This window comes from Nocardioides sp. S5 (genome assembly GCF_017310035.1).
Taxonomy (GTDB): Bacteria; Actinomycetota; Actinomycetes; order Propionibacteriales; family Nocardioidaceae; genus Nocardioides.
In genome coordinates this window covers 4,469,461-4,692,452 of the sequence record NZ_CP022296.1, presented here as the reverse complement: position 1 = coordinate 4,692,452, position 222,992 = coordinate 4,469,461, and the positions used below count along the sequence as shown (strand labels likewise).

Sequence of the window (222,992 nt, the reverse complement as noted above, 5' to 3'; positions counted from 1 at the left end):
AAGTACGCCGGTCGCGTGGGCGACGGCTTCATCTGCACCAGCGGCAAGGGGATGGACCTCTACACCGACAAGCTGCTACCCGCGGTCGCCGAGGGCCTCGAGGCAGCGGGCCGGGCCTCCGGCGACATCGCGCGGATGATTGAGATCAAGCTGTCCTACGCCCCCACCCGCGAGGAGGCGCTCGAGAACTGCCGCTTCTGGGCGCCGCTGTCGCTGAGCGCGGAGCAGAAGCACCAGCTCGACGACCCGGTGGAGATGGCCGCCGCCGCCGACCGGCTGCCGATCGAGCAGGTGGCCTCGCGCTGGATCGTCGAGACCTCGCCCGAGGCGGTCGTCGACGCCGTGCGCCCCTACGTCGACGCGGGCTTCGACCACCTCGTCTTCCACGCCCCGGGCCACGAGCAGGAGGCGTTCCTCTCATCCTTCGGTGCCGAGGTGCTGCCGGGCCTGCGCGAGCTCGGCGCGTAGGCCACCGGGCCCAGCAGGGCCCGAACGGGTGTGGTGGCGCGTCCGCGGACGTGCCTATGGTCCTTCGGCGATGAGCTCCCACTCCGGCGTCCACGACGGGCGCGTCCTCAGCCTCACCTACACCAGCGCGGCCACGCGCCTGCTCTCCGTCGGCCAGCTGGTCGAGCTCATCGAGCAGATCCGCCCCAAGAACGAGCGCCTCGGCGTGACCGGCCTGCTGCTCTACAGCGGCGGCAACGTCATCCAGACGCTCGAGGGTGACACGTCGTCGGTCGAGTCGGTCTTCGACGCCATCCGTGCCGACGCGCGCCACAGCGGCGTACGCGTGGTGGACAGGCGACTCGCCGACGAGCGCGCCTTCACCTCCTGGTCGATGGGCTTCCGCAACATCAGCGCCCGCGAGGTCGCCGAGCTCCAGGACTTCACCGCGTTCGCGCGCGAGTCCGTCGGCGATGACCTCAGCGCCCACGCGGTGGCGGCCTTCAGCCTGCTCGACACCTTCCGCGTCAACGCCGTCTGAGCGTCGCCGGACCCACCTCGACGGGCGGTGAGGGGTTTCGCGGCGCGCCGTAGGGTCGGATCCATGCAGACTCGCACCATCGGACACCAGCAGGTCGGCGCCATCGGCCTGGGCCTGATGACCTTCGACCAGACCGGCACCCAGCCGCGCCAGCAGCTCCTCGACACCGTCACCGCCGCGCTCGACGCCGGCGTCACGCTGTTCGACACCGCCGACGCCTACGGGCCCGGCGACGAGAAGGGGGCGGGCGCCCAGGGTGAGAACGAGCGACTGATCGCCTCGATCCTCGACGAGCTCGGCGTCCGCGACCGCGTGCTGCTCGCCACCAAGGGCGGCCACGTCCGCACCGACGGCGGCGGCTGGGACACCGACAGCTCGGCCGAGCACCTCCGCAGCGCCGTCGACGCCAGCCTCCAACGGCTCGGGGTCGAGCAGATCGCGCTGTGGCAGCACCACCGGCCGGACCCGAAGGTCCCCTACGACGAGGTCATCGGCACGCTGAAGGAGATCGCCGGCAGCGGCAAGGTCGCCCGCGTGGGGCTGTCCAACGCCGACCCCGACCAGATCCGCGCCGCGCACGCCGTCCTCGGTGACGCGCTGGCGAGCGTGCAGAACCAGTTCAGCCCGAAGTTCCGCAGCAGCAAGCCCGAGATCGACGTGTGCGACGAGCTCGGCCTCCCGTTCCTGCCGTGGAGCCCGCTCGGCGGCCTGGGCGACGCCAAGGAGCTGGCCGAGAAGCATCCGGCCTTCGCCGAGATCGCCACCGAGCGCGGGGTGAGCGCCCAGCAGGTGGCGCTGGCCTGGGAGCTCGCGCAGTCGCCGGTCGTCATCCCGATCCCCGGCGCCAAGCGGCCCTCGTCCATCACCGACTCGGCGGCTGCGGCCGACATCGAGCTGACGTCCGACGAGGTCGCCCGCCTCGACGCGAGCTGACGCAGGTGGCACGACCGCTGCTCGCCCGCGCCGTCGACGCGGCGATGGACCGCTCCCTGGTCCTCGGCTACACCACGATCGGCCTCGCCGTGCGGCGTACGCTGCCCGGCTGGCCGGCGGACCCGCCCGCGGGTGCGCTGGCCGGTCGCCACGTGCTCGTCACCGGCGCCAGCTCCGGGCTCGGCATCGCGACCGTGGAGGGCCTGGCCCGGCTGGGCGCCACGGTCCACATGCTCGTGCGTGACGAGGAGAAGGGCGCCGGTGTCGCGGACCGGCTGCGGGCGGTGCTGCCCGGCACCGAGCTGCTGCTGTGGCGCTGCGACGTCGGCGACCTCGACGACGTACGCCGCTTTGCCGCCGACTTCGCAGAGGAGGTCCCCGAGCTGCACGCGATCGTGCACAACGCCGGCGTGATGCCGCCGACGCGCACCGAGTCCGCGCAGGGCCACGAGCTCAGCATGGCGGTGCACGTCCTCGGGCCGGTCGTGATGACCGAGGCGCTGCGTGGGCCGCTGGTGGGCGGTCGGGTGGTGCTGGTCAGCAGCGGCGGGATGTACGGCCAGGCGCTGCGCGCCGACGACCCGGGCTACCTCACCGGCGACTACTCACCCACGACGGCGTACGCGCGGTCCAAGCGGATGCAGGTCGAGATGGGGCCGCTGCTCGGCGAGCGGTGGGCCGGCGACGGCATCACCGTGGCCACGATGCACCCCGGCTGGGCCGACACCCCCGGCGTGCAGGAGTCGCTGCCGCGCTTCCGCTCGATCACCCGGCCGGTGCTGCGCGACGACGCCCAGGGCGCCGACACGAGCGTGTGGCTCGCCGCGGTCGAGCCGGCACCGCCCACGGGTCGCTTCTGGCACGACCGGGTCGAGCGGCCCACCAGCATCCTGCCCACCACGCGGCCGAACCCGGATGCCCGGGCGCGCGCGTGGCTGTGGCTCACCGAGGCCGCCGGGCTGGGCTGAGCGGCGACCCCTAGGGTGGCGCGGGTGCTGAGCCTGCAGATCGACGACGCCCGCCTGTCCGACCTCGAGACGTGGCACGCCGAGCAGCTCGCCGGGCTGTTCCGAGCGCACGGCGAGGACTTCTACGACTGGCTGCCGTGGGAGGGCTTCGAGGACGTCGAGGGTGCCCGCGGCTTCATCGACAGCTTCACCAGGGGCCGGGGCGAGGGCACCCGCCGCCTGTACGGCATCTGGATCGGGGACGAGCTGGTGGGCGGGACGCTCTTCCCGAGCATCAACGCACGCTCCCGGATCGCCGAGGTCGGTGTCTTCCTCGCCGCCTCGGCCCGCGGTCGCGGCATCGTCACCCGCGCCGTCGCGGCCATGCTCGACTGGGCGTTCGCCGAGCGCGGGCTGCACCGCGTCGAGTGGCGCTGCGCCCCGGGCAACCTCGCCAGCAGACGCGTCGCCGAGCGCCTCGGCTTCACCCACGAGGGCACCCTCCGCGAGGTGTTCCCCGTGCGCGAGGAGCGCCAGGACCTCGAGGTGTGGGCGATCCTGTCCCGCGAGTGGTCCGGCCTCCCGCCTCGGCGGTAGACCGGACCACTCGCCGTGGTCAGACCTTCGTACGTCGCGGCGGTCGCTCGTCGCGGATCGGACCGGGCGTGGTGCCGTTGACGCGCGCCACCTCGCCGGCCACCTCGGCCGCGAGCAGGCGCCGCTCGGCGCGCTCGATGAGCCAGTTCTCGTGCAGCAGCGCCTTGGCCGTGGCCACCATCATCCCGATCATCACGATGCTGAACGGCAGCGCCAGCAGGATGGCCATGGTCTGGAGGGCGCCGAGGCCGTCCTGACCGGTCACGGCGCCGGCGATGATGAGCGTGGCCGCGATGAGACCCTGCAACACGGCCCAGAACACGCGCGACCAGACCGGCGGCTGGGGGTTGCCGCCGCTGGCGAGCATGTCGACGACGAACGAGCCGGAGTCGGAGCTCGTCACGAAGAAGACGACCACCAGGATCATCGCGACGACGCTGAGCAGGCCCGAGGCCGGCAGCCCCTCGAGGAACTGGAACAGCGCGGCGTCGGTCGAGACCGCGCCGTCCTCACCGACCAGTCCGCCCTCGCCGAACATTTCGCGGTAGATGGCCGACCCACCCAGGACCGAGAACCAGAGGAAGGTCACGAGCGTCGGCACCAGCAGCACGCCGGTGACGAACTCGCGCACGGTGCGGCCGCGGGAGATGCGGGCGATGAAGACGCCGACGAACGGCGCCCAGCTCATCCACCAGCCCCAGTAGAAGGTCGTCCAGCCGGACAGCCAGGCGCTTCCGTCCTCACCCTGGAAGCTCATCGTGCGGAACGACAGCTCGAGGAAGTTGCGGCCGTAGGAGCCGAGCTGCTGGACGAAGTCGCCCAGGATGAACACGGTGGGGCCGAGGATCGCCACGACGAGGAGGAGCGCGGCGGCCAGGCCCATGTTGATGTTGGAGAGCCACTTGATGCCCTTGTCGACGCCGGTGGCCACGGAGACGATCGCGATGACGCTGATCCCGACGATGAGGGCGACCTTGAGGGTGGTCGACGCCTCGTCGACGAAGCCGAGGTAGGCCAGGCCGGCGCTGATCTGGCTGACGCCGAAGCCCAGCGAGGTCGCGACACCGAAGAGCGTGCCGATGATGGCGATCACGTCGATCACGTCACCGAGCGTTCCCTTGACCCGGTCGCCGAGGAGCGGCTCGAGCGCCCAGCGGATCGAGATCGGTCGTCCCTTGCGGTGCACGGCGTACGCGACCGCCAGGCCGACGACCACGTAGATGCCCCACGCGTGCAGGCCCCAGTGCAGGAAGGTGGTGTCCATCGCAGCCCGGGCGGCCGCGGCGTCGCCGTCGGCGGTGCCGGGCGGCGGTGAGGCGAAGTGGTTCAGCGGCTCGGCAACGCCCCAGAACACCAGGCCGATGCCCATGCCGGCGGCGAAGAGCATCGCGAACCACGACTTGAGGCCGAACTCGGGCTCCTCGTCGTCCTTGCCGAGCACCACGCGGCCCATCGGCGAGAAGGCCACCCACAGCGAGAAGGCGATGAACGAGCTCACGAGCAGGACGTAGAACCAGCCGAGGTCACCGATGACGGTGCTGTTGAGGCTGCTGAGGGTGTCGCCGAGGCGCTGGGGCAGTGCCACGGCGAGGCCGACGAACACGAGGATGATCGCCGCGGCGGGCCAGAAGACCCGCGGCGCGGTGATCGCGGCGTCGGGGCGGAGGCCCTTCTGGACGGGGACGTCCGCCTCGAGGGGCGGCGAAGGGGGACTGTCGGGGGAGCTGGACACGTTTCTTTCCTCACTGGTGGATCGGTCGGTCTCGGTCACAGAGCCATAGACCCTTCCACATTTCGGCCCGAGAGCGCATCTGACGGGGGTCGGGTGGGTACAGGCACGAGTTGCTCGCCGGTAGTCCACCGGGATGTGGCTGTCAGCCCCCGGTAGTCCACCGGGATCTGGTCCGCCCCACGCCGGCTGGCCCACCAGTTCCCGGTGGACTGCGCCCCGGTCCGGGACGCGCCGCCCAGAAATCTTGACTCGTTCAAGAAAAGACGGCAGGCTTGCCGGCTATGCACGACCACGACTTCGAGCACCTGCTCCGTGGCGCAGAGCTGCGGGTCACCCGCCCGCGCCTCGCGGTGCTGCGCGCCGTACGCCGACACCCGCACGCCGACACCGGCAGCGTCCTGGCAGCCGTGCGCGTCGAGGAGCCGGCCGTGTCGCACCAGGCGGTCTACGACGTCCTCGGCGTGCTCTCCGAGTCGGGCCTGGTCCGCCGGATCCAGCCCGCCGGCTCCGTCGCCCGCTACGAGCTGCGCGTCGGCGACAACCACCACCACGTCGTCTGCCGCTCCTGCGGCGAGGTGGCCGACGTCGACTGCGCGGTGGGCGTACGCCCGTGCCTCGACGCCTCCGACACCCACGGCTTCGTCATCGACGAGGCCGAGGTCACCTACTGGGGCACCTGCCCCGCCTGCTCCACCGACCGCACGCCATCCCAGTCCCGCACCACGGAAGGAACCCGATGACCGACAGCGAGAACACCGGCCCCGAGAGCCCGCAGGGCGTCGACCGCAAGGCCGAGGCCGGGTGCCCGGTCATGCACGACTCCGCCACCGCCGAGGGCAGCGAGAGCGAGAACCCCGTCATCGACTCGCCCGAGCCCAAGCAGGGCCGGCCCCACACCAACCAGGACTGGTGGCCCAACCAGCTGGACCTGTCGGTGCTGCACGCGCACTCGCCGAAGGGCAACCCGCTCGGCGCCGACTTCAACTACCGCGAGGCCTTCGCGCAGCTCGACGTCGAGGCGCTGAAGTCAGACATCGCCCAGACGCTGCGGACCTCGCAGGACTGGTGGCCCGCCGACTTCGGCCACTACGGCGGCCTGATGATCCGGATGAGCTGGCACTCCGCGGGCACCTACCGCGTCTTCGACGGCCGCGGCGGCGCGGGCGACGGCGGCCAGCGCTTCGCCCCGCTCAACTCGTGGCCCGACAACGCCAACCTCGACAAGGCGCGCCGGCTGCTGTGGCCGGTGAAGCAGAAGTACGGCCAGAAGATCTCGTGGGCCGACCTGCTGGTGCTCGCCGGCAACGTGGCGCTCGAGGACATGGGCTTCGAGACCTTCGGATTCGCCTTCGGCCGCGAGGACGTGTGGGAGCCGGAGGAGATCTACTGGGGTCCCGAGGACACCTGGCTCGGCGACGAGCGCTACGCGGGTGAGCGCGAGCTCTCCGACGGCCTCGGCGCGGTCCAGATGGGTCTCATCTACGTCAACCCCGAGGGCCCCAACGGCAACCCGGACCCGGTCGCCTCGGCGCGCGACATCCGCGACACCTTCGCCCGGATGGCGATGAACGACGAGGAGACCGTCGCCCTCATCGCCGGCGGCCACACCTTCGGCAAGACCCACGGCAACGGCGACGCCGACCTCATCGGCCCGGAGCCCGAGGGTGCCCCGATCGAGAACCAGGGCCTCGGGTGGATCAGCTCGTACGGCTCGGGCAAGGGCGGCGACACGATCACCTCCGGCCTCGAGGTCACCTGGACCGACGTGCCGACGCAGTGGAGCAACCGCTACTTCGAGATCCTCTTCGGCTACGAGTGGGAGCTCACCGAGAGCCCGGCGGGCGCCAAGCAGTGGGTCGCCAAGACCGACGACGCGATCATCCCCGACGCCCACGACCCGTCGAAGAAGCACCGTCCCACGATGCTGACCTCCGACCTCGCGCTGCGCTTCGACCCGGCCTACGAGAAGATCTCGCGCCGTTTCCTCGAGAACCCCGAGGAGTTCCGCCTCGCCTTCGCCAAGGCCTGGTACAAGCTGCTCCACCGCGACATGGGCCCGGTCGGCCCGCACCTGCTCGGCCCGTGGGTCCCCGAGGCCCAGCTGTGGCAGGACCCGGTCCCGCCGGTCCAGGGCGAGCTCATCGGCGACGCCGACATCGCCACGCTGAAGGACAGGCTGCTCGACTCGGGCCTCTCGGTCGCGCAGCTCGTGGAGCTGGCCTGGGCGTCGGCGGCCACCTACCGCGGCACCGACCGCCGCGGTGGCGCCAACGGTGCGCGCATCCGCCTGGAGCCGCAGCGCAGCTGGGACGTCCACGCCGACCTCGACCTCGACACCTCGCTCGCCGCGATCGAGCGCGTGCAGTCCGAGTTCAACGACGCGCAGTCGGGCAAGCAGGTCTCGCTCGCCGACCTCATCGTCCTCGGTGGTGCGGCCGCGATCGAGAAGGCGGCCCGCGACGCCGGCCACGAGGTGAGCGTGCCGTTCACCCCGGGCCGTACGGATGCCTCGCAGGAGGAGACCGAGGTCGACTCCTTCCGCTGGCTCGAGCCCCGCGCCGACGGCTTCCGCAACTGGATCCGCCAGGGCGAGAAGCTCCAGCCGGAGAAGCTGCTGCTGGACAAGGCCTACCTGCTCGGCCTCTCGGCCCCGCAGATGACCGTCCTCCTCGGCGGCCTGCGCGCTCTGGGCGCCAACGCCGGCGGCACCGCCCACGGTGTGCTCACCGAGCGTCCCGGCACCCTCACCAACGACTTCTTCGCGAACCTGCTGTCCCCGGGCACGCAGTGGAAGGCGTCGCAGTCCGACGAGGGCGTGTACGAGATCCGCGACGCCGCGTCCGGTGACCTGAGGTGGACCGCCACCGCGGTCGACCTCGTGCTGGGCTCGAACTCGCAGCTGCGGGCGCTGTCGGAGGTCTACGCCTCCGAGGACGCACGCGAGAAGTTCGTCGGTGACTTCGTCGACGCGTGGGCCAAGGTCATGGACAACGACCGCTTCGACCTCCGCTGAGGTCGTACGCCTGATCACCGTCGGGATCCCCGGATACCCGGGGATCCCGACGACAGCGCGGTGATCCTGGTGCGCGAGCCGCACCAGGACCACCGCACTAGCCTCGGTCCATGGTCGACCACGCCACGCCGAACCTGCCCTCCCGCGACCTCGACGCGACGGCTGCGTTCTACGCAGCGCTCGGTTTCGCGACGGCGTACAGCTCTCCGGGCTGGCTCATCCTCGAGCGCGGTTCGCTGGTGCTGGAGTTCTTCCCCGATCCGGGCCTCGACCCGGCCACCACCGCGGCCGGGTGCTGCTTGCGGGTCGACGACCTCGATGGGTTGTACGCCGACTGCGTGGCCGCGGGCTTGCCCGTGACGCACGTCGGCCGGCCGCGGCTGCACCCGCCGACGGTGGAGGACTCGGGGATGCGGATCGGCTACCTCGTCGACGCCGACGGCAACCTGCTGCGCCTCGTGCAGAACCTCTAGGCGGCTCACGCTGACCGGACGTCATGGGAAGTGGCGGTCCGGACGACCAGTTCTCATGACGTCCGGGGGTGGACCTCGACCTCGTCGCCGACCGAGATCGTGCCGGAGCCCAGCAGCCGGAAGACCGTCCCGCCGCGGGGCGAGCGCAGCGCCTGCATCGCGCCCGGCCCCAGCCAGTCGTCGAGGAGCCGGCAGGGCGCGGCGATGCGGACCACCTCGAGCTCGACGTCGCCGATCGTCATCCGCTCACCGGGGCGCGTCGGGATCGGCCCGCGGTCGAGGGTGATGTTGCGCCGCGTCAGTCCCGGGTCGACCGGTCGCCCGAGCACCTCGGCGGCGACCGCGAGGTCGTCGAGCGCCTGCACGGTGACGTGGCGGTGCTTCGTGCCGTGGTAGCGGTCGCCCACCAGGCCGGCCCCGGCCTCCGCCTCGACCGACGGCACGGACCTCGCCGGGATCTTCCGGCCCGGGGCGAGGTGGATCGAGTGCACGCGGGAGCTCACGACCGAGACGGTACTTCCCCGTTCGACATCGTCGTACGTTCGAGCGATCTCACCCCTAGGGGTTGAGGACGTCGCCGTTGGCTGGTTCGATCGGCGGATGAATCCGGGATCAGCAACAGTGGCCGCAGAAGCGACGCAGGGCGAGTGGGAGTGGCTCGCGACTGTCGAGGACGCGATCAACTCGACCTTCGACCCGCTGGCCAACGCTGTCGCCTCGGTGATCTTCTACGCGCCGACGATCGGCGGGGTGTCCTTCCCCCTCATCGTGCTGTGGCTCGTGGTGGCGGCCGTCGTCTTCACGATCTACTTCAAGGGCATCCAGTTCGTCTCCTGGAGGACGTCGATGGACCTGGTCCGGGGCAAGTTCTCCCGTGCCAGCGACCCCGGTGAGGTCACGCACTTCCAAGCCCTGACCTCGGCCGTGTCGGGCACGGTCGGTCTCGGCAACATCGCCGGTGTCGGCGCAGCCGTGACGCTCGGCGGTCCGGGAGCGACGTTCTGGATGATCATCGCCGGCCTCTTCGGCATGTGCACCAAGTTCGTCGAGTGCACCCTCGGCGTGAAGTACCGCGAGGTCCACGAGGACGGCACCGTCACCGGCGGGCCGTTCCGCTACCTGCCCGTCGCCTTCGAGCGCTTCGGCAGCGGGGTCTCCCGCACCCTCACCACGATCTTCGCCGTCGCGCTGTTCTTCTTCGGCGCCGTCGGCGGCAACATGTTCCAGGCCAACCAGACCTTCGCCCAGGCGCGCGAGGTCACCGGCGGCGACGACGGGTTTCTCGGCTCGGCCGGCTCTGCGCTGATCTTCGGCCTGGTGCTGGCGTTCCTCGTCGGCGCCGTCATCATCGGCGGCATCACGTCGATCGCCAAGGTGACCTCGCGGCTGGTCCCGGCCATGGCGATCCTCTACCTCGGCACCTGCCTGCTGGTGATCCTCGGCAACATCCCCAACATCCCCGCCGCCTTCGGCGAGATCATCAGCGGCGCGTTCAACCCCGAGGGGGTCGCCGGCGGTGCGCTCGGCGTCCTCATCATCGGCTTCCAGCGCGCGGCCTTCTCCAACGAGGCCGGTGTCGGCTCGGCGCCCATCGCCCACTCGGCGGTGAAGACCAAGCACCCCGTCAGCGAGGGCTTCGTCGCACTCCTCGAGCCGTTCATCGACACCGTGGTCATCTGCACCATGACGGCCCTGACCATCGTCATCGCCGACTCCGCCTACTACTCCGAGCAGCGTGAGATCGTCGCCGGCGGCGGTCCGACCCCGGACGGCGTCGTGGTGACCTCACGGGCCTTCGAGACGTTCCTGCCGCAGTTCCCGGTGATCCTCGCGATCGCGGTGGCGCTCTTCGCCTTCTCGACGCTGATCACCTGGTCCTACTACACGATGAAGGCGTGGACGCAGCTGTTCGGCCGGTCGAGGCGGAGCGAGGCGATCTTCAAGGTCGTGTTCTGCGCCTTCACCGTGGTCGGCAGCGTCATGACCTTCACCTCGGTGCTCACCTTCGCCGACTCCATGCTCTTCGTCTGCGCGATCGTCAACCTGCTCGGCTGCTACCTCCTCCTGCCGAAGGTGCGCGAGGAGCTGCGCTCGTTCCGCGAGGGCCGAAGCACGGGTGCGATCAAGGAGGTCCCGGTCGAGGAGCGCGCCACCACCTGACCGGGCGGCGTTCCTCGACGACCCCCACCGGTGCCGAGAGCTGGGCGAAGGTGGTGACGGCGAGGGCGGCGACGAGGGCGATGCCGGCCAGCACGACGCCGGCGTCGAGGAAGCCCGACCAGCCGCCACCGGGGCGTACGCCGACCGCGAGGAGGCCGGCGGCGGCGAGCACGACCCCGGTGGTGGCGAAGATGCGGTGGGGACGACCGGGAGCGACGCCTGCCATGCCGCCGCGCAGGACGCTCCAGACCACGAGCACGGCGGTGCCCCATGCCAGACACACGAGCACGGCCCCGATGATGTCGGCCGGTCGGTGCCAGCTGGCGACGAGCATCGCGGTCGCGGTCACGGTGATCGCGCCGGAGCCGACGAGCGAGACGGTGGTGCGTGCCCGGTCGGGCACGACCAGGAGGGCTGCCAGCACCAGCGAGACCACCACCGTCGCGTGGCCGCTGGGGAAGCTCTCGACCGTGAGGTTGCCGTAGTCGGGTCGCTCGGACAGGGCCTTCATGGCCTGCGTCGTCAGATTGGCACCCAGGACGAGGACGCCCGCCGCCGCCGCGGCGGAGTAGCGCTGGCGCAGGACGGCAGTGCCGATGAGCAGCACGACGGCCAGCGCGACCGAGCCGAGGGAGACGTTGCCCAGCACTCCCACCAGCTGTCGGGTGGCGGCACGGTCACCGACGACCACGTCCATGCTCGCCTGGTCGAGCGCCTGCCCCAGGCTGGTCTGCTGGCTACGGTCACCCAGCCACAGCAGCGCCACGAAGCTCAGCAGGCAGACGCCGAGACAGGCCGCGGTGCTGCGCCAGCGCTGCCACTGCTCGTGCGCCGGCCGCACCACCGCGGTGACGCGCTCGGTCGTCATGCCGTCATGGTGGCACGCGACCGCACGCCGGCACTCCCGCACCCGTACGCCGATGCGTGTGCCGGCGCACCCGACCGGGGCGACGACGTCAGGTGGGCATCCGGGCTCGCAGGAAGCGCACGGTGCGGTCCATCGCGGCGACGAAGGCCGGCCCGAAGGCGTGCGCGTCGTCGTACCACTCCAGCGTGGAGTCGACGCCGGCCGCGGTGAGGGCGCGCTGGCTGGCGCGTGCCCACTGCGGCGGACAGGTGTCGTCGAAGCGGCCGTGCACCAGCAGGACCGGCTCGGTGATCTGGTCGAAGGCCGGGCGGGAGGAGACGCCGCGCCAGAACTCCGGGTCGTCGGCAGGCAGGCCGTGGCGGCCGCGGTAGGACGCCCGCAGCTCGGCGAGTGGCGCGTCGGGGCGCTGGAACTGCGCGAAGTTCTCCGCCTCGAGGCTCGACACCGAAGCCCAGCCGGTGCCGGCGGCGAAGAGGCCGGGCTCGGCGGCCAGCGCCTTGAGCATGACGCCGCCGCCCATCGAGCGGCCGAACAGCGCAATCCGGTCGGGGTCGACGCGCACGTCGCGGGAGTCGGCCAGCGCGCGGGCCGCGGCGACGACGTCGGCGGAGTAGCCGAGGCGTACGGCGGTCTCGATGCGCGGGTCGTCGGTGGACTCGGCGTGGTTGCGGTAGTCGACGTGCAGCGCGACGAAGCCGCGCTCGGCGAGGTAGCCGCGCTCGCGCGTCATGCCCTGACCGCGGACGTAGTAGGCAGGGTCGATGTAGCCGTGGGCGAGCACGACGGCCGGCCACCCCCGACCACCGGGTGCGCGCCCGGTCGGCACGTTGAGCACGCCGCTGATCCGCAGCGGTGCGGTGCCCTCACCGGCGGTGGTCGAGGCGAAGGTGACGTCGTACGACGTGAAGGCCGCGGTCCGCTCGCGCACAGCGCCCAGCCGCAGGTCGCCGCCGGTGAGCTCGGCCTCGGCGAGGGCCGCGACGGAGATCGGGTTCGGCGGCTCCTCCTCGACCGGCTCCTCGGTCGGCTCCTCGGTCGGGGTCGCAGTGGCGTCCTCGGAGGGCGACTCCGAGGACGACTCGCTCGACGCGGAAGGCGTCGGCGCCGATGCCGGTTCGTCTGCCGGTTCGTCGCCACCCGCGGTGTCGGAGCACGCGACGAGCAGGAGCAGGGGTGCCAGCGCGGTGGCGGCGCGGAGCCGGAGGCCGTCCATCGGTCCAGTGTGCGTGACGGGTCCCAGCCCCGGTCCGGTCACACTCGTGCTCGCCCGCGCGTCGAGAGGTTGGCAGGGTGGGCGATGACGAGGGGGAGCCGATGGACACCACGCAGGTCTTCGAGGCCGAGCGACCGCGCCTGCTGGGCCTCGCCGCGCGGGTGCTCGCCGACCACACCGAGGCCGAGGACATCGTGCAGCAGGCGTGGCTGCGCCTGGAGCGGACCCGCTCGCGCGAGGACGTGGAGATCGAGAACCTCCCGGCCTGGCTCACCACGGTGACCACCCGGCTGTGCCTGGACCGGTTGCGTGCACGTGTGCCGGTGCCGGTGGAGGAGGTCGAGACGTCCGGGACCGGGCCCGACCCGGCCGACGACGTCGCCCTCGCCGACACCGTCGGCGTCGCGCTCCAGGCGGTCATCGACCGGCTGACCCCGCGCGAGCGGGTGGCCTTCGTGCTCCACGACAGCTTCGGCTTCGAGTTCGCCACGATCGCCTCCGTCCTCGACACCACGCCCGCCGCGGCGCGCAAGCTCGCGTCGCGGGCGCGGGCCAAGGTCGCCCAGCCGGCCGCCGAGGACGCGCTCGCCGACTGGGAGGTGGTGGACGCCTTCATGGCGGCCGCGCGTGGCGGCGACCTCGAGCGGCTGCTGCGGCTGCTCGCCCCGGATGCGGTGGTCGGTGCCGACGAGGCGGCGGTCCTCGCCGGGACGCCGGCGACGATCGAGGGCCGCGACGAGGTCGCGGCGTTCTTCGACGGCAGCGCCCGGGCGGCGCTCCCCGTCCTCGTCGGCGACCGGCCGGCGTCGGCGTGGTTCCTGCGCGGGGAGGCCCGGGTCGTCTTCGACTTCACCGTGCGCGACGGCCAGGTCCACGCCATCACCTTCCGCGCCGACCCCGCGGTCCTGGCCCGGGTCGTTCGCCGTGAGGGCGGCGCGCCGAGGTAGCGGTCACACCTGGCGGCCTCCGGCCGTCACATCACTGAAGCCCCACCGAGGAGGAACCGATGAAGACCATGACGTGCCGCCAGCTCGGCGGACCCTGCGACCTCGCGCACCGCGGCGAGACCCACGACGACGTGATCAACGCCCAGGACCAGCACCTCAAGGCCGCGGAGAAGGACGGCGACGCCGCCCACCAGCCGGCCCGCGACGAGATGAAGTCGCGCTGGCGTCACCCCAAGCGGTCGCTGGGGTGGTACCGCGACATGAAGCAGGCCTTCGCCGACCTGCCCGAGGGCTGAGCCCGGACCCGCGCTGGGTCAGCGCACCCGGCGGTCGGCCAGAAGCCAGGCCGCGCCGGCGCTCACCGCGGTGGCGCCGAGGACCGATGGCCAGGTGCCGACCTTCTTCGCCAGGGGGTGCGAGACGCCCATCGCGGTCCAGTAGGCAGCGGTCAGCCCGGCCGCGAGCGGCGCCCCGCCGACGGCGTACCACTGCCGTGCGGCGACCGCGTTGGCGCCGAGCATCGCGGCTCCGCCGAGGGGGCGTACGCCGGTGCGCTGGGCGAGCGCGAACCCGCCGACGAGGCCGGCGGCGAGCAGGGGGGCGGTGGGGACCGTCGAGGAGGCAGGCACGACGCCGAGACTAGCGAGCAGACCCATGGCCACGACGGCCCCTGCAGGTCACACTGGATCCCCCCGAGCGAAGGACTGCACTGTGAGCGATCTCCAGGTCATGGCCACCATCCCCGTCAAGGCCGAGGCGGTCGAGCAGGTCCGTCCCGCGCTGCAGGCGCTCGTCGAGGCGACCCGGGCCGAGGAGGGGTGCGTGGCCTACGACCTGTTCGAGTCCGCCGCGGCGCCGGGCACCTTCGTCACGCTCGAGCGGTGGCGTGACGCCGACGCCCTGGACGCGCACATGCGCACGCCCCACGTGGCGGCCGCCTTCGCCGCCGCCGAGGGTGCGCTCAGCGGGGACGTCGCGATCCACCCGCTCCAGCCCGTGGGCTGAGCGCGCACGTCTGCGCGAGGCCGAGCGCCCAGCAGGTCGGGCACCCGCGCAGCAGCACTGCCGCCGGCACCACCAGCAGGAGCGCGAGCGGACCCCACCACGGCACCAGCACGAAGGCGGCCACCATCATCGGCAGGCCGAACGCCCCTCGGACCAGGTGCCGCGGGACGCTGCTGCTGGCGAACATCGTGTCGGGCTGGGTCACGGGTGGTGTTCGACGCCGTGCTCGTCGGCGGATTGTCCGGCGACGTCCGGCGGATCTACTCCGACGGCTCCGGGGTGTCGACGTCGACGTCGGGGCAGTCGACCTTCGGGTTCACGCCGGCGTAGTTGAGCGGGCCGGCGACGATGTTGAGCACGATGTCGGTGGCCTCGGAGCAGTTGGTCCGGGAGTCTTCGAAGTAGCCGCGTTCATAGGCGGCGAACCCGCCGATGACGAGCCAGATCACGAGCAGGATGCCGATCAGTCGTCCCATGGGGGTGCCTCCTCGTCGAGGACGGCGAGACCGCCGTCACTGCCGACTATGCGCCCGCCGACCGTGGACTGCCACCCTCGCAGGGGTAGGCGGGCCGAGGGTGGGACCGGCGATGGAGGGCGCCGCGCCTGCCCGGGGGCCCGCTGCGCCAGCCGCATCCCGGAGATGCCGCGCGGAAGCCGAGGTAGCTGCGGATCATCGAGCCGGCGCCGGCCTGGCGGGATCGTACGGCTGTCTGGCACGCGAGGTATCTAGGGACGTTCTGGCTGGTTAGACGGGCAGGACGCCTCCCATTTCGTCCCCAGATACCAACCGGTGGGAGGCCGGGCCGCCGCCAAGCGTCAGCCGGTGAGGTTGTGCACGTAGCACCAGCGCCACGCCTCGTCGGGCTCGGCGGACTGCATGACCGGGTGGAGTCTCTCGTGGAAGTGCGCGGTCGCGTGCCTGCCGACCGAGGAGTCGCAGCACCCGACGTGGCCGCAGGTCAGGCACTGGCGCAGCGAGACCCACCGAGTGCCGTCGGCCAGGCAGGTCGCGCAGGCGGGGTCGTCGACGGTCTCGACCACCGGGTGCTCGACGAGGTCGTCGCACTCGCGCCCGGAGGTGAAGGCGAGGGAGCCGGTGCGCACGCTGGCGCGTGCCTCGGTGCCGGCGTCGAGCATGGACTCCTCGATGTCGAGCAGCCCGAGCACCTGGCTGACGACCTCGGAGTCGACCTGGCCGTGGCTGCGGACCTCGAGGACCTTCGCGCGCTCGGCCTCGATCATCTCGCCGCGGATCCGGGCGTAGAGCTCCGACGGCGTCTCCTCGCCGACGGCCGTCGAGAGCTGCTCCCACGCGGCGAAGGAGCGCTGCTCGAGGCGGGCCCGGATCTGGGTGCCGACGCCGTGGTGGTCGTCGAAGTCGAGCTCCTCGAGCCGGGCGTTGCCGGCGTCGGAGGCCTGCTGGAGCAGGGCCGCGCGGGCCAGCGCGTCCTCGGCCGGGTCGGGGGAAGGCACCTTCAGCAGCCGCGTCAGCAGCGGCAGCGTGAGGCCCTGGAGCAGGAGGGTGCCGGCCACGACGGTGAAGGCGGCCAGCAGCAGCACCTCGCGGTGCGGGGCGTCCTCGGGGATGACGAAGGCGGCCGCGAGCGTCACGACGCCGCGCATGCCGGCCCAGCCGATGAGGAAGGTCCACGACGCGGGAAGCGGGTCCGCGCCCAGGCCCCGCGCCAGCCAGGTGGCGTACACCCAGGCGAGGCGTACGGCGATCACGGTGACGAGGGTGGCCACGCAGACCAGCGCGATGCGGCCCGGCGAGAGCGTGGAGTCGCCGACGTCGGCCAGGATCCAGTCGAGCTGGAGGCCGATGAGGAGGAAGACGGTGTTCTCCAGGACGAAGGCCACCGTGCGCCAGGTGATCCGCTCGGTGATGCGCGACTGCGCGGTCTGGATGATCGGCGCCTTGTGGCCCAGGAGCAGGCCGGCCACCACCACCGAGATCACACCGGAGGCGTGGATCTCCTCGGCCGCCACGAAGGCCGCGAAGGGTGTGAGGAAGCTGATCGCGGTGTCCAGCAGCGGGTCGGTGATCCGCTTGCGCAGCCACGCGACCAACGCGAAGAAGCCGACGCCGATGACGACGCCGCCGCCGGCTGCGACGAGGAAGTCGAGGCCGACCTCGGCGATCGCCACGCCTCCGGAGATCGCGGCGATCGCGGTGCGCAGCGACACCAGCGCGGTGGCGTCGTTGAGCAGCGACTCGCCCTCGAGGATCGTGACGACCCGGCGCGGCAGGCCGATCTTGCGCGCGACCGCCGTCGCGGCGACGGCGTCCGGCGGTGCGACGACCGCACCGATCGCGATGGCGGCCGCCCACCCGATGCCGGGCACGAGCCACTCCACCACCGCGCCGACCGCGAGCGAGGTGAGCACGACGAGCACGATCGAGAGCCGCAGGATCGAGCCGCGGTTGGCGTTGAAGTCGACCAGCGAGGTCTGGATCGCCGCGGCGTAGAGCAGCGGCGGGAGCAGCCCGAGCAGGACCACCTCGGACTCGAGGTAGATGGTGGGCACGGCGGGGACGTACGACGTCGCCGCGCCGACGACGAGCAGGAGCAGCGGCGCCGGGACCCCCACGCGTTCGCTGACCGCGGTCGCGGCCAGGACGACGGCGGCCATCGACACGAGGAGCAGGGCGAGTTCCACGCAGTGATTGTCGCCCCGGGCCGCGACCGCCGTCGCGCCGGCTCAGGAGGCGAGCAGGTCGTCGATCTGGTTGATGGCGGACGAGGCGCCCTCCACGGCACCCATGTCGAGCACCTGCTGGAGGCTCTCGGCGGAGGCGTAGGTGCCGACGTACGTCGCCCGTGTGCCGCCCTCGACCTCGGTGAACGTGTAGTCGTTGCGCGACACCGGGAGGTCAGGGTTGGGCGTGAAGCTGTCGTCGAGGGCGAAGCCGTCGTCGAAGGAGAAGCCGCTGGGCGCGCGCACGTCGGTGACGGTCCAGTAGCCGTAGTAGTGCTCGCCCTCGGGGCTGGTCATGTAGTAGGTCACCCGCCCGCCGGGGGTGAGGTCGTGGTCGACGAAGGTGGCCGGGTAGGTCGGCGGGCCCCAGACGCGCTCGAGCTGGCGCGGGTCGGCGTAGACCTCCCACACCCGCTCGACCGGGGCGGCGAACTCGGCGGTGATGGTCAGGGTGAGGGCGTCGAGGTCGTGCTGGACGTCGGTGACAGGCATGGGTCAGTCCGTTCCGTGAGTGGTGTCGTGAGTGGTGGTGGGTGGTGTGTCGGGTGTCGCGAGCAGCTCGTCCATCCGGGCGATGCGGCCGCGCCAGAGCGCCTCGAGCTCGCCGAGCACCAGCCCGACCGATCGCACGGCCTCCACGTCGCCGCTGGCCAGGGCCTCGCGGCCCTGCCGACGCTTGGTCAGCAGGCCGGCACGCTCGAGCACGGCGACGTGCTTCTGCACGGCCGCGAAGCTCATGTCGTAGCTCTGGGCCAGCGCGGTGACCGAGTGCTCCCCGGCGAGCACGCGGCGCAGGATGTCGCGCCGGGTGCGGTCGGCCAGCGCGTGGAACCACGCGTCGGCGCGGTCATCGTCGCTGCTGTTCATGGGACTAACATACAACTAACTGGTTGTACGTTGTCAAGGGCCCACCCCCACGGGGGTGCAGGACGCGCGAGGGGGCATGGGATCAAGGTGAGGAGGGTTAACATCCCAAACGGTGCGGTCCGCGCGCCGTACCCGAAGGAAGTGGGCACCCCCGTGCAGCGACTCGAGGCAGGACTCCGTCTCGGGGACCGCTACGTCCTCCAGGAGCGCATCGCCTCCGGTGGCATGGCCGACGTCTGGAGCGGCCTCGACGACGTGCTCCAGCGCGTGGTGGCGGTCAAGGTCATGCGCGCCGACCCCGAGAACGAGCAGATCTTCGCCGAGCGCTTCCGCGACGAGGCCCTGCACTCCGCTGCCCTGATGCACGCCAACATCACCACGGTCTTCGACTACGGCGAGGACGAGGACCACCTCACGTTCCTCGTCATGGAGCTCGTGGACGGCCAGCCCCTGTCCGCGATCATCCGGGAGCAGGGTGCCCTGCCGCCCGACGTGGTGCGATCCGTGCTCGCCCAGGCATCCCTGGCCCTCGGTGTGGCCCATGAGGCCGGCGTCGTGCACCGCGACGTGAAGCCCGCCAACATCCTCGTGCGCGAGGACGGCGTGGTGAAGCTGACCGACTTCGGCATCGCCCGCGCCATGGATGCCATCGGGCACACGAGGGTGGGCGAGATGCTCGGCACCCCGAACTACATCAGCCCCGAGCAGGCGGTCGGCGAGCAGGCGACCGGCGCGAGCGACCTGTACGCCCTGGGCGTGGTCGCGCACGAGATGCTCACCGGCACCCGTCCCTTCGACCGCGGCACGCCCATCGCAACGGCGCTCTCGCACGTCAACGAGCCCCCGCCGCCGCTGGGCGACGACGTCCCCGCCGACCTCCGCGAGGTGGTCGAGCTGCTGCTCGACAAGGACCCGACCAAGCGGCCGGCCAACGCCCACGACGTCGCGACGATGCTCGGTCTCGGAGCGGCCGAGATGTCCGGCGTCGACCTCGACCTCGCCGCCGGCGTCCCGAGCGTCCACGTCGGCATGCCGCTGACGCCGATCACCCCGCTGACCCCGGTCAGGGCCTCGCGCCCCGCCGGCGGGTCCGCCGCTCTGGACGAGCCGACCGTCGCCGCGCGGCGCGAGGACCTGCTGGACTGAGCTTTCCTCGTCGGCGCCACCTCGTCAGCGGCGGGTGGCCCCGTCCAGCAGCGCTGCCAGCGCGGCCGGCTGGGTGAACATCGGCCAGTGGCCGGAGTCGAGGTCGACCAAATCGAGCGCGGTCGCGTCCGCGAGCTCGGGGACGTCGCCCGACGCGATGAACTCCCGCGCCTGGTCGGGGCTGAACTCCGGGCACACGAGCGTCAGCGGCACACCGTGGCGGCGCTCGTCGGTCCACCGCACCACGCCCCGGGTCACCCCGACGGGCACCGGGACGGTGCGCGCCGCGACCTCGGCCTTGACCTCGGGCGACATGTCGTCGGAGTCCGGGCCGGCGAAGGGCTCCCACCCGGGGAAGGGCACCGCGTCGCCGTCGGGCTCGAAGAAGTCGGCGTACGACGTCTCGTGGGTCGCGGGGAAGCCGCCGATCAGCGCGACCCCCGTGATCGCGTCGGGTCGCCGGTCGGCCGCCGCCCACGCCAGCGTGCAGGCCGCCGAGTGGCCGACCACGAGCGGGGCGCCGTCGGCCGCGTCGACCGCGGCGAGCACGGCCGCGACCTGATCGTCGTACGTCGCTGCCGTGGCGCCGGCGCCCTGGCCGGGCAGGGTGAGCGGGATGCCGCGGTGGCCGAGTGCCTCGAGCTCCGGCAGCACGTCGTCCCAGGCTGATCCGTCGAGCCAGAGTCCGGCGACGAGCACGATGTCCATGTGGGTTCTCCTCCGTTGAATGTGTTCGACCCTCGGGACGCACGCTATGACGCATTCCGGACGTTTGGCGTCCGGAACGGGTGACATGATCGCGGCATGTCCGAGAGCAGCCCCACCGCTCGCGCGCTGCGGGCGCTCGACCTGCTCCAGGCGCGGCCGGGAATCACCGCGACCGAGCTCGCGCGCCGCCTCGGGGTGACCGAGCGGGCCGCGCGGCGCTACGTCGCGATCCTGCGCGAGGCCGACATCCCGGTCGAGTCGACCCGCGGCCCCTACGGTGGCTACACCCTCGGTCGCGGCCTGCGCCTGCCGCCGCTGGTCTTCTCCGCGACCGAGGCGCTGGGCCTGGTGATGGCCGCGCTGGACTCCCAGCACGCCGTCGCCGACGCGGAGGACCCGGTCGGCTCGGCGCTCGGCAAGATCCTGCGGGTGCTGCCCACCAACGTGGCGCGGCAGGCGGTGACGGTGCGCGAGACCGCCCGCACGGTGCCGGAGCGCTGGCCGTCGAAGCCCGACGGTGGCGTCACCAGTGACCTCGTCGCGGCCGTCGCCGCACAGCGCCAGGTGCGCGTGGGCTATCGCACCGCGGCCGGCAACGCGCGCACCTTCGAGGTGGACCCGTGGTCGGTGGTGGTCCGCTACGGCCGGTGGTACCTGCTCTGCCACTCCCACCACGCCGACGCGCTGCGCACCTTCCGCATCGACCGGATCACCGGTGTCGAGACCCTCGAGGGAACCTTCGCCGTCCCGGCCGACCTCGACCCGGCGGCCGAGCTCGAGGCCAACCTCGGCACGGGTTGGGAGCACGAGACCCGCGTCGTCTTCGATGCCCCGCTGGACGACGTACGCCCCTGGATCCGGCCCACGCTCGGGACGCTCGCCGCGCTCCCGGACGGCCGGTGCGAGCTGGTCGGCAGCACCAGCAACGCGCAGGCGTACGCCGGTGAGTGGCTGGCCGGGGTGCCCTTCGCCTTCACGGTCGTCGGCGGGTCGGAGCTGCGCGAGGCGGTGGCCGTGGTGGCCGCGCGGCTGGCGCGCTCGCTCACCTAGCGACCGCGACCTCCTTGCCGAGGTCCCAGCCGTCGGAGATCGGGAGGTAGTCGCCGCTCCAGAACGTGCCGGGGTCGTACCAGGTCGCGCGACGGTCGTCGCGCAGGATGCCCATCTCGATGTAGCAGGTCGCCACGATCTCGGCGCAGAACGCCGCCTCCGGCGTCACCCGGCGCCCGCGCTTGCGGTGCGGGACGTAGGCGTCGCGGCCCCGCAGCCAGCGTGCGCCGAGGCGGGTGAGGCTCGGGAACGAGACGCCGTCGAGCCGCGCGACCGCGCGGAGCATGCCGTCCTCCTCCTGCTGGCCGATCTCGGGGTGCAGCTGGCGCAGCCACGCGTCCTGGTCGTAGTCGGTCTGCCAGCGCGAGACCGCCTCGCGCAGGTCGTGCAGCTGGACGCCGCGGTGGTGGGCGCCGGTCCACATGTCCGGCTGCTTCTTGCCGAGCTCGGCGTGGAAGATCAGCGGCGGCAGGTCGTCGACGACCACGGCCATCCCGACGTGGTTGACCGGCGAGTTGGTCACCGCCCGGATCGCCCGGTCGGGGGCCCGGCGACCGCGGAACAGCCAGATGTCTCCGCTGCGGGTCAGGTCGACCGCCTGGTCGAGGGTCAGGGCCGATGCCATGCGCGCAGTCTGCCCTAGGGATCTGGCCTAGGGTGAGGACCATGCGCGCGTGGAAGCTGCTGGGCCTGGCCGGGATCCTCGCCGGCGTCGCCACCGGCGCTGCCGTGGCCCGCGACGAGCGCGTACGCCGCCACTACGACGCCGGCGAGATCCGCGAGCGGCTGCACAAGCGGCACGACGAGGCCGTGGCGCGCGAGGCGGCCGGCGACCCCACCGCCGGTTGAGGAGTCCCCTCAGGCACCGAGCGCGAGGCGTACGGCGATCGCGAGCATCACGACCCCGATCAGCACGTCGAGCACCTGCCACGCACGAGGGCTGGCCAGCCGGGGCGCGGCCAGACGCGCACCGCGGCCGAGGCCTGCGAACCACGCGATGCTCGCCACGCAAGCCCCCAGGGCGAACCACCAGCGACCGGGGTCGCCGCGGGTCGCGGCGATGGAGCCGAGCAGCAGGACCGTGTCGAGGTAGACGTGCGGGTTGAGCCAGGTCAGCGCGACGGCGCGGACCACCACGCCCGTACGCGACTCCACCACGTCGGCGCCCACCGCGAGGGCCTGCGGGCGCCGGGCGCGCAGCAGGGAGGAGATGCCGTAGACGGTGAGGAAGGCGACGCCGAGCCAGCGGATCACCTCGATCGCCCACGGGGCGCGGTCGACGACGACGCCGATGCCGGCGACCCCGGCGAGGATGAGGACGACGTCGGACAGCGCGCAGATGGCGACGACCAGCCCGACGTGGCTGCGGCGCAGACCCTGCCTCAGCACGAAGGCGTTCTGCGCGCCGATCGCGATGATGAGGGACAGGCCCGTGAGCAGCCCCGCCGCGATGTCTCCCACGCGGCCAACCTAGGGCTCACGGCCCGCGCGCGGTGGTGGCGGTCGTACCCCGGGACACCCCTGACACATGTCAGGGTCGGCTGCGGGTCTTATCCCATGGCCGCCGGTTCGGGCACCCTGCCAGACTTCCCCCATGACTGAGCACACCCTGGGGGAGGCGACGCACGGCGTCGCAGCGAGCGCGCACGACCTGGTGAAGACCTACGGCAAGGGCGAGGCGGAGGTGCGAGCCCTCGACGGCGTCACGATCGACCTGATGCAGGGCGAGTTCACCGCGGTGATGGGCCCGTCGGGCTCCGGCAAGTCGACCCTCATGCACTGCCTGGCGGCCCTCGACACCCCGACCTCGGGGGAGGCCGTCGTCGACGGCACGGCGCTGGGCAAGCTCAAGGACAAGGACCTCACGACGCTGCGCCGCGAGCGCGTCGGCTTCGTCTTCCAGTCCTTCAACCTGGTGCCGACCCTGACCGCGGAGGAGAACATCCTCCTGCCGCTCAACCTCGCCGGCCGCAAGCCCGACCGGGCGTGGTTCGATCAGGTCGTCGACGCCGTCGGCCTGCGCCCGCGCCTGGGCCACCGCCCCTCGGAGATGTCGGGCGGGCAGCAGCAGCGCGTCGCCTGCGCCCGCGCCCTGGTCAGCCAGCCGAAGATCGTCTTCGCCGACGAGCCCACCGGCAACCTCGACTCGACCAGCAGCGCGGAGGTGCTGGGCTTCCTGCGCCGCAGCGTCGACGAGTTCGGCCAGACGGTCGTGATGGTGACGCACGACCCGGTCGCGGCGTCGTACACCGACCGCGTCGTCTTCCTCGCCGACGGCCGCATCGTCGACGAGCTGCGCAACCCCGATCGGGACCAGATCCTCGAGAAGATGGTCGGCCTCCAGGACGCCGCGTCCGCGAAGGCGGCGGGCTGAGATGCTCCGCCTGACCTGGCGCAACCTGCTCGCTCGCAAGGTGCGCCTGCTGATGAGCACGCTCGCGATCGTGCTCGGCATCGGCTTCCTCGCCGGTGTGATGACCTTCAGCACCGGCCTCAACGCGACCTTCGACAACATCGTCAAGGGCTCCACCTCCGACGCGCTCGTGCGTCCCGCCGGCGACATCCAGGGCGCCAACGCCGGGGTCGGCACGACCCAGGTGATCACGCCCGCCGATGTCGAGACCCTCGACGCGCTGCCGGAGGTCGAGGACGCGGTCGGCTCCGTCGACGGCATCGGCTCCTTCCTACTGGGCGAGGACGGCAAGCTCGTCGGTGGCCAGGGTGCCCCGACGCTGGCCTTCAACTACGCCCCGACCGAGAACATGGCCGGCGAGCAGATCCTCGAGCTCACCGCCGGCGAGTGGCCCTCCGAGCCGGGTGAGGTCACCCTCGACACGTCGTCCGCGGAGCGCGGGTCGTACGCCGTCGGCGACGAGGTCACGATGATCGTGCCGACCCTCGGGGAGACCCGGCGGACCTTCACCCTGGTCGGCACGGCCGACTTCAACGGCGGCGGCACCGCCGGCGCCACCCTCGTCCTGCTCGACACCGCCGAGGCGCAGGAGATCTTCCTCGACGGCCAGGACGCCTTCACCAGTGTCGCGCTCACCGCCGCCGACGGCGTCTCCCAGACCGAGCTCGCTGCGGCCGCCGACGCGGTCGTGCCCGACGGCTTCGCGGGCGTGACCGGCGACGAGGTGGTCAAGGAGACGCAGGACCAGATCGGCCAGTTCCTCGACGTCATCTCGATCTTCCTCACCACCTTCGCGGTCATCGCGATCGTGGTGGGCGCCTTCATCATCTTCAACACCTTCTCGATCCTCGTCTCGCAACGGGTGCGCGAGTCCGCGTTGCTGCGCGCGCTCGGTGCCAGCAAGCGGCAGGTCACCCGGTCGGTGCTCATCGAGGCGTTCTTGATGTCGGTGGTCGGTGCCACGCTCGGCCTGCTGCTGGGCCTGGGCCTCTCGCGCCTGCTGGCGGGGCTCTTCCGCACCTTCGGCCTCGACATCGCCGGCGAGGTGCTGACCCTGACGCCCTTCACCATCGCCGCCGGCTACGTCACCGGCATCCTGGTGACGATGGTCGCCGCCTTCGTGCCGGCCCGACGCGCCGCCAAGGTCCCGCCGGTCGCCGCGATGCGCGACGACCTGGTCGTGCAGGAGAAGGGGATGGGCCGGCGCCTGGTGCTCGGCTCGATCGCCATGGTCGTCGGCATCGCGCTGGCGGCCGCAGGTCTCACCGGCGCCCCCGGCACCGACGCGATCTGGATCGGCGCCGGCGCGGTCATCTGGGTGATCACCACCGCCGTGCTCGCCCCGGTGCTCGGCAAGCCCGTCCTGCTGGCGTGCCGGTCGGTCTTCGGCCGCGTCTTCGGCACGGCGGGTCGCCTCGCCGGCGAGAACGCGCTGCGCAACCCGCGGCGTACGGGTGCCACCGCTTCCGCGCTGATGATCGGCCTCGCCGTCGTCTCCGCGGTCGGGGTGCTCGCCTCGTCCCTCAGCGCGACGAACGACAAGGTCGTCGACGACGCCTTCCGGAGCGACTTCCTCGTCCAGATGCCGACCTTCCAGGGCTTCCCGGCGCAGTACGGCGACCGCATGGAGGACGTCGACGGCGTCGACCTCGTCTCCCGCCAGCAGGGCACGCCCGTCAGCGTCGACGTGGACGGCCGGTCGGACCAGAGCTTCGCGGCCGGCGTCGACCAGGCCTACTTCGAGATCTACGACCTCACCATGGTCGAGGGCACCGACGACATCTCGGGCCGCCAGGCCCTGCTCAGCGAGGGTCGCGCGGCCGACCTCGGCGCGCGTCCCGGCGACACCATCGACGTCTCCTTCCCCGGCGGCGAGACGATCCCCGTCGAGGTCGTCGGCGTCTTCGAGGACAGCCCCACCACCGGTGGCATCACGGTCCCGCTGTCGGTGCTCGAGGACGCCGGCATCAAGCGCAGCGACTCCAGCCTCAGCATCACGGTCGAGGAGGGCGCCGACCGCGCCGCGGTCAAGCAGGAGCTCGAGGACGTCGTCGAGGAGCTGCCGATCCTCTCGGTGCAGGACAAGGTCGAGTTCAAGGAGCTCATCAGCGGCCAGGTCAACCAGCTGCTCTACGTGATCTACGGCCTGCTCGCCCTCGCCGTGATCATCGCGGTCATCGGCATCGTCAACACCCTGGGCCTCAGCGTCCTGGAGCGGACCCGCGAGATCGGGCTGCTGCGCGCCGTCGGGCTCTCGCGGCGCCGGCTGCGGACGATGATCACCCTCGAGTCGGTGGCGATCGCGCTGCTCGGCGCGGTGCTCGGCATGGTGCTGGGGCTGGTGATCGGCGTGGTCCTGCGGCAGTCGCTCAAGGACGACCTCACCGAGCTCTCGCTGCCGCTGGACAACCTCCTGGTCTTCCTCGTGGTGGCCGTGATCTTCGGTGTGCTCGCCGCGATCGTCCCCGCGATCCGTGCCTCACGGATGAAGGTGCTGGACGCGATCGCGACCGAGTAGCCCTCCGCCGGCAACGTCATGGCGGGTGGTCGTCCGGGCAACCACCCGCCATGACGTCCGCCGCCCCGTGCCTGACCGGCACCCGTCGAGATCGAGGAGTCAGCAGTGCGTTGGATCGCGTCCGGCCTCTACCTGGTGGCCTGCGCCCTGATCGGCAGCGCCGTCGCGCAGTACGCCGCGCTCGCGGAGGTCGGTGAGGACCGAGGTCTCAGCACGTCGTTGGTCGTGCGCGAGTCGTTGGCGCGGCTCGACCTCGTCCACGCGTCTGTCGGGCTGCTGGCCGGACTCACGTCGCTGGTTGCGCTCGGTTGGGTCCGGCGCGGACAGTGACGCAGGCGTCGGGGCAACCCGATGGCTGGTCTGCGGCGTAGGAGGGATGACACACCGCCCGGCGACAAGGAGCACACGCGATGCGGCGAGAGCGACGCGAGGCGGAGTTCACCGAGTTCTACCTGTCTCGGCGGCTCCCGTTGCGCCGTACGGCGTACCTGGTCGTCCGGGACTGGCACACCGCGGAGGACCTCACCCAGCAGTCGATGGTCAAGCTCTACGCCGCCTGGCCCCGGGTGCGCAGCGACACCGCCGACGCCTACGCCCGCCGCATCGTCGTCAACGAGTGCCTGAGCCACCTGCGCCGCCGGCGCGACGTCCCGGTCGAGCAGCTGCCCGACCACCACGAGACCGGGCCGGAGCCGGTCGTCCTCGACGTGGGAGCGGCGCTCGACCTCCTCCCTGCGCGGCAACGGGCGGTCATCGCGCTGCGATTCCTCGACGACCTCTCGGTCGCCGACGTGGCTGATGCCCTGGGCGTCGCGGAGGGCACCGTCAAGAGCCAGACCGCCAAGGCCCTGGCCACGCTTCGCACCCACCTGCCCGCGCTGGTCCTGACCGAGGAGCACCGATGACCGACCACGACCTCGCCACCCTCCTGCGCCGGCACGTGGCGGACGAGCCGCCCTTCGACGCTCCCGCCGGGGTGGTCGTGGGCCGCGGTCGGCGGGCCGTGCGCCGCACGCGTGCGGTCCTCGCCGTCGCTGGAGCAGCGGGCCTCGCCCTCGCAGTCGCTCTGGTGGTGCCGCCCCTGACGGGTGGGGAGACGGCCCCCGACAGGGTCGTCGACCCTGACATCGCCGAGGCCGTCGCCTACGACGTCACCACGATGCCTCGCACGATGGACGAGCACGCCCGGGCGATCCTGGAGGCATCCGTGCCCGACCTGGGTGCCGGTGAGTTCGTGGCGTTCGACAGCCAGCACCAGGAGCTCCCGGAGCGCTACTGGCCGATGGCGAGCGGGTTGACCGTCCGCTACGGCGACGGCACGCCGCACCGGTTCAGCGTGACGCTGAACCACGCACGGGGCGAGGCCGAGGGTGCCGCCGACCGCTACTGCAGTGGTGGCCTCGAGGCCGGGTGGTTCATCGAGTGCACGGTCGAGCGCGACACCGGTGGCGCCACGGCGATCAGCACCCTGGGTGCGGTGAGGCTCGATCGTCCTGCCGGCTCGGGGCTGCAGGGGTGGCGGGACCAGTTCATGGCGGTCGTCGAAGACGACCTCGCGTCGGTCCCGGCCGACCAGCTGTGGTTCACGCGTGACGTGAAGGTGATCAAGTCCGAGACGTTCGTGACCTACGTCAGCGAGATGGTCCAGGCACCCGATCTCGCGACGGCGCGCGCGCGGCTCGTCGTGCCGCCGGAGGATCTCACCGCCCTCGGCCTCGATCCAGCGTTGGTGATGCCGAAGCCTCCGCCGGGCGAGAACGGGTGCCCGCAGTGGACCATGCCCACCATGGACGTCAGCTGCTCGACCACCGGCCAGGGGTGAGCGCCCGGGCGCGTCAGTAGCCGCCCTCCGGCGCCACCATCTCGCCCCGCACCCCGAGCAGCCGGACCGGCCGCTGGTCGTCGAGCGCGAGGTAGAGGGCGTACGCCGTGGCGGCGATGACGTCGGCGTCGAAGGTCGGCTCGGGGAGCTTGCGGACCTTGGTGAAGGTGAAGAAGGGCGCGAAGCGGACCTTGAGGTGCACCCGCTGCACGGCGCGGTCCTCCTTGCGTACGTCGTCCACGACCCGCGCCGCGAGCTGGGCCAGTGCGTCACGCACCTCGTCGGGCGTGGCGAGGTCGGACTGGTAGGTCGTCTCGCGGCCGTGCGCCCGGGCCACCCACGGGGTGTCGTCCGGCCGGTCGCAGCCGCCCCCACGGCCGAGCCGGCCGAGGTGGGCGCCGCTGGCCGGCCCGAAGGCGGCGACGAGCGCTTGCTCCTCCGCTGCGGCCAGGTCGGCGACCGTGCGGATGCCGATCGCCTCCAGCCGGGCGCCGATCTTCGCGCCGATGCCCCACAGCGCGGTCGTCGGGCGCTCGCCCATCACGTCCATCCAGTTGTCGCGCGTGAGCCGGAAGGTGCCCTGCGGCTTGCCGAAGTCGGTCGCGATCTTGGCCCGCACGAGCGTGTCGCCGATCCCGACCGAGCAGTGCAGGTCGGTGGCCTCGCGCACCGCGGCCCGGATGGAGTGGGCGGCCGCGAGCGGGTCGTCCGTCTCGAGGCCGACGAAGGCCTCGTCCCACCCCAGCACCTCCACGACCGCGCCGGGCGTCGCGCGCAGGGTCTCCATCACCCGAGCCGAGGCGGCCTCGTAGACCGGGAAGTCGACCGGCAGGAAGACCGCGTCCGGGCAACGCCGCTTGGCGAGCCTCAGCGCCAGCCCGCTGCGTACGCCGTGCGCGCGTGCTTCGTACGACGCCGTGGACACCACCGCGCGCTCGGTCGGGTCGCCCCGCCCGCCGACCACGACGGGCAGGCCGACCAGCTCGGGTCGGCGCAGCAGCTCGACCGCGACGAGGAACTGGTCCATGTCGACGTGGAGCACCCAGTGGTTCACCTCGTCATTGTGGCCGAGTCATCCGACAGTGGCGGCACATCGCACCCCGGGCCGGGAGGGTGGCGGCAGACCGCATTTGGAAGTGCCTCGGGCATGGCGTGTGCCGCCACCCTGCGGTGGCCGGACGTCGTCTGCCGCCACCCCTGTGGGGGTCCGCGGCGGTGGGCTGGCGGCGTACGGTCGAGGCATGAGCAGCGACCACTCCACCGACCCGGACCCCTACGCCGAGCACCCGGAGGAGTCCGCCTTCCCCGGTGCGGGCGAGCGCGTGAGCGACGCGAAGCGGCAGGCGGCGCTCGACGCGCAGCCCGGGGGCAACGCCACCGTCGGCGACACGGTCGCCACCGACGACGTCGACTCCAGCGTCCACGAGGACGGGCCGGAGTCCGACGAAGTGGTCGAGCAGGCGCACGGAGACTGACCGAACGAAAACCCCGCGCGGCCCAGCGAGCAGGGGTGCCAGAGTGCCCGCATGGACCCCGAGCGCCTCGACGTCGAGCAGGCCCTGCCCCGGATGCAGGCGCTGGCCTCGCGGACCTGGTCGCCGCAGTCGCGGCACCACCCGGGCCAGCTCGCATGGTCGGCTGCCTACGGCGAGCCCGACGTGCTCGACTTGGGCCCGGCCTTCGTGCTCGACGGCGCCTGGGCGTGGTGGGTCCCTGGACTGGCTGGAGGTCTGCGGCACCGCCTCGGTCACCGTGGATGCCGTCGTGACCGCTGCCCTCGCCGAGTCGTCCGACGAGGTCACCGCCAGCACCCTGGAGACCGAGACCGTCGTGATCGACGTGCTGACCGACCACGGATTCACCGAGGTGGAGTCGCCGTGGTTCACCCACCACCACCTCGACCTCGCCGACCTGCCTGCGGTCGACCTCGCCGAGGGGTACGCCGTCCGCGCGGTGCTGGCCGGCGAGCACGAGCAGCGCGCCGCGGTCCACCGCGCCGCCTGGTCACCGACGTCACGGGTGACGGCGGCGGCGTACGAACGGCTGATGACGACCCCGCCCTACCGGCCCGACCTGGACCACGTCGTGACGACGGCTGACGGGGAGTGGGTGGCCTCGTGCTGCGTCTGGCTCGACCCGACGACCGGGGTCGCCCTGGCCGAGCCCGTCGGCTGCGTGGCCGAGCACGGTGGACGGGGCCTGGCCAGCGCGGCCTCGGTCTCGGCGCTCACGGCCGCCCGCGACGCCGGCGCCACGGCCGGGCTCGTCTGCCCGCGCGGTGACGACGGCTACCCCGGACCGGCGCGGCTCTACCGCCGGATCGGGTTCGCGCCCGGGGCGCGCACCCGGACCTACCGCTGGCGGCGCGGCGACTGACGCATCGCTCAGGACGAGAAGAACTCCCCGAGCCCGGTGAGCAGCCGGTCGACGTCGCTGTCGTCGTTGTAGGCCGCGAGCCCGATCCGCAGGCCCGAGTCGACGGGCAGGCCGAGGGCACGGAAGGTCTCGTGGGCGTAGAAGGTGCCGGCCGGCACCAGCACGTCGCGCTCGGCGAGGAACTCGTAGGCGTCGACCGGCAGCCGGTCGCGCAGGGTGACGAAGAGCGTCGACGTGCGGTCGGCTGCGCGCGAGTGCAGCTCGAGGTGGTCGCCGAGGTCGGCCAGGCCGTCCTCGATGCGGGTGCGCAGGCGCGCCTCGTGGTCGGCAATGAGAGCTGCGGCCGCGACCAGGCGGGACCGACGCGAGCCGCCGTCGGGGGCGAACGAGGCGATCAGGTCGACCGCGGCGCTCACGCCAGCGAGCAGCTCGTAGGGCAGCGTGCCGAGCTCGAAGCGCTCCGGCACGGCGTCGGTCGACGGCAGCAGCTTGTCCGGGCGCAGCGTCTCGAGCAGGTCCGGGTCGGCGACGAGCGCGCCGCAGTGCGGCCCGAAGAACTTGTAGGGCGAGCACACCAGGAAGTCGGCGCCCATCGACCGCAGGTCCGGCGCCGCGTGGGCAGTGTGGTGCACCGCGTCGACGTGGACGAGCGCGCCCACCTCGTGCGCGCGCCGCGCCACGGCGTCGACCGGCGGGCGGGTGCCGAGCAGGTTGGAGGCGGCGGTCAGCGCGACCAGCCGGGTGCGCTCGCCGATGACGTCGAGCGAGGAGAGGTCGAGCTCGCCGGTCTCCGGCACCAGCCGCAGCCACCGCACGGGCGCGCCGGCGCGCTCCGCGGCCTGGATCCACGGGCGCACGTTGGAGTCGTGGTCGAGCTCGCAGACGACGACCTCGTCACCCGGCGACCAGCTGCGCGCGAGCGTGCGGGAGAAGTCGTACGTCAGCGCGGTGGCACTGCGGCCGTGGACCACGCCGCCCGGCTCGCCGCCGACCAGGTCGGCCACGGCCGAGCGGAACCCGGCCACCGCGGCCTCGGCATTGCGCTGGCTCACCGTCGCGGCGCCGCGCTGCGACATCGGACCGGTCATCGCGCGGGCGATCGCCTCGCCCACGACGGCCGGGGTCTGCGTGCCGCCGGGGTTGTCGAAGTGCGCGATCCCCGAGTCGAGGGACGGGAAGTGGGCGCGGAAGGCCGCCACGTCGAAGGACATGCGCCTCACGCTAGTTGGCGATGTGCACCACGGCGTCGCCGGAGTTGACCAGGGGGGCCTCGGTGCGGCCGATGACGATGCCGTCGCGGTTGGCGTAGACCGCGCGCAGCGTCTTGCCGAAGGAGTCGAAGAGCGTGCCGAGCCGCTCGCCGTCGCTGACCTTCTGCCCGAGCGCGACGTCGAGGTGCAGGATGCCGGTGCGCCGCGCGCGGACCCACCCGCTGGAGCGGCACTCGAGGCTGGGCTCGGCGGTCGGCTCGACCACCGGTTCGGTCATGCCAAGCGCGGCCAGCACGCGGCGTACGCCGATCACGCCGGCGTCGACGGCGTAGGAGTCGAAGCGGAGGTTCTCCCCGCCCTCGTAGAGCAGCACCTTCGCGCCCTGCTCGCGCGCAGCGTGGCGCAGGGAGCCGTCGCGGATCTTGGCGTGCAGCATCACCGGTGCACCGAAGGCGGCGGCCAGGTCGCGGGTGCCGGGGTCGTCGAGGTCGGCCCGGACCTGCGGCAGGTTGCTGCGACGGTCGGAGCCGGTGTGGAGGTCGATGCCGACCTCGCAGCCGGCGACGATCTCCTTCATGAAGAGGTAGGCGATCCGGCCGGCGAGCGAACCGCGCGCGGAGCCGGGGAACGACCGGTTGAGGTCGCGGCGGTCGGGCAGGTAGCGGTCGCCGGTCATGAAGCCGAGCACGTTGACGATCGGCACCGCGACCAGCGTCCCGCGGAAGGTCTTCGCGTCGAGCCCGGCCATCACCTGGCGCACGATCTCCACACCCGCGACCTCGTCGCCGTGGATCGCGGCGTCGATCCAGACGCTCGGCCCGTCCTCGCGCCCGTGCACGACGCGGACCGGGAGGTCGACGTCGGCGCCGGTGACCAGGCGGGTGATCGGGAGCTCGAGGGCGCGGACCGTGCCGGCTCGGATGCGTACGCCGCCGATGGCGAAGGACTCGCGCGCCACTAGCCGGCGATTGTCGGGTCGGCGGCGGTCGTCACGGGTCCAGCCTAGTCGCGCACGAGGCCCGCCCCGGCCACCTCCCGGGGGGGCTGACCTCTGCGGCACCTGTGAGCCATCGACCAGCTGCGACAACTTCTGGGGCAGGGTGGGCGTCTCCTCCCGGACACGACTCGGACCCGATCGAAGGACTCCCCATGCGACCGCTGCCGCTGATGGCTGCCGGACTGCTCGCCGCCACCCTCCTGGCCAGCCCCTCCGCGTACGCCGCGGGGGAGACCTGCCAGGGAAGGCCGGCGACGATCGTCGGCACCCCGGGGATGGCCGCGCTGACCGGCACCGAGGGCGCCGACGTGATCGTGACCAACGGCGCGGTCACCGTCTCCGCGCTCGGGGGAGACGACCTCGTCTGCATCACCGGTGGGCGGGAGTACCGCGAGGTGTCCCTCGACGCAGGTCCGGGGGCCGACGCGGTCGACGCGTCCGTGGCGGGCGGCCCGGTCGACGTACGTCTCGGGGCCGGCAGCGACAGCTACGTCGGGTCCCCGTCCGACGAGCGCGTCCTCGGCGGTACGCAGTACGCCGCGACGGCGGGCACGCTCGACACCGAGCGTGACGTCATCACGACCGGCGCCGGCGGCGACGACCGAGTGGTCTCAGGCTCCGAGCGCACCGTCATCAACACCGATGCGGTGCTCCTCACCGGTGGCGGAACACTCACCTGGTCCGGTCCGCTGGGCGCCGGTGGGCTGCTCGACGGCGGCGCCGCGGGCGGCAGCACCCTGGCCTTCGAGACCGGCACCGGGGACGTGCTGGTCCACGCGCGCACGGGCACCGCAAGCCAGGGCGCGGTGTACCTGGAGTGGACCGGCTTCGACCGGTTCCTCGTCGGCGGCCCCCACGCCCGGGCGCCGAAGTCCTTCACCTTCGTCGGGACCGAGCGCGACGAGGCGCTCGAGGTCCGTTTCCCGCGCGCGCAGACCGTGCGCCAGCGCATCGCGATGTCCGGTGGCGACGACGTCCTGCGCATCGGCTTCGACGACAAGGTCGCCTCCGCCGGCAGCACGTACGCCGGTGGCGCGGGTCGCGACCACGTGGCCACGTGGGCGGGAAAGAGCCTGGAGGTCGACCTCGCGTCCGGACGGATGGTGACGCGCCACTCCGGTCGTACGCTCCGCGCCGGGCTGCGGGGGTTCGAGACGAGCTACCTGGTGGCGAGGGACCTGGTGGTCCGTGGGACCGGCAGGGCCGACGACCTGAGGTTCCAGGCGTGCACGGCGACCGTGCGCGGGCGCGGGGGCGCGGACGCCATCACGCAGAGCATCTACGGCATCCCTTCCGCGGACCGGCTGCGCTGCCAGCGACGGGCGTTCCACCTCCTCGGCAACGGCGGCGACGACTTCCTGGGCGGGAGCACCGGCCGCGACCTGCTCGTCGGCGGGCCGGGCCGCGACGTGATCTCCGGCAACGCCGGGCGCGACACGTGCAGCGGGGAGAAGCTGAAGTCCTGCGAGGTCAAGCGGCGCTGACGGGCGCTACTTGCCCCAGTTCTTGCGGCGTACGGCCCGCTTGGGCTTCCCGCCGGCGTAGGACACCGCGGAGTCGACGAGGAAGCCGCGCTCGAGCGCCTCGCGCCCGATCAGCATCCGGAAGCCCATCTCGTCGCGGTTGCTCAGCGTCATGACGGTGGTGATGGTGCGACCGGCGAGGCGTACGTCCATCGCGACGGCGTACCTCTGCTCGGTGAGGCCGTTGCTGCTGCGCACCTCGCGCCGGTCGAGCACCGGCAGGCTGAGCTCGACGTGGTCCTCGTCGGAGCGCTGCCAGGGGTGGATGGAGAAGCGCACCCACTCCTGACCGTCGACGTCGTGGGCTTCGAGGTCGAAGGCGTGGATCGACGAGGAGCGCGCGCCGGTGTCGATCTTGGCCTTCACCCAGTCGACGTCGGCCTGCGGCAGCGCGACCCACTCACGCCAGCCGACGACGACCTTCGCGGTCACGGGCTGCTGGGAGTCGCTCGGCACCGGGCCATCTTGGCAGGTGGTCCTGCGTGGGTGGCGACGTGCTTGTATGGCGCCCGTGAAGCTCGCCATCCTCTCCCGTGCGCCGCGCTCCTACAGCACCCAGCGTCTGCGGACCGCAGCCCTCGAGCGCGGTCACGACGTCAAGGTGCTCAACACGCTGCGCTTCGGCATCGACCTGACGGGGGAGGAGCCGGACCTGCTGTTCCGCGGCAAGCAGCTCTCGACGTACGACGCGTGCCTGCCGCGCATCGGCAACTCGATCACCTACTTCGGCACCGCCGTCGTGCGCCAGTTCGAGCAGATGGACGTCTACACGCCGAACACGTCCTACGGCATCGCCAACAGCCGCGACAAGCTGCGCGCCACGCAGATCCTGTCGCGACACAAGATCCCGATGCCGGCGACGACCTTCGTGCAGGACCGCGCCGACGTGATCCCCGCGATCGAGCGCGTCGGCGGTGCGCCGGTCGTGATCAAGCTGCTCGAGGGCACCCAGGGCATCGGCGTGATACTGGCGCCGACGATCAAGGTCGCCGAGGCGATCATCGAGACGCTCCAGAGCACCCGCCAGAACGTGCTGATCCAGCGCTTCGTCAAGGAGAGCAAGGGCCGCGACATCCGCGCCCTCGTCGTCGGCGACCGCGTCGTGGCGGCGATGCGGCGCGTGGCGCAGGGCGACGAGTTCCGCTCCAACGTGCACCGCGGCGGCAGCGTCGAGCCGGTCGAGCTCGACGAGGAGTTCGAGCGCGTGGCGGTGCGCTCGGCGCAGATCATGGGTCTGCGCGTGGCCGGTGTCGACATGCTCGAGGGCAAGAAGGGCCCGCAGGTGATGGAGGTCAACTCCTCGCCCGGCCTGGAGGGCATCGAGGCCGCGACCAAGCTCGACGTCGCCGGCGCGATCATCGACTACATCGACAACCAGGTCGCCTTCCCCGACATCGACGTACGCCAGCGCCTGACGGTCTCGACCGGCTACGGCGTGGCCGAGATCGTGGTCCACGGGGGCTCCGACATGGTCGGCAAGAAGCTCGGCGAGTCCGGCCTCGACGAGCGCGACATCACCGTGCTGACCCTGCACCGCGGCACCCAGGTCATCCCGAACCCCCGCAACAAGACGGTGCTCGAGGGCGAGGACCGGCTGCTGTGCTTCGGCAAGCTCGAGGAGATGCGCTCGATGATCCCGGACCGCAAGCAGCGGCGGGTGAAGCGGCTGCTGAAGAAGAACCTGCCGCCGGCCAGCGCTTGACCCTTGCACTTGTTTTCGAACAGGTGTACGATGAAGACTAGCACGCCGATCCGGAACGGATCCCGTCAGAGGCGACGAGGATCCCGGGGTCGGGGCAGCCATCCATAGAACCCGTCCTGGTGCTGGCGGGATGCCGTTGTCGCGGCTCTCGGATGGCGACCGTGGCGCATGGGCCAGTACGCCTCACCGCCCCACCCGGACCGGGTGGGTGTCCGTGACGTGCGTCGAGGAGATGGCCCCGTGCATCCGATCATCGAGTGTGCCGACGACCTCGGCGCTGCGCTGAAGGGCGTGGCGTCGGTGGAGCCGGCCTTCATGTCGGTGGCGGAGAAGCAGTCGGCGCTGGTGGGGCTCACCGAGGCACGCTCGCAGCTGGATGCGCTGCTCGCGCGGGTGCTGGGCGCGTCGGATGACGTGGCTGCGGCGCACGGGCTGCGCGACGCGGCGGCATGGCTGGCGGTCGAGACCAGGACGACGCGGCGCGAGGTGCGCCGCGACCTGGCGCTGGGACGGGCGCTGGAGGAGCACCCGTGGGTCGCGACGGCGTTGACGTCGGGCGCGGTGCGCTCGGAGCAGGCGCGGGTGATCGCTGAGGCGATCGACGCCCTGCCGTCGCATGTGGAGGCCTCGGTCCGTGACCATGCTGAGGAGACCCTGCTCGGGCTCGCGCTCCAGCACGACGCCCGTGAGCTGAAGCAGATCGGCAAGCGGATCCTCGACGTGGTGGCCCCGGAGGTGGGGGAGTGCCACGAGGCTGCCGTGCTCGAGGCGGAGGAGCGCCGGGCCGTGGCGCAGGCCGACTTCACCATGTCCGACGACGGCGAGGGTCGCTGCCGCGGGACCTTCGTGGTGCCGTCCCACGTGGGCGCGATGTTGAAGCGGCACCTGCTGGCGCTGGCCAACCCGGCCCGCCACACCGAGGACCAGCTGCGCGACGAGTCGGACGAGTGGAAGCCGCTGCGGCGCCGTCTCGGGGAGGCGTTGGTCGAGTACGTCGAGCGCTACCCGGTCGATGCGACGCCGCAGACCGCAGGGGTAAACGCGACCGTCGTGGTCACGATGACGATCGAGCAGCTGCTGGGCGAGACCGCCACGGCTCTGCTCGACGACGGCACGCGGGTGTCCGCTGGCCAGGCGCGACGTCTGGCGTGCGAGGCCGGGATCATCCCGGTGGTGCTCGGCACGAAGTCAGTGCCGCTGGACATGGGCCGCGCGGCGCGGCTCTTCACCAAGTCCCAGCGCATCGCCCTCGGGCCGCGCGACGGCGGCTGCACCGCCCGCGGATGCGAGACCTCAGCCTCCGGGTGTCACGCCCACCACGACGACCCATGGTCCCGATACGGACTCACCGACCTCGCCAACGGTCGGCTCCTGTGCCCTCGCCACCACCGGCTCGCTCACGACTCGACGTACGTGATGACGGTTCACGCGGACAACACGGTCAGCTTCGTGATGCGGACGTAGGAGAGGCGGGTTGCTGCACAGCGCCGCCATTGGGCGTGTCGCGCGAGCACAGCGGTTTCGGAGAAGTCAACGTCCCGGGCGGGCCCTAGGGTCGCTGGCACACCATGGAACGGGGGATGACGATGAGTTACCAGGCTTACCTCGACGCGATCGAGAAGAAGACCGGCAAGACGCCCGAGGAGCTGTTGAGCGAGGCCGCTGCTCGTGGGTTCACCCCGCAGAGCAAGGCGGGCGACTTCGCGACCTGGCTCAAGGACGACTACGACGTGGGCCGGGGTCACGCGATGGCGCTGTTCGGCGTGTTCAAGAACGGCGCGACCATCAGCGACAAGCACGTCGACAGCGGCGGAACCCACTCCGACCCCTCCGCCGAGCTGCGGCTGGACGGCATCGACCGCCGCTGATCCGGGGACGCACCATCTCCACGATCCCTAGCGCAAGCGATGACGAGCCCGGTCAACCTCGGGCAGGTGCGAGGGTGGGCCCATGATCACCGACGAACGATTCGACGAGCTGATGGAGCTCGTGGTGCACGGCTTCGAGATCGCCGGCGTGGTCGTGCTCGTCCTTGGAGCGATCGGCGCCTTCGTCCACGCAGCGCTGGTGGCACGACGGGACGGGCTGCCCAAGGCCTACGAGACGGCTCGGCGGAGCGTCGGACGCGCGATACTGCTCGGCCTGGAGCTGCTGATCATCGCCGACATCGTCCTGACCATCACCGTCGACACCACCTTGGAGAGCGCGCTCGCCCTCGGGCTCATCGTGATCGTCCGGACCTTCCTCAGCTTCTCTCTGGAGGTCGAGCTGGAAGGCACGCTGCCTTGGCGGCGACAGCCGACACGCGACCGAACCGCCGCTGCCCTGCCAGACTGACCGGCATGGAGGTCTACCGCACCCCGGACGCCGCTTTCGACCACCTCCCCGACTTCCCCTGGGAGCCGAGCTACGCCGAGGTCGCGGACCCCGACGGCGGCTCCCTGCGGGTGGCGTACGTCGACGCGGGCCCGGCGGACGGCCCGGTCGCGCTGCTGCTCCACGGCGAGCCGTCGTGGTCGTTCCTCTACCGGCACGTGATCGAGGTGCTCGCCAGTCGCGGGATCCGGTGCGTGGTGCCCGATCTGGTGGGCTTCGGTCGCTCGGACAAGCCACTCGCCACGGAGGACTACTCGTTCGCCCGGCTGGTCGAGTGGACGCGCGAGCTCGCCCTCGACCGCCTGGACCTGCACGACGTGACGCTGGTCGGGCAGGACTGGGGCGGGCTGATCGGCCTGCGGCTGGTCGCCGAGAACCAGGACCGCTTCGCCCGCGTGGTCGCGGCCAACACCGGTCTCCCGACAGGCGACTTCGACATGCCGGAGATCTGGTGGCAGTTCCGCAATGCGGTGGTGAGCGCCGAAACCCTCGACGTGGGCCGGCTCGTCGCAGCCGGCTGCGTGCGACCGATGGCCGACGACGTGCGGGCGGCGTACGACGCGCCGTTCCCCGAGGAGCGCGCCAAGGCGGGCGTACGCGCCCTGCCGACCCTCGTGCCGACCCGCCCCGACGATCCCGCCACGGAGGCCAACCGCGCTGCGTGGGAGGTGCTGTCGGCCAGCGAGCTGCCGTTCCTGGTCGCCTTCAGCGACAGCGACCCGATCACGGGTGCGATGGCGCCCGTCCTGCGCAAGCTGATCCCCGGCACGCGCGGGCTCGACCACCCGACCATCGCCGACGCCGGTCACTTCCTCCAGGAGGACGCCGGCGCCGAGCTCGGCCGTGTGGTCGCCGACTTCATGCTGGGCTGAGTGACCGGCTCAGGCGTCGTAGGGCTTGTCGTCGTTGCGCGGGTCCTTGCTGGGGTAGCCAGACTTCGGGTCGATCCCGTCCGGCTGGGGCTCCTCGCCGCCCGCGCTCTGCTCCGGCGGGGCGTCGTCCGGCGTGGGCAGCACGCTGGTGTCGCGCAGCCCGTCCGTGCTCACCTGGCCCGGACCGGTGGGCCCGACGCGCTCGCTGCTCGAGCCCATCCCGCCCGCTGCTCCCTCGGGGCCTGACGAGTTCGGCGTACCTCGACGCTCGTCGGTGTCGGGCTTGGGCGTCTGCTCGTGCGGAGTGCTCATGGACTCCCGTGCCCCCGGCACTCGCCCCTCATGCGCTCCGGGCGTGACGACCGGTTCAGTCGCGCACCCGCGTGTGCCACAGCCACGCGATCCCCGCGAACGGCAGGACGAGCGGCAGCCAGCCGTAGCCCGCGCCGTACGCCGACCACACGGTCGCGTCGGGGAAGAGCTCCGGGTCGAGGACGGTGAGCGTGCCGACGGTCAGCACGCCGACCAGCTCGAAGACGACGGCCGCCCAGGCGAGGCGTCGCGGCGAGGGTCCGACCTCGGCGAGGCCGAGGGTCGCGGCGATGTAGACGACGGCGGCGAGCGCGGAGAGCGAGTACGCCAGCGGTGCCTCGTCGGCCTTGGTGAAGAGCTGCACGAGGGACCGGGCGGTCGCGGCGAGGGCGAAGACGCCGTACACCGCGACGAGGACGCGGCCGGCGCCGGACCTGGTGGAGGCGGTCACGGCCAGACCTGCAGGGCGCGGAGGATGACGAAGGCCTCCGTCAGCCCGACGACGGCCAGCACGGCCGTCGCCCCGCGGCTGCGCTCGGTGAGCGACCACAGGAAGCCGACGGGCAGCAGCGCCAGCCCGGCGAGCAGGTAGCCGAACAGCGTCAGGGCCTCCGGGCCGCCGAGGTCGACCCCGCCGACCTGCACGGCCGCCATGACCAGCAGCACCAGCACGCCGAGCTCGATGACGCCGGCGAAGCCCAGCAGTCCCCAGTCGGGCGTGCGTGCCAGCGCGACGTACACCAGCACGACGGCTGCGAAGGCGAGCGAGGCGTAGATGAGTGCGAGGGGAAGGGGTCCGTCCACGGCCCCGATCCTCTCAGGTCGCCCCCACCGTCGACGACGCCGCGACGGTCGAGGAGGAGGCCGACGCCATCCGCGCCGTCATCAGCTGACCGCGGGGAACTCCTTCATCGCGTGGTCTGCGATCTTCTTCATCATGAAGCCGTCGATGCCGCCGCCGACCAGGCCGCCGGCGAGGGGGATGCCGCGGCCGAAGCGGGCGAGGAGCTTCTCGCTCACCCCGCGCATGAGTCGGAAGCCGACCGCCTTGTTGACGACCATCAGCGCTGCGGGCGGCAGGCCCTTGAGGGCGTACGCCGTGACGCGGCTCCCGGCGCCCTGCATCCCGGCCTTCTTGAGCACCTCGTCGGAGTCCGAGCCGACGAGCGTGAGCAGCACCGCGGTGCGCACGCGCGGCTCGGAGATGTCGTACCCCCGCAGCGTCGCCACGCTGCCGACCATCCGCACGGCCTGGAGGTAGAACTCGGCGACGTTGACCGGCAGCGAGACCGGCATCGTGATGAAGCCGCCCAGGCCGGTGGCGAAGCCGCCGACCGCGCCGAAGAAGGTGGTCGAGCGGGCCACGGCGGCGATCGCCTTCTCGCGGTCACCGCCGGCCTTGGTCAGCGCGCGGTCGGCCACCTCGCGGACCGGGTCGATCGGGCCGCGGCCGTCGAGCCCGACGTCGATGAGCATCTCGACGAGGCGGTCGATCGCGCCCGGGTCAGGCCGCGGGTCGTCGGCGGCGTCGAGCGCGGCGCGGGTCTTCTTCGTCTCGTCGCTGCCCGGGGTGAGGAGGTCCTTGAGTCCCATGCGCCGAGCGTAGGGACCGCCCGGGCGCGGGGGCACACCCCGTGGAGCCTGCGATCAGGCGATCGACGACTTGAAGCCCCGCAGCCGCAGGCTGTTGGTCACCACGAAGACGCTCGAGAAGGCCATCGCGGCACCGGCGAGCATCGGGTTGAGCAGCCCGGCGGCGGCGAGCGGCAGGGCGGCGACGTTGTAGGCGAAGGCCCAGAAGAGGTTGCCCTTGATGGTCCCCAGCGTGCGGCGCGAGAGCCGGATCGCGTCGACCGCGACCAGCAGGTCGCCGCGCACGAGCGTCAGGTCGCTGGCCTCGATCGCCACGTCGGTGCCGGTGCCCATCGCGAGCCCGAGGTCGGCCTGGGCGAGCGCGGCCGCGTCGTTGACGCCGTCGCCGACCATCGCCACGACCGCACCGCCGGCCTGGAGCCGCTGCACCTCGGCCACCTTGTCGGCCGGCAGCACGTCGGCGACGACGTCGGAGATGCCGACCTGCGCGGCCACGTGGCGCGCGGCGGCCTCGTTGTCGCCGGTCAGCAGCACCGGCGTCAGGCCGAGCTCGCGCAACCTGGCCACGGCCTCGGCGGAGGTGGGCTTGACGGTGTCGCCGACGACGATGACGCCACGGGCGCGGCCGTCCCAGCCAACCGCGACGGGCGTACGCCCCTGTGCCTGCGCCGCGGTGACCGCGGAGGCGAGCGACGGGGGCAGGTGCTGCGACCACTCCTCGAGCAGCCGCGGGCGGCCGACGACCACCGCGTGGCCCTCGACGACGCCCTCGACACCCAGGCCCTCGCGGTTGGCGAAGTCCTCCACCGGCGCCGGGGACTCGACCGAGGCCGCGATGGCCCGGCCGACCGGGTGCTCGGAGGCCGACTCGAGCGCAGCGGCGAGGCGGCGTACGTCGTCGGCGGACTCGCCGTCGGCCGCCACCACCTCGTGGACGGTCATCGCGCCCGTGGTCACGGTGCCGGTCTTGTCGAGCACGATGGTGTCGACGCGGCGGGTCGACTCCAGCACCTCGGGGCCCTTGATCAGGATGCCGAGCTGTGCGCCGCGGCCGGTGCCGACCATGAGCGCGGTGGGCGTGGCCAGGCCGAGTGCGCAGGGGCAGGCGATGATCAGCACCGCGACTGCCGCGGTGAAGGCCGCCGTCGCGCCCGCGCCGCTGCCGAGCCAGAAGCCGAGCGTCGCCACGGCCAGGCCGATGACGATCGGCACGAAGACGCCGGAGATCCGGTCGGCGAGGCGCTGCACCTCGGCCTTGCCGTTCTGGGCGTCCTCGACCAGGCGCGCCATCTGGGCGAGCTGGGTGTCGGCACCGACGCGGGTGGCGCGCACGACGATGCGACCGCCGGCGTTCAGGCAGGCGCCGACCACGGTGTCGCCGGGGCCGACCTCGACGGGCACGGACTCGCCGGTGAGCATCGAGGCGTCGATCGCGGAGCTGCCCTCGACGACCTCGCCGTCGGTGGCGACCTTCTCGCCGGGGCGTACGACGAACTCGTCGCCGACGGCCAGCTGGTCGGTCGGGATCCGCACCTCACGCCCGTCCCTCAGCACGGCCACGTCACGCGCGCCGAGCTCCATCAGCGCCCGCAGCGCCGCACCCGACTGCCGCTTCGAGCGGTGCTCGAGCCAGCGTCCGGCGAGGATGAAGGTGGTCACCCCGGCGGCGGCCTCGAGGTAGATGTTGGACGCACCGTCGGTGCGGTCGATCGAGATCCGGAAGGGGTGCGTCATCCCGGGCTCGCCGGCGGTGCCGAGGAAGAGCGCCCACAGCGACCAGCCGAAGGCAGCCAGCACGCCGACCGAGACGAGGGTGTCCATCGTGGTCGCGCCGTGGCGCAGGTTGGTCCACGCGGCGCGGTGGAAGGGCAGCGCGCCCCACACCACGACCGGCGCGGCCAGGGCCAGCGAGGCCCACTGCCAGTAGGTGAACTGCAGCGCCGGCACCATTGCCATCGCGATCACCGGGACGCTGAGCGCGGTGCTCACCAGCAGCCGCTGGAGCAGCGGGTCGCGCTCGGGCTCGGCGTCCTCGGTGGGGGCGTCGGGCGGGGTCGGCAGCCTGGCTGCGTAGCCCGCGGCCTCGACCGTCCGCAGCAGGTCGTCGGTGGAGACGGAGCCGGGATAGGAGACCTTCGCCTTCTCGGTGGCGTAGTTGACGGTCGCGGTGACGCCGTCGAGCTTGTTGAGCTTGCGCTCGATGCGGTTGGCGCACGACGCACAGGTCATGCCGGTGATGGCCAGCTCGACGTCGGCGAGCGGCTCGATGGTCGACTCAGTGGTCATGGTCGCCCTCCTCCCCGTGATCGGTGGTGGTGCTGCCGGGCACGCCGGACGCCTCGACGGTGAAGGCGGCGGTGTGGACGGTGCCGCGGTGCTGGAAGTCGAGGAAGAGCCGGTACGTCCCCGGCGTGGGGAACGCGGTCGCGAAGTCGATCCCCGGACCGGCATCGCCCTCCTCCGGGTGGACGTGGAGGTAGCCGAGGTCACCGGAGCGGATCGCGACGAGGTGACCGAAGGCGCCGAGGTAGGGCTCGAGGTCGGTGACGGGCTCGCCGTCGAGCTCGATGCTCGTGGTGAGCACGGTGTCGGCGCCCGGAGCGGTGTCGCCCTCGAGGGCGACGGTGTAGGTGCCCTCGTCGGTCTCAAGCTCCGCAACGCGGGTGTCGGAGGGGAGGCCCTCGGGCGTGAAGTCACCCGGCACGGCGACGTCGTCGGCCAGCGTGAGACCGTCCCAGCCCTCGGGGGTGAAGTCGGCGACGACGCGCCACACGCCCGGCGTCAGGCGTACGTCCACCGACCAGGTGCCGGTGGCGGTGTCGAGGCGCGGGTGCACGTGCTGGAAGCCCGTCAGGTCACGGCGTACGACGATGAGGTGGAGGTCCTTCTCGTGCTCGCGGGTGTAGTCGAGCAGCGGCCGGCCGCTGGAGGTGAGCACGCGGAAGTCCAGCCGGGTCCGACCGGCGGGCAGCGTGCGCTCGGCGAGGTCGAGGGTGAAGCCGTCGGCGCGGGCGGTCAGCCCACCGACGTCGGCGACCGCCGCGGAGGCGTCATGCCCACCGTGGTCGTCCCCGTCATCGGCCGCGGCAGTCTCGCCGTGGTCGGCCGTGCCCTCGTGGGCGATCGGTTCGGCCTCGACCGGCCCGACCAGCCGGCCCCCGCCCCAGGCCACCGCGAAGGCGACGACCAGGGCGGTGACGAAGGCGGCCACGCGCAGCGGGGTGCTCATCGCTCCTCCTCGCACTTCTCCGGGCGGCGCGACGTCACGCCAGCGCGTAGCCGGCCTCCTCGACGGCGGCGCGGACGGCCGACGCGTCGAGGGGGGCGGTGCTGGTGACGGTGACGGCTCCGGTCTCGACGACGACGTCGACGTTCTCGACGCCCTCGAGCTCGGAGATCTCCTCGGTGACCGAGGCGGCGCAGTGGCCGCAGGTCATGCCGGTGACGGTGTAGGTCTCGGTGGTCATGTCAGGTTCCCTTCATCAGTTCATCGCTGGTTGAGGTGCGAGCGCAGCGAGCCTCGAAACCTCAGGACTTCACGAGGCGCGCGATGGCCTCGGAGGCCTCCTTGAGCTTCTCGTCCTGGACGGCCCCGCCCTGGCGGGCGGCGTCGACGAGGCAGTGCGCCATGTGGTCGTCGAGCAGCGAGAGCGCGAGCGCCTGCAGCGCCTTGGTCGCAGCGGACACCTGGGTGAGGATGTCGATGCAGTACTTCTCCTCCTCCACCATGCGCTGGATCCCGCGGACCTGTCCCTCGATGCGGCGCAGCCGCTTGAGGTGGGCCTGGACCGCTGCGTCGTTGTCCTCGAGGTGGCCGTGCTGCTCGCTCATGCTTCGAACATACCCCTAGGGGGTATTAATCGCAAGCGGCTGTGGTGACGCAACCCACCCTTCAGGGTGATTTTCGTCGGCGAGTCACGCGGTCGGGCGCTCGGCTGGCATCCGAGCCCGCGCCGCACACCTACAGTGGCGGGGACGGTCTGGGGGGCGTCGAGGTCGCACGGACGTGCGGTCCTCCGCTTCCACTGTCAGGACTGTCCATGATCATCCGCGTTGGCCTCCTCGGCGGCGACGAGCTCGTCCGGCGAGGTCTGGAGAGCATGCTCCGCACGCTCGGCGGCTTCGAGCTCGGCAGCTTCAAGGACCGGATGCGCGCTCCGATCGACATCGCGCTGATCGAGACCTTCGGCACCCCGCTCGACGACACCACCCTCGCCCGGGCCGTCGCCGACCCCTACATCAAGCGCGTCGCGGTCTTCACCTGGAACCACCACCCCGGCCTGGTCGACGACGTGCTCACGGACGGCGTCTCGGGCTACCTCGGCAAGAGCCTCACCGCGATCCAGCTCGGCCGGGCGCTGCGCGCGATCCACCTCGGCGAGGCGGTCGTCGCCCCGCCCCTGCCCGGTCACACGGCGGCAGGGAGCCGCGTGCCGAGCGAGGCCGACATCCTCACGACCCGCGAGCGCGAGACCCTCGCCCTCATCGCCACCGGCCGCAGCAACGACGAGATCGCCCAGGAGATGCGGATCTCGCTCAACTCGGTGAAGTCCTACATCCGCAGCGCCTACCGCAAGACCGGCGTGCAGAGCCGCAGCCAGGCGGTCCTGTGGGCCGTCAACCACGGCGTGCGCGCGGACGTGCTCGAGAAGGTCTGAGCCACCGCTCAGGCGAGCGGAGCAGGACGTACGCCGTCGCGCTCGGGGAGGTCGGCCGGGCGCGTCCAGGCGCCGCGACCGATCAGCACCTCCCGCAGCAGGTCGGGGCGGTCGGTGATGATCCCGTCGACGCCGGCGTCGAGCAGGGACCGCATGGTGGCCGGGTCGTCGACGGTCCACACGACCACCCGGATCCCGAGCTCGTGGGCACGCGCGATGACGCGCTCGGAGTGGATCGGCATCCGGCCCAGCCGCAGGGGCACGTGCGCGAAGGCGCCTCCGCCGGGGCGCACCCCGACGGGACGTACGCCGCCGCGCGAGCAGGCGATCAGCGTCGTCAGCGACCGCCAGCCGAGCGCCGTCGTGACCCCGGGCGCCTCGTCCTGGAGGCGGCGCAGCCAGCGGCTCCACGCGCCGGCGACCAGGATCCGCTCGGCCCAGCCGGGGTGCTGGGCGAGCAGGCGCGCCATCGCCCCGACCGATGGCTCGTCCTTCAGGTCGATGGCGAACCTGGCCTGCGGGAAGGCGGCCATCGCCTCCACGAGGGTCGGGATCCGGTCGGTGCCGTCGACGCGGAGCCGGCGCAGGTCGGCCAGGTCGAGGTCGGCGACGTCGCCCGGGTGCCCCGTGACCCGACGCAGGCTCGCGTCGTGGAAGCACACGAGGTGCCCGTCGCGGGTGGTGCGGACGTCGGTCTCGAGGTGGGTCAGGCCCAGGGACGTGGCACGTCCGAAGGCGGCGAGGGTGTTCTCGGGGGCGAGCGCCATGCCGCCGCGGTGGGCGATGGCGAGCGGACCGGGGTGGTCGCCGTAACGGATGTCGCCTGAGCTGGTCACGTCCTCAGCATGTGGCGCCCCGTCCGGGGCTGTCGCCCCGAACGGGACCGTCCGGGCGAGTGTTCACCCAGGCTTCGTCGCTGCGTCTCCGCTCAGCTGCGGTAGCCGCCCAGCAGCTCGGCCAGCCGCAGGTGCGGCTGCGCCTCGTCCTTGCGTCCCTGGCGCTGCAGGGCACGGCCCAGGAGCAGGTGGGCGTACGGCTCGTTGGGGTCGTGCTCCAGCAGCTCGGTCGCCACCCGGATCGTGCCGTTGAGCTGGGCGGAGTGGAAGAGCGAGCGCGCCAGCAGGAGGCGTACGTCGGTGAGCTCGTGCACGACCTCGCCCGGGTCGTCGAGCAGCTCGGTGAGCAGCACCGCGGCCTCGCGGTAGGCGCGCTCCTCGAACAGGGCCTGGGCCCGCACCCAGCGGTCGTGGACGGAGTCCTCGAGCAGCCCCGCGTGTCCGCGCAGCAGCTGCTCGAACGAGGTCAAGTCGTTGGGCGTGAAGTCGGTCATCGTCGCTCCTCTCGCGCAAGCACCGGCTCGATGCCATCGATGTCGTTCGATGTCATTCGATGGTGCCTCGCCCAACGCTCCGGGCGCGGGAGGCATTCCTCGGGCGCGCCGCGACGACGAGGCGAGGGTCAGCCCGGGAGCTCGCCGGTCCACTCGTGGCGGAACCGCTTCATCACCAGCCGGACGCCCTCCAGGGCGAGCCGGTAGGTCCGGCGGGCGTCGCGGCGCTCGGCCGCGGAGTCGGCGTCGGCCAGTGCCGAGGCGAGGCGGCGCTTCGCGGCCGCCCGGGTCGCCGGGGTGACGGCAAAGGTTCTCTCCTTCGACGTGCGGCCCTCGACCGAGGCCGTGAAGCCGGTGCGGGTGTGGGTGAAGGTGTAGGGCTGGTTGCGCCACGACTCCGGCAGGGAGGTGGAGTCCGGCATCGTCCCGGTCTCGACGTCGGTGAAGACCTCCGCGCCGAGGACCACGTCCCGGATGCCGCGGATGGGCTCGGTGCCGCCGACGCCGGTCAGGGAGCCCGAGCCCTCCATCTCGCCCTGGCTCATGCCCCCGACGACCAGCTCGCCCAGCACGGAGATCGACGAGCCGTGGCCCTTCACCTCCCGGCCGAAGGGGACCGAGCCGTCGAGGCTGATCAGGTCACAACGCGTCCCGCTCGCGAAGACGAGCCGCTGCGCGGTGAGGGTGAGGGTGGGGATCTGCTTGACGCGCCGTTGCTGCGACTGCGCCACCGTGTAGGCACCGAGGGCGAGGCCGTCGCGGTTGTCCTCCGCGCAGGCCGCGGCGCGCCAGTCGCTGGACGAGGCGGCGGACGAGGCGGCGTACGCCGTCGGGCCGGTCGGGACGACCGCGGACAGGGTGGCGAGGGCGGCGACGGCGGCGAGTGCGGGGCGCATGGTCCGGAGAGTAGGTGGGCGCGGTGGCCCGTGCAGCCGAACCGGCGGAATACTGGTGCCGCGAGCCCTGTTGGAGATCATAGAAACTTCAACTAAACGGAGGACACCATGCAGTTCGGCATCTTCAGCGTCGGCGACATCACCACCGACCCGACCACCGGGCGTACGCCGTCCGAGGCCGAGCGCATCGCCCTGATGACGAAGATCGCGCTCAAGGCCGAGGAGGTCGGGCTCGACGTCTTCGCGACCGGCGAGCACCACAACCCGCCGTTCGTCGTGTCGTCCCCGACGACGCACCTGGGCTACATCGCCGCGAAGACCGAGAAGCTGCTGCTCTCGACGAGCACCACGCTCATCACCACGAACGACCCGGTGAAGATCGCCGAGGACTACGCGTTCCTCCAGCACCTCTCGGGCGGGCGCGTCGACCTGATGATGGGCCGCGGCAACACCGGCCCGGTCTACCCCTGGTTCGGCAAGGACATCCGCGACGGCATCAAGCTCGCGATCGAGAACTACCACCTGCTGCGCAAGCTGTGGCGCGAGCCGGTCGTCAACTGGCAGGGCCAGTTCCGCACCCCGTTGCAGGGCTACACCTCCACACCGGCGCCGCTCGACGGCACGCCGCCCTTCGTGTGGCACGGCTCGATCCGCAGCACCGAGATCGCCGAGCAGGCGGCCTACTACGGCGACGGGTTCTTCCACAACCACATCTTCTGGAACAAGGAGCACACCGAGGCGATGGTGCAGCTCTACCGCCGCCGCTTCGAGTTCTACGGCCACGGCGCTGCCGACCAGGCCTACGTCGGCCTTGGCGGCCAGGTCTTCATGGCCGGCAGCGAGGCCGAGGCCAAGCGGGTCTTCCGCCCCTACTTCGACAACGCCCCGGTCTACGGCCACGGCCCGTCGCTGGAGGACTTCACGAAGATGACGCCGCTGACCGTCGGCACGACCGAGCAGGTCATCGAGCGCACCCTCGGCTTCGCCGACTACGTCGGTGACTACCAGCGCCAGATGTTCCTCATCGACCACGCCGGCCTGCCGGAGTCGCTGGTGCTGGAGCAGGTGGAGATGCTCGGCACCGAGGTCGTGCCCGTGCTCCGCGCGGAGTTCGAGCGCCGTCGCCCGGCGCACGTGCCGAGCGACCCGCCCACCCACGCCTCGCTCGTCGCGGCCGGCGCGGACGCCCCGCACCACCTCGTCGAGCCCGCCCGGCGGCACGTCGAGAAGCTGCAGGCCGAGCAGGCCCAGACCGCCGGGGCCAGCGCATGAGCGAGCGGAGCGAGCGCATCATCCAACACAGTGCCCCTCGTGCCTCATGCGCGCACGGAGCGAAGCGAGTACGCGCATGAGTCCTCGGGTCGTCGTGGTGACGGCGGGACTCACCGTCCCGTCGTCCACCCGGCTCCTCGCCGACCAGCTCGCCGAGGCCACCTCGACGCAGGTCAGCGCGCGGGGCGAGTCGGTGGAGACGTCCTTCGTCGAGCTGCGCGAGGTCGCCGGTGAGCTGGCCACGTTCATGGTCACCGGCGGCATCCCGACGCCACGGCTCACCGAGCTGCGCGAGCAGGTCGCGGCTGCCGACGGCCTGATCGCCGTCACGCCGGTCTTCAACGCCAGCTTCAGCGGGTTGTTCAAGATGTTCTTCGACGCCGTCGACCCCGACTCGCTGACCGGTACGCCCGTGCTGATCGCCGCCACCGCCGGGACCGCCCGGCACTCGCTGGTCCTCGACCACGCGATGCGGCCGCTGTTCGCCTACCTCCGCGCGGTCGTCGTACCCACCGGCGTCTTCGCGGCCACCGAGGACTTCGGCAGCCACGGGCTCGCCGAGCGGATCACCCGCGCCGCGGCCCAGCTCGCCGCCGCGGTGCTGAGCCAGGGGGAGTACGCCGTCGGCGGCTTCGCGCCCGACCTCGCCGCCCGCCCCCGGCGTACGTCCGGCACGCAGGTCGAGGCCGACGTGACGCCCTTCGGCGACCTGCTGCGCGGACACTCCGGCTCGGACCGCGGATGAGCGTCCCGGCGCCGTTCTGGCGGTCGGTGGAGACGCTCAACAACTTCGTCTACCTCGTCCCCGAAGCGGGCCGGCACTACGCCTCGATCGGCCTCAAGGGGTCGTGGATGGGCTACTTCGCGTCGCGGGCGGCGCCGATGGGGGCGGCCTCGCCGGAGCTCGTCGTGGCGACGTTCCACGGCTTCGCCCCACACCTCGTCCACCGCGCGCTGCCCGACGCCTGGGGCTTCGCGACCCCGGACGAGGTGCACCGGGCGCGACTCGAGCTGGCGACCGACGTCCTTGGCCGAGCGGTCAGCGGTGACCAGGTCGCGCCCCTGGCGGACGCCCTCGCCGAGATCGTCGAGGGGCTGGACCTCGCCGGCAAGCCGCTGGCGGCGGCGCACGCCTCGCTCGAGGCGCCCGCGGACGACCTCGGACGGTTCTGGCTGGCCGACGCGGTGGTGCGCGAGTTCCGCGGCGACTGCCACGTCGCGGTGCTCGTCACCGAGGGGCTCGGTGGGGTCGATGCCAACGTCCTCAACGTGGCGGCCGGTCGCACCTTCCCCCAGCAGCAGACGCTCCGCGGCTGGAGCGACGACGAGTGGGCCGCGGGTCACGACCGGCTGCGCGGGCGTGGCTGGCTCGACGACGACGGTGCGATCACGCCGCTGGGCACCGATGCGCGTGACGAGCTCGAGGCCGCCACCGACCGCGCGTGCGTCGCGGCCATGGGCGCCGGTGCGATCGCGACGGCCGCCGAGATCACCGACGACCTGCGCGACGTGGCCCGCGCGCTGCGGGCGTCGCTGAAGACCTGATCGCCGACGCCGTCCCATCCCCGACGCCGTCCGGACGGACCACCCCCACGCAGGTGGCAGCGCCTGTGCGGCCGTGGTTGCGTCGGAGTCCCGGCACCCCGGCCGGGACGGAGGAGGCAGCCATGAGCGACACCATCTGGAGCTACCGCGACAGCGAGTGGGCCGAGGACCGTGACCTGGTCGGGTACGACGTCGAGGGTGAGGACGGCTCGCTCGGCAAGGTCGACCGCGCGACCGCCGACACCGACGGCGCGTGGCTGGTCGTCGACACCGGGTTCTGGATCCTGGGCAAGAAGCGGGTCATCCCGGCCGGCACCGTCGTGGGGATGGACCACGAGGGCCGGCGGGTGATCGTCAACGTGAGCAAGGACCAGGTCAAGGACGCGCCGGACTACGACGACGACAGCTGGGACGACCAGGCGCGCGGGCTGCACGCCGAGCACTACACGCAGCGCACCGGGCACGAGAACCGGGAGGGCCTGCCCGATGGCTCCTGGTCGACCGGCGAGGGCGCCGGCGGCAACGTGGGGGAGCGCTGACGCTGACGGGTCAGCCGGCGTTGCCCTCGGGATCCTCTTCCGGCTCGAAGGTGCTCCCGTCGTCGCCGTCCATGCCGATCTCGACGCCGACAGGCTCGTCGGCCTGGGTCGCCTCGTCGCCTCCTTTGCTCGTCCTCGCCGTACCCGATGCGGGCGGGGCGATGCACGAGCGCGTGACTCTTCCGAGGCCACGGGGTGAGTCCTTAGGTTGGGAGGACCACTGCCACGCCGAACGGGAGCCGAGCATGTCGATCAACCTCAACCCCTACCTCAACTTCTCCGACGCGCGAGCGCGCGAGGCGCTGGAGCTCTACCAGTCGGTGATGGGCGGCGAGCTGAGCATCATGACCTTCGGGGACATGGGCACCGAGGGCCCGCTCGCCAGTCAGGTCATGCACGGCCAGCTCGAGGTGCCCGGTGGGCTCGTGCTGATGGGGGCCGACGCGCCGCCGGAGATGGCGCAGGTCACCTTCGGCGACAGCATGTCGGTGAGCCTGTCCGGCGGCCCGGAGGACGGCGACCAGCTGCGGTCGTGGTTCGCGGCGCTGTCGGAGGGCGGCGAGGTGCGCCAGCCGCTCGAGGCCGCGCCCTGGGGTGACGAGTTCGGGATGCTCGTCGACCGGTTCGGGATCCCGTGGATGGTCAACATCGCCGGGGACGGTGGCTCCTGAGCTCCTGCTCCGTGCCGATCCGGGGTGTCCACCTCCGTCCGGGTGCGCCACGCACGACCGGACGGAAGGCACACTGACCGGGTGGACTGCTACGTCGAGGCCGGAGCTGCGCACGCCCTTCCTGCGCTGCGTCGCGAGCTGGTGACCTACCTGCGTCGCCACGGGGATCCCGGCAGTGACTTCGACGCTGCAGAGCTCCTGATCGGGGAGGCAGTGGGAAACGCCGTGCGCCACACCGCCGGCCCGGCCTGGGTGTCCCTGCACTGGCGTGACCGGCTCCCCCTGTTGACGGTCCACGACCTCGGACCCGGGTTCGACCCGGCAAGCCTCAGCAGCGCGGTGGAGCCGTCGCCCGATCCGGACGCCGACCCCTTCGACTCCCTGGCGGAGTCCGGCCGCGGGCTGATGATCATGCGGGCGCTCGCGCCGACCCTGACCAGCCGCGCCAGGACCGGCGAGGGCATGGTCGTCTCGGTGTCCCTGCCGGTCACCCGACCGCCGTCGGTCAGCCACGACCCGCCCAGGCGGCGCGCCGGTGCGCTGCCGCTGCCGGAGGAGTCGCTCCCGCAGGGTGGTTTCGGCAAGGAGTCCTTCCTGCGGGCGCTCGTCGTCCAGCTCGCGCAGACCATCGAGGTCCAGCACGGCCAGGACGCTGCGGACGCCGCCGTGGCCCAGGTCGGCACCGACGTGGGGGGCCGGATGCTGGCGGAGTTCCGCCTGGCGGAGGCCGTGACGGGTCGGATGTCGCCCGAGGAGATCTGCCGGTGCTACGTGCGCCTCAAGCACGCCATCGACGGCGGTTTCCGCGTCGTCGAAGCCACTGAGGAGAGGATCGTCCTCGTCAACGACCGCTGTCCCTTCGGCGAGGCGGTGCGGCAGGCGCCGTCGCTGTGCCGGATGACGTCGAGCGTCTTCGGTGGGATCGCGGCGCGCAACAGCGACGAAGGGGCGACGTGCTCCTCGAGGAACGCATCGCCCTCGGCGACGCGGGGTGCCGCGTCGTCGTCGAGCTGGGCATCTCCCGGGCGGGTGCCGATCCCGCCACGCACTACTACGCGACCCCGGTCGAGAGCTGAGCCGTGCGGTCGCCTCAGGCCTCCCAGGCCGGACCGGTGCCGCCGAAGCGTTCGAGAAGACGTCGCCCGACGTGGGCGCCGTGGGCGAGGCGTACGTCCTCGGGGACCTCGGGCAGGTTCTCCTCCCAGTCCAGCAGGCACGAGCCGCGCAGCTGCAGCATCCTCGCGGGTCGGCCGAAGAAGAACGGGTGCGCGTGCGCACCGCCGTCGCCGTAGCGGCCGATGTGGCAACGTCCGACGCTCGGCAGCTCCTCCACCGCCCGCGTGATGGCGACGGTGAGGACGCCCATCTCGGCGGCCAGGTCGTCGGGCAGGTCGGCGATGTCGTGGTGCGCGACGGGCCGCAGGATGAACGAGACCGGCAGCTTCATGTCGAGCAGCACCAGCAGCCACCGCTCGTTGCGCCAGGCCACCCGCGCGGCACGGTCGGCGGGCATCGGCTCCTGGCAGAAGCAGTCGGCCGGGTCCTCACCCGCCCGCGGCGGCTCGGCGTCGGCGAGCGGCTCGAGCGCCTTGACGCGCAGCCCCTCGAGCTCGAAGGGGAAGATGTCCCAGCCGGGCATCGCCTCGATGGCGACCGGCAACCGGCCCTCGGCGTCGGTCGCTGCGGCGACGCGTGCGTGGAAGTCCTCGGCGGTCTCGAGTGCGCGCATGGCCGCGAGTCTGTCACTCACCAGGGCGAGGGTCTGTAGTCCTTCACGAAGCACCCGTACAGGTCCTCGCCCGCCTCGCCCAGCACGATCGGGTCGTAGACGCGCGCCGCTCCGTCGACCAGGTCGAGCGGCGCGTGCCAGCCCTCGGCGGCGATGCGGAGCTTCTCGTGGTGCGGGCGCTCGTCGGTGATCCAGCCCGTGTCGACCGCGGTCATCAGGATCCGGTCGGTCTCGAACATCTCGCCCGAGCTCGTCCGCGTCATCATGTTGAGCGCGGCCTTGGCCATGTTGGTGTGCGGGTGGCCGGGGCCCTTGTAGCGACGGGAGAACTGCCCCTCCATCGCCGACACGTTGACGACGTACGCCCGTCCCGAGGCGGCGGTCGTCGCGGCGGCCGCCATCGCCGGGCGCAGCCGCGAGACCAGCAGGAACGGGGCGATCGAGTTGCACAGCTGCACCTCGAGGAGCTCCAGCGGGTCGACCTCACCGACCGTCTGGGTCCACGAGTTGTTGTCCTGCACGTCGGGAAGCAGGCCGCCCGCGTCGACGGCGGTCCCGGCGAGGTGCGCGTCGAGCGAGGCGTGCCCGGCCTTCAGTGCCAGCGCGGTGAGGGTGGCGGCGTTGTGCGCAGCGATCGCGTGCTCGGTCGACTCGCCCTCGTGGTGCGCGATCGCGGTGTCGGTGAGCGCGCCCGCGATCGCGGCGGGGTGCGCCTCGGAGATGTGGTCGAAGGTCACCAGCTCGGGGACCGAGTCCTCCGGCAGCGGGAGCTGCTCGGCCTGGACCAGCGGGGCGTAGGCGCCCGGCGTGCGGCGTACGGTCTGGCAGGCGTTGTTGATGAGGATGTCGAGCGGGCCCGCGGCCGCGACGTCGTCGGCCAGCGAGATGACCTGGGTGGGGTCGCGCAGGTCGATGCCGACCACCTTCAGCCGATGGATCCACTCGTCCGCGTCGGGCAGCGCGGAGAAGCGCCGCACCGCGTCCTTGGGGAAGCGGGTCGTGATGGTGGTGTGGGCGCCGTCGCGCAGCAGGCGCAGCGCGATGTACATCCCGATCTTCGCGCGGCCGCCGGTCAACAGGGCGCGCCTGCCGGTGAGGTCGGTGCGCTGGTCGCGCTTGGCGTGGCTCATCGCCGCGCAGGTCGGGCAGAGCCAGTGGTAGAACGCGTCGACCAGCGTGAAGTCCTGCTTGCAGATGTAGCAGCCGCGCGGGTTGATCAGCTCGCCGGCGAACGCCCCGACGCTCGTCGAGACGAGCGGGATGCCGGCGGTCTCGTCGTCGATGCGCATCGCCGACCCGGTCGCGGTCTTCTCGATGACCTCGCGGTCGTGGGCGAGCTCTGCGGCGCGCTTGGCGAGCTTGCGCTCGGACTTGATCGACTTGTACATGTGCGACGCCGCGCGCTTGACCGTGACGTGGTCGGGGTGGTCGCCGGGGAGGTGGTGGAGCGTCTGCAGCACCCGGAGGGTCGTCGCGAGGTCGTCGGGGTCGATGCCGGGGTGCTGCTGGTCCACCGGGGAAGCGTACGGGCGCCGGGGCGATCCCCGGCTATCCGGGGATTCTGGAGGTTCCGGTGCGAAGTTTCGGGGGGGAGGCTCCAGTTTCCCCGGGTACCCGGGGAAAGCGACGGGGGACAGAGCCGACGGGCTCAGCCCTCGCGTGCCGGCGACCCGCTGATCCGCATCCGGTCGGCGCGCATGCCGTGCTCCACACCCCAGAGCACGGCCTTGGAGCGCGAGTCGACGTCGATCTTGCGGTAGGCGGAGCGGATGTAGGACTTGATGGAGTTCAGGGAGAGCAGCGTGCGCTCGGCGATCTCCTGGTTGCTCAGGCCCATCGTGATGAGCGAGAGCACCTCCGCCTCGCGGGCGGTGAGCCCCTCCTCGCGACCGGGCCAGTCGCCGCCGACGAGCGCGGAGCGGCCGCGTGAGGGCGACACCACGACCTGCCCGGCGGAGATCGCGGAGATCGCGTCGACGAGGCGGGAGGCGGGCAGGCTCTTGGAGAGGTAGCCCCGCACCCCCTGGTTGAGGGTGTCGCGGGTCAGCCAGGGCTGGAAGTTCCAGGTGTAGACCGCGACCTGGCGCACCTGCGGGCTCTCGACGAGCCGGTGCACGGCCGGGCCGTTGCCCTGGCCCATCCCGAAGGTGTCGTAGAGGGCGACGTCGACGGGCTGCGCCACGGGCTTGCCGGCGACCAGCTCGACGACCTCGATCCGGTGGCCGTAGCTGCGCATCATCGCGTCGAGGCCGCGCACGACGACCTCGTCGTCGTTGACCAGCGCCACTCGAATCACCATGCGCTCAACGTACGGCAGTTTGTGTATCTTGATCCGGTTGTTCAGCAGAGATGGGGGAGACGTGCGGGAGAGCGCGGCCACGGTCGAGGAGACCCGCACGGGAGGCCTCGGCATCCGCTGCGAGGGCGTCGTCCACCTCTACAAGACGTTCGGCGGGCACGACGTCGTCGCCCTGCGCGGCGTCGACCTCACCATCCGCCCCGGCGAGCGCGTGGCCTTCCTCGGCCCCAGCGGCTCGGGCAAGTCGACGCTGCTGGCGCTGCTCGGCGGCATCCAGCGCCCCAGCGCGGGCCGGATCTTCCTCGGGGAGGAAGAGGTGTCGCGGATGGGTGAGCGCTACCTCGCCCGGATCCGCTCGCGCCAGGTCTCCACGATGCTCCAGGGCGCCACCCGCAACCTGCTGCCCTACGCCACCGCCCGGCAGAACATCGCCTTCGCCCAGCTCTCCCTCGCCGGTCGCGACCGGGACCGGGCGCTGGCCGACGTCGAGCTGCTCGACCGCGTCGGCCTCGTCGACCAGGCCGACCAGGTCGTCTCCACGATGTCCGGCGGCCAGCGCCAGCGCCTGGCCCTGGCCTGCGCGGTCTCCACCGCTCCACGGCTGCTGCTCGCCGACGAGCCCACCAGCCAGCTCAGCCACGCCGACCGCGACCACGTGCTGCACCTGATCCACTCGCTCGGCGACGACTTCGGCACCACCATCGTCGTCGTCACCCACCAGCCCGAGGTCGCCGCGACCTTCCCGCGCACCGTGACGATGAAGGGTGGTCGCGTCGGGGCTGAGGGCCACGGCGGGTCGGAGTACGCCGTCGTGGGCGAGGACGGCGTGCTGCACCTGCCCGGGCACATCGCCGCCGAGTGGCCCCCCGGCACGCTCGTGCGCTTCGAGGACGACGAGGAGGGCCGGATCGTCGTGACCCGCGCCAGCAGCGAAGGCAGTCAGTCATGACGCGCGACCTCGTGCTCGAGCACATCACCTACGTCAACGGCCGTACGCTCCTCGACGACGTCAGCGTCACCTTCCCCGCCGGCCGGGTGACGGCCCTGTCCGGGCCCAGCGGCTCCGGCAAGACCACCCTGCTCTCCATCGCCGGCGGGCTGCTCGAGCCGACGTCCGGAACCGCCGGGCTCGCCGGGCAGGAGATGTGGACCGGCAGCGGCGACCCGCTGCCCGAGGTGGCGTTCGTGCTCCAGGTCTACGGCCTGGTGCCCATCCTCTCGGCCCGCGAGAACGTCTCCATCGCGCTGCGCGCCCGCGGCACCGCACCCGCCGACGCCGACGAGGCCGCGGAGGCCGCACTGGCCCGCTTCGGCATCGCCGACCTCGGTGAGCGCCAGGTCGAGGAGCTGTCGGGCGGGCAGATGCAGCGCGTCGCCTGCGCCCGCGGGTTCGTCGTCGGCGCCGAGGTGCTGCTGGCCGACGAGCCGACCTCGGAGCTCGACGAGGGCAACCGGGGTGTCGTGCTCGCCGAGCTGCGCGAGGAGGCCGCCCGCGGCGCCGTCGTCGTGGTGGCCACCCACGACCCCGCCGTGGTCGAGGCCTGCGACCTCCACGTCGCGCTCGACGAGGGCCGGGTCGTCCGTTGAGCCGTGTCCTCCGCGGGGCCTGGAGCCGTCGGGGTGCCCTGACGACCCTGGTGCTGATGACGCTGGTCGTCGTCGGCGGAGCCGTGGTGGTGCTGCAGTTCGCCGCGGCCGCCGGCACCTCGCCGTGGCTCACCGCGCCGCTCCTGCTCCTCGGTGCGGTGGCCGTGCCGAGCATCGGCGCCGAGCTCGCGGTGGCCCGGCGCGAGGAGATCGGGCTGGCCCGCCTGCGCGGGATCCACGGCCTGCGGCTGTGGCGCTTCCTGCTGGTCGAGCCCCTGCTCGCGATCCTCCTCGGCGCCGGGACCGGCGTGGCCCTCGGTGCGGTCGGCACGGTGCTGGCCACCCGCACGTGGCTCGACGACGCCGCGCCCGCGCTGGGGCGTACGGCCGTGCTCGCCGCCGCCGGCATCGCCGGTGCCGGCCTCCTGATCGTCGGCTTCTCCGCAGCGGCCGCGCTGCGCGAGCCGCTGGCGGTCCAGGTCTCCGCGCGTCGCCGTCCCCGGCGCGCCACCACCCTCGCGATCTTCCTCAGCGTGCTGGTGCTCGTCGGCGCTGGCGTCGCGGCCTACCGCAGCCGCGAGGCGGCCGGCGAGCCGGACCTCGTCGTCCTCCTCGGGCCTGCCCTCGTCGGTCTGGCGCTGGGTCAGGTGGCGATCTGGGTCGTCCGGATCCTCGCCCGTGCGCTGACGCCCGCCACCGAGAAGCGCGGCCTCGGCGCCTTCCTCGCCGCCCGCCGCCTGGCCCGCGCCGACGACCTCGTCACCCCGGTCCGTCTCGTCGTCGCGGCAGCGGTCGTCGGCTCGCTCGCCCTGAGCGGGGCGGTGGCCGTCGACGGCTGGACCGGCGAGCAGGCCGCCGTGGAGGTCCCGGGCGCCCGCACCATCGACGTCACCGAGCTCGGTGCCCTGGGCGCCGTCGACCTCACCGAGCGCGTCGACCCCGAGAGCGAGCACCTGATCGCCACCGCGGTCGTGCGCAACGAGACGCGTCTGGGCGAGCGCAGGGCGTACGTCGACGCGGGGCGCTGGGACGCCGTGGTGGCCGACTTCTACGACGGCACCCCCGCGGCCGCCGCCTCGGACGCCGTGCCATCGATCGACACCGACATCGCGCCGGTGCAGGTGCGGGGCGATCGCCTCAGCGTGACCGCGGTGGGGCTCACGGTCCCGGCGCTGCGGACCCAGCGGGGCCCGACCGGCCAGGTCGTCACCGCCGGTGGCGGCGGTCTCGAGCTGACCCTGGCCTTCGTCACCTCGGCCAACCAGTCCGGCGCCACCGTCCTGCGCCTCGAGGTCCCGGCCGACGGCTCCCGGGTGCGCCGCTCGGTCCGCGTGCCGGAGTGCGCCGACGGGTGCGCGATCACCGGCCTCGACGTCTCGCGCGACAGCCGGGGCCTGATCGACGGCAGTGACTTCGAGGTGCTCCTCGAGACGCTCGAGCTCGGCAGTGCGGACCTGCTCGCCCAGCCCTGGCTGCCCGACCCGAGCTCGGTGGAGTCCGCGCTCAACAGCAACTTCTTCCGCAACTACCAGCCGCCCACGTCCTTCGTGGTCAACCGCCCCGACGGCCTCCAGGTGGCCCTGCTGCCGGCGGTCGCGCTGAGGCTCGAGCAGGACCGCGGTGAGGCCACGGTCCCTGTCCTGGTGGCCGACCAGGACGAGCCGGTCGCGCTCGACCTCGGTGGCGACGACCGGACCACCGAGGTCGTCGGGGTCGCCGACTCCCTGCCGCTGCTGGGGTCTGTGGGCGTCCTCGCCGACATCCGCACCTCGGCCGCGGGCTCCGGGCCGACCGTGCCCTCGGCGGAGGTGCAGGTCGTGGCCGATTCCGACACCCCGCAGGCGGTCCTCGACGAGGTGGCCGACGCCACCGGCGCGACGTGGCGCTCGCGGGCGAGCGTGCGCGACTCGCTCGGCGCGCGCTTCGGGGGCGCCCAGTCCGTGGCGTACGCCCTCACGGCCCTCGCGTGCGCGCTCGTGGCGCTGCTCGCGCTGGGCGCGGGCGTGACCCGGCACCTGCGCGACTACCGCCGCGACGTGGCGTCCCTGCGCGTGCTCGGCGTCTCCACCGGCACCGCCCGCCGCGCCGGCCGTGCCGAGCTGGCCAGCCTCACCGCCCTGGTGCTGGCAGTGGTCGTGGCCGGTGGGTGGCTGGCGGTCACCCTGCTCCTCGACGGCCTGCCCCTGCTCGCCGTGCCGGTCGCCGGCCTCCCGCTCGACACCGCACCGCAGGCGTGGCCCCTGGTGGTCCCCGCGGTCCTCGCAGCCGCCGCCGTGGTGCTGGTCGGCGGCCGCGCCCGCGCGGTCCGCGCCTCGACGACCCGGCCGAGCCTCCTGCGCGAGGAGGAGAGATGACCGCACCCCACGACCTTCTCCTCCTCCGCTCCGCTCCCCCGGACAACGTCGAGGGGACCCCGAGATGATCCAGCTCTTCGGCGCCATCGTGCGCGGCCTGCGGTCGCGGGCCCTGCTCTCGGCGGGCTCGGTGCTGCTGACGGCCCTCGCGATCGGCTCGGCGGTGCTCGGGCCGGTCTTCTCCGAGGCCGTCACCAACTCCTACGTCGTCACCCGCCTCCAGGAGTCGCCGCCCGGTCTCACCGGCCTGAGCCGCGTCTACACCCCCGACTCCGGGGTCGCGATCGAGCAGGCCGAGCGAGACGCGGTCGCGGCGTCCGACGCGCTGACGACCGGGCCCTGGCAGGAGCCGGTGGTGACGGCGCAGTCCGAGCGGTTCAGCGCGCTGCGCGGCGTGGTGACCTTCTGGTCACGCGCCGACGCGTGCGAGGTCCTCGAGGTGGAGGGGCGCTGCCCCGAGCGGCAGGGCGAGGTGCTGATGCTCGCCGCCGATGTCGAGAAGACCGGCGCCGAGATCGGTCGCCCGCTCCCGCTCGCCATCTTCGAGACCCCCGGCGTCGCTGCCCTCGACCTCCCGCGCCCGGGCCTCGAGGAAGTCGTCGTGGTCGGCACCTACGACACCCCGAGCACGGGTGCCGACTGGCTGATCCCCGGCCGGCTGACCAGCACCAACGAGCAGGAGAGCATCCGCGGGGGCTACCAGCCCTACGCCCCCGCCCCCCTCATCACCACCGACGACACCGTCACCGCGGTCGGCGCGTGGACGGTCCGCGTCGACACGCGTCTCGACGTGCCGGCCGACCTGACACCGGCCGAGCTCGACGAGGCCGCCGCCGCAGCCGGTGCCGTGCCGCCGGACACCGACGTCGAGGTCGAGGGCGGCACGCTGCGCGCCGACGACACCAACTCGCTCGCCGACGTCGTCGGGGAGGTCCGCTTCCAGCAGTCCACCGCCCGCAGCTCGATCGCACCGGCGGTGCTGTCCCTGGTCCTCGTCGCGCTCGCGCTGCTGATGCGCCTGCTCAACGCCGCGAGCGAGCTGCGCGTCCCCGAGCTCGCGCTCGCCTCCCTGCGCGGTGTCACGGCCCGCAAGCTGTGGGGCCTGGGCCTGGCCGAGCCGCTCACCCTGCTCCTGCTCGCCACGCCGCTCGGCATCGCCTTCGGCCTCGGGCTGTCGGTGGTGCTCGTGCGCAGCTGGCTGGTGCCGGGGCTGCCGTTGCCGCTCCCGGCGGCGAGCTGGGTCGCGGCCGGCCTGGTGCTGCTCGCGTCCTTCGCCGTCGCGTGCGTCGCAGTGGGCCTGGTGGTGCGCGAGTCGCTTGCCTCCCAGCTCAGCGGCGTACGCCGTCCGGTCGCCGCGCGCCGCTGGTCGGTCATCGCCCAGCTCACCCTCGTCGCCCTCGCCGTCGCGACGCTGGCCAGCAAGCTGTCGGCGAGCGGGCCCGGCGAGCCCGACGCCACCGATCTGGTCCTGCCGGTGCTGCTCGCGGTGGTCGCGGGCCTGGCCGCGACGAAGCTCATCGCCGTGCTCGCCACCTGGTGGACCAGGCGCTCGCGTGGTCGCTCGCTCAGCGGCTTCGTGTCCTCGCGCGCGATCTCGCGCCGCCAGGAGGGCACGCTGGTGATCCTGCCGATCACCGCCGCGATCGCGGTGGCCGTCTTCGGTGCCGGCGTCTACGACTCCGCGGCCACCTGGCGCACCAGTGTCGCCGCGACCGCCTCGCCGGCCCAGACCACCTGGTCCACCACCCTCAGCATGTCGGAGGCGATCGACCTCACCCGCCGGATCGACCCCGAGGGCGAGTGGATCATGGCGGCGGCGAGCGTCACCAACCCCGGCGCCAACTTCTCCGTCGTCGACAGCAGCCGGCTCGCGCGGGTCGCGACCTGGCCCCCGACCTGGAGCCCGGGCCGCGACGTCGAGCAGGTCGCCGAGCAGATCGCCCCCGACGGCCTGGTGCCGACGGTCGAGGGCCGGCGGCTCAGCCTCACCGTCGACAACCGGACCGACATGGACGACGACCTGTCGGTCGAGGTCCGGTTCGGCACCCGCGCCGGGGTCCCGCTCAAGGTCTACCTCGGTCCCTTCCCCGCGGGCGTCACCACCCGCTCGGCGCGACTCCCGCAGTGCGCCGAGGGCTGCCCGCTCGAGGGGATGACGCTCGGCGGCGGCGCCGGCACCAACACCCGGATGTCCGGCACCCTGCGGCTGGTCGGCATCGAGGTCGACGGGGCGCCCGTCGAGGGCGGCATCGAGGGCGCCGGCTGGCGGGCCACCCCCGACGCGGCCGTGAAGACGTCCATCACCGACCTGCAGGAGGTCGACGGCACCCTGGAGATGGCCGTCGACACCGGCGAGTCCGTCGGCATGGCCCGCCTCACCTCCGGCGGCCTGTCCCGCGACCGGCCCGCGCTGGCCGGCCCCGGTGTGCAGCAGCGCGCCCTCGACCGCCTCGACGAGGGCTACGGCCTGATCCCGGTCGACACCCTCGGCGGCATCGGCGCCGTGGAGGGCATGCCCTTCACGGGACCGTCGGGCCTGCTGGTCGACTACTCCTCCTTCATCACCGACCGCCCGGTCTTCGACAACCTCTTCACCACCCGCGTCCTGGCCCGCGAGGGCACGCCGGCGTCGGTGACCGAGCAGCTCTCCGAGGCGGGGCTCAGCGTCGCCACGACCCTGGCGCAGGAGCGGCAGGTGCTCGACCAGAGCGCGTACGCCCTCGCGCTGCGCCTCTACGGCGTGGTCGCCGCGCTGGTGCTGGTAATGGCGCTGGCCGGCCTCTTCGTGAGCGCGGCCGTGCAGCTCCCGGCCCGCCGCCGCGACGCCGCGGCGCTGCGCGTGGTCGGCGTACCCCGCGGTGCGGTCATGGTCGCGGTGGTGCGCGAGCTCGCCGTGGTCCTCGGCAGCGCGGCGGTCGCCGGCATCCTGGCGGGGTCGCTGGCGCAGTGGGTGGTGCTGCGCACGATCACCCTCGGCTACGCCGACGACCCGACGACGCCTGCGCTGGTCGCGGCCATCTCGCCGCTGCGGCTGGTGGTGCTCGCGCTCCTCGCGGCGGCGGTCTTCGGTGCCGTCGCGCTCATCAGCGCGTCGATGACGGTGCGCGGTGCGCGCGGCGCGACGCTGCGCGAGTCGGCGCGCTGACGCCGAGCTCCTGCGTCAGGTGGGCGTCAGGCGCGCATCGGGTGGGCGTCAGGTGGCGTCAGGGTGGCGTCAGGGGCAGCAGGGGTCGTAGCGGAAGCCGACGCCCCGGATGGTGCGGATCCACTCGTTGCCGGACGCGGCCTTGCGCAGCTTGCGGCGCAGGTTGGCCAGGTGCACGTCGACGACGTGCGTGCTGTCCGGGACGAACTCGGTGGCCCACACCGCGCGCATCAGGTCCTCGCGCGCCACGACTACTCCGGGGTTGCGCACCAGGTGGGCCAGCAGGTCGAACTCGGTGCGGGTCAGGTCGATCTCCTCGCCGGAGACGAGGACCTCGCGGGCGCCCGGCCTGAGCGTCAGGTCGTCGCAGCCGAGGGGGTGCGTGGGCGGGTAGGCCTCGCCGGTGGCGGGGTCGGTCGCCGGGTCCATGACGGCGAGCGCCACGGCCTCCGCCGCCTGGGCCGTCGCCGCGGCCGTCGCCGGCGAGACGAGGTCGGAGGTGCGCGGTCGCCGGAAGAGCGCGGCGACGCGTGCCTGCAGCTCGCGCATGGAGAAGGGCTTGACGAGGTAGTCGTCGGCGCCGACCTCGAGGCCGATCAGCCGGTCGACCTCGGAGGTGCGGGCGCTGATCACGATGACGTAGCAGTCGCTCACGACGCGGATCTGCCGGCAGACCTCCACGCCGTCGATGTCGGGCAGCGAGAGGTCGAGGGTGACCAGGTCGGGCTTGCGCTCGCGGATCAGGTTCAGGGCATCGGCGCCGGTGCGCGCGACCGCGACGTCGAACCCGGCCTGGTCCAGGAGGCTGGAGATGACGTCACCGATGTCGCGGTCGTCCTCGACGACCACGGCGGTCCGTTCCTTCATCATCAGCACTGCTCCCAAGTTGAGAAATCATCTACCCGGAAACGTACGGGGCAGACCCACGCGTCGAGCCGGGGCGGGCAGACGACTCCGAGCCGCTACCGATCGTAGGCGGCAGCGGCTCGGAGGGTGTCTGCTTCGCGCAATCCCGGTGCCCCGGGGGGGGCGTCCCTCAGAAGTCCAGGCCCCGGGCCCAGTCCTCCGAGTCGATGCGGGCCACCAGGTAGGGGCCGCCGCCTGCGCGCCGGTCCTCCTGGCTGCCCTCGCGGTCCATCCGGTAGCCGATGCCACGGATCGTGTGGATCCAGGTGGCGTCGGAGTGCCGGCGCAGCTTGCCGCGCAGGTTGGCCACGTGCACGTCCACCAGGTGGTGGTCGTGGGTGAGCGCGCTGCTCCAGATCGCCAGGACCATCTCCTCGCGGGTGCAGACCCGGGAGAGGTGCGTGGCGAGGTACTCCAGGACGTCGTACTCGATGCGGGTCAGGTCGACGATCGCGCCGTCGACCTGCACCTCGCGGCGCGCGGAGTTGATGACCAGGCCGGCTCCGGCCGAGATCGTGCTCGGCTCGTCGGCGGGCTGCGAGGGGCTCGGCACGTGGAGGGCCGTGGACGCCGCAGCGTCGTCGGTGGTCCCGGCCGATCGGGGACGGCGGAACAGTGCCGCCACCCGGGCCCGCAGCTCGCGCGGTGAGAACGGCTTGAGCACGAAGTCGTCGGCGCCGACCTCCAGGCCGATCAGCCTGTCCACCTCGTCGGACCGCGCGGACACGATCACGATGTAGCAGTCGCTGCTCTCCCGGATGCGGCGGCAGACCTCGATGCCGTCCATGTGCGGCAGCGTCAGGTCGAGCGTGACCAGGTCAGGTGGATCGCCTGCCGCGACTTCCACCGCCTGCCGTCCGTCGCGCGCCGAGGTGACCCGGAAGCCGGCTCCCTCGAGCGTCTCGACGAGCGCGGACGAGATGTCTGGATCGTCCTCGACGACCAATGCATGAAGATCTTGCACGTTGAAACCCCCACCATGAGCTCACAGCAGGGACCCCACGTCCCTGCAATGGCGTCGCCTCGGCGACGTTGATCGATGGTACGGGCTACGAACAGTCAATGGCGCGATAGTTGCTGTGCTGTGGACGCGTGTCTAGACCAGTGCATTTGACGGAATCTTTTGCCCGCGCTGACTCAGCGTGCGATTTCCGTGGTGGGGTCGAGGTCGACCGCGCGATTGACCCAGATGCCGGTCGTCACCATGCCCACCCTTTCGTAGAGGCCGAGCGCTCCGGTGCGCGAGTCGGTGCTCAGCTCGGACGTCGTGGTGCCGTGCGCGCGGGCCTGGGCGAAGGAGTCCACGAGCAGCGCCTGCGCCAGGCCGCGGCCCCGCTGGTCACGGCGTACGGCGAGGCGGTCGACGTAGCCGGTCGTGCCGTTGTCGGACACCAGCACGAGCGAGACGCCGACCACGGTGCCCGCGGGGTCCACCGCGACACGCAGGTTCCACGGCTCGAACCCCGGGCGCCCGGTGGTCGCGGCCTCGAAGTCCTCGAAGGCCTCCCGCTCGCGCACCGACCACTCGAGGAAGGCGTCCTCGAGCACGTCGTGGACGGCCCGCAGCTCGTCGGGCCGTGCCGTGCGTACGACGTGGTCGGCCGGCAGCTCGCGCTCGGGGATGGTCGCGCCCTCGGGGAGCCTGAGCACCCAGCTGGTCCAGCGCACCCGGTAGCCGAGCTGCTCCAGGAGGCGGTCGCCCGGGGATCCCTGCGGCACGGGCATCCCGATGACCGGCGAGCCGACCCGGCGGCCGAGGTCCTGGAGCCAGAGGGCCAGCCAGGTGCCGATGCCGCGCCCGCGGTGGGACGGGGCGACCGCGGTGTCGGCGCGGTCGACGCCCATCAGCTCGGCGTACGCCACCAGCTCCTCGCCGTCGAGGACGCCCACCGAGCGCGCGGCGAGGTCGTGGCTGGGGCGGGCCCAGTCACTGACGATGTCGGCCTCCTCGATCGCCACCTCGCCGATGTCGGCCATCTCCTGCGCGGCCATGAGGAGGTGGACGGCACGGGCGTCGGTCTTCTGCAGGGGCCGGGTGGTGAGGCCCTGGGGGAGGTCGGGCAGGGTGGTCGGCGACGGGTCGGGACGGGGCTGCTCGGGCATGGAGCAAGTGTGCTGCCTCACGTGGCGGCCTGTCGTGCGCTTATCCGCGCCCTCCGGACCTGGTGGGGAATGTCCGATTCACGCCTGAGGCCCTACCTTTGTTCGGGTGAGTGACGACCAGACCGACGCCCCCCAGCAGACCTTCTCCGACCTCGGCCTCGCGCCCGCGGTGCTCAAGGCGCTGACGGACGTCGGCTACGAGACCCCCTCGCAGATCCAGGCTCAGACCATCCCGCCGCTGCTCGAGGGCCGCCACGTCGTCGGCCTCGCCCAGACCGGCACCGGCAAGACGGCCGCCTTCGCGCTGCCGATCCTGTCCCAGCTCGACCTCTCGCAGAAGACGCCGCAGGCCCTCGTGCTCGCGCCGACCCGCGAGCTCGCGTTGCAGGTGTCCGAGGCCTTCGAGAAGTACGCCGCTCACATGAAGGGCGTGCGCGTGCTGCCGATCTACGGCGGCCAGGGCTACGGCGTCCAGCTCTCCGCGCTGCGTCGTGGCGTGCACGTCGTCGTCGGCACGCCCGGCCGCATCATGGACCACCTCGAGAAGGGCACCCTCGACCTCTCCGAGCTCCGCTTCCTCGTCCTCGACGAGGCCGACGAGATGCTCAAGATGGGCTTCGCCGAGGACGTCGAGACGATCCTCGCCGACACCCCCGCCGACAAGCACGTGGCCCTGTTCTCCGCCACCATGCCGGCGCAGATCCGCCGCATCTCCAAGAAGTACCTCGCCGACCCGGTCGAGATCACCGTCAAGAACAAGACGTCGACGGTCTCCTCGATCACCCAGCGCTACCTGATCGTGTCCTACCCCCAGAAGGTCGACGCCCTCACGCGCATCCTCGAGGTCGAGAACTTCGAGGGCATGATCGTCTTCGTCCGGACCAAGAACGAGACCGAGACGCTGGCCGAGAAGCTGCGCGCCCGCGGCTACTCCGCGATGGCCATCAACGGTGACGTCGCCCAGGTGCAGCGCGAGCGCACGATCAACCAGCTCAAGGCCGGAAAGCTCGACATCCTCGTCGCCACCGACGTCGCCGCGCGCGGCCTCGACGTCGAGCGGATCAGCCACGTCGTCAACTACGACATCCCCACCGACACCGAGTCCTACGTCCACCGCATCGGGCGTACGGGTCGTGCCGGGCGCACCGGTGACTCGATCGCCTTCGTCACCCCGCGCGAGCGCCACCTGCTGCGCGCGATCGAGAAGGCCACCCGCCAGCCGCTCACCCAGATGCAGCTGCCCACGGTCGACGACGTCAACGCCACGCGGCTCTCGCGCTTCGACGATCAGATCACCCAGGCGCTGACGCAGCCCGAGCGCATCGACTTCTTCCGCGACGTGGTCTCCCACTACGTCAGCGAGCACGACGTGTCCGAGGTGGACGTCGCTGCCGCGCTCGCCGCGGTCATGCACGGCGAGCAGCCGCTGCTGCTCGAGCCCGAGCCCGAGCGTGCGTCGCGCGGCTTCGACGAGCGGCCGACCCATGGCGGCAAGGCCGACCGGGCGCCGCGCGAGTCCCGCAGCGGCGCGCCGATGGCGGCGTACCGCATCGAGGTCGGCAAGCGGCACAAGGTCGAGCCGCGCCAGATCGTCGGTGCGCTGGCCAACGAGGGCGGCCTGTCGCGCGGCGACTTCGGCTACATCTCGATCAAGCCGGACTTCTCCGTCGTGGAGCTCCCTGCGGACCTGCCCCCCGGCACGCTCGAGCGTCTCGAGAGCACCCGGATCTCCGGCAAGCTGATCGAGATCAAGCCTGACAACGGTCCGTTCCGCGGCCGTCCCGGCGGCGGTCACCGCGGCGGCAGCAGCGGTGGCGGCTACAAGGGCAAGAACCCCCGCTGACCGGGCGGTTCCTGCCGCTGGCGGACGCCGACCGGGCACTTCCTCGCGCTGAAATGCACTGACCGGGCACTTCGTTCAGAACGAAGTGCCCGGTCGGCGTGCTTCACGGGCACGAAGTGCCCGGTCGGCGTGGATCAGGCGTTGCGGATCGCCGAGATGTCGAACTCGAGCTTGATCTTCTCGGAGACGAGGACGCCGCCGGTCTCGAGCGCGGCGTTCCAGGTGAGGCCCCAGTCCTTGCGGTTGATGGTGGTCTCGCCCTCGAAGCCGACGCGGACGTTGCCGAAGGGGTCCTGCGCGGAGCCGGTCTGCTCGAACTCGATCGTGACGGGCTTGGACACGTCCTTGATCGTGAGGTCGCCGGTGATCGTCCAGTCGTTGCCGGAGCGCGCGACGTCGGTGGAGACGAAGGTGATGTTGGGGTAGGTCTCGGTGTCGAAGAAGTCGCCGGACTTGAGGTGGCCGTCGCGGTCCGCGCTGCCGGTCTCGACCGAGGTGACGTCGATGGAGAGGTCGACCTTGGAGCTCGAGGGGTTGGCCTCGTCGATGTGGGCGGTGCCGGTGAAGGCGCCGAACTGGCCGCGGACCTTGGTCACCATGGCGTGGCGGGCGACGAAGCCGAGGCGGCTGTGGCTCACGTCGAGGGTGTAGTCGCCGCTGATGTCGTCGATGGCGGTGGTGGGGGCGTCGAATCCGGTGGTCATGGCAGAGGGCTCCTGGGTGTGGTGCGAGGTGGTTGGTAGAACTTTCAACCATCATAACCGGACGCCTTCGGGCTTCATTCCCGATCGGCCGGGGAATTTCGGCGGCGCCCCCGAAATGCGTCGAGCCACGCCCCTGCAAGGGGGCGTGGCTCGTGCGGGGAGCGGGGTCAGGCAGCGGCGGCCTGGGCCGTCGGAGCAACCGACCAGCGGGCCTCCAGGTGGGTGCGCCCCGACGCGTCGATGACGCTCACCCACGTGCAGACCGGAGCTCCGGTCATCGAGTGCTTGCTCATGTGACACCTCCCGTTCACTTTCTGTTCACCCAAGATAGCACGTCCCCACTCGCGCACCACCTTTTCGCTCACGATCGTCCCCGCGCCCCCACCAGGGCAGCCTCGACGCGGCGCGGCGCACTATCTGGCCCCACCTGGGGCGGGTGGGGCGGCGCCGACGACGACCCCGTACGCCCGTTGACACACTTCCTGCCCGATTTCGGGCAGGAAGTTGCCATTCTGATCGCCTGGATCCACGATCGGGGGGTGCCCGACCCTGCCCTCGTCTCCCACGTCGTCGCCACCACGTCGCTCTCGGCGTCGGAGGCCGCGCGGGTGATCGAGGACGTGATCGCCTTCCACGCCCAGCCGGTGGAGGCATACGTCCGGGAGCGGCACGCCCACCTCAAGGCGTACGGAGCCAGGAACCCCGAGATCTTCACGCGCATCGCCGTGGAGCTCGCCGACCGCGTCGTCGCAGCACCACAGCTCTCCGAGCGCCAGCTGCGCCGCATGATCTATGGATAGGAAGAGACACCTCACATGTGTGGAATCGTCGGCTACATCGGCCGCCAGGACGCAGCACCCGTCGTCCTCGAAGGACTGACCCGGCTCGAGCACCGCGGCTACGACTCCGCCGGCGTCGCCGTGCTCAGCGGCCGCGGGATCCGGGTGGCCAAGCGGGCCGGCCGGGTGCGCGAGCTCACCGACGTGCTGCCGAAGCGCTTCGCCGGCACGACGGGCATCGGCCACACCCGGTGGGCCACCCACGGCCCGGCCACCGACACCAACGCCCACCCGCACGCCGACGAGTCCGGCCGGGTCGCGGTCGTGCACAACGGCATCATCGACAACTCCGCCGCGCTGCGCGCCGAGCTCGTCGACGCCGGCGTCACGCTCGCGAGCGACACCGACACCGAGGTCCTGGCCCACCTCGTCGCCCGCAGCGACGCCGACAGCCTCGAGGGCAAGGTCCGCGACGCCCTGGGTGCGGTGGTCGGGACGTACGGCCTCGCGGTGCTCCACGCCGACTTCCCCGACCGCATCGTGGTGGCGCGCAACGGCAGCCCGCTGGTGGTGGGGGTGGGCGACAAGGAGATGTACGTCGCCTCCGACCTCGCCGCGATCGTGCGGCACACCACGACGGTCGCGATGCTCGACGACGGCGAGATGGCCACGGTGACCGAGTCCGGCTTCACCACGATGCGTCACAGCGACCTCGCCTCGACCGGCAAGACCGCCAGCCGGGTCGACATCGACGCGTCGGCGTACGACGCCGGCGATCACGAGTCCTACATGCACAAGGAGATGCTCGAGCAGCCCACCACCGCGCAGGCGGTCCTCCGGGGTCGGCTCGACGACCGCTTCGGCACCGCACACCTCGGCGGCCTCCACATGGACGCGCGCGACCTGCGCGCGGTGCGCCGCGTGAAGATCCTGGGCTGCGGCTCGGCCTACTACGTCGGCCAGATGGGTGCCGCCCTCATCGAGGAGCTCGCCCGCATCCCCGCCGACGCCGAGGCCGCCAGCGAGTTCCGCTACCGCGACCCGGTGATCGAGCCCGACACCCTCTATGTCGCGGTCAGCCAGTCCGGCGAGACCATCGACACCCTGCTCGCCGTGCAGGAGGTACGCCGCAAGGGCGGGCGCTGCGTCGGCCTGGTCAACGTCGTCGGCTCGGCCATCGCGCGCGAGTGCGACGGCGGGATCTACCTCCACGCCGGGCCCGAGGTGGCGGTCGCGAGCACCAAGGCGCTCACCAACATGTTCCTGGGCTTCGCCCTGCTCGCCCTCCAGCTCGGTCGGGTGCGGGACCTGTCGATCGCCGACGGCAAGCGGCTCGTCGCCGGGCTGGAGAAGCTGCCCGGCCAGATCGAGGAGATCCTCGCCGGCGAGGCCGACCTGGTCGAGGTGGCGAAGGACCTCGCCGAGGCCCGCAGCCTCTTCTTCATCGGTCGGGTGCGCGGGTTCCCGGTGGCGCGCGAGGGCGCACAGAAGTTCAAGGAGATCAGCTACCGCCACGCCGAGGCCTACCAGACCTCCGAGCTCAAGCACGGTCCGCTGGCGCTGATCGACCCCGAGGTGCCGACCGTCGCGCTGGTGCCGCGCGACGAGCTGACCGAGCGCAACATCGGTGCGCTCCACGAGATCGACGCCCGCAAGGGCCCGCTGGTCGTGGTCACCCACGCCGACGTGGACCTCGGCGAGGTCGGTGCCCGCCGCATCGACGTGCCGCGCAACGAGCCGGAGCTCGACCCGATCCTGCTCACCATCCCGCTGCAGCTGCTGGCCTACCACGCAGCGCAGCACCTGGGCCACGACATCGACAAGCCCCGCAACCTGGCCAAGTCCGTCACGGTGGAGTAGCCGCACCTCGACCACGGGGCCTGAGATGGACTGGGCGCCCCTTGCCGCATGGGGTCGGCAAGGGGCGCGCCGTGGAGAACGATCCCACCCGGCCCGCGTCGGTGTCCGGGGTTCGTCGGAACTACCACCGCATTTTGCTGTCCTCTGGATCACGTGTGGCGGCTGGCGCCGTCACGTGGTGCTCCGGAGGACGGACAGAGTGGTGGAGCGGCCCGCGACGACCTCCAGTGCACGGCGCGCGACCGGCTCGGCGACCGCGCGGTCGGCCGGCACCAGCCCCACCCGCGTACGCCGCTCCAGCAGGTCGTCGACGTCGTGCGCGCCTTCATGGGTGATCGCGAAGACCAGCTCGGCGAGCGTCACCGGCACGTCGTCGGAGACGGGCGCGAGGAGCTCGTCGTCGGTGAGCCCGGTGACCTCACGCGCCGAGGCCAGCACCAGGGCGGCGTCGGTGCCGAAGCGGCGTACGAGCCGGGCGGGAGCGGTGCTGCGGCGCAGGACTTCGGCGGGCGCGGCGCCGAGCAGCGGCAGGGACGCGGTGCGGCAGGGCCGTGCGCCGTCGAGGGCCAGCGCGTCGAGGGTGTCCTGGGCCATCCGGCGGTAGGTCGTCAGCTTGCCGCCCACCACGGTGGTCACCCCGGTGCGCGAGGTGAGGATCGCGTGGCGCCGCGACAGGTCGGCCGTCGTGTCGGCGCCGACCACCTCGAGCAGCGGCCGGAGGCCGGAGAACGCGCCGACCACGTCGTCGCGGGTCGCAGGCGTGGCGAAGGCGCTGCTCACGACGTCGAGCAGGAAGTCGATCTCCGCCTCGCTCGGCACCGGCACGTCGGGCACCGGACCGGTGACCGGCTCGTCGGTGAGCCCGACGTAGAGGGTGCCGTCGGGCTGCGGCAGCACCATCGCGAAGCGGGCCGTGGTGCCCGGGATCGGCACCATCACCGCCACCCGCGTGTGCGGCAGCGTGGCGCCGCGCAGCACGAGGTGGGTGCCGCGGCTGGGCCGCAGCCGGACCGCGTCGTCGAGGTCGCCGGCCCAGACGCCGGTCGCGTTGACGACGGCGCGGGCGCGGACGGCGTACGCCTGCCCGGTGAGCTCGTCGCGCAGCTCGACGTGGGTGCCGCTGGCGCTCGTCACCCGGGCGCGGGTGCGCACCTCGGCGCCGTACGCCGCTGCGGTGCGGGCGACGGTGACGACCAGCCGGGCGTCGTCCTCGAGCTGCCCGTCCCAGGCGAGCAGGCCGCCGCGCAGGGTGTCGGCGCGCAGCGACGGGACCAGCCCGAGCGCCTCGGTGGCGTTGAGGCGGCGGGGACGGGGGAGGGTGCCGGTCGTGGTGCGGGCGGTGCGGCGCAGCGCGTCCCCGGCGCGGAGGCCGGCCCAGGTCAGTGCGGTGCGACCACGGGTCAGGGAGGCGTCGACGGGCGTCAGCATCGGCAGCGGCCGGACCAGGTGGGGCGCGGTGACGTCCATCAGGATGCCGCGCTCGACGGCGCTCTCGTGGGCGATCGCGATCTGCCCCCGGGCGAGGTAGCGCAGGCCGCCGTGCACGAGCTTGGACGACCAGCGCGACGTGCCGAAGGCGAGGTCGTGGGCGTCGACCGCGAGCACGCTGAGGCCGCGCGTCACCGCGTCGAGCGCGACGCCCGCGCCGGTGATGCCGAGCCCGACCACCACCACGTCGACCTCGGCGGGGACGCCGTCGAGGCCGGGGGTGATGCGGGTGCCGGTCACGGTGCCAGGGACCTGGTGATGAGGCGGGCGTACTCCTCGTCGAGGTCGGCGAGCCCGATGCCCGCGTCGGTCATCGTCATCGCCGAGAAGACGAAGCCGTGGCCGGCCAGGGTCAGCGAGCGCGCCACCAGGACCGGGTCGCCGGCGCGGATGGCGCCGGCGGCCTGCCCGTCCGCGACCTGGGCGGCGAGGATCTCGATGAGCGCCTCCTGCGAGCGGCCGCGGCGCGACAGCAGGTAGGGGAGCATCAGGTCGGGGTCGAGCTCGACGATCCGCACGAAGAGCTCGTTGTCGCGCAGCGCCCGCACTGTCGCGAGGGCGGCCGCCGCGATGCCGGCAGGGGTGGTGGTGTCCTTCGCGGCGACCTGCGTCGCGGCCGCGATGCCGACCCACTCGCGGGTCATCAGGTCGCCGAGCAGCGAGCCCATGTCGGGCCACGCGCGGTAGATCGTCATCCGCGAGACCCCGGCGCGCTTCGCGACCTCGGTGAGGGTCGTACGCCGCCACCCGACGTCGAGGATGCAGTCGCGGGCCGCGTCGAGGTAGGCGTCCCGGGGGTCGCCGGCCGGGCGGTCGATGTGACGAAGTGACGACATGTGTCACACTGTAACGCATGACTCCTGGGACGCCGACCGTCGAGATGCACCCACAGCGCTGGGGCGACCCCGCCGTTCGTTCGGAGCTGCCGCCGTCGGCGCTCGGCCTGGTCGAGCTGGCCTTCGGCCTCCAGCAGCCCGCGGTCGCGGCGGACGCCAGGCCGGCGCCGACCGCGCTCGACGACGAACTGCTCGAGGGCCTGCGCGCGCTCGTGGGGACCGAGCACGTGCTCGTCGACGACGCCACCCGCACGCTCCGCACCCGCGGCAAGTCGACCTCCGACCTGCTCCGCGCCCGGGCCGGCGACCTCGCCGACGCCCCCGACGCCGTGGTGCGCCCGGACGGCCACGGCGAGGTCCTCGCCGTCCTGGCGTGGGCGAGCGAGCACCGCGTCGCGGTGGTGCCCTTCGGTGGCGGCACCTGCGTCACCGGCGGCCTCGCTGCCCGGCGCGACGGCTTCGCCGGTGTGGTGAGCCTCGACCTGGTGCGGATGAAGCGGCTGCTGACCGTGGACGAGGAGTCGATGACCGCGACCCTCCAGCCCGGCCTGCGCGGTCCCGAGGCCGAGGCGCTGCTCGCGGAGCGCGGGCTGACACTGGGGCACTACCCCCAGTCCTTCGAGCACGCCTCGATCGGCGGCTTCGCCGCCACCCGCTCCAGCGGCCAGTCCAGCGCCGGCTACGGCCGGTTCGACGCGATGGTCGTCGGCGTCACCGTCGCCACTCCGACGGGCTCGCTCGACCTCGGCTCGTCACCGGCGAACGCCGCCGGGCCCGACCTGCGCCAGCTGGTGCTGGGCTCCGAGGGCGCCTTCGGCGTCATCACCGCGGTGACGGTCCGGGTGCGTCGCGCGCCCGACGTGACGGCGTACGAGGGGTGGCGCTGGCCGTCCTTCGACGCCGGCGCCGACGCGATGCGCACCCTCGCGCAGGCCGGCCTGCTGCCCACGGTGATCCGGCTCTCCGACGAGTCCGAGACCGCGCTCAACCTCGCCGACCCGACCTCGATCGGCGGGGCGGAGGACCCTGGCTGCCTGATGATCACCGGCTACGAGGGCACTCCCGACCAGGTCGAGGCCCGTCGCGCCTCCGTGACGGCGGTGCTCGCCGGCCTCGGTGGCACCGCGCTCGGCGAGGAGCCGGGGCAGAAGTGGGTGCACGGCCGCTTCGCCGCGCCCTACCTCCGCGACGCGCTGCTCGACCACGGCGTGCTCGTCGAGACCCTCGAGACCGCGACCTTCTGGTCCCACCGGGCCCGGCTGTACGCCGACGTGCGGGCGGCGCTGCAGTCCGCGCTCGGCGACGGCGCGCTGGTGCTCTGCCACGTCTCGCACGTCTACGAGACCGGGTGCTCGCTCTACTTCACCGTCGCGGCCCGGCAGGGCGACGACCCGCTCGCCCAGTGGGCCGAGGCCAAGCGGGCGGCGAGCGAGGCGATGGTGGAGGCTGGGGCGACGATCACCCACCACCACGCCGTCGGCACCGACCACCGCCCCTGGCTGGTGCACGAGATCGGCGAGGTCGGCGTACGCGTGCTGCGGGCGGTGAAGGCCGAGCTCGACCCGGCCGGCGTCCTCAACCCGGGCGTGCTCGTCCCTCAGGGCTGACGGGCGAAGGACCAGACCAGCAGCTCGGTCGGCTCCTCGGCGCGCACGGTGCGCCCGGGCTCGCCGGTGAGGCGTACGGCGTCGCCGGCGCGCAGCGCGAGCCCGTCGAGGTCCACCGCGCCGGTCGCGGCGAAGACGTGCTGGGCCGGGTCGTCAGGCAGCGCCACCGCCTGACCACGCCCCAGCCGGGCCACCAGCAGCCGGGCGCCGTCGGTGCCGAGCGGCAGCCCGTCGCCGCCGACGACGTCGACGAGCCCGTCCGGTGCTGACGGTGCCTCACCGATGACGTACGACGGAGTGGTGCCGGACGCGGACGGCGCCAGCCAGGCCTGGACGAACCGGCAGGATCCGGAGGCGGGGTCGGCGACCTCGCTGTGCCGGATGCCGGAGCCGGCCGAGAGCACCTGCGCCCGTCCCGCCTCCACCACGTGGGACTCGCCCGTCGAGTCGGTGTGGACGAGCGCGCCCTCGAGCACCCAGGTGACGATCTCGAGCTCGGCGTGCGGGTGCTCGGCGTAGCCGGCGACCGCCGCGCCGGTCGGGTCGAGGACGTCGTCGTTGTGGCAGACGAGCGGACCGAAGCCGATGTTGGCCGGGTCGTAGTGCGGCCCGAAGGAGAAGGAATGCCTGGTCAAGCGCCCCTTGACGGCCTCCGACGACCTGTCGGATCCGGCGTACAGGGCCACGGTCATGCCGATATCTTCACGGATGTGTCCTCCCCGCACGACTTCCCCCTGCTCCCGCCCGGATTCCGGTTCGGCACGAGCACCGCGAGCTACCAGGTCGAGGGAGCGGCGGACGAGGACGGCCGGGGCCCGAGCATCTGGGACACCTTCTGCGCCGAGCCCGGCCGGGTCGTCGACGGCGGTTCGGGTGCGGTCGCGTGCGACCACTACCACCGCGTCGACGAGGACGTCGCGCTGATGGAGCAGCTCGGCACGGGCGGCTACCGCTTCTCGATCGCGTGGCCGCGCATCCAGCCGACCGGCCGCGGGCCTGCCAACGCGAAGGGCCTGGACTTCTACGACCGGCTCGTCGACACGCTGCTGGCCCACGGGCAGCAGCCGATGGCCACGCTCTACCACTGGGACCTGCCGCAGGCCCTCGAGGACGACGGCGGCTGGCTCAACCCCGACACCGCGGTGCGCTTCGGCGACTACGCCGCGATCGTCGGGGAGCGGCTCGCCGACCGCGTCGAGCACTGGGTGCCGGTCAACGAGCCCAACGTCGCTTCCCTCCTCGGCTACGGCATGGGCAGGCACGCGCCCGGCCGGACGCTGCTCTTCGACGCGCTGTGGGCCTCGCACCACATGCTCGTCGCCCACGGCCGCGCCGCCATCGAGCTGCGCCGGGCGGGGGCGACCTCGATCGGTTGCGCCAACAACCACGCCCCGGTGTGGCCGGCCAGTGACGACGACGCCGACGTCGGGGCGAGCAAGCTCTTCGACGCGGTGTGGAACGGCCTCTTCCTCGAGCCGATGCTGCTCGGTCGCTATCCCGCCGACCTCGCGCCGCTGATGGAGGACATCATGCAGCCGGGCGACCTCGCGACGATCCGCCAGCCGCTCGACTTCTACGGCGTCAACTACTACAACCCGATGAAGGTGGCCGCGGCATCCGAGGGCTCGGAGCTGCCGTGGGAGAACCGCGACGTCGTCGGCTACCCCACCACGGACATCGGGTGGCCGATCGTGCCCGACGCGCTGCGCGAGTTCCTCGTGATGTTCCGCGCCCGCTTCCGCGCCGCGCTGCCTCCGATCGTGATCACCGAGTCGGGCTGCGCCTTCAACACGGGCCCCGACGAGCACGGCGTCGTCGACGACCAGCCCCGCATCGACTACCTCCGCTCCCACCTCAACGCTGTCTCCGAGGCGATCCAGCGAGGGGTCGACGTACGCGGCTACTACTGCTGGTCGCTGATGGACAACTTCGAGTGGGCCGAGGGCTTCACCCAGCGCTTCGGGCTCGTGCACGTCGACTACGACACCCTCGTGCGGACGCCGAAGAAGTCGTTCCAGTGGTACGCCGACCTCATCAAGGCCCAGCCGCAACATCTCTGAGGCGACGAGGCCGCACCGGGATCCACCGATAGGCTCGCGCCATGAGCAGCAGTCGACGGGTGGTGTTCGTCGTGGGGTCGGGCCGCAGCGGCACGAGCACCATGGCCGGCACCCTGCGCACCCTCGGCCTCCACGTGCCGCAGCCGGAGGTGGTCGCCGACGCGACCAACCCCAAGGGCTTCGGGGAGCCGCGCTGGGTGGTCGACCTGCACCACGAGCTGCTCCAGCGCAGCAACGTGCAGGTCTCCGACGCCCGCCCGCGCGCCTGGCTCGACACCGGCACCACCAGCGGTGACCACGCCACCCGTGAGCGGGTCGCTGCGTGGCTGGAGGAGCAGTTCTCCGTCGCCGACGAGCTCGTGGTCAAGGACCCGCGCGCGTCGTGGTTCCTCGGCCTCTGGCGCGCTGCAGCCGACCGCTGCGACGCCACGTCGGCGTACGTCACCATGCTGCGGCCGGTCACGGAGGTGGTCGGCTCCAAGCAGACCTACTACGGACAGATGGGCGCCGGGTCCGACCAGGGCGCGATCACCCGCACCGCCGCCTGGGTCAACATGATGCTCCACACCGAGCGCGCGACCCGCGGCCAGCAGCGCGCCTTCGTGCACTACGGCGACCTGCTCGACGACTGGACGCAGCCGGTCTTCGCGCTCGGGGAGTCCTTCGACCTCCAGGGCGTGAAGACCGCGATGGCGGTCGACATCGCCGAGGTGCACCGCTTCATCGACCCCTCGCTGCGCCGCGTGACGATGACGTGGGACGACATCGGCGTGCCGGACCGGCTGCGCGAGCTCGCCGACGAGACCTGGCAGGCGCTCGACGCGATCTCGAGCGACGACTCGGCGAAGAACCAGGAGTGGTGCGACCAGCTCCGCGCCGCCTATGCGGGCCAGTACGCCGAGGCCGAGGCCTTCGCCCACTCGACCGTCGTGGCCCAGCGGCGCCGCGCGGCCGCCGACGCCCGGCGTGACGCGCTCGAGCAGGCCCCGTCCCGCAGTGCCGCCGAACGGGTGCCCCACGCCGTGCGCGCGATGGTGCCGCCCGCGGCCCGGCAGAGGCTGCGCAAGGCGATCGGCCGGGAGCGCGCGCCCCAGCAGGATCGGGCCTGATGCCCGACATCGCGTCGCTCGAGGGGGATCCGGCGTACGACGTCACCTGGCCCTGGACCTCCGGTGAGCCGCTGGAGCCCGGGCTGACGTGTGTCTTCCGGGTCCGCAACGAGGCGCGCAACCTGCCGTGGGTGCTGCCGCCGGTCTTCTCCGCGGTCGACCACGTGCTGCTCGTCGACAACGGCTCGGACGACGGCACCGCCGACGTGGCGCGCCGGGTCGCCGACGAGTGCGGGGCAGGCGACCGGCTGACCGTCCTGGACTACCCCCACCGGGTCTCGCGCGCCGGCGGCGAGCACCTGGCCACGCCCGCGACGAGCGTCCACTCGCTGACCCACTTCTACAACTGGTGCTTCTCCCACGTCCGCACGACCTACTCGATGAAGTGGGACGGCGACATGGTGCTCACGCCCGAGGGCGCGGGCATCCTCCGCGACCTCGCGTGGCAGCTGCAGCCGACCCGCGCGATCGTGGCGATGCCGCGCCACCCGCTGACCGTCGTCGACCCCTCCACCGGCTGGCTCGACCTGTCGCTGCGCTTCCTCGAGCCGTGGGTCTATCCCATGGGCCCGGACTTCACCTTCGTGAAGGCCTTCGACTGGGAGCTGCGCGAGTTCCCGGCAGGCGTCGAGCGGATCGTGCTCCAGCAGGGGCTGGTGCTCGAGGTCAAGTGGCTCGACGCCGACGAGTATGCCCACTGGCGGCGCGACGGCGTCGACTTCACCAACACCCGCCTCTACCGCAAGCTGCGTGAGTTCGAGGTCGACGAGGCGATCCGCAACGGCGACCCCGAGGCGCTCGGCGGGCTGGTGAAGGTGACCGCGCCCGAGGGCGTGCACATCATCGACCACGTCAGCCGCGACTGGCTCTGGCGCCAGCCGCGTCCCCTGGTGCAGCACTCGCTGCCGTCGTCCCTGAAGCACCGAGCGCCGAAGGAGGGCGCGCGACCGTGAGCCCCACCCCCCAGCAGCCCGCCCACCACCCCCTCCGCGACCTCCGGCTCCCGGGCCCGACGCTGGTGCTCGTCGACGACGCCGACGCCCTGGCGCTCGAGGCGCTCCACGGCATCGAGGACGTTCCCGGGATCGAGCCGCAGATCGTCACGCTGTCGGCCCTCAGCGGCCCGCGCAAGGGCTGGGGCTCGGTGCTCGTGGTGGCCGCCGACCGTGCGCGGCTGCGACGGATGGCGAGCGCCGTGCCGCTGCTGGGCCAGTGCAAGGCGGTCGCGTGCTGGCTCACCGACGCCCCGACGCCGTGGGTGCTGGTGCCCCGACCGGAGTGGCCGCCGCTGGTGCACCTCGCCGCGCGCGAGGCCGGTGACCGCGGCGTGCTCACCGTCGCCCGCTTCGCCTCCGGCGCGCGCGCCCAGCTGGTCGTGATGGAGATGGCCCGCCAGGCCGCCGGCCAGGGGGACACCACCCACGGCGGGCTCGTCGTGGCGTACGCCGGCCGCCCCGCCGCGCCCGGCCTCGACGCGCGCAGCGTGCTGCTCCCCGACGTGGCGGGTGCCGGTGACGCCGAGCGCGACGTGCCGCCGGACGTCGTGGTCGCCCGTCGCGGAGGGGAGGTCGCGCCCCACCACGTCATCGACCGCGCGCCGACCGTCGTCACCGACCCCGGTCCCGAGCCGGTCGACGAGCGGGTCTTCAACCCGATCGGGTTCCGCAAGGACTGGGACCACCCGGTCGTCGACCTCGCGCGGATCAGCGCCGGGCCGGTCACCGAGGGCGTCGTGGAGGCCGCGCGCGGCTTCCAGGGCGTACGCCTCACCGCCGACACCCCGACCGCCGACCTGCTGACACTCGCGATCTCCGGCGTCCCGGTCGTCACCGAGGGTGTGCTCGACGTGGCGCCCGCGCTCGCCGCCGCGCTCGACGCCGAGGTCGACCTCGACGACCCGCTGCGCCGCGAGGAGCACAGCCTCGCCGTGCGCCGCGCGGCCTTCGACCACCACTCCACGCTGGCCTGGCGCTCGGCGCTGGCCTCGCGCGCCGGCGTGCGCCACGTCGCGCTGCCGCCGGTCAGCGCGCTGCTGTCGACCAAGCGCCCCGACATGCTGGAGTTCGCGCTGCGGCAGGTGGCCCGCCAGCGCGGCGCGGAGGTCGAGCTGGTGGTGGCCGCGCACGGCTTCGAGCCCGACCGCGACGCCGTACGCCGGGTGCTGGGCGACCGGCCGCACCAGGTGCTGACCTTCGACGAGTCGGCGTTCTTCGGCGACGTGCTGACCGCTGCGTCGCGGGCGGCGTCGAGCGACGTGCTGCTGAAGATCGACGACGACGACTGGTACTCACCCGACGCCGTGCACGACCTGCTGATGGCGCGACGCTTCTCCGGTGCGGACGTGGTGGGGATGCCGTCGGAGTTCGTCTACCTCCACGCCAACGCGGAGCGCGACGACCTCACCGTGCGCCGCAAGCACCCCTCGGAGCTCTTCGCCCGCTTCGTGGCCGGCGGCACGCTGCTGCTCGACCGCGGGCTGCTGCGCTCGCTCGGCGACTTCCGCCGGGTGCGCAAGTTCGTCGACGCGCAGCTGCTCGCCGGGGTCGAGGCGGCGGGCGGCCGGATCTACCGCACCCACGGCCTGGGCTACGTCCTGCGGCGCACCGGTGCGGGACACACCTGGGCCCGGGACGACGAGGAGTTCCGCCGACCTGACATCGTGGCGTCGGAGTGGAAGGGGTTCCGGCCCAGCCTGGCGCTGGAGGTCGATCCGCTCGACCGGCCTGACGGGGGGAGCTAGGACATGGCGCGGCAGCCGGTGGTGCGGCACAACGACTGGGGGTCGCTGACCCCCCCGACGCTCGGGGACTGGGAGCCGACGCTGTCGGTCACCGTCGTGGTGCCGACCTTCAACTACCAGCACACGCTGCCCTACGTCCTGGCCGGGCTCGCGGCGCAGTCCTACCCCTCGCACCTGCTCGAGGTGCTCGTCGTCGACGACCAGAGCTCTCCCGCGCAGGAGCTGCCCGAGGTCCGCCCCGAGCACACCCGGCTGATCCGGGTCGAGGAGGGCTGGGGCCGCGCCAACGCCTGCCACCTCGGCGCGATGGCCGCCGACGGCGACGTCCTGCACTGGTACGACGCCGACATGCTGGCCTACCGCGAGGAGGTCGAGGCGCACGCGCGCTGGCACCACCTCGTCGACTACGCCGTCCCCGGTGGCCACAAGCTCTTCGTCGACCCGGCCGGACTGCTCGCCACCGACCCCGCCGTCGTGCGCGACCGCGTGGCCGCGGGCGAGGCCGGCGACCTCTTCCCCGGCCAGGAGCACGAGCCGCACCAGTGGGTCGAGGACTACTGGGCCAAGACCGACGACCTGCGCACCGCGGGCCCGCGCGCCCAGCGCTTCCACATCGGCATGACCGGGTCGGTGACCAGGGCGCTCTACCTCGACTCGGACGGCTTCGACCGCACGCTCCGCCTCGGCGAGGACATGCACCTGGGCCACTCGCTCGCCCAGGCCGGCGGCGTCTTCGTCGTCGACCGCGAGGCCCGCAGCTGGCACCTCGGCCGCTCGCAGGTGCTGCGTCGCGCCGAGCAGGTCAACCGCTTCAACGACCCCTACCTCGCCGACCTCGTGCCGACGATGCGCCCCAAGCGCAACCGCCGGGGCCGCGCCTACCAGGTGCCCTACCTCGAGGTCGTGCTGCGCGCCGGTCCGGCCGACGAGACCATCCGCGTCGTCGACTCGCTGCTCGACGGCGACGTGCCCGACCTCCGCGTCACCGTCGTCGGGCCGTGGGGATCGGTCCACGACGAGCGCGTCCAGCCGGTCGAGGACCCGGTGCTGGAGACCCGGCTGGTGCACCGCTCCTACCTCCACGAGCCGCGCGTACGCCTCGTCGAGACCGCACCCGCGACCTCGGACGCCGAGTTCGTGCTGACCCTGCCCGACGTCACGCTCGCCCCGCTCCCCGCCGCGCTGGCGGCCCTGCTCGACGACCTCGAGCGCACGCACCACGGCGCCCGCGTGCTGGCGTACGACTCGGGCGCGGCAGCGCGCCTCGAGCGCACGTCGGCGCTGGCGCGCGTCGCCCGCCTGGCCGACGACGGCGACGACCGCGAGACGCTGCTGGAGGAGTCCTTCGGGGTGAAGGCCTACCCGGCGACCGACGTGGGCTTCGTGGCTGTCGACCTGCGGGTCGTGGAGCGCTTCACCCTCGGCGCCCGCCCCGCCATGGACCCGGACAAGTCGGAGAACCGGCTGCGCAAGGCGCTCCGAGGAGCCGCCGACCCTTCGGTGGTCCGCGCGCCCGACGCCGACCCCGAGCCCGACGGCAAGCGGGGGTTGTTCGGCCGGCGCCGGTGAATCAGTCGGCGCCGAAGAGGTCCCGCGTGTAGACCTTGTCGACCACGTCGCGCAGCTCCTCGGACATCCGGTTCGCCACGATCACGTCCGCGCGCGCCGTGAAGGACGCCAGGTCGTCGGTGACCTCCGAGCCGAACCACGAGTCCTCGCCGAGCTCGGGCTCGTAGACGATCACCTCGACGCCCTTGCCCTTGAGGCGCTTCATGATCCCCTGCACCGACGACTCGCGGAAGTTGTCCGAGCCGGCCTTCATCAGCAGCCGGTGGATGCCCACGACGCGCGGGTGGCGGTCGAGGATGTCGAAGGCGATGAAGTCCTTGCGGGTGGTGTTGGCGTCGACGATGGCCGAGATCAGCGTCTGCGGGACGTCGCTGTAGTTGGCCAGCAGCTGCTTGGTGTCCTTGGGCAGGCAGTAGCCGCCGTAGCCGAAGGACGGGTTGTTGTAGTGCGTGCCGATCCGTGGGTCGAGGCCGACGCCGTCGATGATCGCCCGCGAGTCGAGCCCGCGCGAGAGGGCGAAGGAGTCGAGCTCGTTGAAGTAGGCGACCCGCATCGCGAGGTAGGTGTTGGCGAAGAGCTTGATCGCCTCGGCCTCGGTGGGCTCGGTGAAGAGCACCGGTACGTCGTCGGCGTCGGCGCCCTTGACGAGCAGCTCGGCGAAGGCGCGGGCCCGGCCTGAGTCCTCGCCCACCACGATCCGTGCGGGGTGCAGGTTGTCGTGCAGCGCCCGGCCCTCGCGGAGGAACTCGGGGGAGAAGATCACCGCGTCGGTGCCCAGGCGCTCGCGCACGTCCTCGACGTAGCCCACCGGCACGGTCGACTTCACCACCATCGTCGCCGCGGGGTTGATCCGCAGGACGTCGCGCATCACCGCCTCGATCGAGCTGGTGTCGAAGTAGTTGGTGACCGGGTCGTAGTTGGTCGGCGTCGCGATCACCACGAAGTCGGCGCCGGCGTGCGCGAGCTCGGCGTCGGTGGTGAAGGAGAGGTCGAGGTCCTCGGTGGCGAGGAAGCGCGAGATGTCGTCGTCGTGGATCGGGCTCTCGCCGGCCTCGAGCCGCGCGATCCGCTCGGCGTCGAGGTCGAGGCCGACGACGGTGTTGTGCCGTGCGAGCAGCACGGACATGGAGAGGCCGACGTAGCCGAGCCCGGCGACGGAGATCTTGGTGGTCACGCGGTCAGTCTGCCGTACGTCGGTGGCCGGCCGGCGTCGCGGCGGCGACGCTCGCAAAGACCACTCTCGAGTGTTCGGCGTGACCCGGGTCACGGATGGGTGCGACTTCCGCAGGACTTTCAGCCCTGCCCCCAGCCGCGGCCGCGGCCTAGCGTCGAGGCAGGAGATCCGCATCGTGAAGGAGTGATCGCCATGGACGACGAGGTCATGACCCCGCTCAGCCCCGACGAGTGCTGGGCGATGCTCCGCGAGGAGGAGTTCGCCCGCCTCGCCTTCCGGATGGTCGACGAGGTCCACATCGCCCCGATCAACTACGCCGTCGACCACGACACCCTGCTCTTCCGCAGCGCCGGCGGCGACAAGCTGCTCGCGGTGGCGATGGGCTCCGAGGTGGCCCTCGAGATCGACCGCTACGGCGAGGACGACGCCCGCAGCGTCGTCGTACGCGGCTCGGCCCGGATCCTCGACGAGCACGAGGAGTACCGCGCGGAGAGCCTCCCGCTGCGTCCGTGGGTCGGCACGTTGAAGTACAACGTCGTCGAGATCACCCCACGCGAGGTCACCGGTCGCGCCTTCCGCCTGTCCCGGCCGTGGTTGCACCTGACGCTCCACGAGTGAGGCCGGAGGCCCGTTTGGCGCTCGCTGGCACGGTGGAGGCATGGGAATCATGAAGAAGGCCGGCGCCTTCGCGGTCGCCAAGAAGGTCTACGACGAGGCACGCAAGCCGCACAACCAGGCCAAGATCAAGAGCGCCGTGGCCAAGGTGCAGGAGCGCCGCCAGAAGCGCCCTCGCTGACCAGAGCCCCGCGGCGTCAGGCGCCGCGACGGGGCCGGTGGCCCCACGCGAAGGCGCCGAGCCCGAAGAGCACCGGCCACAGCGCCAGCCGCTCCAGCGCACCGGCTGCCTGCTCGTCGCCGGACACGATGAACCCCACTGCGGCTGCGGCGGTGACGATCCCCGTCGCGAGCAGGGCCTTGGCCAGGCGCGGCTGGTCGTGCCGGATGCGGTGGCCGAGCCCCATCAGCGCCAGCGGCTGGCCGAGGAACAGCGGCGTCGCGGCGATCGCGTGGAGCGTCGCGTCCTGGTCGAGCGGCGCCAGCCCCGTGGCGTACGAGCTCACCCCCGAGACGACGAGCAGCCCGGTCACCCACGGGCCGAGCGGCTTCGCGAGCAGCAGCGCACCGCCGGCGAGCAGCACGCCGTAGCCCATGAAGGACCCGTTCATCACCTCGTGGCGCGGCGAGCACCAGTCCTGCGAGCAGCCCACCTCGCCGAGCTTGCTCACCGAGTCGGCCACGAAGCTGTAGCCGCCGGTCGTGGCGGCTGCGGTGACGACCTCGGTCGCGATGTACGTCGGTCGCAGCAGGAAGGCGACCGCGCCGAGCTGGGCGGCGCGCGAGGGGGCGTCGGGCACGTCGCCAACCTACTGGCGCGTCCCCACCCTCGGGGTGGGCCGGGCATTGCGGTCGCCGGACGCGGGGCGTAGACCGGAGGCCATGACCACCACACCCATGGAGCCGTCCACCGATCCCGAGGTTGTCCCGTCCGGAGACCCCGACGTGAACCCGATCGACCCCGGCCAGGAGCCGGGCTCACCCGTCCCGGAGACCGACCCCGCCCCCGTCTGAGCAGCGTGACCGACCTCGAGCGCTTCGTGCGCGCGCAGGACGAGCGCGGGACGTACGACCGCGCGCTGTCCGAGCTGCGCGCGGGGAGGAAGGCGAGCCACTGGATGTGGTTCGTCTTCCCGCAGGTCGCCGGACTCGGGCACAGCCCCACCGCGCAGGCGTACGCCGTCGCCGACCTCGCCGAGGCGCGCGCCTACCTCGCCCACGACGTGCTCGGTCCGCGGCTCCACCAGTGCTGCGACGCCCTGCTGGGGCTCGAGGGGGTGTCCGCCGAGCAGGTCCTCGGCAGCACCGACGCGATGAAGCTGCGGTCCTCGATGACGCTCTTCGCGCTCGCCGCGCCCGAGGACCTCGTCTTCGACCGCGTGCTCGAGCGGTTCTTCGACGGGGAGCGTGACGAGCGCACTCCTGCCCTGCTGCGATGAGCCCCGTCATGCCTATGCTCGCCCCATGACGATCCAGCAGCCGACCGACCTCACCCACGCAGCGATGCTCGGACTCGGGGTCCACCGGCCGGAGCGCCTCGTCACCAACGACGAGATCTGCGAGGTCCTCGACTCCACCGACGAGTGGATCCAGACGCGGTCGGGCATCCGCACGCGGCGCTTCGCCGGTGAGGACGAGACGCTCATCGGGATGTCGATCTCCGCGGCCGAGAAGGCCCTCGCGGCCGCCGGCGTGGGCGCCGAGGAGGTCGGGTGCGTGATCGTCGCGACGTCCACCCACCCCGAGCACACGCCCGCCTCCGCGCCCCAGGTCGCGACCGCGCTGGGCATCACCGCGGCGGCCTTCGACATCTCCGCCGGCTGCGCGGGCTTCTGCCACGCCCTCAACCTCGCGGCGTCGATGGTGCGCTCCGGCGCTGAGAAGCACGTGCTGGTGATCGGCGTCGAGCAGCTCAGCCGCTTCATGGACCCGACCGACCGCGGCACCGCCTTCATCTTCGCCGACGGCGCGGGCGCGGTGGTGGTGGGACCGTCCGGGTCCGCCGGGATCGGTCCGACCGCCTGGGGCTCCGACGGCTCGCAGGCGCACGTGATCACCCAGACCCCCAGCTGCCTCGGCGGCCACTCCGAGGTCGACCACCCGGTCGTGCAGATGGAGGGCACCGCCGTCTTCCGCTGGGCGCCCTTCGCGATGGCCGAGGTCGCCCACGAGGCGCTGCGCCTGGCCGGGGTGTCCGTCGACGAGCTCGACGCCTTCATCCCGCACCAGGCCAACCTGCGCATCACCCAGACGCTCGCGCGCAACATCAAGCTCCCCGACACGGTGGCGGTCGCGACGGACGTCATCGACTCCGGCAACACCTCGGCCGCGTCGGTGCCGCTGGCGATGGAGGCCATGCTGCGCCAGGACGAGGCGTCGGCCGGCGACACCGCGCTGCTGATCGCCTTCGGCGCCGGCCTCTCCTACGCCGGTCAGGTCGTGACGCTCCCTCCGCTGGCCCGCTAGCCGCGATGGACGAGGCCGAGGTCCGGCTCCGCAGTGGTGACCTGGTCCTGATCCGGCCGATCCGGGCGAGCGACGCGGTCGAGCTGCAGCGGGCGTTCGCGCTGATGAGCGAGGCGTCGCAGTACCAGCGCTTCATGACCGGCACCCCGCGGCTGACCGACAGCCAGGCGGCGTACTTCACCGCCGTCGACCACGTCGACCACGAGGCCTACGTCGCGCACGCACCGGACGACGACACCTACATCATCGGGGTGGCGCGCTTCATCCGCTACAGCTCCGCGCCCGACGACGCCGAGCTGGCCGTCACGGTCGCGGACTCGTGGCAGGGCCGCGGGCTCGGCGCCGCCCTGCTGCGGGTGCTGACCGCACGCGCGAACGAGGTGGGGGTCCGGCGCTTCCGCGCCGAGATGATGGCGGACAACGCGGCCATCATCGCTCTCCTGCGCAGCGCCGGCATGACGGACGAGACGGTGAGCGGTCGGCTCGCCACCGGCCACGTGGTGCTCGCGCGACCCGACTGACTCAGGCGCGCGAGAGCCGGTCGGCCACGACCGACCACACGTCGGGGTCGATCCCCATCCCGATGTGGGTCGACGACACCTCGACGTGCTCGGCGTCGGGCGAGGTGTGGTCGAGGCAGGCCTGCCACGACACGATCCCGTCGCGCTTGGAGAACAGGATCGTCAGCGGCACGGGGATGGGAGCCGTCGGGTCGAGGCGCTCGGCGACCCGCTGCGCGTCGGGGTCCGGGCCGCGGCGGTAGGCCCGCGCGACCGTGGTGTGCCGCGGTCCGCCGGTGACCGGCGTGCCGTAGGTGATGACGCGGCGTACGGCGTCGGGGTGGCGGCGCGCCACCTCGCGCGCGATGACACCGCCGAGGCTCCACCCGACCAGCGAGGCGGGCTCGCCCTTCGCCGCGACCAGCTCGAGCAGCCGTCGCGACAGGCGCTCGACGTCGCGCCGGGGGTCGCCGGTGTTGGTGCCGAAGCCCCAGCCGCGGGCGTCGTACCCCAGTCTCCGGAGGTAGGCGCGCAGCGGAGCCCCGGACAGCTCGGGTGCTCGCCACCCGGGGATGTCGACGACGAGGTGGCCGTCGCCCCGCGGCGCCGCGGACAGGCGCGGCAGCGCACCCAGCAGGCGTACGCCGTCGAGCGCGGACCCGAGCTCGCCCAGCGCGGCGCGTGTGGAGGGAGGCCCGCTCGGGTGCCCCAGGTCGCCGGGGTCCGCACGGTGGCGCGCCCGCGAGCGGACGCCGGCTGCGGCCAGCAGGTGGTGACCGGGGAGGGGCAGGCGGGACATGCCGCGACTGTACGACGGGGTCAGCTGCGGCGAGGCCGGTTCGTCCGCGAGGTGGCGGGTGCGCTGCGGGGATCCTCGGGCCAGGCGTGCTTGGGATAGCGCCCGCGCAGGTCGGCACGCACCCCCGGGTAGCCGTTGTCCCAGAAGGACTCCAGGTCGGCCGTGACGGCGGCCGGGCGGCGCGCGGGCGAGAGCAGGTGCAGCAGGAGCGGGACGCGGCCGTCAGCCAGGGCCGGCACCGCGGTCCAGCCGAAGACCTCCTGCAGTCGCACGGCGAGCACCGGCTGGTCCTGTGAGTAGTCGACCCGCACGCTCGACCCGCTGGGCACGGCGATGCGCTCCGGGGCCAGGTCGTCGAGCCGTCCCGCCTCCGGCCACGGCACCATCGCCCGCAGGGCAGCCGTCACGTCGATCCGCCGCAGGTCCGCGGCTGAGCGGACCCGCGCCAGTTGCGGCCCGAGCCAGGAGTCCAGGTCCCGCGCCAGCGCTGCGTCGCTGACGTCCGGCCACGGGTCCCCCAGTGCGCGGCGCAGGAAGTCGAGGCGAGCGCGCAGCGCCGTGGCTGCCTCCGACCAGTCGAGGAGAGCGATTCCCTCGCTCGCGATGGCGCCGCGGACCGCGTCGCTCACGGCCTGCGCGGGCGGGTCGCTGAGCGGGACCGAGCTCAGCTCGATCGCGCCCAGCAACGTCCGTCGGCGGGCCAGCACCCGCCCACCGGTCCAGGTGACCTCGTCCACCTCGGTCCAGAGCGATCCCGCTGCCTCCAGCGCGAGGTCCTCGGTGAGGGGTGCCGCCGCGCGGACCTGCGCCTCGCGCTGTCCGGGCCGTCGCTGGGCGTCACCGACCGCGAGCCACTCCAGTCCGGCCAGCGGCCCGGGGTCGCGCGGGTCGAGCGCCGCGCCGGTCCCGGACGCCATCAGGTAGGCCGAGCCCGAGGTGCCGGAGCGCTTGCGGGCGATCCGGTCCGGGTGCGCGAGGGCGACCACCAGACCCACCGCCACGTCGTCGGTGAGGGCGCGAGCGTGGTCCGACGCGTCTGGCCGGCCGCCCTGCTCCGCCGCGATCTCGTGCAGCCGGGTGACCTGGCTGCGCCACGACCCTGCCCGTCTGTCGGCACGCAGCGACCGGAGCGCCGCGACCAGGTCCCCGCCCGGAGCGCGTACGTCCTCGCTCAGCATCGCGACCACCTCCGCGGCCCGCTTCGACCCGACGGGACCGGCTCCGTCGATCAGGGCCCGCGCCAGTCGGGGATCGACCGGCACGCCCGAGATCACCCGTCCCCGCGGGGTGACCCTTCCGTCCTCGGTCATCGCCCCGAGGCTCACCAGCACCTGCGTGGCCGCCGACAGGGCGTGCGCCGGCGGCTGGTCGAGCAGCGCCAGGTCGCGGACGTCCTGGCTGCCCCAGCACGCGACCTCCAGGGCGAAGGCCGTCAGGTCGGCGGTGGCGATCTCGGGCTCCGGATGTGGCGCCAGGTGCGCGTGCTCCGCCTCGGACCAGCACCGCAGCACCGTGCCCGGCCCGAGCCGGCCGGCCCGTCCCGCCCGCTGCTCGGCGGCCGCCCGGCTCACCGCGACGGTGACCAGGGACGCCAGCCCGCGACGGTGGTCGGTGCGGGGCTCGCGGGAGAACCCGGCATCCACCACGACGCGCACCCCGGGAACCGTCAGCGACGACTCGGCGACCGCGGTCGAGACGATCACCCGCCGACGCGGGCCCTCGCTGAGCGCACGGTCCTGCTCGGCGCCGGGCAGACGCCCGTGCAGGGCGTGCACGGCCGCGTCCACGCCGGCCAGGCGACGTACGGTCGCCTCGACCTCCGCGACGCCCGGCACGAAGACCAGGACGTCTCCCTCGTGCCCGAGCAGCGCACGACGCACGGTCGCCGCGACGTGGTCGTGGAACGCCGGGGTGATCCCCCGGTCGTCGGTGCGGCGCACCCCCGCAGGCAGCGGGCACCACACCGTCTGCACCGGGTGCAGGGCGCCCGGGACGCGGATCACCGGGGCGCCACCCCCGTCCCCACCGAGCAGGGCGGCTGTCCGCTCGGCCTCGATGGTGGCCGACATCGCCACCAGGGACAGGTCCCCGCGCAGGTTGGCCCGGACGTCGACGAGCAGCGCCAGGGTCAGGTCGGCGTCGAGGTGGCGCTCGTGCACCTCGTCGAGCACGACCGCCCCGACCCCGACCAGCTCGGGATCGTGCTGGATGCGCCGGAGCAGCAGGCCGGTCGTGACGACCTCGACCCGCGTACGACGACTGCTCCGTCGGTCGCCGCGCACCGCGTACCCGACCGTCTCACCGACCGGCTCGCCGAGCAGGTGCGCCAGTCGACGGGCGGCAGCGCGGGCGGCGATGCGGCTGGGCTGCGTGACGACGACCTTCCCTTGCACGACCCCGGCGACCGCAGGCGGGGCCAGGGTCGTCTTGCCGGTGCCAGGCGGTGCCTGGACCACCGCTGCTCCGTGCGTGCGGAGCGCCTCGACGAGAGCGGCCAGCCCCGCGGTGACCGGGAGGTCCGGCGGCGCGGCGAGCAGGGTGCGCAGCGGGTCGGACACTCGTGCAGTGTGCCCGACGCGCGTCTTCTGACGAGCCTTCGTGACACCCGGTTGCGGGCCGGCCCGACCCCGCGTGTGGTCGGACCCGATGTCGGTGCCCTCTGGAAGAGTTCTCACATGACAGCGATCGCGCACTTCGACGACCACCAGGTGGTGGCCTTCGCGCGGTGGCTGGAGGCCGACCTGGCAGAGCTCGTGGACCGACCGATGTGGTCGATGTCGACCCGTGACGCGGAGGACGCGCTGCTGGCGTTGACGCGGGTGCGGGGCCAGCTCGACGCGTTGCTCATGCAGGTGCTGCGGCAGGCCGAGGCGGTGGGCGCGGGCCTCGACACGGGAGCGACGTCGACGACCAACTGGTGGTCCCACGCGACCCGCACCACCCGCGCCGAGGCGCACCGCACTGCGCGACTGGCCAGGTCCCTGGAGGACCACGAGGAGGTCGCCCGGGCGCTGGTCGCCGGCGACGTGCGGACCGACCAGGCGCGTGTCGTCACCGAGGCGGTCGACGCGCTCCCCGACGTGGTGGAGGAGGGGGTGTCGGAGGCGGCGACGCGGTTCCTGCTGGACAAGGCAGGTGAGCACGACGCAAAGGCGCTCCGGGCCCTGGGCCGCCGCGTGCTGGAGGTGGTCGACCCCGCTGCTGCCGATGCCGACGAGGCGCGTCAGCTGGAGGCAGAGGAGGCGGATGCCCTGGCTGCTGCGTCTTTCAGCCTGGTCGACGACGGGCACGGGTCGTGCCACGGCCGCTTCACCGTCTCCTCACTCCACGGGGCGATGCTCGCCAAGGACTTGAAGGCCCGCGTCGCCCGGACGCTCGGGAGGGCTGTCGGCGGGGACCCCGGCCAGTTGGCACCCCGCTACGCCCGACACAGGATGGGTCGGGCGTTCGTGGACTACATCGAGACCCGTCCACGCAGGTCAGTCCCGAAGGCCGGCGGTCTCGCGGCCACTGTCGTCGTGACGATGGAGCTCGAGACGCTGTTGGGCGGGTTGAAGGCCGCTTCGCTCGACACCGGTGGTCGGATCAGCGCCGGTGAGGCGCGCCGGCTGGCCTGCCGCGCGGGGATCGTCCCGGTGGTGCTGGACGGGCCGAGCGTCCCGCTCGATGTCGGTCGCAGGCGGCGGTTCCACACCGAGGCCCAGCGGATCGCGATGGGGATCCGCGACGGCGGCTGCACCGCGGACGGCTGCGACGCACCACCCGCCATGACGGAGGCCCACCACGACGAGGTGCCCTGGTCGCGCAACGGGGGGACGAGCGTCGAGAAGGGGCGGTTGCTCTGTCCTCCGCACCACCGCCGCATCCATGACCCGGCCTTCCAGCACCATCTCGACAAGCACGGCAAGGTGCGCTTCACCAGGCGGACGTAGGGAGACGCCACCAGGGAGACGCGGATGCTGACCGCCGTGGCCCCGGCTGGTCTCGCCCCGCCCTGGCCGTGCCGGGTCCGATGCGTCGCCCTCGACCGGCGTGCCGTGGGGGCCGTAGCCTCACGGCATGGGGGCGCGGACACCGGTGACGTACGACCACCACGACCACGTGCCGGGGCCGTACCTCCACGGCACCAGGGTCGAGCTCAGCCCCGGCGACGAGCTGGTGGCGGGCTGCTCCTCGAACTTCCAGGAGGGCCGGGTCTCCAACCACCTCTACTTCACGACGCTCGAGAGCACCGCGGCGTGGGGCGCCCAGCTGGCGACGGCGCTCGCCGGTCGGGAGGGAAGGGGCCACGTCTACGTCGTCGAGCCGACGGGGCCGTTCGAGGACGACCCGAACGTCACCGACAAGCGCTTCCCCGGCAACCCGACGGAGTCCTACCGGACCCGACACCCGCTGCGGGTCCTGCACGAGGTCGACGACTGGCAGGAGCACCCGCCCGAGGCGCTGCAGGCGATGCTCGAGAGCCTGGCCAAGCTGCGGGAGCAGGGTCTGGACGTCATCGAGGACTGACAGGCGCCCGATCGCGGGTGCGGAGGTCACGGCCGCATAACCATCGGGTGACGCTTGGTCACGGCCGCAGCGTGAGGGCGGTTGTGAGGTCGCCATCGGTCCCGCACGGTGGATGGGAAGCCGACCGAAGGAGTCGAGACACCGTGTTCACGCTCACCGAGAAGCCCGGATCGCCACGACAGTGGAACGTCATCGCGACGATCGCGCTGGGAGTGGTCCTGGCGGCTCTCCTGTCCTCCTGCGGCCAGGAGAGCCAGAGTCGCGCGACGCCGTTGGGCGAGCGCGCCGAGAACGACGTCCCCCTCAACCCCCCGACGCTGCGGTTCCACGTGTCGGCGGACGGGGAGGTGGACGCCTCGCCCGACCTGGAGGCCGAGGCCGGAGAGGTCGTTGCGGTGGTCCTCGAGAACGAGGGCGACGCCGCCTACGAGCTCCGGCTCCTCGACCCGGAGGGCGACGACGTGTTCGTGGTCGAGGCGCCGGCAGGCGGTCGTGGAGACGGTCGCGTGATGCCCCGCGACGTGGGACCGCACGTCGTCGAGGTCTACCCGGTCGGAGAGCCGGGGGCCGCCGAGGAGTTCGCGGTAGAGGTGTCCGAGACCTAGGTCGACGCGGTGCGGCGGCCGCTCCACCGGGCCGACGTAGCGATGACGCCACCGAGAAACACGGATGCTGACGCGCATGAGCCCCGGCTAGCCTCCGGGCCTCGCCCCACCCCTGGGGCGGCCGGGCTCCGCAGGCTCGACCTGCGCGGCGACCGGGATCCGTGAACAGTGGTCCGACCACATCGGCAGGGGTTGCCCGGCGGCCGGGTCGCACGACCCGGCCCGCCGGTGCCGGACCTCGATGTGGGTCAGCAGTCCCTCGGCCAGGCGGGGGCTCGGGCGACGACGAGGGCGCGACGGAGCATCTGCCGATCCTCGCAGGACGAGGCGTGCGGACCGCCTTGACATCCACCGTGGGGCACCCGATGGTGACTCGAGCCGTGTCCCCCCAGGGTGAGGAAGTCCCGTCATGTCCAGCGCCAGCACCAAGCAACGATCCTCCGGGCTCGCGGGGGTGATGCGACCGGTCAACTCGGTCGTCGAGCGTTTCATCCCCAGCGCACTGGTGTTCGCCATCGTGCTGACCTTCGTCGTGGCGATCATGGCGCTGCTCCTGACGGACGCCGGTCCCGTCGACATCACCCGCGGCTGGGGCGAGGGCCTGTCCGGGCTGCTGGCCTTCATGACCCAGATGGCGCTGATCCTGCTGCTGGGCCACACGCTGGCCAACACCGCACCGGTGCGGCGCCTGCTCGCGAAGATCGGTGGCCTGCCGAGGACGGCGCTCCAGGGATACCTGTTCGTCTTCCTCGTCGCCGCCATCGCCTCCCTGATCACCTGGGGCCTCGGCCTCGTGGTCGGCGTGCTGCTCGCGGTCGAGGTCGCCAAGCAGGGCCGCGAGAAGGGGCTGAGCCTGCACTTCCCGCTGCTCGTGGCGGCGGGCTACTCCGGCTACGTCATCTGGCACATGGGCTACTCCGGCTCCGGCACCCTGACCGCGGCCACCGAGGGATCCTTCATCGCCGAGCAGCTCGGCGAGACCATCCCGATCAGCGAGACCACCTTCGCCTGGTGGAACCTGCTCGCGATCGTCGCCACCATCATCGCGGTGGGCATCGGCCTGGCGCTGGTGGCACCGCGGGGCGGCGACCCGGTCATCGAGCTCGACGCGGACGCCCGCTTCGGCGACGACCTGGTGATCGACGAGGTCGTCACCCCCGCCGACCGCGTGGACGCCAGCCGGGTGCTCACGACGCTGGTCGGCCTGGCCCTGGTCGCCTACCTGGTGATCCACTACTCCGAGGGCGGCACGGCCACACTCGACATCGTCAACTGGACGTTCCTGGCTCTGATCTTCCTGCTGGTGCGCAGCCCGCTGGAGCTGATCGCCCTGGTGAAGAACGCCGCGTCCAACGTCGGCGAGATCCTGCTCCAGTTCCCGCTCTACGCCGGGATCATGGGGATCATGGCCACCTCGGGCCTGATCACCGTCCTCTCCGACTTCCTGGTCGACACCGCCGGTCCCTCGACCTTCGGCCTGCTGGCCTTCCTCTCCGCCGGGCTGGTGAACTTCTTCGTGCCGTCGGGCGGCGGACAGTTCGCCGTGCAGGGACCGGTGATGCTCGACGCCGGTGCGCGCCTCGGCGTCGACCCCTCGGTGACGATCATGGCGATCGCCTACGGCGACCAGTGGACCAACATGATCCAGCCCTTCTGGGCGCTGCCGGTGCTGGCCATCTCGGGGCTGAAGATCCGCGACATCCTCGGCTACACGCTCGTCACCCTCATCGCGTCGGGGCTGGTCTTCGCCACCACGATGCTGCTCGTCGGCGCCGGGTAGGCCGCGCCGGGACGGGGTACGACGTCCTGCCGTCCGGGCCGTTGACCGGGTGCGTCCGGGCGCGGATCATGGAGAGCAGAGGGGAGTACCCCGTCCTCGACGACCTCGACCATCCGGCGTTGACGGGGCAGTGATGGAGGTTTCTCCGCTCACGTGGGGCCTGACGATCGCGGGCATCGTGGGCCTGCTGCTCTTCGACTTCTACTTCCACGTCCGCAAGGCCCACGTGCCGACGCTGCGCGAGGCGGCGATCTGGTCGTCGCTCTACGTCGGGATCGCGATCCTCTTCGGCCTCGGGGTCCTGGTGTTCGACGGGACGACGCCCGGGGGTGAGTACTTCGCGGGCTACATCACCGAGAAGGCGCTCTCGGTCGACAACCTGTTCGTCTTCCTCATCATCATGTCGAGCTTCCGGGTCCCCCGCGAGGACCAGCAGAAGGTGCTGCTCTTCGGGATCGCCTTCGCCCTCGTGGCGCGCACCGGCTTCATCTTCCTCGGCGCCGCGCTGATCAACTCCTTCGCATGGGTCTTCTACCTCTTCGGCCTGGTCCTGATCCTCACCGCGGGCAACATGCTGACGTCCGACCACGACGACACCGAGAGCGCGGACAACGTCGTCGTCCGCCTCGCCCGCAGGTTCATGCACACCACCGACCACTACGACGGTGACCGGCTCTTCACGATGGTGGACGGCAAGCGCGCCATGACGCCGATGCTGCTCGTGATGGTGGCGATCGGCGGCACCGACATCCTCTTCGCGCTCGACTCGATCCCGGCGATCTTCGGACTCACGCAGAACACCTACCTGGTGTTCACCGCCGTCGCGTTCTCGCTGCTCGGGCTGCGCCAGCTGTTCTTCCTCATCGAGGGCCTGCTCGACCGGCTGATCTACCTGTCCTACGGCCTGGCGGCGATTCTGGCCTTCATCGGGGTCAAGCTCATCCTCCATGCGCTGCACGAGAACAACATCCCGTTCATCAACGACGGCGAGCCGATCCCGGTGACCGAGATCAGCACGACCGTGTCGCTGAGCGTCATCCTCGGCGTCCTGGCCGTGACGGTCGTCGCCTCGATCGTGAGCCCGGCAGGCCGGGCGCGCAACGCGATCAACAACGCGCGCCGCCACGCTGAGGACTACCTCGACTCCGAGTACACCAGTGACCCGGCCGAGCGGGAGCGGATCTACGGGCTGCTGCTCGCCGAGCGGGACCAGATCATCGTGCTGGGGCCGAAGCACCGCCAGAAGGCCCGCAACGAGCAGGAGCTGATGGCGCTGCTCCAGCGTGCCCGCGACAGCCACGACAGTGCCATCGACCGCGGCGAGGCCGGGACGACGGGACCGTCCAAGCTGCTCCCGCCGCGGGCGTGAGGTCCCGCCTACGAGGCCAGTGAGCCACCGAAGATCTGCCAGGCCAGCGCCGACTTCGCGACGAGGCTCAGCACGAGGTAGGCCCGCTCCCCGAACGCGTAGCTGCGCCAGGGCCCGACGCCGCGGTACTGCAGCCACTGGTTCAGCGCGAAGGTGTTGAAGAAGACGAAGAGCGACACGAAGATCCCGACGACGAAGCCGGGGACCTCCTCGGCGGCGAGGAGGTTGACGCCGATCGCCACCCACGGCGCGGCGCCGGCGATGCAGCCGAACCAGAAGGGCTTCATCGTCCGGGTGGGGCTGCCGGGCGGGTTGGCCGACTCCTGGAGCCAGCCGAAGAGGATCATCGCCACGTTGGCGCCGACGATCCCGATCAGGGCCGCGACGTCCACGACGCCGGCGTACAGCGCGATGAGGACGACCATGATGGTCGCGCTGAACGAGTACTCCACCCACCGGAACCTGTTGATCCCGCCGCGCAGGTCGCGCTCGTAGGTGCCGCGCATGACCGTCGCGGTCAGCAGGTGGTCGAGGGAGGCGAGCACCAGGAAGGTCGCGATCGCGATCCCGACGGGCAGGTCGAGGACGCCCTCGGGCGACGCGATCGCGCTGCCGGGCGGACCCGTGGGCAGCGACTGGGTGATCGTGATCGCGAAGTCGGTCGCCAGCACCACCACGGCGACCGCCTGCGCGAGGTGGAGCACCGCCAGTGCGAGGTTCCACCCGCGGAGCGAGCTGAGCGCCCGGTCGTCGACACCGGGCGCGGTCACGTCGTGGCTGGTCATGGCTCCATCATGGGGCCTGGGCGGTCCGGGGGCTCGCGGACGCGGGACCTTTGTCCCACCGATGAGTGGACCAACGACTGCTCACGGCGGAGGGTCTGCGCACCGAGGCTGGAGCCATGACCCTCCCGCTCGTCGCCATGACCCCTGCCCTGCCCACCCACGAACGCTGGTTCGTGGAGTCGCAGGCTGCCGGCGACTGGTCCTTCTTCTTCTCGCCGCTGCCGCTCGTCCTGACCGGCGCCGTGGTCGCCGTCGCGCTGCTGTGGCGCCTGGTCGCGCTGCGGTTCGACGGTCCCGAGCTGCCGTTCCTCGGCCGCCTCGGGGGTCTGGTGCCGTGGATCCCGCGCCTGCTCGGGATCCACCTCGGCGTCGCGCTGCTCGCGCTGGCCGCGACGGGCGCCTTCATCACCCCCTCGATCGACCACCTCGACGGTGTCGGCGGCAACGCGCTGCTGCTGGTGGAGGCGGGCCTCGGCATCTGGCTGGTCACCGGCTGGCAGCTGCGTACGGCGGCCGCGCTGGTGCTGGGCCTGGCCCCGGCCCTCACGGTGGTGGCCGGGTGGACGGCGCTGGGGGAGAGCGCGAACCTCGCGGCGGTCGCCGCCTTCCTGGTCGTCGTGCCTCCCGGGCCCGACGCCCACGGCGCGGCCCACCCCTCGCGCGCCCACCTGCGCTGGGCGCTGCTGTGGTTGCGCCTCGGCGTCGGCACGGCCCTGATCGTGCTGGCCTTCTCCGAGAAGCTGACCAACCCCGCGATGGCGATCGACACGCTCGAGACCTATCCCGCCCTCGACGTCTTCTCGCTCGTCGGGCTCAGCATCTCGCCGGAGACCTTCGTGGCGATCGCCGGGGCGACGGAGCTGCTCTTCGGCCTGCTGGTGATCTCCGGGGCCTTCCCGCAGGTCGCCGTGCTGGTCGCGATGGTGCCCTTCAACGCCACCCTGGTGCTCTTCGGCCAGACCGAGATGGTGGGCCACCTGCCCGTGTACGGCGTCTTCCTCGCGCTGCTCGTCTACGGGTCGTCGGCCGAGACCGCGGGCGCCGTGCGGTGGCTCCCGGCCCGCACCGGAGGCCGGGTGCCGGTGCCGGCCCCGGTCGGCTGAGCGTCGCGGTCAGTCGCCGCGCAGGCGGCTGTAGGCGTGCTGCATCGTGTCCGAGAGCGTCACGACCGTCAGCACCGCTGCCAGCGCCCGGGTCGGTCGCGGCGCGGTGGCCAGCCCCGTGACGTACGCCGTGCCGACCCACACGCCGAGGCAGAAGGGGCAGGTCAGCAGCTCGCCCACGGTGTGGCGGACCCCGTGGCCGCTGCGCGGCTTCTCGAGGTGCTCGCCCGATCCGGCCGGACCCTGGAACTCGGTGAACGGGGCTCGCAGCGGACTGGTCACCGACGACCTGCTGAGCAGCCGGGTGAGCTTGTGGGTGGCCATGCCGCCGATGGCGAGGCCCTGCACCGAGTAGTGCTCGGGCAGGGACCGGCCACGGGCGCGTGCCGTGAGCAGCAGGCCGGCCACGCTCGCGGAGTAGACCGCGAGGCTCTCGGCGTAGCCGGTGAGGTTCACCTCGTCATCGGTGTCGTAGGCGTCGGCGGCGCGGGTGAGCAGGTGCATGGCCGCCAGTACCCCGTGCGGGCCGGTCGAGACGCGTGGGCGCCGGCGGGATCAGGACTCGCGGATCCGGCTCGCGACCTCGCGGCGCAGGACCTTGCCCATCGGGTTGGTCGGCAGCTCGTCGACGAAGACCACGCGGCGCGGCACCTTGTAGGGCGTGAGGCCCTCGCGCGTGTGTGCCCGCAGCTCCTCGGGGTGCACCGGGACGCCCTCGACGAGCACGACGGCAGCGACCACCTCCTCGCCACCGTCCTCGTGCGGGAGACCGACCACGGCCACGTCGACGACGCCGCCGTGGGTGCGGATCACCGCCTCCACCTCCGAGGGATAGACGTTGAACCCGCCGGTGATGATGATCTCCTTGATCCGGTCCACGATCGTCAGGAACCCGTCGGGCGACATCGTCACCACGTCACCGGTGCGGAACCAGCCGTCGTGGAAGGCCGCAGCGGTCTCCTCGGGCAGTCCGCGGTAGCCGGAGAAGACCTGCGGGCCGCGCACCAGCAGCTCGCCGCGCTCGCCCTGCGCGACCTCGCGGTCGAGGTCCTCGGGGTCGGCGATGCGGATCTCCACGTCGGGGAAGGGCACCCCGATGGCGCCGGGACGGCGTTCGCGCGACATCGGGTTGCCGACGATCACGGGTGACGTCTCGGTCAGGCCGTAGCCCTCGACCAGCAGCCCGCCCGTCGCGGACTCCCATCGCTCGACGAGCGGAGCGGGCAGCGGCATCGCCCCGGACAGGGCGTAGCGGATGCCCCGGATCGAGACCTTGCGACGCTCCGCCTCGTCGACGATGCGCTGGTAGAGCGGCGGCACCGCAGGAACGAAGCTCGGCACCTCGCGGGCGACGGCGTCCATGATCAGGCCGATCTCAGGCTTGGGCAGCAGCACCAGCTTGGCGGCCAGCGCCACCCCGAGCAGCACGCTCACCGTCACGCCGTAGGCGTGGAACAGCGGCAGCGCCACGAGGAAGGTCTCCTCGCCCTCCTTCAGCCCCGGCACCCAGGCGCGGCCCTGGACCACGTTGGCGACGAGGTTGCGGTGCAGCAGCGGCACGCCCTTGGGCACGCCGGTCGTGCCGGAGGTGTAGAGCAGCAGCGCGACGCCGTCCTTGTCGGGGCGCGGGTGGTCCTCGCCCAACGGTGCCGCGGAGGCCAGCTCGGCCCACTGCATGACCTGCGGGGCGGGCGCGGTCAGCAGGTCCCGCGCCGCACGCGCCTTCGCGATGGGCAGGCGCAGCGCCAGCCGCTTGGTCCACGGCAACCGAGTGGTCATGTCGACGGCGACCACGTGCTCCAGCGGCGTGTCCGCGACGAGCCCCTCGATGACGGGCACGACCTTGTCCCACACGATCGCCACCCGGGCGCCGTGGTCGACGAAGGGGTGGCGCAGCTCGGCCGCGGTGTAGAGCGGGTTGTGCTCCACCACCGTCGCGCCGAGGCGCAGCACCGCGAAGAAGGCGATGAGGTTCTGGGGGCAGTTCGGCATCACCAGGGCGACGTTGTCGCCGGGACGTACGCCGAGCGCGTGCAGGCCGCCCGCCACGCGCCGCACCTCGGCGTCGACGTCGGCGTAGGTCGAGGCCCGGCCCAGGAAGTCCAGCGCCGGCCGGTCGGCGTGGTGCCTCGCCGCGCCCTCCCACAGGTCGAGGACCGTGGTGTCGCCGTAGTCGAGGTGGAGGGGCACGCCGGGGGCGTAGGAGGCTGCCCACGGGGGCGGTTGAGCCGACACGGTGTTCCTCACGATCAGGGTCGCGACGAAAGGTCTCGCGAGCGCGTCCCAACGTATCGGGTCCGGACGCGCGGATGCCGGTCGAACCCGCGCGCACGAGGATTTCCCGGACGACGTGCATCCGCCACGGCACTGACGGGCGAGAGACAGGTAATGGGGGGAACATCACTCACTACCGAAGGGATGTCCCAATGAAGCGCACTCTCGCCGCGGGCGCCATCGCCGCGCTCGCACTCGTCGGCTCCGCCGGCACCGCCCAGGCCGCGCCGAGCGACGCCGCCTGCTTCGGCCAGATCCACAAGCTGGTCAACAGTGGCGGCCTCGAAGGGTTCGACAACGTCGGACAGCTCGTCAAGGCCGCGGGTGGCCAGGGCAAGAACGCCGCCGCGACCGGTCTCTGCGAGTAACCGGCACGACATGACGGGCGGCTCGGGCCTTCGGGCCCGAGCTGCCCGTCCGCATCTCACGACCCCTCCGTCCCGGGTGCCGCGGCGGCGTCGGGCGGCACGATCAGGGGCTCCCCGTCGACGACCCTTCGGCACACGTCGTGCACCGACAGGTGGTGGGAGCGCGCGTAGGCGCGCAGCAAGCAGAAGGCCTCGTCCGGCGTGACTCCGTCGCGGCCGACGAGGAAGCCCTTGGCGAGCTCGATCACCAGCCGCGTCTGGAGGGCCGTCTCGAGCTGCCGGACCCGCAGCTCGGCCAGCTCCATCGCCACCCGGGTCGGGCTGGGGCGCAGGTGGCACACCACCCCACGCACCGTCGGGTCGTCGAGCAGGTTGGTGAAGGACGCCTCCGCCCACCTCCAGTCGTCGAACGCACGCACGCGGACCTCGGCCGGCGGGTGTGATCCCGGGTGGGCGACGACGTCCTCCAGCAGCTGTCCGAGGGCGGGTCGGTCGTCGTCGTGCAGCAGGTCGACGACGGAGGTGCCGACGAGGGTGTCCTGCTCCCAGCCGAAGAGCATCTCGACGGCCGGGCTGGCATAGGTGACGACGGCGTCGTGGCGCAGCAGCAGGGCCGCGTCGGTCGAGCGCTCGAGCAGGGGGCGGATCGCTGAGCCGAGGTTGGTGGACACACCCACGATGCCCATCAGCCTCCCGTCGCGGTAGACGCCGGCGTCGGTGACGAGCGCGGGGAAGGTGCTGCCGTCCTTGCGGCGCACTGGGAAGCCTCCCGACCAGGCGACGCCGTCGCGCAGGGCCGCCATGATCTCGGTGCCCACGTCCTGGCCCACCTCCGACACGGTGACCTCGGCGACGTCCTGCCCGATGGCCTCGTGAGCCGTCCAGCCGTACAGGCGCTCGGCTGCGGCGTTCCAGTAGACGATCACGCCGGCCGGGTCGGTCGTGATCACGGCCTGCCCGATGGCTGCGAGCTGCTCCGCGGCGGTGATGTCGTCGTCCATGGTCCCAGCGTGCCGCTCCGCGAGCGACGACGGCAGGGTCCAACGGCACGTCTGCGAGCCGGTCAGCGGCTCCTGAGCACGCGGGCTGCGTGCACGGCCGAGGAGTAGCGCCACTGTCGGCGCTCGGCCACGGCGGGGGCCGGTGCGGGTACGGACGTCACGGCCGTGCTCCCCCCCGGCGCCGGCCCCTCTGCCGCCCCCCCAGGTCCTCCTCCGCGTACGTCGCTGATGTCGCCGCGAAGGCGCTGCTGGAGCCAGCGCACGGACACCTCGGTCTCGGCGGTGACCCTGCCCAGGCAGATGCCGTTGACCAGGGCGTCGGCGATGTCGTGCGCCGGCATCCCGGCCTCCAGCGCCCAGCGTTCGAGGACGGCCAGCGACTCGCGCGAGCCGATGCCGTAGCGGAGCATCAGGGCTCCCTTGGCCTGCTCCACGATCGCCTGCTGCGGGGTTGCACTGTCTGGATCACTGATGGGACGAAGCATGTCCACCCTCCGGGACGTTCGATGACGTACCACCGGTGTTCTGGGGTGGGGCTCCCGTGTGAGCGGGAGCACAGCTGCGACACCGAAACTAGCAGCGACCGGCCAGGTCGACAAGGGTCCGGCTCAGAGCGCCGCGACCACCTCGGTGCCCTGCTTGATCGCGCGCTTGGCGTCGAGCTCGGCGGCCACGTCGGCTCCGCCGATCAGGTGCACGGTGGCCCCGCCGATGAGGTGGGCCCCGTGGTCCAGGGCGTCGTAGAGCCCGCGCACCGAGTCCTGGCCGGCGCACACCACCACGGTGTCGCACTCCACGACGTGGGCCGCGCCGTCGACCGTGATGTGCAGCCCCGCGTCGTCGATGCGGTCGTAGGTCGCGCCGCGGACCTGCGTCACTCCGGACTGCTTCAGCACTGCACGGTGCGCCCAGCCCGAGGTCTTGCCGAGGCCGATGCCGATCGGCGTGGCCTTGCGCTGGATGAGGGTGACCTCGCGCGTCGGCGTACGCGGCTTGGCCTCGGTCAGCCCGCCGACGTGCAGTGCGGGGTCGCCGACGCCCCAGTGGGCCATCCAGTCGTCGAGGTCCTCGTGCTCGTGGGTGAGGAAGACGCTGACGTCGACGCCGATGCCGCCGGCGCCGATCACCGCGACCCGCTTGCCCGGCACGACCGCGCCGCTCAGCACCTCGGCGTACGACGCCACGGATGCGTGGTCGATGCCGGGGATGTCCGGCATCCGGGGCTCGACGCCCGTCGCGACGACGACCTGGTCGAAGCCGGCGAGGTCGTCGGCCGCAGCCTCGGTCGAGAGGCGTACGTCGACGCCGAGGACCTCGAGGCGGCGGGTGAAGTAGCGCAGCGTCTCGGCGAAGTCCTCCTTGCCCGGCACCGCCATCGCGAGCCGGAACTGCCCGCCCAGCTCGGACGACTTCTCGAAGAGCGTGACGGCGAAGCCACGCTCGGCCGCGCTGGTCGCGGCGGCCAGCCCGGCGGGGCCGGCGCCGACGACCGCGACGGTCTGCTTGCGCATCGTCGGGGTCAGCAGCAGCTCGGTCTCGTGGCAGGCGCGCGGGTTCACCAGGCAGGACGCGCGGTCGTTGGCGAAGACGTGGTCGAGGCAGGCCTGGTTGCAGGCGATGCAGGTGTTGATCTCGTCGGCGCGCTCGTCCATCGCCTTGGCGACGAAGGCCGGGTCGGCGAGCAGCGGGCGCGCCATCGACACGAGGTCGGCCTCACCGGCGGCGAGGATCTCCTCGGCGAGCTCGGGGGTGTTGATCCGGTTGGAGGCGCAGACCGGCACGTCGACGACCTGCTTGAGGCGCGCGGTGTACGACCGCCAGGCGCCGCGCGGCACCTGCGTGATGATCGTCGGGACCCGGGCCTCGTGCCAGCCGATGCCGGTGTTGAAGACGGTGACGCCCGCGGCCTGCAGGTGCAGGGCCAGCTCGGCGGTCTCCTCCCAGGTCTGGCCGCCCTCGACGAGGTCGAGCAGCGAGATCCGGTAGGCGATGGGGAAGTCGTCGCCGACGAGCTCGCGCGAGCGGCGTACGACCTCCACGGGGAAGTGCATCCGGCGCGCGGCCGAGCCGCCCCACTCGTCGTCGCGGTCGTTGGTGCGCGCGGCGAGGAACTGGTTGATGAGGTAGCCCTCGGAGCCCATGATCTCGACCGCGTCGTAGCCGGCCTTGCGGGCGAGCGCGACGCTCTTGGCGAAGGCGGTCGCGGTGTGGTCGACCTCCCTGCTCGACATCGCGTGCGGCTTGAAGGGCGTGATCGGCGACTTCTTGTCCGAGGCGCTCTGCGAGAGCGGGTGGTAGCCGTAGCGGCCGGCGTGCAGCACCTGCAGCGCGATCGCCCCGTCGGCGTCGTGCACGGCGCCGGTGACCCGCTGGTGGCGCATCGCGTGGAGGCGGTTGGTCATCTCGGAGGCGAAGGGCTTGAGCCAGCCGCGCTTGGTGGGGGCGTAGCCGCCGGTGATGATCAGGCCGACGCCGCCGCGCGCGCGCTCGGTGAAGAACGCGGTGAGCTTGTCGATGTCCCACGGGTGGTCCTCGAGACCGGTGTGCATCGAGCCCATCACGACGCGGTTGCGCAGCGTGAGTGCGTCCGGGCCGGTGCCGAGGGTGATCGGCTCGAGGAGGTGGGGGTAGGTGGGGTGCGTCATGCGGGTGCCTCGCTCATCTCGTGGGCCTGCAGGTAGTCGGTGAACCAGTCGATCCAGAAGCGCTCCATCCGGATGCCCCCGCGCAGGACCAGCCACTGGTCGAGCGCCGCGCCGGCAAGGCCGTCGGGTTCGGGGAACTGCTCGCGCTCCATCTGCTCGTAGTGCGCCAGGCGCGTCGCGTGGTCGGCGCGCAGGTCGTGCAGGTGCGCGGCCAGCCGCGCGCGATCGCCGTACGACGCCCCGCGCAGCTTGACGGCCACGTCGCTGCGGAAGGTCTCCATGGGCATCGGCTCGGCCAGCCACTCGGCCAGCACCCGGCGCCCGGCGGCGGACGGCGTGTGGACGCGCTTGTCCGGGCGGCCCTCCTGCTCGACGACCTCGACCGTCACCCAGCCGTCGGCCTCCATCCGGGCCAGCACGCGGTAGATCTGCTGGTGGGTGGCGTGCCAGAAGAAGCCGAGCGACTTCTCGAAGCGGTGGGTGAGCTCGAGGCCGCTCGCGGGTCGCTCGCTGAGCGCGACGAGGAGGGCGTGCTCGAGGGCCATGGGGAAAGTGTGCCCGACCTATGCAACGAGTTGCAATGCCGTCCTCGTCACAGCACGCCCGCGCCGGGGATCTCCTCGAAGACCAGCTGGGTCTCGGTGTGGCGGACGACGGGGTGCACGTTGAGGTGCTCGAGCACGAGGTCGCGCAGCTGCGTGGTCGAGGAGACGGCGACGTGGAGCAGGTAGTCGTCCTCGCCGCCGACGTGCAGGATCCGCAGCACACCCGGGACGTGGGCCAGCACCTGGTGGAAGCTCGCGACGTGGTCGCGGTTGTGGCTGCCCAGCCGCACCTTGATCACGGCCTGGATCGGGAAGCCGAGCGCCGCGAGGTCGACGTCGGCGTGGACGCCGCGCACGACCCCTCGCTCCCGCAGGGACCGCACTCGCTGCAGGCAGGTCGACTCCGCGATGCCGAGGCGCTTGGCGAGCGCGGCGTTGGTGACCCGGCCGTCCGCCGCGAGCTCGGTGAGCAGGCGCCGGTCGAGCGCGTCGAGGGGTGCAGGATCCACCGGCGGGGGTGCAGCAGGCATGGCGAGTTCCTCGTGATCTTCGGCGTGAATGCCTCATGGGATGCAGTTGTTCGGAGTGTATTGCCCTTCGTCGAGGATTCCGCGACGGTGGCGCCATGACCAGCCTCGACACCCTCGCCGTCCACGCCGGCCGCGCCGACCTGGGAGCACTTGGCGTCCACGCGCTCCCGCTCGACCTGTCCACGACCAACCCGCTGCCCAGCATCGACGCGGGGGGCGAGTCGTACGAGTCGATGGCGACCGGCGGGCACCCGGCCGACGGCGGCATGGTCTACCAGCGGCTGTGGAACCCGACCGTGGCGCGCTTCGAGGAGGCGCTCGCCGGCCTGGAGCACACCGGGGCGTCAGTCGCCTTCTCGACCGGGATGGCCGCCGTCACCGCATCGGTGCTGGCCGCCGTCGCCGAGGGCCCGGGCCGTCACGTCGTCGCCGTCCGTCCGCTCTACGGCGGCACCGACCACCTGCTCGCCTCGGGGATGCTCGGAGTGGAGACGACCTACTGCGCACCGCACGAGGTGGCGGGCGCCGTCCGGCCCGACACGTGCCTGGTCGTCCTGGAGACGCCGGCCAACCCGACGCTCGAGCTCGTGGACCTCGACGCCGTCGTCGCCGCGGCCGGTGGCGTGCCCGTCCTGGTCGACAACACCTTCGCCACCCCGGTGCTGCAGAACCCCGCCGACCACGGCGCCGCGCTGGTCCTGCACAGCGCCACGAAGTACCTCGGCGGCCACGGTGACGCGATGGGCGGTGTCGTCGCCTGCTCCGAGGAGTGGGCGGCCGCGCTGCGCCGCGTCCGAGCCGTCACCGGCGCGCTGCTCCACCCGATGGGCGCCTACCTGCTCCACCGCGGCCTGGCCACGCTGCCGCTGCGCGTGCGCGCCCAGCAGGAGGGTGCCGGCAAGGTCGCCGCCTGGCTCGCCTCGCACCGGGCCGTGCGCGAGGTGCGCTGGCCCGGCCTCGCCGAGTGCGACCCGCTCGGACTCGTCGGACGGCAGATGCGTGGCCCGGGCGCGATGCTCGCCTTCCGCGTCGAGGGCGGGTACGCCGCCGCCTCGCGCGTGACCGAGTCGGTCCGGCTGTTCACCCACGCCGTCTCCCTCGGCGGCGTCGACTCGCTGGTCCAGCACCCGGCGGCGCTCACCCACCGACCGGTCGCCGCGGAGGCGAAGCCGGACGCCGACGTGCTGCGCCTCTCGATCGGCCTCGAGGATCCCGAGGACCTGTGTGCCGACCTCGGCCGTGCGCTGGACGAGGTGGCGCGAGATCAGGCCGTGGCGTCGCGCTCGTCCTGCTCCGCGATCTCGCGCGCCTCGGCGTAGAGCCGTTCCTTCTCCTCGTTCGAGAGCGAGGCGAGGTGGTCCTCGTACTGCCGGACGCCCTTGCGCACCAGTCCCATGAAGTCGTCGTCGCCCTCGAGGTCCGACAGGTCGCGCTGTCCGGCGAGCACCTCACGCACGGTCCGGGCCGTGGCGGTGCCGCCGTGCTGGTTCGCGATCGCGGTCAGGTTGCGGCGCAGGAGTGACGCGGCCTCCGGGCTGCCGGTGTGCGCGACCAGCGGGTCGTCGGTCGAGGTGCTCATCGCCGTCACTCGCAGCCGGGCGGGACGCGGGTGAGGCGCTCCTCCGTGCTGAGGCCGTCGTGGGGCTCGTCGGGGTCGCACCACGGCGCCCCCTTGGCGAGCCATTCCTCGCGGTAGCGACGGGCCCCCTCGGGGGAGGCGTCCTCGTAGCCCGCCTCGACCTCGCAGCACGGACAGATCCAGAACGACGGCTCCTGGCCGCTCGCACCCCAGGGCGGCTCGCCCCAGTCGTAGCCGCACGCGCGGCAGTTGTCGGCGCTACCCATGGAGGAAATAGTCCCAGACGTCGCGGAAGCCGGTCTGCTGCACCTTGGCGGCGTCGGGCTTGAACATGGTCTTCATGACACCGTCCTTGGTCATGATGCCGAGCGTCCCCGACTCCGGGTCGTAGCGCAGGACGTCGCCCCCGGGCTCGCGCACGCGGGTGTATGTCCCCGCCGGTGGGTCGGTCATGATCGCGCGACGGGTGAAACCCCTACCGGTTCCCTCGCAACCCTGACAGCGCCGGTGTCATGATCGGCCGCATGACGTACGCGCTGGGGCAGGGGACCGGACCGTTGCGGGGCGTGAAGGTGGTCGAGGTCGCCGGCATCGGGCCGGGCCCGCACGCCTGCATGCTCCTGGCCGACCTCGGCGCCGACGTGGTCCGCATCGACCGGCCCGGCGGCGGCGCCTTCAGCACCGGCGAGCACGACGTGCTCAACCGCGGCCGGCCCAGCGTCGCGCTCGACCTCAAGCACCCCGACGCCGTGGCGACCGTGCTCGACCTGGTCGAGGGTGCCGACGTGCTCGTCGAGGGGATGCGGCCGGGCACCCTCGAGCGGCTCGGCGTCGGGCCCGACGACTGTCTGGCCCGCAACCCGCGGCTGGTCTACGCGCGGATGACCGGCTGGGGCCAGGACGGGCCCTGGAGCCACGTCGCGGGACACGACATGAACTACATCGCCACCTCCGGTGCCCTCCACGGCCTCGGGCAGGACCGCGACCGGCCGCACTTCCCCGGCAACCTGCTGGGCGACTTCGGCGGCGGGTCGACCTACCTCGTCATCGGCGTCCTCGCCGCCCTCCTCGAGGCCCGCGCGAGCGGGCAGGGGCAGGTCGTCGACGCCGCGATCGTCGACGGCACCGCCCACCTCAACGCCATGGCCTGGACCTTCGCGGCCCTCGGCGCAACCACCGACCGGCGGCGGTCGGGGCTCCTCGACGGCGGCACGCCGTGGTACGACCTCTACGAGACCGCCGACGGGCAGCACATGAGCGTCGGTGCCCTCGAGCCGCAGTTCTGGGCCGAGCTGGTCGCGCGCATCGGCGTCGAGCTGCCCGACCGCGACGACCCGGCCAACCATGCGACGATCCGCGGTGCCCTGGTCCGGCGCTTCCGGGAGCGGACGCAGGCCGAGTGGAGCGAGGTCTTCGACGGCACCGACGCCTGCGTCGCGGCCGTCGTACCCCTCACCGAGGCTCCGCAGCACCCACACCTCGCGGCCCGCGGGACCTACGTCGAGCGCGACGGCGTCACCCAGCCGGCGCCGGCGCCGCGCTTCTCCCGGACCGGGGCGACCCTCGGCAGCCGACCCGCGCGCCCCGGTGAGCACACCCGCGAGGCGCTCGCGGCCTGGGGCATCGACGACGTGGACGCGCTGATCGACGCCGGCGCGGCCGTGCAGGCCTGACCCGCGTGCGCCCCTTCCTCTTCCTCGGCACCCGCGCGGAGGACGACGTCGCCCAGCAGGAGTACGACGCCGTGCTCGCCGGGTGCGGCCTGCGCCCCGACGAGCTGGTCCGCGTACGCCTCGAGGCCGACCCGCTCGGGGAGGTCGACCTCGCCGACTTCTCGGGCGTCATCCTGGGCGGCGGGCCGTTCAACATGTCGGACCCGCAGGACGCGAAGTCCGCGGTCCAGCGCCGCGCGGAGGCCGAGCTGCACGCCCTCGCTGCGCGGGTCGTCGAGGCGGACGTGCCGTTCCTGGGCGCCTGCTACGGCATCGGGGTGCTCGGCACGCTGGCCGGCGGGATCGTCGACCGGACCTACGGCGAGCCGATCGGTGCGCTGCCGGTGCGCCTCACCGACGAGGGCCGGGCCGACCCCCTCTTCGGCGCGCTGCCGCACGAGTTCACCGCCTACCTCGGCCACAAGGAGGCGGTGTCGCGGCTGCCCGACGGCGCGGTGCTGCTGGCCTCGACCGGCACCTGCCCGGTCCACGCGTTCCGGATCGGGCGCAACGTCTACGCCACGCAGTTCCACCCCGAGCTCGACGCCGTCGCGATCTGCGACCGGATCGACGCCTACAGCGCCCACGGCTACTACGCCCCGCACGAGCGCGAGTGGCTCAAGGCCGCGGCGCGCGAGGCGATGGTGACCGAGCCGGTGCGCCTGCTGGGCCGGTTCGTCGAGCTGTACGCCCGGGCCTGACCCGTCGGTCTGGCACGCTGGCCCGCATGGAGGAGCGCCGGACCGTACGCGCCCCCGTCGCGGTGGCGGTCGTGGTTCTCGCGCAGCTCCTCGGCACGTCGCTGTGGTTCAGCGCCAACGCGGCGGCCGCCGACCTGCGCGGCCCGTGGGGGCTCACCGACGCCGACCTCGGACGCCTCACCGTCGCGGTGCAGGCCGGGTTCGCGACGGGCACCCTGCTGGCTGCGGTCACCAGCCTGGCCGACCGCTTCGCCGCCAGCCGGATCTTCGCGGTCGCCTGCGTGCTGGGCGCGGTGAGCAACGCCGGCTTCGCCCTGCTGGCCGACGACACCGCCTCCGGTGCCGCGTGGCGCTTCGCGACCGGGCTCTGCCTGGCCGGCGTCTACCCGCTCGGGATGAAGCTCGTCGTGTCCTGGGCGCCGGACCGCGCCGGCGAGGCTCTGGGCCTGCTCGTCGGGATGCTGACCCTCGGCACGGCGCTGCCCCACCTCGTCTCCGCGGTCGGCGTGGGATGGCAGTGGCAGGCGGTCGTGCTCTCCTCGTCGGTCCTCGCCCTGCTCGCTGGTGCCGCGGTGCTCCTGCTCGGCGACGGTCCCCACCTGCCGCGCGCCGGTGCGGTCGGGCTGCGGCCCGGTGCGGTGCTCCAGGCCTTCCGCGTCCCGGCGTACAGGGGTGCCGCGCTGGGCTACTTCGGCCACATGTGGGAGCTGTACGCCTTCTGGACCCTGGTGCCGCTGCTCCTCGTCCGGCTGCTCGACGGCGGGGCGGGCGCGGTGAGCGCCACCACCTTCGTGGTGATCGCGGCCGGGGCGGTCGGCTCCGTGCTCGGCGGGATGTGGGCCCGGCGGGTCGGCGGGGTGCGCGTCGCGGCGACGGCCCTGGCCGCGTCGGGGGCGGTCTGCCTGGTCTTCCCGCTGCTCGAGCCGGCGCCGGTCCCGGTGGTCCTCGCGGTGCTGGTGTTCTGGGGCGTGGCGGTGGTGGCCGACTCCGCGCAGTTCTCCGCGCTGTCCGCGCGCGCCTGCCCGCCTCACCTGGTCGGCAGCGCCCTCGCGATCCAGAACGGCCTCGGCTTCGCGCTGACGATCGGCGCCATCGCGCTGACCTCGGCCCTGGTGGGCGACCTCGGCCCGCAGGTGGCGTGGCTGCTGCTGCCGGGTCCGGTGCTGGGCCTCGCCGCGATGGCCCGCGACCTGCGACCCCGCCGGGCAGCTGCGCCGGCCTGAGGTGTAACTCATAGTTACATCTGCTCGCCGGGTCGCCTACGCTGGCCGCATGAGTGACCACGTGGACGTGCTGATCATCGGCGCGGGCCTGTCCGGGATCGGTGCGGCCGCCCACCTCGCCAAGGACCTGCCGGGGACGACGTACGCCGTGCTCGAGCGCCGCGGGGCCAGCGGCGGCACGTGGGACCTGTTCCGCTACCCCGGCGTCCGCTCGGACTCCGACATGCACACCCTCGGCTACCGCTTCCGGCCCTGGCGCGGCGACGTCGCGCTGGCCGACGGCGCGTCGATCCTGGCCTACCTGCGCGACACCGCGCGCGAGTTCGGGGTGGACGAGCACGTCCGCCACGGCCACCACGTGACCTCGGCCGACTGGGACTCGACCACCGCGCGGTGGACGGTGCGGGCCGAGGTCGACGGGGAGACCCGCACGATGACCGCCGACTTCCTGTGGGCGTGCAGCGGCTACTACGACTACGACGAGGGCCACACCCCTCACTTCGAGGCCCAGGAGCGCTTCGGCGGGCAGGTGGTGCACCCGCAGTACTGGCCCGAGGACCTCGACTACGCCGGTAAGCGCGTGGTCGTGATCGGCTCGGGCGCCACCGCGGTCACCCTCGTCCCCGCGATGGTCGCGGGCGGGGCCGGGCACGTGACGATGCTCCAGCGCTCGCCGACCTACATCCTCCCCGTGCCCGGCAACGACGCCTTCAAGCGACGGCTCACGTCGGTGGCCGGCGAGCGGACGTCGTACGCCGTGACGCGGTGGAAGAACGTCGCGGTGCAGTCCGCGCTCTACCAGCTCAGCCGGCGCCGGCCGGCGCTCGTGCGTGGTCTGGTGCGCAAGGCCAACGTCGCGCTGCTGCCGCCCGGCTACGCCGTCGACACCCACTTCAACCCGACCTACGACCCGTGGGACCAGCGGATGTGCCTGGTGCCCGACGGCGACCTCTTCCACGCCCTGAAGCGCGGTCAGGCCGAGGTGGTGACCGACCGGATCCGCACCTTCACCGAGACCGGGCTCGAGCTCGAGTCGGGCGCGCACCTCGACGCCGACATCGTCGTCACCGCGACCGGGCTCAACCTGCGCATCTTCGGCGGTGCCACGCTGAGCGTCGACGGCGAGGTCGTCGACCCGGCGGGCACCATGGCCTACCGCGCGATGATGCTGTCCGGGGTGCCGAACTTCGCCTTCACCATTGGCTACACCAACGCGTCGTGGACGCTCAAGGCCGACCTCGTCGCGGAGTACGTCGTCCGCGTGCTGACGCGGATGCGGGCCACCGGCACGCGGACGGTGGTGCCGGTGCGCGACCCGTCCGTCGAGGAGGTCCCGCTCATGGACTTCGACGCCGGCTACGTCCAGCGCGTCGTGCACACCCTGCCGCGACAGGGCACCCGGGCGCCCTGGGCGCTGAAGCAGAACTACCTCCACGACGCCCTCGCGCTGCGGCGGGCGAAGCTCGACGACGGCGTGCTCCGCTGGTCCTGAGGCTCCCGGCCCCCCCTCGTCGGGATCCCCGGCCACCCGGGGAAACGTGAGCCTCACCCCCGAAACTTCGCACCGGAACCTCCAGTTTCCCCGGGTACCCGGGGAACGCCGCGCGGGCGACTAGCGTGTCGGCGTGAACACGCCGCGCACCCCGATCCGACCGGGTTCGCCCACCCTGGACGAGGTGGCCCGGGTCGCCGGCGTCTCGCGCGCCACCGCCTCGCGGGCCATCAACGGCGGCCAGCGCGTCAGCGCGCGCGCCCAGTCGGCGGTCGACAGCGCCGTGCAGACGCTGGGCTACGTCCCCAACCCGGCCGCGCGGAGCCTGGTCACGCGGCGTACGGACTCCATCGCGGTGGTCGTGCCCGAGCCCGACGACCGGGTCTTCTCCGACCCCTTCTTCGCCGGCACGCTGCGCGGGGTCAACCGGGTGCTCGCCGAGCGTGACATCCAGCTGGTGCTGCTGCTCGCACGCCCGGGCGCGTCGACCGCGCGCACCCTGCGCTACCTCACCAACCGCCACGTCGACGGCGCCGTGGTCACCTCCCACCACCGCGACGACCGCCTCGCCGAGCACCTCGCGGACCTCGGCCTGCCCTGCGTCTTCGGCGGTCGGCCGTGGACCGGTGGCGACCGGGTGACCTACGTCGACGTGGACAACACCGCCGGCGAGCGCGAGGCCACCGAGGTGCTCATCGGTCGCGGGTGCCGGCGCATCGGCACGATCGCCGGTCCCGCCGACATGACCGCCGGGGTCGACCGCCTCGAGGGCTGGCGGCAGGCGATGGCCGCGGCCGGGCTCGAGGCCGACGCCGTCGAGCACGGCGACTTCACCGAGGGCAGCGGCGAGGACGCCGCGCGCGCCCTGCTCGAGCGCCACCCCGACCTCGACGGCCTCGTCGTCGCCTCCGACCTCATGGCCTCCGGTGCGCTGCGGGTCCTGGCCGGCCTCGGCCGCCGGGTGCCCGACGACGTCGCCGTCGTCGGCTTCGACGACCTCGGTGTCGCCGAGCGCACCACCCCGACCCTCACCACCGTGCGCCAGCCGGTCGAGGAGATGGCCGCCCGGGCCACCCGGCTGCTGCTCGAGCGGATCGACGGCGTCGAGGAGGGCCACCCGATGCGGCTCATCGTGCCGCCGGTGCTGGTGCGCCGCGAAAGCGCCTGATTCTCGGGCGTACGTCGACCGGGTGCGGGTCAGCGGCCGGTGAGGATGGCCGCCGTGGCGCGCGCCGACGGACCCACGCCGGCCAGCGTCGCCGAGGCGGGCCCGGTCCAGTCGCCGTAGCCGACGAGGTGCAGCCGCGGCTCGGCGAGCGCAGCCGTGCCCGACGGCCCGCCGACGGGGATCCGGCCGTCGTGGGTGCGGAGCCCGAGCGGTCGCAGGTGCTGGAGCGCCGGACGGAAGCCGGTGCACCAGATCACCGCGTCGCAGTCCTGACGGGTGCCGTCGGCCCAGACGACCCCGCCATTGTCGAGCGCGGCGAACATCGCCCGCGCCTCCAGCACCCCGCGCTCACGGGCGTCCTTGACGCTGGCGACCATCACGATGTCGCCCAGGCCGCCCACCCCGGCGTGCTCGCGCCCCTGCTCCAGCGCCTCGATCCGCGCACGTGCGGTGGCGAACAGGACGCGGCCGTCGACGTCGTCGGGCAGGAACCGCGGCGTGCGGGCCGTGACCCACGTCGTCGTGGCGACGGTCGACACCTCGGCCAGCACCTGGGCGGCGGAGTTGCCGCCCCCGACGACGACGACGTGCTGCCCGGCGAAGTCGCCCGGGGTGCTGTAGCCGGCGGCGTGGAGCAGGCGGCCCGCGAAGTCCGCCATCCCCGGGTAGCGGGGCCAGAAGGGCCGCTCCCACGTGCCGGTGGCCGACACGACGGCGCGCGCCGTCACGAGGTGGTGGTCCGTGTGGACGAGCAGCCGGCCGTCGGGGTCGTCGTCGGCGCGGGTGACTGCGGTGACCCGGTGCGGCCGCTGCACGCGCAGGTCGTAGCGCTCCTCGTACCGGGTGAGGTAGTCGACGACGTGGTCGCGCGGCGGGTAGCCCCGCGTGGCGTCGTCCCACGGCGGCATCATCCAGCCGGGGAGCGAGGAGAACCCGGCGGGGGAGAACAGGCGCAGCCCCTGCCAGGTCCGCGGCCACGCCCCGCCGGGACGGTCCGCCGCGTCGAGCACGACGAGGTCCCGGCCCGGCGTCAGCCCCGCGCGCTGGAGGTAGAACGCGGTGGCCAGGCCCGCCTGACCGCCGCCGACGACGGCGACGTCCACGTGGTCAGGAAGCATGAGGCGCAACGTACGCCCCGCGCTCAGGCGAGCGAGGCGATGAGCCCCTCGACGCGGCCCCTGATCTCGTCGCGGATCGGGCGCACGGCCTCGATGCCCTGCCCGGCAGGGTCGTCGAGCTTCCAGTCCTCGTAGCGGGTGCCGGGGTAGAACGGGCAGGCGTCGCCGCAGCCCATCGTGATGACCACGTCCGACTTCTCGACGGCGGCGTCGCTGAGCAGCTTGGGCTGCTGGCCGGCGATGTCGATGCCGACCTCGGCCATCGCCTCGACGGCGGCGGGGTTGATCGAGTCGGCAGGAGCCGAGCCGGCCGAGAGGACCTCGATGCGGTCCCCGGCGAGGTGGCGCAACCAGCCGGCGGCCATCTGCGAGCGGCCGGCGTTGTGGACGCAGACGAAGAGGACGGTGGGGGTGCTCATCGGGTGGTCTCCTGGGAGTCGGGGGTCGGGTTGGTGGCCGGGGCGCCCGGCACAGCGGTGTGCGGGAACCGGTCGCGCAGGGCGAGGCTGACGTAGACGAGCCCCACCAGGACGGGCACCTCGATGAGGGGGCCGACGACGCCGGCCAGCGCCTGCCCGGAGGTGACGCCGAAGGTGGCGATCGCCACCGCGATCGCGAGCTCGAAGTTGTTGCCGGCGGCGGTGAAGGCCAACGTGGTGGTCCGCTCGTACGTCATGCCGAGGGCGCGTCCCAGCAGGAAACCGCCGCCCCACATGAGGGCGAAGTAGGCCAGCAGGGGGAGCGCGATCCGGGCCACGTCGAGCGGCCGGTTGGTGACCTGCTCGCCCTGGAGCGCGAAGAGGACCACGATCGTGAAGAGCAGCCCGATCAGGGCCCAGGGGCCGACGCGGGGCAGGAACGTCGTCTCGTACCAGTCGCGGCCCTTGAGGCGCTCGCCGTAGGTCCGCGAGAGCCAGCCGAGCAGAAGCGGGACGCCGAGGAAGACGAGCACGGACTTGGCGATCTGCCAGGCCGACACGTCGAGCGCCGCGCCCTGGAGGCCGAGCCAGGTCGGCAGCGCCTCGAGGTAGAACCAGCCGAGGCCGGCGAAGGCGATCACCTGGAAGACGGAGTTCAGCGCCACGAGGACCGCAGCGGCCTCCCGGTCGCCGCAGGCCAGGTCGTTCCAGATGATGACCATGGCGATGCACCGCGCGAGCCCGACGATGATGAGCCCGGTGCGGTACTCCGGCAGGTCGGGGAGCATCAACCAGGCGAGGGCGAACATCAGTGCCGGACCGAGCACCCAGTTGAGCACCAGGGACGACAGCAGCATCCGTCGGTCCGAGGTGACCGAGTCGAGCCGGTCGTAGCGCACCTTGGCCAGGACGGGATACATCATCACGAGCAGGCCGATGGCGATCGGCAGTGAGATGCCGTCGACCTCGACCGCGGAGAGCACGTCGTCGAGCCCCGGGACCGTACGCCCGAGCAGGAGGCCGGCGACCATGGCCAGGCCGATCCACAGCGGGAGGAACCGGTCGAGCCTCGACAGCTTGTCGACGACCTCGCCGCCGCGCGCGCTCACGCGTTGCCGCCGATCAGGGCCGCGACGTCGGCAAGCACCTCGCGGCGCACGGCGTAGTAGACCCACACCCCCCGCTTGGTGCGGTCGAGGAGCCCGGCCTCGTGCAGCACCTTGAGGTGGTGGCTGATCGTGGGCTGGGAGAGGTCGAAGGCGTCGTTGAGGTCGCACACGCACGCCTCGCCGCCCTCGCTCGCGGCCACGATCGACACCAGGCGCAGGCGCACCGGGTCGGCGAGCGCCTTGAGCAGTGGCGCCAGTCGCTCGGCCTGGTCGGCCGAGAGGGGCTCGCGCATCAGCGGCGAGCAGCACGCGGCCGTCTCGACGGGGGTCAGGGTCAGCTGGGACTTCGACACAGATCAATATTGACAGACGTCGATGGATGCGGCAATCTCAGACATCGACAACCGTCGATATCTTCCGAAGGAGCCACCCATGTCCCGCCTGCAGCTCGCCCTCAACGTCGACGACCTCGAGACGTCGATCGCCTTCTACTCCACGCTCTTCGGCACCACGCCGCACAAGGTCCGTCCGGGCTACGCCAACTTCGCGGTCGCCGAGCCGCCGCTCAAGCTGGTGCTGATCGAGAACGCCGGCCACGGCGGCAGCGTCAACCACCTCGGTGTCGAGGTCCCCGACGTCGACACCGTCGACAGCGAGCTGACCCGCCTCGCCGCGGCCGGCTTCGCGACGACCGAGGAGCGCGACACCACCTGCTGCTACGCCAAGCAGGACAAGTTCTGGGTGCAGGGCACCCCGGACGGCGAGCGCTGGGAGGTCTACACGATCACCGACGACGCGCCCGTGCAGAGCGCCCCGGGGTCGGCCGGGGAGGCCTGCTGCGCCTGACCGGCCCTGGGCGTCTGACGAGGATCACACCGCGGCGGATTCAACGGAACGCCACGCGTACCGCTACCGTTGACCACTCAGACGCCCGGCCGGTCTTGCCCCGGGCGCAGGCTCGCCCGACACGCTCGCGGCGGGACCCTTCCTCAGACTGAGGCACGTACGCCGCACATCCCGTCGAGAACGACGCAGCGGCTCACGGTGGCGAGACGCCAACCGAAAGCAACTCACATGAACTTCGCCGAACTCGGCGTGCCCTCCTCGCTCGTCAAGATCCTCGAGCAGCAGGGCATCACCACCCCGACCCCCATCCAGGCCGCGACACTGCCGGACAGCCTCGCCGGGCGCGACGTGCTCGGCCGCGGCCGCACCGGCTCCGGCAAGACGTACGGCTTCCTGCTCCCGCTGGTCGCCCGCCTCGACGCGAGCAAGCTGCCGGCGATGCCGCGCAAGCCGCGCGCACTGATCCTGGCCCCGACGCGTGAGCTCGTCGGCCAGATCCACGCCTCGCTGCTGCCGCTGGCCAAGGCCTCGGGCCTGTCGACCGTCGTCGTCTACGGCGGCGTGGGCCAGGGCCCGCAGACCACCGCGCTCAAGAAGGGCGTCGACATCGTGATCGCCTGCCCCGGTCGCCTCGAGGACCTGATGGGTCAGGGTTACGCCGACTTGTCCGCCGTCGAGGTCACCATCCTCGACGAGGCCGACCACATGGCCGACCTGGGCTTCCTGCCCGGCGTGCGTCGGATCATGGACAAGACGCCCCGCACGGGCCAGCGGATGCTGTTCTCCGCGACGCTCGACAAGGCGATCGACGTCCTGGTCAAGCGCTACCTCACCAACCCCGCGACCCACGAGGCCGACTCGGCTCAGTCGCCGGTCTCGACCATGTCGCACCACGTGCTCCACGTCTCGCGCGACCAGCGCGTGCCGGTGCTCGTCGACCTGACGAGCGCCCCCGGCCGCACCGTGGTCTTCACTCGCACCAAGCACGGCGCCAAGGCGCTGGCCCGCCAGCTCAACAAGTCCGGCGTGCCCTCGGTCGACCTCCACGGCAACCTCAGCCAGAACGCGCGCACGCGCAACATGGAGATGTTCCACTCCGGCAAGGCCACCACGCTGGTCGCGACCGACATCGCCGCGCGCGGCATCCACGTCGACGACGTGGCGCTCGTGATCCACGCCGACCCGCCCACCGAGCACAAGGCCTACCTGCACCGCTCGGGGCGTACGGCTCGCGCCGGCGCCGAGGGCACCGTCATCACCCTGATGACCGACGAGCAGCAGCGCGACGTGCGCGACCTGACCCGTCAGGCCGGCATCAAGCCGACCACCACCAAGATCACCGGACCCGGTCACGCGATGCTCGAGCAGCTCGCCCCCGGTGTGCGCAGCACCCCCGGCGGCCTCGTCGTCGAGGTGCCGACCTCCACGGGAGGCCGCGGTGGCGGCGGCGGTCGCTCGACCGGTGCCAACGCCCAGCGCAAGCGCGCCCGGGCGACCGGTGAGACCGGCGGCCGCTCGCGTCGCGGCAACCCCACCAGCTACACCAGCGAGACCCCGGGCAGCTCCGCCGGCGGCTCCACCGGTGGCGGCCAGCGTCGTCGCTCCGGCGGCGGCCAGGGTGCCGGTGCCGGTCAGGGTGCCGGCGGCGGCCAGGGCGGGGGCGGCAACCGTCGTCGTCGCTCCGGTGGCGGCCAGGGCCAGGGCGGCGCCTCCACCGGCGGCAGCCGCGCGCACAGCGCGTCGTCGTTCAGCCGGGGTCGCTGACCCCTCGCAGTCGTTCCTCGCCCCTGAGTCTCCTGGAGACTCAGGGGCGAGCTCGTCTCCGGGAGCTGGCGGAATGCCGGGCGCGCGCTTGTCGTTGACCCTTCAACCAGTCAACGAAGGAGCGACATGCCCGACTTCGACCACTCCGTCCTCGGCACCCGCGAGCAGATCTCGCTCGGCCTCGACACGTTCGGCGACGCCCCGCTCGACGGCGCGCCCGACAACCACGCCGAGACGCTGCGCGAGGTCGTCGCGGAGGCAGTGCTCGCCGACCGGGTCGGGGTGGACTACATCGGCCTGGGCGAGCACCACCGGGCCGACTACGCCGTCTCCGCGCCCGATGTCGTGCTCGCTGCGATCGCCGGGCAGACCGAGCGGATCCGCCTCGGCACCGGCGTCACCGTGCTGTCCTCCGACGACCCGATCCGGGTCTACCAGCGCTTCGCCACCCTCGACGCGGTCTCCGGCGGGCGCGCCGAGGTGCAGCTCGGGCGCGGCTCCTTCATCGAGTCCTTCGGACTCTTCGGCCTCGATCTCGGCGACTACGACCGGCTCTTCGCCGAGAAGCTCGACCTCTTCTCCGCGCTCCAGCACGAGCAGCCGGTGACCTGGCAGGGCAGCATCCGGGCGCCGCTGGAGGGCAAGCAGGTCTACCCGACGACCGCCGCGGGCAAGCTGCCCGCGTGGATCGCCGTCGGCGGCACCCCGGAGTCCGTCGTCCGCGCCGCGAAGTACGGCATGCCCCTGGTGCTGGCCGTCATCGGCGGGTCGCCCGCTGCCTTCGTCCAGTTCTCCGACCTCTACCGCCGCGCGCTGGACCAGTACGGCCACGCCGAGCTGCCGATCGGCATGCACTCGCCCGGCCACGTCGCGGCCACGGACGACGAGGCACGCGAGCAGCTCTACCCCCACCAGGCCGAGCTCTACACCCGCCTGGGTCGCGAGCGCGGCTGGCCGCCGTACTCGCGCATCCAGTTCGAGCAGGCGGCCTCGCCCCAGGGAGCGCTCTTCGTCGGCTCGCCCGAGACGGTCGCGCAGAAGATCGCCTGGGCCGCGCGCACGCTGGGCCTCTCCCGCTTCCAGCTCAAGTACTCCGTCGGCGCGCTCCCGCACGCCGAGCGCCTCGAGTCGGTCCGGCTCTACGGCGAGGAAGTCATCCCGCGGGTCCGCGAGTTGTTGGCGGGCTCCTAGGCTGGCGGCCATGCGCACCTTCATCCGACGCTCGCTGTGGGACGTGGTCCCGCGCGACCAGCGCGACACCCCGGAGGCCTTCCGGCGCCGGCAGGTCGTCGCCGCCATCGTGGTGCTGGTCGGCGCGATCGTGCTGGGCTGGTCGCTGCGCCTCGAGCCGGGCGGCAACACGTTCTACGTCGCCGCGGTCCTGCTCGCGGGCATCTGGGCGGCCGGCGCCTTCCTGTCCGGCCGGCTCCACCTGGGCCGGATCTCCGGCGGCGAGGTCTTCATCAGGCCGATCCTGGCGCCGATCCTGCTGGGCCTGCTGCTCGTCGGGGTCTTCGTCCTCGGCTCGCTGGTGGTGCGCGAGATCGACCCGCTGGCCGACTACGTCAGCTCGGTGCTGGCCTACGCCGACGAGGGCTCCCTGACGGTCCTGGCGGTCATCACGTTCTTCAACGGCATCGCCGAGGAGCTCTTCTTCCGCGGCGCGATGTACGCCGCGATCCCGCGCCACCCGGTGCTGTGGACCACGCTGGCGTACGTCGTCGCGACGCTGGCCACGGGCAACGTGATGCTCGGCTTCGCAGCCGTCGTGCTCGGTGTGGTCTGCGGCCTGGAGCGGCGCGCCAGCGGCGGCGTGCTGGCACCGATCCTGACCCACATCACGTGGTCGCTGTCGATGCTCTTCCTGCTGCCGCTACTTTTCTAGGCCTACTTCTCCAGGCCCGCTTCGGCCCGCTCGGCCAGCGCGCGGCGTACGGACTCGGCGTAGGTGATCGGCTCGCCGGGCACGACGTCGCGGATCGAGGTGTCGCGCACGAGGACCTCGGTGGACATCGAGTCGATGAGGTTGCGCCCGGTGGTGACGTCGACGTCGGTGACCAGGGCCAACCATCGCGAGGACAGGCCCGGGGTGAGCAGCGGGACGACGACGATCGGGAGCTTGCGGCCGGTCATCGCGAGTGCCACACCCTGCAGCATCTCGCGGTAGGTCAGCTGGTCCGGACCGCCGATCTCGAAGACCCGGCCGAGCGCCTCCTCCTTGCCGACCACGCCCGACAGGTAGCGGACCACGTCGTCGATGGCGATCGGCTGGGTGCGGGTGCCGACCCACTTGGGCACGACCATCGCCGGCAGGTTCTTGACCAGCTGGCGGGTGAGCTCCCACGAGATGCCGCCGTGGCCGACGACGATCGCAGCGCGCAGCACGGTGACCGGCACGCCGTCGGTGCCCAGCAGTCCCTCGACCTCGCGCCGCGAGCGCAGGTGGGCCGACAGCTCGCCGTCGTCGTCGCCGAGACCGCCCATGTAGACGATCTGGCTGACACCGGCCGCGGCCGCGGCGGCACTGAAGTTGCGAGCGGCGTCGGCGTCCTTGCGCTCGAAGTCGGGGTCGTCGAGCGAGTGGACGAGGTAGATCGCCACGTCGACGCCCTCGAGCGCGGGCCGCAGGGAGTCGGGGTCGGAGACGTCGGCGCCGACCGGCGTGCCCTGCCCGTCGTACGCCTCGGGGCGGCGGGTCATGGCGCGGACGTCGTGGCCGGCCTCGACCAGGGCGGGGACCAGGCGGCGGCCGATGAAGCCGGTCGCACCGGTGACGAGAACTGTGCTCATGCCGCCACTCTCTCAGCCCGGTCCCCACGGACGCGTCATCCCGCGGCGGAGGGCGCCTTCCTGCGTGCGTCGAGACGCGACATCGCCGGCGTCGCAGTGACGCCGTGCAAGATCACCGAGACGATGATCGTGAAGGCGACCGTGGACCACAGCCACGGCTCGTCCGGCACGTGCTCGTGCGTCACCGCGTAGCCGAGGTAGAACACCGAGCCCACGCCGCGCACCCCGAAGAACGCCACCGCGGCCATCTCCCCGCGGTCCAGCCCGCCCTTCTCCTGCTCGTCGCGGGCGAGCACCGCGAGGGCGAGGTAGCCGGCCACGGGCCGCACCACCAGCACGAGCGCCAGCGCTACCACCACGCCCCGCCAGTCCAGGTGCTCGAGCAGGCCCCGGGTCATCGCCATCCCCAGGACGAGCAGGACGAGCAGCGTCATGAGGCGCTCGAGGCGCTCGACCACGCCGTGCATGGCGCGGTGGTAGGCGTTGCCGCGGTCGGACGCGCGCAGCCGCATCGCGCACGCGAAGACCGCCAGGAAGCCGTAGCCGCCGACGAGCTCCGCGGCGCCGTACGACGCCAGCAGCGCGGCGACCGCGAGCAGGGGCTCACCTGCGTTGGCCAGCCGGAGGTCCTCGTTGCGCACGTGGAACGCCTGGCGACCGAGCAGCCAGCCGGCCCCGAGGCCCACGGCGAGGCCGATGGCGATCTTGCCGACGAGGTACCACCCGAGCCAGGTCCCGGCCTCGGCGAGGCCGAAGCCACCGGCCAGCAGGAGGAGGGCGAGGTGCACGAACGGGAAGGCGAGACCGTCGTTGAGGCCCGCCTCGGCGGTGAGGGAGAACCGGATGTCGTCGTCCTCCTCCGGCCCGTCGCCGTCGTCGGGTCGGTCGACGTCGTCGGTCAGCGGCTCACCGACCTGCACGTCGGAGGCCAGGACCGGGTCGGTGGGCGCGAGCACCGCACCCAGCAGGAGCGCGACTGCCGGTGCGAGCCCGGCGACCCACCACCCGAGCAGCATCGTGCCGAGGATGGTCAGCGGCATGGCGACCAGCAGCATCCGCCAGACCGGGGACCAGGTGCGCCACGACCGCCACGACCGCAGCTCGAGCACGCGGTCGATCGCCAGGCCCACGCCCATCAGGGAGACCAGGACGGTGAACTCCGCGACGTGGGTGATGAGCACGCGGTTGTCCTCGGGCTGGAGGCTCACGTCGTCCGCGAGCGGCAGCATCCCGATGGCCAGGCCGACGCCGACGAGCACCATCGGCGGCGACAGGGCCACCCGCCGGGTCACGTGCGGCAGGACCGTCGCGAGCAGCAGCGACAGTCCGAGGATGAGGTAGACGGCAGCTCCGGTCATCGCGGAGCCGCGCCGGTGGGGGAGGAGGGGGCGGGCACGACCCAAGCCTCCCAGTGCGCACCCAGTCCGGTCACCCCGTCGGGCGGGGCCGGGCGGGGAGGCGGCTCAGTGCGGGCGCCTGCCGTCGTGGGCCGCCTGGCTCTCGTCGATCGCCTGCTCGTAGGCCATGACCAGCCCGGCGATGGTCAGCGGCTTGAGGCGGTGGACGAACTCGCGCAGCTCCTCGGCCGTCCCGCCGCGCTCGCGGAAGTGCGGCCACACCATCGTGCGCACGATCTCCGACAGCTCCTGGGCGACCTGCCGGCCGTGGGCGGCGTACACCTCCGAGACGGCCGCGGCCGCCTCCGGCGAGATGCCCATGCCCGAGAGGCCGGCGGGCACGTCGACGTCGCGGTCGCCGGTGACCGGGGCCAGGAGGGAGAGGTGGCGCGCGATGTCCGAGGGGGTGGCGGTGTCGGGGATCTGCTCGACGTACTTCTCGATCGCCGACAGCGTGAAGCCGTGGCCCTGGAGCTCGCGGACCAGCTCGAGGCGGGCGACGTGGTCGGGGCCGTAGTAGCCCGAGCGGCCGCGACGCACGGGGGAGGGGACCAGGCCGCGCGAGGCGTAGAAGCGCACGTTGCGCGCGCTCACCCCGGTGCGCTCGGTCAGCTCGTCCAGCGTCAGCAGCTCGGTGTCCACGCGCCCATCCTCTCCTGCCGACCGCCCCGTCCTGCGTGACCCGGGACACACCTGTTGGACTGTGACAGTAATGGTGTCACAATCGCTGGCATGGCAGAAGCATTCGTCTACGACCACATCCGCACACCTCGCGGCCGCGGCAAGGCCGTCGGTTCGCTCCACGAGGTCAAGCCGGTGGACCTGGTCGTCGGACTCCTCGACGAGCTCAAGACCCGCAACCCCACGCTCGACCCGGCCCGCGTCGACGACGTCGTGCTCGGTGTCGTGACCCCGATCGGCGACCAGGGCGGCGACATCGCCAAGACCGCCGCGCTCAAGGCCGGCTATCCCGAGACCGTCGCCGGCGTGCAGCTGAACCGCTTCTGCGCCTCGGGCCTCGAGGCCGTCAACCAGGCCGCGCAGCGCGTGCGCTCGGGCTTCGAGGACCTCGTGATCGCCGGTGGCGTCGAGTCGATGAGCCGCGTGCCGATGGGCAGCGACGGCGGTGCCTGGGCGATGGACCCCGCCACCGCGCTCCAGACCGGCTTCGTGCCCCAGGGCATCGGCGCCGACCTGATCGCGACGATCGAGGGCTGGAACCGCCAGGACGTCGACGCGTACGCCGCCGAGTCCCACCACCGTGCCGCCAAGGCGTGGGCCAACGGCTACTTCGACGGCGCCGTCGTGCCGGTGAAGGACCTCAGCGGCGTCACCGTGCTCGACCGCGACGAGACCGTGCGTCCCGACACCTCCGTCGAGGGCCTGGCCGGCCTCAAGCCGTCCTTCGCCCAGATCGGGCGCGACGCGGGCTTCGACGACGTGGCGCTGGAGAAGTACCACTGGGTCCCCGCGATCGACCACGTGCACCACGCCGGCAACTCCTCGGGCATCGTCGACGGCGCGGCCGTGGTGGCGATCGGCACCGAGGAGATCGGTACGTCGCTGGGGCTGACGCCGCGGGCGCGGATCATCTCGACCGCCGTGTCGGGCGCCGACCCCACCATCATGCTCACCGGCCCGGCCCCCGCCGCCCGCAAGGCGCTCATTCGTGCCGGCCTGGAGGTCGACGACATCGACCTGTGGGAGATCAACGAGGCCTTCGCCGCCGTCGCGATGCGCTTCATGCGCGACATGGGCATCAGCCACGAGGTCACCAACGTCAACGGCGGCGCCATCGCGATGGGCCACCCCCTCGGGGCCACCGGCGCGATGATCCTCGGCACCCTGGTCGACGAGCTCGCCCGCCGCGACCAGAAGCGCGGCCTGGCCACGCTGTGCGTCGGCGGCGGCATGGGGATCGCGACGATCGTCGAGCTGGTCTGACCTGCCCGACCCCCGCCGGGCCGCCCCTGATGGTGGCGGCACATCACAGCCGGCACACACCTGAACGTGCAATGTGCCGCCACCCCGGGCGGCGCGAAGGAGAAGGCGACGCATGAGCACCACCGACACCCAGACCGCGGTCCGCTACGACCGCGACGCCGACGGCATCGTCACCCTGACCCTCGACGACCCGACCGCCAGCGCCAACACCATGAACGAGCTCTACCAGTCGTCGATGGAGGCGGCCGTCCAGCGCCTCTACGCCGAGGCCGACGACGTCACCGGTGTGGTCCTGGCCAGTGCGAAGAAGACCTTCTTCGCCGGCGGCAACCTCAAGAACATGATGCAGGCGACGCCCGACGACGCCGACGAGATCTTCGCGATGGGCGAGGCGGTCAAGTCCAGCCTGCGCCGCCTCGAGACCTTCCCGCGCCCGGTGGTCGCCGCCATCAACGGCGCCGCCCTCGGCGGTGGCCTCGAGATCGCGCTGGCGGCCAACCGCCGCATCGCCGTCGACGATCGCTCGGTGAAGATCGGCCTGCCCGAGTCGACGCTGGGCCTGCTGCCCGGCGGCGGCGGGGTCACCCGCGTCGTACGCATGCTCGGGCTCCAGTCCGCGCTCATGGACGTGCTGATGCCCGGCACCCAGTTCGACCCGCAGGGGGCGCTGGCCAAGGGCCTCGTCGACGAGCTCGTGCCGACCCGCGAGGAGCTGGTGCCCGCGGCGAAGGCGTGGATCCTCGAGCACCGCGGCGACGTGGACGCAGCGACGAACCCGTGGGACCGCGCGGGCTACAAGATGCCGGGCGGCACGCCGAAGACGCCGGCGCTGGCGCAGTTCCTGCCGGCCTTCCCCGCACTGCTGCGCAAGCAGACCAAGGGCGCGATCTACCCCGCGCCGCGCGCGATCATGAGCGCCGCGGTCGAGGGCGCGCAGGTCGACTTCGACACCGCCTCGCGCATCGAGAGCCGCTACTTCACCAACCTGGTCGTCAACCAGCAGGCCAAGAACATGATCCAGGCCTTCTTCTTCGACCTCCAGGCCATCAACTCCGGCTCGCTGCGCCCGCAGGGCATCGAGCGCTGGCAGGCCACCAAGGTCGGCGTCCTCGGCGCCGGGATGATGGGCGCCGGGATCGCCTACTCCTGCGCCCGCGCCGGCATGCAGGTCGTGCTCAAGGACGTCACGCTCGAGGCGGCCGAGAAGGGCAAGGCCTACACCGAGAAGCTCAACGTCAAGGGGATCTCGCGCGGCAAGCTCACCGAGGCCAAGGCCGCCGAGCTGCTCGGCCGGATCACCCCGACCGCCGCACCCGAGGACCTCGCCGGCTGTGACCTGGTGATCGAGGCCGTCTTCGAGGACCCGACGCTCAAGGCGAAGGTGTTCGCCGAGGTGACGCCGTACGTCGACCCGGACGCGCTGCTGTGCTCCAACACCTCGACGCTGCCGATCACGGAGCTCGCGACCGGCATCGAGCGCCCGGCCGACTTCATCGGCCTGCACTTCTTCAGCCCGGTCGACAAGATGCCGCTGGTCGAGATCATCCGCGGCGCCGAGACCTCCGACCTCGCGCTCGCCAAGGCGTACGACGTCGTGCAGCAGATCCGCAAGACGCCGATCGTGGTCAACGACTCGCGCGGCTTCTACACCTCGCGCGTCATCGGCACCCAGATCAACGAGGGCCTCGCGATGCTCGCCGAGGGCGTGCACCCGGTGTCGCTGGAGCGCGCCGCGACGTCGGCGGGCTTCCCCGTCGGGCCGCTGCAGATCAGCGACGAGCTCAACATGGAGCTGATGGCGAAGATCCGCAAGGCCACCGAGGACGCCGCCGAGCGCGAGGGCGTCGACCTGGGCGCCTATCCCGCCGGTGAGGTCATCTCGACGATGATCGGCCTCGGCCGGCCGTCGCGGCTCAAGGGCGCGGGCTTCTACGACTACGACGAGGACGGCCGGCGTACGACGCTGTGGTCCGGGCTCGCGGAGACCTTCCCCGTCGCCGAGCAGCAGCTCCCGATCCGCGACGTGCGCGACCGGATGCTCTTCATCGAGGCCCTCGAGACCGCGAAGTGCTTCGAGGAGGGCGTCATCACCTCCGCCGCGGCGGCCAACATCGGCTCGATCATGGGCATCGGCTTCCCGGCGCTCACCGGTGGTGCGGCGCAGTTCATGACCGGGTGGCAGGCGCTCGACGAGACCGGCCACGGCGTCGGTCCCATCGGGCTGGACGCCTTCCTGGCCCGCGCCGACGAGCTGGCCGACGCCTACGGCGAGCGCTTCCGCCCCACGGCGTACCTCCGCGAGCTGGCGGCGAAGGGCGAGGGCTTCCCCGCCTGAGGCTCGTCGGTTTGGCGCTGTAACGCCGGGTTAAGGGCTGTACCCACCCTGATATATCCGGGTGGGTACAAGCACCAACCCGGCGTTACAGCGGCCGCCAGCTCTGGCAAAGCACCCGCACGGAGGCCGCCGGTCGGGGAGGATGGGTCGGTGACCCAGCCCCCCGCGGTCGTCGTGCGCGACCTCCACGTCCGCTTCGGTGACGTCGAGGCCGTCTCGGGTGTCGACCTCACCGCCGACAGCGGTCGCGCGACCGCCCTGCTCGGTCGCAACGGCGCCGGCAAGTCGACGACGATGAAGGTCCTTGCCGGGGTCGTGCCGCCCACCTCCGGCGTGGTCACGGTCGCCGGCCGCGACGCCGCCACCGACGCCCTCGGCGTGAAGCGCGTCGTGGGCTACTGCCCCGACGTCGGCGGCCTCGTGCCGCGCGCCACCCCCTGGGAGCACCTGCAGCTCAGCGCCCGGCTGCGCCGGATGGACGCGTGGGAGGAGCGCGGACGCGACCTGCTGGAGCGCTTCGAGCTCGGCGACGTCGCCCACCGCGTCGTCGGCGGGTTCAGCCACGGCATGAGCCGCCGGCTCAGCGTCGTCCTGGCGGCGCTGCACGAGCCCTCCGTCCTGCTGCTGGACGAGCCGTTCGACGGCGTCGACCCCCTCGGCGTCGAGGCGACCCTCGAGGTCGTCGCCGATGCCCGGGCCCGTGGCGCCTGCGTCCTGCTCTCCACCCACCTGCGCGACCTCGCCCTCGAGGCCTGCGGTGACGCCGTCGTGCTCCGCGGCGGCAACCGCGTCGCCGCGATGGAGGCGGCCGACCTCACCGGCGAGGCCTACCGTGCGCTCCTCGACTGAGCCCCGACGCGACGGCTGGGCCGACGCCGCCCGCGACACCGCGCACCTCGTCGGCTTCCGCGCCCGGACCGTACGCCGACCCGGTGCCGCCGTGCTCGGCGCTCTGGTCGGACTCGGCCTCACCGTCGTCTTCGCGCTCGCGCCGGCGGCCTTCGACGCGGGCGCCCTCGACCAGCCCGCCCTGACCCGCGCCGTCGACACCCTGCGCGACAACCTCGGCGGGGCGTTCGTCGGAGTCCTGCTGCTGGCCGTCAGCTCCTCGATGAGCAGCGGCGGTGGTCGCGAGCTGCTGTCGCGCAGCGAGGCCGCGATCCACCCCGTCAGTCCCGTGACCGAGCACCTCGGTGCGCTGCTGCTCGCCCCTCTCAACCTCGCGTGGCTGGTCCAGATGTGGGCGCTGCTCGCGGTCACCGCGCTCGTGACGCCCGCCGACCGGCTGCTCGGCGCGCAGGTGGTCGTGCTGTCGTGGGTGCTGGCCGCCACCGCGCTCGGTCAGGCGGTCGGCTGGGCGGCGGAGGGCGTACGCCGTACGACCCACGGTGTCGTCACCGTCCGCGTGGTCGCGGGCGTGGTCGTCGTCGCGCTCGCCGGCCTGCACCTGGCCGGCGCGCTCGGCCCCGTCGTCCGGGCGTTGCCGACGACGTGGGTCGCCGAGACCGCGCAGACCTCGTCCTGGCCGCTGGCGGTCGCCGTGCTGCTCGGCCTGTTCGCCGCCGCCGTCGCCCTCGGCGCCCGGCCCGCCGCGTGGGCCCTCGGGCTCCCACCGCGCGAGGAGCTGCGCGTGCAGTCCGGAGTGCACGAGGCCCGGCACGCTCCCGAACCGCGCTGGGACTCGCCCGAACGGGCGCTGCTGCGCCGCCTCGACCGGGGCTCGGTGTGGCGCTCCGTCGGCATGCGCCGCGGGCTCGTCGTGCTGGGCCTCGGACCCGGCCTGGTCGCACTCGTGGCGGGTCTGCAGTGGAGCTCGGTGATGCTCCTCCCCGGCCTGACCGCCAGCGGCGCCGCGCTGCTCTTCGGGGTCAACGCCTGGTGCCTCGACGGCAAGGGCATGGTGTGGCGCGAGACCCTGCCGGTCTCCGCGCGCGACGTGTTCGACGTACGCGCCCTCGTGGTCCTCGAGTGCATGGCTGCCGTGTCGGCGACGACGGTCGTGATGGCCCTGCTGCGCAACGGCCCGCCGCCGCTCGTGGTCGGCGTCAGCGTCGCGGCGTGCTGGCTCGTGGTGCTCGTGCAGGTGCTCGCGATCGTCATGTCGTGGTCGGTCCGCTCGCCCTACTCCGCCGATCTCTCCTCGTCCCGCGCGACGCCCGCGCCGCACGCCGCGATGGCCGGCTACGCCGGGAAGCTCTCCCTCGTCACCACCCTCACCGGGATGGTCTTCACCACCGTCTCCACCGGACCCTGGGCGTGGCTGCCCGCCGTCCTCGCACTCCCCTTCCTCGCCTGGTCGACCTGGCGGTTGCTCCGCGCCCGCCGGCGCTGGCTCGCGCCGGCCGAGCGGGCTCGGGTGGTGCTGACGGTCGCTGCCGTGTGACCGTCGCGCGACCCGACCAGCGTATGCCGCGGGCGGGGTAGTCCACCGGGTTCTGGCTGTCGGGTCCTGGTAGTCCACCGGCTTGTGGTCCCCGGCCGGACTGTCCGGCGACCAGTTCCCGGTGGACTACCCGGACGGGACGACACTCACAAAAAGTCAGGCTTGACTGTTTGTTTGTACGACGGCAGGCTGGCCCCGTGACCTCCCAGGCCCAGACGACCCGTGTCCCGCAGGCGGACCGGACGCGTGCGATGCGGGCGCGGCTGCTGGAGGCGACGGTGGAGCTGCTGGTGGAGCGCGGGTTCACCGGCACGTCGACCACGCTCGTCTCCGAGCGGGCGGGCGTGAGCCGCGGGGCGCAGCTGCACCACTTCCCGACGAAGAACGACCTCGTCGTCGCGGCCGTCGAGCACCTCACGGAGCTGCGCGGCGCCGAGCTGGCCGACGCGGTGGCGCAGCTGCCGACCGGCAAGCGGCGTACGCGCGCGGTCGTGGAGATGCTGGGCGACCACTTCGCCTCGCCGGTCTTCACCGCGGCGCTCGAGCTGTGGGTCGCGGCCCGCACCGACGAGGCCCTCCTCGCGGCGGTCTCGCCGCTCGAGCAGCGCGTGGGGCGCGAGACGCACCGCCTCACCGTCACCGCGCTCGGCGCCGACGAGTCGCGCCCCGGCGTGCGCGAGCTGGTGCAGGCCACCCTCGACCTGGTGCGCGGGCTGGGCCTGGCCGCCACGATCACCGACGACTCCGCCCGCCGTCGCCGCATCCTCCGGGAGTGGGCCGACGTGCTCGACAAGGAACTGGCAGGGAACCCGACATGACCGACGTGCTGACCCAGGTGCTCGACGACCTCGCGGCGGAGGGTGACCGACTCGAGGCGCTCGTCGCCCGCCTCGACGAGGCCGGCTGGCACACGCCGACCCCCGCGCCCGGCTGGGACGTCGCGACCCAGGTCGCCCACCTGGCCTGGACCGACGAGGTCGCCGTCAAGGCCGCCACCGACAAGGACGCATGGGATTCCGTGGTCCTCGGTGCGATCGCCGACCCGGAGGGGTACGTCGACGCCCAGGCGCTGGCGCTCGCCCAGGACGACGACCTGCTCGGCCGCTGGCGCCGCGCCCGTGCCGACCTCCGCACCGCGCTCGTCGCGATGCCGAAGGGCGAGAAGATGCCGTGGTTCGGCCCGCCGATGTCGGCCACGTCGATGGCCACCGCGCGGCTGATGGAGACCTGGGCGCACAGCCTCGACGTCCACGAGGGCCTCGGCGCGCCCGTCGAGGACACCGACCGGATCCGCCACGTCGCCCACCTCGGCGTACGCACCCGCAACTTCGCCTACTCCGTGCACGGCCTCGACGCCCCGGCCGAGGAGTTCCGCATCGACCTCGTCGCGCCGTCGGGCGAGGTCTGGAGCTGGGGCCAGGAGGACGCGTCGCAGACCGTGACCGGCAGCGCGGGCGACTTCTGCCGCCTCGTGACCCAGCGGGTCCACCGCGCCGACACCGACCTCGTGGCCACCGGCGCCGACGCCGACCGCTGGCTCGACATCGCCCAGGCCTTCGCCGGCCAGCCGGGCGAGGGACGGGCGCCGCGATGAGCGAGGGTCTCGTGACAGGACGTCGTCCTTCCTCGACCAGTGGGAGCGTCAGGATCGGCAACTGCTCCGGCTTCTACGGCGACCGGCTCAGCGCGATGCGCGAGATGCTCGAGGGGGGCGAGCTGGACGTCCTCACCGGCGACTACCTCGCCGAGCTCACCATGCTCATCCTCGGCAGGGACCAGCTCAAGGACCCGACCCTCGGCTACGCCCGCACCTTCGTCCGCCAGCTCGAGGACTGCCTCGGCCTCGCGCTCGAGAAGAAGGTGAAGATCGTCGCCAACGCCGGCGGCCTCAACCCTGCCGGCCTCGCCGACAAGGTCCGCGAGGTCGCCCGGGCTCTCGGCCTCGACCCGCAGGTCGCCCACGTCGAGGGCGACGACGTACGCCACCTCGCCAGCCAGAGCGGATGGGACAACGCCCTCACCGCCAACGCCTACCTCGGCGGCTTCGGCATCGCAGCGGCCCTGAGCGGCAGCGCCGACGTCGTGGTCACCGGCCGCGTCACCGACGCCTCGCTCGTCGTCGGCCCGGCGGTCGCGCACCACGGCTGGACGCCGGAGTCGTACGACGCTCTGGCGGGCGCGGTCGTCGCGGGGCACGTCATCGAGTGCGGCACCCAGGCAACCGGCGGCAACTTCAGCGGCTTCCTGGCCCTGCCCGACCGGCAGCGGCCGCTGGGCTTCCCGGTCGCGGAGGTGGCGGCCGACGGCTCGAGCGTCATCACCAAGCATGCCGGCACCGGTGGCGCGGTCACCCTCGACACCGTCACCGCGCAGCTGGTCTACGAGATCCAGTCCACCCGCTACCTCGGCCCGGACGTCACCGTCCACCTCGACTCGGTGCGCCTCGAGCAGGAGTCCGGGGACCGCGTCGCGATCAGTGGCGTGGTCGGCGAGGCGCCACCGGAGCGCCTGAAGGTCTGCGTCAACGAGCTCGGCGGCTGGCGCAACAGCCTCGAGCTCGTGCTGACCGGCCTCGACGTCGAGGCGAAGGCGGCGTGGGTGAAGGACCAGCTCGCGCCCCGCCTGACCGCGGCCGAGGTCACCTGGTCCGACGTACGCGTCCCGCCGGTCGACGCCGACACCGAGGAGTCGGCCTCGACCCTGCTGCGGTGCACGGTGAAGGACCCCTCGCCCGACCCGGTCGGTCGCGCCTTCACCTCCGCCGCCGTCGAGCTCGCGCTGGGCTCCTACCCCGGCTTCACCATGACGGCCCCGCCCGCCGCGGCCACGCCCTACGGCGTCTACCGCGCGGCGTACGTCGACCGCGCCGACGTCACGCACACCGTCGTCCATGCCGACGGCCACCACGAGGTGGTCGCCGAGCCGACGTCCTTCACGCCTGCGCAGGAGGCGCCCGGCGCCCGCCCGTCGCCGTACCCCGCCCGCACCGACTCGTTGACGCACCGCGTGCCGCTCGGCACCTTCGTCCACGCCCGCTCGGGAGACAAGGGCGGTGACGCCAACATCGGCCTCTGGGTGGCGCACGACGGCGTCGACCGCGAGACCTACGACGCCCGCGTGCAGTGGCTGTTCAAGGTGATGTCGCCGCGTGGCATCGGTGCGCTCCTGCCGGAGGCCGCCGACCTCGACGTCGACGTGTGGCTGCTGCCCCACCTCGGCGCGGTCAACCTCGTCGTCCACGGCCTGCTCGGTGAGGGGGTCGCGGCGTCGACGCGCTTCGACCCGCAGGCCAAGGGGCTGGCGGAGTTCCTGCGGTCGCGGCTGGTGTCGATCGAGGTGAGCCTGACATGAGCGATGTGCGTGACGCGTTGCGCGCCACCGCGGCGGAGTTCGTCCGCCGCGAGGTCGCGCCGCACCTGCAGGACTGGGAGGACGCCGGTGAGATACCGCGCGCGCTGCACCGCACGGCCGGCGGGCTGGGGCTGATCGGCGTCGGCTTCGCCGAGGACGTCGGCGGCAGCGGCGGCGACCTGCTCGACTCGGTCGCGATGCAGGAGGCGATGTTCGACGCCGGTGCGTCCAGCGGGCTGATGGCCGGCCTCTTCACCGCCGGGATCGCGTTGCCACACATCGCGGCGAGCGGCGACACCGACCTCGTCGACCGGTTCGTACGCCCCACGCTGGCCGGCGAGCTCATCGGCTCGCTCGCGATCACCGAGCCCGGCGGCGGCTCCGACGTCGCCCGGATCACCACCCGCGCCGAGCGGGACGGCGACCACTACGTCGTCAACGGCGCCAAGACGTTCATCACCTCGGGCGTGCGTGCCGACTTCGTCACCGCCGCCGTGCGCACCGGAGGCCCGGGCCACGGCGGGATCTCGCTGCTGGTCATCGAGAAGGGCACGCCCGGCTTCACCGTCGACCGCGCGCTGCGCAAGATGGGCTGGCACTGCTCCGACACCGCCGAGCTGTCCTTCGTCGACGTACGCGTCCCGGTGGCCAACCTCGTCGGCGACGAGGGCGCCGGGTTCGGGCAGATCGCCGAGCAGTTCGTCGTGGAGCGGATCGCGCTGGCGGTGCACGGCTACGGCATCGCCGCACGCTCGCTCGACCTCGCCGCGGCGTACGCCCGCGACCGGCACACGTTCGGGCGTCCGCTGATCGACAACCAGACCGTCCAGCACACGCTGGTCGAGATGCGCCGCCAGGTCGAGGTCGCGCGCACCTACACGCACGCCGTCGCCGCACGTCATGTCGCGGGCGAGTTCGTCGTCGCCGAGGCGTGCCTGGCCAAGCAGACGGCGGTGGACTGCGCGGCCTACGTCTGCGACCGGGCAGTCCAGGTGTTCGGCGGCTCCGGATACATGCACGGGACCGAGGTGGAGCGGCACTTCCGCGACGCCCGGATCCTGCCGATCGGAGGCGGCGCCGACGAGGTGCTGCGCGACCTGACGGCGAAATTGATGGGTTATGCCTGATGAGAGGAACACGATGAAGCTGTTGCCGTCCCTGGGCGATGAGGTGTCGGTCTGGATGGACGCCCCGCCCGCCGAGGTCTGGGACCTCGTCAGCGACGTCACGCGGATCGGGGAGTTCAGCCCCGAGACGTTCGAGGCCAAGTGGACCCGCGGCTCCACCGGCCCCGAGGTGGGTGCCTACTTCGCCGGTCACGTGAAGCGCAACGGCGTGGGACCGACGTACTGGTCGCCGTGCCGCGTCACGGCGTGCGAGCCCGAGAAGGTCTTCGAGTTCTCCGTCGGCACCGACGCGGTGACGGTCAACAACTGGGGCTACCGGCTCGAGCCGAAGGACGGCGGCACCCTCGTCACGGAGTACTTCCGGATGGAGCCGTCGCTGTTCACGCGCGTCTACTGGACCCTCCTCGGCGCGCTGCGCGGACGCACCAACCGCAAGGGGATGCGCACGACGCTGGAGCGGATGAAGGCCGTGGTGGAGGCATGAGCAACCGCGAGGCCATGCTCGAGAAGCTCACCGACCTCGACGCCCAGCACGCGGTCGCCGTCGCCGGTGGGGGAGAGAAGTACGTCGACCGCCACCACGCCCGCGGCAAGCTCACCGCGCGCGAGCGGATCGAGCTGCTGCTCGACCCCGGATCGGCGTTCCTCGAGCTCTCGCCGCTCGCCGGGTGGGGCTCGGACTTCACCGTCGGCGCCTCCGTGGTCACCGGCATCGGCGTGGTCGAGGGCGTGGAGTGCATGATCAGCGCCAACGACCCCACCGTGAAGGGCGGCGCCAGCAACCCCTGGACGGTGAAGAAGATCTTCCGGGCCTCGCAGATCGCCGAGGAGAACGACCTCCCGACGATCTCGCTGGTCGAGTCCGGCGGTGCGGACCTGCCGACGCAGAAGGAGATCTTCATCCCCGGCGGCAAGCTCTTCCGCGACCTGACCCGCGCCTCGGCGCGACGCCAGCCCACGATCGCGCTCGTCTTCGGCAACTCGACCGCCGGTGGGGCGTACGTCCCCGGCATGAGCGACTACACCGTCTTCGTGCGCGGTGGGGCCAAGGTGTTCCTCGGCGGCCCGCCGCTGGTGAAGATGGCCACCGGCGAGGAGTCCGACGACGAGTCGCTCGGTGGTGCGGAGATGCACGCCCGCGTGTCCGGGCTCGCCGACTACCTCGCCGAGGACGAGCACGACGCGATCCGGATCGGGCGACGGATCGTGGCCCGGCTCAACCGGCGCCGTGTCGCGATCCCCGGGTACCCGGGGAATCTGGAGCCTCACCCCCGAAACTTCGGGGGGGAACCTCGACGTTCCCCGGGTACCCGGGGAACGCCACATGGCCGGGCCGCCGCCTTCGCCGAGCCCGACGCCGACCCCGAGGGCCTCCTCGACCTCATCCCGACCGACCTCAAGGAGCCGTTCGACCCCCGCGAGGTCATCGTGCGGATCGTCGACGGCACGAGCGAGCACAACGGCCGGCCCTTCGACGAGTTCAAGCCGCTCTACGGCACCTCGCTCGTCACCGGCTGGGCCGAGCTCCACGGTCAGCCGATCGGCATCCTGGCCAACGCGCAGGGCGTGCTGTTCTCCGAGGAGGCGCAGAAGGCGACGCAGTTCATCCAGCTCGCCAACTCCTCGCACACGCCGCTGCTGTTCCTGCACAACACGACCGGCTACATGGTCGGCAAGGACTACGAGCAGGGCGGCATCATCAAGCACGGCGCGATGATGATCAACGCGGTCTCCAACTCCACCGTGCCGCACCTGAGCGTGATCATGGGCGCGTCCTACGGCGCCGGCAACTACGGCATGAACGGCCGCGCCTTCGACCCGCGCTTCCTCTTCACCTGGCCCAGCGCGAAGTCCGCCGTCATGGGCCCGGCCCAGCTCGCCGGCGTCCTCGAGATCGTCGCCCAGCAGTCCGCGGAGTCCAAGGGCGAGGTCTTCGACGCCGAGGGCTTCAAGGGCGTCAAGGACTACGTCGAGGCCTCGGTCGAGGAGCAGTCCCTGCCCTACTTCCTCTCCGGGATGCTCTACGACGACGGCGTCATCGACCCGCGCGACACCCGCACCGTGCTCGCCATCTGCCTCAGCGTCATCGCCCATGCGCCGATCCGGGGCGCCGACCGATTCGGGGTGTTCCGCCCGTGATCCAACGTCTCCTCGTCGCCAACCGGGGCGAGATCGCCCGCCGGGTCTTCGCCACCTGCCGGCGGCTCGGCATCGAGACCGTCGCCGTCCACTCCGACGCGGACGCCTCGCTGCCCTACGTCGCCGAGGCCGACCACGCCGTACGCCTCCCGGGCAACGCACCCGCGGACACCTACCTCCGCATCGACCTGGTCGTGGAGGCCGCGCAGCGCTCGGGCGCCGATGCGGTCCACCCCGGCTACGGTTTCCTGTCCGAGAACGCCGACCTCGCCCGCGCGGTCCTCGCTGCCGGTCTCACCTGGGTCGGCCCGCCGCCGGAGGCGATCGAGGCGATGGGCGACAAGGTCCGCGCCAAGGAGATCGCCGAGAAGGCCGGCGTCCCCGTGCTCGCCGCGCCGTCCGACCCGACCGAGGCCGACCTGCCCCTGCTCGTCAAGGCGTCGGCCGGCGGCGGAGGCCGCGGGATGCGGGTCGTACGCACCCTCGACCGGCTCGAGGCGGAGATCGAGGCCGCGCGCGCCGAGGCCGAGTCGGCCTTCGGCGACGGCACCGTCTTCGTGGAGCCGTACGTCGAGGCCGGCCGCCACGTCGAGGTGCAGGTCGTCGCGACAGCGGACCGCGCCGTCGCCCTCGGCACCCGTGACTGCTCGGTCCAGCGGCGCCACCAGAAGGTGGTCGAGGAGGCCCCCGCCCCGGGGCTTCCCGCCGCCACCGAGGCGGCCATGTGCGAGGCGGCCGAGCGGCTGGCCGCCGACATCGGTTACCGCGGCGCCGGGACGGTGGAGTTCCTCTACGACCCCGCTGCCGACCGTTGGTTCTTCCTCGAGATGAACACCCGTCTCCAGGTCGAGCACCCGGTCACCGAGCTCGTGCAGGAGGTCGACCTCGTCGAGCTCCAGCTCGCCGTCGCCGAGGGGCAGGTCCCCGACGTCCAGCGGATGCCGGCGAAGGGGCACGCGGTCGAGGTACGCCTCTACGCCGAGGACGCGACGTACACGCCGCAGAGCGGTGCGCTGGTCACCTTCGACCTGCCGTCGGACGTCGAGTTCGGACCGCTCTCGGGTGCGGGCGTGCGGGTCGACAGCGGGTTCGCGTCGGGGGACGAGGTCTCCACCTTCTACGACGCGATGCTGGCCAAGGTGATGGCGTGGGCGCCGACGCGCGAGCAGGCAGTCCGGATGCTCGTCGCAGCCCTGCGCCGCGCTCGCATCCACGGGGTCACGACCAACCGCGACCAGCTCGTCGCGATCCTCAGCGACCCGGTCTTCGTCGCCGGGGACATGACGACCACCTGGCTGGAGTCACGTCCGATTTCCGCTGAGTCTCCTGCAGACTCAACCCCTAGGGACCGCGCGAACCTCGTGGCGGGGGCCCTGATGCTGGCCGCGGCCGACGCGGAGCGGCGTACGGTCCAGCAGGGCGTCCCGGCCGCCTGGCGCAACGTCGTCAGCCAGCCGCAGCGCACCACCTTCGAGGGCCACGACCCCGTCGAGTGGTGGGGGACCCGCGACGGCTTCGACGTCCAGGGCGTGGCGGTCCTCGAGGTCTCGCCGACCCGGGTGAGGCTCGAGGTCGACGGCGTCACCGGGCGGTGGGACGGACTCATCGACGTCGACCAGCGCACCGGCACGCGTGAGGTCTGGGTCGACGGCGCCGTTGGGTCCGTCCGGCTGCGCGAGGTCCCGCGCTTCACCGACCCGGCAGACGCGGTGGCGAGCGGTTCCCTGCTCGCGCCGATGCCGGGCACGGTCGTGAAGGTCGTCGCCGAGGTCGGCGCGACCGTCTCCGCGGGCGACGCCGTGCTCGTCCTGGAGGCCATGAAGATGCAGCACACGGTGACCGCGCCGCACGACGGCACGGTCGCCGAGATCAACGTCGAGCCCGGTGCGCAGGTCGCGTCCGGGGAAGTCCTGGCAGTCGTGGCCACCGAACAACCCGAGGAGCACGCATGACCACCTTCACCGAGACCGAGGAGCGCCAGGAGCTGCGGCGCCAGGTCGCCAAGCTCGCGAAGGGCTACGGCCGCGACTGGTTCGTCCAGCGCGCCCGCTCGGGCGAGAAGACCACCGAGCTGTGGATGGAGATCGCCAAGGCGGGCTACCTCGGGGTCAACATCCCGGAGGAGTACGGCGGCGGGGGCGGCGGGATCGGCGACGTGGCCGCGGTCTGCGAGGAGCTCGCCGCGCAGGGCTGCCCGCTGCTGATGATGGTCGTCAGCCCGGCGATCTGCGGCACCGTCATCGCGCGCTACGGCACGCCGGAGCAGAAGCAGCGCTGGCTGCCCGGCATCTGCGACGGCACCGCCACCATGGCCTTCGCCATCACCGAGCCCGACGCCGGCACGAACTCCCACAACATCACGACCACCGCGTGCCGCGACGGCGACGAGTGGGTGCTCAAGGGCCAGAAGATCTACATCTCCGGTGTCGACGAGGCCGAGAACGTCCTGGTCGTCGCCCGTGCTGAGGACGAGCGGACCGGCAGGCTCAAGCCGTGCCTCTTCGTGGTGCCGACTGGCTCCGCGGGCTTCGAGTTCACCGCGATCCCGATGGAGATCGTCAGCCCGGAGAAGCAGTTCCAGGTCTTCATCGACGACGTCCGCCTCCCCGCCGACGCGCTCGTCGGCGACGAGGACGGCGGACTGGTGCAGCTCTTCGCGGGCCTCAACCCCGAGCGGATCATGGCGGCCTCCTTCTCGACCGGGCTGGCGCGCCACGCCCTCGAGAAGGCGTCGGCGTACGCCAAGGAGCGCACGGTCTTCAAGGCGCCGATCGGCTCGCACCAGGCGATCGCCCACCCGCTCGCCATGGCGCACATCGAGAACGAGCTGGCCCGGCTGATGACCCAGAAGGCGTCCGCGCTGGTCGACGCCGGCGACGACATGGCGGCCGGCGAGGCGGCGAACATGGCTAAGTACGCCGCCGCCGAGGCAGCGGTGCACGCGGTCGACGCCGCGGTGCAGACCCATGGTGGCAACGGCATCACGCAGGAGTACGGCATGGCCGGGCTGCTCGTCGCCGCGCGCGCGGGCCGGATCGCGCCGGTCAGCCGGGAGATGATCCTGAACTTCGTCGCGATGCACTCGCTGGGGCTGCCGAAGTCCTACTGAGCCCCGCTGGGTCCCCTGCGTTGTGCTGGCTCAGGACATCCCGGACACCTGTCTCACGACATCCCGGACAGATGTCTCAAGACATACGCGACACCGCGCTGATGCTCAGCCATGTCGAAGGCACGCCTGGTCATCACCGCTGTCGTGGTCGAGAAAAGAACAGTCGACGAGGTCACCGCCGCGTACGGGGTGTCCCGTTCCTGGCTCTACGAACTGCTGGCCCGTTACCGAGACGAGGGCGAGGCCGCCTTCGAACCCCGCTCCAAGGCCCCGAAGACCTCACCGCGAGCCACCCCGCCCGCGACTGTCGACCTGGTCCTCACCCTGCGCAAACAACTCCTCGAGGCCGGCCACGACGCCGGCGCCGACACCATCGCCTGGCACCTGGCCCAGCACCACGACGTACAGCTCTCACGTGCCACGATCCACCGCATCCTGACCCGCCACGGCGCCGTCACCCCCGAACCGAGGAAACGACCCCGGTCGTCCTACATCCGGTTCCAGGCCGCGATGCCCAACGAGTGCTGGCAGTCCGACTTCACCCACTACCCCCTCACCGACACCGCGACGTTCCCCAAAGGTGTCGAGATCATCACCTGGCTCGACGACTGCACCCGCTACGCACTCCACGTGACCGCCCACCGGGCGATCACCACCACGATCGTGACGGCCACCTTCCGCAAAGCCGCAGGTCAGCACGGCATCCCCGCATCCACGCTGACCGACAACGGCATGGTCTACACCGTCCGCCTGGCCAGCATCGGACACCGCGGCGGCCGCAACGGATTCGAGCACCAGCTCCGCGACTGGCACGTCATCCAGAAGAACTCCCGGCCCAACCACCCCACCACCTGCGGGAAAGTGGAGAGGTTCCAGCAGACGATGAAGAACTGGCTACGCGCCCAACCCGCACAGCCCGCCACCATCGACGAGCTACAGGCCCTGCTGGACCGGTTCCGCCGCGAGTACAACACCACCCGGCCCCACCGCTCGCTACCACACAAGGCCACCCCCGCAGCGCTCTACGACGCCATCCCCAAAGCCGTCCCCGGCCCCAGCCGCGACACCGACACCCACGACCGCATCCGACACGACATCGTCGACAAGTCCGGCACCGTCACCCTGCGCATCGCCGGCCAACTGCGCCACATCGGCGTCGGACGAACCCACACCCGAACCCACGTCATCCTGCTCATCCAGGACCTACAGGTGCGCGTCATCAACGCCATCACCGGCGAACTCCTCCGCGAGCTCACCATCGACCCCGACCACGACTACCAACGCAGAACCCCGAAATGAAGAACACCCGAACCCACGTTTCCGTGGGTTCGGGTGTCCGTGATGTCTTGCGACATCACACTGGGTCCCCTGCGTCATACGAACCTGCACCCATGAGTACGGGTTCGTATGGCGCTGCGGTGGCAGGATCCGTGGCGTGATCTCTCGGGGGTGGCTCCTGCAACGTCGCCCCGTGCGGGACGCTCGAGGATCCCGAGCGCTGGCGGACCGCCTGGTGGCTCTGGGCCTCCGGAGCTGCTCTGGCGCTGACGGTCGCGGCACTCGGCGTACGCCCCTCGCGGGCGCCGCGCTGGCCGGTGTTCCTGGCCGGGGTGGTCGTGGTGCCGGCGCTGCTCGTGACCGTCGCCCTGGTTGCCGTGGTGGTCTCGCTCGTCACCTCCGTGCACGGTGCGGCGACGGTGGCGGTGGTGTGCGTGCTCCTGCCGGCGGTCGCTGCGGTCAGCAGCTGGGTCAGTCGTCGCAGGTAGTGGTCCGGCCGACGAACCAGCCCTTCGGCATGCGGTGCTCGGCCTCGACGACCACGAGGGGCCGTCCGTCGGCGTCGTACGTCGTGAAGGTGACCACGTCGGCGTAGGTGCGCGACGACTCCGACGTCCAGTGGTCGGCATTCTCGAGGAGACCCGCCACGGCGGCGTCCGCGGTCGCAGCGCCGGGGTCTGTCTCGTCGACGAGACCGCCAGGGGTGAAGGCACCCGAGCAGTCGTCGTACGGGCGGTCCGGGGAGAACGCCCGGTCGGCGGCGAAGCCGAGGCTCGCGACCGCCACGAGGAGCAGCGCCACCCACTTCATGGCGCGACCCTAGCCCCGCTCTGCGTCATACGGATCGGAACTCATGCGTGCGGGTTCGGATGACGCAGCACCGGGCACGGCGACGGGTGTCGGCGCGCGGTCCGACAGCCCTCACGCCAGCGGCGGGATGTTGGCGTTCCCCCGGAAGACGTTGTCGGGGTCCCACGTCGTCTTGATCGTCCGCAGCCGCGACCACTGCGCGGGGCTGTAGGCCTCCTGCACGCGGGTCTGGGCGTCGTCGCTGGTGAAGTTCACGTAGACGCCGCGGCTGTGCGGGGCGAGGGCGTCGAAGAATCCCCGCACCCACGCGCGATGGCGGTCGGCGTCGCCGGCCTCCTCCGGAAGCCAGGACGCGACGATGTTGATGTCGTGGCTGGCGTCGCGGTGGGGGAACGCGGTGGCGTCGTCGGGCACCCGGCTCACCGCGCCGCCGAAGCTGAAGATCGGCACCGTCGAGAGCGGGCTGCTGATGGTCGCGAGGTGCTCGCAGATCGTGTCGATGATGTCGTCGGTGAGCGGACCGAGGCGGTGCGACTTCCAGTAGTAGTGCCGCCCGTGCGGCACCGCCGGGTCGAGGAACTTCTGGTGTGCCGCGTAGGCCTTCGGTGCGATCGTGTCGAGCACCGGGTGGCCGAGCGCCCGCACCGGCGCGAGCACCCGCTCGCCCTCATCGACGTCGCCGGCGTACGTCGCCACGAGGCCGATGATCGGCCGGCCGTGCAGGTGCTCGGGGAACAGCGGGAGCGCCGGTGCCAGCCGGAGGTTGGCCATCAGCCCGACCTCGTCGGGCGCGTCGGCGATGAAGTCGCGCAGGAACGCCAGCACCGTCGGTGCCTCGTCGGCGGGCCAGGCGACGAGCCCGGCGAGGATCGTGGGGCCCAGCGGCTGGAGGTCGAACGTGAAGTCGGTGACCACGCCGAAGTTGCCACCGCCGCCACGCAGGCCCCAGAACAGGTCGGCGTTCTCGGTCTCCGACGCGTGCACGATCGATCCGTCGGCAGTGACGACCTGGCAGGAGCGCAGGGCGTCGATCGCGAGGCCCGTCCTGCGCATCAGGTGGCCGATGCCGCCGCCGAGCGTCAGCCCGCCGATGCCGGTGTGGCTGATGTAGCCGCTCGTCATCGCGAGCCCGAAGGCCTGGCTCTCCCGGTCGACGTGGGCGTTGAGCGCGCCACCCTGCGCCGACACGGTGCGCGCCAGCGGGTCCACCACCGTGCCCCGCATCCCGGACAGGTCGACGACGACGCCGTCGTCGACGAGCGAGTGGCCGGCGATGCCGTGGCCGCCCCCGCGCACGGCGACGGGCAGGTCGTGGGCGCGGGCCCACCGCAGCGCGGCGGACACGTCGCTCGCTCCCTCGCACTGGGCGAGCACGGCCGGACGGCGGTCGATCTCGCCGTTCCAGATGCGGCGCTGGTCGTCGTACGCCGGATGGGTGGCGGTGATGAGCTGTCCGGCGAAGTCGCCGGCCAGCGCGTCGGTGTCGGTGGCGGGGATGTCGAGCGTGGTCATGGGTGTCTCCCTCGTGGGTGGGTGCTGCCCGCCCAGCGTCCGGCCGCCGACGAGGGACGCGCGAGTATCGATCCTGTACTGGTACAGATCCCGTAGCGGTCCTACCGTCGGGAGATGGCAACCACCTACGGTCAGTTCTGCCCGGTCGCGATGGCCTCGGAGGTGCTCACCGAGAGGTGGACGCCGCTCGTGGTCCGCGAGCTCATGTGCGGCAGCACGCGCTTCAACGACCTCCGTCGCGGGGTCCCGCTCATGTCACCGGCACTGCTGTCCAAGCGGCTCAAGACCCTCGAGCGCGTCGGGGTGGTCGATCACGTCGGCGGTGAGTACCACCTGACCGCCGCGGGCCGGGAGCTGCGACCGGTGATCGAGTCGATGGGCGTCTGGGGCCAGCGCTGGGCGCGCGGCGACGTCATCGCCAAGCACTACGACGCCTCGCTGCTGATGTGGGACATCCACCGCAACGTCGACGTCGACACGCTGCCCGAGCGGCGCGTCGTCGTGCACTTCCACCTTCGCGGGTCCAGCGACCGCAAGAGTCACTTCTGGCTGGTGCTGGACTCGCCGTCGGTCGACCTGTGCCTGACCGACCCGGGCCACGACGTCGACGTGGAGGTGGCCGGCCACGTCGAGACGATGATCGACTACTGGATGGGGCGACGTGACCTGCTCGGCGCGGTGCGGGCGGGCGACCTGGCCGTGACGGGTCCGCGCCCGCTCGTACGCGCTCTGCCGACGTGGTTCACGCGCAGCACCTTCGCGTCGGTGCCGTTGCCCGAGACGGAGGCGGTCTGAGGGCACGGTGTCCGACCGCGGTGGCAGGCTGTCCCCGTGGCCCTCGCTGACCGACCCCTGGTTCCCAAGGGGTGGGTGCTGCGCATCGACGCCGTGCTCGGGGCGCTGCCGCGGTGCGCGCAGGAGGCGGCGTGGACCGGCACGCGCTGGCGGGTCGGGGGCGCGACGGTGGCCCATGTCTTCGGCGGCGAGGACCAGGTCTTCCGGATCACCTTCCGCGGCGAGCCCGACGAGGTCGCGGCGTTCGAGCACATGGGTCACCCCTACTTCCGCTCCGGCTGGGGTGGCAACGTGATCGGGATGGTCCTCGACGACGAGGCCGGGATCGACTGGGACGAGCTCGCCGAGCTGCTCACCGACTCCTACTGCCTCCAGGTGCCGGCGCACCTCGCCGCGCAGGTCGAGCGCCCCGGCGACTGAGGGCGGCACGACGCGCGGGAGGGGCGCCTTGCGGGGTCCCCGGCAGGATGGGCGCATGACCGCGACGCGCCAGGGCCGCCTCGTCGGGCTCGACGTCGCCCGGTGCCTCGCCCTCCTCGGCATGGTCGCCACCCACGTGCTCGACGCCCGCACCCCCGATGGCGAGCTCGCGACCGCGCAGTGGCTGGCCGGGGGCCGCGCCTCGGCGCTCTTCGCGGTGCTCGCCGGGGTGAGCCTCGCGCTGATGACGCGCAAGCCGCTGCGGGGGCGTCCGCAGGCCCTCCGCACCCTCGGCATCCTCGGCCGCGCGGTGCTCGTCGCGCTGCTGGGCCTGGCACTCGGCGGCCTCGACAGCGGCATCGCGGTGATCCTCACCTACTACGGCGTCCTGTTCGTCCTCGGCATCCCGTTCACCTTCCTCCGGGCGCGGACGCTGGTGCCACTGACCGTCGCGTGGGTGGTCCTCGCCCCCGTGGTCTCGCACGTCGTCCGCCCGTACCTGCCCGAGCGCGGCTACGAGAACCCGACGTTCGCGCAGCTGGCCGACCCGGGCCAGCTGGCGAGCGAGCTGCTCCTCACCGGCTACTACCCGGTCCTGCCCTGGCTGGCCTACCTCCTCGCCGGCCTCGCCCTCGGCCGCCTCGACCTGCGCGACACGCGCCTGCTCGGCGCGCTCGCCCTCGGCGGCCTCGGCACCGCGGTGCTCGCCACACGCATCTCGCGCGCCCTCGTCGACCCGGCGATCGCGTCCGAGAACGAGACCGGCATGTTCGGCGTCACCCCGGCCGACGGCGACTGGTCGTGGCTGTTCGTCGTCGCCCCGCACTCGGCGACACCGTTCGACCTGGCGCAGACCATCGGAAGCAGCGTGCTCGTCATCGCCGCCTGCCTGCTGCTCGAGCGCCTCCTGCCCCGCGCTGCGACGGCCGCGGTCGGCGTCGTCCTCGGAGCCGGCGCCGCGACCCTCACCCTCTACAGCCTCCACGTCGTGATGCGTACGCCGCGGGTGTGGCCGGAGGAGGACGCGTCGGCGTACGCCACCCACGTCGCGGTGCTCCTCACGCTCGGCGCCGCGCTCCGGATCGCGGGTCGGCGCGGACCGCTGGAGGCGGTGGCCGGGCTGCCGGTCCGCCTGGCTCAGCGCAGCGGCACGAAGCGGTAGCGACCGTGCTCGCCCACCACGGCGCCCGGGTTGGTGACGCGCAGCATCGTGCCCGCCACCGGGATCACCAGCACCCCGTCGTCGGCGAGCTGGTCGACGAGCACCTGGGGGAGCTCGTCGGGCTCGGCAGAGACCAGGATCCGGTCGTACGGCGCCCCGCCGGGGTCGCCCAGCACGCCGGGCGTCGCGTGCCGGATGCTCGCCCACGGCCGATCGGTGGCCGCGAGGTTGTGCCCGCCGAAGGCGACCAGCTCCGGCTCGAGCTCCACCCCGAGCACCGACCCGGTCGGCCCGACGAGGTGCGCGAGCAGCGCCGTCGTCCAGCCCGACCCGGACCCGACGTCGAGCACCCGCTGCCCCGGACGTACGTCGAGCAGGCGCAGCATGTCGTCGACCGTGCGGGGCTGCGAGTTGGTCTGCCCGGCCGCGATCGACAGGGGACCGTCGTACGCCGCCCGACGCCGCACCCCGCGGGGGAGGAAGTCCCGCCGCGGGGTCGCGTCGAAGGCTGCGTCGACCGGGTCCACCCGGCCAGTCCACCACCGGGAGCTCGTCAGAGCCAGTGGTTGTCGTGCTCGCGCATGAAGCGGGCGTGGTCGTCCTCGTCGAAGTCCCCGGTGCCGGCGGCGAGGCCCTCGAAGTAGGCCTCGCGCGGGGCACCCGGCGCGAAGTGGAGCAGCATCTTGGCCGCGCCGTCGGAGTTGCGGAAGCCGTGGATCCCGCCTGCCGGCACGTGCGCGAAGTCGCCGGCGTGGGTCTTCACCCAGTCCGTGCCGTCGAAGATCGTGACCGTGCCCTCGAGGACGTAGAACGACTCGGTGATCGTGCGGTGGAAGTGCGCGCCCGGCCCGCTCTCGGGGCCGGCGAACTCCCAGCGGTAGAGGCCGAACGTGCCCTGGGTCTCGGTGCCCCGGGCGAGGTAGAAGACCTTGTTGCCGTTCGGATAGACCACGGCCGGCTCGATGCCGGCCCGCACGACGTGGGCCGACACCTCGCCGGAGTCGCCGTCGTAGAGCGGGGGCGGGTAGCTCACCGGGCCGCCGCCGCGTCGTAGTCGGCCTGCACCTGCTCGGACGGCGCGCCGTTGGGCTGGCTGATCCGGACGTGGTTGCCGAACGGGTCCCGGATGCCGAAGTCGGTGCCGTAGGGCTGCTCGACCGGCTCGGAGGTGATCTCGACGCCGGCGTCGCGGAGCGCGGCGTAGGTCGCGTGCACGTCGGAGCTGAGCAGGAACACCCCGCCGAGCGCCCCCTTGGTCACGAGGTCGCGCACCTGCGCGGCGGTCGCCTCGTCGTGCTGCGGGCCGCCGACGAGCTCGAGCAGCAGCGAGGTGTCCTGCCCGGGGACGCCGACGGTCAGCCAGCGCATGAAGCCCAGGTCGATGTCGTCGCGGACCTCGAAGCCGAGGCGGGAGGTGTAGAAGTCGAGCGCCTCGTCCTGGTCGAGGACCGGGACGCTGCGGATGTGGAGTGAGGTGATGTGGGAGACCATGACGTCGACGCTAGTCATCGCGGAGGTCGTCGCGCTTCTCCGAAACGGCTGTCCCCGACCTGTCCGACACCGAGGTGCGCGGTCGCGTCCATGCCGCGATGAAGCACGACGGCACCGACACCGGGGCGTGCTGGGCGCGGAACTCGCTCGGCGAGCAGCCCACGATCGTGCTGAAGGTGCGGCTGAAGGTGCCCAGGCTCGCGAAGCCGACGTCCCAGGCGACCTCGGTGACCGGGCGGTCGGTCTGGCGCAGCAGCGTCATCGCCCGCTCGACGCGGCGGCGCTGGAGGTAGCGGTGGGGTGTCTCGCCGTAGACGTCCTTGAACACCCGGCCGAACTGCGACGGCGACAGGTGCGCGATCGCGGCGAGGGTGGGCACGTCGAGGGGTTCGGCATAGCGGCGGTCCATCTCGTCGCGCGCCCGCAGCACGCGACGGTTGGTGTCCTCCTGTGCGGAGAGCTCGTGCGCGCGGCTCACCCCGCCAACCTAGACCGTCCCGGGGACGACCGGGGACCCGCGAAGACCGAGCAGCGGCACGGCCCTCGGGGCCGTGCCGCTGCGGTGCGTTTCGGGACCGGTGCCGCTTCCTGGGGGGATCCGTGCCTCGGCGGGAGCTCGAGACACGGGTGCGACGGTCGGCCCCGCGGAACGCGGCCGCTCCGGTTCAGAGAACCGAAGATCTGGTGGGAGGGGTGCCTGTCAGCCGCCGCCTCCGTTGCCGTTGCCCTGGCCGTTGCCCTGGCCATCGCCGTTGCCGCTGCCCTGGCCGTTGTCCGACGTGGGCTGCTCGGTCGGCGTCGGCTGTGCGGTGGGCGTCGGCTGTGCGGTGGGCGTGGGCTTGTCCGTCGGGGTCGGCTTCTCCGTCGGCGAGCCGGTGGGCTTGTCGGTCGGCTTCCCCGTGGGGGTCGGCTTGCTGGTCGGCGTCGGCTTCTCGGTGGGCTTGCTGGTGGGCTTGCTGGTGGGCTTGCTGGTGGGCGTGGGCCTGCCGGTCGCCTTCGGCTCCCCGACGAGCGAGATGCAGAAGGTCGCCACCTGCTCGGCACCGCCCGCAGCCTCGGCCAGCACGCGGAACGCGGCGCTGTCCATCGACTTCCCAGCGCCGGCGGCCGCCTGGTAGGCGTTGCACAGCCCGGTGAGGTTCGGGGTGGGCGTGGAGGAGGACGAGCTCGTCGGCGTCCCGGTCGAGCCGCCCTCGGTCGGATCCATCGACGAGGAGCCGTTGCCGGACGCCGTGGCGGACCGTGGGTCCGAGGAGCCGCGCGTGCCGCCGGGGCCCGACGACGGGCCGGTGCCGGTGGTCGTGCCGGTGCTCGTCGCGCTGCCCGGGGCGGAGCTGACCGCCTCGGAGGCACGGTCCGAGGCCCGGTCGGGGAGGAGCGGCAGGGACAGGTGGGCGACGTTGGCGAGCGCCAGCCCGCCGGTGGTGAGGGCGACGACCGCGCCGGTGGCGACGACCGCGCGGGCGGCGGCGCGACTGCGCTGGCGGGCCGGGGGCGCGACAGGGACCGGATCCAACCGGGCGCGGTGGAAGGCCGCGACCGTCGCGTCCTCGCGGCGCAGCTCAGCGGCCCGGGCCGGAGCACTCGCAGCGGTGAGCGCCGCGCCGAGGGCGCTGCTGTCCGCCGCGGGGTCGTCGAGCAGGCGCTCGGCGTCGCGTCGGGACAGGGGGTCGGGGGTGCTCATCTCACTCCGTTCAGCGCCGTGCTCGGGCGCGGTGTTACGGGTTCTCCGAAAGTTTCTTGGCCAGCTGCTTCAGCCCGCGGTGCGAGGCCGCCCGCACCGCACCCGGCCGCTTGCCCAGGATGCGGGCGGCGGTCGGGGCGTCGAAGCCCAGCACGGTGCGGAGCATGATGGCCTCCGCCTGGTCCTTGGGCAGCGAGGCGATCAGCCGCAGCGCCTCCTCGGACTGGACCCTGCCGAGGGGATCGCCCTCGACGTCCGCAGGGTCGTGCAGGTCGACGAGGTCGTCGACCGACTCCTCGCTGGTGGGCCGGCGGTTGCTGCGCCGCAGGTGGTCGATGGCGCGGTTGCGACCGATCGTGGTGACCCAGCCGCGGAACCCGTCGGCGTCGCCGCTGAAGGTGTGGAGGTCACGGAACGCCTGGGCCCACGCATCGCTGGCCACGTCCTCGGCGTCCCCCACACCCACCAGCACCGTGAGGTAGCGCAGCAGGGGCGGCTGCACCTCGCGGTAGATCTGGCGGAAGGCCGACTCGTCCCCGGCGAGCATGCGCTCGACGGCGGCATCGAGGGGATCGGGATCGGCCACGGCGCGATTCTCTCCCGAGCGCCTCCGTCTCGGGCACCTCCGGGGTCGCCGGAGGGTCGTGCAGCCGGACGGCGGGAGCCGTCAGCGGCGCGGCGGGCGCGGGAAGAACAGCGGGACGCGGGCGGCGTACTCGTCCCAGCCGGGACGCTTCGACATCGTCTTCTCCAGCAGCCTGGCACCGGTGACGTTGCGGATGAAGTACGTCATGGCGATGGGCGCGAAGATCGTCGCGAGTCCCTGCACCCAGCCCAGCGACAGCGCGCCGGCGGTCCACAGGCCCCACCACACGCACGCGTCGCCGAAGTAGTTGGGGTGGCGCGTCCAGCCCCACAGGCCGGTGTCGAGCACCTTGGGCCGCGACTCGCGCGGCCTCGCGCGGTAGGCGGAGAGCTGCGCGTCACCGACGACCTCGAAGAAGACGCCGACCGCCCAGATCGCCACACCGACCCACACCACGGGCCACCAGCGGACGTCGTACGCCGCGGCGACGTGGAGCGGGAACGAGATCACCCACGCCACGACGGCCTGGGTGAGGAAGACGCGGCGCAGCACCTTGCCCGCACCGGCGTGCCAGCCGGGCCCGCCGAGCATCTCCTCGTAGCGCGGGTCCTCGCCGTGGCCCTTCGACCGCCTCGCGATGTGCCAGGCCAGGCGACCGCCCCACAGCGTCACGAGCACCGCGAGCAGCCACGAGTGCGCGTCGGGCCACACGAGCGCCAGGACCAGCGCGACGGCCACGAAGACCGACCCCCAGGCGACGTCGACCACGGCGACGCGGTCGACGCGCTTGCTGATCGCAGCGGTGACCCCCATGACGGCGAGGGCCACCAGCAGCGCGACCAGGCTCTGGGTCACCACTCGCGGACCGCCGGGAGGGTGTGCGGTGCGCCGGGGCGCACGGACAGGATCTGGTCGACGCCCATGCGGCCGTCGCGGAAGGCGAGCGCGCCGCCGACGAGGTAGAGGCGCCACACGCGGACGACCTCCTCACCGACGAGGTCGCGCAGGCGCGGCAGGTTGGCCTCGAAGTTGTCGATCCAGCCGTTGACGGTGAGGACGTAGTGCTCGCGCATCGCGTGCACGTCGCGCACCTCGAGGCCGCCGGACTCGATGAGGTCGACCGTCTCGCCGACGGGACGCATCGTCATGTCGGGGGCGATGAAGGACTCGATGAACGGACCGCCGCCGGGGTGCTTGCCGCCCCCGGCGCCCTGGCGCGACATCTGCTGGATCAGCACGCGTCCGCCCGGGCGCACCGCGCGGCGCAGCACCTCGACGTAGGTCGGGTAGTTGAGGGCGCCGACGTGCTCGCCCATCTCCAGCGACCCGACGGCGTCGAAGTGGTCGCGCTCGGGGACCTCGCGGTAGTCCTGGAGCCGGATCTCGACCCGGTCCTCCAGCCCGCGCTCGGCGATCCGGGCATCGATGAACTTCTTCTGCTCCGCAGCGATCGTCACGCCGGTGACCTTCGCGCCGAAGTACTCGGCGGCGTGGAGCGACAGCGATCCCCACCCACAGCCGACGTCGAGCATCCGCATGCCTTGTCCCTGCCCCAGACCGAGCTTGGTGCAGACCAGGTCGAGCTTGGCGCGCTGCGCGTCCTCGAGCGGGGTGTCAGGGGTGGCGTGGTAGCCGCAGCTGTAGGCCATCTGGGGCTCGAGGATGAGTGAGTAGAACTCGTTGGAGAGGTCGTAGTGGTGGCTGATCGACGACCGGTCGCGGGCCAGGCTGTGCAGGCGTCCCTTGATCCGCGCCTGCGACGCCGGCGGCGCGGGTGGACGGCCCAGCGCGCCGAGCCCGGAGACGGTGCGGATCGCCTCGACCAGCGCGCGCGGCGAGAGGCGTACGCCGGACAGGCCGCGCTCTGCGCCCACGGCGAAGGCGTGCGTCAGCGCGGAGCCGAGGTCCCAGCCGTCCTGCTCGGGGACGTCGAGCTCACCGCTGACGTAGGCCTGGGCGGCACCGAGCTCGCCCGGGTGCCACATCAGCCGGCGCAGCGCGTCGGGGGAGCGCAGCACGACGAGCGGGGCACCGTCCGGACCGGCGACCGAGCCGTCCCACGCCTCGAGGCGCACGGGGAGGTCGCCCCCGATGAAGGGGCGCACGGCCTCGGCGAGCCGGGAGGCGACCCCGGCGGGAGCGCCGGCGGAGCCGGTCGTCGGGCGCGGGGCGGTCTGGGTCACGGGGTCTCCCGGGTGAAGGTGAGCTGCGAGACGTTGATGTAGCCGCTCGCGAAGCCGGCCTGCGAGTAGGCGAGGTAGAGGTGCCACACCCGCATGAACATGTCGTCGAAGCCGAGGCCGAGCACGGTGTCGCGCTGCGCGAGGAACAGGCGGTCCCACCGGCGGAGCGTCTCGGCGTAGTGGCTGCCCATCTCGAGCTGGTCGACGAGGCGCAGCGTGGTGTCGGCGCGGGTGATCTCGTCGATCACCTCGACGCTCGGCAGGAAGCCGCCGGGGAAGATGTACTTGTTGATCCACGTGTGGCCGTCCCGCGTGGCGAGCATCCGGTCGTGGGGCATCGTGATCGCCTGGATGGAGACGCGGCCGCCGGGGGCGAGCACCTGGTCGATGGTGCTGAAGTAGGTGCCCCAGAACTCGTGGCCGACCGCCTCGATCATCTCCACCGAGACCACGGCGTCGTACGTCGCACCGGTGGCCGCGAGCGCGCGGTAGTCCATCAGCTCGACGTGGACGCGGTCGGAGAACCCGGCGGCGGCGATGCGCTCCTCGGCGAGCTCGAGCTGCTCGACCGACAGCGTGATGGTGTGGACGCTGGCACCGCGGCGCGCGGCGCGGATCGCGAGCTCGCCCCACCCGGTGCCGATCTCGAGCACGTGCGAGCCCTCGGCGACGCCGGCCTCGTCGAGCAGCCGGTCGATCTTGCGGGCCTGGGCCGCGGCGAAGTCGGGACCGTGGCGACGCGGGTCGTCGTGGTCGACCGGATCCGGCGGCGTGGCGACGAGGTGGTCGCCGACCGACCCCGGGCCCCTCGCGACCTGGGTGGTGGAGGTGTCGAAGAGGGCGGAGGAGTAGCTCAGCGTCTCGTCGAGGAAGAGCGCGAAGAGGTCGTTGGACAGGTCGTAGTGGTGCGAGATGTTGGCCTGGCTGTTGGCCTCGGTGCTGCGCTGGTGGTGCGGCAGCCGCGGCGTCACCAGCGCACGCAGGCGCTGGAGGGACGGCGGGACGAGGGTCGCCATGCGGGCCGCGGGCACGGTGAGGAAGCCGGCGAGGTCGTCGGTGTCCCACGCGCCCGTCATGTAGGACTCGCCGAACCCGATCAGGCCGTCGCGGCCGAGGCGGGCGTAGAACTCGTCGGGACGGTGCAGCCGCATGACGGGGCCGCCCTGGCCGAGCCGGCGGCCGGTGGGCTCCTCGATGACGGTCACCGCGAGGCGGCCCACGGCGGCGCGGAACAGGCGCCGGGCCACGGCCGCGGAGACTGCTGTGCGGGGTCCGCCGCGCAGCGGCTCCAGCGGCGGCATCCCCTGGGAGCCGGTCTCGGCGGGGCGGTTCTTCTCGATGGTCACTGCACGCCCTCCTGGCGGTGGCGGGGTCGGGGGCGGATGGGCATGCGCCGCGCCCACAGCCAGATGCCGTGGGCCCGGATGAGCGCGCTGCCGCGCAGCGCCGCCCCCAGGGTCCTGCGGACCGGCACGTTGGTGCGCGACCCGGTCAGGCTGGCGCTGAACGGCGCGGAGCCGCCCGGCGCGTCGGTGTCGTGGCCACGCAGCGTGACGGCGACGTGGAGCCGGTCGGTCGGGACCGGCACCGCGATGTCGTAGGTGCCGTCGACGCCGTGGAAGGGCGAGACGTACATCGCCTTGTCCGTGCGGGCGCGGCCCTGCTCGTCGGGGTGGACGAGGTAGGCGTGGCGGTCGCCGTAGGTGTTGTGGACCTCGACGACGACACCGGCCTGGCGGCCCCGGTCGTCGAAGCACCAGAAGACGCTGATCGGGTTGAAGCAGAAGCCGAGCGAGCGCGGGTGGGCGGCCATGAGGATCGTGCCGGGGCGCTCGCCGGCGCCCAGCGTCACGCCGTTGTCGGCGAGGAACGCCTCGATGTTGGCCCGCAGCGACGCCTCGGGCGAGCCGAGGTGGTCGCGGGCCTCGAAGCGGGCCAGCCTGCCGTGGTCGGGCAGGTCGTCGAGGTCGACGAGCCAGCAGGTCGAGGTGTGCTCGAAGGAGCGCCGGATCGGCGTACGCCGGGTGTGGCGGATCGTGGTCGCGAAGCGGCCCGGGGCCGGCAGCACCGTCGTGGTGCGGGTCCACGGCAGGCCGAGGTGCGTGGCTGCGGCCAGTCCCGAGCGCGCGCCGTCCTCGTGGAAGCCCCAGCCGTGGTAGGCCCCGGCGAAGGCGATCCGCTCGGTGTTGATCTCCGGCAGGCGGCGAGACGCAGCCACGGACTCCGGGGTGTAGAGCGGGTGCTCGTACTCCATCCGGTCGATCACGGTGGCCGGGTCGACGAGGTCCTCGCCGCCGAGGGTGACGAGGTAGTGGGTGTCGGTGGGCAGCCGCTGCAGACGGGTGAGGTCGTAGGTCACGGTGACCACGCCGGTCTCGCTCGCGGGGCGGAAGAAGTTCCAGGAAGCCCGGGCGTCGTGCGCGTCCGGCAGCAGGGAGGTGTCGGTGTGCAGCAGCGCGGGGTTGCTGGAGTAGGGGAGCGCCGAGAGCAGCTCGCGCTGCAGGTCGGTCGGCTCCTCGAGCATGCCGAGCGCGTGGGACGGGTGGGTGGCGATGACCACGGCGTCGAAGGTCGTGGTGGCGCCGCTGCCGTCAGTGACCTCGACGCCGTCGGCGACCTCGCGCACCGAGGTGACCTTGGTGTCGAGGCGTACGTCGGGCAGGCCGGCCTCGACCGCGGCGACGTAGGTGCGCGAGCCGCCCGTCACCGTGCGCCACTCCGGCGACCCGAAGACCGAGAGCATGCCGTGGTGCTGCAGGAAGGTGAAGAGGTAGCGCGCGGGGTAGTCGAGGGAGGTCGCGGGGTCGCACGACCACACCGCCGCGACGAGGGGCTCCATGAAGTGGCGGACGAAGCCGGCGGAGAAGCCGCCCTGGTCGAGGAACTCGCGCAGGGTCTGGTCGGACGCCTGCTGGGAGTCCGTCCCCGACGCGGGGTCGGCGGCCAGCACCGCGCGGGCGCGACGGTGGAAGCGCGGGATCTCCAGCAGCATCCGCCAGTGCTCGCGCGAGCGCAACGTCGAGCGCTGCGCGAACAGGCCGCGGGGGCCGAGGGCGCCGGCGTACTCCACCCCGGTGCCGGCGTCGCTGACGGAGAGCGACATCTCGGAGGGCTGCGTCTCCACGCCCAGCTCGGCGAAGAGCCGCAGGAGCGTGGGGTAGGTGCGCCGGTTGTGGACGATGAACCCGGTGTCGATGGCCAGCTCGCCCTCGGGCGTGGGCACCCGGTGGGTGTCGGCGTGGCCGCCGAGGCGGGCGTCGGCCTCGTAGAGGGTGACGTGGGACGTGCGCGAGGCCACCCACGCAGCCGTCAGCCCGGCGACACCGGAACCGACGACCGCGACCCGACGCTGCCCAGTGCCGCTCACGCGTCCTCGGTGAGGTCGAACACCGCGATCGGGTCGGTGGTGGGCTGCTCGGAGCCGCTGTCGGGCTCGACGGTGATGCCGACGGCGGCGGCGTCGGCCGCCGATCCGTCCAGCACGACGGTCTGGTCGGGATCGTCGGACATCAGGCCGGCGGAGGTGAACTCCTCGCCGTTGATGAACCAGAGCTCGTAGGCTTTGCCCTCGGGGGCGGAGACCATGTCCTCGGTGCTGATGACGGCGCGGTCCTCGGACTTGGAGCGCACGACGGTCGCACGGCCGGCCTCGCCGAGGTCCAGGAAGACCTCCTCGGCGTCGGGCGCCTGCAGGACCTGCTCGGCCGCGGTGAGCTGCCTGACCTGGTCGTCGTCCGACCAGGGCTGGCTCACCATGGCGCCGATGCCGACGAAGAGCGCGAGTGCCGCCGCGACCAGAAAGGGCATCCAACCCCGCCCCCGCCCTGCCGTGGTGTCGGCGAGGGGGGTCGGAGCGGGCTGGGGGACCTCGGGGGCCATCGGACGGATGTGCGAGATGCCGGCCAGGACCGACTCGCGGAGCGCGGCCGGCGGCGTGGTGGCGACGGTCTCGGACAGCAGGGCCGCGGTCTCGCGCAGCTCCGCCACCTCGGCGCGGCAGTCCTCGCACTGGGCGAGGTGCTGCTCGAAGCGGGCCCGCTCGAGGTCGTCGAGCGCGTCCATGGCGTAGGCGCCCGTGAGCTTGTGAAGATCGCTCATGAGGCAACTCCCATCAGGTCTCGCAGGCGGATCAGTCCGTCGCGAATGCGTGTTTTTGCGGTGCCCAACGGGACGTCGAGCAGGGTGGCGACCTCGGTGTGCGTGTAGCCGCCGAAGTAGGTGAGCTCGACGGCCCGGCGCTGCACGTCGGTCAGTGTGGCGACCGCGTTGCGCACGCGGGCCGCCTCCAGCGAGGCCTGCGCGGCCTCGGAGGTCTGGTCGTGGTCGACCGGAGCGGTCTCCCGGTTCCAGGTCTCGTCACGGGTGGTGGCCGCCTCGACCGAGCGGATCCGGTCGACGGCCTTGCGGTGGACGATGGTGAGGAGCCAGCCGGCGGCGCTGCCACGAGCGGAGTCGTAGCGGGTGCTGGAGCGCCAGGCGTCGAGGTAGGCCTCTTGCGTGACCTCCTCGGCGTGGGCAGGGTTGCGCACGACGCGCAGGGCCAGGCCGTAGGCCCGAGCCGATGTCGCGTCGTAGAACTCGGCGAAGGCGCGCTCGTCCCCGAGGGCGGCCTGCCTGAGCAGGTCGGCGAGCCTGGCTGCGTCGCCCCCGGACGGGACGCCCTGGGGCGCCCCGTCCGGTACGGGCCTCACGTGATCCACGTCAGTCATCCTTGCAGTGTGCGTCCAGAGGGACGATCACATCTGCGGCATCAGGACCTGGTCGACGACGTAGACGGTCGCGTTGGCGGTCTGCACGTTGCCGCACACGACGCTGGCCTCACCGATGGTGAAGTCCTCGCCCGAGCCCTCGACGGTCAGCATGTCGCCGGCCAGGGTCTCGTGCTCACCCGCGACGGCGTCGGGGGCGAGGCGCTCGCCGACCACGTGGTGCGTGAGCACCGTGGTGAGGGCCTCCTTGTCGGCGAGGAGCGCGTTCAGGTCCTTCTTGGGGATCTGGGCGAACGCGTCGTCGGTGGGCGCGAAGACCGTCAGGTTCTCGGCCGAGTTGAGGGTGTCGACCAGACCGGCCTCGGTCACCGCGGCGACGAGCGTCTTGAGCAGCGGGTTGTTCGAGGCGGCGGTGGCGACCGGGTCGTCGGCCATGCCCTCGACCGAACCCTCACCCTCGGTGGGGACACCGGCGCAGCCGGGACCGAACGGGCCGTCAGCCATCGGCGCCTCGGACTCCGTCTCCGTGGGCTCCTCGGTGGGGGCCTCGGAGGTGGACTCGGAGGTGGTGGGCTCGGAGGCGCTCTCGGTGTCGCTCTCGCTGCCACAGGCGGCCAGGCCCATGGAGGCGGTCAGCGCGAGGGCGGCGAGGCCCATGGAACGGGTGCGGAGCTTGGTGTTCATGGCGATGTGCCTTTCGACTTGGGTGCCTTCTGTGTGGGCCGTGTGGCCCGCTTACAGGTGGTGTTCGGGGCGGTGGACCAGCTGGATGGGTCCTTCTGCGAAAAACTTTGAACAAACCTTGGACAAGCCCCGGACGCAGGCGTCGGGCGGTGGGTGACGCAGGTTCCGGAAGGCGCGGAACCTGCGTCACCCACCGCCCGACGACCGCAGCCAGGGGGTGGCAGGGAGCTGCTGGGTCAGGACACGTTGACCGAGATCTCCTGCAGGCCCGAGGAGCCCTCGGGGAACGGCGTCATCCGCACGTCGGTCTGGACGTCACCGTCCTTGTTGGTCGCTCGGACCGCGATGAAGTGCTGGCCGGGCTCGGCGTCCCACTCGTAGAACCACTGGCGCCAGTAGTCCTCGTTGACCTGCGGGCCGAGCGTGGCGGGCCGCCAGGCCTCGCCGTCGATGCGCACGTCGACCTTCTCGATGCCGACGCCCTGTGCCCAGGCGATGCCGCCGACGATGATCGGGCCGGCGTCGCTGGTGGACAGCGGCTTCGGGGTGTCGATGCGGCTGGAGATCTTGATCGGCGCGTCGGTCGCCCAGTCACGCTCGGTCCAGTAGGCCTGCTCGGCGTCGTAGGTCGTGAGGGTCATCCGGGTGATCCACTTGCACGCGCTGACGAAGCCGTAGAGACCGGGGACGACCATCCGCGCAGGGAAGCCGTTCTCGCGCGGCAGCGGGCCGCCGTTCATCCCGATCGCGATGAGCGCGTCAGGTTCGGCGAGGGCGGCGCCGAGGGGCGTGGAGATGGTCATGCCGTCCACGTCGGTCGACAGGATCTGGTCGGCCTTGGTCGCGTCGATGCCCGCGCGGGCCAGCACGTCGGCCAGGGGTACGCCGAGCCAGCGCGCGCCGCCCACGTAGGGACCGCCGACCTCGTTGCTCACGCAGGTGAGCGTGATGTCGCGCTCCACGGTGTCCATCGCGGAGAGCTCCTCGAAGGTCAGCGTGACCTCCTGCTCGACGTCGCCGTCGATCGTGAGGGTCCACGAGTCGACGTCGACCGCCGGGACGGTGAGGCGGGTGTCGACGCGGTAGAACTCGTCGGTGGGCGTGCGCAGCGGCGTGATGCCGGGGTACTTCTGCTCCAGGCCGGCCGGGAAGGGCGGCGCGGGGTCGGTGGCGACCGGCAGCGCGACGTCCGTCCCGCCGAGGCGGTAGGACGTCACCCAGCGGCCGAGTGCCCCCATGGCCACTGCCGCTGCGGCCAGGCCGCCGGTCGCCAGCACGACCCCGCGCCGGCTCGGCCCGTCGACCCCCGTCGACGGGTCCGGGGTGCCCTGGCCGTCGATCCGGTGCAGCCACCACAACGAGGTGGCTGCGGTGGCTGCCGCGACCAGGGCAGGAAGGACGTCCAGCGGCCCGGAGCCCGGGCGCAGGACGGCGAGGACTCCGGCGACGCCGGCGAGCCCCACGATGATGAGCAGACCGGTCGCCTCGCGCTTGCGGGCGACGATGCCGGCGACGGCGGCGAGCAGCAGCACGACGACGGTCACCGACCCGACCAGGATCGCCTTGTCGGCACTGCCGAACTCGCGGATCGCCCACTCCTTCAGCGGCGTGGGGGTGAGGTCGATGACGGTCGAGCCGACGGCGAGCACGGGGGACGCCGCCGGCACGGTCACGGCGGCGACGAGGTGTGCGGCCGCGAGGCCCACGACTGTCGACAGCACGCCGTACGCCGCGTGGCGCAGCATCTGCCAGCGCTCGGTCTTGTCCGGTGTCTGCATGGGAGGTGTTCGGAGCCGAGGGCGCCACGGATGGGGTGACGCCGGGCGAGCGACGGTTGCGGCAGGATGACCGCCATGACCGACGCGCCCGCCGAACTGGTCCACTACGACGTCTCCGACGCCGTCGCGACCCTCACCCTCGACAGCCCGGCCAACCGCAACGCGCTCAGCCGCCAGCTCGTCACCGAGCTGTTCGCCCACCTCGAGCGGGCCGGCGCCGACGACGACGTACGCGTGGTGCTGGTGCAGAGCTCCGGCAAGGTGTTCTGCTCCGGGGCGGACCTGGCGGAGGCGACCACCGAGGGCATGGAGGTCGGCGCCCGCCGCATCGTCGACCTGCAGCGCCTCGTCACCACGCTCGACAAGCCGGTCGTGACGAAGAACCTCGGAGCCGTGCGCGCCGGCGGCATCGGCATCATCGCCGCGGCCGACATCGCGATCAGCGCCGACGACGCGACCTTCGCGCTCACCGAGGTCAAGCTCGGCCTGGCGGCGGCGATCATCAGCCTCACCGTGCACCACCGGATGAACCCGCGCGCCGCAGCCCTCACCACGCTGGGCGGCGAGGTGTTCACCGGCGCCGAGGCGGCGGCGTACGGCCTGGTCACGAAGGCGGTGCCGGCCGAGCGCCTCGACGAGGAGGTGGCCGCGGTGTGCGCGAGCCTGGCCACCGGTGCCGCGCAGGGGCTGCGGGAGTCCAAGCGGATCCTCAACCGCGACCTCGTGGCGCGCATCGACGCGCTCGGCGAGGAGATGGCCACGACCAGTGCGCGGCTCTTCGCCAGCGACGAGGCGCGCGAGGCGATGACGGCCTTCCTCAGCCGGAAGTAGCGCCGAGGAACCGAGCTGCGCTGCATCCGGACGGAGGCCTTGCGGCGAGAACCTCCTGACACCCCCGGCGAAGGAGAAGCGTGTGGACACCCAGCAGCGCCCCGGCAGGACCCGCGAGATCGACGGCGCCCGGATCGCGGTCGTCGGCGCCACGGGCGCCCTCGGATCGCTCGTGGCCGCCGAGCTCGACCGCCGCGGCGCGCGGCTGCTGGTGGTGGGCCGCGACGCCGAGCGCCTCGCGGCGCTGGGCCTGGGCGTGCCGGTCGTGGCCGACCTCGGCGACGCGGGCGCCGGTGACGCGGTCGCTGCCGCCGCCCGCGAGCACCTCGGCGGCCTCGACGGCCTGGTCAACGCGGCCGGGGTCGTGGCCTTCGGCGCGCTGGTCGACACCCCCGACGAGGTCGTGGAGGAGCTGTTCCTCACCAACGTCGTGGGGCCGCTCTTCCTGCTGCGCCGCGTGGTGCCGCTGCTCGAGGAGTCGCAGGGCTTCGTGCTCCAGCTCAGCGCCGTCGTGGCCGAGCGCCCGATGCCGCGGATGGCGGCCTACTCCGCCAGCAAGGCCGCGCTGAGCGCCGCCGCGACCGCGCTGCGCACCGAGCTGCGTCGCAGCCGCGTCGACGTCTACGACGTGCGCCCGCCGCACACCGAGACCGGCCTGGCCGAGCGGCCGCTGTCCGGCGAGGCGCCCGGGCTGCCGGCCGGCCTGGACCCGGCCGACGTGGCGCGCCGCATCGTCGACGCCCTCGCCGCCGGCGAGCACGACCTCGGCGCGGACGCCTTCGGGACGCCTGCTCGATGAGCCTGGCCGAGCCCGCGCCCTGGCTGCTGCTCGTCGCCGCCGCCCACCTGGGCTTCCAGCTCACCGTCGACCTCGTCGTCTACCCCGCGCTCGGCGACGTGCCGCGCGAGGCGTGGACCGTGGCGCACGACCGGCACTCGCGCCGGATCACACCGGTGGTCGCGCTGGTCTACCCGCCGCTCGTGCTGGTGCTCGGCTGGACCGCGCTCGCGGACCCGGCCGAGGTGGGCACGTGGGTGGCCGTCGCCGGCGGGCTGCTGGCGGTCGCCACGACGGCCGCAGTGGCCGCGCCGACCCACGGTCGGCTGTCGTCGGCCCCGCCCGAGGACCGGGCGGCGCTGATGCGTCGGCTCGACCGCGCCGACCGGGTCCGCACGCTCGGCGCGGTCGTCTGCGTGGCCGGCGCGCTGCTGCTGGTGGGCTGACCGGGCCGATCAGCCGCGGCTGCCGGCGACGAGGCGCACGAGCGTCGGCGTGGCGAGGCCGAGATAGGTGTCGACGGCCGGGGCGCCGACCGCCGCCTGGAGGGTGGCGCACACCGTCAGGTCGAGGGCGAGCGTGCGCGCCGTGCCGGTCACGTCGGTGAGGACGACGACGTACGACGTCGCGGTGGGGTCGAGCGGGCAGTCCGTCATCGCGCCGCGGCGGACCTCGGTGGTCGCGGCCGAGCGGACGGACTCCGCCGCCGGCGCGGTGACCCGCCACTGCCCGACCAGGTCGCGCCGCGCGCCGACCCCGCGGTAGGCGCAGACGTCGGCCGCCGCTGCGGGCAGGGGGAGGAGCGGGACGGTCGACCGCCACGGCGCGTCGGCGGTCTCCACCAGGAGCTCCGACGACTCCCCGTCGGCGTTCGTCGCCGTGGTGGTGAAGCGGGCGGGACAGGTGACGGGCGCGGACGACGGCTGCGCAGGTCCGGCGACGCCGGCCGCATCCATCAGCAGCGTCGTCTCGAGCTGGCGGAAGAGCACCTCGTCGCGGGTGCTGCAGCCGGTGTCGCCGGCGAGCTCGGCGACGCGACCGTCCGCGAGCCCCACCTCGATGCGGAAGAGCCCGGTCGGACGCCTGGTCGGCTCGTCCGGCATGCACACAGGACGCTCGACCTGCGCCTCCCACAGCCCGGCAGCCACGGTGGTGGCCAGGTCGCCCGTGACCGCCCCCTGCGGGTGCCGCAGCCGCTGGGTGGCGCCCTCCTCGGCCAGGGGGCAGAAGCGCACCCAGGTCGCGGCCTGCTCACCGATCTGCTCGACCGGCGCGTCGGGGGACTCCACGCATGCAGCGTCCGGGCCCGGGGCGGGGGGCGCGTCGTCGGTGAGCAGTCGTGGCACCGCGAACGTGCCGGCCACCGCCAGCACGGCAGTCAGCGCGGCGAGCGCTGCTGCGCCCCGGCGCCGACGGCGTACGGCGTCCTGCGGCATCGCTCCTCCTCGCACACGTCCCATCCAACCTGACGTCCGTGCCGCCCGCAGGGTTCCGCGGATGCGTGGGAAGTCGGCGATGAGGTCGGCTCGCCGGTACGCTTTCCGGTCTGCCCGGAACGGTCGGCAGCAGTTCATCGGGGGATGAGGAGCGGGAGTTGAGCGAGGAGCTCGAAGCGCGGGAGATCGCGGCTGAGCAGGACTACGTCGACGAGGTCTACGTCCAGCTCGAGGCGTCGATGGTGAACGCCCGCGCGCTGGCGACCGAGGGGCGCAACCGCGGCAGGCTGGAGCACGAGGGCGGCCTCGTCGAGCGCGACGCGATGGTCTTCCAGGCCGCCAAGCGCATCGCCCAGCTCGACGCCGCCCACGAGGGGCTGGTCTTCGGCCGCCTCGACCTTGACCCGTCGATCGACACCCTGCCGCGCTACATCGGCCGCATCGGCGTGCGCAACGCCGAGCGCGACGTGCTGCTCATCGACTGGCGCGCGCCGGCTGCCGGCGTGTTCTACCAGGCCACCGCGGCGACCCCGCTGGGCGTCGTACGCCGCCGCGTGCTGCGCTCGCTGCACCGCACGGTCGTCGGCGTCGAGGACGAGCTGCTCGACGACCAGGCCGAGACGGACCTGCCGATCGTCGGCGAGGGCGCGCTCATGGCGCAGCTCTCCCGGGCCCGCGACCGCTCCATGCACTCGATCGTCGCGACCATCCAGGCCGAGCAGGACCAGGCGATCCGCGCGCCGGGCAAGGGCGTCGTGTCGATCTCCGGCGGCCCCGGCACCGGCAAGACGGTCGTGGCGCTGCACCGCGCGGCCTTCCTGCTCTACAACGACCGCCGCCGCTACGAGGGTGGCGGCGTGCTCGTCGTCGGCCCGAGCGGCGTCTTCATGCGCTACATCGAGCGGGTGCTGCCCAGCCTCGGCGAGACCGCGGTCGCGTTGCGCTCGCTCGGCGAGGTCGTCGGCGGGATCCGCGCGACGCGCCACGACGAGCCGGCCGTCGCCGACATCAAGGGCGCGACCCGGATGGCCGAGCTGCTGCGACGCACCGCGCGCCAGCACGCCCCCGGCGCCCCGACGAGCTTCCGCATCTACTGGCGCGACGACACGATCGTCCTCGACCCGGGCGTGCTCGGGCGGCTGCGCCGCCAGCTGATGTCGCAGGGTCGACGCAACCGCCAGCTGCCCCGCGTCGCGAAGACCCTGCTCGACGCGATGTGGCGCCAGGTCACCGGCGAGCGCGGCAAGGAGCGGGGGCGCGAGGCCTTTGACGACGACATGCTCGGCCACGCGGGCTTCGTCGAGTTCGCCACCGCCTGGTGGCCGCCGCTCGACGCCACGACGGTCTTCGGCTGGCTGCGCGACCCGGAGTTCCTGTCCCGCGTCGGCGAGGGCGTGGTCAGCCGCGAGGAGCAGCTACTGCTGGCCAAGTCCTGGTCCTCGGGCGGGCTGTCGATCGAGGACGTGCCGCTGCTCGACGAGCTGCGCTACGCCCTCGGCGACGTGCCGCAGCGCAGCGACGACGAGCGCGACCTCGACGAGACCGGCCTGCTGGAGGGCGGGGTCGACCTCCAGGAGCTCACCACGATCTCCGAGCGCGAGTACGCCCCCGGCGGCCTGGCCTGGTCGGCCCCGACCCACCGCATCGAGGACGACGGCTACGCCCACGTGCTCATCGACGAGGCGCAGGACCTGACGCCGATGCAGTGGCGCATGGTCGGGCGCCGCGGACGCGCCGCGAGCTGGACGATCGTCGGCGACCCGGCGCAGTCGTCGTGGCCCGACGCCCCCGAGGCGGCCACCGCCCGTGCCGAGGCGCTCGAGGGCAAGGAGCTCCACGAGTTCCACCTGTCCACCAACTACCGCAACTCCGCGGAGATCTACTCCTTCGCCGCCGACTACGCCCGCCGCGTGGGCCTCGACGCCGACCTCCCCGACGCCGTACGCCGCACGGGCGAGGAGCCGCGGGTGGTCGGCCCGGTCGACGACCTCGAGGCCGCCGTGCGCGAGGCCGTCACCTCGACGGCGGCGCGGGTCGAGGGCACCGTGGGGATCGTGGTGCCGGCGGCGCGCCGCTCGGAGGTCAACGCCTGGCTGGCGTCGTGGCCCGAGCACGCCGCCGACTCCGCCGGCGCGCGCGCCGCGGTCGACTCGAGCGTCACGCCCAGCGGCGAGGACCGCATCGTGGTGCTGACCGGCCTCGACACCAAGGGCCTGGAGTTCGACGGCATCGTCGTGGTGGCGCCGCAGGAGATCGAGGACGAGTCCGCCACGGGCCGTGCGACCCTCTACGTCGTGCTCACCCGTGCCACCCAGCTGCTGACCACCGTCGGTTGATGTCGCGTCAGGTCCACGGTCGTCCGGCCGTGCTGCTCGCGGTGGCCCTGGTCGCCGTCGTCACCGCGCTGCTCGGCGCGGCACCGGCCGGGGCGTCGCTCCCGCGGGGTGACACCGTCGACTCGGACCCGGCTCCCTCGTGGGGCTGGGAGCACGTCCTCATCGACAACTTCGACGGAGCCGCCGGCACGACGCCGGAGCAGTGGCACCCGATGAACGGGTCGGGCGTCGCCGTGCACAACGGCCTCGGCCAGCTCGACGTCGGCCACCTCGCCCAGCTCCGCACCAACCCGGGCTGGACCCTGCCGGCCGGGACGCAGGTGCGGGTCAAGGCCAGCCTGCTGATGCCCGACACCGGGAGCAACTACACCGCCTTCTGGGTGCAGCACCCCAACGGCGTCGACCCGCGCGAGATCGACGTGATCGAGAGCTACGGCCCGCTGAAGCCCACGGGCGTCCAGGTGGGCTCGCACATCTGTTACGACGACACGCCCGAGACGGCTGTCAACGCCTGCTCCGCCACGGGCCGCGCGCCCGAGCTCTGGCCGGTGACCCAGCACTTCGCGGCCGACGCCCGGCCGTGGCACGCCTGGTGGAACTACACGGCCGACTTCACCATCGGCGGCGACACGGTGTTCTTCAGCGCCGACGACACCCAGGGCAACCGGGCCTACGAGCTGCTCTCGACCCCCGACGCGCGCCGGGTGCCGGGCAACGCGGCCCCCTTCCACCTGCGGCTGTCCAACAAGGACGTGCTGCCCCAGCACGCGGTGCCCGGCGGGACCCGCCACAGCATGCTGGTCGACTGGGTGACCGTCGAGGTCAAGTACCCGTAGGCCGTGGCTCGGGGAGCACCGGGCCCGCGGCCGCGCTCGGACGGCCCAGCCCGGCGACCGCGCCGAGCACGAGCAGGATCCCGACGACGGCCGCCGGACCGAGCGCCTCCTGGAGCACGACGGCCGCGACCACGGCGGCGGTGACGGGCTCGACGAGGCTGGCGGTCACGGCGGTGCTGGGCGCCACGACCCGCAGCCCGGAGTAGAGCAGGACGTAGGCCAGCGCCATGGTCAGCACGCCGAGGTAGGCCAGCCACGCCAGTGCTGCCGGGTCCCCGGTCGTCCGCGGCCCGTCGACGAGCGCCAGGCACGGCAGCAGGACCGCGGCCCCGACGAGCGTCATGCCGGTGGTCAGCGCCAGCGGTGACGACGTACGGCTGATGGAGCCGCCGGCGACCGTCGTCAGGGCGTACGTCGTCCCGGACGCGACCGCGAGCAGCACGCCTGCCAGGGGATCGGGTCCGGTCGAGGACGCGTGGCCCGCGACGCTGACGAGCAGCAGCCCGACGAGAGCCGCCGCCAGCACGACCAGCCGGCCGGTCGCGGGGGCCCGACGGTGCCGCACCGCCTCGGCCACGGTCAGCAGGACCGGGGCCAGGCCGAGGCTGACGACGGTCGAGACCGCGACCCCGACCTGGGTGACGGAGACGAAGTAGAAGCCCTGGTAGGCCGCGGTCCCGACGCCGACTGCGAGCAGTCGCGCCGGTTGCGTGCGGGCGAGGTCGACCAGCTCGCCACCGCGACGCAGGAGCACGAGGGCGACGAGCAGGACCGCGGCGGCCAGCGCCATCCGCCACGCGCTGATCGTCACCGGCGACATCGGCTCGACCTCACGGACCAGCTGGACCGCGAGGCCGCCGGTGCCCCACAGCACGCTCGCGACGGCGACCTCGACGAGTCCGCGCGTGTGCGACACCGGACTCATGCGGCGGAGTCTGTCACCGCTCGCGCACGCTGACATCCGGGTTTCGGCCCGTGGCTCCTAGGCTGGCCTCCATGCCCTCTTCATCGCAGGCAGGCGGCCGCGTCCTCGTCACCGGCGGCGCCGGCTTCATCGGTACGACGCTGGCGCGCGAGCTCGCGGACTCCGCCGAGCAGTGGGTCGTCCTCGACAACCTGCACCCGCAGGTCCACCCGGGCTCGCAGCCGCCGGCCGACCTCCCCGACTCCGTCGACCTGAGGATCGGCGACGTCACGAGCGCCGAGGACCTCGACGCCGTCGTCGCGGACCTGCGTCCCGACACCGTCGTGCACCTGGCCGCCGAGACCGGCACCGCCCAGTCGCTGTCGGAGAGCACGCGCCACGGCATGGTCAACGTCGTCGGCACCACCCAGCTCCTCGACGCGCTCACCCGCGCCGGCCACGTTCCCGGGCACTTCGTGCTGACCAGCTCGCGCGCGGTGTACGGCGAGGGCGTGTGGCGCAACGCCGACGGGTCCACCTTCCAGCCGGGCCTGCGCACCCACGCGCAGCTCGAGGCCGGGACGTGGGACCACGGCGACGGTGCGGCGCACGTGCCGAACTCCGTGGCCGGCACCCACCCGAACCCGATCAACGTCTACGGCGCCACCAAGCTCGCCCAGGAGCAGATCCTGGCCGCGTGGACCGGCTCGCACGACACCCGCCTGTCGGTGCTGCGCCTGCAGAACGTCTACGGCCCGCGCCAGTCGCTGTCCAACCCCTACACCGGGATCGTGTCGCTCTTCTCGCGCCTGGCGCGCGAGGGGCAGTCGATCCCCCTCTACGAGGACGGCGAGATCACCCGCGACTTCGTCTACATCGACGACGTCGTCAGCGCGCTCGTCGCGGCGATCTCCCGCCGGCCCGCCGACCACATGCGCACCGTCGACATCGGCAGCGGCGTCCGCACGACGATCGGCGACCTGGCCCGCGAGGTCGCGCGCTACCACTCCGCGCCGGAGCCGCACATCACCGGCCAGTACCGCGACGGCGACGTCCGGCACGCGTCCTGCACGGTCGAGGACACGGTGCGCCGCCTCGACTGGGAGCCGCGCTGGAGCCTGCGCGACGGGGTCGCCGGGCTGCAGGAGTGGATCGCCACCCAGCTCGATTGACCAGCGACGACCGAGGAACAGCCTGGAACTGGGACGGCGTCGGAGGCGGGTTTGCCCCGCCGTAGGGTTTCGCCCATGACCGAGACCACGCCCGGCTCGCCTCTCGTGGCTGACCTCCTGGAGCAGATCCAGGGGTACGGCGCGTGGGCGGTCATCCGGCGCAAGGCCGCGCCCACCGCGGGGCTCATCGGCGGCACGCCGCACGAGGTCGCCTCGCTGCTCGACATCCCGCTCGAGACGGGCGTCCCGGACCCCGGCCGCAGCGCCGACCGCCTCGTCGCGGTGCCGTTCCGCCAGGTGCGCGAGCGCGGCTTCGCCGCCATCGACGACGGCGCCCCGCTGACGGTCGTCGACATCGAGGCCGAGCACGAGGTGGCGGTCGAGGACCTGCTGGCCGCGCTGCCCGACGTGCCGGTCGAGTTCGCCGACCGCGGCGGCTTCACCACCAGCGACGCCGACTACGGCGAGGTCGTCGAGGCGATCATCCGCGACGAGATCGGACAGGGCGAGGGCGCCAACCTCGTCATCGGGCGCCACTACCGCGCGGTCGTCGCCGACTGGGACGCCTCGCGCGCCCTCACCGTGCTGCGCCGGCTGATGGAGCGCGAGCGCGGCGCCTACTGGACCTTCTGCTTCTTCACCGGCGACCGGTTCCTCATCGGCGCGAGCCCCGAGCGGCACGTCTCGGTGCGGCAGGGCGACGTACGGATGAACCCGATCTCGGGGACCTTCCGGGTCGCCGCGCCCGAGGGCGACGAGCGCGAGGTCAAGGACCGGCTGCTCGACTTCCTCGCCGACGAGAAGGAGGTCTTCGAGCTCTTCATGGTCGTCGACGAAGAGCTGAAGATGATGTGCGACATCTGCCACGAGGGCGGACAGGTCCTCGGGCCCTTCCTCAAGCCGATGACCCACCTGATCCACACCGAGTACCTCCTCGCCGGCCGCTCCGAGCGAGACCACCGCGAGATCCTGCGCGACACGATGTACGCCGCCACGGTGACCGGTGCGCCCGTCGAGAACGCCTGCCGGCTGATCGCCGACTACGAGCCCGAGGGTCGCGGCTACTACGGCGCTGCGCTCGCGCTCTTCGGTCGGGGGCCCGACGGCACCCCCACCATGGACAGCCCGATCCTCATCCGCACCGCGGACGTCTCGCCGTCCGGGGAGCTCAAGGTGACGGCGGGCGCCACGCTCGTGCGCGACTCCGAGGCCGCCTACGAGGTGGCCGAGACCCGCGCCAAGGCGGGCGGCATCCTCAGCGCCTTCGGCCTGGCGCCGCGGGCGACGTCCGACGGCACCGACATCGCCGAGCTGGCGCGCGACGAGGACGTCGTGCTGGCCCTGGGGTCGCGCAACCAGCGGCTCTCGCGGTTCTGGCTGACCGACCAGGCCGGCGAGCCCGCCGACCCGGGCCTGGCCGGGAAGAGCGCGGTGATCCTCCACGGCGAGGACGACTTCGTGAACATGCTCGTCCACGTCCTCGGTGTCTTCGGCATGACCTCGCGCGTGGTGCGCCACGAGGACTACGCGGCCGGCGCCTTCGACGGCGCCGACCTGGTGATCGTCGGCCCCGGGCCGGGCGACCCGCGCGAGGGCGAGCACCCCAAGATCGCGTCGTTCCGCCGTGCCGTCGACGACCTGCTCGCCTCCGGGCAGCCGTTCCTCGCGGTCTGCCTGGGCCACCAGACGCTGTGCGAGCGGCTCGGGTTCGACCTCGGCTACAAGGACGTGGTCTTCCAGGGCACCCAGTCGCCGGTCCGCCTCGACGGGCGCACCGAGCGGGTGGGGTTCTACAACACCTTCGTCGGCCGGGTGCCGACCGGCGCGTCCCTGCCCGAGGGCGTACGCGTCGAGGCCGACGAGGCCACCGGCGACATCCACGCGGTCGTCGGCCCGCACTTCCGCGGCATCCAGTTCCACGCCGAGTCGATCCTCACCGAGAACGGCTACGACCTGCTGCACGCCGCGGTGCGCGACCTCCTGACCTGACCGGGCCCTCGTCCCCACTCGCCGAGCCCGCGCCCGGGGTATCTGGGGACGAAATGGGGGGTGAGCTGGCCGAACCACCCACCAGAACATCCCCAGATACCGGAGCTCGGGCCGCCCCCTCCACCTGAAGTCGGGGCGTCGCAGAGACTTTGGTCCGGCGTGTGAGGCAACCAACCGGGGACCCACGACGTCACTCTGGGTAGTCGGCTCCCGCGGGGCCGGCTCAGTACGCGACGGGGGAGACGTGAGGCACTTCAAGGGAGCACTGGCAGGCCTGTGCCTGCTCGCGCTGGTCGCGTGCGGCGCGCCGGGCGGCACGGGCATGGTGGACGGACCGGTGCCGCCGTCGACGACGAGCGGCGCGTCGGTCGACCTGAGGCCGGCCGCGAGCCAGGCCAGGCGCCCCAACATCGTGGTCGTGATGCTCGACGACTTCTCCACCGACCTCGTGCAGACGATGCGGTCGGCGCAGCGGATGCGCAAGGCGGGCGCGAGCTACCCGCACTCCTTCGTCACCGACTCGCTGTGCTGCGTCTCGCGCTCGAGCTTCTTCACCGGGCAGTACCCCCACCAGACCGGCGTCCGCACCAACACCTCCAACCAGGGCACCTCGACGCTGGGCGGCTGGTCGGCCTACGACGTCAACGGCAACCCCGAGCGCGCCTTCAACGTGCGCCTCCAGGAGGCCGGCTACACCACGGGCTTCGTCGGCAAGTTCCTCAACGAGTACGAGTGGTCGCCCGGCCGCGCGCTGCCGCCCGTGGTGCCGGGCTGGTCGACCTTCAACACCGTCTTCGGCTCGGCCTACGACGGCTGGGACTTCGCCAGCACCTCGCTCGCCGGCCAGCGGCTGCAGCTCACCCAGCACCCGGCGCCGCCCGCGAGCGCGAGTGCCGCCACCAAGGACCGCGCCTACGCCGGCACCGTCATCGGCGACCTGGCGATGGACTTCCTCCGCTCCGGCGAGGCGTCGGACGCGCCCTACTTCCTCGAGGTCGCGCTCTACGCCCCGCACAACAGGGTCAACCAGCAGGGCCACTACGCCGACGACCCGCTCTTCCCGCCGATGTTCCGCGACCGCTCCGGCCCGCGCAGCTGCGGCCGGGTCGCGTGCCGCAAGCTCACCACCGCCGACCTCCCCGGCTTCGGCGACCCGCGCAAGGACAACCGGCCGCGCCTGGCCAACGGCAAGCGAGCCCGCGCGTGGAACACCACCCGGACGCTCCCGGCGCCCGTCGCGGTCCGCGACCTGCGCGACCGCGCACGCATGGTCCGCTCCGCCGACCGGCTGGTGAGCCGGATCCTGCGCTCGGTCGGCCCGAACACCTACGTCGTGCTCACCTCCGACAACGGCTTCCACCTCGGCCAGCAGGGCATGGGCCGCGGCAAGGGGACGCCGTACGACACCGACGTCCGGGTGCCGCTGCTCGTCACCGGCCCGGGCGTCGTGCCCGGCAAGCGCGGCGAGGTCACCAGCAACATCGACCTCGCGCCGACCTTCGAGGAGCTCGCCGGCCTCGCGCCCGCGCCGCTGCGCAGCGGGGTCTCACTGGTGCCGACGCTGTCGCAGCCGCGGCTGGTGCGCCACCGCTTCGCCTTCCTCGAGCACACCCAGCAGACGCTGACCGGCTCCGACCCCGACGCCGCCTTCAGCGGCACCGAGCTCGACCGGATCCCGTCCTTCACCGCCGTGCGCAGCCGCTCCGCGCTGCTGGCGCGCTTCGACCTCGACCCCCGCCGGGACAAGGTGAGGTGGGGTTATGAGTACTACTCCTACGCCCGCGACCGTTACGAGCGCCGCAACGCCTTCACCAGCCCGCGCCGGCAGGCCGAGGTCGCGGAGCTGATGGCGCGGCTGAAGGCGTTCGACGGCTGCACCGAGACCGGCGGCCAGCCCGTGCCGGACGCCTGCCGCGCCCTGCGCCGTTAAGCCGTGTCCCGCGGGGGCTAGCCTCGGCGCGTGACGCCGGACGTGATCGTGGTCGACCACCACGACTCCTACACCTGGAACCTGGTGCATGTCCTCGCCCGGGTCACCGGCGTCCTGCCGACGGTCGTGCAGCACGACGAGGTCACGCCCGACGACGTCCTCGCCCACTCCCACGTCGTGCTCTCACCCGGTCCGGGGCACCCGGCTTCGCCGGCGGACTTCGCGGTGGGGGGAGCGGTGCTGCGCGCCGGCACCCGCCCGGTGCTGGGGGTCTGCCTCGGCATGCAGGGTCTCGTGACGGCGTACGGCGGCACGGTGGCGCGGCTCGAGCCGGCCCACGGCGACGTCGCGACGATCCGCCACGACGGCGAGGGCGTCTTCGCCGGTGTGCCGCAGGGTTTCGCGGCGGTGCGCTACCACTCCCTCGGTGCCGTCGACGTCCCCGCCGAGCTGGTGGCGACCGCGTGGAGCGAGGACGGCGTGGTGATGGGGGTGCGCCACCGCACGCTCCCGCTGGAGGGCGTGCAGTTCCACCCCGAGTCCGTGCTGTCCGAGCACGGTGTCGAGCTCGTCAGGAACTTCCTCTCATGACCTCTCCGACGAGCGACCCGGTCTCCTTCTTCCGCGACGTCGCGGCCGCGCACCGGCGCTGCTTCTGGCTCGACGGCGGCGGTGCTCGCGAGTGGTCGGGGCGGCGCTCCATCATCGGCTGGCTCGAGGACGACGACGTGTCGCTGTCGTGGTCGGCGGCCCGGCGCGAGGTGCGCGAGCACGCCGCCGGCACGTCGACGGTCGTCGGCGACGACGTCTTCGCGGTGCTCGAGGAGCGGATCCGCGCCGGTGAGCAGTGGTTCGGCTACCTCGGCTACGCCGCGCGTCCCGACCTGCCCGCCACACCCGACCCGCTCCTGCCCGACGCGGTCTGGATGCGGCCGCGGGCGGTGCGGGTGTTCGAGCACGGGGTCGGCGCCGCCCTCTCGGGATCCCCGGCTGACCGGGGATCCCTCACGTTGTCAGCCTCTGCAAGCCCTGACAACGTCAGGGAAGGGCCGACAACCCAGTACGCCGACGCCTTCGCCACCGTCCAGGAGCACCTGCGCGCCGGCAACTCCTACGAGGTCAACCTCACCCACCGGCTCACCCGCCGCGCCGACCTCGACCCTCTCACGGCGTACCTCCGCCTCCGCGAGCTCAACCCGGCGCCGTACTCCGGCTTCCTCCAGCACGACGTCGACGGCGCGCGCGGGTGGCTGCTGTCGAGCTCGCCGGAGAGGTACGCGCTGATCACTCCCGACCGGCACCTGGAGACCAAGCCGATCAAGGGCACCACGCCGCGCGGCGCGACGCCGGCCGAGGACGAGGCGCACCGGGCCCGGCTGGCCACGGACCCCAAGACGCGCGCCGAGAACCTGATGATCGTCGACCTGCTCCGCAACGACCTGTCGCTGGTCTGCGAGGTCGGCTCGGTCGAGGTCCCCGCGCTGATGCAGGTCGAGAGCTACGAGTCGGTGCACCAGCTCGTCTCCACCGTCCGCGGCCGGCTGCGCGACGACGTCACGACCATCGGTGCGCTGCGCGCGCTCTTCCCCGCCGGCTCGATGACGGGGGCGCCGAAGCTGCGCACCATGCAGGTGATCGAGGAGGTGGAGGCGACCCCGCGCGGGGTGTACGCCGGCGCGTTCGGCTGGATCAGCGGCGACGGCCCGGCCGACCTGGGCGTCGTCATCCGCTCCCTGGTGACCGACGGGAGCGGCACCTGGTCGCTCGGCACGGGCGGCGGGATCACGGTTCGCTCCGACGTGGCGGGGGAGTGGGCCGAGGCGCAGTGGAAGGCCGAGCGGCTGCTGCGCGTCTTCGACTAACCCGGCGCTACAGCGGGCACGCCCGGCAGCCACAGCGTGAAGCGAGCCCCGCCGACCGGCGACTCGGACGCCTCGATACGGCCGCCGTGGCGGTCGACGACCTGCCGCACGATGGCCAGGCCAAGTCCGGAGCCGGGCATCGCGCGCGACTCCTCGGCGCGGTAGAACCGCTCGAAGACGTGCGGCCGGTCGGCCTCGGCGATCCCGGTGCCCTCGTCGTCGACGGTCAGCACGCCGTCGGTCAGCCGCACGGTGACCGTGCCGTCGGCGGGGCTCCACTTGGCGGCGTTGTCGAGCAGGTTGGTCACCGCGCGCTCGAGGCTGCTGGCGTCGCCGACGACGGCCCACGGGTCGAGGTCGACATCGAAGGACACGCCGTGGGCGCGACGGCGTACGCGGGTGACGGCACGCTCGACGGCCTCGGCGAGGTCCACCTCGGCGACCACGTGGGTCGTGGGCTCGTCGCGCGCCAGCTCGACCAGGTCGCCGACCAGCGCGCTGAGCTCCTCGATCTGCCCGCGCACGTCGTCGAGCAGCTCCAGGCGCGCCTCGGGCGGGAAGGCCCCGTTGCCCTCGGCCTGGCGGAGCAGGTCGAGGTTGGTGCGCAGCGAGGTGAGGGGCGTACGCAGCTCGTGACTGGCGTCTGCGACCAGCCGCCGCTGGCGGTCGCGGGAGGCGCCGAGCGCGAGCAGCATCTGGTTGAACGCCGTGGCCAGGCGGGCGACCTCGTCGTCACCCTCGACCCGCAGCGGGGTCAGGTCCTCGGTGACGGCGATGTGCTCGACCGAGGAGGTCAGGCGCCGCACCGGGCGCAGGCCGCTGCGCGCGACGAGCCAGCCGGCCAGCAGCGCGGCGAGGACGCCGAGCGCGCCGAAGACGAAGAGGACGCCGCCGAGCTTCTCGAGCGTGCGGTCGTTGGGCGCCAGCGGCTGGGCCAGGATGAGGGCGTGGCCGCTGTTGTGCTGCACGGTCGCGACCCGGAACCGCTCCCCCTCGCGGGTCACGATGGTGCGCACCGCCGACTCGCGCTGGCCGGTCGCGACGTCGTACTCCGGCTGGCCGAGGGTGAAGTCCGGCACGTCGTCGCCGGTCACGGCCCGGCCCTCGGCGCTGATGAAGATGATCCGCACGTCGGCCGCGCCCAGCATCCAGGCCGGGGCACCGCGGGCGGTGATCTCCGACAGCGTGGTGAACGCGGTGGCCTTGTGGGCGCGGTTGAGCAGCGACTGGTCGAGCGAGCTCATCAGCTGCTGGCGCATCACGACGAAGGCGGTGAGGGCCATCACGGCGATCGAGACACCGAGCGCCACCGTGGTGATGACCGCGACCCGCGAGGCCAGCGACCTGCGGTAGTGCCAGCGGCCGTCGGGCCACGGCGTGCTGCCGCTCATGATTCCTTCAGCACGTAGCCGACGCCGCGCACCGTCTGGATCAGCCGCTGCTCGCCCGCCGCCTCGGTCTTGCGGCGGAGGTAGCCGACGTACACCTCGAGGGAGTTGGCGCTGGTCGGGAAGTCGTAGCCCCAGACCTCCTCGAGGATGAACGACCGGTCGAGCACCCGGCGCGGCCGCCGCAGGAACATCTCGAGCAGCGTGAACTCCGTGCGGGTCAGCTCGATCGCGCGACCGTTGCGGGTCACGTCGCGACTGGCCACGTCCATCGTCAGGTCGGCGAAGGTCAGCAGCTCGCCCGCGGCGTCGTCGTCGGGCACGACGCGGCGCAGCAGCGCGCGCAGCCGGGCCAGCAGCTCCTCGAGCGCGAAGGGCTTGGTGAGGTAGTCGTCGGCCCCGGCGTCGAGGCCTTCCACCCGGTCACCGACCGCGTCGCGGGCGGTGAGCACCAGGACGGGTACGTCGTTGCCGGCGGCGCGCAGCGCCCGCGTGGTCTCGATGCCGTCCAGGCGCGGCATCATCACGTCGATGACCACCACGTCGGGGTGCTGGGCGCCGACCGCCACCAGGCCCTCGGCGCCGTCGGCGGCCAGCGCCACCTCGTAGCCGTTGAACTCCAGCGAGCGGCGCAGCGAGTCACGCACGGCGCGGTCGTCGTCGACGACCAGCACGCGGGGCTTGGACTCGGTCACAGCCGCAAGGATGCCAGCCGTGCCTGAGCGGAGGCTGAAGAACGAGCGCGGAGGCGTCTGCTCAGGCGTACGGCGCTGCGAGGCGCAGGTCGGCGACCAGCTCGGCGTACGACTCGGCGTAGCCCTCGCGCCCGCGGAGCCTCAGCACCGCCGAGGGGTGGGTCGTGACGACCACGGGCCGGTCGGGCTCGTCCAGCAGCCGCCCGCGCACCTCCCCGATCCGCACGGTCCTCGCGAGCACGGCCCGCGCCGCGGTGGCGCCCAGGGCGACCACGACGTCGGGCGACACCGCTTCCATCTCGGCCTCCAGCCAGGGTCGGCACGCCGTCAGGTGGCGGACGTCGGGCTTCTGGTGGATGCGCCGCTTGCCGCGCTGCTCGAAGCGGAAGTGCTTGACCGCGTTGGTGAGGTAGGCCGCCGACCGGTCGATGCCTGCGTCCGCCAGCGCTTCGTCGAGCACCCTGCCCGCCGGTCCGACGAAGGGTTCGCCCTGCCGGTCCTCCTGGTCGCCCGGCTGCTCGCCGACGAGCAGGACGCAGGCCGAGCGGTCGCCGCTGGAGAAGACCACCTGGGTCGCCGGGCGCCACAGCTCGCACCCCCGGCACTCCTGCGCGGCCGACTCGAGGTCCGCGAGCTCGCGCGAGGAGGGCACCCACGCAGCGGCGTCCTCGTGCTCGGTCATCCACCCACGATGCCCTGCCCCACCGACGGCGCGGACCAGCCGGACGGGTGGGTCAGGTGTAGCGGGCGGCGATCGTCCCGGCGCGGGCGCCGTAGCCCCCACCGAACATGCACGCGTGCACGAGCAGCGGGAAGAGCTGGTGGACCCCCAGCCGGTCCTCCCAGCCCTCGGCGAGCGGCGCCACCTCGTCGTACGCCGCCACGACCCGCGGCAGGTGCGTGAGGCCGAAGAGGTGCAGCATCGCGAGATCGACCTCGCGGTGGCCGCCGTAGGCCGCCGGATCGATCACGTGGATGACGCCGTCCTGTCCCCAGAGGCAGTTGCCGTTCCACAGGTCGCCGTGCAGGCGCGCGGGAGCCTCGTCGGGCAGCAGGTCGGTGAGCCGGCCGACGACCGCCTCGACCGCCGCGGCGTCGGAGTCGGCGATCGCGCCGCGGTCGCGGGCGAGCTTGAGGTAGGGCAGGACCCGCCGCACGGCGTAGAACTCCGCCCACGAGCCGGCGGTCCGGTTGGGCAGCGGCAGGCGCCCGATGAAGCCGTCGTGGTCGAGGCCCCACCCGTCGGCGCCAGCGGCGTGCGTGGCGGCGAGCTGCTGGCCGAAGGTGGCGGCCGCCTCGACGGGCGTCTTGGAGCCCGGCTCGACCCACGCCAGGATCACGCAGTCGCTGGCGGCGGCGAGGACCTCGGGGACGGGCACGCCGCCCTCGACCTCGTCGAGCCAGGCGAGGCCGGCCACCTCGGCCTCGAAGAAGCCCTCGGGGGCGTGCGGCAGCGTCTTCATCAGCGCGGTCTGTCCGCTCGAGAGGCGCAGGCGGGTGGCGGTGGCGATGTCGCCCCCGGCGACGGGCGAGGTCGCGACGACGGACGAGCCGAGGAGCTCCTCGGCGCGCCGGGCGACCAGTGGCTGTCGAGCCATCAGGCCCGGTCCTGCGGGTCGGCCAGGAGCGGCTGGAGGGCGGCGACGATCGCGTCGCTCGTGCGCTCGACCATCGCCAGCACCTCCTCGAACCCGTCGGCCCCACCGTAGTACGGGTCCGGGACCTCGGCCCCGGGATCGACCGGATCGAGGTCGCGGAACAGGCCGACGCGGTCGGCGCGCCCGCCCACGTCGGCGAGGTTGGACGCGTCCATCACCAGCACCACGTCGTAGGCCCCGGGGCGGGTGTCGTCGTACTGCCGCGCCCGGTGCCGGGTCGGGTCGTAGCCCGCGGCGTCGAGGGTCGCGGCGGCGCGGTCGTCCATCGGGTTGCCGACGTGCCAGCCGCCGGTGCCCGACGAGGTCACCTCGACGCGGTCGTCGAGGCCGGCGTCGGCGAGGCGGCTCTCGAGCACGACGTGGGCGGTGGGGGAGCGGCAGATGTTGCCGAGGCACACGAGCTCGATGCGGTAGCTGCCCGGCGTGCGGGGAGGAGGGAGGGTCCGCAAGCCTGGTCAGTCCCCCGACGGCAGCGCGGTGCGGACGCCCCAGCCGACGACGGTGATGACGAGCGAGCCGACCACGGCGGTCCAGAAGCCGTCGACGGTGAAGCCGATGTCGAAGGCGTCGGCCAGCCGCGCGGTGAGCATCAGCATGAGCGCGTTGATGACCAGCAGCAGGAAGCCCAGCGTCAGGATGATGAAGGGCAACGACAGGAGCTTGATCACCGGCTCGATGAAGGTCGAGACCAGTCCGAGGATCAGCGCCACCAGCAGCACCGGGACGACCTTGTCCTGGAGCTCGGCCTGGCCGGAGCGGGCGCCGGCGAACGAGATCCCGTCGAGCAGCCACGCCGCGACGGAGAGCCCCGCGGCGTAGGTGAGCAACCAGGTGAGGAAACGCATGTCACGACACTAGCCGGGAGCGACGAAGTCGCGCGCGGCGTGTGTCGGGAGGTCGAGTGGCCACGCGACCGAGGCACCGAGTCCGGCTAGCCTCCCCGCATGACGATCGGCGGCACGGGCGTGATGGTGCTCGGCGCCCTCGTCGCCGGTGGCCTCGCCGTGCTGCTGGCCCTGGCGCTGCGAGCGCGATTCGGGACGGCCACCTCGACCGCCGTCGCCGGGCTGCTGTGGTCGTTGACCGCGATCGCGCTGGTCACCCTCGTGCCCACGCGGCCCGACGTCGGAGTGGTGCCCGCCGAGACCCGCAGCGAGTCGTGCTCGTGGGACTACGGCGGCCCGTCGGGCACCACCTTCGAGGTCCTGGGCCTCGACCAGCGCACCCTCAACGTGCTGCTCTTCGTGCCGGCCGGGGTGTTCCTCGTGCTGGCGGCCGGCCGCTGGTGGTCGGGGCTGGCGCTCGCACCGATCGGCCTCGCCGTGCTGGCGGCGTACAGCCTCGGCATCGAGCTCACCCAGCTCCAGCTCGCCCGCATCGACCGCGCCTGCGACGTCACCGACCTCGTCGACAACGTCCTCGGTGCCGGGATCGGGGCCGTGATCGGGGTGGTGCTGCTCCCGGTCGTGAGGCCGTGGCGAGATCGTCGCGCGGCTGAATAGGGTCTCCCCATGACCACCCCCCAGCCCCGGCCCAACGTGCTCGCCATCCCTGCGTACGTCGCCGGCAAGCCGCCCGTCGCCCGACCCGGGCTGACGTCCTACAAGCTGTCGTCGAACGAGAACCCCTACCCGCCGCTGCCCGGCGTGCTGGAGGCGGCGCACGAGGCTTCGGCGCAGATGAACCGCTATCCCGACATGGGCAGCACCGCGCTCTACTCCGCCCTCGGCGAGGCGATGGGCGTGCCGGTCGAGGACCTCGCCGCGGCCACCGGGTCGGTCGCGCTGATCTACCAGCTCGTCAACGCCTTCTGCGAGCCCGGCGACGAGGTCGTCTACGCCTGGCGCTCCTTCGAGGCCTACCCCATCGCCGTCACCGCCGGCGGTGCGACGAGCGTGCAGGTGCCGGTGACCGCCGACGGCCGCCACGACCTCGACGCGATGGCGGCCGCGATCACCGACCGCACCAAGGTCGTCATCGTCTGCACGCCCAACAACCCCACCGGACCGGCCGTCACGCAGTCCGACCTCGACGCCTTCATCGCCAAGGTGCCGACCCACGTGGTCGTGGTGGTCGACGAGGCCTACCTCGAGTTCGTGCGGATGGACGACGCCATCGACGGCATCGCGACCTACCGCCGCCACGACAACGTCGTGCTGACCCGCACCTTCTCCAAGGCCTACGGCCTCGCGGGCTTCCGGGTCGGCTACGCCGTCGCGCCCGCCCCGCTGGCCGCCGCGCTGCGGGCGGTGTCGCTGCCCTTCGGCGTCAGCCACGTCGCCCAGGCGGCGGCGATCGCCTCCCTGGCGGCGCGCGAGGAGCTCTTCGAGCGGGTCTCCGAGCTGGTGGACCGGCGTGCCGACCTGGTCGGCCGGCTGCGCGAGGTCGGCTGGGAGCTGCCCGACGCGCAGGGCAACTTCGTGTGGTTCCCCCTCGGCCACCGGGCGACGGACTTCGCGGTGGCCTGCGGCGAGGTCGGGATCTCGGTGCGGCCCTTCGCCGGCGACGGCGTACGCGTCAGCATCGGCGAGGCCGAGGCCTTCGACCGCGTGGTCGAGGTGGCGGCGCGCTTCGCTCCCTGAGGTGTCGGCGTCACTCCTTCGGGATCCCCGGCTGACCGGGGATCCCTCAGGTTGTCAGGCCATGCACGGGCCGACAACCATCAGGAGAGCCTGACAACCCCGCGGTCGGACGCTGCCTCACGCACCGCTCGACACGGGTCGGGCGGCGGCCGGAGCCCGGTCCATCCTCCGGAAGCTCGGCACTCGCGTCGGCGCCATCGTCGTTGCGAGGTAGACGGCGCCTGCCACCAGCAGCGCGGGTGACACGCCGAGCCCGGCCACGGCCAGGCCGCCCAGGATCCCGCCGAGCGGCATCAGCGACCAGCAGATCGCCGTGTTGAGCGAGGACACCCGGCCCAGCAGCGGGGCCGGGATGCGCTCGAGGATCACCGCGCCGAGGATCGGGTTGAGGAAGCCCGCGGCGAACCCGGCCACGGCGGTGACGGCGAGCACCGCCCACACCGGCGAATCCAGCGCCATCACGACGTAGCGCGGGGCGCCCGCGACGAGGAAGGCGAGGACGTAGGTCCGGAAGCGCGGCAGCGTCTCGCCCCACCTGGCAGCAGCCAGCGCGCCGAGCACCGACGCGCCACTCATCACCGCGAAGAGCGTGCCGAGCACCGCCACGCCCGCACCGGACTCCTTGGCCCAGACCGGCGCCAGCACCGCGGCGTACGCCTGGTCGACGAGGTTGGTCATCGCGACCATGGCGCACAGGGCGATCAGCACGGGCTCGGTGCGGAGGAACTGCCAGCCCTGCCGCAGCTCGGTGGCGTACGACGTCGCGTGGGCGCCGACCTCGGGAGGGACCGGCCGGCCGAGGCCGGTCGTGGCGACGGCGAAGACCGCGAACGCGACGACGAACGACGCGGCGTCGACGTAGAGCGCGTTGGTCGCACCGACGGTGGCGACGAGGATGCCGGCCAACGCCGCCCCGGCCATCGTCGACGTGCGCTCGACCGCGGCGGCGAGCCCAGCGACGCGCTCGAGCGACCACCCCGCGACCCGTGCGAGCTCGGGCGTCATCGCCGCCTTGCCGGCGTCGCCCGGACCGCGCAGGGCGCCGGCCACGGCCACCAGGACCAGCAGCGTCGGGAACGACAGCATTCCGAGCCCGTGCAGCAGGGGGATCGAGGCGACCACGAGGGCCGAGAGCAGGTCGCACACCAGCGTCACCCGGCGCGGTCCCACCCGGTCGAGGAGGGGACCGCCGAGCGCCTTGAAGAGCACGAGCGGGGTGATCTCGACGGCCGCGACGAGGCCGGTCTGTGTCGCCGAACCGGTGGTGGGCAGGACGAACCACGGGATCGCGATCATCGAGATCCGGGTGCCGACGTAGGAGACGCCCTCGGCGACGAGGCCACCGACCAGCGGCGTGCGCGTGGTTCCCGGGACGCTCACTCCGGCTCCCGGAGGTCGAGCCGACCGGGCTCGAGGTAGGCGTTGAGGTTGACCACGAAGGGGGCAGCCCCCTCCTCGGTGCTGTCCTCGACCTCCTCGACCGCGGAGGTGAGGGCCTCGACCAGTGCCTTCGCGCGCGTGGGCGTGAGGGCGAAGTGCCAGTCGCTGAGCGTGCTCACGCCCTGCCACTCCTCGGGGTAGAACCGCAGCTCGGAGACGACCGTGCGCAGCCGCTCGCCGTAGATCATCGCCACGGTCGCGAGGTAGGCCTCGACGTCGTCGGTGATGTCCTCCCCGCTGAACGAGGTGTGCGTCGCCTCGTGCGTCGCGCGCCACCAGCGGTCGCGGGCGTTGCCCCGCTGGGTGTCCTCCTCGATGAAGCCGTGCTGGGCCAGCTGGCGCAGGTGGTACGACGTCGCGCCGGTGTTGAGCCCCAGGCGGCCGGCGAGCACGGTCGCCGTTGCAGGGCCGTCGGAACGGAGCAGGCCGAGCATCCGCAGGCGGACGGGGTGGCTCAGGGCGCGGAGTCCGGCGATGTCCGGGGTGATGGCGGAGGGCATGATGGCAGCCTAAGACTGCCAAGAGTTGTTTGCAAACACTTCTTTGCGGTAGGTGGTCCATCGGGTTCTGGTCGGTTCGGGGTCCTCGAGTTCAAGGGGCTAACGCAACACCTCTCATGAGGAGGTTGTGATGGCTTACTTGATGGCGGCACGTCGAGGGTTGTGGGAGTGCATCGCGGCGGGCTGCTCGGTGGAGAGGCTGCCTCACGTGTCGGTGTGCCGGTCACGACGGCACGCCGGTGGTTTCGTGAGGCTGGCGGTGTGAAGCAGTTACCCAGCCGCAGGCCGGCCACGTACCGACGCTTGTCGATGCTCGAGCGTGAGTGGATCCATGCCGCGATGGAGCGTGAGGAGTCGATCCGCGAGATCGCGCGATCCTTGAGCCGGTCGCCCTCGACGATCAGCCGCGAGATCGCGAAGAACCTGTGCAACCAAAACTACGGCCGCCCGGCCCGCGATGGCAGACGACGCTCCACGCCGTGGAACTACTCCCCGCACCTGGCACAGGTCGGTGCGGAGCGTCGGGCTCGCGGCAAGGGCCGCCCGGCGAAGCTGACGCTCAACGAGCGACTGCGTCGGGAGGTGCAGTCCAGACTGGCCCGCAAGCACAGTCCCGAGCAGATCGCCCGGCGGCTGCGTAAGAAGTTCCCCGACCAGCCGGAGATGTGGGTGTCACACGAGACGATCTACCAGTCGATCTACGTCCAGGGCCGCGGCGCTCTCAAGCGTGAGTTGGCGGTGTGTCTACGCACCGGGCGCGCCATCCGCAGACCCCGCCGCAGTGGCGAGGCACGCCGCGGCCGGATCAAGGACATGGTCAACATCAGCGAGCGTCCCGCCGAGGTCGAGGACCGGGCCGTGCCCGGACACTGGGAGGGCGACCTGATCACCGGCAAGGAGAACAAGTCCGCGATCGGCACCCTGGTCGAGCGGACCACGGGCTTCCTGATGCTGTTGCACCTGCCCGAACGCCACGGTGCAATCGAGGTCCAAGAAGCGATGATCCAGACCCTCGCCCAGCTCCCCGATCGGCTTCGGGGCAGCGTCACCTGGGACCAGGGCATCGAGATGGCCAACCACGCCCAGATCACCTTGGCCACCGACGTGAAGATCTACTTCTGCGACCCCGCTTCACCCTGGCAGCGCGGCCTGAACGAGAACACCAACGGGCTCCTGCGCCAGTACTTCCCCAAGGGCACCGATCTGTCCGGATACCACCCCGACTACTTGGCCTACGTCGCGAACGAGCTCAACGACCGACCACGCAAACGTCTGGACTGGGACACCCCCACCGAAGCCCTCACCGCCCTACTGTCGAAACCAACAGATCCAGACGGTGTTGCGCTAGCAGGTTGATTTCGCCGTCCGTCTGTCAGCCACTTCCCAGTGGACTACCGGGGAGGCGGCAGCCGTTTCCCGGTGGACTACCGGGGAGGGGTCAGTAAGGTTGAAGCGTGAACGACACGGCGACCTACACCAAGCAGGGCGAGCCCTTCGAGCGCGACATGACCTACCTCCCGGACCGGGTGCTGGCCGGCGGGTCGTCGGCCGATCCGCTGGACGAGCAGTTCCCCAGCGGCTCGAAGGACAGCCCCCGCGACGTGGCGACATGGGAGGCCGCGCCCGGTCGCTACCGCCTCGTCGCCGCGCGGGCGTGCCCGTGGGCGCACCGGTCGATCATCGTGCGCTCGCTCCTCGGGCTCGATGACGTCATCTCCTGGGGCGCCCCCGGCCCGGTGCACGACGCCCGCAGCTGGACCTTCGACCTCGACGAGGGCGGTCGCGACCCGGTGCTGGGCATCGAGCGCCTGCAGGAGGCCTACTTCGCCCGCGAGGCCGACTACCCGCGCGGCATCACCGTGCCGGCGATCGTCGACGTCGATTCCGGCAAGGTCGTCACCAACGACTTCCCGCAGATCACCCACGACCTGTTCTTCGAGTGGCGCGAGCACCACCGTCCCGACGCCCCGGACCTGTGGCCGGCCGACGTCCGCGAGGAGATGGAGTCGGTGATGAAGCGGGTCTTCACCGAGGTCAACAACGGCGTCTACCGCTGCGGCTTCGCCGGCTCGCAGGAGACGTACGACGACGCCTACGCGCGGCTGTGGACCGCGATGGACTGGCTCGAGGAGCGCCTGGCCGACCGCCGCTACCTGATGGGTGAGGCGATCACCGAGGCCGACGTACGCCTCTTCACGACGCTGGCGCGCTTCGACGCGGTCTACCACGGCCACTTCAAGTGCAACCGCAACAAGCTCACCGAGATGCCGAACCTCTGGGGCTACGCCCGCGACCTCTTCCAGACCCCGGGGTTCGGCGACGAGGTCGACTTCGACCAGATCAAGCAGCACTACTACGTCGTGCACACCGACATCAACCCGACGCAGATCGTGCCGGCCGGCCCCGATCCCGCCGTCTGGCTGACCCCGCACGGCCGCGGCTGACAGACGTACGCCACTGGGACACCCGGGGCAGGTGTGACGCCTGATTCCGGGGTTTTCCCTGTGGTTGGCCGAGTTTCGGTCAAGCCAGCCCTCAGGTAGTCCACCGCTTCGTCGAAGCACCGTGGTGTGGGCGTGTCGAGGCGGCACGGTTGTGCCATCGGCTGCCCGTCCGGGGTGGGCAGCACCGACTGACCTCCGTCGCGGAGGTCGCTCGTCAGGGGATGGACAGTGGGAGCAGCACGCAGCAGGCGTCCGTCGGACGTGCGTACGGCGAGGGCCGGCGCAGCGGCCCGGCGCGCCCGCGACGCCGTGTCCGTCCTGGCCCTGCCGGCACTGGTCCTCCAGGCAACGGCCGTCCCCGCGAGCGCCGCCGACGACGCCCCTCTGGGGGTGGCCGTGACCGCGGCCGGCTCGCTCGTGCGCTCGCACGGCTGGACGATCGACCAGTCGGTCGACGCCGTCGCGCGCTCCGTCGACGACACCGGGCGCGCGACGTTCCGCTGGACCGCCACGGCCCGTGCGGGTGGCGTCACCGACTCCGGCTGGGCGCTCGCCGGCGACGTGAGCGTCACGAACCCCGACGCGGACGACAGCGTGGTCGCCGACGTCGCCGTGGCCACCGACCTCGGCGGTGGCGCCGCGTGCACCGTCGCGGGTGGGGACGACGCCGTCGTCCCAGCCGCCGGCTCGCTCGTGCTCGCCTGGACCTGCGCCTTCACCTCCGCCCCGGCCGCGTCCGGTTCGGTCTCCGCGACCGCGTCGTGGGGACCGGACGCCCACTCGACCGGCACCGCCCCGGCGGAGCTCGTCGTCGTCGAGCCCGACCGGACCGTGGCCGTCGTCGGCGACCACGCCGTCCCCGGACAGCGGGTCGTCCTCGACCCCGCACTGGCCTGGGCGCCCGGCCTGGTGCGGTCGTGGACCTACGATCTCGCCCTCGCCGGTGGTGCGCCGGCGGCGTGCGCGACGTACGCCAACAGCGTCGCCGTCGACCTCGCCAGCGGTGCCGACCCGGTCGTGACGACCGCGGTCCGCTCCTGCACGCCCGAGGTGCTCCCCGCGCAGGCGTTCGGCTCGCCGGCGGGCTCGGTGCGCGCCAGGTGCCGCGGCAAGGTCAGGGCCCAGCTCGCCAACCGCTCGGGCGAGACCGTGGTCTACAAGCTCCGTGTAGGCGCCAAGGTGCACCGCATCGCTGTGCCGTCGCTGGGCAGCAAGCGCTTCGTCACCCGGGGGCGTGCGCTCGCGCCGGTGACCCTGAAGGCCGGCTCCGTCCGGCTCGACCGGACCCGCGTGCCTCAGCGCTGCGCCGGACCCGTCACGGTCCCCTCCCTGATGCAGGGCGGGCGCTCGTGAAGCATCGCCCGGTCTCCGGGTAGCCGTCTGCGCTCCCGAGCCTCCACCCCATGGAGAGAGCCGGCGTCGACAGGTCACCCACGGGCCTGTCGGCGCCGGTTCGTACGCCGTCCGGACCCGTCGTCGTACGCCGATCGGCCCATTCCATGGGGGTTTCCACGCCCTCGGCAGCTCGTCGACGATGCCTCGTCGGGGCGCGCTGGTCTAAGCCTTTGACCGACTTCCTCATGAATACATCGAGGTTCGCTCAAGGCCCGTCGGAGATCGCCCAGCGCCTCGTCGTAGGCCCTATGTCTGGGGCGTCGGGGGCCCCAGTCTTGTGATTGCAGAGCCGTCCGTCTTGGGGGCGACGGCAGATGCGGTCGGCGGTATTGGGGCGCCGACCCCCGCGGCAATCAGAGGAACCATCATGGCCAACTACACCCGTCGCACAGTCGTCCGAGGCGCTGCCTGGACCGTGCCCGTCATCGCAGTCGCAGCGCCCATCCCGGCGTTCGCCACGTCGCATGAGCCGCCGCCGCCCGGCATCAACTTTGGCGGTGCCTGCGGCAACACCGGAGCCACGCAGAAGGGCTGTGGGGGCAAGTTCACACTGCAGGTCCCGCTCACGCTGAGCAACCCGGGCACTGCCGACTACGTGTTCCAGATCACGAGCATGTACACGAGGAACGAACGGCCCGCTCCCACCGGTCCCGGTGTTGGAATCGAGTCGGGCGTCATGGGGATCTACGCCACCCCCAGCCACTCGGTGCCGAACCACAACAACTGCACCAAGGTCTCCTACAGCGGTCCTTGTGGAGGCACTGGTGTCACGGGAGGTTCCGTCCTTGTGCCGGCCGGTACCACCAGCGCGACGTACTGGATCCAGTCCCCGGACACCGGGTCTTCGGACGACTTCGCGGCGACCATCACCTGGCAGATTCTCGACGCGGCGACCTGTGCCGTGCTGAGCGACGGTACGGCGGCCACCCCCGCCGAAGCCATTCCCCCCGCAAACTGCAACGGCGACTGACGAAGACTTCCCGCCCAAGACGGGGTTGCCGGCTCGCACGCGCGAGCGCGCGGACCCCGACGGCGCGACTTCCCGTACGTGCAAGGCAATCAGAGGAGCTGCCATGCGACGCGCATTGTTGGCGGTGATCGCCATCGCCCTCACCGTGGGTGGACTCACGGTGGGACAACCCAGCGGCTCGTCCGCCACGCCTGACGAGGTGGTGCGCGACTCGGCCCCGCGCCACTCCTCCTCCTGACGCCTACGCCGTCCGTCCCCGCGGGTCCGTCCTGCGGGGGCGCTGGCGTACCGACGACCTGTCGGAGGCGCGTCGACCACCAGCTCCGCAGCGCTGCGCCCCGGCGTCGCGCCAGACCCCCGAGGTCCGGCTCGACTCCGGTCCGTGGCCGGGAGCCGGACGACCACCTCCCTCACCGGGCAGTGCTTCGGCCTGCCCGAGCCTCCAACCCCCAATGGAGGCGGGCCGGCGTCGACGGGTCACCCACGAGTCCGTCGGCGCCGGCTCATCCACGTCCGGACCAACCTGAGTCGCGACGAGGGCGGGGGACGTAGGGGGCGGCAGGGGTGCCGGACCCCGGCAGATTGGTGCTGGCAGGCCTCGGCCGATACGTTTGGCGACATCATGTGGTCGGGGTCACACACGCCGACGACCACGCTGAAAGCCGTCGGCGTCCGGTGATCCCGGGAACGTCGCTAGCTGTTGAAGGAGAGCCCGTTGCCCGACCCGGTGAGTTTCGGCCCCGACCTTGCGGAGGTCTTCGGACCCTCCCAGACCGATGGTGGCCCCGACCTCGTCCAGCTTCTGACGCCCGAGGGTGAGCGCGTCCACCACCCCGAGTTCGACCACGACTTCTCCGCCGAGGAGCTGCGCGGTCTCTACCGCGACATGGTCCTGACGCGGCGCATCGACGTCGAGGCCACCGCCCTCCAGCGCCACGGCGAGCTCGGCATCTGGGCCCAGCTGCTCGGCCAGGAGGCCGCGCAGATCGGCGCCGGCCGCGCGCTGCGCCCCCAGGACTACGTCTTCCCGACCTACCGCGAGCACGGCGTCGCCTACTGCAAGGGCGTCGACCCGCTGCGGCTGCTCGGCCTGTTCCGCGGCGTCGACCAGGGCGGCTGGGACCCCAACGAGAACAACTTCGGTCTCTACACGATCGTCATCGGCGCCCAGACCCTGCACGCCACCGGCTACGCCATGGGCATGCAGCGTGACGGCGTCGTCGGCACCGGCGACCCCGACCGCGACTCGGCCGTCATCGCCCACTTCGGCGACGGCGCGTCCTCGCAGGGCGACGTCAACGAGGCGTTCATCTTCGCCGCCTCCTACAACGCCCCCGTCGTGTTCTTCTGCCAGAACAACCAGTGGGCCATCTCCGAGCCGATCGAGCGCCAGACCCGCATCCCGCTCTACCAGCGCGCGCTGGGCTTCGGGTTCCCGGGCATCCGCGTCGACGGCAACGACGTGCTGGCGACGTACGCCGTCACGAAGGCCGCGCTGCAGCGCGCCCGCGACGGCAACGGCCCGTCGTTCGTCGAGGCCTACACCTACCGCATGGGTGCGCACACCACGACCGACGACCCGACGCGCTACCGCCTCAACGACGAGCTCGAGCACTGGAAGCTCAAGGACCCGATCGAGCGGCTCAAGGTCTACCTCCGCCGCAACGGCCTGGTCGACCAGGAGTTCTTCGACGACCTCGACGCCGAGGCCAAGGAGATGGGTCACCACCTCCGTGAGGGGTGCAAGGCGCTGCCCGACCCCAAGCCGATGGACCAGTTCGGCTACGTCTTCAGCGAGATGACCGACGAGATCCGTGAGCAGCGCGACGGGTTCGCCGCCTACCTCGCGTCGTTCGAGGGGAGCCACTGAGATGAGTGCCAACCAGAAGATCACCCTCGCCAAGGGCCTCAACATGGGCCTGCGCAAGGCCATGGAGGCCGACGACAAGGTCCTGCTCATGGGTGAGGACGTCGGCAAGCTCGGCGGCGTCTTCCGCATCACCGACGGCCTGCAGAAGGACTTCGGCGAGGACCGCGTCATCGACTCACCCCTCGCGGAGTCCGGCATCGTCGGCACCGCGGTCGGCATGGCGCTGCGCGGCTACCGCCCGGTCATCGAGATCCAGTTCGACGGCTTCGTCTACCCCGCCTACGACCAGATCGTGTGCCAGGTCGCGAAGTACACCTACCGCTCGCAGGGCAAGGTGAAGATGCCGATCGTCATCCGCATCCCCTTCGGCGGCGGCATCGGTGCGGTCGAGCACCACTCGGAGAGCCCGGAGGCGCAGTTCGCGCACACCCCCGGCCTCAAGGTGGTCGCCTGCTCCAACCCGGTCGACGGCTACTGGATGATCCAGCAGGCCATCGCCCACGACGACCCGGTCATCTTCCTCGAGCCCAAGCGCCAGTACCACGCCGACAAGGCCGAGCTCGACGACTCCGCGACGCCCGAGCCGCTCTTCACCTCGCGCGTCGTGCGCTCCGGCACCGACGCGACCGTCCTGGCCTACGGCCCGACGGTGAAGACCGCGCTGAAGTGCGCGGAGGCCGCCGAGTCCGAGGGCCGCAGCCTCGAGGTCATCGACCTGCGCACGCTCTCGCCGCTCGACATGGGGCCGGTCTTCGAGTCCGTACGCCGCACCGGTCGCTGCGTGATCACCCACGAGGCGCACGTCAACCTCGGCATGGGAGCGGAGGTGGCGGCTCGGATCACCGAGCAGTGCTTCTACTCCCTCGAGGCGCCCGTGCTGCGCGTCGGCGCGTTCGACATGCCCTACCCGCCGTCGCGGATCGAGGAGGAGTACCTCCCCGACCTCGACCGCGTGCTCGACGCCGTCGACCGCACCTTCGCCTTCTGAGAGGAACTGCCATGTCCGAATTCCTCCTCCCCGACGTCGGCGAAGGTCTCACCGAGGCCGAGATCGTGGCCTGGAAGGTCAAGGTCGGCGACACCATCGAGATCAACGACGTGATCGTCGAGATCGAGACCGCCAAGTCGCTCGTCGAGCTGCCGTCGCCCTTCGAGGGCACCGTCCTGGCGCTGCTGGTCGACGAGGGCGAGACCGTCCCCGTCGGCACGCCGATCATCTCTGTCGGCGCCGAGGGTGAGGCTCCCGCGCCTGAAGCCCCGGCCGCGGCCACAACCGAGCAGACCGAGTCCGACCCCTACCTCGGCATGGCCGAGAAGGCCGGTGCGGCCGAGGCCGCCCAGACCGACCTGACGGAGATGGACCTGTCCAACCCGGCGGCCTCCGGCTCGATGGAGGGCGCGTCGCTCGTCGGCCGGATCAAGGCCGAGCGCGGCCCGATGCGCCGAGCACGACGCGGCTCGGCCTCGCCGAGCACCGACGCCGGTGCGCAGACGCAGATGCAGGTGCAGGGGGCGTTCTCGCCCGGCGGCGCGCAGTCGCAGGACGTGCTCCCTGCCGACGAGTCGCCGGTGCCGGCCGTCGACCAGCGCCCGGCCCCCGCATCCGCGCCCGCCGAGGCGCTCGTCCCGGCTGCGGCCCAGCGCGAGCCCAGCGACGTACGCGCCCTGGCGAAGCCGCCGGTGCGCAAGCTCGCCAAGGACCTCGGCGTCGACCTGTCCACCCTCACCGGCTCCGGGCCGTCGGGGTCGATCACCCGCGACGACGTCCACGGTGCGGCCTCCGGCTCGGCTCCCGCCGCTGCGTCATCCGGACCCGCACCCATGCGTACGCCTTCGCATGACGTCGGGGAGCGCGAGACCCGCGAGCCGATCAAGGGCGTGCGCAAGATGATGGCGACGGCGATGAGCCAGTCGGCCTTCACCAGCCCGCACGTCACCGAGTGGATCACCGTCGACGTCACCGCCACGATGCAGCTCGTCGAGCGGCTCAAGGCGCGGCGCGACCTCCAGGACGTCCGGATCAGCCCGCTGCTCGTGCTCTCGCGCGCGGTCATCCTGGCGATGAAGCGCACCCCGGAGATCAACTCCTGGTGGGACGAGGCCGCGCAGGAGGTCGTCTACAAGCACTACGTCAACCTCGGCATCGCGGCAGCGACCCCGCGCGGGCTCGTCGTGCCCAACGTCAAGGACGCCGACTCGCTGTCGATGACGGAGCTCGCCGCGGCGCTGGGCGAGCTCACCGCCACCGCTCGCGAGGGGAAGACGCAGCCGGCCGAGATGGCCGGCGGCACCTTCACGATCACCAACGTCGGCGTCTTCGGCGTCGACGCCGGCACCCCGATCATCAACCCAGGCGAGTCCGCGATCCTGTGCTTCGGCGCGGTCAACAAGCGGCCGTGGGTCGACGAGGTCACCGGCGAGATCGTGGTCCGCGACGTCACCACGCTGGCGCTGTCCTTCGACCACCGCCACATCGACGGGGAGAAGGGCTCGCGGTTCCTCGCCGACGTCGCCGGGATCCTCGCCGACCCGGGGACCGCGCTCCTCTTCTGAGTCGGTACCTGGGGACGTTCCGGTAGGAGGATCGTGCTCCGCCCCTACAAGAACGTCCCCAGATGCCGGACGTACGCGCGCGTCAGCGGGCGTGCCAGGCCTCCAGCACCTCGGCCTCCCGCTCAGGCGACAGCGCGAAGACCGGGGAGTCGAGGCACCCCGACGCGGTCTCGGCCAGCGGGCGCAGCCGCAGCCCGGCGGCGACGGCCGGGCCTGGGTCGTGCGCCAGCATGCCGTCGTACTCCGGGCGCGGCAGCCACAGCGGGAGCGACCCCTCGCCGGCCCAGTGGGCCACGCCGTGCTCATCGAGGAAGTCCGCCTCGACCCAGGTGAGCCGCGGGTAGTCCGCCCCGACGCCGGCGGCGGTGTGGGCCAGCAGCTCGCCGAGCGGCACCGGGGTCCCCACGGCGTCGTACGCCCCGGTCGTACGCCGCTCCACGAGGTCGAGGACGTCCCACGCGCCCTCGGCCAGCGCCGCGGGTGCGGGCTCGGAACGGTCCCAGCGCAGGTGGGTCGCCCCGTCGGGCACCGTGCCGGACTCGCCGCGGCACGCGCAGGTGACGTCCCACCCTCGAGATGCGCACGCCAGCACAGGCCCTCAATCAACTACTCGAGCAACAAGCAGCATGACCAAAGTTGCAACGACCGCTTGACGTCACCACGCCCAGAACCTGCCTCACCCACCGCCCGTGCGCCGGTGAGGCGCGGTGCGACCGCACTGCGACCGGCGCGCGACCCGGTCACGGTCTGCTCGAGCCCCAGATGTCTGCCGGGAAACGAGGACCGCCGTGCCGTCGCACGCCTATCGTCGGGCCATGGACTTCCAGGTCCTCGGCCCCCTGCGTGCCGTCGCCGGTGGGATGGACCTCGAGGTGCGCGGCCTCAAGGAGCGCATCCTGCTGATGCACCTGGTCGCGTCCGTCGGCCGCGTGGTGCCCTCCGCGGACCTCATCGACTCGCTCTGGCCCCACGACCCGCCACGCACCGCGGCCAAGTCGCTCCAGACCTACGTCCTGCGGCTGCGGAACACACTCGAGCCCGACCGCGACGGTGAGCCGCGCCTGCTGGTGACCGCGGGCGCCGGTTACCGGCTCGCGGCCACCGAGCGCGACACGGACGCCGGCCGCTTCGTGCAGCTGACCGACCTGGCCCGCCGGGCGGTCGACGGCCAGCGCTGGCAGGCGGCGCTCGACGCCGCCGAGGACGGCCTGGCCCTCTGGCGGGGTCCGGCCTACGCCGGCTGCGAGGACACGGCCTTCGGCCCCGCGGAGGCTCGGCGGCTCGGGGAGCTCCGGCTCCTGGCGCAGGAGTGCCGCCTCGAGGCCCTGCTCGCCCTCGGCCAGGAGTCCACCGCGGTCGCCGACCTCGAGCGCCTGGTGACCGAGCACCCCCTGCGCGAGCGCCTCTGGGAGCTGCTGATGCTCGCCAGCTATCGCGCCGGTCGGCAGGGCGACGCCCTCGACGCCTTCGACCGGGCCCGCGCGCTGCTCGCGGAGGAGCTCGGCGTCGACCCCGGTCCGGAGCTGCGGAGCCTGCACGCCAGGGTGCTCGCCCAGGACCCCGGCCTGCACCCGCCCCGGGCCCGGGTGCAGCTCCCCGACGAGCTGCGCCGCTCCTCCTCCGACCTCGTCGGCCGCGACGACGACCTCGGCGTGCTCCGCGGGCTCTGGGAGCGGACCCTCGCCGGGTCGGCCACCGCCGCCCTCGTGCGGGGCCCCGTCGGGGCGGGCGCGTCCGCCCTGGCGTCCGCGCTGGCCGTGGAGGTGGCGGGCGCCGGTCACCCGGTGCTGCTCGTCGACGACCCGGCACCGCCGTCGGGACCCTGGCTCCGCGTCGTCGAGCACGCGTACGCCGCTCGCGAGCCGGGCGCGATGCTCCTGCGGCTCGCCCGGCCGGGCACGGAGCCGCTCGACGGTGAGACCGTGCTGGACCTCGCACCGCTCGACGCCGAGGACGTGCGTCGGCTGGTCGCGGCGTACGCAGCGCCGGACGAGGTCGACGACCTGGCGCAGCAGGTGGCCCGCAGCGGCCCCGCGTGGCCCGGGCGCGTGCACAGCGAGGCGGTGCGCCTCACCCGGGAGGCGGCCACGCGGCGCCTCGACGCGGCCGTCGGTGTCGTCGAGCAGACGAGCGCCCGGCTGGTCGCCGCGCGCGCGGACGTGAGCGACAGCATCGTCCGGCTCGCCGAGTCCGAGGCGGACCGGGCGACCGAGCCGGGCGTGTGCCCCTGGCGGGGTCTGGCGGCGTACGACGTGGGCGACGCGCCGTGGTTCGCAGGGCGTGAGCACCTGGTCGCCGAGCTGCTGAGCCGCCTCGCCTCGACCCGGGTCCTGGCGCTGGTGGGCGCATCGGGGTCCGGCAAGTCGTCCGCCCTCCGGGCCGGCGTGCTGGCGGCGCTCGCCGCCGACGCCCTCCCGGGCAGCTCGGCGTGGCGGCAGGTCGTCCTGCGTCCGGGACGGCACCCGATGCGGGAGCTCGCCCGGGCGGCCCTGGGCACCCAGGGCGGCGACGTGGGTGACGTGCTGGCCCGGATGCTGCAGGCCGACGACGAGCCGCCTCGCACCCTGGTCGTCGTCGACCAGATGGAGGAGGTGTGGACCGCGTGCGGTGACGAGGGCGAGCGCGACGCGTTCCTGGACACGCTGACCGAGCTCGTCTCGGACCCTCGCTCGACCACGTCGGTGGTCGTGGCGCTGCGGGCGGACTACGTCGGCGACGCCGCCGAGCACGCCGGCCTCGCCGCGATGCTCGCCGACGGCACCGTGCTCGTGGGCTCACCGACGAGCGCCGAGGTGCGCCGCGCGATCACCCGTCCCGCGGCGCGCGCCGCGCTCCACCTCGAGGAGGGGCTCGCCGACACCCTCGTCAGCGACGCCGGCGACGAGCCCGGCCTGCTGCCGCTGCTCTCGGTGGCGCTGACCCAGGTGTGGGCGCAGCGCGAGGGCGACCGCCTGACGTTCGCCGGCTACGTCACCACGGGAGGGCTGCGCGGCGCCATCGCCACCCTCGCCGAGGACGTCTGGGCCGGGCTCGACGACGCCGAGCAGACCGGCGTGCGCCTGCTGCTGCTGCGGCTCTCCGGACCGGGAGAGGGCGCCGGCGTCGTACGCCGCCGCGTGCCGATGGCGGAGGTCGACGCGCTCGCCCAGCCGGGACTGCGACGCGTGGTGGACCGGCTCGCCGGGACGAGGCTGCTCACGGTGGGCGACGGGCACGTTGAGGTCGCGCACGAGGCGCTCTTCCGCGAGTGGCCCCGGCTGCGCGGCTGGCTGACCGACGACGCGGCCGGCCGCGCGGTCCAGCGCCGGCTCGCGCTCGCCGCCTCCGAGTGGGACGCGGAAGGTCGCGAACCCACCGGTCTGTGGCGCGGCACGCGGCTCCAGTCGGGGCTGGAGGTGGCAGCCGCCCGGCCGGACGAGCTCACCCACGTGGAGGCCGATTTCCTGGAGGAGGGTCGGCTCGCGCTCGAGGCCGAGGAGCACGCGGCGCGGCTGCGGGCGGCTGCCACGACCCGGCAGAACCGGCGGTTGCGGTGGCTGCTCGTCGGGACCGCCGTGTTCCTGGTGCTCGCCCTGCTCGCCGGCGCCGTGGCCCTCGCGGCCCGCACCCAGGCCGAGGACTCGGCGGACGCGGCCCGCGCCTCGGCGCTCGCCGCGGACGCCAAGCGACTCGCTGCCGACGCCCTCAACGAGGACCGGCCCGCCCTCGCGCTCCTGGGCGCGGTCGAGGCGACCCGCCGCGACCGGAGCCCGGAGACCTACGGCGCGCTGCTGACGCTGCTGACCCGCAACCAGCACGCCTACACCCGCCTGCGCATCGAGGACCGGTTCCTGCGCATCGCCTCCTCGGCCGACGGCACGACGGTCTACCTCGCGGACAACACCAGCGTCCTCCGCGCCGTCGACACCCTCTCCGCGGAGGTGCTGTGGACGGCGCGGACCCCGGGCGGGGAGGGGCAGTGGGGGGACCCCGTCGCCGATCCGCGCGGCGCATGGGTGGCGGTCCCGATGTTCGTCACCGAACCCGCGGTGGCGATCCTCGACGCGCGCACGGGCAGGGTCCTGCGCCGGGTCACGGCAGCGGACCTCAGGACGGCGGAGCCAGACACCTCGCCGTGGCTCGACGAGTCGCTGCACCTGCGCGGCCGCGACCTGGTCGTGTCCTCCTCGACCCACGTCTTCGTCGTGGACGCGACGACGGGCGACGTCGTCCGCTCGCACCCCCTGCGGGCCCACAGCCCGTACAGCTTCGCCCTCGGTGACGGGCGGGTGGCCTTCGCCGACGAGCCGGCCCACTCCCTCGTGGTGGACGCTTGGACGGGACGTACGCAGCGCAGGAAGGGGTCCGTCGTCGGCGCCACCCCGGACGGCCGCCGCGTCATGACGATCGAGGTGACCACCACCGCGTCCGGCGCCGAGACGTCGCTGCTGCAGGTCCGCGACGCGCGCTGGCAACCGGTCGGCAGTCCGTGGCGGGTCGCCGGCTACGTCCGCGCCGCGATCTTCCTTCCGGGTGGTCGCGAGGTCGCCGTGGCCCGCGACGAGGAGCTCGAGATCCACGACCTGGAGGCCGGTGCGCTCGCACGGACGATGTCGGGGCACAGCGGTGCGCTCCTCCAGATGGAGCTCACCGGCCCCGACCGCGACCTCATCTGGACGGCGGGACGCGACGGCAACGCCGTCGCCTTCGACCTGACCGGCACCCGCGGGGTGCTCCGCCGGCTGCCGCACGACATCGTGGCGGACGCCGGCGCGGGGGCGTCGGGCGTCGCGGTCGTGGTCAACTACTACGACACCGAGCTCAACACGCTCAGCGTGGTGGACCTCGCGACCGGGGAGGACCGGTTCGGCGAGCTGCAGCCGGTCCGCTCCTGCCTGTGCCAGCCGGCGCATGCCGCGATCACCCCGGACGGACGGCTCGGCGTGGTCGCCGTCGTCGAGTTCACCGACGACTTCGAGCCCGTCACCGACCGCGGGCGCGTGGCCGTGGTCGACACCACCGACGGCCGCGTCGTCCGGACGATCCGGACCCCGTGGGAGGCCTCGGGCCTCGCCGTCACGCCCGACGGCTCGCGCGTGCTGGTCAACGGCAGCGGCGGGTGGGCCCTCTACGACATCGCCTCGGGCGAGGTCGTGTGGACGGTGGAGGCCGCCGCGGACACGTCGTGGTTCCCCGGCGGTCCGCAGGCCGCGGTCGCGCCCGACGGGTCCCTGATGGCGCTCGGTCGCGGCGAGAGCGTGGTCGTCGTCGCGCCGGAGACCGGGGAGGAGCTGGTGCGCCGTGAGCTGCCCGAGTCCGTCGCGCTGAGCCGGCTGGCCTTCGACGGCGACGCCGGCACGCTCGCCGTCGGCTCGGCGAGCGGGCACCTGAGGTTCCTCGACTCCTCGACCCTGGAGGCCGTCGCGCCGGACCGGCTCGTGACCGCGAGCTGGGTCTTCGACCTCCAGCTGAGCCCGGACGGCCACGTGCTGGCGGTGATGGGGTCGGACGGCGACGTCACGCTCTACGACACCTCCACCTGGCGTCCCTACGGCAAGCCGGTGCTCGACGAGCTCGGCTGGGGCTTCCTCGTCTTCGACGACGACCGCCTGCGCGTCTACGGCGAGTTCGGCGCCGACCACGAGGTCGACATCGACCCGCAGGCGTGGGTGGAGGCAGGCTGCCGGTCGGCGAACACGACCCTGACGGCCGCCGAGTCCGCGGTCATCCTGCCGGGCGAACCCGTCGCCCCCACCTGCGCCTGAGGGCCGCACAGGGCGTACGACGGACCGCCGGCGCGGCGGTGCGACCGGGCTGCGACCCGGGGTCGAGGGGTGCGACCGGACTGCGACCGGGACGCGACCGCCTCCCGTGAGGCTCGGTGCACCGAGGCGACCGGCGCCTCCGGGGCACCGCACCGCTCGTACCTCTGACAAGGAGTGATCCACATGACCGCACGACTCGCACGACTCACCGCCGTACCTGCCATCGCCCTGGCTGCGACCGCAGCCCTGGCCGGACCGGCCTCGGCCGCCGACAACACCCGCAGCTCGCTGTCGTGGCCCACGACCGACGAGATCGTCGCGGTGTGCGACGACGGCGCCGAGATCGGGCTCGGTTTCGACCTCGTCCGCAACGTCCACGTCTTCGAGGACCGCGACGGCACCGTCGTGCGGGAGTCGCGGAACGTCAACTACACGGGGACCTTCGAGAACTTCGCCACGGGCGAGCGCTACGAGTTCCAGGGCACCCGCATCGTCACCTTCGACTTCGTGGCGCGCACGTTCACCAGCCGCGGCAACTACCGCACGGTGACGATGCCGGGCGCGGGAGTCGTGCTGCACACGACCGGGATGTACGTCGAGGACCTCGACGTCGAGGGGCTCTTCCACCGCGAGGCGGGCCCGAGGCTCGACGAGTGGACCGCGGGCGGGACCGAGGCCGTCTGCTCACTGTTCGGGCTCTGACGCAGACGCACCGGCCGGGTCGTGGCACGCAGGGGATGTCACGACCCGACCGGCGCTCACACGTAGCGCCGCGCCCGCCTCTCCGGCGACCCCGGCCCGGCGGCGAGCAGCGCGCTGAGCTCGTGCTCGAGCACGGCACCGACCCGCCGGCAGAACTCCTCCGGCTCGTCGGCGGCGTCGGGCTTCTCCGCGACGATCCGGTCGACGACCCCGCGGCGGTGGAGGTCGAGCGCGCGCACCTGCTGGGAGCGGGCCATCTCCGCGGCGTGCTCGAGGTCGCGGTGCACGATCGCCGACGCGCCCTCCGGGGGGAGCGGCGAGAGCCAGGCGTGCTGCGCGGCCACGACCCGGTCGGCGGGCAGGAGCGCGAGCGCGCCGCCACCGTTGCCCTCGCCCAGCATCAGGCACAGCGTCGGGGCGTCCAGGGTGACGAGGTCGGCCAGCGACCGCGCGATCTCGCCGGCCAGCCCGCCGTTCTCGGCGTCCGCCGAGAGGGCGGCGCCCTGGGTGTCGATGACCGTCACGAGCGGCAGCCCGAGCTCGGAGGCCAGCCGCATCCCGCGTCGGGCCTCACGGAGCGCCTCGGGCCCCATCGGGTGGTCGGTCGTCTGCCCGCGCCGGTCCTGGCCGAGGAAGACGCACGGCGCCTCGCCGAAGCGGGCCAGCGCGATCAGCAGCCCCGGGTCGCGCTCGCCCTGACCGGTGCCGTTGAGCGGCACGACGTCGCTGGCGGCGTAGCGCAGCAGACGGCGTACGCCGGGCCGGTCCGGCCTCCGTGACCGGGTCACGCAGTCCCAGGCGTCGACGTCGGGGACGTCCTCCTGGCCCGGGTCGGGCACCGGCGCGACGCCCTCGCGCGCGGCCATCAGGATCGTCAGCGCGCGGTCGAGGATGTCGGCGATCTCGTCGGGCGGCAGCACCGCGTCGACGATGCCGTGGGCGTAGAGGTTCTCCGAGGTCTGCACGCCCTCGGGGAACGGCTTGTCGTAGAGCGCCTCGTAGACCCGGGGGCCGAGGAACCCGACCAGCGCACCCGGCTCGGCGACGGTGACGTGGCCGAGCGAGCCCCACGACGCCATCACGCCTCCGGTGGTGGGGTGGCGCAGGTAGACGAGGTAGGGCAGCCCGGCGCCGCGGTGGGCGGCGATCGCGGCGGAGATCCGCACCATCTGCACGAAGGCCGGCGTGCCCTCCTGCATCCGGGTGCCGCCGCTGACGGGCGCCGCCACCAGGGGCAGGCCCTCGCGGGTCGCGCGCTCGATGCCGGCGACGATCCGGTCCGCGGCGGCGCGGCCGATGGAGCCGGCCAGGAAGCCGAACTCGCCCACCAGCACGCCGATCCGGCGTCCGCGCAGCCGTGCCTCGCCGGTGAGCACCGACTCGTCGACGCCGGACTTCTCGCCCGCCGCGGCCAGCTCGGCGGCGTACGCCTCACCGACGCCGTCGCGCACGGGGGCGGTGTCCCACGAGGTCCACGAGCCCTCGTCGAGGACGAGGTCGATGAGGTCGTGGGCGGAGAGGCGTCTCATGCCGGGAGGGTACGCGCGCCCGGTGACGTCAGGCGGTGGGCACGCCCGACCCGGGGGTGGTGCGACCGACGATCCAGGCGTCGAAGAAGTCCGACAGCTCCAGTCCGGTCTCGGCCTCCCAGTGGTCGTAGGCCTGCTCGCGCGAGACCGACGTGTTGTCGTGCGCAGCGAGCCACGAGCGCGCGACACGGTAGAACTCGTCGTCGCCGAGCTCCACGCGCAGCTCGTTCCACATCAGCGCCGGCGTGTAGTAGATGTTCGAGCCGCCGAACTGGCGCGGGTCGTACGCCCCGGGCGGGCCGTAGTCGTCGCGCAGCTGCTGGTCGATGGCGCGCGCCGCGCCCAGCGTGTCGCGCAGCGGGCGCATGTCGTGCTCGTCCTCGTAGGTCCACTGCAGCAGCATCGTCATGCCCTCGTTGAGCCACACGTCGCGCCAGTCGGACGGCGAGACCTGGTCGCCGTACCACTGGTGCACGAGCTCGTGGGCGACGACCTGCGGGGACAGGACGTAGTCGTTGTCGCCGAGGGTGACCATCGTCTGGGTCTCCATCGCGCTCTGCGAGGCCGTGACGACGAGGCCGAGGGTGTCGAAGGGGTAGTCGCCGAGGCGGTCCTCGACCCAGGCGACGGTGGCCGCTGCGCTCTGGACCCCCTCGAGCCGGCGCACCATCCCGCGCGGGGTCCAGTAGTCGACGCGCAAGCCGTCCTCGGTCGTGTTGGCGGCGTGGGCGTAGTCACCGATCGCGAGGGTGATGAGGTACGACGACGCCGGCTCGACGAGCTGCCACGACGTGGTGGTGCCGTCCTCGTCGGTGGTCAGCTCGGTGAGCGCGCCGTTAGAGATCCCGGTCCACGGGGCCGGGGCGTGGACGGTCACGTCGTAGAGCGCCTTGTCGGACGGCTGGTCGTTGACGGGGTACCACGTGTAGGCGCCGTAGGGCTCCTGCATGGTCCACACCTCGCCGGTGTCGGTGACGGTGAAGCCAGTGGTGGAGAAGTCGCTGCGCGTGGTGGGCGCGGGGGCGGGCTCGGGGGTGCCGGAGTAGTCGACGGCGAGCTCGTGGCGGTCGTCGGCGGTGATCGGGGCCTGCACCAGCAGGTCCTTGCCTCGGCGGGTGAAGCGGACCGCCTCGCCGTCCAGCGTCAGCTCCTCGACCGCCAGCGGTGCGCCGAGGTCGAGCTGGAAGCGCGGGGCGGTGCGGGCGGCGCGGAAGGTGACGACCGCCCGCCCGGTGAGCCGCTCGCGCCCCGGCTCCCACGTGAGGTCGAGGTCGTAGTGCAGGGCGTCGACCCGCGGGTCGCCGACGTCGGGGTAGACGCTGTCCTCGCGCGGCTCGGACACGGCGAGGTCGAGGTCCTGTTCGACGGGCTCCGCGACCGGGGGCGCCGACGCCCTGGCCACGCCGTCGAAGGCCGGCGCCGCTGCCGGGGGCGTCGGCGCGGTGAGGACGTCCGGGGCCGCGACGTCGTCGGAGCAGCCGGTGAGGACCGTGAGGGACAGGACGAAGGCGACTCCGGTGCGAGCGGTGAGGCTCACCTCTCGCCCCGGAGCAGCGGCCGGGCGAGCTTGCGGCCGTGGTGGATCTGGGCCTTCACGGTGCCGAGCGGGGCGTCGACGAGCGCGGCGATCTCGTCGTAGGGCAGGCCGTAGACGTCGCGCAGCAGCAGCGGCTCGACGTACTGCGGGTGGTCGACCTCGATCGTCTCCATCGCGTCGAGCAGGTCGAGGCGGGTGCCGGCGATGACGCTGGTGGTGCGCGGGTCGGGCCGGTCGTGGGCGCCGTCCTCGAAGTCGGTGGGCGTGGCGAGGTTCTTCAGCCGGCGGTAGGTCGTGCGGGCGCTGTTGACCGCCACGATGTGCAGCCACGTGGTGAAGCGTCCGCGACCGCCCCAGGTGTCGATCCGGGTCGCGACGTTGAGCATCGCCTCCTGGCACGCGTCCTCGGAGTCGCCGGAGAAGGGCAGCACCCCGCGGCAGATGTTGAGCACCCGCGGACGCACCGCGCCGAGCAGCATCTCGAGCGCGTCACGGTCCCCGTCGCGCGCCTGACGCGCCAGGTCGTCGATGTCGTCCGGCGTCAGCGCGTCGCCCGGGTCCCCCGAATAGCTCACCCCTGCACGATAATGCCCACGTGTCCGCTCCCTCTCGTCTCGGTCGTTACCCGGTGCGCCGCCGCATCGGGTCCGGGGCGTTCGCGACCGTCTGGCTGGCCCACGACGAGCACCTCGACTCGCCGGTGGCCATCAAGGTGCTGGCCGACAACTGGACCGGGGACCTGCACATCCGGCAGCGCTTCGTCGAGGAGGGCCGCTTCCTGCGCAAGGTGGAGTCGCCGCACGTCGTGAGCGTCTACGACGCCGGCGAGCTCGACGACGAGCGCCCCTTCCTCGTCATGGCGTACGCCGACCAGGGCACGCTGGCCGACCGGCTCGAGCTCGGCAGGCTGAGCCCGGCGCAGGCGCTGACGGTCGTCGACCAGGTCGGCAAGGGCCTCACGGCCCTGCACGAGCGCGGAGTGCTGCACCGCGACGTGAAGCCCGCCAACGTGCTCTTCCGCACCGTCGGCACCGCCTCCGGTGAGAAGGTCGTCGCGATGCTCGGCGACCTCGGCCTCGGCAAGGCGATGGACATGTCCTCGCGCCTGACCATGGTCGGGGGCACGCCGACGTACGTCGCGCCGGAGCAGGCGCGCGGCGAGGGCCTCGACGCCCGGGCCGACCAGTTCTCGCTCGCCGCGCTGGCCCACTACCTCCTCGCCGGACGCCAGCCGTTCGCCCACTCCAGCCTCTCCGCGGCCGAGGACCCCGCTCCGCCGCCCCCGATGGGGATCGGCAACCCCGACGCCGAGGCTGTCGTGCTGCGCGCGCTGGCCAAGGACCGCGAGGACCGCTTCGACGACGTCGCCTCCTTCACCGCTGCGCTGGTCGACGCGATGGGCGCGGAGCTCGACGCGTCCCCGCAGGCGTGGGTCCCCACCGATCCCGACCTCACCCGCACCGAGCCCGGGACCGGTGCCGCCGACCCGGTCCCGGCCGGCTCCACGTCCTCCGCGCGCCGCCGCTGGCCGGGGCTCGTCGCGGCAGCCCTGGTGCTCCTGCTCGGTGCCGGGGCGGGCTGGTCGCTCGAGCGCGCCAGCACCGCCACCCGCACCGTCGCCGACGACACCGGCACCCTCTCCGTCACCGTCCCCGAGTCGTGGACGGCGCAGGTCGACCCCGAGCAGTGGGTGCCGGTCGAGGGCGAGCAGTCGCAGCCGTCCCTCGCGGCCGGCAGCCGGGAGGGCTGGAACACCGAGGAGGGGGCCGCCCCGGGAGTCTTCGTCGGCATCCTCTCCTCCGACAAGCTGCCCTCGCGCGTGCCGCAGCACGCGGAGTGCGTCGACGCGCCCGGCGGGCTCATCCGCGACGAGCGCAACAGCGACTCCTCGATGACGATGGTCTTCAGCGGGTGCCCGGGCGCCGACTACATGGTCGAGCGCGTGGTGCAGGTCAACGCCAGCCAGCTGCTCTGGGTGCAGGTCCGCAGCGACGACCGGCCCACCGCCAACCGGGTCCTCGACTCGGTGGCGACGTCGGGGATCTGAGCTCAGCCCAGCGAGACGCCGGCCGCGACGCGGCTGATCAGGTCGGCCATGCCGTCCGCGTCCCGGGCGCGCCCGGTGACGGCGATCTCGACCTGCGCGTCGTCGGAGCCGGTGACGTCGAGCCAGGTGAGGAAGCCGTGGCGCAGGTGGTTGCTGGTGACGAAGGTGAAGTGCAGGCTGCGGTCGGTCCGCTCGAGGATCGTGACGTTCTGCTCGTCCTCGTTGAGCTCGTCGATGCGGCGGTCCAGCGTCCAGCTGATCGAGCGCCGGTTGCTCAGCACCTGCTCGACGCGCATCACCTGGCCGAACGACGGCTGGTCCGGGGGGCGCCACTGCCACTCGTTGAGGGAGTTCTCCGAGAAGGTCCAGCCCCGGGGCACCGGCAGGACCATCCGGAACCCGCCGCTCCCGACCTCACCGGGGACCAGCGGGGTGCCCGGCTCGAGGGGCGGGTACTCCGGGTCGCGCAGCAGATCGGGCACGGGGTCCACCGGCAGGCTCGGTGACGCGGCCACGACCGGTGCGGGCGCACCGTCGCCGCGCGGGAGCTCGCCGAGCGCCCAGGAGGCGCCGAAGCCGCCGACCACGCCCAGCGCCAGCAGCAGGGCGAGGAGGGCGGCACCACGCCGCGTCGCGAGACCGTCCATCAGGGCAGCTCGATCGCCTCGGCGGTGGCGCCGCGCATGCCCTCGGCCACGCGCTGGATCAGGTCGCTGGTGCCCTCGACGTCGCTCTCACGGCCGTGCACCACGATCTCCACGTCGGCCTGCCCGCTGCGGTCGAGGTCGAGCCACCGCATGAAGCTGTGGCGCTTGTTGCCCTCGTTGCTGCGGTAGGTGTACTCCAGCGAGTTCGCGCCGCGCTCGCGGATCGACACGTCCTCCTGCTCGTCGAGCAGCCGCTCGATGCGGATGTCGATGGCGTCCTCGATGGTGATGTCCTGGCTGTTGATCTGCTCGATGCGCATCACGTAGGTGTTGTTGGACGTGCCGGGCTTCTTCCACTTCCACTCGTTGGTGGCGTTGGCGTTGGTGCTCCAGCCCTTCGGCGCGGGGAAGGTGATCTCGAACTTCCCGCTGCCCAGCCTGGCCTGCTCCATCGCGATGCCGGGCTCCAGCGCGGGGTCGTCGGGGTCCTGCTCGAACGGCCGCGGGGCCTCGATCGGCAGCTCGGGGCGTGCCGCGGGCACCGGGGCGGCGACGCCGGTGCCGATCGTGGTGTCGCGGGTCTGTGCGGACGCGGCGAAGCCGCTCCCGGCGCCGACCGCCAGGAGCGCGACCAGCACCGCAGGCCCCCGCCACTTCATACGACCAATCTAGCCGTCCGCCGTGGGAGGGGCGGTCCGCACGGTGGCCCGGGGCCTCCTACCGTGGTGCCCATGCTGATCCGCAACGTCCGCCTCGTCGCGGTCACCGAGCCCGCCTCCCCCGACCCCGTCGACGTACGCCTGGACGGTGGGCGCGTGGTCGAGGTCGGCCCCGGGCTGGCCGACCTCGGGGGCTGGACGTACGACGGGCGCGGGCGCTGGCTGGCGCCCGGGCTGTGGGACCAGCACGTGCACCTCGGCCAGTGGACCCTCGCCTCGGCGCGGCTCGACCTCGCTCCGGCGCGCTCGAGCGCGGAGGCGGTGGCGCTGGTGCGCGAACGCCTCGAGCAGTGGCCCGACCTGCCCGTGATCGGCTGGGGGCACCGGCCCACGGCCTGGCCCGACAACCCGGCGGTGTCCGACCTCGACGCCGTCGACACCGACCAGCCGATCGTGCTGATCGCCGGCGACGGCCACCACGGCTGGCTCAACACGACCGCGCTGCACATGCTCGCCCTGCCCACCCGCGACAGCGTGGTGAGCGAGGCCGAGTGGTTCATGGCCTACGGCCGGCTCGCCACGGTTCTCGGCACCGACGGCACCGGACCGGAGGCCTACCGCCGCTCGATGGAGGCCGCCGCCGCGCAGGGCGTGGTGGGCCTGGTGGACCTCGAGTTCAGCGGCGGGGTCGCAGACTGGGTCGAGCGCTGGTCCGAGGGTGCGGACCTGATCCGGATCCGCCACGCCTGCTACGCCGACGGCCTCGACGACGTGCTGTCGCGCGGGCTGCGCTCGGGCGACCCGCTCGACGGCGACCCGCGGCTGACCATGGGGCCGCTGAAGATCATCAGCGACGGCTCGCTCAACACCCGCTCCGCCTGGTGCTGCGAGCCCTACGCCGAGAAGGCCGTGCCCGGCGCCGAGGAGGGCCAGCCCAACCAGACCCCCGAGGAGCTGCGCGCCCTGCTCGCCCGCGCCGCGGCCGGCGGGCTCGACGTCGCGGTGCACGCCATCGGCGACCGCGCCGTGGCCGATGCCCTTGCGGCGTTCGAGGAGACCGGTGCCCGCGGCGGCATCGAGCACGTCCAGCTCACCACCCGCGACGACGTACGCCGCATGGCCGCGCTGGGGGTGCGCGCCAGCGTGCAGCCCGCCCACCTCCTCGACGACCGTGACGTCGCCGAGCGGCTGTGGCGCGGTCGAGCGGAGCGGTGCTTCCCGCTGCGCTGGATGTTCGACGACGGCGTCGACGTGGTGCTCGGCTCCGACGCCCCGGTCTCGCCGCTCGACCCGTGGCTGGCCATCGCCGCCGCCATCCACCGCTCCGCCGACGAGCGCGAGCCCTGGCACCCCGAGCAGGCGATCACCGCCCGCGAGGCGCTCGCCGCCTCCACCGACGGCTGGGGCACAGTGGCGCCCGGCCACCCGGCCGACCTGGTGCTGCTCGACGCCGACCCGCTCGACGGCGACTCCGACGAGAACCACGCCGCGCGGCTGCGGACCTTCGCCGACCGGGTCGTCGTGACCTGGGTGGCGGGCGAGCCGGCGTACGAGCGCGAGGTGTCGGGCCCGACCCCGCTGTAACCCGGCGTTGCATGGGCGTGGCGGTCGGCAAGCGCGGGACTGAGGGGTCCGGCTCAGGCCAGCGCCAGCGTCGCGTCGAGCACGAAGGCCGGGTCCTCGAGCCGGTCGCCGTACACCTCCCGCAGCTGCCCCACGCGGTAGCGGACGGTCTGGGCGTGGACGAAGAGCTCCTCGGCCACGGCGTCGCGGCGCCCGTGGTGGAGCAGCCAGCTGCGGAGCGTGTCGGTGAGCTTCTCGGCCGTCGAGGGCCGCAGGTCGGCGAGCGGCGCGAGGACCCGCGCGCGCAGGTCGGCACGGGCCTCGGGGTCGGCGCCGAGCAGGAGCGCGGCGAGGTGCTCGTCGGCGTCGACCAGTCCCTCCAGGCCCAGCGCCGCGCACCGCAGTGCCCGGCGGTGGGACGCGGCGGCCTCGAGCCAGGGGGCGCCCGGACCGACGACCGCGTCGGTGCCCTGCAGGGCGCGCAGGAGCGCGGGCCGCGCACCGGCCGACCCGGTGCCGGGGACCAGGAGCGAGGCGTGACCCTCGGGCGGGCCCGGCACGTCGTCGGTGGGCTGGAGGGTGCGGGAGTCGAGGGCGGTCAGCGCGGCCGAGACCTGCGACTCCGGCAGCACGACGGCGGTCAGGGTGGCCGGCGGCTCCCAGTCGGCGCGCTCGGCGGCGGCGTTGACGGCGTCGGCCGGAGCGCCCGTGAGCAGCGCCCGGGCCAGGCGCTCGAGGTTGCGCTGGCGCACGCGCCCGCTGCTCTCCAGCTCGTCGGTGTGCCCGGCGACGGAGGCGGCGGAGAGCTCGTCGATGTAGGCGAAGACCAGCTCGGCGAAGCGGGCGAGCTGGCCGGGGTCGATGCCCGCGGCCACGGCAGCGTCCGCCATGTCGCGCCACGACACCCGCGCCCCGACGCGGTAGGCCGCGAGCAGCGCCTCGACCGTACGCCCGCTGCGCGCCTCGCCGCGCCCGAGCTGGTAGGCGCCCTCGATCGCCGGCGCCTTCGGGGCGTCGGCGTCCTGGCGGGTCGCCAGGGTGAGGAAGCCCCCGAGGGCGAGCTGGACGGCGTTGCGGATCACCTCGCCCATCCGGCCGCTCAGCGACCCGGCATAGCTCGGCACCTCGTCGATGATGGTCAGCACGGCGCGGTCCGCGACCTCGGCCAGTCGCGAGCGCAGGGCGTCGGCGACCTGGGGGTCGAGGCCGACGACGGTGTGCATTTGTGTGGCCGGGCGCACAGAGCGTGATGCCATCGGGACTCCTGAGGTCATTCTTGTTCGCAGAGAACAAGAGTCTAGCCCCGATTCACGTGCCCGAGGCAGGAAGTCGCGGCCGGGATCAGCGACATTTGATGACATGAGCACGACTCTCGAGCCCCCGGTGCGCGGACGGCGACTGACGAAGACGGTCGGCGACCGCCTCGTTCGCGTCGCCGAGGCCGCCACCACGCCCTACCTGCCCGCCGACTTCATGGACCTGTTCGCGCCGCTGCGCCCGGGTGCCGACCTCCGCGGCCGCATCGAGTCCGTCGAGCCCGAGACCGCCGACGCGGCCACGATCGTGATCCGCCCCGGCGCCGACTGGGCCGGCCACGTGCCCGGCCAGTACCTCCGCATCGGCATCGACATCGACGGCGTACGCCAGTGGCGGGCCTACTCGCTCACCCACGGCCCGCGCCCCGACGGCCGCATCTCCATCACCGTCAAGGCGGTGCCGGACGGCCTCGTCAGCAACCACCTCGTCCACCAGGCCCGGCCCGGCACGCTCGTCCACCTCGAGCAGGCCGCCGGCGAGTTCGTGCTGCCCCCCGAGGGCGGCAAGTTCCTGATGGTGACCGCGGGGTCGGGCATCACGCCCGTCATCGGGATGCTGCGCAACCTCTTCCCCAGCACCGACGAGGGCGTGCTGCGCCCGGCCCGCAGTGCCGAGCACGACATCGTGGTCGTGCACGTCGCGCCGAGCCACCCCCACTCGATCTTCATCCGCGACCTCGAGGCGCTCGACGCCGCCGGCGCGATCCGTCTCGTCGCGAGGTACGACGACGAGCACGGCGTGCTCGACGTCGACGACCTCGCCGCCCTGGTGCCCGACCTCGCCGAGCGCACGACGCTCGCGTGCGGCCCCGCCGGACTGCTCGACGCCCTCGGCGCCCACCACGAGGCCGCCGGCCTCACCCTGACCACCGAGCAGTTCCGCACCGCCCGCGTCGAGCCCGGCGACGGCGGCACCGTCACCTTCGCCTCCGGCACCACCCTCGACCTCGACGGCGCGACGCCGATCCTCGACGCCGCGGAGGAGGCCGGGATGCTCATGCCGAGCGGCTGCCGGATGGGCATCTGCATGGGCTGCGTCATCCCCCTGCGCGAGGGCAGCGTCCGCGACCTGCGCAACGGCGCGATCACCACCGCCGTGCCCGGCGAGACCGGCGACATCAAGGTGCAGACCTGCATCAACGCCGCCGCCGGCCCCTGCCACATCGACCACTGACCGACCCCACCCCCGCACCGCGTGGTTTCGAGGCTCGCTCCGCTCGCACCTCAACCACCGATCCACGGAAGGACACCCCCGACATGACCACGATCCAGAAGAAGTCCGTCCTCGGACAGGACAACCCGATCGCCCACCTCACCGAGGCCGACATCGAGCAGATCGGCATCGAGCTCGACGCCATCCGCCAGGACGTCCTCGACAGCCGCGGTGCCGCCGACGCGGCGTACATCCGCCGGGTCATCGACACCCAGCGCAAGATCGAGCTCGGCTCGCGCGCGGTGCTGCTGTTCAGCGCGTTCCCGCCGGCCTGGGTCCTCGGCACCCTCGGTCTGAGCGTCTCGAAGATCCTGGACAACATGGAGATCGGCCACAACATCCTCCACGGCCAGTGGGACTGGATGCGCGACCCGAAGATCCACTCCAGCACGTGGGAGTGGGACATGGCCTCGCCGGCCGAGCAGTGGAAGCACAGCCACAACGAGCTGCACCACACCTACACCAACGTCATCGGCAAGGACAACGACCTCGGCTACGGCATCATGCGCGTGGACGAGGACCAGCCGTGGACGCCGGCCTCGCTCGCCCAGCCGGTGTTCTGCTTCATCAACGCGGTCTTCTTCGAGTACGGCATCGCGGCCTACGACCTCGAGCTCGGCTCGGTCATCGCCAAGAAGCAGACCAAGGACCCCGACTTCCGCCGTCGTGCCAAGCAGGTGCTGGGCAAGATCCGCAAGCAGGCCACCAAGGACTACGTCGTCCACCCGGTCCTGTCGATCCCGACCGGCTCCTTCCTGCCGACGCTCGCGGCCAACTTCACCGCCAACATCGTGCGCAACCTGTGGTCCAACTCGGTCATCCTCTGCGGCCACTTCCCCGAGGGTGTCGAGACCTTCGAGAAGCGCTCGATCGACGGCGAGACCAAGGGTGAGTGGTACGTCCGCCAGATGCTGGGCAGCGCCAACATCTCCGGGTCGAAGGCCCTGCACATCATGACCGGCAACCTGTCGCACCAGATCGAGCACCACCTCTTCCCGGACCTGCCGTCCAACCGCTACGCCGAGATCGCCCCGAAGGTGCAGGCGCTGTTCGACAAGTACGAGCTCACCTACTGCGCGCGTCCTATGCCGCAGCAGGTCTACTCGGCCTGGCACAAGGTCGTGCGGCTCTCGCTGCCCAACGGCTGGCTCAAGACGACGAACGCCAAGAACGCCCCGCAGCAGCTCGGCATCCTCTACAAGATGGCCACCGGTGACCGGCGTACGCGCCGCCTGCTGGGCCGCAAGCTCGAGAGTGAGGCCCGCGCGGCCGCCTGACCCCCGTCCCCCGGTGGTCTGGACCTTCGTGCTGGCACGGATGTATCAGGAGCGCCCCGGGAGCATCCTTGTAGACATCAGGGAAGCACGGGGAGAGATGGGCATCGAGATGAGCACGACCAGGGGAGCGGTCCGATGATTCGCATCGGTGCTGTGGGGGAGACGGCGTACGACGGACGAGCCGAGGCCGCACAGCCGGTCCTGCCGAGGCCTCGCGCCGCGGGGGACCGGGCGACCACGGGGAGCCCGCCCGGACGCTGACTCGCGACCGGGCGGCGGCTGGGGGGCCGCCGTCCGGTCCGTGGTGCTCGTCGACGGTCAGGGTCAGGTCGTGGTCCAGGACCCGATCTCTTGACACGATCCCGGACCTGTCTGGACCGTCTCTCGAAGACTTCGCCAAGGCTCCTCCTAGTCGTGAACGGCGTCCCCGAACGCTCCTAGCCTTGGTCCCACCAGGCGGTCCGTGGGGGACCAGCCGGGTGGGGCAGAAGGAGCCAGCTGATGAAGCGCGAGCGCGATCGCCACGTGGAAGACCTCTCGGGACGCATCAAGTCACTCGACATGTTCACCGGGTCGCTGGTGGCCCGGTCCCAGCCGGAGCCGGTCGCCGAGGCGGTCCCGGTGCACGAGCCCGTGCCGCTGCGGGTCCCGCTGCCGCGCCGCTCGCGCGTGTTCCTCCGTCACGGCGCCGGGGCCTTCGCCGACCTCACGCTCACCGCGCCACGCCCGCGCGCCGCCGTCGACTGAGGCGTCGCCCCGGCCATCGGCCCGACGTGTGACCCACGCATCGGCGTACGCCGCGCTGCGCCTCCCCGGAGACCTCGGGTCGCTCACCTAGAGTCGCCCGGTGGTCTGGCTGGTCGGTGCGCTCCTGCTGCTCTGGCTGGGGTGGGGACCTGTCGTGCCCGTCGTCGCCGCGGTCCTCCTCTGCGTGCCGCGCGTGCGCTGGTGGGTGCAGGACCGCGCCCGCGTCAGCCGCCGGGTCGCCGGCATCTCGGCCGCGGCGGTGGCCCTGCTCGTCGGCGTCGCGATCGCGGTCCCCGACGGGTGGCTGCCGATCCCGCCCGCGCCAGGCGCCTGGGCCGGTCCGTCGTACGTCGGACGCCCGGCGACCGCGCAGCCGGTCCCCGGCGAGCTGCCGCAGAACCCCCACCTGGCGGTCGCCGGGTCGTCCCGCCCCGGACCCCTCGGCCTCCAGCCCGAGGTCGAGACCGCGTGGTTCGGTCTCCAGCACTGTGCGCGCCTCGAGCCCACCTCGACGGGCCTCCTGCTCGCGCGGTGCACCGAGCGCTCCGGTCCGAGCCTGCGCCTCGTCGATCCCGACACCATGCGACCGGTGGCCACCCGCGGGCTGCCAGAGGACGCGGCGTGCGACGACGACCCGTCCTACCTCGACGCGGGCGACCGCGTCGTGGTCGCGACCCGCGACCGCCGGGTGCTGGTCGTCGGCACGCGGTCGGCGGAGGACGAGCCCGACCTGTCGACGGTGTCGACGACCGACCTCAAGCCCTACGTCCCCTTCGGCGACTGCCTCGTCGCGCTCGCGCCCGACTGGACGGGCACGATCTGGTGGGCGTCGAGGAAGGGCCTGGTCGGCACCATCGCCGCGGACACCGGACAGGTGCGGGTGTTGGACCTCGGTGAGGACGTGGACCGTCAGCTCGCGACCGACGAGTCCGGCGCCTACGTCGTCACCGACGCCGCACTGCACCGCCTCGTGGCCGGGGCGGACGGCACCCCCCAGACCGTGTGGCGCAGCGAGTACGACGGCTCGAGCGGCTCGCCGCCGGTGCTGCTCGACGGCGGCGTCGTGGCGATCACCGACCGCGCCGACTCACGCCTCGGCGTGCTGTTCGTGGCCCGCGACGACGGTCGCCACCTGTGCCGCCAGTCCGTCTTCGAGGAGGGCGACAGCGCCACCGCCAGCCCTCTGGCCCCCCTCGGGCGTGGGGTCGTGGTCGTCAACAACGACGGCTACTCCTCCCCGCGCAGCACGCTGCTCGGCTTCACCAGCCACCCGGGCGTGGCACGCGTCGACCTCGTCGACGACGGGTGCGTCGTGCGGTGGACCAGCGACGCGGTCTCCCCGAGCTCGGGCGTGACGGTGAGCCGCCCGAACGGCCTGGCCTACGCCTGGACCAAGCGGCCGTCGCTGACAGGGGTGAGCGCGTGGCACCTGACCGCGCTCGACCTGCAGTCCGGACGAAGCATGTGGGGCGTGCGGACCGGCACCGGCCTGCTCGCCGGCAGCCACCACTCCGAGGTCGCCCTCGGTCCCGACGGCACCGCGTGGCTCGGCACGCTCTCCGGGCTGGTGCGGGTGCAGGACCGCTCCTAGCGCCGACCGGCGTGCGGCCACCGGTCACCGACGTCGGCGGTCGCCCCTCGTCACGGGGTGACGGCCATGGAGGCGAGGACCCGCTCGCCCAGCGCGGTGTCGCCCGAGACCCCGACACTGCCGGGCGCGGCGGCGCGGCGTCCGCCGGCGAGCAGGACGAAGGTCTCGCGGTCCATGGCCAAGGTGGTGGTCGGGGCGTCGGCGGCCGTCCCGGGCCGTCCCCGGCCGTCGTCGCCGACCTCGGCGGTCACGGGTTCGTGACCGTCCACCTCGAGGCGCACGACGCTGCCGACCGGCGCACCGGCCCGCTTGGCGACCATGAAGGGCAGGCTCTCCATCAGGTAGTCGGCCGCGTGCCGCGCGGGCGCCGAGTCGAGGTTGCCGGGCAGGTCGAGGGCGCGGCGGACGTCCTGCTCGTGCATCCAGACGTCGAGCGGGCGGTTGCGCAGCAGCAGGCCCGTCGTCCACCCGATCGCGCCGAAGGCCCCCGGGGCCGGCGCCGAGGCGTCGGTCGGCGGGTCGGCCAGCAGCTGCGTGTGGCGCGCGGTCGCGGACTCGCGGATCTCGGTGATGAGGTCGTCGGCCGGGTGGGCGCGGCGGGCGAGGACGCCCTGCTCGGTGAACTGCCCCATCATGCCCCGCACGTGCGGCGCCTCGCCGACCTCGACGTCGTCGTGGGGACGCCCGGCGAGGAGCGCCTCGAGGTGCGCGGTGTGCGCGGCGATCGCGTGCACGTCCCACCCCGGGAGGTCGGTGGGGGTCGTCCACTGGTCGTCGCCGACGTGCTCGAGCAGGTGGGTGAAGGAGTCGGTCGCCTCCCACCACACGGCGATGAGGGCGGTGAGGCGGTCCTGGTCCGTCATGGCCCCGAGCCTAGGCGCATCCGCCGACACCGTGGAGAGCGTCGGACACCCCCACGGGTGTGAGGTGCGCGGGTCCGGGTCCTGGCAGGTCCTAGGCTTCCGGGGACGGTCGGCCCCGAGACCGACCGCGCCACGTCAAAGGAGTCATCATGGGTATCGGCATCGGCATCCTGCTGCTCGTCATCGGCCTGATCCTCCTCTTCGCCATCAAGGAGTTCCCCGACTCCCTGCAGGAGGTCGTCGAGCCGACCACGGTCGGCTGGATCCTGGTCATCGCGGGCGTCCTGGCCCTCGTGCTCGGCCTCGTCATGAACAACCAGCGCTCGAAGACCACCCACGTCGAGGAGCGCCGCGACGTCTGACGTCCCGCGTCGGGTGCCGGCGACACGTCCCGGCACCCCTCGGGCGTCACAGCCGGTCGAGCGCGCTCCCGGTCGGCAGCACGAACGACAGCACCAGCACGACGAGCGCCACCAGCACCGCCGCCCCGGCCAGTCCCTCGCCGCGGGCCATCGCGACCACCGCGCACAGCATCGCGACGATCGCGAGCATCGGGCCGAAGCCCAGGACGGCCGCTGCGGCGCACCCGAAGGCCACCACCGAGAGCACCGAAGCGGGACCACTGCCGTACGCCATGGCGTGAGTGTGGCAGAAGCGGGTGACGGCTACAGCCAGCCGCGGTCCTGCGCGATCCGCGCCGCCTCGCTGCGTGTCGTGGCACCCGTCTTGCCGATCGCGGCCGACAGGTGGTTGCGCACCGTGCCCTCCGAGAGGTGCACGCGGGCGGCGATCGCGGCGACCGGTGACCCGTCGAGGGCGTACGTCAGCAGCTCGCGCTCGCGCCCCGTCAGCGGGCTCGGGCCGTCGATCAGCGACTCGGCGGCGAGGTCGGGGTCGATGACCCGCAGCCCGGCGTGGACGCGGCGCACGGCGTCGGCGAGCTGGCGCGCGGGGGTGTCCTTGACGACGAACCCCGAGGCGCCGGCCTCGATGGCGCGGCGCACGTAGCCGGGCCGACCGAAGGTGGTCACCACGAGCGAGCGCACGCCCGGCAGCTCGCGGCGCACGGCGGCGGCGGCGTCGATGCCGGTGAGCCCCGGCATCTCGATGTCGAGCAGGCAGACCTCGGCGCCGGAGGCGCGCGCGGCCTCCACGACCTCGTCGCCGCGGCCGACCTGCGCCACCACCTCGAGGTCGGCCTCGAGGTCGAGCAGCGCGGCGAGCGCACCACGCACCAGCGCCTGGTCGTCGGCGAGCAGGAGCCGGATCACGGCAGCGCCACCTCCACCCGGGTGCCCGGGGACGCGGGCGAGATCGCCAGCGTGCCGCCGACGCCCGACACGCGCTCGCGCATGCCCCGCAGCCCGTTGCCCTCGCTGCCGCTGCACCCGGCGCCGTCGTCGGTGACGCAGATGCCGCGGGGGCCGAGCTCGATCACCACCGAGCCGGCGCGTGCGTGGCGTACGACGTTGGTCACCGACTCGCGCAGCACCCAGGCCAGCAGCGCCCGGTGGCGCGGGTCGGTGTCGGCGACGCTCCCGTCCACCTGCGTCGCGATGCCGGCGTCGGCGAGGACGAGGGGAGCCGCGGCGAGCTCGGCCTCGAGGTTGCCGGCGCGCAGCCCGCCGACCGTGGCGCGCACCTCGGCGAGCGCCTGGCGCGCGGTGGCCTGGATGGACTCCAGCTCGTCCTTCGCGCGGGCGGGGTCGAGGTCGATCAGGCGGGCGGCGAGCTCGGCCTTGACCGAGAGGGCGGTGAGGGAGTGCCCGAGCACGTCGTGCACGTCCCGCGCGACCCGCTCGCGCTCGGCGACGAGGGCGTGCTCGCCGCGGGCGGCGTAGGCGAGCTGCTCGCGCTCGCCGAAGATCCGCAGCATCACCCCGCCGACCATGATCGGCCAGAGCATGAGGAAGAAGTAGGTCGGGAAGCCGTCGATGCCCAGCAGCGACAGCAGCGGCACGACCGCCCAGAAGCCGACCGCCCACTTCCACGCCGGGGCGGGCAGCTCGAGCGCCGACAGGATGGCGAGGTAGGGGGTGAAGGAGATGACGCCGATCCCGATCACCGGTGCCGTCGCCAGGCCGAGGACGAGCATGAGGGCCAGCGCCAGCCAGGTGTTGCCGCGCCGGGAGTAGCCGTGGACGTTGGCGACGGCGAAGCCGAGGATGCACAGCCACGCCGCGACCTTGGCCACGACAGGCACCTCGGACTCCGCGACGCCGATGACGGGGAAGGCGAGGAAGACCAGCCAGATCGAGGCGAAGGCCCAGCCCCACTTCTCCCACGGGTTGTCGGGCAGCGGATCGGCGTCGCACGCGCTCGTCACGTGCGCGCCCGGTTGCGGCGCACGCCCCAGAGCGCCATCAGGCAGAAGATCACCGTCCACACGAGCACGTTAGCGACCGGAAGCCACAGCGGGTCGTGCTCCCCGTTGGGGAGCCACCCGTCGGTCTGCGGGTAGTGCGCCAGCGCCGCGAAGCCGTACATCGGCGTCAGGCGCCCTACGTCGAGCATGAGCCCGTCCATCGGGGTGAAGAGGTTGCCGAGGAAGGCCATCACCACGATGAGTCCCGATGCGATGCCCGGGGTGTTGGGGCCGCGGAAGACGAGGCAGACCGCCAGGCCGTAGACCGCGAACATCGCCGACCCCAGCCAGATCAGCAGCCCGGACAGGATCCAGTCGTCGGCCGAGCCGCTGGCGCCGGTGAGCGCGCCGATCGCGAAGACCAGCCCGACCGCGACGGCGGCCACGGCCATCGCGACGCCCGCCTTGATCCCGACGAGTGCCAGCGGCCGCAGCGGGGTCAGCGCCAGCTGGCGTCCCCAGCCCATCGTCTGCTCGATGGTCGCCCCGCCCGCGACGGTCGTGGTGGCCGTCACGGCGGCGTACGTCGCCATCGAGGTCATGACGTACATCGCCACGTTGCCACTGCCGACGCGCTCGTCGGAGCCGAGGCCGAAGACGACGTACATGAACGACGGCAGGGCGACGATGAAGAACATCCCCACCCGGTCGCGCAGCTGTCGCCTGAGGTCGAGGGCGGCGTACGTCGCCAGGGCCGGGCGTGGTGCGCGGGCGGCGGCCGGGATCGTGCTCGTGGCGCTCATCGGGTCGCTCCGGTCAGCTCGGCGGCTGTGGCGGCGTCGGGCGCGGCCTCGGGCACGTCGCCGGTGAGGGCGAGGAACGCCGACTCGAGGCTGGCGCTCGACACCTCGATCCCGGACACACCGAGCGGGGCGAGGGCCTGCTCGACCCGGGCCAGCCACGCGGGGTCGAGGCCGTCGGGGCGTACGACGTCGTCCGGCGGCCGGAACGACACGCTCCGTCCGCCGAAGGCTGCGCGCACGTCCGCCGTGGGGCCGTCGGCGACGATCCGGCCGCGAGCGATCAGCACGGTGCGCTCGGCGAACGCGTCGGCCTCGGCGAGGTAGTGGGTGGCGAAGACGATGGTGCGCCCCAGCGCGGCGTCGGCGCGCATGGTGTCCCAGAAGTGCTGGCGGGTGGCGACGTCCATCCCTGCGGTCGGCTCGTCGAGGACGAGCAGGTCCGGGTCCGGCACGAGGGCCAGGGCGAACTTGAGGCGCTGCTGCTCACCGCCCGAGCAGGCCTGCACGCGGCGGTCGGCGATCTCGGCCAGGCCGGCGCGCTCGATGACGGTGCCCACCCGGTCGCTGCGGCCGTGGGTCGCGGCGATCGCCCGCACCGTCTCCTCGACGGTGAAGTCCGGCAGCAGACCGCCGGTCTGCATCACGGCCGAGACGCGGCCCTGCGTGACCGCGCGGCGGGGCGGGCCTCCGAAGACCTCGACGGTGCCCGCGTCGGGCCGGGTGAGCCCGAGCAGCATGTCGACGGTCGTGGTCTTCCCGGCTCCGTTGGGGCCGAGGAAGGCGACGATCTCACCGGGCTCGACGACCAGGTCGACGCCGTCGACCGCGAGGACGGTGCCGCCGTCGGGGGCGCGGAAGGTCTTGCGGAGCCCCGAGGTGCGGATGGCGGGTGCGTGGGTGTCGGTCACGCCTCCAGCCTCGCCGCCCCGGTCCCGGCGGACAGGGGGCAGAGGTCACGACCTCGGCGTGACACCTGTCATGCCGGCGGCCAACCGCTGGCTGAGCAGCCGAGTGAGCAGCCCAGCTCTCGGTGGTCGAGTAGCCGCGCGAGGAACGAGCAAGGCGTATCGAGACCCGTGGAACAAGAGGTCTCGATACAGGGAGGATGGGTTACCCGGTCGGGGTCTGACCTATCTCGATACTGGCGCTGCTTGGTGTGGCTGCCTTGAAGTGCGACGTGTCGGCCCCGGCAGGGCTTGTCTGTTCTGGTGGCCAGGCCGGGCGGGCGTGACCTCATAGGACCCTGAAGAAGTTCCCGTCGCTGTACTGTCCGCCCGACCTGGAAGGTCATCTTTCACACGATGGTGAAGGAGACATTTCCAGCATGAGTGATGTGTCTGTTGAAGAACAAGTTCTTGATGGGGCCGGCGTGGTGGTGGGTGTTGACACCCACCAACTGGTCCATGTCGCGGCCGTGATCGACGCTCGTTTCGGCCGGCTGGCAGATCGTGAGTTCCCCGCGACCAGGGCTGGCTTTGGCGAACTGGTGTCGTGGGCCGCGACCTACGGTCCGGTCCTCGCGGTCGGAGTGGAGTCGACCGGTTCCTACGGTGCGGGGCTGACCCGCCACCTGCTCACTCACGGGGCGGGTGCGTTCGAGGTGTTCGAGGTCAACCGGCCGGAAAGGGCCACCCGGGTCAGACACGGCAAGTCCGACCCGCTCGACGCCTACTCGGCAGCCGAGCAGGTCCTGGCCGGGCGCGCGAGCGGTCGGCCGAAGGTCAAGACCGGGATCGTGGAGGCGATCCGCGTGATCAAGGTCCCCCGCGATGCGGCGGTCAAGAACCGCACCGCCGCGTACAGCCAGCTGCGTGACCTGATCACCGCTGCATCCGGGCGCCTTCACGACGACCTGATCGGGCTGAGCGGGAAGAAGCGGGTAGCCAAAGTCCTGGCCATGCGCCCCGACCCGAGCCGGGTCGCTGATCCCGACCACGCGGTGCGCCATGCACTACGAGCGCTGGCGCGACGCATCGCCTACCTCGACGGCGAGATCGCTGAGGCCGACAAGCACCTGGCGACCCTCGTGCAACAGGCCTGCCCGTCCTTGCTTGCCATGGCCCAGGTCGGAGTCCAGACCGCCGCCCAGTTGGCGATCAGCACTGGCGAGAACATCGACCGGATGCGGTCCGAAGCCAGCTTCGCCAAGCTCGTCGGGGTTGCTCCGCTTCCCGCCTCTTCCGGCAAGACCCGCCGCCACCGACTCAATCCCGGGGGCGACCGCCAAGCCAACTCCGCGCTCTACATGATCACCGTCGGACGGATGGGCCGCCACGAGGAAACCCGCGCCTACGTCGAGCGACGGCGCGCCGAAGGACTATCCACCCCCGAGATCATCCGCTGCCTCAAACGCCACCTCGCCCGCAGCGTCTACAGAGCCCTCCGAACAGACCTCATGACCACTTGACGCGGCATAGGACCGTCGCCTGCTCGCTGGCGCTCGCCGGCTACTCGACCGGCGAAGGTGCGGAGATCAGAAGGACGACTCGTCGAGGTCCATCAGGTCGAGGGTGGTGGCCTCGGCGATGGCGCGCTCGGCGCGGATCTTCGGCAGGTTGGTCTGCGCGAAGAACTGCGCCGCGTGGATCTTGCCCTCGTAGAACGCCTTGTCCTTGGCCGACACCTCGCCGGACAGCTTGTCCAGCGCGACCTCGGCCTGGCGCAGCAGCAGCCAGCCGCAGACGACGTCGCCGAGGACCATCAGCAGGCGCGAGGTGTTGAGCCCGACCTTGTAGATGTTCCGCACGTCCTCCTGCGAGGACATGAGGTCGTTGATCATGTGGCCGACGATGGCGTTGGCGTCCTCGAGCGCGGTGGCGAGCAGGGCCCGCTCGTTCTTGAGGCGACCGTTGCCGGCCTCGGAGGCGATGAAGCCCTCGATCTCCTTGGCCAGGTGGCCCAGCGCGCGGCCCTGGTCCTTGACGATCTTGCGGAAGAAGAAGTCCTGGCCCTGGATCGCGGTCGTGCCCTCGTAGAGGGTGTCGATCTTGGCGTCGCGGACGTACTGCTCGATCGGGTACTCCTGCAGGAAGCCGGAGCCGCCGAAGGTCTGGAGCGACTCGGTGCCGAGCAGCACCCAGGAGCGCTCCGAGCCGTAGCCCTTGACGATCGGGAGCAGCAGGTCGTTGACGGCGGCGGCGAGGCGGGCCTCGTCGGAGTCGGCGGTGCCCTCGTGCTCGGCGACCATGACCTGGTCCTGCCACGTGGCGGTGTAGAGCACCAGCGCACGCATGGCCTCGGCGAACGACTTCTGCGTCATCAGCGAGCGGCGTACGTCGGGGTGGTGGGTGATCGTCACGCGTGGGGCGGTCTTGTCGGCCGCCTGGGTGAGGTCGGCGCCCTGGACGCGCTCCTTGGCGTAGTCGAGCGCGTTGAGGTAACCGGTCGACAACGTGGCGATGGCCTTGGTGCCGACCATCATGCGGGCGTTCTCGATGACCTGGAACATCTGGGCGATGCCGTCGTGGACCTCGCCGAGCAGCCAGCCCTTCGCGGGCTCGCCGCCGCCGACCTGCGGGTCGCCGAAGGTGACCTCGCAGGTGTTGGAGACCTTGATGCCCATCTTGTGCTCGACGTTGGTGACGTAGACGCCGTTGCGCTCGCCGGTCAGCTCGCCGGTCTCGGGGTCGAAGTGGTGCTCGGGCATCCAGAAGAGCGAGAGGCCCTTGGTGCCCGGGCCGCCCACGCCCTCGACGCCCTCGGGGCGCGCGAGGACGAGGTGCATGATGTTCTCGCTCATGTCGTGGGTGGCGCTGGTGATGAAGCGCTTGACGCCCGTGATGTTCCACGAGCCGTCGTCGTTGGCGACGGCCTTGGCGCGGCCGGCGCCCACGTCGGAGCCGGCGTCGGGCTCGGTGAGGACCATCGTGCAGCCCCACTGGCGGTCGACCATGTGCTGGGCGACGGCCTTGTCGCGCTCGTTGCCGTTGCGGTGGAAGAGGTTGGAGAAGGCGGGACCGGCGGCGTACATCCACACCGGGGCGTTGGCGCCGAGCACCATCTCGCCGATCGCCCAGATCAGCGACGAGGGGGCGGGGGTGCCGCCCATCTCCTCGAAGACCTGGAGGCGCCAGAACTCCGAGTCCATCCAGGCCTGGTAGGAGGCCTTGAACGACTCGCTCACCGGCGCGGTGTGCGTGCTCGGGTCGAAGACGGGCGGGTTGCGGTCGCTGTCCTCGTAGGAGGCGGCGATGTCCTCGCGGGAGAGGCGCTCGACCTCTCGGAGGATCTCGCGGGCGCTCTCGCCGTCGACGTCACCGAAGGGTCCGGTGCCGAGCACCTCGTCCCGGCCGAGGACCTCGAAGAGGTTGAACTCGATGTCGCGGAGGTTGGTCTTGTAGTGGCTCACGGCTTCCACCTGTCAGGTCGCGTGCGGGTGCGGATCTCGGGGGCGAGCCGTGCTGTGTGGGCACGTGCTACTCGCCGGTAACAAAATGATGCCTCGCCGGAGGGCGTCACGCAACACGAACGCCGGATCTGCCTCGTCACACGGGCATCCCGACGCGCCGACGGGACCTCGGCGTTGCTGATTCCGCTATGTATGTCTAGTCTTTCACCCGACAAACGTCATTCACTCGACTCAGTACACATGAAAGGAGCTCGCCCGTGCGCAAGCTCATCGTTCTCGGCTTCGTGGGCCTGCTCGCCCAGCTGATCGACGGATCACTCGGCATGGCCTACGGCGTGACGTCCTCGACGCTCCTGCTCGCCGCCGGTGTCGCCCCCGCCGCCGCCTCGGCGGCGGTCCACTTCTCCGAGCTCGGCACGTCGCTGGTCTCCGGTGCCTCGCACCACAAGTTCGGCAACGTCGACTGGCGCACGGTCTCGATCCTCGCGGTGCCCGGCTTCGTCGGCGCCTTCCTCGGCGCGACCCTGCTGTCCAACATGGACGCGGCGGTCGCGAAGCCGGTCGTCGCGGTCATCCTGCTGAGCCTGGGCTTCTACGTCGTCTACCGCTTCCTGCGCCTGGGCGGCGCACGCCCCACCTTCAAGGGTCGGCCGTCGGTCGCCTTCCTGGCCCCGATGGGCCTCGTCGCCGGCACGCTCGACGCCGTCGGCGGCGGTGGCTGGGGTCCGGTCGGCACCACGTCGCTGCTCTCCAGCGGCCGTCTCGAGCCGCGCAAGGTCGTCGGCTCGATCGACACCTCGGAGTTCGTCGTCGCGGTCGGTGCCTCGCTCGGCTTCCTCTTCGGCCTCGGCTCGGCGGGCATCAACTGGGGCTACGCCGGCGCGCTGCTCGTCGGCGGCGTGATCGCCGCGCCGATCGCCGCCTGGCTGGTGCGCCACCTCGCCGCACGCGTGCTCGGGACCGCCGCAGGCGGGCTGATCATCCTGACCAACTCCAAGACCCTCCTCGAGGCCGTCGGCGTGCCCGGGGTCGGCGTCGCCGTGACGGCTGCGGTCGTCTTCGTCCTGTGGGTCAGCGCGATCGTGTGGGCCGTGAAGCAGGAGCGCCTCTCCCGCGCCGCCGCGCGCGACGAGGTTGAGCTGCAGCCCGTCTGAGGGCTCGTACCTGTCGTACGCCGTCCCGCGCGCCGGGGCGGCGTACGGCTGTCACGGTGCCGTGGCCCAACCCGAGAGTGTCTCGACTTTTCTGACAAACTGGACGCATGCGCGTCTCCGCCAAAGCCGACTACGCCCTCCGGGCCCTGATCGAGATCGCGGTGCGCACCGACGGCACGGCCGTCAGCGCCGAGCAGCTGGGCAAGGCCCAGAGCATCCCGCACGGCTTCCTCCAGGCGATCCTCGCCGACCTCCGACGCGCCGACATCGTGGTGTCCCAGCGCGGTCAGTCGGGCGGGTGGCGCTTCGCGCGCAAGCCGGCGACGATCACCGTGGCCGACGTCATCCGTGCGGTCGACGGCCCGCTCGTCTCCGTCTACGGCCTGCGTCCCGAGGCGGTGGAGTACGACGACTCGGCCCAGGTGCTCCAGCACGTCTGGATCGCGGCGCGCCACTCGCTGCGCATGGTCTTCGAGCAGGTCTCCATCCAGGACCTCGCCGACGGCACCCTGCCGCAGGAGGTCGCCGCGCTCACGCAGGACGAGGACGCCTGGCAGCCCCACTGATCGCGTTCTCGGTGGCTGAGGTGCGAGCGCGGCGAGCCTCGAAGCTCAGGCGGCCAGCCTCCGGTTCACCAGGCGGCGCCGCCTGGTGATCTTCGAGAGCCGTCGGTCCAGGCGCGCCTCCTCCTCGATGAGCGCGATCCGCGCGACCTGGGCAGCGAGCTGGTCGTCGCCGAGGTGGGACGGCAGCACGTGCGTACGCCCCTCCTTCACCAGCGACGTCCACGCGGTCGGCGGCGCTGCTGCGAAGCCGCTGGTGACCACGAGCACGACGCGGAAGCCGGCGAGGCCGTCGAGCGCGAGAGCTGCCTGCTCCGGGGTCGCGTCGAAGATGTCGGGCACGCTGACGAAGCAGTCGGACCCGCTCTTGTGGGCCCTGCGGCAGACCTTCGCCCACGCCCCCTCGACGTGCTTGCGCTTCAGGCCGGCGGCCTTGTGGGTGCGACGGACCTCGAGGCCGGCGTGGGTGAGGACCTCGGCGTCGACGTCGGGGACCACGATCCGGCCCAGGGCCAGCGCGCCGGTCATCGCGGTCACGTCGACGGGGGTCGGGCCGATGTGGAGCAGGAGCAGTCTCTTGGCCATGGCGCCAGCGTGGCGGCGTACGGCGTCGGGGGCGTGAACGCCGCGGGACGTCGAGCCGAACTCTGGCTGCCGGCTAGCCCGGGTCGACCGCGCGCAGCCAGCTGACGAGCGGGCGCAGGGCCTTCCAGTCCGCGCGGACCCGGTCGAGGAGGCCGGCGTCGATGGCGTCGGTCTCGAAGCCGTAGGACTTGTTGGCGATCAGCTGCTTGCAGCGCAGCAGCTCGATCCGCGGGTGGTCGGCGGACCAGCCGCGCGGCGAGGTCTTGAGGCGCTCGCCGCCGAGCTCGAAGCCCTCCTTCTCCAGGCGTTTGAGGAGTTGCTCGAGCGCCTTGCCGGACTTCTCGTCGGCCATCGCCTCGCGGATCGCCGCCAGCCGCGGGCCGTCGGCGTCGTAGAACCCGGCGCCGACGCGGGTGCCGCGCGCGGAGATCTCGACGTACCACCCGGTCGACGGGGCCGCGGCGACGTACGCGCCCTGGTGGGTCTTGTAGGGCGTCTTGTCCTTGGCGAAGCGGACGTCGCGGTAGGGGCGGAACACCTTGGCCGGGCCGAACTCCGGCTCGAGCTCTGCCACGAGCGCCTTCATCGGCGCTTCGACGGACTCCTTCCAGACGGCCCTGTGGGTCTCCCAGAAGGACTTGGTGTTGTCCATCTCGAGGTCGTCGTAGAAGTCGAGCGCGGCGACGGGGAATCCGGTGAAGCTCACGTCCGGAACGTTAGGCGACGCCTGCCCACACGTGCTCGTCGCCCTGCTCGCCGAAGGACGTGAGGGTGAGGACGTCACCGCCGCAGACGGGCTCGCCGAGGAAGGCGTTGCCGACGGAGGCGGACTCGTAGGCGACCTCGAGCGTGCGCTCCGGCGTCCACCGCATCAACCGGGCCGGCTCGTCGTCACCCTGCGGGTCGCGGACGAAGAAGACCGAGTCGCCGCACGGGACGGCGGTGCCGGTGGTGCCGGGGCCGAGGTCGAAGTAGGTGTCGTCCGCCGAGGCGAGGAACCGCGCCTCCTCCTGCCGGCGCGGTCGCGGCACCTCCGACCACAGCGCCCCGTCGGCGGTCGCCGCGACGTCCCAGGCGGTGCAGTCCGTCGCGCCCTCGACCGGCTGCGGGAGGCCGCTGCCGTCGAGCAGGTTGACCGTGCGGCACGCGACCGGGCGGGCGTCGTCGAAGGTCAGGATGCCGACGCCCTGGGCGCTGGCGGTGAGCCCGGAGAAGCCGGACCGGGCGGGCGCGCACCAGCCGTCCTCACCGTTGCCGTCAGCCAGGGCGCCGGTCGCCAGGCAGTAGGCGTCGTCGACGTACGTCGGGTAGTAGAGGTCGCCGCCGGTGAGTGCCCACGAGCCGCCGCTCGCCGCGGGTGGGCTGACCACGTCGCGCTGCTCGCCGGTGGCGAGGTCGACGGCGACCACCTCGCTGGGGGCGGACTCGGCCCGGTCCTGCTTGACCACGACCGCCCAGTCGGCGCTCATCAACACCTCGGAGACCGTGCGACCGCCGCCGGCGCGGACCGTGACGGCGGCGCCGTCCCGGGTGAGCTCGACCTGCGTGTCGCCGGCGCCGGCGAGGGCCTCCCACTCCGTGCCCCTGACGTAGCGAGTGTCGGTCGGGACGCCGGTGTCGCGCCAGTCGAGCAGGCCCTGGGTCGGCTCGACTGGCGTGGGCTCGTCCACGG

225 protein-coding genes and 1 pseudogene (2 of these 226 only partly in view) are annotated in these 222,992 nt (G+C 72.6%); 121 read left to right on the top strand and 105 right to left on the bottom strand.

Going from position 1 to position 222,992, the window contains the following annotated elements; translation table 11 throughout:
• The 5 genes from fgd to CFI00_RS23120 all read left to right on the top strand — a co-directional run.
• Nucleotides 1-468: the end of a glucose-6-phosphate dehydrogenase (coenzyme-F420) gene (gene fgd, locus CFI00_RS23140; protein ID WP_207083276.1), read on the top strand. 549 nt of this gene lie to the left of the window's left edge; 468 of the gene's 1,017 nt are visible here — the last part of the coding sequence; its start codon lies beyond the left edge, outside the window; its stop codon occupies nt 466-468.
• Nucleotides 469-538: 70 nt separating this feature from the next.
• Entirely contained in the window at nt 539-988 is a 450-nt protein-coding gene (locus CFI00_RS23135) for a BLUF domain-containing protein (RefSeq protein ID WP_207083275.1), read from the top strand.
• A gap of 63 nt (nt 989-1,051) precedes the next feature.
• Nucleotides 1,052-1,921 (top strand): aldo/keto reductase, encoded by an 870-nt coding sequence (locus tag CFI00_RS23130; RefSeq protein ID WP_207083274.1) that lies wholly within the window; start codon nt 1,052-1,054, stop codon nt 1,919-1,921.
• A gap of 5 nt (nt 1,922-1,926) precedes the next feature.
• Nucleotides 1,927-2,889, top strand: a complete 963-nt coding sequence (locus CFI00_RS23125) for an SDR family NAD(P)-dependent oxidoreductase (protein WP_207083273.1) — start codon at nt 1,927-1,929, stop codon at nt 2,887-2,889.
• 24 nt (nt 2,890-2,913) lie between these two features.
• Nucleotides 2,914-3,465, top strand: a complete 552-nt coding sequence (locus tag CFI00_RS23120) for a GNAT family protein (protein WP_207083272.1) — start codon at nt 2,914-2,916, stop codon at nt 3,463-3,465.
• A gap of 19 nt (nt 3,466-3,484) precedes the next feature.
• Here the strand turns inward: CFI00_RS23120 and CFI00_RS23115 are convergent, their stop codons facing one another.
• Complete coding sequence (locus CFI00_RS23115) at nt 3,485-5,197, bottom strand: BCCT family transporter (protein ID WP_242532597.1); 1,713 nt, start codon at nt 5,195-5,197, stop codon at nt 3,485-3,487.
• Nucleotides 5,198-5,478: 281 nt separating this feature from the next.
• On the opposite strand from CFI00_RS23115, the gene CFI00_RS23110 reads away from it, so the two are divergent.
• The 3 genes from CFI00_RS23110 (at nt 5,479) to CFI00_RS23100 (ending at nt 8,683) form a co-directional block, all read left to right on the top strand.
• The gene (locus CFI00_RS23110; protein WP_207083271.1) at nt 5,479-5,937 is read left to right on the top strand and encodes a Fur family transcriptional regulator; all 459 of its coding nucleotides are present in this window, start codon (nt 5,479-5,481) and stop codon (nt 5,935-5,937) included.
• The gene (gene katG / locus CFI00_RS23105) at nt 5,934-8,210 is read left to right on the top strand and encodes a catalase/peroxidase HPI (RefSeq protein ID WP_207083270.1); all 2,277 of its coding nucleotides are present in this window, start codon (nt 5,934-5,936) and stop codon (nt 8,208-8,210) included. The genes CFI00_RS23110 and katG overlap by 4 nt, the downstream gene beginning before the upstream one ends.
• A 110-nt stretch (nt 8,211-8,320) precedes the next feature.
• Nucleotides 8,321-8,683 carry a bleomycin resistance protein gene (locus CFI00_RS23100; protein WP_207083269.1) on the top strand — a complete coding sequence of 121 codons (363 nt, stop codon included), beginning with the start codon at nt 8,321-8,323 and terminating at the stop codon, nt 8,681-8,683.
• Between the two features lie 53 nt (nt 8,684-8,736).
• Here CFI00_RS23100 and CFI00_RS23095 read toward each other — a convergent pair whose 3' ends face one another.
• Nucleotides 8,737-9,186: an MOSC domain-containing protein gene (locus tag CFI00_RS23095; RefSeq protein WP_207083268.1), complete on the bottom strand. Its 450-nt coding sequence runs from the start codon at nt 9,184-9,186 to the stop codon at nt 8,737-8,739.
• A gap of 118 nt (nt 9,187-9,304) precedes the next feature.
• Here CFI00_RS23095 and CFI00_RS23090 point away from each other — a divergent pair, with 118 nt between their 5' ends.
• Nucleotides 9,305-10,843, top strand: a complete 1,539-nt coding sequence (locus tag CFI00_RS23090; RefSeq protein ID WP_242532596.1) for an alanine/glycine:cation symporter family protein — start codon at nt 9,305-9,307, stop codon at nt 10,841-10,843.
• Here the strand turns inward: CFI00_RS23090 and CFI00_RS23085 are convergent.
• On the bottom strand, nt 10,806-11,711 hold the full coding sequence (locus CFI00_RS23085; RefSeq protein WP_207083266.1) for a phosphatase PAP2 family protein: 906 nt from the start codon (nt 11,709-11,711) through the stop codon (nt 10,806-10,808). The genes CFI00_RS23090 and CFI00_RS23085 overlap by 38 nt on opposite strands.
• Before the next feature lie 88 nt (nt 11,712-11,799).
• Nucleotides 11,800-12,924: a prolyl oligopeptidase family serine peptidase gene (locus tag CFI00_RS23080; protein ID WP_207083265.1), complete on the bottom strand. Its 1,125-nt coding sequence runs from the start codon at nt 12,922-12,924 to the stop codon at nt 11,800-11,802.
• A 101-nt stretch (nt 12,925-13,025) separates the two neighbouring features.
• On the opposite strand from CFI00_RS23080, the gene CFI00_RS23075 reads away from it, so the two are divergent.
• Both CFI00_RS23075 and CFI00_RS23070 read left to right on the top strand, forming a co-directional pair.
• Nucleotides 13,026-13,871: a sigma-70 family RNA polymerase sigma factor gene (locus CFI00_RS23075; RefSeq protein ID WP_207083264.1), complete on the top strand. Its 846-nt coding sequence runs from the start codon at nt 13,026-13,028 to the stop codon at nt 13,869-13,871.
• 59 nt (nt 13,872-13,930) lie between these two features.
• Complete coding sequence (locus tag CFI00_RS23070) at nt 13,931-14,167, top strand: DUF1059 domain-containing protein (RefSeq protein ID WP_207083263.1); 237 nt, start codon at nt 13,931-13,933, stop codon at nt 14,165-14,167.
• 18 nt (nt 14,168-14,185) lie between these two features.
• Here CFI00_RS23070 and CFI00_RS23065 read toward each other — a convergent pair whose 3' ends face one another.
• Nucleotides 14,186-14,500: a hypothetical protein gene (locus tag CFI00_RS23065; protein ID WP_207083262.1), complete on the bottom strand. Its 315-nt coding sequence runs from the start codon at nt 14,498-14,500 to the stop codon at nt 14,186-14,188.
• Nucleotides 14,501-14,582: 82 nt separating this feature from the next.
• Between CFI00_RS23065 and CFI00_RS23060 the strand changes: the two genes are divergently transcribed.
• Nucleotides 14,583-14,876: a putative quinol monooxygenase gene (locus CFI00_RS23060; protein WP_207083261.1), complete on the top strand. Its 294-nt coding sequence runs from the start codon at nt 14,583-14,585 to the stop codon at nt 14,874-14,876.
• Here CFI00_RS23060 and CFI00_RS23055 read toward each other — a convergent pair.
• The 5 genes from CFI00_RS23055 to CFI00_RS23035 all read right to left on the bottom strand — a co-directional run bounded on the left by CFI00_RS23055 (nt 14,833) and on the right by CFI00_RS23035 (nt 18,444).
• The gene (locus CFI00_RS23055; RefSeq protein WP_207083260.1) at nt 14,833-15,081 is read right to left on the bottom strand and encodes a hypothetical protein; all 249 of its coding nucleotides are present in this window, start codon (nt 15,079-15,081) and stop codon (nt 14,833-14,835) included. The two genes, CFI00_RS23060 and CFI00_RS23055, sit on opposite strands and share 44 nt — an antisense overlap.
• A gap of 55 nt (nt 15,082-15,136) precedes the next feature.
• Nucleotides 15,137-15,352: a hypothetical protein gene (locus CFI00_RS23050; protein WP_207083259.1), complete on the bottom strand. Its 216-nt coding sequence runs from the start codon at nt 15,350-15,352 to the stop codon at nt 15,137-15,139.
• A gap of 341 nt (nt 15,353-15,693) precedes the next feature.
• Entirely contained in the window at nt 15,694-17,538 is a 1,845-nt protein-coding gene (locus CFI00_RS23045; RefSeq protein WP_242532595.1) for a Na+/H+ antiporter, read from the bottom strand.
• 42 nt (nt 17,539-17,580) lie between these two features.
• On the bottom strand, nt 17,581-18,069 hold the full coding sequence (locus CFI00_RS23040) for an SRPBCC domain-containing protein (protein WP_207083258.1): 489 nt from the start codon (nt 18,067-18,069) through the stop codon (nt 17,581-17,583).
• A gap of 3 nt (nt 18,070-18,072) precedes the next feature.
• On the bottom strand, nt 18,073-18,444 hold the full coding sequence (locus tag CFI00_RS23035) for a metalloregulator ArsR/SmtB family transcription factor (protein WP_207083257.1): 372 nt from the start codon (nt 18,442-18,444) through the stop codon (nt 18,073-18,075).
• Between the two features lie 141 nt (nt 18,445-18,585).
• On the opposite strand from CFI00_RS23035, the gene CFI00_RS23030 reads away from it, so the two are divergent.
• Nucleotides 18,586-19,590 carry a serine/threonine-protein kinase gene (locus CFI00_RS23030; RefSeq protein ID WP_207083256.1) on the top strand — a complete coding sequence of 335 codons (1,005 nt, stop codon included), beginning with the start codon at nt 18,586-18,588 and terminating at the stop codon, nt 19,588-19,590.
• 24 nt (nt 19,591-19,614) lie between these two features.
• Here the strand turns inward: CFI00_RS23030 and CFI00_RS23025 are convergent, their stop codons facing one another.
• Nucleotides 19,615-20,298, bottom strand: a complete 684-nt coding sequence (locus CFI00_RS23025) for an alpha/beta fold hydrolase (protein ID WP_207083255.1) — start codon at nt 20,296-20,298, stop codon at nt 19,615-19,617.
• 96 nt (nt 20,299-20,394) lie between these two features.
• On the opposite strand from CFI00_RS23025, the gene CFI00_RS23020 reads away from it, so the two are divergent.
• On the top strand, nt 20,395-21,348 hold the full coding sequence (locus tag CFI00_RS23020; RefSeq protein ID WP_207083254.1) for a WYL domain-containing protein: 954 nt from the start codon (nt 20,395-20,397) through the stop codon (nt 21,346-21,348).
• Here the strand turns inward: CFI00_RS23020 and CFI00_RS23015 are convergent.
• Complete coding sequence (locus CFI00_RS23015) at nt 21,341-21,973, bottom strand: hypothetical protein (protein ID WP_207083253.1); 633 nt, start codon at nt 21,971-21,973, stop codon at nt 21,341-21,343. The genes CFI00_RS23020 and CFI00_RS23015 overlap by 8 nt on opposite strands.
• A gap of 41 nt (nt 21,974-22,014) precedes the next feature.
• On the opposite strand from CFI00_RS23015, the gene CFI00_RS23010 reads away from it, so the two are divergent.
• Entirely contained in the window at nt 22,015-22,197 is a 183-nt protein-coding gene (locus CFI00_RS23010) for a hypothetical protein (RefSeq protein ID WP_207083252.1), read from the top strand.
• A gap of 9 nt (nt 22,198-22,206) precedes the next feature.
• Here the strand turns inward: CFI00_RS23010 and CFI00_RS23005 are convergent, their stop codons facing one another.
• A complete protein-coding gene (locus tag CFI00_RS23005; RefSeq protein ID WP_242532594.1) occupies nt 22,207-22,809 on the bottom strand; it encodes a LysE/ArgO family amino acid transporter in 603 nt (200 codons plus the stop codon).
• A gap of 133 nt (nt 22,810-22,942) precedes the next feature.
• Here CFI00_RS23005 and CFI00_RS23000 point away from each other — a divergent pair, with 133 nt between their 5' ends.
• The 5 genes from CFI00_RS23000 (at nt 22,943) to CFI00_RS22980 (ending at nt 28,101) form a co-directional block, all read left to right on the top strand.
• The gene (locus CFI00_RS23000) at nt 22,943-23,722 is read left to right on the top strand and encodes an ABC transporter ATP-binding protein (protein ID WP_207083251.1); all 780 of its coding nucleotides are present in this window, start codon (nt 22,943-22,945) and stop codon (nt 23,720-23,722) included.
• Between the two features lies 1 nt (nt 23,723).
• Nucleotides 23,724-26,279 carry an ABC transporter permease gene (locus tag CFI00_RS22995; RefSeq protein ID WP_207083250.1) on the top strand — a complete coding sequence of 852 codons (2,556 nt, stop codon included), beginning with the start codon at nt 23,724-23,726 and terminating at the stop codon, nt 26,277-26,279.
• A 105-nt stretch (nt 26,280-26,384) separates the two neighbouring features.
• Nucleotides 26,385-26,609: a hypothetical protein gene (locus CFI00_RS22990; protein ID WP_207083249.1), complete on the top strand. Its 225-nt coding sequence runs from the start codon at nt 26,385-26,387 to the stop codon at nt 26,607-26,609.
• Between the two features lie 80 nt (nt 26,610-26,689).
• Complete coding sequence (locus CFI00_RS22985; RefSeq protein ID WP_207083248.1) at nt 26,690-27,184, top strand: SigE family RNA polymerase sigma factor; 495 nt, start codon at nt 26,690-26,692, stop codon at nt 27,182-27,184.
• Nucleotides 27,181-28,101: a hypothetical protein gene (locus CFI00_RS22980; protein WP_207083247.1), complete on the top strand. Its 921-nt coding sequence runs from the start codon at nt 27,181-27,183 to the stop codon at nt 28,099-28,101. The genes CFI00_RS22985 and CFI00_RS22980 overlap by 4 nt, the downstream gene beginning before the upstream one ends.
• Before the next feature lie 13 nt (nt 28,102-28,114).
• On the opposite strand, the gene CFI00_RS22975 is transcribed toward CFI00_RS22980, so the two are convergent.
• Complete coding sequence (locus tag CFI00_RS22975; protein ID WP_207083246.1) at nt 28,115-29,155, bottom strand: DNA polymerase IV; 1,041 nt, start codon at nt 29,153-29,155, stop codon at nt 28,115-28,117.
• A gap of 187 nt (nt 29,156-29,342) precedes the next feature.
• Between CFI00_RS22975 and CFI00_RS22970 the strand changes: the two genes are divergently transcribed.
• Entirely contained in the window at nt 29,343-29,576 is a 234-nt protein-coding gene (locus CFI00_RS22970) for a hypothetical protein (protein WP_207083245.1), read from the top strand.
• Between the two features lie 289 nt (nt 29,577-29,865).
• A complete protein-coding gene (locus CFI00_RS22965; protein WP_207083244.1) occupies nt 29,866-30,477 on the top strand; it encodes a hypothetical protein in 612 nt (203 codons plus the stop codon).
• 8 nt (nt 30,478-30,485) lie between these two features.
• Here CFI00_RS22965 and CFI00_RS22960 read toward each other — a convergent pair whose 3' ends face one another.
• Entirely contained in the window at nt 30,486-31,688 is a 1,203-nt protein-coding gene (locus CFI00_RS22960; RefSeq protein ID WP_207083243.1) for a cysteine desulfurase-like protein, read from the bottom strand.
• A gap of 10 nt (nt 31,689-31,698) precedes the next feature.
• The gene (locus CFI00_RS22955; protein WP_207083242.1) at nt 31,699-32,646 is read right to left on the bottom strand and encodes a succinylglutamate desuccinylase/aspartoacylase family protein; all 948 of its coding nucleotides are present in this window, start codon (nt 32,644-32,646) and stop codon (nt 31,699-31,701) included.
• A 191-nt stretch (nt 32,647-32,837) separates the two neighbouring features.
• Between CFI00_RS22955 and CFI00_RS22950 the strand changes: the two genes are divergently transcribed.
• Nucleotides 32,838-34,169 carry a hypothetical protein gene (locus CFI00_RS22950; RefSeq protein ID WP_207083241.1) on the top strand — a complete coding sequence of 444 codons (1,332 nt, stop codon included), beginning with the start codon at nt 32,838-32,840 and terminating at the stop codon, nt 34,167-34,169.
• A 6-nt stretch (nt 34,170-34,175) separates the two neighbouring features.
• Here CFI00_RS22950 and CFI00_RS22945 read toward each other — a convergent pair whose 3' ends face one another.
• On the bottom strand, nt 34,176-34,664 hold the full coding sequence (locus tag CFI00_RS22945; RefSeq protein ID WP_242532593.1) for a RimK/LysX family protein: 489 nt from the start codon (nt 34,662-34,664) through the stop codon (nt 34,176-34,178).
• A gap of 55 nt (nt 34,665-34,719) precedes the next feature.
• Here CFI00_RS22945 and CFI00_RS22940 point away from each other — a divergent pair.
• The 6 genes and pseudogenes from CFI00_RS22940 to CFI00_RS22920 form a co-directional block, all read left to right on the top strand.
• A pseudogene (locus CFI00_RS22940) lies at nt 34,720-35,580 on the top strand (RimK family alpha-L-glutamate ligase); the annotation flags it as partial.
• A gap of 63 nt (nt 35,581-35,643) precedes the next feature.
• Nucleotides 35,644-35,910, top strand: a complete 267-nt coding sequence (locus CFI00_RS24000) for a TrkA C-terminal domain-containing protein (protein WP_347401906.1) — start codon at nt 35,644-35,646, stop codon at nt 35,908-35,910.
• A 240-nt stretch (nt 35,911-36,150) separates the two neighbouring features.
• A complete protein-coding gene (locus CFI00_RS22935) occupies nt 36,151-37,374 on the top strand; it encodes an HNH endonuclease signature motif containing protein (protein WP_207083238.1) in 1,224 nt (407 codons plus the stop codon).
• Between the two features lie 122 nt (nt 37,375-37,496).
• Complete coding sequence (locus CFI00_RS22930; RefSeq protein ID WP_207083237.1) at nt 37,497-37,778, top strand: DUF4287 domain-containing protein; 282 nt, start codon at nt 37,497-37,499, stop codon at nt 37,776-37,778.
• A gap of 82 nt (nt 37,779-37,860) precedes the next feature.
• A complete protein-coding gene (locus CFI00_RS22925) occupies nt 37,861-38,247 on the top strand; it encodes a DUF1622 domain-containing protein (RefSeq protein ID WP_207083236.1) in 387 nt (128 codons plus the stop codon).
• 5 nt (nt 38,248-38,252) lie between these two features.
• Nucleotides 38,253-39,158 carry a haloalkane dehalogenase gene (locus tag CFI00_RS22920; RefSeq protein WP_242532592.1) on the top strand — a complete coding sequence of 302 codons (906 nt, stop codon included), beginning with the start codon at nt 38,253-38,255 and terminating at the stop codon, nt 39,156-39,158.
• Between the two features lie 9 nt (nt 39,159-39,167).
• Here the strand turns inward: CFI00_RS22920 and CFI00_RS22915 are convergent, their stop codons facing one another.
• From CFI00_RS22915 to CFI00_RS22880, 8 genes are all read right to left on the bottom strand, one after another.
• Nucleotides 39,168-39,470 (bottom strand): hypothetical protein, encoded by a 303-nt coding sequence (locus CFI00_RS22915; RefSeq protein ID WP_207083235.1) that lies wholly within the window; start codon nt 39,468-39,470, stop codon nt 39,168-39,170.
• A gap of 55 nt (nt 39,471-39,525) precedes the next feature.
• Nucleotides 39,526-39,921: a hypothetical protein gene (locus CFI00_RS22910; RefSeq protein ID WP_242532591.1), complete on the bottom strand. Its 396-nt coding sequence runs from the start codon at nt 39,919-39,921 to the stop codon at nt 39,526-39,528.
• A complete protein-coding gene (locus CFI00_RS22905; RefSeq protein WP_207083234.1) occupies nt 39,918-40,274 on the bottom strand; it encodes a hypothetical protein in 357 nt (118 codons plus the stop codon). Before CFI00_RS22905 ends, CFI00_RS22910 begins: the two co-directional genes overlap by 4 nt.
• Nucleotides 40,275-40,355: 81 nt before the next feature.
• Nucleotides 40,356-41,063, bottom strand: a complete 708-nt coding sequence (locus CFI00_RS22900; RefSeq protein ID WP_242532590.1) for an EcsC family protein — start codon at nt 41,061-41,063, stop codon at nt 40,356-40,358.
• A gap of 54 nt (nt 41,064-41,117) precedes the next feature.
• Nucleotides 41,118-43,349 carry a heavy metal translocating P-type ATPase gene (locus tag CFI00_RS22895; protein ID WP_207083233.1) on the bottom strand — a complete coding sequence of 744 codons (2,232 nt, stop codon included), beginning with the start codon at nt 43,347-43,349 and terminating at the stop codon, nt 41,118-41,120.
• Nucleotides 43,339-44,292 (bottom strand): hypothetical protein, encoded by a 954-nt coding sequence (locus tag CFI00_RS22890; RefSeq protein ID WP_207083232.1) that lies wholly within the window; start codon nt 44,290-44,292, stop codon nt 43,339-43,341. The genes CFI00_RS22895 and CFI00_RS22890 overlap by 11 nt, the downstream gene beginning before the upstream one ends.
• 34 nt (nt 44,293-44,326) lie before the next feature.
• Complete coding sequence (locus CFI00_RS22885) at nt 44,327-44,530, bottom strand: heavy-metal-associated domain-containing protein (protein WP_207083231.1); 204 nt, start codon at nt 44,528-44,530, stop codon at nt 44,327-44,329.
• Nucleotides 44,531-44,591: 61 nt separating this feature from the next.
• Entirely contained in the window at nt 44,592-44,894 is a 303-nt protein-coding gene (locus tag CFI00_RS22880; protein ID WP_207083230.1) for a metal-sensitive transcriptional regulator, read from the bottom strand.
• A gap of 209 nt (nt 44,895-45,103) precedes the next feature.
• On the opposite strand from CFI00_RS22880, the gene CFI00_RS22875 reads away from it, so the two are divergent.
• Nucleotides 45,104-45,721 carry a response regulator transcription factor gene (locus tag CFI00_RS22875; protein WP_207083229.1) on the top strand — a complete coding sequence of 206 codons (618 nt, stop codon included), beginning with the start codon at nt 45,104-45,106 and terminating at the stop codon, nt 45,719-45,721.
• Between the two features lie 8 nt (nt 45,722-45,729).
• Here the strand turns inward: CFI00_RS22875 and CFI00_RS22870 are convergent, their stop codons facing one another.
• From CFI00_RS22870 to CFI00_RS22860, 3 genes are all read right to left on the bottom strand, one after another.
• Nucleotides 45,730-46,557: a glycerophosphodiester phosphodiesterase family protein gene (locus CFI00_RS22870; RefSeq protein WP_207083228.1), complete on the bottom strand. Its 828-nt coding sequence runs from the start codon at nt 46,555-46,557 to the stop codon at nt 45,730-45,732.
• 92 nt (nt 46,558-46,649) lie between these two features.
• Nucleotides 46,650-47,051 carry a tetratricopeptide repeat protein gene (locus CFI00_RS22865; protein ID WP_207083227.1) on the bottom strand — a complete coding sequence of 134 codons (402 nt, stop codon included), beginning with the start codon at nt 47,049-47,051 and terminating at the stop codon, nt 46,650-46,652.
• 128 nt (nt 47,052-47,179) lie between these two features.
• On the bottom strand, nt 47,180-47,947 hold the full coding sequence (locus CFI00_RS22860; RefSeq protein ID WP_207083226.1) for a hypothetical protein: 768 nt from the start codon (nt 47,945-47,947) through the stop codon (nt 47,180-47,182).
• 108 nt (nt 47,948-48,055) lie between these two features.
• Here CFI00_RS22860 and CFI00_RS22855 point away from each other — a divergent pair, with 108 nt between their 5' ends.
• The 4 genes from CFI00_RS22855 (at nt 48,056) to CFI00_RS22840 (ending at nt 51,303) form a co-directional block, all read left to right on the top strand.
• Nucleotides 48,056-49,219: an LLM class flavin-dependent oxidoreductase gene (locus CFI00_RS22855; protein ID WP_207083225.1), complete on the top strand. Its 1,164-nt coding sequence runs from the start codon at nt 48,056-48,058 to the stop codon at nt 49,217-49,219.
• A gap of 76 nt (nt 49,220-49,295) precedes the next feature.
• Nucleotides 49,296-49,964 carry an FMN reductase gene (locus CFI00_RS22850; protein ID WP_207083224.1) on the top strand — a complete coding sequence of 223 codons (669 nt, stop codon included), beginning with the start codon at nt 49,296-49,298 and terminating at the stop codon, nt 49,962-49,964.
• Nucleotides 49,961-50,764 (top strand): hypothetical protein, encoded by an 804-nt coding sequence (locus CFI00_RS22845; RefSeq protein ID WP_207083223.1) that lies wholly within the window; start codon nt 49,961-49,963, stop codon nt 50,762-50,764. Before CFI00_RS22850 ends, CFI00_RS22845 begins: the two co-directional genes overlap by 4 nt.
• A 122-nt stretch (nt 50,765-50,886) precedes the next feature.
• Nucleotides 50,887-51,303, top strand: a complete 417-nt coding sequence (locus tag CFI00_RS22840; protein ID WP_207083222.1) for a PRC-barrel domain-containing protein — start codon at nt 50,887-50,889, stop codon at nt 51,301-51,303.
• Nucleotides 51,304-51,313: 10 nt separating this feature from the next.
• Here CFI00_RS22840 and CFI00_RS22835 read toward each other — a convergent pair whose 3' ends face one another.
• On the bottom strand, nt 51,314-51,559 hold the full coding sequence (locus tag CFI00_RS22835; RefSeq protein ID WP_207083221.1) for a hypothetical protein: 246 nt from the start codon (nt 51,557-51,559) through the stop codon (nt 51,314-51,316).
• Here CFI00_RS22835 and CFI00_RS22830 point away from each other — a divergent pair.
• On the top strand, nt 51,549-51,974 hold the full coding sequence (locus tag CFI00_RS22830; RefSeq protein ID WP_207083220.1) for a VOC family protein: 426 nt from the start codon (nt 51,549-51,551) through the stop codon (nt 51,972-51,974). The genes CFI00_RS22835 and CFI00_RS22830 overlap by 11 nt on opposite strands.
• A gap of 953 nt (nt 51,975-52,927) precedes the next feature.
• A complete protein-coding gene (locus CFI00_RS23960) occupies nt 52,928-53,050 on the top strand; it encodes a hypothetical protein (protein WP_277988334.1) in 123 nt (40 codons plus the stop codon).
• A 14-nt stretch (nt 53,051-53,064) separates the two neighbouring features.
• Here the strand turns inward: CFI00_RS23960 and CFI00_RS23770 are convergent, their stop codons facing one another.
• The 3 genes from CFI00_RS23770 to CFI00_RS22815 all read right to left on the bottom strand — a co-directional run bounded on the left by CFI00_RS23770 (nt 53,065) and on the right by CFI00_RS22815 (nt 56,002).
• Nucleotides 53,065-53,724, bottom strand: a complete 660-nt coding sequence (locus CFI00_RS23770; protein ID WP_242532589.1) for a hypothetical protein — start codon at nt 53,722-53,724, stop codon at nt 53,065-53,067.
• On the bottom strand, nt 53,721-55,217 hold the full coding sequence (locus CFI00_RS22820; protein WP_207083218.1) for an SDR family NAD(P)-dependent oxidoreductase: 1,497 nt from the start codon (nt 55,215-55,217) through the stop codon (nt 53,721-53,723). The genes CFI00_RS23770 and CFI00_RS22820 overlap by 4 nt, the downstream gene beginning before the upstream one ends.
• 134 nt (nt 55,218-55,351) lie before the next feature.
• On the bottom strand, nt 55,352-56,002 hold the full coding sequence (locus CFI00_RS22815) for a response regulator transcription factor (RefSeq protein ID WP_207083217.1): 651 nt from the start codon (nt 56,000-56,002) through the stop codon (nt 55,352-55,354).
• 61 nt (nt 56,003-56,063) lie between these two features.
• On the opposite strand from CFI00_RS22815, the gene CFI00_RS22810 reads away from it, so the two are divergent.
• The 4 genes from CFI00_RS22810 (at nt 56,064) to CFI00_RS22795 (ending at nt 63,088) form a co-directional block, all read left to right on the top strand.
• On the top strand, nt 56,064-56,951 hold the full coding sequence (locus tag CFI00_RS22810) for an ABC transporter ATP-binding protein (RefSeq protein ID WP_242532588.1): 888 nt from the start codon (nt 56,064-56,066) through the stop codon (nt 56,949-56,951).
• Complete coding sequence (locus tag CFI00_RS22805; RefSeq protein WP_207083215.1) at nt 56,948-57,589, top strand: ATP-binding cassette domain-containing protein; 642 nt, start codon at nt 56,948-56,950, stop codon at nt 57,587-57,589. The genes CFI00_RS22810 and CFI00_RS22805 overlap by 4 nt, the downstream gene beginning before the upstream one ends.
• A gap of 56 nt (nt 57,590-57,645) precedes the next feature.
• Nucleotides 57,646-59,943 (top strand): hypothetical protein, encoded by a 2,298-nt coding sequence (locus CFI00_RS22800; protein WP_207083214.1) that lies wholly within the window; start codon nt 57,646-57,648, stop codon nt 59,941-59,943.
• A 64-nt stretch (nt 59,944-60,007) separates the two neighbouring features.
• Nucleotides 60,008-63,088 carry an FtsX-like permease family protein gene (locus CFI00_RS22795; protein ID WP_207083213.1) on the top strand — a complete coding sequence of 1,027 codons (3,081 nt, stop codon included), beginning with the start codon at nt 60,008-60,010 and terminating at the stop codon, nt 63,086-63,088.
• Between the two features lie 69 nt (nt 63,089-63,157).
• Here CFI00_RS22795 and CFI00_RS22790 read toward each other — a convergent pair whose 3' ends face one another.
• From CFI00_RS22790 to CFI00_RS22780, 3 genes are all read right to left on the bottom strand, one after another.
• Nucleotides 63,158-63,958, bottom strand: a complete 801-nt coding sequence (locus CFI00_RS22790) for a response regulator transcription factor (protein WP_242532587.1) — start codon at nt 63,956-63,958, stop codon at nt 63,158-63,160.
• Nucleotides 63,959-64,124: 166 nt separating this feature from the next.
• Complete coding sequence (locus CFI00_RS22785; protein ID WP_242532586.1) at nt 64,125-64,940, bottom strand: response regulator transcription factor; 816 nt, start codon at nt 64,938-64,940, stop codon at nt 64,125-64,127.
• 191 nt (nt 64,941-65,131) lie between these two features.
• The gene (locus CFI00_RS22780) at nt 65,132-66,097 is read right to left on the bottom strand and encodes a GNAT family N-acetyltransferase (RefSeq protein ID WP_207083211.1); all 966 of its coding nucleotides are present in this window, start codon (nt 66,095-66,097) and stop codon (nt 65,132-65,134) included.
• Nucleotides 66,098-66,203: 106 nt separating this feature from the next.
• Here CFI00_RS22780 and CFI00_RS22775 point away from each other — a divergent pair, with 106 nt between their 5' ends.
• Complete coding sequence (locus CFI00_RS22775) at nt 66,204-67,940, top strand: DEAD/DEAH box helicase (protein WP_207083210.1); 1,737 nt, start codon at nt 66,204-66,206, stop codon at nt 67,938-67,940.
• A gap of 134 nt (nt 67,941-68,074) precedes the next feature.
• On the opposite strand, the gene CFI00_RS22770 is transcribed toward CFI00_RS22775, so the two are convergent.
• Nucleotides 68,075-68,644, bottom strand: coding sequence for a YceI family protein (locus tag CFI00_RS22770; protein WP_207083209.1), 570 nt, complete (start codon nt 68,642-68,644; stop codon nt 68,075-68,077).
• Between the two features lie 167 nt (nt 68,645-68,811).
• A complete protein-coding gene (locus CFI00_RS23955) occupies nt 68,812-68,937 on the bottom strand; it encodes a hypothetical protein (protein WP_277988333.1) in 126 nt (41 codons plus the stop codon).
• Nucleotides 68,938-69,183: 246 nt separating this feature from the next.
• Here CFI00_RS23955 and CFI00_RS22765 point away from each other — a divergent pair, with 246 nt between their 5' ends.
• Together CFI00_RS22765 and glmS are read left to right on the top strand one after the other, a co-directional pair.
• Complete coding sequence (locus CFI00_RS22765) at nt 69,184-69,444, top strand: hypothetical protein (RefSeq protein WP_242532585.1); 261 nt, start codon at nt 69,184-69,186, stop codon at nt 69,442-69,444.
• A 15-nt stretch (nt 69,445-69,459) separates the two neighbouring features.
• On the top strand, nt 69,460-71,283 hold the full coding sequence (glmS, locus tag CFI00_RS22760) for a glutamine--fructose-6-phosphate transaminase (isomerizing) (protein WP_207083208.1): 1,824 nt from the start codon (nt 69,460-69,462) through the stop codon (nt 71,281-71,283).
• 171 nt (nt 71,284-71,454) lie between these two features.
• Here the strand turns inward: glmS and CFI00_RS22755 are convergent, their stop codons facing one another.
• Both CFI00_RS22755 and CFI00_RS22750 read right to left on the bottom strand, forming a co-directional pair.
• A complete protein-coding gene (locus CFI00_RS22755) occupies nt 71,455-73,011 on the bottom strand; it encodes a glycerol-3-phosphate dehydrogenase/oxidase (RefSeq protein WP_207083207.1) in 1,557 nt (518 codons plus the stop codon).
• On the bottom strand, nt 73,008-73,607 hold the full coding sequence (locus CFI00_RS22750) for a TetR/AcrR family transcriptional regulator (protein WP_207083206.1): 600 nt from the start codon (nt 73,605-73,607) through the stop codon (nt 73,008-73,010). Before CFI00_RS22750 ends, CFI00_RS22755 begins: the two co-directional genes overlap by 4 nt.
• Before the next feature lie 17 nt (nt 73,608-73,624).
• Between CFI00_RS22750 and CFI00_RS22745 the strand changes: the two genes are divergently transcribed.
• A complete protein-coding gene (locus CFI00_RS22745) occupies nt 73,625-75,214 on the top strand; it encodes an FAD-binding oxidoreductase (RefSeq protein ID WP_242532584.1) in 1,590 nt (529 codons plus the stop codon).
• Here the strand turns inward: CFI00_RS22745 and CFI00_RS22740 are convergent.
• On the bottom strand, nt 75,205-75,906 hold the full coding sequence (locus CFI00_RS22740; RefSeq protein WP_207083205.1) for a pirin family protein: 702 nt from the start codon (nt 75,904-75,906) through the stop codon (nt 75,205-75,207). The two genes, CFI00_RS22745 and CFI00_RS22740, sit on opposite strands and share 10 nt — an antisense overlap.
• A gap of 18 nt (nt 75,907-75,924) precedes the next feature.
• Here CFI00_RS22740 and CFI00_RS22735 point away from each other — a divergent pair, with 18 nt between their 5' ends.
• Genes CFI00_RS22735 through CFI00_RS22715 form a run of 5 tightly spaced genes read left to right on the top strand, consistent with a single transcriptional unit; the run spans nt 75,925 to nt 82,692 of the window.
• On the top strand, nt 75,925-77,274 hold the full coding sequence (locus CFI00_RS22735; protein ID WP_242532583.1) for a GH1 family beta-glucosidase: 1,350 nt from the start codon (nt 75,925-75,927) through the stop codon (nt 77,272-77,274).
• Nucleotides 77,275-77,315: 41 nt separating this feature from the next.
• On the top strand, nt 77,316-78,383 hold the full coding sequence (locus tag CFI00_RS22730; RefSeq protein WP_207083203.1) for a sulfotransferase family protein: 1,068 nt from the start codon (nt 77,316-77,318) through the stop codon (nt 78,381-78,383).
• The gene (locus CFI00_RS22725; protein WP_207083202.1) at nt 78,383-79,336 is read left to right on the top strand and encodes a glycosyltransferase; all 954 of its coding nucleotides are present in this window, start codon (nt 78,383-78,385) and stop codon (nt 79,334-79,336) included. Before CFI00_RS22730 ends, CFI00_RS22725 begins: the two co-directional genes overlap by 1 nt.
• Nucleotides 79,333-81,123, top strand: a complete 1,791-nt coding sequence (locus tag CFI00_RS22720; protein WP_207083201.1) for a glycosyltransferase family A protein — start codon at nt 79,333-79,335, stop codon at nt 81,121-81,123. Before CFI00_RS22725 ends, CFI00_RS22720 begins: the two co-directional genes overlap by 4 nt.
• Before the next feature lie 3 nt (nt 81,124-81,126).
• On the top strand, nt 81,127-82,692 hold the full coding sequence (locus CFI00_RS22715; protein ID WP_207083200.1) for a glycosyltransferase family 2 protein: 1,566 nt from the start codon (nt 81,127-81,129) through the stop codon (nt 82,690-82,692).
• Between the two features lies 1 nt (nt 82,693).
• Here the strand turns inward: CFI00_RS22715 and CFI00_RS22710 are convergent, their stop codons facing one another.
• Nucleotides 82,694-83,866 (bottom strand): nucleotide sugar dehydrogenase, encoded by a 1,173-nt coding sequence (locus tag CFI00_RS22710; protein WP_277988332.1) that lies wholly within the window; start codon nt 83,864-83,866, stop codon nt 82,694-82,696.
• Nucleotides 83,867-84,058: 192 nt separating this feature from the next.
• Between CFI00_RS22710 and CFI00_RS22705 the strand changes: the two genes are divergently transcribed.
• Entirely contained in the window at nt 84,059-84,484 is a 426-nt protein-coding gene (locus CFI00_RS22705) for a pyridoxamine 5'-phosphate oxidase family protein (RefSeq protein WP_207083198.1), read from the top strand.
• Nucleotides 84,485-84,524: 40 nt separating this feature from the next.
• Entirely contained in the window at nt 84,525-84,662 is a 138-nt protein-coding gene (locus CFI00_RS22700) for a hypothetical protein (protein WP_207083197.1), read from the top strand.
• A 16-nt stretch (nt 84,663-84,678) separates the two neighbouring features.
• Here CFI00_RS22700 and CFI00_RS22695 read toward each other — a convergent pair whose 3' ends face one another.
• A complete protein-coding gene (locus tag CFI00_RS22695; protein ID WP_207083196.1) occupies nt 84,679-85,281 on the bottom strand; it encodes a DUF998 domain-containing protein in 603 nt (200 codons plus the stop codon).
• 82 nt (nt 85,282-85,363) lie between these two features.
• Here CFI00_RS22695 and CFI00_RS23950 point away from each other — a divergent pair, with 82 nt between their 5' ends.
• The 4 genes from CFI00_RS23950 to CFI00_RS22680 are packed head-to-tail and all read left to right on the top strand — an operon-like array spanning nt 85,364 to nt 87,468.
• Nucleotides 85,364-85,495, top strand: a complete 132-nt coding sequence (locus CFI00_RS23950; RefSeq protein ID WP_277988331.1) for a hypothetical protein — start codon at nt 85,364-85,366, stop codon at nt 85,493-85,495.
• A 5-nt stretch (nt 85,496-85,500) separates the two neighbouring features.
• Nucleotides 85,501-85,920 carry a DUF1810 domain-containing protein gene (locus CFI00_RS22690; protein ID WP_242532582.1) on the top strand — a complete coding sequence of 140 codons (420 nt, stop codon included), beginning with the start codon at nt 85,501-85,503 and terminating at the stop codon, nt 85,918-85,920.
• Between the two features lie 25 nt (nt 85,921-85,945).
• Nucleotides 85,946-86,947: a beta-ketoacyl-ACP synthase III gene (locus CFI00_RS22685; protein WP_207083195.1), complete on the top strand. Its 1,002-nt coding sequence runs from the start codon at nt 85,946-85,948 to the stop codon at nt 86,945-86,947.
• 5 nt (nt 86,948-86,952) lie between these two features.
• Nucleotides 86,953-87,468: a GNAT family N-acetyltransferase gene (locus CFI00_RS22680; protein WP_207083194.1), complete on the top strand. Its 516-nt coding sequence runs from the start codon at nt 86,953-86,955 to the stop codon at nt 87,466-87,468.
• Between the two features lies 1 nt (nt 87,469).
• On the opposite strand, the gene CFI00_RS22675 is transcribed toward CFI00_RS22680, so the two are convergent.
• Nucleotides 87,470-88,246, bottom strand: a complete 777-nt coding sequence (locus CFI00_RS22675) for an alpha/beta fold hydrolase (RefSeq protein WP_207083193.1) — start codon at nt 88,244-88,246, stop codon at nt 87,470-87,472.
• A 20-nt stretch (nt 88,247-88,266) separates the two neighbouring features.
• Nucleotides 88,267-90,804: an ATP-dependent helicase HrpB gene (gene hrpB / locus CFI00_RS22670; protein WP_207083192.1), complete on the bottom strand. Its 2,538-nt coding sequence runs from the start codon at nt 90,802-90,804 to the stop codon at nt 88,267-88,269.
• 117 nt (nt 90,805-90,921) lie between these two features.
• Here hrpB and CFI00_RS22665 point away from each other — a divergent pair, with 117 nt between their 5' ends.
• The 5 genes from CFI00_RS22665 to CFI00_RS22645 all read left to right on the top strand — a co-directional run bounded on the left by CFI00_RS22665 (nt 90,922) and on the right by CFI00_RS22645 (nt 96,509).
• Nucleotides 90,922-92,178 carry an HNH endonuclease signature motif containing protein gene (locus CFI00_RS22665; RefSeq protein ID WP_207083191.1) on the top strand — a complete coding sequence of 419 codons (1,257 nt, stop codon included), beginning with the start codon at nt 90,922-90,924 and terminating at the stop codon, nt 92,176-92,178.
• A 127-nt stretch (nt 92,179-92,305) separates the two neighbouring features.
• On the top strand, nt 92,306-92,755 hold the full coding sequence (gene arr, locus CFI00_RS22660; protein WP_207083190.1) for an NAD(+)--rifampin ADP-ribosyltransferase: 450 nt from the start codon (nt 92,306-92,308) through the stop codon (nt 92,753-92,755).
• A gap of 143 nt (nt 92,756-92,898) precedes the next feature.
• Entirely contained in the window at nt 92,899-93,360 is a 462-nt protein-coding gene (locus CFI00_RS22655; RefSeq protein WP_207083189.1) for a hypothetical protein, read from the top strand.
• A gap of 409 nt (nt 93,361-93,769) precedes the next feature.
• The gene (locus CFI00_RS22650; RefSeq protein ID WP_207083188.1) at nt 93,770-95,140 is read left to right on the top strand and encodes a TIGR00366 family protein; all 1,371 of its coding nucleotides are present in this window, start codon (nt 93,770-93,772) and stop codon (nt 95,138-95,140) included.
• Between the two features lie 133 nt (nt 95,141-95,273).
• Nucleotides 95,274-96,509 carry a TerC family protein gene (locus CFI00_RS22645; RefSeq protein ID WP_207083187.1) on the top strand — a complete coding sequence of 412 codons (1,236 nt, stop codon included), beginning with the start codon at nt 95,274-95,276 and terminating at the stop codon, nt 96,507-96,509.
• 8 nt (nt 96,510-96,517) lie between these two features.
• Here CFI00_RS22645 and heR read toward each other — a convergent pair whose 3' ends face one another.
• Nucleotides 96,518-97,294 carry a heliorhodopsin HeR gene (gene heR, locus CFI00_RS22640; RefSeq protein ID WP_207083186.1) on the bottom strand — a complete coding sequence of 259 codons (777 nt, stop codon included), beginning with the start codon at nt 97,292-97,294 and terminating at the stop codon, nt 96,518-96,520.
• 116 nt (nt 97,295-97,410) lie between these two features.
• Between heR and CFI00_RS22635 the strand changes: the two genes are divergently transcribed.
• Nucleotides 97,411-98,397, top strand: coding sequence for a hypothetical protein (locus CFI00_RS22635; protein ID WP_207083185.1), 987 nt, complete (start codon nt 97,411-97,413; stop codon nt 98,395-98,397).
• Nucleotides 98,398-98,406: 9 nt separating this feature from the next.
• Here the strand turns inward: CFI00_RS22635 and CFI00_RS22630 are convergent, their stop codons facing one another.
• Nucleotides 98,407-98,901, bottom strand: a complete 495-nt coding sequence (locus tag CFI00_RS22630) for a DUF1360 domain-containing protein (RefSeq protein ID WP_207083184.1) — start codon at nt 98,899-98,901, stop codon at nt 98,407-98,409.
• A 51-nt stretch (nt 98,902-98,952) separates the two neighbouring features.
• Nucleotides 98,953-100,632, bottom strand: a complete 1,680-nt coding sequence (locus CFI00_RS22625; protein ID WP_207085690.1) for a long-chain-fatty-acid--CoA ligase — start codon at nt 100,630-100,632, stop codon at nt 98,953-98,955.
• Between the two features lie 191 nt (nt 100,633-100,823).
• Between CFI00_RS22625 and CFI00_RS22620 the strand changes: the two genes are divergently transcribed.
• Nucleotides 100,824-101,039, top strand: a complete 216-nt coding sequence (locus CFI00_RS22620) for a hypothetical protein (RefSeq protein ID WP_207083183.1) — start codon at nt 100,824-100,826, stop codon at nt 101,037-101,039.
• Nucleotides 101,040-101,095: 56 nt separating this feature from the next.
• Here CFI00_RS22620 and CFI00_RS22615 read toward each other — a convergent pair whose 3' ends face one another.
• The 5 genes from CFI00_RS22615 to CFI00_RS22595 all read right to left on the bottom strand — a co-directional run bounded on the left by CFI00_RS22615 (nt 101,096) and on the right by CFI00_RS22595 (nt 105,760).
• On the bottom strand, nt 101,096-102,040 hold the full coding sequence (locus CFI00_RS22615; protein ID WP_207083182.1) for a PAS domain S-box protein: 945 nt from the start codon (nt 102,038-102,040) through the stop codon (nt 101,096-101,098).
• Nucleotides 102,041-102,102: 62 nt separating this feature from the next.
• Nucleotides 102,103-102,525 (bottom strand): ANTAR domain-containing protein, encoded by a 423-nt coding sequence (locus tag CFI00_RS22610; RefSeq protein ID WP_207083181.1) that lies wholly within the window; start codon nt 102,523-102,525, stop codon nt 102,103-102,105.
• Nucleotides 102,526-102,648: 123 nt separating this feature from the next.
• A complete protein-coding gene (locus tag CFI00_RS22605; protein ID WP_207083180.1) occupies nt 102,649-104,685 on the bottom strand; it encodes an NADPH-dependent 2,4-dienoyl-CoA reductase in 2,037 nt (678 codons plus the stop codon).
• On the bottom strand, nt 104,682-105,230 hold the full coding sequence (locus CFI00_RS22600) for a PadR family transcriptional regulator (RefSeq protein WP_207083179.1): 549 nt from the start codon (nt 105,228-105,230) through the stop codon (nt 104,682-104,684). Before CFI00_RS22600 ends, CFI00_RS22605 begins: the two co-directional genes overlap by 4 nt.
• Before the next feature lie 47 nt (nt 105,231-105,277).
• Complete coding sequence (locus tag CFI00_RS22595) at nt 105,278-105,760, bottom strand: Lrp/AsnC family transcriptional regulator (RefSeq protein WP_207083178.1); 483 nt, start codon at nt 105,758-105,760, stop codon at nt 105,278-105,280.
• A 95-nt stretch (nt 105,761-105,855) separates the two neighbouring features.
• Between CFI00_RS22595 and CFI00_RS22590 the strand changes: the two genes are divergently transcribed.
• On the top strand, nt 105,856-107,079 hold the full coding sequence (locus CFI00_RS22590) for a PLP-dependent aspartate aminotransferase family protein (protein ID WP_207083177.1): 1,224 nt from the start codon (nt 105,856-105,858) through the stop codon (nt 107,077-107,079).
• Here CFI00_RS22590 and CFI00_RS22585 read toward each other — a convergent pair.
• From CFI00_RS22585 to CFI00_RS22575, 3 genes are read right to left on the bottom strand one after another with little or no spacing between them, the layout of a single operon-like run.
• Nucleotides 107,025-107,339, bottom strand: coding sequence for a hypothetical protein (locus CFI00_RS22585; RefSeq protein WP_207083176.1), 315 nt, complete (start codon nt 107,337-107,339; stop codon nt 107,025-107,027). The genes CFI00_RS22590 and CFI00_RS22585 overlap by 55 nt on opposite strands.
• A 5-nt stretch (nt 107,340-107,344) precedes the next feature.
• Nucleotides 107,345-107,605: a hypothetical protein gene (locus CFI00_RS22580; RefSeq protein ID WP_207083175.1), complete on the bottom strand. Its 261-nt coding sequence runs from the start codon at nt 107,603-107,605 to the stop codon at nt 107,345-107,347.
• On the bottom strand, nt 107,598-107,759 hold the full coding sequence (locus CFI00_RS22575) for a hypothetical protein (RefSeq protein ID WP_207083174.1): 162 nt from the start codon (nt 107,757-107,759) through the stop codon (nt 107,598-107,600). The genes CFI00_RS22580 and CFI00_RS22575 overlap by 8 nt, the downstream gene beginning before the upstream one ends.
• A 104-nt stretch (nt 107,760-107,863) precedes the next feature.
• Here CFI00_RS22575 and CFI00_RS22570 point away from each other — a divergent pair, with 104 nt between their 5' ends.
• From CFI00_RS22570 to CFI00_RS22550, 5 genes are all read left to right on the top strand, one after another.
• Nucleotides 107,864-109,012, top strand: coding sequence for a CaiB/BaiF CoA-transferase family protein (locus CFI00_RS22570; protein ID WP_207083173.1), 1,149 nt, complete (start codon nt 107,864-107,866; stop codon nt 109,010-109,012).
• Nucleotides 109,013-109,017: 5 nt separating this feature from the next.
• Nucleotides 109,018-109,752, top strand: coding sequence for a glutamine amidotransferase (locus CFI00_RS22565; RefSeq protein WP_207083172.1), 735 nt, complete (start codon nt 109,018-109,020; stop codon nt 109,750-109,752).
• A gap of 26 nt (nt 109,753-109,778) precedes the next feature.
• Complete coding sequence (locus CFI00_RS22560) at nt 109,779-110,975, top strand: MFS transporter (protein ID WP_207083171.1); 1,197 nt, start codon at nt 109,779-109,781, stop codon at nt 110,973-110,975.
• A 49-nt stretch (nt 110,976-111,024) separates the two neighbouring features.
• Nucleotides 111,025-112,467 (top strand): NAD(P)/FAD-dependent oxidoreductase, encoded by a 1,443-nt coding sequence (locus CFI00_RS22555; RefSeq protein WP_207083170.1) that lies wholly within the window; start codon nt 111,025-111,027, stop codon nt 112,465-112,467.
• A 133-nt stretch (nt 112,468-112,600) separates the two neighbouring features.
• Nucleotides 112,601-113,635, top strand: coding sequence for a LacI family DNA-binding transcriptional regulator (locus CFI00_RS22550; protein WP_207083169.1), 1,035 nt, complete (start codon nt 112,601-112,603; stop codon nt 113,633-113,635).
• Between the two features lie 29 nt (nt 113,636-113,664).
• Here the strand turns inward: CFI00_RS22550 and CFI00_RS22545 are convergent, their stop codons facing one another.
• Genes CFI00_RS22545 through CFI00_RS22530 form a run of 4 tightly spaced genes read right to left on the bottom strand, consistent with a single transcriptional unit; the run spans nt 113,665 to nt 116,574 of the window.
• On the bottom strand, nt 113,665-114,753 hold the full coding sequence (locus tag CFI00_RS22545; protein ID WP_207083168.1) for an ArsO family NAD(P)H-dependent flavin-containing monooxygenase: 1,089 nt from the start codon (nt 114,751-114,753) through the stop codon (nt 113,665-113,667).
• 23 nt (nt 114,754-114,776) lie between these two features.
• A complete protein-coding gene (locus CFI00_RS22540) occupies nt 114,777-115,172 on the bottom strand; it encodes an arsenate reductase ArsC (protein WP_207083167.1) in 396 nt (131 codons plus the stop codon).
• Entirely contained in the window at nt 115,169-116,281 is a 1,113-nt protein-coding gene (arsB, locus tag CFI00_RS22535) for an ACR3 family arsenite efflux transporter (protein WP_207083166.1), read from the bottom strand. The genes CFI00_RS22540 and arsB overlap by 4 nt, the downstream gene beginning before the upstream one ends.
• The gene (locus tag CFI00_RS22530) at nt 116,278-116,574 is read right to left on the bottom strand and encodes a metalloregulator ArsR/SmtB family transcription factor (protein WP_207085689.1); all 297 of its coding nucleotides are present in this window, start codon (nt 116,572-116,574) and stop codon (nt 116,278-116,280) included. Before CFI00_RS22530 ends, arsB begins: the two co-directional genes overlap by 4 nt.
• A gap of 139 nt (nt 116,575-116,713) precedes the next feature.
• Here CFI00_RS22530 and CFI00_RS22525 point away from each other — a divergent pair, with 139 nt between their 5' ends.
• The 4 genes from CFI00_RS22525 to CFI00_RS22510 all read left to right on the top strand — a co-directional run bounded on the left by CFI00_RS22525 (nt 116,714) and on the right by CFI00_RS22510 (nt 120,776).
• Nucleotides 116,714-117,127: an ArsI/CadI family heavy metal resistance metalloenzyme gene (locus CFI00_RS22525; protein ID WP_207083165.1), complete on the top strand. Its 414-nt coding sequence runs from the start codon at nt 116,714-116,716 to the stop codon at nt 117,125-117,127.
• Between the two features lie 228 nt (nt 117,128-117,355).
• Entirely contained in the window at nt 117,356-118,891 is a 1,536-nt protein-coding gene (locus CFI00_RS22520; RefSeq protein ID WP_207083164.1) for a DEAD/DEAH box helicase, read from the top strand.
• A 126-nt stretch (nt 118,892-119,017) separates the two neighbouring features.
• Entirely contained in the window at nt 119,018-120,082 is a 1,065-nt protein-coding gene (locus CFI00_RS22515) for an LLM class flavin-dependent oxidoreductase (RefSeq protein ID WP_207083163.1), read from the top strand.
• Between the two features lie 10 nt (nt 120,083-120,092).
• Nucleotides 120,093-120,776: a CPBP family intramembrane glutamic endopeptidase gene (locus CFI00_RS22510; protein ID WP_207083162.1), complete on the top strand. Its 684-nt coding sequence runs from the start codon at nt 120,093-120,095 to the stop codon at nt 120,774-120,776.
• 2 nt (nt 120,777-120,778) lie between these two features.
• On the opposite strand, the gene CFI00_RS22505 is transcribed toward CFI00_RS22510, so the two are convergent.
• The 3 genes from CFI00_RS22505 to CFI00_RS22495 all read right to left on the bottom strand — a co-directional run bounded on the left by CFI00_RS22505 (nt 120,779) and on the right by CFI00_RS22495 (nt 123,720).
• Nucleotides 120,779-121,681: an NAD(P)H-binding protein gene (locus tag CFI00_RS22505; RefSeq protein WP_207083161.1), complete on the bottom strand. Its 903-nt coding sequence runs from the start codon at nt 121,679-121,681 to the stop codon at nt 120,779-120,781.
• 35 nt (nt 121,682-121,716) lie between these two features.
• Nucleotides 121,717-123,039, bottom strand: a complete 1,323-nt coding sequence (locus tag CFI00_RS22500) for a cation:proton antiporter (protein WP_207083160.1) — start codon at nt 123,037-123,039, stop codon at nt 121,717-121,719.
• Between the two features lie 105 nt (nt 123,040-123,144).
• Nucleotides 123,145-123,720 (bottom strand): helix-turn-helix domain-containing protein, encoded by a 576-nt coding sequence (locus tag CFI00_RS22495; protein ID WP_207083159.1) that lies wholly within the window; start codon nt 123,718-123,720, stop codon nt 123,145-123,147.
• A 90-nt stretch (nt 123,721-123,810) separates the two neighbouring features.
• Here CFI00_RS22495 and CFI00_RS22490 point away from each other — a divergent pair, with 90 nt between their 5' ends.
• The 14 genes from CFI00_RS22490 to CFI00_RS22425 all read left to right on the top strand — a co-directional run bounded on the left by CFI00_RS22490 (nt 123,811) and on the right by CFI00_RS22425 (nt 141,232).
• Complete coding sequence (locus CFI00_RS22490) at nt 123,811-125,022, top strand: acetyl-CoA C-acetyltransferase (protein WP_207083158.1); 1,212 nt, start codon at nt 123,811-123,813, stop codon at nt 125,020-125,022.
• A gap of 112 nt (nt 125,023-125,134) precedes the next feature.
• On the top strand, nt 125,135-127,357 hold the full coding sequence (locus CFI00_RS22485) for a 3-hydroxyacyl-CoA dehydrogenase NAD-binding domain-containing protein (protein ID WP_207083157.1): 2,223 nt from the start codon (nt 125,135-125,137) through the stop codon (nt 127,355-127,357).
• Between the two features lie 150 nt (nt 127,358-127,507).
• Entirely contained in the window at nt 127,508-128,206 is a 699-nt protein-coding gene (locus CFI00_RS22480) for an ABC transporter ATP-binding protein (RefSeq protein WP_207083156.1), read from the top strand.
• Nucleotides 128,190-129,740, top strand: coding sequence for a hypothetical protein (locus CFI00_RS22475; protein ID WP_207083155.1), 1,551 nt, complete (start codon nt 128,190-128,192; stop codon nt 129,738-129,740). Before CFI00_RS22480 ends, CFI00_RS22475 begins: the two co-directional genes overlap by 17 nt.
• A 197-nt stretch (nt 129,741-129,937) precedes the next feature.
• Nucleotides 129,938-130,558 carry a TetR/AcrR family transcriptional regulator gene (locus CFI00_RS22470; RefSeq protein WP_347401889.1) on the top strand — a complete coding sequence of 207 codons (621 nt, stop codon included), beginning with the start codon at nt 129,938-129,940 and terminating at the stop codon, nt 130,556-130,558.
• Complete coding sequence (locus CFI00_RS22465; RefSeq protein ID WP_207083154.1) at nt 130,555-131,334, top strand: TIGR03084 family metal-binding protein; 780 nt, start codon at nt 130,555-130,557, stop codon at nt 131,332-131,334. The genes CFI00_RS22470 and CFI00_RS22465 overlap by 4 nt, the downstream gene beginning before the upstream one ends.
• Nucleotides 131,331-133,091 (top strand): acyclic terpene utilization AtuA family protein, encoded by a 1,761-nt coding sequence (locus CFI00_RS22460; RefSeq protein WP_207083153.1) that lies wholly within the window; start codon nt 131,331-131,333, stop codon nt 133,089-133,091. Before CFI00_RS22465 ends, CFI00_RS22460 begins: the two co-directional genes overlap by 4 nt.
• Nucleotides 133,088-134,218, top strand: a complete 1,131-nt coding sequence (locus tag CFI00_RS22455) for an acyl-CoA dehydrogenase family protein (RefSeq protein ID WP_207083152.1) — start codon at nt 133,088-133,090, stop codon at nt 134,216-134,218. Before CFI00_RS22460 ends, CFI00_RS22455 begins: the two co-directional genes overlap by 4 nt.
• Nucleotides 134,219-134,231: 13 nt before the next feature.
• Nucleotides 134,232-134,702: an SRPBCC family protein gene (locus CFI00_RS22450; protein ID WP_207083151.1), complete on the top strand. Its 471-nt coding sequence runs from the start codon at nt 134,232-134,234 to the stop codon at nt 134,700-134,702.
• Nucleotides 134,699-136,357, top strand: a complete 1,659-nt coding sequence (locus CFI00_RS22445) for an acyl-CoA carboxylase subunit beta (protein WP_207083150.1) — start codon at nt 134,699-134,701, stop codon at nt 136,355-136,357. The genes CFI00_RS22450 and CFI00_RS22445 overlap by 4 nt, the downstream gene beginning before the upstream one ends.
• The gene (locus tag CFI00_RS22440; RefSeq protein WP_207083149.1) at nt 136,354-138,309 is read left to right on the top strand and encodes a biotin carboxylase N-terminal domain-containing protein; all 1,956 of its coding nucleotides are present in this window, start codon (nt 136,354-136,356) and stop codon (nt 138,307-138,309) included. Before CFI00_RS22445 ends, CFI00_RS22440 begins: the two co-directional genes overlap by 4 nt.
• On the top strand, nt 138,306-139,466 hold the full coding sequence (locus CFI00_RS22435; protein WP_207083148.1) for an acyl-CoA dehydrogenase family protein: 1,161 nt from the start codon (nt 138,306-138,308) through the stop codon (nt 139,464-139,466). Before CFI00_RS22440 ends, CFI00_RS22435 begins: the two co-directional genes overlap by 4 nt.
• Before the next feature lie 111 nt (nt 139,467-139,577).
• Nucleotides 139,578-140,765: an IS481 family transposase gene (locus CFI00_RS22430; RefSeq protein ID WP_207083147.1), complete on the top strand. Its 1,188-nt coding sequence runs from the start codon at nt 139,578-139,580 to the stop codon at nt 140,763-140,765.
• Between the two features lie 296 nt (nt 140,766-141,061).
• Nucleotides 141,062-141,232, top strand: a complete 171-nt coding sequence (locus CFI00_RS22425; protein ID WP_207083146.1) for a hypothetical protein — start codon at nt 141,062-141,064, stop codon at nt 141,230-141,232.
• Here the strand turns inward: CFI00_RS22425 and CFI00_RS22420 are convergent.
• Both CFI00_RS22420 and CFI00_RS22415 read right to left on the bottom strand, forming a co-directional pair.
• A complete protein-coding gene (locus CFI00_RS22420; RefSeq protein ID WP_207083145.1) occupies nt 141,216-141,554 on the bottom strand; it encodes a hypothetical protein in 339 nt (112 codons plus the stop codon). The two genes, CFI00_RS22425 and CFI00_RS22420, sit on opposite strands and share 17 nt — an antisense overlap.
• 111 nt (nt 141,555-141,665) lie before the next feature.
• Nucleotides 141,666-143,066, bottom strand: coding sequence for an FAD-binding oxidoreductase (locus CFI00_RS22415; protein ID WP_207083144.1), 1,401 nt, complete (start codon nt 143,064-143,066; stop codon nt 141,666-141,668).
• A gap of 114 nt (nt 143,067-143,180) precedes the next feature.
• On the opposite strand from CFI00_RS22415, the gene CFI00_RS22410 reads away from it, so the two are divergent.
• Genes CFI00_RS22410 through CFI00_RS22400 form a run of 3 tightly spaced genes read left to right on the top strand, consistent with a single transcriptional unit; the run spans nt 143,181 to nt 145,443 of the window.
• Complete coding sequence (locus CFI00_RS22410) at nt 143,181-143,861, top strand: helix-turn-helix domain-containing protein (protein ID WP_207083143.1); 681 nt, start codon at nt 143,181-143,183, stop codon at nt 143,859-143,861.
• 36 nt (nt 143,862-143,897) lie between these two features.
• Nucleotides 143,898-144,281, top strand: coding sequence for an MmcQ/YjbR family DNA-binding protein (locus CFI00_RS22405; RefSeq protein ID WP_207083142.1), 384 nt, complete (start codon nt 143,898-143,900; stop codon nt 144,279-144,281).
• A gap of 55 nt (nt 144,282-144,336) precedes the next feature.
• A complete protein-coding gene (locus CFI00_RS22400; protein ID WP_207083141.1) occupies nt 144,337-145,443 on the top strand; it encodes a heparan-alpha-glucosaminide N-acetyltransferase domain-containing protein in 1,107 nt (368 codons plus the stop codon).
• On the opposite strand, the gene CFI00_RS22395 is transcribed toward CFI00_RS22400, so the two are convergent.
• From CFI00_RS22395 to CFI00_RS22330, 14 genes are all read right to left on the bottom strand, one after another.
• Nucleotides 145,419-145,970 carry a protein-L-isoaspartate carboxylmethyltransferase gene (locus CFI00_RS22395; protein ID WP_207083140.1) on the bottom strand — a complete coding sequence of 184 codons (552 nt, stop codon included), beginning with the start codon at nt 145,968-145,970 and terminating at the stop codon, nt 145,419-145,421. The genes CFI00_RS22400 and CFI00_RS22395 overlap by 25 nt on opposite strands.
• Nucleotides 145,971-145,996: 26 nt before the next feature.
• The gene (locus CFI00_RS22390) at nt 145,997-146,476 is read right to left on the bottom strand and encodes a cupin domain-containing protein (protein ID WP_207083139.1); all 480 of its coding nucleotides are present in this window, start codon (nt 146,474-146,476) and stop codon (nt 145,997-145,999) included.
• The gene (locus CFI00_RS22385; RefSeq protein ID WP_242532580.1) at nt 146,473-146,952 is read right to left on the bottom strand and encodes a VOC family protein; all 480 of its coding nucleotides are present in this window, start codon (nt 146,950-146,952) and stop codon (nt 146,473-146,475) included. The genes CFI00_RS22390 and CFI00_RS22385 overlap by 4 nt, the downstream gene beginning before the upstream one ends.
• Nucleotides 146,945-147,412 (bottom strand): AraC family transcriptional regulator, encoded by a 468-nt coding sequence (locus CFI00_RS22380; protein WP_242532579.1) that lies wholly within the window; start codon nt 147,410-147,412, stop codon nt 146,945-146,947. The genes CFI00_RS22385 and CFI00_RS22380 overlap by 8 nt, the downstream gene beginning before the upstream one ends.
• Before the next feature lie 222 nt (nt 147,413-147,634).
• Nucleotides 147,635-148,618: a hypothetical protein gene (locus tag CFI00_RS23945; protein WP_207083138.1), complete on the bottom strand. Its 984-nt coding sequence runs from the start codon at nt 148,616-148,618 to the stop codon at nt 147,635-147,637.
• Between the two features lie 34 nt (nt 148,619-148,652).
• The gene (locus tag CFI00_RS22370) at nt 148,653-149,204 is read right to left on the bottom strand and encodes an RNA polymerase sigma factor (RefSeq protein WP_207083137.1); all 552 of its coding nucleotides are present in this window, start codon (nt 149,202-149,204) and stop codon (nt 148,653-148,655) included.
• A gap of 81 nt (nt 149,205-149,285) precedes the next feature.
• Nucleotides 149,286-150,062 (bottom strand): DUF1295 domain-containing protein, encoded by a 777-nt coding sequence (locus CFI00_RS22365; RefSeq protein ID WP_242532578.1) that lies wholly within the window; start codon nt 150,060-150,062, stop codon nt 149,286-149,288.
• On the bottom strand, nt 150,056-151,387 hold the full coding sequence (locus CFI00_RS22360) for a cyclopropane-fatty-acyl-phospholipid synthase family protein (RefSeq protein WP_207083136.1): 1,332 nt from the start codon (nt 151,385-151,387) through the stop codon (nt 150,056-150,058). Before CFI00_RS22360 ends, CFI00_RS22365 begins: the two co-directional genes overlap by 7 nt.
• Nucleotides 151,384-152,733: a cyclopropane-fatty-acyl-phospholipid synthase family protein gene (locus CFI00_RS22355; RefSeq protein WP_242532577.1), complete on the bottom strand. Its 1,350-nt coding sequence runs from the start codon at nt 152,731-152,733 to the stop codon at nt 151,384-151,386. The genes CFI00_RS22360 and CFI00_RS22355 overlap by 4 nt, the downstream gene beginning before the upstream one ends.
• Nucleotides 152,730-154,754 (bottom strand): FAD-dependent oxidoreductase, encoded by a 2,025-nt coding sequence (locus CFI00_RS22350; RefSeq protein ID WP_207083135.1) that lies wholly within the window; start codon nt 154,752-154,754, stop codon nt 152,730-152,732. Before CFI00_RS22350 ends, CFI00_RS22355 begins: the two co-directional genes overlap by 4 nt.
• A complete protein-coding gene (locus tag CFI00_RS22345; protein ID WP_207083134.1) occupies nt 154,751-155,485 on the bottom strand; it encodes an anti-sigma factor in 735 nt (244 codons plus the stop codon). The genes CFI00_RS22350 and CFI00_RS22345 overlap by 4 nt, the downstream gene beginning before the upstream one ends.
• Nucleotides 155,482-156,087 (bottom strand): ECF RNA polymerase sigma factor SigK, encoded by a 606-nt coding sequence (gene sigK, locus CFI00_RS22340; RefSeq protein ID WP_242532576.1) that lies wholly within the window; start codon nt 156,085-156,087, stop codon nt 155,482-155,484. The genes CFI00_RS22345 and sigK overlap by 4 nt, the downstream gene beginning before the upstream one ends.
• A gap of 36 nt (nt 156,088-156,123) precedes the next feature.
• The gene (locus CFI00_RS22335) at nt 156,124-156,780 is read right to left on the bottom strand and encodes a fasciclin domain-containing protein (protein ID WP_207083132.1); all 657 of its coding nucleotides are present in this window, start codon (nt 156,778-156,780) and stop codon (nt 156,124-156,126) included.
• Nucleotides 156,781-157,016: 236 nt separating this feature from the next.
• The gene (locus tag CFI00_RS22330; RefSeq protein WP_242532575.1) at nt 157,017-158,558 is read right to left on the bottom strand and encodes a molybdopterin-dependent oxidoreductase; all 1,542 of its coding nucleotides are present in this window, start codon (nt 158,556-158,558) and stop codon (nt 157,017-157,019) included.
• Between the two features lie 75 nt (nt 158,559-158,633).
• Between CFI00_RS22330 and CFI00_RS22325 the strand changes: the two genes are divergently transcribed.
• The 3 genes from CFI00_RS22325 to CFI00_RS22315 all read left to right on the top strand — a co-directional run bounded on the left by CFI00_RS22325 (nt 158,634) and on the right by CFI00_RS22315 (nt 160,613).
• Nucleotides 158,634-159,389, top strand: a complete 756-nt coding sequence (locus tag CFI00_RS22325; RefSeq protein WP_347401888.1) for an enoyl-CoA hydratase-related protein — start codon at nt 158,634-158,636, stop codon at nt 159,387-159,389.
• A gap of 82 nt (nt 159,390-159,471) precedes the next feature.
• A complete protein-coding gene (locus CFI00_RS22320; RefSeq protein ID WP_207083130.1) occupies nt 159,472-160,188 on the top strand; it encodes an SDR family NAD(P)-dependent oxidoreductase in 717 nt (238 codons plus the stop codon).
• Complete coding sequence (locus tag CFI00_RS22315) at nt 160,185-160,613, top strand: hypothetical protein (protein WP_207083129.1); 429 nt, start codon at nt 160,185-160,187, stop codon at nt 160,611-160,613. Before CFI00_RS22320 ends, CFI00_RS22315 begins: the two co-directional genes overlap by 4 nt.
• 9 nt (nt 160,614-160,622) lie before the next feature.
• On the opposite strand, the gene CFI00_RS22310 is transcribed toward CFI00_RS22315, so the two are convergent.
• Nucleotides 160,623-161,603, bottom strand: a complete 981-nt coding sequence (locus CFI00_RS22310; protein ID WP_207083128.1) for a hypothetical protein — start codon at nt 161,601-161,603, stop codon at nt 160,623-160,625.
• Nucleotides 161,604-161,761: 158 nt separating this feature from the next.
• Between CFI00_RS22310 and CFI00_RS22305 the strand changes: the two genes are divergently transcribed.
• A complete protein-coding gene (locus CFI00_RS22305) occupies nt 161,762-163,939 on the top strand; it encodes a UvrD-helicase domain-containing protein (protein ID WP_207083127.1) in 2,178 nt (725 codons plus the stop codon).
• Nucleotides 163,939-164,775 (top strand): hypothetical protein, encoded by an 837-nt coding sequence (locus CFI00_RS22300; protein ID WP_207083126.1) that lies wholly within the window; start codon nt 163,939-163,941, stop codon nt 164,773-164,775. Before CFI00_RS22305 ends, CFI00_RS22300 begins: the two co-directional genes overlap by 1 nt.
• Here the strand turns inward: CFI00_RS22300 and CFI00_RS22295 are convergent.
• Nucleotides 164,762-165,700, bottom strand: a complete 939-nt coding sequence (locus CFI00_RS22295; RefSeq protein ID WP_207083125.1) for a DMT family transporter — start codon at nt 165,698-165,700, stop codon at nt 164,762-164,764. The genes CFI00_RS22300 and CFI00_RS22295 overlap by 14 nt on opposite strands.
• Before the next feature lie 71 nt (nt 165,701-165,771).
• On the opposite strand from CFI00_RS22295, the gene CFI00_RS22290 reads away from it, so the two are divergent.
• The 5 genes from CFI00_RS22290 to CFI00_RS22270 all read left to right on the top strand — a co-directional run bounded on the left by CFI00_RS22290 (nt 165,772) and on the right by CFI00_RS22270 (nt 172,632).
• Nucleotides 165,772-166,851 carry an NAD-dependent epimerase/dehydratase family protein gene (locus CFI00_RS22290; RefSeq protein ID WP_242532574.1) on the top strand — a complete coding sequence of 360 codons (1,080 nt, stop codon included), beginning with the start codon at nt 165,772-165,774 and terminating at the stop codon, nt 166,849-166,851.
• A 75-nt stretch (nt 166,852-166,926) separates the two neighbouring features.
• Complete coding sequence (locus tag CFI00_RS22285; protein ID WP_207083124.1) at nt 166,927-168,840, top strand: chorismate-binding protein; 1,914 nt, start codon at nt 166,927-166,929, stop codon at nt 168,838-168,840.
• A gap of 244 nt (nt 168,841-169,084) precedes the next feature.
• A complete protein-coding gene (locus CFI00_RS22280; protein ID WP_207083123.1) occupies nt 169,085-170,770 on the top strand; it encodes a sulfatase-like hydrolase/transferase in 1,686 nt (561 codons plus the stop codon).
• A 30-nt stretch (nt 170,771-170,800) separates the two neighbouring features.
• Nucleotides 170,801-171,361, top strand: a complete 561-nt coding sequence (locus CFI00_RS22275) for an aminodeoxychorismate/anthranilate synthase component II (protein WP_207083122.1) — start codon at nt 170,801-170,803, stop codon at nt 171,359-171,361.
• Nucleotides 171,358-172,632: an anthranilate synthase component I family protein gene (locus CFI00_RS22270; protein WP_207083121.1), complete on the top strand. Its 1,275-nt coding sequence runs from the start codon at nt 171,358-171,360 to the stop codon at nt 172,630-172,632. Before CFI00_RS22275 ends, CFI00_RS22270 begins: the two co-directional genes overlap by 4 nt.
• Here CFI00_RS22270 and CFI00_RS22265 read toward each other — a convergent pair.
• From CFI00_RS22265 to CFI00_RS22240, 6 genes are all read right to left on the bottom strand, one after another.
• On the bottom strand, nt 172,629-174,023 hold the full coding sequence (locus CFI00_RS22265) for a sensor histidine kinase (RefSeq protein ID WP_207083120.1): 1,395 nt from the start codon (nt 174,021-174,023) through the stop codon (nt 172,629-172,631). The genes CFI00_RS22270 and CFI00_RS22265 overlap by 4 nt on opposite strands.
• A complete protein-coding gene (locus CFI00_RS22260) occupies nt 174,020-174,715 on the bottom strand; it encodes a response regulator transcription factor (RefSeq protein WP_207083119.1) in 696 nt (231 codons plus the stop codon). Before CFI00_RS22260 ends, CFI00_RS22265 begins: the two co-directional genes overlap by 4 nt.
• A gap of 61 nt (nt 174,716-174,776) precedes the next feature.
• Entirely contained in the window at nt 174,777-175,397 is a 621-nt protein-coding gene (locus CFI00_RS22255) for a UdgX family uracil-DNA binding protein (RefSeq protein WP_207083118.1), read from the bottom strand.
• 52 nt (nt 175,398-175,449) lie between these two features.
• On the bottom strand, nt 175,450-176,313 hold the full coding sequence (locus CFI00_RS22250; RefSeq protein ID WP_207083117.1) for a fructosamine kinase family protein: 864 nt from the start codon (nt 176,311-176,313) through the stop codon (nt 175,450-175,452).
• Nucleotides 176,313-176,822, bottom strand: coding sequence for a low molecular weight protein-tyrosine-phosphatase (locus CFI00_RS22245; protein WP_207083116.1), 510 nt, complete (start codon nt 176,820-176,822; stop codon nt 176,313-176,315). The genes CFI00_RS22250 and CFI00_RS22245 overlap by 1 nt, the downstream gene beginning before the upstream one ends.
• A 6-nt stretch (nt 176,823-176,828) precedes the next feature.
• Entirely contained in the window at nt 176,829-177,218 is a 390-nt protein-coding gene (locus CFI00_RS22240) for a phage holin family protein (RefSeq protein WP_207083115.1), read from the bottom strand.
• A gap of 99 nt (nt 177,219-177,317) precedes the next feature.
• Between CFI00_RS22240 and CFI00_RS22235 the strand changes: the two genes are divergently transcribed.
• Nucleotides 177,318-177,875, top strand: a complete 558-nt coding sequence (locus CFI00_RS22235) for a VanZ family protein (protein ID WP_207083114.1) — start codon at nt 177,318-177,320, stop codon at nt 177,873-177,875.
• Between the two features lie 9 nt (nt 177,876-177,884).
• Nucleotides 177,885-178,955 (top strand): histidinol-phosphate transaminase, encoded by a 1,071-nt coding sequence (locus tag CFI00_RS22230; protein WP_207083113.1) that lies wholly within the window; start codon nt 177,885-177,887, stop codon nt 178,953-178,955.
• Between the two features lie 117 nt (nt 178,956-179,072).
• Here the strand turns inward: CFI00_RS22230 and CFI00_RS22225 are convergent, their stop codons facing one another.
• The gene (locus CFI00_RS22225) at nt 179,073-180,335 is read right to left on the bottom strand and encodes an MFS transporter (RefSeq protein WP_207083112.1); all 1,263 of its coding nucleotides are present in this window, start codon (nt 180,333-180,335) and stop codon (nt 179,073-179,075) included.
• Nucleotides 180,332-180,895 carry a helix-turn-helix domain-containing protein gene (locus CFI00_RS22220; RefSeq protein WP_207083111.1) on the bottom strand — a complete coding sequence of 188 codons (564 nt, stop codon included), beginning with the start codon at nt 180,893-180,895 and terminating at the stop codon, nt 180,332-180,334. The genes CFI00_RS22225 and CFI00_RS22220 overlap by 4 nt, the downstream gene beginning before the upstream one ends.
• Nucleotides 180,896-181,078: 183 nt before the next feature.
• On the opposite strand from CFI00_RS22220, the gene CFI00_RS22215 reads away from it, so the two are divergent.
• The 8 genes from CFI00_RS22215 (at nt 181,079) to CFI00_RS22185 (ending at nt 190,127) form a co-directional block, all read left to right on the top strand.
• The gene (locus CFI00_RS22215; RefSeq protein ID WP_207085411.1) at nt 181,079-182,251 is read left to right on the top strand and encodes an IS30 family transposase; all 1,173 of its coding nucleotides are present in this window, start codon (nt 181,079-181,081) and stop codon (nt 182,249-182,251) included.
• A 98-nt stretch (nt 182,252-182,349) separates the two neighbouring features.
• Entirely contained in the window at nt 182,350-183,339 is a 990-nt protein-coding gene (locus CFI00_RS22210) for a glutathione S-transferase C-terminal domain-containing protein (RefSeq protein WP_242532573.1), read from the top strand.
• A gap of 228 nt (nt 183,340-183,567) precedes the next feature.
• Nucleotides 183,568-184,692, top strand: coding sequence for a hypothetical protein (locus CFI00_RS22205; RefSeq protein WP_207083110.1), 1,125 nt, complete (start codon nt 183,568-183,570; stop codon nt 184,690-184,692).
• A gap of 409 nt (nt 184,693-185,101) precedes the next feature.
• Nucleotides 185,102-185,704 carry a hypothetical protein gene (locus CFI00_RS22200; protein WP_207083109.1) on the top strand — a complete coding sequence of 201 codons (603 nt, stop codon included), beginning with the start codon at nt 185,102-185,104 and terminating at the stop codon, nt 185,702-185,704.
• Nucleotides 185,705-185,807: 103 nt separating this feature from the next.
• A complete protein-coding gene (locus CFI00_RS23940; protein ID WP_277988330.1) occupies nt 185,808-185,942 on the top strand; it encodes a hypothetical protein in 135 nt (44 codons plus the stop codon).
• A 489-nt stretch (nt 185,943-186,431) separates the two neighbouring features.
• Nucleotides 186,432-187,574, top strand: coding sequence for a pyruvate dehydrogenase (acetyl-transferring) E1 component subunit alpha (gene pdhA / locus CFI00_RS22195; RefSeq protein WP_242532925.1), 1,143 nt, complete (start codon nt 186,432-186,434; stop codon nt 187,572-187,574).
• A gap of 1 nt (nt 187,575) precedes the next feature.
• Nucleotides 187,576-188,562 carry an alpha-ketoacid dehydrogenase subunit beta gene (locus CFI00_RS22190; protein ID WP_207083107.1) on the top strand — a complete coding sequence of 329 codons (987 nt, stop codon included), beginning with the start codon at nt 187,576-187,578 and terminating at the stop codon, nt 188,560-188,562.
• Between the two features lie 11 nt (nt 188,563-188,573).
• The gene (locus CFI00_RS22185) at nt 188,574-190,127 is read left to right on the top strand and encodes a dihydrolipoamide acetyltransferase family protein (protein WP_207083106.1); all 1,554 of its coding nucleotides are present in this window, start codon (nt 188,574-188,576) and stop codon (nt 190,125-190,127) included.
• Nucleotides 190,128-190,209: 82 nt separating this feature from the next.
• On the opposite strand, the gene CFI00_RS22180 is transcribed toward CFI00_RS22185, so the two are convergent.
• Complete coding sequence (locus tag CFI00_RS22180; protein WP_207083105.1) at nt 190,210-190,656, bottom strand: hypothetical protein; 447 nt, start codon at nt 190,654-190,656, stop codon at nt 190,210-190,212.
• A gap of 286 nt (nt 190,657-190,942) precedes the next feature.
• On the opposite strand from CFI00_RS22180, the gene CFI00_RS22175 reads away from it, so the two are divergent.
• Nucleotides 190,943-195,871, top strand: a complete 4,929-nt coding sequence (locus tag CFI00_RS22175; protein WP_207083104.1) for a BTAD domain-containing putative transcriptional regulator — start codon at nt 190,943-190,945, stop codon at nt 195,869-195,871.
• 183 nt (nt 195,872-196,054) lie between these two features.
• A complete protein-coding gene (locus tag CFI00_RS22170; protein WP_207083103.1) occupies nt 196,055-196,573 on the top strand; it encodes a hypothetical protein in 519 nt (172 codons plus the stop codon).
• A 56-nt stretch (nt 196,574-196,629) separates the two neighbouring features.
• On the opposite strand, the gene CFI00_RS22165 is transcribed toward CFI00_RS22170, so the two are convergent.
• The 3 genes from CFI00_RS22165 to CFI00_RS22155 are packed head-to-tail and all read right to left on the bottom strand — an operon-like array spanning nt 196,630 to nt 200,214.
• The gene (locus tag CFI00_RS22165) at nt 196,630-198,102 is read right to left on the bottom strand and encodes a carboxyl transferase domain-containing protein (protein ID WP_207083102.1); all 1,473 of its coding nucleotides are present in this window, start codon (nt 198,100-198,102) and stop codon (nt 196,630-196,632) included.
• 28 nt (nt 198,103-198,130) lie between these two features.
• Nucleotides 198,131-199,639: a M1 family metallopeptidase gene (locus CFI00_RS22160; RefSeq protein ID WP_207083101.1), complete on the bottom strand. Its 1,509-nt coding sequence runs from the start codon at nt 199,637-199,639 to the stop codon at nt 198,131-198,133.
• Nucleotides 199,636-200,214, bottom strand: coding sequence for a sigma-70 family RNA polymerase sigma factor (locus CFI00_RS22155; protein WP_242532572.1), 579 nt, complete (start codon nt 200,212-200,214; stop codon nt 199,636-199,638). Before CFI00_RS22155 ends, CFI00_RS22160 begins: the two co-directional genes overlap by 4 nt.
• 20 nt (nt 200,215-200,234) lie before the next feature.
• Here CFI00_RS22155 and CFI00_RS22150 point away from each other — a divergent pair, with 20 nt between their 5' ends.
• A complete protein-coding gene (locus CFI00_RS22150) occupies nt 200,235-201,686 on the top strand; it encodes a serine/threonine-protein kinase (protein ID WP_207083100.1) in 1,452 nt (483 codons plus the stop codon).
• Between the two features lie 2 nt (nt 201,687-201,688).
• On the opposite strand, the gene CFI00_RS22145 is transcribed toward CFI00_RS22150, so the two are convergent.
• Nucleotides 201,689-202,333, bottom strand: a complete 645-nt coding sequence (locus tag CFI00_RS22145) for a hypothetical protein (protein ID WP_207083099.1) — start codon at nt 202,331-202,333, stop codon at nt 201,689-201,691.
• Entirely contained in the window at nt 202,333-202,992 is a 660-nt protein-coding gene (locus CFI00_RS22140) for a hypothetical protein (protein WP_207083098.1), read from the bottom strand. Before CFI00_RS22140 ends, CFI00_RS22145 begins: the two co-directional genes overlap by 1 nt.
• Before the next feature lie 72 nt (nt 202,993-203,064).
• Between CFI00_RS22140 and CFI00_RS22135 the strand changes: the two genes are divergently transcribed.
• Complete coding sequence (locus CFI00_RS22135) at nt 203,065-204,576, top strand: amidohydrolase family protein (RefSeq protein ID WP_242532571.1); 1,512 nt, start codon at nt 203,065-203,067, stop codon at nt 204,574-204,576.
• 53 nt (nt 204,577-204,629) lie between these two features.
• Here the strand turns inward: CFI00_RS22135 and CFI00_RS22130 are convergent, their stop codons facing one another.
• Nucleotides 204,630-205,811, bottom strand: coding sequence for a PucR family transcriptional regulator (locus CFI00_RS22130; RefSeq protein WP_207083096.1), 1,182 nt, complete (start codon nt 205,809-205,811; stop codon nt 204,630-204,632).
• Nucleotides 205,812-205,914: 103 nt separating this feature from the next.
• On the opposite strand from CFI00_RS22130, the gene CFI00_RS22125 reads away from it, so the two are divergent.
• From CFI00_RS22125 to CFI00_RS22110, 4 genes are all read left to right on the top strand, one after another.
• Entirely contained in the window at nt 205,915-207,045 is a 1,131-nt protein-coding gene (locus CFI00_RS22125; protein WP_207083095.1) for a ferredoxin reductase, read from the top strand.
• Nucleotides 207,046-207,128: 83 nt separating this feature from the next.
• A complete protein-coding gene (locus CFI00_RS22120; RefSeq protein WP_207083094.1) occupies nt 207,129-208,361 on the top strand; it encodes an acyl-CoA desaturase in 1,233 nt (410 codons plus the stop codon).
• 501 nt (nt 208,362-208,862) lie between these two features.
• Complete coding sequence (locus tag CFI00_RS22115; protein ID WP_207083093.1) at nt 208,863-209,108, top strand: hypothetical protein; 246 nt, start codon at nt 208,863-208,865, stop codon at nt 209,106-209,108.
• 100 nt (nt 209,109-209,208) lie between these two features.
• Nucleotides 209,209-210,699 (top strand): hypothetical protein, encoded by a 1,491-nt coding sequence (locus CFI00_RS22110; RefSeq protein ID WP_207083092.1) that lies wholly within the window; start codon nt 209,209-209,211, stop codon nt 210,697-210,699.
• A 50-nt stretch (nt 210,700-210,749) separates the two neighbouring features.
• Here the strand turns inward: CFI00_RS22110 and CFI00_RS22105 are convergent, their stop codons facing one another.
• The gene (locus tag CFI00_RS22105) at nt 210,750-211,562 is read right to left on the bottom strand and encodes a maleylpyruvate isomerase family mycothiol-dependent enzyme (RefSeq protein WP_207083091.1); all 813 of its coding nucleotides are present in this window, start codon (nt 211,560-211,562) and stop codon (nt 210,750-210,752) included.
• A 149-nt stretch (nt 211,563-211,711) separates the two neighbouring features.
• Here CFI00_RS22105 and CFI00_RS22100 point away from each other — a divergent pair, with 149 nt between their 5' ends.
• Nucleotides 211,712-211,924 (top strand): DUF6458 family protein, encoded by a 213-nt coding sequence (locus CFI00_RS22100; protein WP_207083090.1) that lies wholly within the window; start codon nt 211,712-211,714, stop codon nt 211,922-211,924.
• 46 nt (nt 211,925-211,970) lie between these two features.
• On the opposite strand, the gene CFI00_RS22095 is transcribed toward CFI00_RS22100, so the two are convergent.
• Genes CFI00_RS22095 through CFI00_RS22075 form a run of 5 tightly spaced genes read right to left on the bottom strand, consistent with a single transcriptional unit; the run spans nt 211,971 to nt 215,578 of the window.
• Complete coding sequence (locus CFI00_RS22095; protein WP_207083089.1) at nt 211,971-212,198, bottom strand: hypothetical protein; 228 nt, start codon at nt 212,196-212,198, stop codon at nt 211,971-211,973.
• Nucleotides 212,199-212,227: 29 nt separating this feature from the next.
• Entirely contained in the window at nt 212,228-212,833 is a 606-nt protein-coding gene (locus CFI00_RS22090) for a response regulator transcription factor (protein WP_207083088.1), read from the bottom strand.
• A complete protein-coding gene (locus CFI00_RS22085; RefSeq protein WP_207083087.1) occupies nt 212,830-213,888 on the bottom strand; it encodes a sensor histidine kinase in 1,059 nt (352 codons plus the stop codon). The genes CFI00_RS22090 and CFI00_RS22085 overlap by 4 nt, the downstream gene beginning before the upstream one ends.
• Entirely contained in the window at nt 213,885-214,670 is a 786-nt protein-coding gene (locus tag CFI00_RS22080) for an ABC transporter permease (protein ID WP_207083086.1), read from the bottom strand. The genes CFI00_RS22085 and CFI00_RS22080 overlap by 4 nt, the downstream gene beginning before the upstream one ends.
• A complete protein-coding gene (locus CFI00_RS22075) occupies nt 214,667-215,578 on the bottom strand; it encodes an ABC transporter ATP-binding protein (protein WP_207083085.1) in 912 nt (303 codons plus the stop codon). Before CFI00_RS22075 ends, CFI00_RS22080 begins: the two co-directional genes overlap by 4 nt.
• Nucleotides 215,579-215,994: 416 nt before the next feature.
• Between CFI00_RS22075 and CFI00_RS22070 the strand changes: the two genes are divergently transcribed.
• Nucleotides 215,995-217,077 (top strand): IS110 family transposase, encoded by a 1,083-nt coding sequence (locus tag CFI00_RS22070; protein ID WP_207081523.1) that lies wholly within the window; start codon nt 215,995-215,997, stop codon nt 217,075-217,077.
• Between the two features lie 66 nt (nt 217,078-217,143).
• Here CFI00_RS22070 and CFI00_RS22065 read toward each other — a convergent pair whose 3' ends face one another.
• A complete protein-coding gene (locus CFI00_RS22065) occupies nt 217,144-219,018 on the bottom strand; it encodes an acyl-CoA dehydrogenase (protein ID WP_207083084.1) in 1,875 nt (624 codons plus the stop codon).
• Between the two features lie 257 nt (nt 219,019-219,275).
• Between CFI00_RS22065 and CFI00_RS22060 the strand changes: the two genes are divergently transcribed.
• On the top strand, nt 219,276-220,172 hold the full coding sequence (locus CFI00_RS22060; protein WP_207083083.1) for a sulfite exporter TauE/SafE family protein: 897 nt from the start codon (nt 219,276-219,278) through the stop codon (nt 220,170-220,172).
• A 107-nt stretch (nt 220,173-220,279) separates the two neighbouring features.
• Complete coding sequence (locus CFI00_RS22055; protein ID WP_207083082.1) at nt 220,280-220,738, top strand: Rrf2 family transcriptional regulator; 459 nt, start codon at nt 220,280-220,282, stop codon at nt 220,736-220,738.
• Nucleotides 220,739-220,783: 45 nt separating this feature from the next.
• Here CFI00_RS22055 and CFI00_RS22050 read toward each other — a convergent pair whose 3' ends face one another.
• The 3 genes from CFI00_RS22050 to CFI00_RS22040 form a co-directional block, all read right to left on the bottom strand.
• Nucleotides 220,784-221,320, bottom strand: coding sequence for a hypothetical protein (locus tag CFI00_RS22050; protein WP_207083081.1), 537 nt, complete (start codon nt 221,318-221,320; stop codon nt 220,784-220,786).
• Between the two features lie 73 nt (nt 221,321-221,393).
• Nucleotides 221,394-222,026: a DUF2461 domain-containing protein gene (locus CFI00_RS22045; RefSeq protein ID WP_207083080.1), complete on the bottom strand. Its 633-nt coding sequence runs from the start codon at nt 222,024-222,026 to the stop codon at nt 221,394-221,396.
• A gap of 10 nt (nt 222,027-222,036) precedes the next feature.
• Nucleotides 222,037-222,992, bottom strand: the 3' portion of a protein-coding gene (locus tag CFI00_RS22040; RefSeq protein WP_207083079.1) for a hypothetical protein. It continues 157 nt past the right edge of the window; 956 of the gene's 1,113 nt are visible here — the last part of the coding sequence; the start codon falls outside the window, past its right edge — the gene reads right to left on this strand; it ends in the stop codon at nt 222,037-222,039.

Excerpts from the sequence above, each read along its gene's own strand:
- CFI00_RS22120 (WP_207083094.1), top strand. The coding sequence starts at position 207,129 with ATGACCACGATCCAGAAGAAGTCCGTCCTCGGACAGGACAACCCGATC.
- CFI00_RS23040 (WP_207083258.1), bottom strand. The coding sequence starts at position 18,069 with ATGCCTGTCACCGACGTCCAGCACGACCTCGACGCCCTCACCCTGACC.
- CFI00_RS22490 (WP_207083158.1), top strand. The coding sequence starts at position 123,811 with ATGGCAGAAGCATTCGTCTACGACCACATCCGCACACCTCGCGGCCGC.
- CFI00_RS23035 (WP_207083257.1), bottom strand. The coding sequence starts at position 18,444 with ATGAACAGCAGCGACGATGACCGCGCCGACGCGTGGTTCCACGCGCTG.
- CFI00_RS22400 (WP_207083141.1), top strand. The coding sequence starts at position 144,337 with ATGACCGCGACGCGCCAGGGCCGCCTCGTCGGGCTCGACGTCGCCCGG.
- CFI00_RS23070 (WP_207083263.1), top strand. The coding sequence starts at position 13,931 with ATGAAGACCATGACGTGCCGCCAGCTCGGCGGACCCTGCGACCTCGCG.
- CFI00_RS22635 (WP_207083185.1), top strand. The coding sequence starts at position 97,411 with ATGACCCTCCCGCTCGTCGCCATGACCCCTGCCCTGCCCACCCACGAA.
- CFI00_RS22645 (WP_207083187.1), top strand. The coding sequence starts at position 95,274 with ATGGAGGTTTCTCCGCTCACGTGGGGCCTGACGATCGCGGGCATCGTG.
- CFI00_RS22985 (WP_207083248.1), top strand. The coding sequence starts at position 26,690 with ATGCGGCGAGAGCGACGCGAGGCGGAGTTCACCGAGTTCTACCTGTCT.
- CFI00_RS22920 (WP_242532592.1), top strand. The coding sequence starts at position 38,253 with ATGGAGGTCTACCGCACCCCGGACGCCGCTTTCGACCACCTCCCCGAC.
- CFI00_RS22800 (WP_207083214.1), top strand. The coding sequence starts at position 57,646 with ATGACGCTGGTCGTCGTCGGCGGAGCCGTGGTGGTGCTGCAGTTCGCC.
- CFI00_RS22250 (WP_207083117.1), bottom strand. The coding sequence starts at position 176,313 with ATGGCTCGACAGCCACTGGTCGCCCGGCGCGCCGAGGAGCTCCTCGGC.
- CFI00_RS22745 (WP_242532584.1), top strand. The coding sequence starts at position 73,625 with ATGACTCCTGGGACGCCGACCGTCGAGATGCACCCACAGCGCTGGGGC.
- CFI00_RS22925 (WP_207083236.1), top strand. The coding sequence starts at position 37,861 with ATGATCACCGACGAACGATTCGACGAGCTGATGGAGCTCGTGGTGCAC.
- CFI00_RS22330 (WP_242532575.1), bottom strand. The coding sequence starts at position 158,558 with ATGCAGACACCGGACAAGACCGAGCGCTGGCAGATGCTGCGCCACGCG.
- CFI00_RS22705 (WP_207083198.1), top strand. The coding sequence starts at position 84,059 with ATGGACGACGAGGTCATGACCCCGCTCAGCCCCGACGAGTGCTGGGCG.
- CFI00_RS22890 (WP_207083232.1), bottom strand. The coding sequence starts at position 44,292 with ATGAGCACCCCGCTGCGCGTGGCCGCCTTCGTCACCGCCCTGGTCGTC.
- CFI00_RS22185 (WP_207083106.1), top strand. The coding sequence starts at position 188,574 with ATGTCCGAATTCCTCCTCCCCGACGTCGGCGAAGGTCTCACCGAGGCC.
- CFI00_RS22300 (WP_207083126.1), top strand. The coding sequence starts at position 163,939 with ATGTCGCGTCAGGTCCACGGTCGTCCGGCCGTGCTGCTCGCGGTGGCC.
- CFI00_RS22255 (WP_207083118.1), bottom strand. The coding sequence starts at position 175,397 with ATGACCGAGCACGAGGACGCCGCTGCGTGGGTGCCCTCCTCGCGCGAG.
- CFI00_RS22530 (WP_207085689.1), bottom strand. The coding sequence starts at position 116,574 with ATGCGCGAGCCCCTCTCGGCCGACCAGGCCGAGCGACTGGCGCCACTG.
- CFI00_RS22385 (WP_242532580.1), bottom strand. The coding sequence starts at position 146,952 with ATGACTAGCGTCGACGTCATGGTCTCCCACATCACCTCACTCCACATC.
- arr (WP_207083190.1), top strand. The coding sequence starts at position 92,306 with ATGGGGGCGCGGACACCGGTGACGTACGACCACCACGACCACGTGCCG.
- CFI00_RS22125 (WP_207083095.1), top strand. The coding sequence starts at position 205,915 with ATGAGCACGACTCTCGAGCCCCCGGTGCGCGGACGGCGACTGACGAAG.
- CFI00_RS22420 (WP_207083145.1), bottom strand. The coding sequence starts at position 141,554 with ATGAAGTGGGTGGCGCTGCTCCTCGTGGCGGTCGCGAGCCTCGGCTTC.
- CFI00_RS22615 (WP_207083182.1), bottom strand. The coding sequence starts at position 102,040 with ATGGACGACGACATCACCGCCGCGGAGCAGCTCGCAGCCATCGGGCAG.
- CFI00_RS22900 (WP_242532590.1), bottom strand. The coding sequence starts at position 41,063 with ATGGGACTCAAGGACCTCCTCACCCCGGGCAGCGACGAGACGAAGAAG.
- CFI00_RS22105 (WP_207083091.1), bottom strand. The coding sequence starts at position 211,562 with ATGACGGACCAGGACCGCCTCACCGCCCTCATCGCCGTGTGGTGGGAG.
- CFI00_RS22485 (WP_207083157.1), top strand. The coding sequence starts at position 125,135 with ATGAGCACCACCGACACCCAGACCGCGGTCCGCTACGACCGCGACGCC.
- CFI00_RS22610 (WP_207083181.1), bottom strand. The coding sequence starts at position 102,525 with ATGCTTCGTCCCATCAGTGATCCAGACAGTGCAACCCCGCAGCAGGCG.
- CFI00_RS22630 (WP_207083184.1), bottom strand. The coding sequence starts at position 98,901 with ATGCACCTGCTCACCCGCGCCGCCGACGCCTACGACACCGATGACGAG.
- CFI00_RS22055 (WP_207083082.1), top strand. The coding sequence starts at position 220,280 with ATGCGCGTCTCCGCCAAAGCCGACTACGCCCTCCGGGCCCTGATCGAG.
- CFI00_RS22555 (WP_207083170.1), top strand. The coding sequence starts at position 111,025 with ATGAGTGACCACGTGGACGTGCTGATCATCGGCGCGGGCCTGTCCGGG.
- CFI00_RS22675 (WP_207083193.1), bottom strand. The coding sequence starts at position 88,246 with ATGTCCCGCCTGCCCCTCCCCGGTCACCACCTGCTGGCCGCAGCCGGC.
- CFI00_RS23000 (WP_207083251.1), top strand. The coding sequence starts at position 22,943 with ATGACTGAGCACACCCTGGGGGAGGCGACGCACGGCGTCGCAGCGAGC.
- CFI00_RS23080 (WP_207083265.1), bottom strand. The coding sequence starts at position 12,924 with ATGGACGGCCTCCGGCTCCGCGCCGCCACCGCGCTGGCACCCCTGCTC.
- CFI00_RS23100 (WP_207083269.1), top strand. The coding sequence starts at position 8,321 with ATGGTCGACCACGCCACGCCGAACCTGCCCTCCCGCGACCTCGACGCG.
- CFI00_RS22190 (WP_207083107.1), top strand. The coding sequence starts at position 187,576 with ATGAGTGCCAACCAGAAGATCACCCTCGCCAAGGGCCTCAACATGGGC.
- CFI00_RS22970 (WP_207083245.1), top strand. The coding sequence starts at position 29,343 with ATGAGCAGCGACCACTCCACCGACCCGGACCCCTACGCCGAGCACCCG.
- CFI00_RS22845 (WP_207083223.1), top strand. The coding sequence starts at position 49,961 with ATGAGCGTCCCGGCGCCGTTCTGGCGGTCGGTGGAGACGCTCAACAAC.
- CFI00_RS22950 (WP_207083241.1), top strand. The coding sequence starts at position 32,838 with ATGCGACCGCTGCCGCTGATGGCTGCCGGACTGCTCGCCGCCACCCTC.
- CFI00_RS22130 (WP_207083096.1), bottom strand. The coding sequence starts at position 205,811 with ATGGCATCACGCTCTGTGCGCCCGGCCACACAAATGCACACCGTCGTC.
- CFI00_RS23940 (WP_277988330.1), top strand. The coding sequence starts at position 185,808 with ATGCGACGCGCATTGTTGGCGGTGATCGCCATCGCCCTCACCGTGGGT.
- CFI00_RS22270 (WP_207083121.1), top strand. The coding sequence starts at position 171,358 with ATGACCTCTCCGACGAGCGACCCGGTCTCCTTCTTCCGCGACGTCGCG.
- CFI00_RS22680 (WP_207083194.1), top strand. The coding sequence starts at position 86,953 with ATGGACGAGGCCGAGGTCCGGCTCCGCAGTGGTGACCTGGTCCTGATC.
- CFI00_RS22895 (WP_207083233.1), bottom strand. The coding sequence starts at position 43,349 with ATGACCACTGAGTCGACCATCGAGCCGCTCGCCGACGTCGAGCTGGCC.
- CFI00_RS22455 (WP_207083152.1), top strand. The coding sequence starts at position 133,088 with ATGAGCGATGTGCGTGACGCGTTGCGCGCCACCGCGGCGGAGTTCGTC.
- CFI00_RS22290 (WP_242532574.1), top strand. The coding sequence starts at position 165,772 with ATGCCCTCTTCATCGCAGGCAGGCGGCCGCGTCCTCGTCACCGGCGGC.
- CFI00_RS22795 (WP_207083213.1), top strand. The coding sequence starts at position 60,008 with ATGATCCAGCTCTTCGGCGCCATCGTGCGCGGCCTGCGGTCGCGGGCC.
- CFI00_RS23015 (WP_207083253.1), bottom strand. The coding sequence starts at position 21,973 with ATGGCATCGGCCCTGACCCTCGACCAGGCGGTCGACCTGACCCGCAGC.
- CFI00_RS22995 (WP_207083250.1), top strand. The coding sequence starts at position 23,724 with ATGCTCCGCCTGACCTGGCGCAACCTGCTCGCTCGCAAGGTGCGCCTG.
- CFI00_RS22665 (WP_207083191.1), top strand. The coding sequence starts at position 90,922 with ATGACAGCGATCGCGCACTTCGACGACCACCAGGTGGTGGCCTTCGCG.
- CFI00_RS22310 (WP_207083128.1), bottom strand. The coding sequence starts at position 161,603 with ATGCCGCAGGACGCCGTACGCCGTCGGCGCCGGGGCGCAGCAGCGCTC.
- CFI00_RS22750 (WP_207083206.1), bottom strand. The coding sequence starts at position 73,607 with ATGTCGTCACTTCGTCACATCGACCGCCCGGCCGGCGACCCCCGGGAC.
- CFI00_RS22860 (WP_207083226.1), bottom strand. The coding sequence starts at position 47,947 with ATGCGCCCCGCACTCGCCGCCGTCGCCGCCCTCGCCACCCTGTCCGCG.
- CFI00_RS23130 (WP_207083274.1), top strand. The coding sequence starts at position 1,052 with ATGCAGACTCGCACCATCGGACACCAGCAGGTCGGCGCCATCGGCCTG.
- CFI00_RS22220 (WP_207083111.1), bottom strand. The coding sequence starts at position 180,895 with ATGCCCTCCGCCATCACCCCGGACATCGCCGGACTCCGCGCCCTGAGC.
- CFI00_RS22560 (WP_207083171.1), top strand. The coding sequence starts at position 109,779 with ATGGAGGAGCGCCGGACCGTACGCGCCCCCGTCGCGGTGGCGGTCGTG.
- CFI00_RS22570 (WP_207083173.1), top strand. The coding sequence starts at position 107,864 with ATGACGTACGCGCTGGGGCAGGGGACCGGACCGTTGCGGGGCGTGAAG.
- CFI00_RS22050 (WP_207083081.1), bottom strand. The coding sequence starts at position 221,320 with ATGGCCAAGAGACTGCTCCTGCTCCACATCGGCCCGACCCCCGTCGAC.
- CFI00_RS22510 (WP_207083162.1), top strand. The coding sequence starts at position 120,093 with ATGCGCACCTTCATCCGACGCTCGCTGTGGGACGTGGTCCCGCGCGAC.
- CFI00_RS22135 (WP_242532571.1), top strand. The coding sequence starts at position 203,065 with ATGCTGATCCGCAACGTCCGCCTCGTCGCGGTCACCGAGCCCGCCTCC.
- CFI00_RS22545 (WP_207083168.1), bottom strand. The coding sequence starts at position 114,753 with ATGCTTCCTGACCACGTGGACGTCGCCGTCGTCGGCGGCGGTCAGGCG.
- CFI00_RS22780 (WP_207083211.1), bottom strand. The coding sequence starts at position 66,097 with ATGCCCGAGCAGCCCCGTCCCGACCCGTCGCCGACCACCCTGCCCGAC.
- CFI00_RS22240 (WP_207083115.1), bottom strand. The coding sequence starts at position 177,218 with ATGCGTTTCCTCACCTGGTTGCTCACCTACGCCGCGGGGCTCTCCGTC.
- CFI00_RS22915 (WP_207083235.1), bottom strand. The coding sequence starts at position 39,470 with ATGAGCACTCCGCACGAGCAGACGCCCAAGCCCGACACCGACGAGCGT.
- CFI00_RS23955 (WP_277988333.1), bottom strand. The coding sequence starts at position 68,937 with ATGAGCAAGCACTCGATGACCGGAGCTCCGGTCTGCACGTGGGTGAGC.
- CFI00_RS22865 (WP_207083227.1), bottom strand. The coding sequence starts at position 47,051 with ATGACCGACTTCACGCCCAACGACTTGACCTCGTTCGAGCAGCTGCTG.
- CFI00_RS22295 (WP_207083125.1), bottom strand. The coding sequence starts at position 165,700 with ATGAGTCCGGTGTCGCACACGCGCGGACTCGTCGAGGTCGCCGTCGCG.
- CFI00_RS22830 (WP_207083220.1), top strand. The coding sequence starts at position 51,549 with ATGTCGATCAACCTCAACCCCTACCTCAACTTCTCCGACGCGCGAGCG.
- CFI00_RS22200 (WP_207083109.1), top strand. The coding sequence starts at position 185,102 with ATGGCCAACTACACCCGTCGCACAGTCGTCCGAGGCGCTGCCTGGACC.
- CFI00_RS22540 (WP_207083167.1), bottom strand. The coding sequence starts at position 115,172 with ATGAGCACCCCCACCGTCCTCTTCGTCTGCGTCCACAACGCCGGCCGC.
- CFI00_RS22790 (WP_242532587.1), bottom strand. The coding sequence starts at position 63,958 with ATGATGAAGGAACGGACCGCCGTGGTCGTCGAGGACGACCGCGACATC.
- CFI00_RS22650 (WP_207083188.1), top strand. The coding sequence starts at position 93,770 with ATGTCCAGCGCCAGCACCAAGCAACGATCCTCCGGGCTCGCGGGGGTG.
- CFI00_RS22700 (WP_207083197.1), top strand. The coding sequence starts at position 84,525 with ATGGGAATCATGAAGAAGGCCGGCGCCTTCGCGGTCGCCAAGAAGGTC.
- CFI00_RS22445 (WP_207083150.1), top strand. The coding sequence starts at position 134,699 with ATGAGCAACCGCGAGGCCATGCTCGAGAAGCTCACCGACCTCGACGCC.
- katG (WP_207083270.1), top strand. The coding sequence starts at position 5,934 with ATGACCGACAGCGAGAACACCGGCCCCGAGAGCCCGCAGGGCGTCGAC.
- CFI00_RS23950 (WP_277988331.1), top strand. The coding sequence starts at position 85,364 with ATGACCACCACACCCATGGAGCCGTCCACCGATCCCGAGGTTGTCCCG.
- CFI00_RS22465 (WP_207083154.1), top strand. The coding sequence starts at position 130,555 with ATGACCGACGTGCTGACCCAGGTGCTCGACGACCTCGCGGCGGAGGGT.
- CFI00_RS22685 (WP_207083195.1), top strand. The coding sequence starts at position 85,946 with ATGACGATCCAGCAGCCGACCGACCTCACCCACGCAGCGATGCTCGGA.
- CFI00_RS22145 (WP_207083099.1), bottom strand. The coding sequence starts at position 202,333 with ATGGACGGTCTCGCGACGCGGCGTGGTGCCGCCCTCCTCGCCCTGCTG.
- CFI00_RS22315 (WP_207083129.1), top strand. The coding sequence starts at position 160,185 with ATGAGCCTGGCCGAGCCCGCGCCCTGGCTGCTGCTCGTCGCCGCCGCC.
- CFI00_RS22815 (WP_207083217.1), bottom strand. The coding sequence starts at position 56,002 with ATGGTGATTCGAGTGGCGCTGGTCAACGACGACGAGGTCGTCGTGCGC.
- CFI00_RS22525 (WP_207083165.1), top strand. The coding sequence starts at position 116,714 with ATGTCCCGCCTGCAGCTCGCCCTCAACGTCGACGACCTCGAGACGTCG.
- CFI00_RS22435 (WP_207083148.1), top strand. The coding sequence starts at position 138,306 with ATGACCACCTTCACCGAGACCGAGGAGCGCCAGGAGCTGCGGCGCCAG.
- CFI00_RS22095 (WP_207083089.1), bottom strand. The coding sequence starts at position 212,198 with ATGGCGTACGGCAGTGGTCCCGCTTCGGTGCTCTCGGTGGTGGCCTTC.
- CFI00_RS22520 (WP_207083164.1), top strand. The coding sequence starts at position 117,356 with ATGAACTTCGCCGAACTCGGCGTGCCCTCCTCGCTCGTCAAGATCCTC.
- CFI00_RS22500 (WP_207083160.1), bottom strand. The coding sequence starts at position 123,039 with ATGACCGGAGCTGCCGTCTACCTCATCCTCGGACTGTCGCTGCTGCTC.
- CFI00_RS22115 (WP_207083093.1), top strand. The coding sequence starts at position 208,863 with ATGAAGCGCGAGCGCGATCGCCACGTGGAAGACCTCTCGGGACGCATC.
- CFI00_RS22410 (WP_207083143.1), top strand. The coding sequence starts at position 143,181 with ATGGCAACCACCTACGGTCAGTTCTGCCCGGTCGCGATGGCCTCGGAG.
- CFI00_RS22605 (WP_207083180.1), bottom strand. The coding sequence starts at position 104,685 with ATGACGCACCCCACCTACCCCCACCTCCTCGAGCCGATCACCCTCGGC.
- CFI00_RS22335 (WP_207083132.1), bottom strand. The coding sequence starts at position 156,780 with ATGAACACCAAGCTCCGCACCCGTTCCATGGGCCTCGCCGCCCTCGCG.
- CFI00_RS22730 (WP_207083203.1), top strand. The coding sequence starts at position 77,316 with ATGAGCAGCAGTCGACGGGTGGTGTTCGTCGTGGGGTCGGGCCGCAGC.
- CFI00_RS22620 (WP_207083183.1), top strand. The coding sequence starts at position 100,824 with ATGAAGCGCACTCTCGCCGCGGGCGCCATCGCCGCGCTCGCACTCGTC.
- CFI00_RS22100 (WP_207083090.1), top strand. The coding sequence starts at position 211,712 with ATGGGTATCGGCATCGGCATCCTGCTGCTCGTCATCGGCCTGATCCTC.
- CFI00_RS22885 (WP_207083231.1), bottom strand. The coding sequence starts at position 44,530 with ATGACCACCGAGACCTACACCGTCACCGGCATGACCTGCGGCCACTGC.
- CFI00_RS22235 (WP_207083114.1), top strand. The coding sequence starts at position 177,318 with ATGACGATCGGCGGCACGGGCGTGATGGTGCTCGGCGCCCTCGTCGCC.
- CFI00_RS22840 (WP_207083222.1), top strand. The coding sequence starts at position 50,887 with ATGAGCGACACCATCTGGAGCTACCGCGACAGCGAGTGGGCCGAGGAC.
- CFI00_RS22460 (WP_207083153.1), top strand. The coding sequence starts at position 131,331 with ATGAGCGAGGGTCTCGTGACAGGACGTCGTCCTTCCTCGACCAGTGGG.
- CFI00_RS23025 (WP_207083255.1), bottom strand. The coding sequence starts at position 20,298 with ATGGACATCGTGCTCGTCGCCGGACTCTGGCTCGACGGATCAGCCTGG.
- CFI00_RS23945 (WP_207083138.1), bottom strand. The coding sequence starts at position 148,618 with ATGAGCACCCCCGACCCCCTGTCCCGACGCGACGCCGAGCGCCTGCTC.
- CFI00_RS22580 (WP_207083175.1), bottom strand. The coding sequence starts at position 107,605 with ATGGGTAGCGCCGACAACTGCCGCGCGTGCGGCTACGACTGGGGCGAG.
- CFI00_RS22515 (WP_207083163.1), top strand. The coding sequence starts at position 119,018 with ATGCCCGACTTCGACCACTCCGTCCTCGGCACCCGCGAGCAGATCTCG.
- CFI00_RS22850 (WP_207083224.1), top strand. The coding sequence starts at position 49,296 with ATGAGTCCTCGGGTCGTCGTGGTGACGGCGGGACTCACCGTCCCGTCG.
- CFI00_RS22345 (WP_207083134.1), bottom strand. The coding sequence starts at position 155,485 with ATGAGCGATCTTCACAAGCTCACGGGCGCCTACGCCATGGACGCGCTC.
- CFI00_RS22505 (WP_207083161.1), bottom strand. The coding sequence starts at position 121,681 with ATGAGCACAGTTCTCGTCACCGGTGCGACCGGCTTCATCGGCCGCCGC.
- CFI00_RS22595 (WP_207083178.1), bottom strand. The coding sequence starts at position 105,760 with ATGCCTGCTGCACCCCCGCCGGTGGATCCTGCACCCCTCGACGCGCTC.
- CFI00_RS22080 (WP_207083086.1), bottom strand. The coding sequence starts at position 214,670 with ATGAGCGCCACGAGCACGATCCCGGCCGCCGCCCGCGCACCACGCCCG.
- CFI00_RS22430 (WP_207083147.1), top strand. The coding sequence starts at position 139,578 with ATGTCGAAGGCACGCCTGGTCATCACCGCTGTCGTGGTCGAGAAAAGA.
- CFI00_RS23110 (WP_207083271.1), top strand. The coding sequence starts at position 5,479 with ATGCACGACCACGACTTCGAGCACCTGCTCCGTGGCGCAGAGCTGCGG.
- CFI00_RS22585 (WP_207083176.1), bottom strand. The coding sequence starts at position 107,339 with ATGAGCACCTCGACCGACGACCCGCTGGTCGCGCACACCGGCAGCCCG.
- glmS (WP_207083208.1), top strand. The coding sequence starts at position 69,460 with ATGTGTGGAATCGTCGGCTACATCGGCCGCCAGGACGCAGCACCCGTC.
- CFI00_RS23050 (WP_207083259.1), bottom strand. The coding sequence starts at position 15,352 with ATGGGACGACTGATCGGCATCCTGCTCGTGATCTGGCTCGTCATCGGC.
- CFI00_RS22450 (WP_207083151.1), top strand. The coding sequence starts at position 134,232 with ATGAAGCTGTTGCCGTCCCTGGGCGATGAGGTGTCGGTCTGGATGGAC.
- CFI00_RS22770 (WP_207083209.1), bottom strand. The coding sequence starts at position 68,644 with ATGACCACCGGATTCGACGCCCCCACCACCGCCATCGACGACATCAGC.
- CFI00_RS22165 (WP_207083102.1), bottom strand. The coding sequence starts at position 198,102 with ATGAGACGCCTCTCCGCCCACGACCTCATCGACCTCGTCCTCGACGAG.
- CFI00_RS22805 (WP_207083215.1), top strand. The coding sequence starts at position 56,948 with ATGACGCGCGACCTCGTGCTCGAGCACATCACCTACGTCAACGGCCGT.
- CFI00_RS22715 (WP_207083200.1), top strand. The coding sequence starts at position 81,127 with ATGGCGCGGCAGCCGGTGGTGCGGCACAACGACTGGGGGTCGCTGACC.
- CFI00_RS23075 (WP_207083264.1), top strand. The coding sequence starts at position 13,026 with ATGGACACCACGCAGGTCTTCGAGGCCGAGCGACCGCGCCTGCTGGGC.
- CFI00_RS22175 (WP_207083104.1), top strand. The coding sequence starts at position 190,943 with ATGGACTTCCAGGTCCTCGGCCCCCTGCGTGCCGTCGCCGGTGGGATG.
- CFI00_RS22980 (WP_207083247.1), top strand. The coding sequence starts at position 27,181 with ATGACCGACCACGACCTCGCCACCCTCCTGCGCCGGCACGTGGCGGAC.
- CFI00_RS22070 (WP_207081523.1), top strand. The coding sequence starts at position 215,995 with ATGAGTGATGTGTCTGTTGAAGAACAAGTTCTTGATGGGGCCGGCGTG.
- CFI00_RS22880 (WP_207083230.1), bottom strand. The coding sequence starts at position 44,894 with ATGAGCGAGCAGCACGGCCACCTCGAGGACAACGACGCAGCGGTCCAG.
- CFI00_RS22265 (WP_207083120.1), bottom strand. The coding sequence starts at position 174,023 with ATGAGCGGCAGCACGCCGTGGCCCGACGGCCGCTGGCACTACCGCAGG.
- CFI00_RS22740 (WP_207083205.1), bottom strand. The coding sequence starts at position 75,906 with ATGACCGTGGCCCTGTACGCCGGATCCGACAGGTCGTCGGAGGCCGTC.
- CFI00_RS22855 (WP_207083225.1), top strand. The coding sequence starts at position 48,056 with ATGCAGTTCGGCATCTTCAGCGTCGGCGACATCACCACCGACCCGACC.
- CFI00_RS22590 (WP_207083177.1), top strand. The coding sequence starts at position 105,856 with ATGACCAGCCTCGACACCCTCGCCGTCCACGCCGGCCGCGCCGACCTG.
- CFI00_RS22140 (WP_207083098.1), bottom strand. The coding sequence starts at position 202,992 with ATGAAGTGGCGGGGGCCTGCGGTGCTGGTCGCGCTCCTGGCGGTCGGC.
- heR (WP_207083186.1), bottom strand. The coding sequence starts at position 97,294 with ATGACCAGCCACGACGTGACCGCGCCCGGTGTCGACGACCGGGCGCTC.
- CFI00_RS22960 (WP_207083243.1), bottom strand. The coding sequence starts at position 31,688 with ATGTCCTTCGACGTGGCGGCCTTCCGCGCCCACTTCCCGTCCCTCGAC.
- CFI00_RS22930 (WP_207083237.1), top strand. The coding sequence starts at position 37,497 with ATGAGTTACCAGGCTTACCTCGACGCGATCGAGAAGAAGACCGGCAAG.
- CFI00_RS23020 (WP_207083254.1), top strand. The coding sequence starts at position 20,395 with ATGTCCGAGAGCAGCCCCACCGCTCGCGCGCTGCGGGCGCTCGACCTG.
- CFI00_RS23135 (WP_207083275.1), top strand. The coding sequence starts at position 539 with ATGAGCTCCCACTCCGGCGTCCACGACGGGCGCGTCCTCAGCCTCACC.
- CFI00_RS22285 (WP_207083124.1), top strand. The coding sequence starts at position 166,927 with ATGACCGAGACCACGCCCGGCTCGCCTCTCGTGGCTGACCTCCTGGAG.
- CFI00_RS22170 (WP_207083103.1), top strand. The coding sequence starts at position 196,055 with ATGACCGCACGACTCGCACGACTCACCGCCGTACCTGCCATCGCCCTG.
- CFI00_RS22325 (WP_347401888.1), top strand. The coding sequence starts at position 158,634 with ATGACCGACGCGCCCGCCGAACTGGTCCACTACGACGTCTCCGACGCC.
- CFI00_RS22875 (WP_207083229.1), top strand. The coding sequence starts at position 45,104 with ATGATCATCCGCGTTGGCCTCCTCGGCGGCGACGAGCTCGTCCGGCGA.
- CFI00_RS22600 (WP_207083179.1), bottom strand. The coding sequence starts at position 105,230 with ATGGCCCTCGAGCACGCCCTCCTCGTCGCGCTCAGCGAGCGACCCGCG.
- CFI00_RS23085 (WP_207083266.1), bottom strand. The coding sequence starts at position 11,711 with ATGACGACCGAGCGCGTCACCGCGGTGGTGCGGCCGGCGCACGAGCAG.
- CFI00_RS22415 (WP_207083144.1), bottom strand. The coding sequence starts at position 143,066 with ATGACCACGCTCGACATCCCCGCCACCGACACCGACGCGCTGGCCGGC.
- CFI00_RS22725 (WP_207083202.1), top strand. The coding sequence starts at position 78,383 with ATGCCCGACATCGCGTCGCTCGAGGGGGATCCGGCGTACGACGTCACC.
- CFI00_RS22230 (WP_207083113.1), top strand. The coding sequence starts at position 177,885 with ATGACCACCCCCCAGCCCCGGCCCAACGTGCTCGCCATCCCTGCGTAC.
- CFI00_RS23010 (WP_207083252.1), top strand. The coding sequence starts at position 22,015 with ATGCGCGCGTGGAAGCTGCTGGGCCTGGCCGGGATCCTCGCCGGCGTC.